At 68.9% G+C, this 227,909-nt stretch carries 217 protein-coding genes, 2 tRNA genes and 2 pseudogenes (1 of these 221 running past the window's edge); 92 read left to right on the top strand and 129 right to left on the bottom strand.

Translation table 11 applies throughout. From position 1 onward, the window contains the following. Positions 1 to 213 carry the 3' end of a thiamine phosphate synthase gene (gene thiE / locus ED92_RS09910; RefSeq protein WP_037335524.1) on the top strand. 453 nt of this gene lie to the left of the window's left edge, so only the last 213 of its 666 coding nucleotides appear in the window; its start codon lies beyond the left edge, outside the window; the stop codon is at positions 211 to 213. A gap of 89 nt (positions 214 to 302) precedes the next feature. Here thiE and ED92_RS09905 read toward each other — a convergent pair whose 3' ends face one another. Beyond that, the gene (locus tag ED92_RS09905) at positions 303 to 1,016 is read right to left on the bottom strand and encodes a hypothetical protein (protein ID WP_037335523.1); all 714 of its coding nucleotides are present in this window, start codon (positions 1,014 to 1,016) and stop codon (positions 303 to 305) included. Between the two features lie 149 nt (positions 1,017 to 1,165). On the opposite strand from ED92_RS09905, the gene ED92_RS09900 reads away from it, so the two are divergent. Then, positions 1,166 to 2,104: a threonine/serine dehydratase gene (locus ED92_RS09900; protein WP_037335521.1), complete on the top strand. Its 939-nt coding sequence runs from the start codon at positions 1,166 to 1,168 to the stop codon at positions 2,102 to 2,104. A gap of 83 nt (positions 2,105 to 2,187) precedes the next feature. Here the strand turns inward: ED92_RS09900 and ED92_RS09895 are convergent, their stop codons facing one another. Together ED92_RS09895 and ED92_RS09890 are read right to left on the bottom strand one after the other, a co-directional pair. Then, positions 2,188 to 3,693: an MFS transporter gene (locus ED92_RS09895; protein WP_037335520.1), complete on the bottom strand. Its 1,506-nt coding sequence runs from the start codon at positions 3,691 to 3,693 to the stop codon at positions 2,188 to 2,190. 92 nt (positions 3,694 to 3,785) lie between these two features. Beyond that, the gene (locus ED92_RS09890; protein ID WP_005160527.1) at positions 3,786 to 4,541 is read right to left on the bottom strand and encodes a GntR family transcriptional regulator; all 756 of its coding nucleotides are present in this window, start codon (positions 4,539 to 4,541) and stop codon (positions 3,786 to 3,788) included. Between the two features lie 140 nt (positions 4,542 to 4,681). Here ED92_RS09890 and ED92_RS09885 point away from each other — a divergent pair, with 140 nt between their 5' ends. Further along, positions 4,682 to 5,725: an SIS domain-containing protein gene (locus tag ED92_RS09885; RefSeq protein ID WP_037336305.1), complete on the top strand. Its 1,044-nt coding sequence runs from the start codon at positions 4,682 to 4,684 to the stop codon at positions 5,723 to 5,725. Continuing rightward, positions 5,722 to 6,672 (top strand): N-acetylglucosamine kinase, encoded by a 951-nt coding sequence (locus tag ED92_RS09880; RefSeq protein WP_037335514.1) that lies wholly within the window; start codon positions 5,722 to 5,724, stop codon positions 6,670 to 6,672. The genes ED92_RS09885 and ED92_RS09880 overlap by 4 nt, the downstream gene beginning before the upstream one ends. 108 nt (positions 6,673 to 6,780) lie before the next feature. Here the strand turns inward: ED92_RS09880 and ED92_RS09875 are convergent, their stop codons facing one another. After that, positions 6,781 to 7,464 (bottom strand): DUF3159 domain-containing protein, encoded by a 684-nt coding sequence (locus ED92_RS09875; protein ID WP_037335511.1) that lies wholly within the window; start codon positions 7,462 to 7,464, stop codon positions 6,781 to 6,783. A gap of 273 nt (positions 7,465 to 7,737) precedes the next feature. On the opposite strand from ED92_RS09875, the gene ED92_RS09870 reads away from it, so the two are divergent. From ED92_RS09870 to ED92_RS09845, 6 genes are all read left to right on the top strand, one after another. Further along, positions 7,738 to 8,577: an SGNH/GDSL hydrolase family protein gene (locus tag ED92_RS09870; protein WP_037335508.1), complete on the top strand. Its 840-nt coding sequence runs from the start codon at positions 7,738 to 7,740 to the stop codon at positions 8,575 to 8,577. A gap of 138 nt (positions 8,578 to 8,715) precedes the next feature. After that, positions 8,716 to 9,435, top strand: coding sequence for an OmpA family protein (locus ED92_RS09865; RefSeq protein ID WP_235213226.1), 720 nt, complete (start codon positions 8,716 to 8,718; stop codon positions 9,433 to 9,435). Between the two features lie 7 nt (positions 9,436 to 9,442). After that, positions 9,443 to 9,883 (top strand): hypothetical protein, encoded by a 441-nt coding sequence (locus tag ED92_RS09860; RefSeq protein WP_037335502.1) that lies wholly within the window; start codon positions 9,443 to 9,445, stop codon positions 9,881 to 9,883. 91 nt (positions 9,884 to 9,974) lie between these two features. Beyond that, positions 9,975 to 10,451 (top strand): hypothetical protein, encoded by a 477-nt coding sequence (locus tag ED92_RS09855; RefSeq protein ID WP_037335500.1) that lies wholly within the window; start codon positions 9,975 to 9,977, stop codon positions 10,449 to 10,451. Then, positions 10,448 to 11,332, top strand: a complete 885-nt coding sequence (locus ED92_RS09850) for a hypothetical protein (protein ID WP_037335497.1) — start codon at positions 10,448 to 10,450, stop codon at positions 11,330 to 11,332. Before ED92_RS09855 ends, ED92_RS09850 begins: the two co-directional genes overlap by 4 nt. A gap of 161 nt (positions 11,333 to 11,493) precedes the next feature. Continuing rightward, positions 11,494 to 12,144 (top strand): hypothetical protein, encoded by a 651-nt coding sequence (locus ED92_RS09845; protein WP_037335494.1) that lies wholly within the window; start codon positions 11,494 to 11,496, stop codon positions 12,142 to 12,144. 279 nt (positions 12,145 to 12,423) lie between these two features. Here the strand turns inward: ED92_RS09845 and ED92_RS09840 are convergent, their stop codons facing one another. The 8 genes from ED92_RS09840 to ED92_RS09805 form a co-directional block, all read right to left on the bottom strand. After that, a complete protein-coding gene (locus ED92_RS09840; protein WP_037335492.1) occupies positions 12,424 to 15,213 on the bottom strand; it encodes a BTAD domain-containing putative transcriptional regulator in 2,790 nt (929 codons plus the stop codon). Positions 15,214 to 16,018: 805 nt separating this feature from the next. Then, complete coding sequence (thpD, locus tag ED92_RS09835; RefSeq protein ID WP_037335490.1) at positions 16,019 to 16,918, bottom strand: ectoine hydroxylase; 900 nt, start codon at positions 16,916 to 16,918, stop codon at positions 16,019 to 16,021. A 24-nt stretch (positions 16,919 to 16,942) separates the two neighbouring features. Beyond that, on the bottom strand, positions 16,943 to 17,332 hold the full coding sequence (locus ED92_RS09830) for an ectoine synthase (protein ID WP_007033454.1): 390 nt from the start codon (positions 17,330 to 17,332) through the stop codon (positions 16,943 to 16,945). Between the two features lie 44 nt (positions 17,333 to 17,376). Then, positions 17,377 to 18,627: a diaminobutyrate--2-oxoglutarate transaminase gene (ectB, locus tag ED92_RS09825; protein ID WP_037335486.1), complete on the bottom strand. Its 1,251-nt coding sequence runs from the start codon at positions 18,625 to 18,627 to the stop codon at positions 17,377 to 17,379. Positions 18,628 to 18,665: 38 nt separating this feature from the next. After that, on the bottom strand, positions 18,666 to 19,157 hold the full coding sequence (gene ectA, locus ED92_RS09820) for a diaminobutyrate acetyltransferase (protein ID WP_037335484.1): 492 nt from the start codon (positions 19,155 to 19,157) through the stop codon (positions 18,666 to 18,668). Between the two features lie 223 nt (positions 19,158 to 19,380). Next, entirely contained in the window at positions 19,381 to 22,353 is a 2,973-nt protein-coding gene (locus ED92_RS09815; protein WP_037335482.1) for a patatin-like protein, read from the bottom strand. 156 nt (positions 22,354 to 22,509) lie between these two features. Further along, positions 22,510 to 23,754, bottom strand: coding sequence for a DUF445 domain-containing protein (locus tag ED92_RS09810; RefSeq protein WP_037335480.1), 1,245 nt, complete (start codon positions 23,752 to 23,754; stop codon positions 22,510 to 22,512). 7 nt (positions 23,755 to 23,761) lie between these two features. After that, on the bottom strand, positions 23,762 to 24,544 hold the full coding sequence (locus ED92_RS09805; RefSeq protein ID WP_016337650.1) for an Abi-alpha family protein: 783 nt from the start codon (positions 24,542 to 24,544) through the stop codon (positions 23,762 to 23,764). A gap of 80 nt (positions 24,545 to 24,624) precedes the next feature. Here ED92_RS09805 and ED92_RS09800 point away from each other — a divergent pair, with 80 nt between their 5' ends. After that, on the top strand, positions 24,625 to 25,494 hold the full coding sequence (locus tag ED92_RS09800) for a maleylpyruvate isomerase family mycothiol-dependent enzyme (protein ID WP_235213225.1): 870 nt from the start codon (positions 24,625 to 24,627) through the stop codon (positions 25,492 to 25,494). Here the strand turns inward: ED92_RS09800 and ED92_RS09795 are convergent. Continuing rightward, positions 25,457 to 25,855 (bottom strand): pyridoxamine 5'-phosphate oxidase family protein, encoded by a 399-nt coding sequence (locus tag ED92_RS09795; protein ID WP_037335478.1) that lies wholly within the window; start codon positions 25,853 to 25,855, stop codon positions 25,457 to 25,459. The genes ED92_RS09800 and ED92_RS09795 overlap by 38 nt on opposite strands. 82 nt (positions 25,856 to 25,937) lie before the next feature. Between ED92_RS09795 and ED92_RS09790 the strand changes: the two genes are divergently transcribed. Then, complete coding sequence (locus ED92_RS09790; protein WP_037335476.1) at positions 25,938 to 26,867, top strand: AraC family transcriptional regulator; 930 nt, start codon at positions 25,938 to 25,940, stop codon at positions 26,865 to 26,867. On the opposite strand, the gene ED92_RS09785 is transcribed toward ED92_RS09790, so the two are convergent. The 4 genes from ED92_RS09785 to ED92_RS09770 are packed head-to-tail and all read right to left on the bottom strand — an operon-like array spanning position 26,855 to position 29,996. After that, a complete protein-coding gene (locus ED92_RS09785) occupies positions 26,855 to 27,211 on the bottom strand; it encodes a lipopolysaccharide assembly LapA domain-containing protein (RefSeq protein WP_037335474.1) in 357 nt (118 codons plus the stop codon). The two genes, ED92_RS09790 and ED92_RS09785, sit on opposite strands and share 13 nt — an antisense overlap. A gap of 38 nt (positions 27,212 to 27,249) precedes the next feature. After that, positions 27,250 to 28,398, bottom strand: coding sequence for a dipeptidase (locus ED92_RS09780; RefSeq protein WP_037335472.1), 1,149 nt, complete (start codon positions 28,396 to 28,398; stop codon positions 27,250 to 27,252). Positions 28,399 to 28,434: 36 nt separating this feature from the next. Then, positions 28,435 to 29,040, bottom strand: a complete 606-nt coding sequence (locus ED92_RS09775) for an alpha/beta hydrolase (RefSeq protein WP_037335471.1) — start codon at positions 29,038 to 29,040, stop codon at positions 28,435 to 28,437. Continuing rightward, a complete protein-coding gene (locus tag ED92_RS09770; RefSeq protein ID WP_037335469.1) occupies positions 29,037 to 29,996 on the bottom strand; it encodes a ring-cleaving dioxygenase in 960 nt (319 codons plus the stop codon). The genes ED92_RS09775 and ED92_RS09770 overlap by 4 nt, the downstream gene beginning before the upstream one ends. 97 nt (positions 29,997 to 30,093) lie before the next feature. Here ED92_RS09770 and ED92_RS09765 point away from each other — a divergent pair, with 97 nt between their 5' ends. After that, positions 30,094 to 30,546, top strand: a complete 453-nt coding sequence (locus tag ED92_RS09765) for a MarR family winged helix-turn-helix transcriptional regulator (protein WP_037335467.1) — start codon at positions 30,094 to 30,096, stop codon at positions 30,544 to 30,546. Between the two features lie 52 nt (positions 30,547 to 30,598). Here the strand turns inward: ED92_RS09765 and ED92_RS09760 are convergent, their stop codons facing one another. From ED92_RS09760 to ED92_RS09745, 4 genes are all read right to left on the bottom strand, one after another. Continuing rightward, on the bottom strand, positions 30,599 to 32,197 hold the full coding sequence (locus tag ED92_RS09760) for a benzoate-CoA ligase family protein (RefSeq protein ID WP_037335465.1): 1,599 nt from the start codon (positions 32,195 to 32,197) through the stop codon (positions 30,599 to 30,601). Positions 32,198 to 32,214: 17 nt separating this feature from the next. Next, complete coding sequence (gene boxB / locus ED92_RS09755) at positions 32,215 to 33,636, bottom strand: benzoyl-CoA 2,3-epoxidase subunit BoxB (protein WP_037335463.1); 1,422 nt, start codon at positions 33,634 to 33,636, stop codon at positions 32,215 to 32,217. Positions 33,637 to 33,643: 7 nt separating this feature from the next. Then, positions 33,644 to 35,236, bottom strand: a complete 1,593-nt coding sequence (gene boxC / locus ED92_RS09750; protein WP_037335461.1) for a 2,3-epoxybenzoyl-CoA dihydrolase — start codon at positions 35,234 to 35,236, stop codon at positions 33,644 to 33,646. A gap of 208 nt (positions 35,237 to 35,444) precedes the next feature. Continuing rightward, a complete protein-coding gene (locus ED92_RS09745; protein WP_152610846.1) occupies positions 35,445 to 35,876 on the bottom strand; it encodes a hypothetical protein in 432 nt (143 codons plus the stop codon). A 213-nt stretch (positions 35,877 to 36,089) separates the two neighbouring features. On the opposite strand from ED92_RS09745, the gene ED92_RS09740 reads away from it, so the two are divergent. Continuing rightward, positions 36,090 to 37,976, top strand: a complete 1,887-nt coding sequence (locus tag ED92_RS09740; RefSeq protein ID WP_037335460.1) for an ABC transporter ATP-binding protein — start codon at positions 36,090 to 36,092, stop codon at positions 37,974 to 37,976. Positions 37,977 to 37,989: 13 nt separating this feature from the next. Next, on the top strand, positions 37,990 to 38,874 hold the full coding sequence (locus tag ED92_RS09735; protein ID WP_037335458.1) for an alpha/beta fold hydrolase: 885 nt from the start codon (positions 37,990 to 37,992) through the stop codon (positions 38,872 to 38,874). On the opposite strand, the gene ED92_RS09730 is transcribed toward ED92_RS09735, so the two are convergent. Both ED92_RS09730 and ED92_RS09725 read right to left on the bottom strand, forming a co-directional pair. Then, entirely contained in the window at positions 38,855 to 39,616 is a 762-nt protein-coding gene (locus ED92_RS09730) for a 2-keto-4-pentenoate hydratase (protein ID WP_037335456.1), read from the bottom strand. The two genes, ED92_RS09735 and ED92_RS09730, sit on opposite strands and share 20 nt — an antisense overlap. Further along, complete coding sequence (locus ED92_RS09725; RefSeq protein WP_037335454.1) at positions 39,613 to 40,410, bottom strand: 2-keto-4-pentenoate hydratase; 798 nt, start codon at positions 40,408 to 40,410, stop codon at positions 39,613 to 39,615. The genes ED92_RS09730 and ED92_RS09725 overlap by 4 nt, the downstream gene beginning before the upstream one ends. 131 nt (positions 40,411 to 40,541) lie before the next feature. Between ED92_RS09725 and ED92_RS09720 the strand changes: the two genes are divergently transcribed. The 6 genes from ED92_RS09720 (at position 40,542) to ED92_RS09695 (ending at position 45,800) form a co-directional block, all read left to right on the top strand. Next, complete coding sequence (locus ED92_RS09720) at positions 40,542 to 41,114, top strand: hypothetical protein (RefSeq protein ID WP_037335453.1); 573 nt, start codon at positions 40,542 to 40,544, stop codon at positions 41,112 to 41,114. A gap of 34 nt (positions 41,115 to 41,148) precedes the next feature. Beyond that, positions 41,149 to 41,556 (top strand): CoA-binding protein, encoded by a 408-nt coding sequence (locus ED92_RS09715; protein ID WP_037335452.1) that lies wholly within the window; start codon positions 41,149 to 41,151, stop codon positions 41,554 to 41,556. Between the two features lie 280 nt (positions 41,557 to 41,836). Further along, the gene (locus tag ED92_RS09710) at positions 41,837 to 42,619 is read left to right on the top strand and encodes an IclR family transcriptional regulator (protein ID WP_037335451.1); all 783 of its coding nucleotides are present in this window, start codon (positions 41,837 to 41,839) and stop codon (positions 42,617 to 42,619) included. Between the two features lies 1 nt (position 42,620). Further along, positions 42,621 to 44,303 carry an L-lactate permease gene (locus ED92_RS09705; protein WP_037335449.1) on the top strand — a complete coding sequence of 561 codons (1,683 nt, stop codon included), beginning with the start codon at positions 42,621 to 42,623 and terminating at the stop codon, positions 44,301 to 44,303. A gap of 107 nt (positions 44,304 to 44,410) precedes the next feature. Beyond that, the gene (locus ED92_RS09700; protein WP_037335447.1) at positions 44,411 to 45,283 is read left to right on the top strand and encodes a hypothetical protein; all 873 of its coding nucleotides are present in this window, start codon (positions 44,411 to 44,413) and stop codon (positions 45,281 to 45,283) included. Between the two features lie 76 nt (positions 45,284 to 45,359). After that, positions 45,360 to 45,800: a sigma factor-like helix-turn-helix DNA-binding protein gene (locus ED92_RS09695; RefSeq protein WP_233629609.1), complete on the top strand. Its 441-nt coding sequence runs from the start codon at positions 45,360 to 45,362 to the stop codon at positions 45,798 to 45,800. Between the two features lie 56 nt (positions 45,801 to 45,856). Here the strand turns inward: ED92_RS09695 and ED92_RS09690 are convergent, their stop codons facing one another. Together ED92_RS09690 and ED92_RS09685 are read right to left on the bottom strand one after the other, a co-directional pair. Next, positions 45,857 to 47,131, bottom strand: a complete 1,275-nt coding sequence (locus tag ED92_RS09690; RefSeq protein WP_037335445.1) for an RNA polymerase sigma factor — start codon at positions 47,129 to 47,131, stop codon at positions 45,857 to 45,859. A gap of 44 nt (positions 47,132 to 47,175) precedes the next feature. Further along, a complete protein-coding gene (locus ED92_RS09685) occupies positions 47,176 to 47,592 on the bottom strand; it encodes a YciI family protein (protein WP_037335443.1) in 417 nt (138 codons plus the stop codon). Positions 47,593 to 47,725: 133 nt separating this feature from the next. On the opposite strand from ED92_RS09685, the gene ED92_RS09680 reads away from it, so the two are divergent. Further along, positions 47,726 to 48,733, top strand: a complete 1,008-nt coding sequence (locus ED92_RS09680; protein WP_037335441.1) for a small ribosomal subunit Rsm22 family protein — start codon at positions 47,726 to 47,728, stop codon at positions 48,731 to 48,733. On the opposite strand, the gene ED92_RS09675 is transcribed toward ED92_RS09680, so the two are convergent. The 4 genes from ED92_RS09675 to ED92_RS09660 all read right to left on the bottom strand — a co-directional run bounded on the left by ED92_RS09675 (position 48,715) and on the right by ED92_RS09660 (position 52,130). Continuing rightward, the gene (locus ED92_RS09675; RefSeq protein ID WP_037335438.1) at positions 48,715 to 49,626 is read right to left on the bottom strand and encodes a LysR substrate-binding domain-containing protein; all 912 of its coding nucleotides are present in this window, start codon (positions 49,624 to 49,626) and stop codon (positions 48,715 to 48,717) included. The genes ED92_RS09680 and ED92_RS09675 overlap by 19 nt on opposite strands. 52 nt (positions 49,627 to 49,678) lie before the next feature. Then, positions 49,679 to 50,392 carry a GAF and ANTAR domain-containing protein gene (locus ED92_RS09670; protein WP_037335436.1) on the bottom strand — a complete coding sequence of 238 codons (714 nt, stop codon included), beginning with the start codon at positions 50,390 to 50,392 and terminating at the stop codon, positions 49,679 to 49,681. A 31-nt stretch (positions 50,393 to 50,423) separates the two neighbouring features. After that, entirely contained in the window at positions 50,424 to 51,071 is a 648-nt protein-coding gene (locus tag ED92_RS09665) for an ANTAR domain-containing protein (RefSeq protein WP_235213224.1), read from the bottom strand. 438 nt (positions 51,072 to 51,509) lie between these two features. After that, positions 51,510 to 52,130, bottom strand: a complete 621-nt coding sequence (locus ED92_RS09660) for a sigma-70 family RNA polymerase sigma factor (protein WP_037335430.1) — start codon at positions 52,128 to 52,130, stop codon at positions 51,510 to 51,512. A 305-nt stretch (positions 52,131 to 52,435) separates the two neighbouring features. On the opposite strand from ED92_RS09660, the gene ED92_RS09655 reads away from it, so the two are divergent. After that, a complete protein-coding gene (locus ED92_RS09655) occupies positions 52,436 to 53,623 on the top strand; it encodes a beta-1,3-glucanase family protein (protein ID WP_037335427.1) in 1,188 nt (395 codons plus the stop codon). 4 nt (positions 53,624 to 53,627) lie between these two features. Here ED92_RS09655 and ED92_RS09650 read toward each other — a convergent pair whose 3' ends face one another. The 3 genes from ED92_RS09650 to ED92_RS09640 all read right to left on the bottom strand — a co-directional run bounded on the left by ED92_RS09650 (position 53,628) and on the right by ED92_RS09640 (position 57,478). Then, positions 53,628 to 55,769, bottom strand: coding sequence for a geosmin synthase (locus ED92_RS09650; RefSeq protein WP_037335425.1), 2,142 nt, complete (start codon positions 55,767 to 55,769; stop codon positions 53,628 to 53,630). A 105-nt stretch (positions 55,770 to 55,874) separates the two neighbouring features. After that, on the bottom strand, positions 55,875 to 56,654 hold the full coding sequence (locus ED92_RS09645) for a DUF3800 domain-containing protein (protein ID WP_037335421.1): 780 nt from the start codon (positions 56,652 to 56,654) through the stop codon (positions 55,875 to 55,877). Between the two features lie 32 nt (positions 56,655 to 56,686). Further along, a complete protein-coding gene (locus ED92_RS09640) occupies positions 56,687 to 57,478 on the bottom strand; it encodes a metalloregulator ArsR/SmtB family transcription factor (protein ID WP_037335418.1) in 792 nt (263 codons plus the stop codon). A gap of 299 nt (positions 57,479 to 57,777) precedes the next feature. Here ED92_RS09640 and ED92_RS09635 point away from each other — a divergent pair, with 299 nt between their 5' ends. Together ED92_RS09635 and ED92_RS09630 are read left to right on the top strand one after the other, a co-directional pair. Beyond that, on the top strand, positions 57,778 to 58,143 hold the full coding sequence (locus tag ED92_RS09635; RefSeq protein WP_037335415.1) for a hypothetical protein: 366 nt from the start codon (positions 57,778 to 57,780) through the stop codon (positions 58,141 to 58,143). 124 nt (positions 58,144 to 58,267) lie between these two features. Next, positions 58,268 to 59,161 carry a TIGR03619 family F420-dependent LLM class oxidoreductase gene (locus ED92_RS09630; RefSeq protein ID WP_037335412.1) on the top strand — a complete coding sequence of 298 codons (894 nt, stop codon included), beginning with the start codon at positions 58,268 to 58,270 and terminating at the stop codon, positions 59,159 to 59,161. A gap of 62 nt (positions 59,162 to 59,223) precedes the next feature. On the opposite strand, the gene ED92_RS09625 is transcribed toward ED92_RS09630, so the two are convergent. Next, positions 59,224 to 59,299: transfer RNA gene (locus ED92_RS09625), tRNA-Thr, on the bottom strand. A 44-nt stretch (positions 59,300 to 59,343) separates the two neighbouring features. Next, positions 59,344 to 60,912 carry an alkaline phosphatase gene (locus ED92_RS09620; protein WP_037335409.1) on the bottom strand — a complete coding sequence of 523 codons (1,569 nt, stop codon included), beginning with the start codon at positions 60,910 to 60,912 and terminating at the stop codon, positions 59,344 to 59,346. Between the two features lie 149 nt (positions 60,913 to 61,061). Here ED92_RS09620 and ED92_RS09615 point away from each other — a divergent pair, with 149 nt between their 5' ends. From ED92_RS09615 to otsB, 3 genes are all read left to right on the top strand, one after another. Then, on the top strand, positions 61,062 to 62,627 hold the full coding sequence (locus ED92_RS09615) for a threonine/serine exporter ThrE family protein (RefSeq protein WP_037335406.1): 1,566 nt from the start codon (positions 61,062 to 61,064) through the stop codon (positions 62,625 to 62,627). 81 nt (positions 62,628 to 62,708) lie between these two features. Beyond that, complete coding sequence (locus tag ED92_RS09610; RefSeq protein WP_016337688.1) at positions 62,709 to 64,160, top strand: trehalose-6-phosphate synthase; 1,452 nt, start codon at positions 62,709 to 62,711, stop codon at positions 64,158 to 64,160. A gap of 35 nt (positions 64,161 to 64,195) precedes the next feature. Continuing rightward, positions 64,196 to 66,724, top strand: a complete 2,529-nt coding sequence (gene otsB, locus ED92_RS09605) for a trehalose-phosphatase (protein ID WP_037335403.1) — start codon at positions 64,196 to 64,198, stop codon at positions 66,722 to 66,724. A 78-nt stretch (positions 66,725 to 66,802) separates the two neighbouring features. Here otsB and ED92_RS09600 read toward each other — a convergent pair whose 3' ends face one another. From ED92_RS09600 to ED92_RS09585, 4 genes are all read right to left on the bottom strand, one after another. Further along, positions 66,803 to 67,075, bottom strand: a complete 273-nt coding sequence (locus ED92_RS09600) for a MoaD/ThiS family protein (RefSeq protein WP_037335399.1) — start codon at positions 67,073 to 67,075, stop codon at positions 66,803 to 66,805. Further along, on the bottom strand, positions 67,076 to 68,128 hold the full coding sequence (locus ED92_RS09595; protein WP_037335397.1) for a sialidase family protein: 1,053 nt from the start codon (positions 68,126 to 68,128) through the stop codon (positions 67,076 to 67,078). A gap of 166 nt (positions 68,129 to 68,294) precedes the next feature. Further along, entirely contained in the window at positions 68,295 to 69,251 is a 957-nt protein-coding gene (locus ED92_RS09590) for a glycoside hydrolase family 6 protein (protein ID WP_037335394.1), read from the bottom strand. Positions 69,252 to 69,371: 120 nt separating this feature from the next. Further along, positions 69,372 to 70,025: a C39 family peptidase gene (locus tag ED92_RS09585; protein WP_037335392.1), complete on the bottom strand. Its 654-nt coding sequence runs from the start codon at positions 70,023 to 70,025 to the stop codon at positions 69,372 to 69,374. 158 nt (positions 70,026 to 70,183) lie between these two features. Between ED92_RS09585 and ED92_RS09580 the strand changes: the two genes are divergently transcribed. Together ED92_RS09580 and ED92_RS09575 are read left to right on the top strand one after the other, a co-directional pair. After that, positions 70,184 to 70,813, top strand: coding sequence for an RNA polymerase sigma factor (locus ED92_RS09580; RefSeq protein WP_037335389.1), 630 nt, complete (start codon positions 70,184 to 70,186; stop codon positions 70,811 to 70,813). Continuing rightward, positions 70,800 to 71,918 carry a CU044_5270 family protein gene (locus ED92_RS09575; RefSeq protein ID WP_037335386.1) on the top strand — a complete coding sequence of 373 codons (1,119 nt, stop codon included), beginning with the start codon at positions 70,800 to 70,802 and terminating at the stop codon, positions 71,916 to 71,918. The genes ED92_RS09580 and ED92_RS09575 overlap by 14 nt, the downstream gene beginning before the upstream one ends. Here ED92_RS09575 and radA read toward each other — a convergent pair. After that, positions 71,915 to 73,273, bottom strand: a complete 1,359-nt coding sequence (gene radA, locus ED92_RS09570; RefSeq protein ID WP_037335382.1) for a DNA repair protein RadA — start codon at positions 73,271 to 73,273, stop codon at positions 71,915 to 71,917. The two genes, ED92_RS09575 and radA, sit on opposite strands and share 4 nt — an antisense overlap. 111 nt (positions 73,274 to 73,384) lie before the next feature. Beyond that, positions 73,385 to 74,113, bottom strand: a complete 729-nt coding sequence (locus tag ED92_RS09565) for a hypothetical protein (protein WP_037335379.1) — start codon at positions 74,111 to 74,113, stop codon at positions 73,385 to 73,387. Positions 74,114 to 74,410: 297 nt separating this feature from the next. On the opposite strand from ED92_RS09565, the gene ED92_RS09560 reads away from it, so the two are divergent. The 11 genes from ED92_RS09560 (at position 74,411) to ED92_RS09510 (ending at position 82,499) form a co-directional block, all read left to right on the top strand. Continuing rightward, entirely contained in the window at positions 74,411 to 74,902 is a 492-nt protein-coding gene (locus ED92_RS09560) for a CarD family transcriptional regulator (RefSeq protein WP_005165253.1), read from the top strand. Between the two features lie 59 nt (positions 74,903 to 74,961). Beyond that, positions 74,962 to 75,612 carry a 2-C-methyl-D-erythritol 4-phosphate cytidylyltransferase gene (locus ED92_RS09555; protein ID WP_369797383.1) on the top strand — a complete coding sequence of 217 codons (651 nt, stop codon included), beginning with the start codon at positions 74,962 to 74,964 and terminating at the stop codon, positions 75,610 to 75,612. Then, a complete protein-coding gene (ispF, locus tag ED92_RS09550; RefSeq protein WP_034310203.1) occupies positions 75,609 to 76,079 on the top strand; it encodes a 2-C-methyl-D-erythritol 2,4-cyclodiphosphate synthase in 471 nt (156 codons plus the stop codon). The genes ED92_RS09555 and ispF overlap by 4 nt, the downstream gene beginning before the upstream one ends. Before the next feature lie 28 nt (positions 76,080 to 76,107). Further along, positions 76,108 to 76,503, top strand: a complete 396-nt coding sequence (locus ED92_RS09545) for a PPOX class F420-dependent oxidoreductase (RefSeq protein ID WP_037335373.1) — start codon at positions 76,108 to 76,110, stop codon at positions 76,501 to 76,503. 14 nt (positions 76,504 to 76,517) lie between these two features. After that, the gene (locus ED92_RS09540) at positions 76,518 to 76,913 is read left to right on the top strand and encodes a PPOX class F420-dependent oxidoreductase (RefSeq protein ID WP_037335370.1); all 396 of its coding nucleotides are present in this window, start codon (positions 76,518 to 76,520) and stop codon (positions 76,911 to 76,913) included. Between the two features lie 104 nt (positions 76,914 to 77,017). After that, a complete protein-coding gene (locus ED92_RS09535; protein ID WP_037336292.1) occupies positions 77,018 to 77,704 on the top strand; it encodes an HAD family hydrolase in 687 nt (228 codons plus the stop codon). A gap of 46 nt (positions 77,705 to 77,750) precedes the next feature. After that, on the top strand, positions 77,751 to 79,142 hold the full coding sequence (gene cysS / locus ED92_RS09530) for a cysteine--tRNA ligase (protein WP_037335367.1): 1,392 nt from the start codon (positions 77,751 to 77,753) through the stop codon (positions 79,140 to 79,142). A 35-nt stretch (positions 79,143 to 79,177) separates the two neighbouring features. Beyond that, positions 79,178 to 80,134: a 23S rRNA (guanosine(2251)-2'-O)-methyltransferase RlmB gene (gene rlmB / locus ED92_RS09525; protein ID WP_037335364.1), complete on the top strand. Its 957-nt coding sequence runs from the start codon at positions 79,178 to 79,180 to the stop codon at positions 80,132 to 80,134. A gap of 85 nt (positions 80,135 to 80,219) precedes the next feature. Continuing rightward, positions 80,220 to 81,653 carry an MBOAT family protein gene (locus ED92_RS09520; protein WP_037335361.1) on the top strand — a complete coding sequence of 478 codons (1,434 nt, stop codon included), beginning with the start codon at positions 80,220 to 80,222 and terminating at the stop codon, positions 81,651 to 81,653. Between the two features lie 12 nt (positions 81,654 to 81,665). Then, a complete protein-coding gene (locus ED92_RS09515) occupies positions 81,666 to 82,010 on the top strand; it encodes a hypothetical protein (RefSeq protein WP_016337706.1) in 345 nt (114 codons plus the stop codon). A 9-nt stretch (positions 82,011 to 82,019) separates the two neighbouring features. Further along, positions 82,020 to 82,499 carry a hypothetical protein gene (locus tag ED92_RS09510; protein WP_037335356.1) on the top strand — a complete coding sequence of 160 codons (480 nt, stop codon included), beginning with the start codon at positions 82,020 to 82,022 and terminating at the stop codon, positions 82,497 to 82,499. Here ED92_RS09510 and ED92_RS09505 read toward each other — a convergent pair. Further along, positions 82,427 to 83,146: an alpha/beta fold hydrolase gene (locus tag ED92_RS09505; RefSeq protein WP_037335353.1), complete on the bottom strand. Its 720-nt coding sequence runs from the start codon at positions 83,144 to 83,146 to the stop codon at positions 82,427 to 82,429. The two genes, ED92_RS09510 and ED92_RS09505, sit on opposite strands and share 73 nt — an antisense overlap. 87 nt (positions 83,147 to 83,233) lie before the next feature. Here ED92_RS09505 and ED92_RS09500 point away from each other — a divergent pair, with 87 nt between their 5' ends. The 5 genes from ED92_RS09500 to ED92_RS09480 all read left to right on the top strand — a co-directional run bounded on the left by ED92_RS09500 (position 83,234) and on the right by ED92_RS09480 (position 87,031). Next, a complete protein-coding gene (locus tag ED92_RS09500) occupies positions 83,234 to 83,794 on the top strand; it encodes a TetR/AcrR family transcriptional regulator (RefSeq protein ID WP_037335350.1) in 561 nt (186 codons plus the stop codon). Beyond that, entirely contained in the window at positions 83,791 to 84,396 is a 606-nt protein-coding gene (locus ED92_RS09495; protein WP_037335347.1) for a transglutaminase family protein, read from the top strand. Before ED92_RS09500 ends, ED92_RS09495 begins: the two co-directional genes overlap by 4 nt. 149 nt (positions 84,397 to 84,545) lie before the next feature. Further along, positions 84,546 to 85,592 (top strand): hypothetical protein, encoded by a 1,047-nt coding sequence (locus tag ED92_RS09490; protein ID WP_235213239.1) that lies wholly within the window; start codon positions 84,546 to 84,548, stop codon positions 85,590 to 85,592. A 40-nt stretch (positions 85,593 to 85,632) separates the two neighbouring features. Continuing rightward, positions 85,633 to 86,271 (top strand): hypothetical protein, encoded by a 639-nt coding sequence (locus ED92_RS09485; RefSeq protein ID WP_037335344.1) that lies wholly within the window; start codon positions 85,633 to 85,635, stop codon positions 86,269 to 86,271. Positions 86,272 to 86,338: 67 nt separating this feature from the next. Then, the gene (locus ED92_RS09480; RefSeq protein ID WP_037335342.1) at positions 86,339 to 87,031 is read left to right on the top strand and encodes an HD domain-containing protein; all 693 of its coding nucleotides are present in this window, start codon (positions 86,339 to 86,341) and stop codon (positions 87,029 to 87,031) included. A 4-nt stretch (positions 87,032 to 87,035) separates the two neighbouring features. On the opposite strand, the gene ED92_RS09475 is transcribed toward ED92_RS09480, so the two are convergent. From ED92_RS09475 to ED92_RS09445, 7 genes are all read right to left on the bottom strand, one after another. After that, the gene (locus ED92_RS09475; protein WP_037335339.1) at positions 87,036 to 87,632 is read right to left on the bottom strand and encodes a hypothetical protein; all 597 of its coding nucleotides are present in this window, start codon (positions 87,630 to 87,632) and stop codon (positions 87,036 to 87,038) included. A 122-nt stretch (positions 87,633 to 87,754) separates the two neighbouring features. Further along, entirely contained in the window at positions 87,755 to 88,405 is a 651-nt protein-coding gene (locus tag ED92_RS09470) for a class II aldolase/adducin family protein (protein ID WP_037336285.1), read from the bottom strand. Positions 88,406 to 88,407: 2 nt separating this feature from the next. Then, the gene (locus tag ED92_RS09465; RefSeq protein WP_037335337.1) at positions 88,408 to 89,856 is read right to left on the bottom strand and encodes an FGGY-family carbohydrate kinase; all 1,449 of its coding nucleotides are present in this window, start codon (positions 89,854 to 89,856) and stop codon (positions 88,408 to 88,410) included. Then, complete coding sequence (locus ED92_RS09460) at positions 89,853 to 90,887, bottom strand: 2-hydroxyacid dehydrogenase (RefSeq protein WP_037335336.1); 1,035 nt, start codon at positions 90,885 to 90,887, stop codon at positions 89,853 to 89,855. The genes ED92_RS09465 and ED92_RS09460 overlap by 4 nt, the downstream gene beginning before the upstream one ends. A gap of 37 nt (positions 90,888 to 90,924) precedes the next feature. Continuing rightward, complete coding sequence (locus ED92_RS09455; protein WP_037335333.1) at positions 90,925 to 91,380, bottom strand: ribose-5-phosphate isomerase; 456 nt, start codon at positions 91,378 to 91,380, stop codon at positions 90,925 to 90,927. Continuing rightward, positions 91,381 to 93,066, bottom strand: coding sequence for a dihydroxyacetone kinase family protein (locus ED92_RS09450; protein WP_037335331.1), 1,686 nt, complete (start codon positions 93,064 to 93,066; stop codon positions 91,381 to 91,383). Beyond that, positions 93,063 to 93,749, bottom strand: coding sequence for an HAD family phosphatase (locus tag ED92_RS09445; RefSeq protein WP_037335327.1), 687 nt, complete (start codon positions 93,747 to 93,749; stop codon positions 93,063 to 93,065). The genes ED92_RS09450 and ED92_RS09445 overlap by 4 nt, the downstream gene beginning before the upstream one ends. A gap of 77 nt (positions 93,750 to 93,826) precedes the next feature. Between ED92_RS09445 and ED92_RS09440 the strand changes: the two genes are divergently transcribed. The 4 genes from ED92_RS09440 to ED92_RS09425 all read left to right on the top strand — a co-directional run bounded on the left by ED92_RS09440 (position 93,827) and on the right by ED92_RS09425 (position 98,151). Further along, positions 93,827 to 94,453 (top strand): histidine phosphatase family protein, encoded by a 627-nt coding sequence (locus ED92_RS09440; RefSeq protein ID WP_037335324.1) that lies wholly within the window; start codon positions 93,827 to 93,829, stop codon positions 94,451 to 94,453. Continuing rightward, positions 94,450 to 95,244 carry a DeoR/GlpR family DNA-binding transcription regulator gene (locus ED92_RS09435; protein ID WP_037335321.1) on the top strand — a complete coding sequence of 265 codons (795 nt, stop codon included), beginning with the start codon at positions 94,450 to 94,452 and terminating at the stop codon, positions 95,242 to 95,244. The genes ED92_RS09440 and ED92_RS09435 overlap by 4 nt, the downstream gene beginning before the upstream one ends. Positions 95,245 to 95,380: 136 nt before the next feature. Beyond that, positions 95,381 to 96,715 (top strand): MFS transporter, encoded by a 1,335-nt coding sequence (locus tag ED92_RS09430; protein WP_037335319.1) that lies wholly within the window; start codon positions 95,381 to 95,383, stop codon positions 96,713 to 96,715. Continuing rightward, a complete protein-coding gene (locus ED92_RS09425; RefSeq protein WP_037335316.1) occupies positions 96,712 to 98,151 on the top strand; it encodes an FGGY-family carbohydrate kinase in 1,440 nt (479 codons plus the stop codon). Before ED92_RS09430 ends, ED92_RS09425 begins: the two co-directional genes overlap by 4 nt. A gap of 4 nt (positions 98,152 to 98,155) precedes the next feature. On the opposite strand, the gene ED92_RS09420 is transcribed toward ED92_RS09425, so the two are convergent. Beyond that, a complete protein-coding gene (locus tag ED92_RS09420; protein WP_037336283.1) occupies positions 98,156 to 99,115 on the bottom strand; it encodes a hypothetical protein in 960 nt (319 codons plus the stop codon). A 123-nt stretch (positions 99,116 to 99,238) separates the two neighbouring features. On the opposite strand from ED92_RS09420, the gene ED92_RS09415 reads away from it, so the two are divergent. From ED92_RS09415 to ED92_RS09400, 4 genes are all read left to right on the top strand, one after another. Beyond that, complete coding sequence (locus ED92_RS09415; RefSeq protein ID WP_037335314.1) at positions 99,239 to 100,468, top strand: DUF445 domain-containing protein; 1,230 nt, start codon at positions 99,239 to 99,241, stop codon at positions 100,466 to 100,468. Between the two features lie 50 nt (positions 100,469 to 100,518). Further along, the gene (locus ED92_RS09410) at positions 100,519 to 101,745 is read left to right on the top strand and encodes a DUF445 domain-containing protein (protein ID WP_037335310.1); all 1,227 of its coding nucleotides are present in this window, start codon (positions 100,519 to 100,521) and stop codon (positions 101,743 to 101,745) included. A 50-nt stretch (positions 101,746 to 101,795) separates the two neighbouring features. Beyond that, the gene (locus ED92_RS09405) at positions 101,796 to 103,019 is read left to right on the top strand and encodes a DUF445 domain-containing protein (RefSeq protein ID WP_037335307.1); all 1,224 of its coding nucleotides are present in this window, start codon (positions 101,796 to 101,798) and stop codon (positions 103,017 to 103,019) included. 261 nt (positions 103,020 to 103,280) lie between these two features. Continuing rightward, positions 103,281 to 104,594: a hypothetical protein gene (locus tag ED92_RS09400; protein ID WP_037335304.1), complete on the top strand. Its 1,314-nt coding sequence runs from the start codon at positions 103,281 to 103,283 to the stop codon at positions 104,592 to 104,594. Here the strand turns inward: ED92_RS09400 and ED92_RS09395 are convergent. Genes ED92_RS09395 through ED92_RS09385 form a run of 3 tightly spaced genes read right to left on the bottom strand, consistent with a single transcriptional unit; the run spans position 104,591 to position 107,239 of the window. Further along, complete coding sequence (locus ED92_RS09395; RefSeq protein WP_037335301.1) at positions 104,591 to 105,472, bottom strand: metal ABC transporter permease; 882 nt, start codon at positions 105,470 to 105,472, stop codon at positions 104,591 to 104,593. The genes ED92_RS09400 and ED92_RS09395 overlap by 4 nt on opposite strands. 4 nt (positions 105,473 to 105,476) lie before the next feature. Next, complete coding sequence (locus ED92_RS09390) at positions 105,477 to 106,310, bottom strand: metal ABC transporter ATP-binding protein (protein ID WP_037335299.1); 834 nt, start codon at positions 106,308 to 106,310, stop codon at positions 105,477 to 105,479. Further along, on the bottom strand, positions 106,310 to 107,239 hold the full coding sequence (locus ED92_RS09385) for a metal ABC transporter solute-binding protein, Zn/Mn family (RefSeq protein WP_037335297.1): 930 nt from the start codon (positions 107,237 to 107,239) through the stop codon (positions 106,310 to 106,312). Before ED92_RS09385 ends, ED92_RS09390 begins: the two co-directional genes overlap by 1 nt. Before the next feature lie 200 nt (positions 107,240 to 107,439). Between ED92_RS09385 and ED92_RS09380 the strand changes: the two genes are divergently transcribed. From ED92_RS09380 to ED92_RS09365, 4 genes are all read left to right on the top strand, one after another. After that, on the top strand, positions 107,440 to 108,540 hold the full coding sequence (locus tag ED92_RS09380) for a LacI family DNA-binding transcriptional regulator (RefSeq protein ID WP_037336281.1): 1,101 nt from the start codon (positions 107,440 to 107,442) through the stop codon (positions 108,538 to 108,540). Between the two features lie 51 nt (positions 108,541 to 108,591). Beyond that, positions 108,592 to 109,083 (top strand): carbonic anhydrase, encoded by a 492-nt coding sequence (locus ED92_RS09375; RefSeq protein WP_037335294.1) that lies wholly within the window; start codon positions 108,592 to 108,594, stop codon positions 109,081 to 109,083. An 18-nt stretch (positions 109,084 to 109,101) separates the two neighbouring features. Beyond that, entirely contained in the window at positions 109,102 to 109,977 is an 876-nt protein-coding gene (locus tag ED92_RS09370) for an A/G-specific adenine glycosylase (RefSeq protein ID WP_037335292.1), read from the top strand. Positions 109,978 to 110,065: 88 nt separating this feature from the next. Further along, positions 110,066 to 111,028 carry an N-acetylmuramoyl-L-alanine amidase gene (locus ED92_RS09365; RefSeq protein WP_152610845.1) on the top strand — a complete coding sequence of 321 codons (963 nt, stop codon included), beginning with the start codon at positions 110,066 to 110,068 and terminating at the stop codon, positions 111,026 to 111,028. Here the strand turns inward: ED92_RS09365 and ED92_RS09360 are convergent. Beyond that, on the bottom strand, positions 110,973 to 112,127 hold the full coding sequence (locus tag ED92_RS09360) for an MFS transporter (RefSeq protein ID WP_037335287.1): 1,155 nt from the start codon (positions 112,125 to 112,127) through the stop codon (positions 110,973 to 110,975). The genes ED92_RS09365 and ED92_RS09360 overlap by 56 nt on opposite strands. Before the next feature lie 167 nt (positions 112,128 to 112,294). Between ED92_RS09360 and ED92_RS09355 the strand changes: the two genes are divergently transcribed. After that, positions 112,295 to 113,734: a M1 family metallopeptidase gene (locus ED92_RS09355; RefSeq protein WP_037335285.1), complete on the top strand. Its 1,440-nt coding sequence runs from the start codon at positions 112,295 to 112,297 to the stop codon at positions 113,732 to 113,734. Between the two features lie 37 nt (positions 113,735 to 113,771). Here ED92_RS09355 and ED92_RS09350 read toward each other — a convergent pair whose 3' ends face one another. Genes ED92_RS09350 through ED92_RS09340 form a run of 3 tightly spaced genes read right to left on the bottom strand, consistent with a single transcriptional unit; the run spans position 113,772 to position 116,751 of the window. Then, a complete protein-coding gene (locus ED92_RS09350) occupies positions 113,772 to 114,752 on the bottom strand; it encodes a LysR family transcriptional regulator (RefSeq protein ID WP_037335283.1) in 981 nt (326 codons plus the stop codon). Continuing rightward, the gene (locus ED92_RS09345) at positions 114,749 to 116,062 is read right to left on the bottom strand and encodes a cytosine permease (protein WP_037335281.1); all 1,314 of its coding nucleotides are present in this window, start codon (positions 116,060 to 116,062) and stop codon (positions 114,749 to 114,751) included. The genes ED92_RS09350 and ED92_RS09345 overlap by 4 nt, the downstream gene beginning before the upstream one ends. 2 nt (positions 116,063 to 116,064) lie before the next feature. Continuing rightward, complete coding sequence (locus ED92_RS09340; protein ID WP_037335278.1) at positions 116,065 to 116,751, bottom strand: tRNA-dependent cyclodipeptide synthase; 687 nt, start codon at positions 116,749 to 116,751, stop codon at positions 116,065 to 116,067. Positions 116,752 to 116,910: 159 nt separating this feature from the next. Between ED92_RS09340 and ED92_RS09335 the strand changes: the two genes are divergently transcribed. The 3 genes from ED92_RS09335 to ED92_RS09325 all read left to right on the top strand — a co-directional run bounded on the left by ED92_RS09335 (position 116,911) and on the right by ED92_RS09325 (position 118,754). Next, the gene (locus tag ED92_RS09335) at positions 116,911 to 117,864 is read left to right on the top strand and encodes a LysR family transcriptional regulator (RefSeq protein WP_037335276.1); all 954 of its coding nucleotides are present in this window, start codon (positions 116,911 to 116,913) and stop codon (positions 117,862 to 117,864) included. A gap of 92 nt (positions 117,865 to 117,956) precedes the next feature. Then, entirely contained in the window at positions 117,957 to 118,307 is a 351-nt protein-coding gene (locus tag ED92_RS09330) for a rhodanese-like domain-containing protein (RefSeq protein ID WP_037335273.1), read from the top strand. Positions 118,308 to 118,319: 12 nt separating this feature from the next. Next, entirely contained in the window at positions 118,320 to 118,754 is a 435-nt protein-coding gene (locus tag ED92_RS09325) for a co-chaperone YbbN (RefSeq protein WP_037335271.1), read from the top strand. Here ED92_RS09325 and ED92_RS09320 read toward each other — a convergent pair. Beyond that, the gene (locus ED92_RS09320) at positions 118,736 to 119,533 is read right to left on the bottom strand and encodes an alpha/beta fold hydrolase (protein ID WP_152610844.1); all 798 of its coding nucleotides are present in this window, start codon (positions 119,531 to 119,533) and stop codon (positions 118,736 to 118,738) included. The genes ED92_RS09325 and ED92_RS09320 overlap by 19 nt on opposite strands. Here ED92_RS09320 and ED92_RS09315 point away from each other — a divergent pair. Continuing rightward, positions 119,532 to 120,974: a M1 family metallopeptidase gene (locus ED92_RS09315; protein ID WP_037335269.1), complete on the top strand. Its 1,443-nt coding sequence runs from the start codon at positions 119,532 to 119,534 to the stop codon at positions 120,972 to 120,974. The genes ED92_RS09320 and ED92_RS09315 overlap by 2 nt on opposite strands. Positions 120,975 to 121,038: 64 nt before the next feature. On the opposite strand, the gene ED92_RS09310 is transcribed toward ED92_RS09315, so the two are convergent. Next, positions 121,039 to 122,241 carry an FAD-dependent monooxygenase gene (locus tag ED92_RS09310; RefSeq protein WP_037336276.1) on the bottom strand — a complete coding sequence of 401 codons (1,203 nt, stop codon included), beginning with the start codon at positions 122,239 to 122,241 and terminating at the stop codon, positions 121,039 to 121,041. Between the two features lie 61 nt (positions 122,242 to 122,302). Between ED92_RS09310 and ED92_RS09305 the strand changes: the two genes are divergently transcribed. Both ED92_RS09305 and ED92_RS09300 read left to right on the top strand, forming a co-directional pair. Continuing rightward, positions 122,303 to 122,611 carry an antibiotic biosynthesis monooxygenase gene (locus tag ED92_RS09305; RefSeq protein WP_016337748.1) on the top strand — a complete coding sequence of 103 codons (309 nt, stop codon included), beginning with the start codon at positions 122,303 to 122,305 and terminating at the stop codon, positions 122,609 to 122,611. Further along, entirely contained in the window at positions 122,604 to 123,416 is an 813-nt protein-coding gene (locus ED92_RS09300) for a Sir2 family NAD-dependent protein deacetylase (protein WP_037335267.1), read from the top strand. Before ED92_RS09305 ends, ED92_RS09300 begins: the two co-directional genes overlap by 8 nt. On the opposite strand, the gene ED92_RS09295 is transcribed toward ED92_RS09300, so the two are convergent. After that, positions 123,409 to 124,239: a hypothetical protein gene (locus ED92_RS09295; RefSeq protein ID WP_037335265.1), complete on the bottom strand. Its 831-nt coding sequence runs from the start codon at positions 124,237 to 124,239 to the stop codon at positions 123,409 to 123,411. The genes ED92_RS09300 and ED92_RS09295 overlap by 8 nt on opposite strands. A gap of 25 nt (positions 124,240 to 124,264) precedes the next feature. Next, on the bottom strand, positions 124,265 to 125,293 hold the full coding sequence (locus ED92_RS09290; RefSeq protein WP_037335263.1) for an endonuclease/exonuclease/phosphatase family protein: 1,029 nt from the start codon (positions 125,291 to 125,293) through the stop codon (positions 124,265 to 124,267). Positions 125,294 to 125,430: 137 nt separating this feature from the next. Between ED92_RS09290 and ED92_RS09285 the strand changes: the two genes are divergently transcribed. Further along, positions 125,431 to 126,408: a daunorubicin resistance protein DrrA family ABC transporter ATP-binding protein gene (locus ED92_RS09285; RefSeq protein WP_037335261.1), complete on the top strand. Its 978-nt coding sequence runs from the start codon at positions 125,431 to 125,433 to the stop codon at positions 126,406 to 126,408. Then, positions 126,405 to 127,202 (top strand): ABC transporter permease, encoded by a 798-nt coding sequence (locus ED92_RS09280; protein WP_016337752.1) that lies wholly within the window; start codon positions 126,405 to 126,407, stop codon positions 127,200 to 127,202. The genes ED92_RS09285 and ED92_RS09280 overlap by 4 nt, the downstream gene beginning before the upstream one ends. Before the next feature lie 63 nt (positions 127,203 to 127,265). On the opposite strand, the gene ED92_RS09275 is transcribed toward ED92_RS09280, so the two are convergent. Beyond that, positions 127,266 to 130,451 (bottom strand): BTAD domain-containing putative transcriptional regulator, encoded by a 3,186-nt coding sequence (locus ED92_RS09275; RefSeq protein WP_037335258.1) that lies wholly within the window; start codon positions 130,449 to 130,451, stop codon positions 127,266 to 127,268. Positions 130,452 to 130,602: 151 nt separating this feature from the next. Here ED92_RS09275 and ED92_RS09270 point away from each other — a divergent pair, with 151 nt between their 5' ends. Beyond that, a complete protein-coding gene (locus ED92_RS09270; RefSeq protein ID WP_037335256.1) occupies positions 130,603 to 132,018 on the top strand; it encodes a M1 family metallopeptidase in 1,416 nt (471 codons plus the stop codon). A 26-nt stretch (positions 132,019 to 132,044) separates the two neighbouring features. After that, positions 132,045 to 132,680, top strand: a complete 636-nt coding sequence (gene pcp / locus ED92_RS09265) for a pyroglutamyl-peptidase I (protein WP_037335254.1) — start codon at positions 132,045 to 132,047, stop codon at positions 132,678 to 132,680. On the opposite strand, the gene ED92_RS09260 is transcribed toward pcp, so the two are convergent. The 4 genes from ED92_RS09260 to ED92_RS09245 form a co-directional block, all read right to left on the bottom strand. After that, on the bottom strand, positions 132,681 to 134,447 hold the full coding sequence (locus ED92_RS09260) for an Hsp70 family protein (RefSeq protein WP_037335252.1): 1,767 nt from the start codon (positions 134,445 to 134,447) through the stop codon (positions 132,681 to 132,683). A gap of 62 nt (positions 134,448 to 134,509) precedes the next feature. Next, entirely contained in the window at positions 134,510 to 134,848 is a 339-nt protein-coding gene (locus ED92_RS09255; RefSeq protein WP_037335250.1) for an XRE family transcriptional regulator, read from the bottom strand. Between the two features lies 1 nt (position 134,849). Beyond that, a complete protein-coding gene (locus tag ED92_RS09250; protein ID WP_037335247.1) occupies positions 134,850 to 135,215 on the bottom strand; it encodes a type II toxin-antitoxin system RelE/ParE family toxin in 366 nt (121 codons plus the stop codon). Between the two features lie 392 nt (positions 135,216 to 135,607). Continuing rightward, entirely contained in the window at positions 135,608 to 138,166 is a 2,559-nt protein-coding gene (locus ED92_RS09245; RefSeq protein WP_016337759.1) for an ATP-dependent Clp protease ATP-binding subunit, read from the bottom strand. A 408-nt stretch (positions 138,167 to 138,574) separates the two neighbouring features. Between ED92_RS09245 and ED92_RS09240 the strand changes: the two genes are divergently transcribed. Next, positions 138,575 to 139,333: an iron-sulfur protein gene (locus tag ED92_RS09240; protein ID WP_369797392.1), complete on the top strand. Its 759-nt coding sequence runs from the start codon at positions 138,575 to 138,577 to the stop codon at positions 139,331 to 139,333. Here the strand turns inward: ED92_RS09240 and ED92_RS09235 are convergent. After that, complete coding sequence (locus ED92_RS09235; RefSeq protein WP_037335243.1) at positions 139,330 to 139,911, bottom strand: TIGR03086 family metal-binding protein; 582 nt, start codon at positions 139,909 to 139,911, stop codon at positions 139,330 to 139,332. The genes ED92_RS09240 and ED92_RS09235 overlap by 4 nt on opposite strands. A gap of 66 nt (positions 139,912 to 139,977) precedes the next feature. Here ED92_RS09235 and ED92_RS09230 point away from each other — a divergent pair, with 66 nt between their 5' ends. Continuing rightward, a complete protein-coding gene (locus tag ED92_RS09230; RefSeq protein ID WP_037335240.1) occupies positions 139,978 to 140,817 on the top strand; it encodes an AraC family transcriptional regulator in 840 nt (279 codons plus the stop codon). A 6-nt stretch (positions 140,818 to 140,823) separates the two neighbouring features. On the opposite strand, the gene ED92_RS09225 is transcribed toward ED92_RS09230, so the two are convergent. Together ED92_RS09225 and lysS are read right to left on the bottom strand one after the other, a co-directional pair. Further along, the gene (locus ED92_RS09225; protein ID WP_005165380.1) at positions 140,824 to 141,177 is read right to left on the bottom strand and encodes an Lsr2 family protein; all 354 of its coding nucleotides are present in this window, start codon (positions 141,175 to 141,177) and stop codon (positions 140,824 to 140,826) included. A 151-nt stretch (positions 141,178 to 141,328) separates the two neighbouring features. Next, entirely contained in the window at positions 141,329 to 142,840 is a 1,512-nt protein-coding gene (gene lysS / locus ED92_RS09220; protein WP_037335237.1) for a lysine--tRNA ligase, read from the bottom strand. 96 nt (positions 142,841 to 142,936) lie between these two features. Between lysS and ED92_RS09215 the strand changes: the two genes are divergently transcribed. Both ED92_RS09215 and ED92_RS09210 read left to right on the top strand, forming a co-directional pair. Next, positions 142,937 to 143,710 carry a class I SAM-dependent methyltransferase gene (locus ED92_RS09215; protein WP_037335235.1) on the top strand — a complete coding sequence of 258 codons (774 nt, stop codon included), beginning with the start codon at positions 142,937 to 142,939 and terminating at the stop codon, positions 143,708 to 143,710. Then, positions 143,707 to 144,471 carry a class I SAM-dependent methyltransferase gene (locus ED92_RS09210; RefSeq protein WP_037335233.1) on the top strand — a complete coding sequence of 255 codons (765 nt, stop codon included), beginning with the start codon at positions 143,707 to 143,709 and terminating at the stop codon, positions 144,469 to 144,471. Before ED92_RS09215 ends, ED92_RS09210 begins: the two co-directional genes overlap by 4 nt. Positions 144,472 to 144,517: 46 nt before the next feature. On the opposite strand, the gene ED92_RS09205 is transcribed toward ED92_RS09210, so the two are convergent. The 7 genes from ED92_RS09205 to ED92_RS09175 form a co-directional block, all read right to left on the bottom strand. Continuing rightward, a complete protein-coding gene (locus ED92_RS09205; protein ID WP_037335231.1) occupies positions 144,518 to 145,297 on the bottom strand; it encodes a type III pantothenate kinase in 780 nt (259 codons plus the stop codon). A gap of 4 nt (positions 145,298 to 145,301) precedes the next feature. After that, complete coding sequence (gene panD / locus ED92_RS09200; RefSeq protein WP_016337767.1) at positions 145,302 to 145,796, bottom strand: aspartate 1-decarboxylase; 495 nt, start codon at positions 145,794 to 145,796, stop codon at positions 145,302 to 145,304. Positions 145,797 to 145,808: 12 nt separating this feature from the next. Next, on the bottom strand, positions 145,809 to 146,717 hold the full coding sequence (gene panC / locus ED92_RS09195; RefSeq protein WP_037335229.1) for a pantoate--beta-alanine ligase: 909 nt from the start codon (positions 146,715 to 146,717) through the stop codon (positions 145,809 to 145,811). After that, on the bottom strand, positions 146,714 to 147,619 hold the full coding sequence (locus ED92_RS09190) for a Rossmann-like and DUF2520 domain-containing protein (protein WP_037335227.1): 906 nt from the start codon (positions 147,617 to 147,619) through the stop codon (positions 146,714 to 146,716). The genes panC and ED92_RS09190 overlap by 4 nt, the downstream gene beginning before the upstream one ends. 147 nt (positions 147,620 to 147,766) lie before the next feature. Further along, positions 147,767 to 148,936, bottom strand: coding sequence for a PrsW family intramembrane metalloprotease (locus tag ED92_RS09185; protein ID WP_081975729.1), 1,170 nt, complete (start codon positions 148,934 to 148,936; stop codon positions 147,767 to 147,769). 28 nt (positions 148,937 to 148,964) lie between these two features. Further along, positions 148,965 to 150,992 (bottom strand): DUF6779 domain-containing protein, encoded by a 2,028-nt coding sequence (locus ED92_RS09180; RefSeq protein WP_037335225.1) that lies wholly within the window; start codon positions 150,990 to 150,992, stop codon positions 148,965 to 148,967. Positions 150,993 to 151,061: 69 nt separating this feature from the next. Next, entirely contained in the window at positions 151,062 to 151,523 is a 462-nt protein-coding gene (locus ED92_RS09175) for a DUF3180 domain-containing protein (RefSeq protein ID WP_037335223.1), read from the bottom strand. Positions 151,524 to 151,583: 60 nt separating this feature from the next. On the opposite strand from ED92_RS09175, the gene ED92_RS09170 reads away from it, so the two are divergent. Then, complete coding sequence (locus tag ED92_RS09170) at positions 151,584 to 152,525, top strand: MerR family transcriptional regulator (RefSeq protein WP_037335221.1); 942 nt, start codon at positions 151,584 to 151,586, stop codon at positions 152,523 to 152,525. 82 nt (positions 152,526 to 152,607) lie between these two features. On the opposite strand, the gene folK is transcribed toward ED92_RS09170, so the two are convergent. The 14 genes and pseudogenes from folK to dacB all read right to left on the bottom strand — a co-directional run bounded on the left by folK (position 152,608) and on the right by dacB (position 166,937). After that, a complete protein-coding gene (folK, locus tag ED92_RS09165) occupies positions 152,608 to 153,096 on the bottom strand; it encodes a 2-amino-4-hydroxy-6-hydroxymethyldihydropteridine diphosphokinase (RefSeq protein WP_037335219.1) in 489 nt (162 codons plus the stop codon). Further along, complete coding sequence (folB, locus tag ED92_RS09160; RefSeq protein WP_037335217.1) at positions 153,093 to 153,452, bottom strand: dihydroneopterin aldolase; 360 nt, start codon at positions 153,450 to 153,452, stop codon at positions 153,093 to 153,095. Before folB ends, folK begins: the two co-directional genes overlap by 4 nt. Continuing rightward, positions 153,445 to 154,287 carry a dihydropteroate synthase gene (folP, locus tag ED92_RS09155; RefSeq protein WP_037335215.1) on the bottom strand — a complete coding sequence of 281 codons (843 nt, stop codon included), beginning with the start codon at positions 154,285 to 154,287 and terminating at the stop codon, positions 153,445 to 153,447. Before folP ends, folB begins: the two co-directional genes overlap by 8 nt. Next, positions 154,284 to 154,628 (bottom strand): annotated as a pseudogene (folE, locus tag ED92_RS09150) (GTP cyclohydrolase I); the annotation flags it as partial. The gene folP and the pseudogene folE, both read right to left, overlap by 4 nt. Before the next feature lie 972 nt (positions 154,629 to 155,600). Further along, positions 155,601 to 155,873: pseudogene (locus ED92_RS41285) on the bottom strand (GTP cyclohydrolase I); the annotation flags it as partial. Beyond that, positions 155,842 to 158,259 carry an ATP-dependent zinc metalloprotease FtsH gene (gene ftsH / locus ED92_RS09140; protein WP_016337778.1) on the bottom strand — a complete coding sequence of 806 codons (2,418 nt, stop codon included), beginning with the start codon at positions 158,257 to 158,259 and terminating at the stop codon, positions 155,842 to 155,844. The gene ftsH and the pseudogene ED92_RS41285, both read right to left, overlap by 32 nt. 189 nt (positions 158,260 to 158,448) lie before the next feature. Continuing rightward, positions 158,449 to 159,282 (bottom strand): ESX secretion-associated protein EspG, encoded by an 834-nt coding sequence (locus ED92_RS09135; RefSeq protein WP_037335212.1) that lies wholly within the window; start codon positions 159,280 to 159,282, stop codon positions 158,449 to 158,451. A gap of 184 nt (positions 159,283 to 159,466) precedes the next feature. Further along, on the bottom strand, positions 159,467 to 160,261 hold the full coding sequence (locus tag ED92_RS09130; protein ID WP_037335209.1) for an ESX secretion-associated protein EspG: 795 nt from the start codon (positions 160,259 to 160,261) through the stop codon (positions 159,467 to 159,469). A gap of 64 nt (positions 160,262 to 160,325) precedes the next feature. Then, positions 160,326 to 161,696, bottom strand: a complete 1,371-nt coding sequence (locus ED92_RS09125) for a WXG100 family type VII secretion target (protein WP_037335207.1) — start codon at positions 161,694 to 161,696, stop codon at positions 160,326 to 160,328. 17 nt (positions 161,697 to 161,713) lie between these two features. Beyond that, positions 161,714 to 162,079 (bottom strand): hypothetical protein, encoded by a 366-nt coding sequence (locus tag ED92_RS09120; RefSeq protein ID WP_037335204.1) that lies wholly within the window; start codon positions 162,077 to 162,079, stop codon positions 161,714 to 161,716. Positions 162,080 to 162,223: 144 nt separating this feature from the next. Then, on the bottom strand, positions 162,224 to 162,787 hold the full coding sequence (gene hpt, locus ED92_RS09115; RefSeq protein WP_016337783.1) for a hypoxanthine phosphoribosyltransferase: 564 nt from the start codon (positions 162,785 to 162,787) through the stop codon (positions 162,224 to 162,226). Positions 162,788 to 162,800: 13 nt separating this feature from the next. After that, positions 162,801 to 163,775 carry a tRNA lysidine(34) synthetase TilS gene (gene tilS, locus ED92_RS09110; protein ID WP_037335201.1) on the bottom strand — a complete coding sequence of 325 codons (975 nt, stop codon included), beginning with the start codon at positions 163,773 to 163,775 and terminating at the stop codon, positions 162,801 to 162,803. After that, entirely contained in the window at positions 163,772 to 164,800 is a 1,029-nt protein-coding gene (locus tag ED92_RS09105; protein WP_037335198.1) for a zinc-dependent metalloprotease, read from the bottom strand. Before ED92_RS09105 ends, tilS begins: the two co-directional genes overlap by 4 nt. 100 nt (positions 164,801 to 164,900) lie before the next feature. Then, positions 164,901 to 166,937 (bottom strand): D-alanyl-D-alanine carboxypeptidase/D-alanyl-D-alanine-endopeptidase, encoded by a 2,037-nt coding sequence (dacB, locus tag ED92_RS09100; RefSeq protein WP_037335195.1) that lies wholly within the window; start codon positions 166,935 to 166,937, stop codon positions 164,901 to 164,903. 167 nt (positions 166,938 to 167,104) lie between these two features. On the opposite strand from dacB, the gene ED92_RS09095 reads away from it, so the two are divergent. Beyond that, positions 167,105 to 167,623 carry an inorganic diphosphatase gene (locus ED92_RS09095; RefSeq protein WP_016337787.1) on the top strand — a complete coding sequence of 173 codons (519 nt, stop codon included), beginning with the start codon at positions 167,105 to 167,107 and terminating at the stop codon, positions 167,621 to 167,623. Positions 167,624 to 167,699: 76 nt separating this feature from the next. Here the strand turns inward: ED92_RS09095 and glyA are convergent, their stop codons facing one another. From glyA to ED92_RS09065, 6 genes are all read right to left on the bottom strand, one after another. Next, the gene (glyA, locus tag ED92_RS09090) at positions 167,700 to 168,968 is read right to left on the bottom strand and encodes a serine hydroxymethyltransferase (RefSeq protein ID WP_037335192.1); all 1,269 of its coding nucleotides are present in this window, start codon (positions 168,966 to 168,968) and stop codon (positions 167,700 to 167,702) included. A 111-nt stretch (positions 168,969 to 169,079) separates the two neighbouring features. After that, a complete protein-coding gene (locus tag ED92_RS41280) occupies positions 169,080 to 169,493 on the bottom strand; it encodes a hypothetical protein (protein WP_052120324.1) in 414 nt (137 codons plus the stop codon). After that, complete coding sequence (rplK, locus tag ED92_RS09080; RefSeq protein ID WP_037335188.1) at positions 169,490 to 169,921, bottom strand: 50S ribosomal protein L11; 432 nt, start codon at positions 169,919 to 169,921, stop codon at positions 169,490 to 169,492. The genes ED92_RS41280 and rplK overlap by 4 nt, the downstream gene beginning before the upstream one ends. Positions 169,922 to 169,954: 33 nt before the next feature. After that, positions 169,955 to 170,476: a gamma carbonic anhydrase family protein gene (locus ED92_RS09075; RefSeq protein WP_037335186.1), complete on the bottom strand. Its 522-nt coding sequence runs from the start codon at positions 170,474 to 170,476 to the stop codon at positions 169,955 to 169,957. Between the two features lie 87 nt (positions 170,477 to 170,563). After that, positions 170,564 to 171,790 carry a M14 family metallopeptidase gene (locus ED92_RS09070; RefSeq protein WP_037335183.1) on the bottom strand — a complete coding sequence of 409 codons (1,227 nt, stop codon included), beginning with the start codon at positions 171,788 to 171,790 and terminating at the stop codon, positions 170,564 to 170,566. Between the two features lie 116 nt (positions 171,791 to 171,906). Further along, positions 171,907 to 172,494 carry a TetR/AcrR family transcriptional regulator gene (locus tag ED92_RS09065; RefSeq protein ID WP_037335180.1) on the bottom strand — a complete coding sequence of 196 codons (588 nt, stop codon included), beginning with the start codon at positions 172,492 to 172,494 and terminating at the stop codon, positions 171,907 to 171,909. Between the two features lie 123 nt (positions 172,495 to 172,617). Here ED92_RS09065 and ED92_RS09060 point away from each other — a divergent pair, with 123 nt between their 5' ends. Continuing rightward, positions 172,618 to 173,082 (top strand): GreA/GreB family elongation factor, encoded by a 465-nt coding sequence (locus tag ED92_RS09060; protein ID WP_037336264.1) that lies wholly within the window; start codon positions 172,618 to 172,620, stop codon positions 173,080 to 173,082. A gap of 93 nt (positions 173,083 to 173,175) precedes the next feature. On the opposite strand, the gene ED92_RS09055 is transcribed toward ED92_RS09060, so the two are convergent. The 6 genes from ED92_RS09055 to ED92_RS09030 all read right to left on the bottom strand — a co-directional run bounded on the left by ED92_RS09055 (position 173,176) and on the right by ED92_RS09030 (position 179,414). Continuing rightward, a complete protein-coding gene (locus ED92_RS09055) occupies positions 173,176 to 174,708 on the bottom strand; it encodes a PstS family phosphate ABC transporter substrate-binding protein (RefSeq protein WP_037335177.1) in 1,533 nt (510 codons plus the stop codon). Positions 174,709 to 174,780: 72 nt separating this feature from the next. Next, positions 174,781 to 176,268: an NAD(P)/FAD-dependent oxidoreductase gene (locus ED92_RS09050; protein WP_037335173.1), complete on the bottom strand. Its 1,488-nt coding sequence runs from the start codon at positions 176,266 to 176,268 to the stop codon at positions 174,781 to 174,783. Then, entirely contained in the window at positions 176,265 to 176,750 is a 486-nt protein-coding gene (locus ED92_RS09045; RefSeq protein WP_037335170.1) for a hypothetical protein, read from the bottom strand. The genes ED92_RS09050 and ED92_RS09045 overlap by 4 nt, the downstream gene beginning before the upstream one ends. Continuing rightward, positions 176,747 to 177,676, bottom strand: a complete 930-nt coding sequence (locus ED92_RS09040; RefSeq protein ID WP_037335167.1) for a hypothetical protein — start codon at positions 177,674 to 177,676, stop codon at positions 176,747 to 176,749. The genes ED92_RS09045 and ED92_RS09040 overlap by 4 nt, the downstream gene beginning before the upstream one ends. After that, complete coding sequence (locus ED92_RS09035; RefSeq protein WP_037335164.1) at positions 177,676 to 178,491, bottom strand: SDR family oxidoreductase; 816 nt, start codon at positions 178,489 to 178,491, stop codon at positions 177,676 to 177,678. Before ED92_RS09035 ends, ED92_RS09040 begins: the two co-directional genes overlap by 1 nt. Then, positions 178,488 to 179,414, bottom strand: coding sequence for an alpha/beta hydrolase (locus ED92_RS09030; RefSeq protein WP_235213222.1), 927 nt, complete (start codon positions 179,412 to 179,414; stop codon positions 178,488 to 178,490). Before ED92_RS09030 ends, ED92_RS09035 begins: the two co-directional genes overlap by 4 nt. Positions 179,415 to 179,458: 44 nt before the next feature. Here ED92_RS09030 and ED92_RS09025 point away from each other — a divergent pair, with 44 nt between their 5' ends. Further along, positions 179,459 to 180,097: a TetR/AcrR family transcriptional regulator gene (locus tag ED92_RS09025; RefSeq protein ID WP_016337801.1), complete on the top strand. Its 639-nt coding sequence runs from the start codon at positions 179,459 to 179,461 to the stop codon at positions 180,095 to 180,097. Between the two features lie 82 nt (positions 180,098 to 180,179). On the opposite strand, the gene ED92_RS09020 is transcribed toward ED92_RS09025, so the two are convergent. Beyond that, a tRNA-Thr gene (locus ED92_RS09020) sits at positions 180,180 to 180,253 on the bottom strand. 140 nt (positions 180,254 to 180,393) lie between these two features. Between ED92_RS09020 and ED92_RS09015 the strand changes: the two genes are divergently transcribed. After that, positions 180,394 to 182,091 (top strand): hypothetical protein, encoded by a 1,698-nt coding sequence (locus tag ED92_RS09015; protein ID WP_152610842.1) that lies wholly within the window; start codon positions 180,394 to 180,396, stop codon positions 182,089 to 182,091. 295 nt (positions 182,092 to 182,386) lie between these two features. On the opposite strand, the gene ED92_RS09010 is transcribed toward ED92_RS09015, so the two are convergent. The 8 genes from ED92_RS09010 to topA form a co-directional block, all read right to left on the bottom strand. Continuing rightward, entirely contained in the window at positions 182,387 to 183,595 is a 1,209-nt protein-coding gene (locus ED92_RS09010) for a DNA polymerase III subunit delta' (RefSeq protein WP_037335158.1), read from the bottom strand. Beyond that, positions 183,592 to 185,646, bottom strand: a complete 2,055-nt coding sequence (locus ED92_RS09005) for a dTMP kinase (RefSeq protein WP_037335156.1) — start codon at positions 185,644 to 185,646, stop codon at positions 183,592 to 183,594. Before ED92_RS09005 ends, ED92_RS09010 begins: the two co-directional genes overlap by 4 nt. 147 nt (positions 185,647 to 185,793) lie before the next feature. Continuing rightward, entirely contained in the window at positions 185,794 to 186,408 is a 615-nt protein-coding gene (locus tag ED92_RS09000; protein WP_235213221.1) for a hypothetical protein, read from the bottom strand. A gap of 13 nt (positions 186,409 to 186,421) precedes the next feature. Then, complete coding sequence (locus tag ED92_RS08995; RefSeq protein ID WP_037335150.1) at positions 186,422 to 187,642, bottom strand: hypothetical protein; 1,221 nt, start codon at positions 187,640 to 187,642, stop codon at positions 186,422 to 186,424. Positions 187,643 to 187,676: 34 nt separating this feature from the next. Then, positions 187,677 to 188,450, bottom strand: coding sequence for an ESX secretion-associated protein EspG (locus ED92_RS08990; protein ID WP_037335148.1), 774 nt, complete (start codon positions 188,448 to 188,450; stop codon positions 187,677 to 187,679). After that, positions 188,443 to 189,234: an ESX secretion-associated protein EspG gene (locus ED92_RS08985; protein ID WP_037335144.1), complete on the bottom strand. Its 792-nt coding sequence runs from the start codon at positions 189,232 to 189,234 to the stop codon at positions 188,443 to 188,445. The genes ED92_RS08990 and ED92_RS08985 overlap by 8 nt, the downstream gene beginning before the upstream one ends. A 142-nt stretch (positions 189,235 to 189,376) precedes the next feature. Then, positions 189,377 to 189,952, bottom strand: a complete 576-nt coding sequence (locus tag ED92_RS08980) for a cadmium resistance transporter (protein WP_037335142.1) — start codon at positions 189,950 to 189,952, stop codon at positions 189,377 to 189,379. A gap of 93 nt (positions 189,953 to 190,045) precedes the next feature. Beyond that, positions 190,046 to 192,952, bottom strand: a complete 2,907-nt coding sequence (topA, locus tag ED92_RS08975; RefSeq protein ID WP_200882677.1) for a type I DNA topoisomerase — start codon at positions 192,950 to 192,952, stop codon at positions 190,046 to 190,048. 269 nt (positions 192,953 to 193,221) lie between these two features. On the opposite strand from topA, the gene ED92_RS08970 reads away from it, so the two are divergent. Next, positions 193,222 to 194,034, top strand: coding sequence for a serine protease (locus tag ED92_RS08970; RefSeq protein ID WP_037335139.1), 813 nt, complete (start codon positions 193,222 to 193,224; stop codon positions 194,032 to 194,034). Positions 194,035 to 194,219: 185 nt separating this feature from the next. Here ED92_RS08970 and ED92_RS08965 read toward each other — a convergent pair whose 3' ends face one another. The 4 genes from ED92_RS08965 to ED92_RS08950 all read right to left on the bottom strand — a co-directional run bounded on the left by ED92_RS08965 (position 194,220) and on the right by ED92_RS08950 (position 198,490). After that, the gene (locus ED92_RS08965; RefSeq protein ID WP_037335136.1) at positions 194,220 to 194,831 is read right to left on the bottom strand and encodes a hypothetical protein; all 612 of its coding nucleotides are present in this window, start codon (positions 194,829 to 194,831) and stop codon (positions 194,220 to 194,222) included. A gap of 34 nt (positions 194,832 to 194,865) precedes the next feature. Next, positions 194,866 to 195,450 carry a hypothetical protein gene (locus ED92_RS08960; protein ID WP_037335133.1) on the bottom strand — a complete coding sequence of 195 codons (585 nt, stop codon included), beginning with the start codon at positions 195,448 to 195,450 and terminating at the stop codon, positions 194,866 to 194,868. A 91-nt stretch (positions 195,451 to 195,541) separates the two neighbouring features. Further along, positions 195,542 to 196,078, bottom strand: coding sequence for a hypothetical protein (locus ED92_RS08955; RefSeq protein WP_235213220.1), 537 nt, complete (start codon positions 196,076 to 196,078; stop codon positions 195,542 to 195,544). Between the two features lie 117 nt (positions 196,079 to 196,195). After that, entirely contained in the window at positions 196,196 to 198,490 is a 2,295-nt protein-coding gene (locus tag ED92_RS08950; RefSeq protein ID WP_037335130.1) for a sodium-translocating pyrophosphatase, read from the bottom strand. Between the two features lie 317 nt (positions 198,491 to 198,807). Between ED92_RS08950 and ED92_RS08945 the strand changes: the two genes are divergently transcribed. Next, positions 198,808 to 201,273, top strand: coding sequence for a DEAD/DEAH box helicase (locus ED92_RS08945; RefSeq protein WP_037335128.1), 2,466 nt, complete (start codon positions 198,808 to 198,810; stop codon positions 201,271 to 201,273). Between the two features lie 26 nt (positions 201,274 to 201,299). Here ED92_RS08945 and ED92_RS08940 read toward each other — a convergent pair whose 3' ends face one another. From ED92_RS08940 to ssd, 8 genes are all read right to left on the bottom strand, one after another. After that, complete coding sequence (locus ED92_RS08940) at positions 201,300 to 201,926, bottom strand: bifunctional DNA primase/polymerase (protein ID WP_037335126.1); 627 nt, start codon at positions 201,924 to 201,926, stop codon at positions 201,300 to 201,302. Between the two features lie 417 nt (positions 201,927 to 202,343). Further along, on the bottom strand, positions 202,344 to 202,709 hold the full coding sequence (locus ED92_RS08935) for an Rv3654c family TadE-like protein (RefSeq protein ID WP_037335122.1): 366 nt from the start codon (positions 202,707 to 202,709) through the stop codon (positions 202,344 to 202,346). Further along, positions 202,706 to 203,044 (bottom strand): TadE family type IV pilus minor pilin, encoded by a 339-nt coding sequence (locus ED92_RS08930; RefSeq protein ID WP_037335119.1) that lies wholly within the window; start codon positions 203,042 to 203,044, stop codon positions 202,706 to 202,708. Before ED92_RS08930 ends, ED92_RS08935 begins: the two co-directional genes overlap by 4 nt. Beyond that, entirely contained in the window at positions 203,044 to 203,217 is a 174-nt protein-coding gene (locus ED92_RS41810) for a DUF4244 domain-containing protein (protein WP_037335117.1), read from the bottom strand. The genes ED92_RS08930 and ED92_RS41810 overlap by 1 nt, the downstream gene beginning before the upstream one ends. Positions 203,218 to 203,411: 194 nt before the next feature. Next, positions 203,412 to 203,978, bottom strand: coding sequence for a type II secretion system F family protein (locus ED92_RS08920; protein WP_369797382.1), 567 nt, complete (start codon positions 203,976 to 203,978; stop codon positions 203,412 to 203,414). After that, positions 203,975 to 204,715 carry a type II secretion system F family protein gene (locus ED92_RS08915; protein WP_037335114.1) on the bottom strand — a complete coding sequence of 247 codons (741 nt, stop codon included), beginning with the start codon at positions 204,713 to 204,715 and terminating at the stop codon, positions 203,975 to 203,977. The genes ED92_RS08920 and ED92_RS08915 overlap by 4 nt, the downstream gene beginning before the upstream one ends. After that, positions 204,712 to 205,854, bottom strand: a complete 1,143-nt coding sequence (locus tag ED92_RS08910) for a TadA family conjugal transfer-associated ATPase (protein ID WP_037335112.1) — start codon at positions 205,852 to 205,854, stop codon at positions 204,712 to 204,714. Before ED92_RS08910 ends, ED92_RS08915 begins: the two co-directional genes overlap by 4 nt. After that, positions 205,851 to 206,924, bottom strand: a complete 1,074-nt coding sequence (gene ssd / locus ED92_RS08905) for a septum site-determining protein Ssd (protein WP_037335110.1) — start codon at positions 206,922 to 206,924, stop codon at positions 205,851 to 205,853. The genes ED92_RS08910 and ssd overlap by 4 nt, the downstream gene beginning before the upstream one ends. Positions 206,925 to 207,487: 563 nt before the next feature. Here ssd and ED92_RS08900 point away from each other — a divergent pair. The 7 genes from ED92_RS08900 (at position 207,488) to ED92_RS08870 (ending at position 216,972) form a co-directional block, all read left to right on the top strand. Next, the gene (locus tag ED92_RS08900; protein ID WP_016337846.1) at positions 207,488 to 208,285 is read left to right on the top strand and encodes an HAD family phosphatase; all 798 of its coding nucleotides are present in this window, start codon (positions 207,488 to 207,490) and stop codon (positions 208,283 to 208,285) included. A 576-nt stretch (positions 208,286 to 208,861) separates the two neighbouring features. Then, complete coding sequence (locus ED92_RS08895; RefSeq protein WP_037335107.1) at positions 208,862 to 210,667, top strand: glycoside hydrolase family 3 protein; 1,806 nt, start codon at positions 208,862 to 208,864, stop codon at positions 210,665 to 210,667. Then, positions 210,664 to 211,932: an exo-beta-N-acetylmuramidase NamZ domain-containing protein gene (locus tag ED92_RS08890; protein ID WP_037335105.1), complete on the top strand. Its 1,269-nt coding sequence runs from the start codon at positions 210,664 to 210,666 to the stop codon at positions 211,930 to 211,932. Before ED92_RS08895 ends, ED92_RS08890 begins: the two co-directional genes overlap by 4 nt. A gap of 11 nt (positions 211,933 to 211,943) precedes the next feature. Beyond that, the gene (locus ED92_RS08885; protein ID WP_152610841.1) at positions 211,944 to 213,719 is read left to right on the top strand and encodes a serine hydrolase; all 1,776 of its coding nucleotides are present in this window, start codon (positions 211,944 to 211,946) and stop codon (positions 213,717 to 213,719) included. A 210-nt stretch (positions 213,720 to 213,929) separates the two neighbouring features. Further along, positions 213,930 to 214,928, top strand: a complete 999-nt coding sequence (locus ED92_RS08880) for a MurR/RpiR family transcriptional regulator (RefSeq protein ID WP_369797381.1) — start codon at positions 213,930 to 213,932, stop codon at positions 214,926 to 214,928. 17 nt (positions 214,929 to 214,945) lie between these two features. After that, positions 214,946 to 215,875, top strand: coding sequence for an N-acetylmuramic acid 6-phosphate etherase (locus tag ED92_RS08875; RefSeq protein ID WP_037335103.1), 930 nt, complete (start codon positions 214,946 to 214,948; stop codon positions 215,873 to 215,875). Positions 215,876 to 215,931: 56 nt separating this feature from the next. After that, positions 215,932 to 216,972, top strand: coding sequence for a HoxN/HupN/NixA family nickel/cobalt transporter (locus tag ED92_RS08870; protein WP_200882676.1), 1,041 nt, complete (start codon positions 215,932 to 215,934; stop codon positions 216,970 to 216,972). Between the two features lie 85 nt (positions 216,973 to 217,057). Here the strand turns inward: ED92_RS08870 and ED92_RS08865 are convergent, their stop codons facing one another. Then, positions 217,058 to 218,227 (bottom strand): MFS transporter, encoded by a 1,170-nt coding sequence (locus ED92_RS08865; protein ID WP_037335101.1) that lies wholly within the window; start codon positions 218,225 to 218,227, stop codon positions 217,058 to 217,060. Positions 218,228 to 218,279: 52 nt separating this feature from the next. On the opposite strand from ED92_RS08865, the gene ED92_RS08860 reads away from it, so the two are divergent. Further along, on the top strand, positions 218,280 to 218,585 hold the full coding sequence (locus ED92_RS08860; RefSeq protein WP_037335099.1) for a helix-turn-helix transcriptional regulator: 306 nt from the start codon (positions 218,280 to 218,282) through the stop codon (positions 218,583 to 218,585). Here the strand turns inward: ED92_RS08860 and ED92_RS08855 are convergent. Next, entirely contained in the window at positions 218,562 to 219,416 is an 855-nt protein-coding gene (locus ED92_RS08855) for a PHB depolymerase family esterase (RefSeq protein WP_037335097.1), read from the bottom strand. The genes ED92_RS08860 and ED92_RS08855 overlap by 24 nt on opposite strands. A gap of 119 nt (positions 219,417 to 219,535) precedes the next feature. On the opposite strand from ED92_RS08855, the gene ED92_RS08850 reads away from it, so the two are divergent. Then, positions 219,536 to 220,807: a tannase/feruloyl esterase family alpha/beta hydrolase gene (locus tag ED92_RS08850; RefSeq protein WP_200882675.1), complete on the top strand. Its 1,272-nt coding sequence runs from the start codon at positions 219,536 to 219,538 to the stop codon at positions 220,805 to 220,807. Positions 220,808 to 220,811: 4 nt separating this feature from the next. After that, positions 220,812 to 221,396, top strand: coding sequence for a nitroreductase family protein (locus ED92_RS08845; protein ID WP_037335093.1), 585 nt, complete (start codon positions 220,812 to 220,814; stop codon positions 221,394 to 221,396). On the opposite strand, the gene ED92_RS08840 is transcribed toward ED92_RS08845, so the two are convergent. From ED92_RS08840 to ED92_RS08820, 5 genes are all read right to left on the bottom strand, one after another. Then, complete coding sequence (locus ED92_RS08840) at positions 221,374 to 223,209, bottom strand: GAF domain-containing protein (RefSeq protein ID WP_037335091.1); 1,836 nt, start codon at positions 223,207 to 223,209, stop codon at positions 221,374 to 221,376. The genes ED92_RS08845 and ED92_RS08840 overlap by 23 nt on opposite strands. Further along, on the bottom strand, positions 223,206 to 224,522 hold the full coding sequence (locus ED92_RS08835; protein ID WP_037335089.1) for an MFS transporter: 1,317 nt from the start codon (positions 224,520 to 224,522) through the stop codon (positions 223,206 to 223,208). The genes ED92_RS08840 and ED92_RS08835 overlap by 4 nt, the downstream gene beginning before the upstream one ends. A 26-nt stretch (positions 224,523 to 224,548) precedes the next feature. After that, positions 224,549 to 225,307, bottom strand: coding sequence for a 3-hydroxybutyrate dehydrogenase (locus tag ED92_RS08830; protein ID WP_037335086.1), 759 nt, complete (start codon positions 225,305 to 225,307; stop codon positions 224,549 to 224,551). A 162-nt stretch (positions 225,308 to 225,469) separates the two neighbouring features. Further along, on the bottom strand, positions 225,470 to 226,201 hold the full coding sequence (locus ED92_RS08825) for a hypothetical protein (protein WP_037335083.1): 732 nt from the start codon (positions 226,199 to 226,201) through the stop codon (positions 225,470 to 225,472). After that, positions 226,198 to 226,695 carry a phosphoribosyltransferase gene (locus ED92_RS08820; protein WP_007028464.1) on the bottom strand — a complete coding sequence of 166 codons (498 nt, stop codon included), beginning with the start codon at positions 226,693 to 226,695 and terminating at the stop codon, positions 226,198 to 226,200. The genes ED92_RS08825 and ED92_RS08820 overlap by 4 nt, the downstream gene beginning before the upstream one ends. 115 nt (positions 226,696 to 226,810) lie before the next feature. On the opposite strand from ED92_RS08820, the gene ED92_RS08815 reads away from it, so the two are divergent. Continuing rightward, a complete protein-coding gene (locus ED92_RS08815) occupies positions 226,811 to 227,389 on the top strand; it encodes a GNAT family N-acetyltransferase (RefSeq protein ID WP_037335081.1) in 579 nt (192 codons plus the stop codon). 100 nt (positions 227,390 to 227,489) lie between these two features. After that, positions 227,490 to 227,909 (top strand): acetyl-coenzyme A synthetase N-terminal domain-containing protein (locus tag ED92_RS08810; RefSeq protein WP_037335079.1); only part of this gene is annotated, 420 nt, incomplete at its 3' end.

Below are 227,909 nucleotides of genomic sequence, written 5' to 3'. Positions count from 1 at the left end.
AAGCCGGGCCGGTCCGCGCCCGGACTCGACCTGGTGCGCTCGACGGCCGCGTCCGGGACGACGCGGCCGTGGTTCGCGATCGGCGGGATCGACACCGACCGCCTGCCCGAGGTGCTGGCCGCGGGCGCGTCGCGGATCGTCGTCGTCCGGGCGATCACCGAGGCCGAAGACCCCGAAGCGGCCGCTCGCACGCTTCGCTCCGCCCTCCCCTGACCCCCTCCCATGCATTTAGTCCTCTGGATGCGGTAGTCGGCGATACGAACTACCGCATTCAGAGGACTAAACGCGGGGCGGAGGAGGGGTCAGGGCACGGGGGTGTTCGAGGCGGGCGGGGCCGACGGCGTCGTCGACGGTGCCTGGGAGGTCGAAGGCGTGGTGGACGGCGCTGTCGGCGTCGTCGGGGGCGCCTGCGTAGTGGTGGGTGCCGTCGAAGGCGGCGGAGTGTTCGTCGGCGTCGTCTCGGGCCGGTCGTCCTTCGTCTCCGAAGGGGACGTCGCGGGCGGGGTGTCGTGCTTGTCCTGCGGCTCCTTGGCCTGCCCGCCGCCGATGATCTTCCCTATGGTCGTCCCGGTGCCGCCGCCGAAGGTCTTCCCGGTCGCGCCCTCGAAGCCGGTGATCGCGACGAGCGCCACCGCGAACGCCACCACGCTGACCCCGGCGATCACCGCCCAGCGTGGTTTGAACTTCCGGCCCGTGGGTTCCTCTTCGTCCTCGGACGGTTTCAACCGGACGGTCTCTTCTTCGCCCGGGTCGAGCACCCGGCGCCGCCCCGGCACGGTCAGCACCACTCGCGCCTTCAGCGCCGCGTCCTTCGTCCGCTGAAGCGAACGCAGGTACAGCTCGCCGCCGAGCGTCGTGATCACACTCGCCAGGCCGGCGCCCGCGACCGTTCCGGCCACGCCGAGCGTGGAACCCAGCAGTGCCGCGGTGATCGCGGCCATCGCCGCCGCCGTCACCTGGATGATCCGGCCCTGCTTTTCCGTCTTTTCGGTCTTCTCCGTGCTCTCCTTGGTCATGATCCCGTTCTGCTGCTAGTCGGTCCTCACCCGTCCTAACGAATAAGGCGCGTGGGATGCTCCCTTCGTTGTCCGCACGTGAGGAGCGCCACGCTGTCTGTCCAAAAAGGACTGTCCACGGTTCACAACTCCTTGACATAATCGGACGTATGGATCTGGTATCGATCGAGGAAATCCGCGACGCGGCGAGCCGTGTCAAAGGCGTCGCGGTGCGCACACCCCTGCTGGCCCAAGGGTGGGCGCCGTTGTGGCTCAAACCGGAAAGCCTTCAGCCGATCGGCGCTTTCAAGGTGCGCGGCGCCTACAACGCGATCGCCGCGCTGACCGAAGATCAGCGCTCCCGAGGCGTCGTGGCGTTTTCCAGTGGCAACCACGCGCAAGCGGTCGCCTACTCGGCGAAGCGATTCGGGATTCCCGCGGTGATCCTCATTCCGGACGTCGCCCCTCGCGCCAAGGTCGAGGCCACCAAGGCGCTCGGCGCCGAAGTCATCGAGGTCCCGATCGACGCCCAGGAGTCCTCCGCGCTCGCCGTCGCCGGGGAACGGGGGCTCACCATGATCCCGCCGTTCGACCACCGTGACGTCATCGCCGGGCAGGGCACCGTCGGCCTGGAGATCGCCGAAGACCTGCCGGACGCCGGCGTCGTCCTCGTCCCGCTGAGCGGCGGCGGGCTGGCCTCGGGCGTCGGCACGGCGATCAAGGCGCTGCTGCCGGACGCGAAGGTCATCGGCGTCGAGCCGGAGCTGGCCGCCGACACCGCCGAGGGCCTGCGCGCGGGCAGGCGCATCGAGTGGCCGATGGACCTGCGGGCACGGACCAGCGCCGACGGCCTGCGCGCCCAGCCGTCGGACCTGACCTTCGCGCACCTCCAGTCGGTGCTCGACGACGTCATCACCGTTTCGGAGGAGGAGATCCGGGACGCCGTCCGGACACTGGCGCACCGCGCCCGGCTGGTCGCCGAGCCGAGCGGGGCCACCGCGACCGCCGCGTTCCTCTCCCACCGCGAAGCGCTGCCGCCGGGCAAGGTCGTTTCGGTCGTTTCGGGCGGCAACCTGGACCCGGCCACCCTCGCCGAGCTATTGGCGTAACTCGCGTGACTGGCGCCGTATCTCGCGTGATTGGGGGCGTAACTCATGAGTTACGGCTTCAATCACGTGAGTTACGCCTTCGATCACGCGTGATGCGCGGGGCGGACGTGCGTCGGGGGCGAGTCGACCCCGCAATGGAGACATTCGCCCGGATGCGGTGACTCGTCGGCGTCCTCGCCCGAAGGGGTGTCGAGGACACCGTTGTGGATGCCGAGCGCGATCAGCCCGCCGCCGATCGCCAGCGCCGCGCACACCAGCAACGCCGTCCGCCAGCCCGCGGTCAGCGCGACCGGATCGGTGTACGCGGCGCCGGAAAGCCCGGCGACGGCGGGCAGGACGGCGATCGCGAGCAGACCACCGGACCGGGCGATGGCGTTGTTGACCCCGGAGGCGACGCCGGCGTACCGGTCCGGCGCGGCGGCGAGCACCGTCGCGGTCACCGGCGCGACGACCGTCGCCAGCCCGGCGCCGAACACGACGACGGCGGGCAGCACCGATCCCAGGTACGAAGATCCCGGCCCGACCCGCATCAGCAGGAGCATGCCCACGCCGACCAGGATCGGGCCGACGACCAGTTGCGTCCGCGGCCCGATCTTCTGCGCGAGCGCGCCCGATCGTCCGGAAAACAGCAGCATGATGACGGTGATCGGCAGCCCGGCGAGCCCGGCCGCGGTCGGCGAATAGCCCAGCGACACCTGGAGCTGCATGACCATCAGCATCATCACGCCGCCGAGCGCCGCGTAGACGACGAAGGTCAGCGCGTTGGCGAGGCTGAACGTCCGCTCGCGGAACAGTTTCGGCGGCACCAGCGGATCGGCGGAGCGGTGCTGGATCACCAGGAACGCCGCCAGCCCGGCGACGCCGAGCACGATCGCCACCAGGACGACGACGTCGCCGATACCGCGCCCGGGCGCCTCCACGAGCGCACCGGTGAGACCGGCGAGACCGATCGCGCCGACGGCGGCGGCCAGGAAGTCGGGATGCCCGGTCGCCTCCTCGTCGCGGGACTCGGGCACGTAGCGCCGGGCGAGCAGGACGCAGACGGCGGCCAGCGGCAGGTTGATCAGGAACGCCAGCCGCCACGACCACACCTGCACGAGGACGCCGCCGAGCAGCGGCCCGATCGCCGCCGCGATACCGCCGAGCCCGGACCAGGCGCCGATCGCGCGGGCCCGGTCGTCATGGGCGAAGGACGCTTGGAGGATCGCGAGGGAGCCGGGCGTGAGCAAAGCTCCCCCGATCCCTTGGAGGATCCGGGTCGCGACGAGCATCTCGGTGGTCGTCGCGGCGGCGCACAGCCCGGAGGCGACACCGAACCAGACGACGCCGACGAGGAACATGCGACGGCGGCCGTAGCGGTCGCCGAGTGATCCGGCGACGAGGATCAGCGCGGCGAGCGCGAGCAGATAGCCGTCGAGGATCCATTGCAGGCCCGCGACGGACGCTTCGAGTTCTTCACCGATCCTCGGGAGCGCGACGTTGATGATCGTCCCGTCGAGCATCGCCATACCCGAGCCGACGATGGTCGTGGCGAGTACGCCGCGCGCCACCGGCGTCCCCCATCGGATTCCCGCCGCCGTGTCAGTCATGGGATGACTGAATCACGACGATCGGTAACCCGGCCACCGGGAAATCGGCGTGAATTCCGGGAAAGCGATCCTTCCCGGAATTACCTGACTCGTCAGGGAAGTAGCGTCGTGACGAACTTGTAACGGTCACCCCGGTAGATCGCCCTGGCGAACTCGACCGGTTTTCCGTCGGTGGCGAAGGAATGCCTCGAAAGGAGCAACATCGGCATTCCGACGTCGGCGCCGAGCATCTCCGCCTCGTGCGGTCCGGCGAGGGCGGTCTCGATCGTTTCCTCGGCCCTTTCGAGCTCGACGCCGTAGTGCTCCCTCAACACGGCGTACAGGGAGCCACCTGCGGAAACGTGTTTGCGCAAACCGCGGAACCGGCCGAGTGGGAGATGCGTGGTCTCCAGCGCCATCGGCTGCGAATCGGCGAGCCGGAGACGGCGAAGGCGAAGGATCTTCGCGCCGACCCGGATTCCGAGCAGTTTCGCCAGATCGGCTTCGACGGGCAGTTCGTCGATCTCCAGGAGCTTGGAGGAAGGCTTGAGGCCTTGCTTGCGCATGTCCTCGGTGTAGGACGACAACTGCAGGCGCTGCGCGAGTTTCGGTTCGGCGGCGAAGGTGCCCTTGCCCTGCACGCGGTGGAGCCTGCCCTCGGCGGTGAGGTCGGCGAGCGCCTGCCGGACCGTGGTGCGCGAAACGGTGAATTCCCCCGCCAGTGCCCGTTCCGTCGGAATCGGCGAGCCCGGGGGCAACGCGTCGAGAAGATCGAGCAGATGCTGTTTCAGCGCCCAGTACTTGGGTTCGCGCTGTCCGCGCATCCCTGCCGTAGCGCCCGCCTCACTCGCGGTGGTTGTCTCCAACATGACCGACTCCCTAAGCCTTCCCACTCGAACGCGCACCGTCCCCGCTAGGAAACGTACCCTTCTCCACAAACGTCCATTCGGGCTAGCATTGGTCTAGACCTACTCGGGGGACGAAGTACGTCCCGGTGGAAGGGAACGAGATGACCGAACAGCGCCCCGGCGAGCACATGGCCGCGGAGATCTCCCAGCAACCCGCCATTCTGGCAGGAATCGTGGAGCGACAGGCCGAAATCGCCGAGGTGGCCGAAGCCATCTCCAAGCGCCCGCCCAGGTTCGCACTGCTCGCCGCCCGGGGCTCCAGCGACCACGCCGCCCTGTATGCGAAGTACCTGATCGAAGTACTCCTCGGTCTCCCCTGCGGTCTCGTTTCGCCCTCCACCGCGACTTTGTACGGCGCCCGTCCCGATCTGCGGGACGTTCTCTTCATCACAGTAAGCCAAAGCGGTGGTTCTCCGGATCTCATCGAGGTCACCGAAACCGCGCGTCGCCAGGGAGCGCTGACCGTCTCGGTCACCAACACCCCGGAATCGCCGCTGCGCGCCGCCGCCGAACTCGGTGTCGACATCGGCGCGGGGCTGGAAAAGGCCGTGGCCGCCACCAAGACCTACTCGGCCACCTTGCTGTCGCTTTACCTTCTGATCGACGCGGTCCGCGGCGGCAAGGGCGAGGACGCGGAGAAGCTGGGCGAGCTCGCGCAGCAGACCCTCGACGGCTCCGTCGAAGGCGTGCAGCGCGCGGTGGACCGCTACCGCTTCGTCGACCGGGTGCTCACCACCGGCCGCGGCTACTCCTACGCCTCGGCGCTGGAAGGTTCCTTGAAGCTGGCGGAAACCAGCTACCTCGCCGCCCGCGCGTACAGCGGCGCGGACCTGTTGCACGGTCCGGTCGCCGCGGTCGACGGCGAGACCGCCGTGCTGGCCGTGACGAGCCAGGGCCACGGTGTGGGCGCGATGCAGGAGGTCCTCGAGGCCGTCGGCAAACGCGGCGCGGACGTGCTCGCGGTCGGTTCGGCTTCGGCCGACGTCCCCGCGGCGCTGCGGATCGGCGTCGCGCCGTCCGCCGAAGAGGTCGCCCCGATCCTGGAGATCCTGCCCATCCAGCGGATCGCGCTCGGCCTTTCGCTGGCGCGCGGCGGTGACCCGGACAGCCCCCGCGGTCTGCTCAAGGTGACCAAGACCCGGTGAGTCACGTCGTAGGTGTGGACGCCGGAGGCACGTCGACGCGAGCGATCGTCGTCGACGCCTCCGGCGCCGTCCTCGGCACCGGGCGCGCGGGCGGGGCGAACCCCAACTCCCACCCCCCGCACACGGCCGCGTCGCGGATCGCGAGCGCGATCACCGGCGCGCTGGGCGGACTCGACCCGGCCGCGACGGCGGCGTGCGTCGTCGGCATGGCGGGCGTCAGCAAACTGAGCGATCCGTCGATCGCGGAGATCTTCGAAGCCGCTTGGAAGGACGCGGGGATCGGTCCGGTGCGGACGGTTCCCGACCCGGAGGTCGCCTACGCGTCGGCGACCTCCTCGCCCGACGGTTCGGTCCTCGTCGCGGGAACCGGGTCGATCGCCGGCCGGATCCGCGGCAGGCGCATGGTATCCACCGTCGGCGGCTACGGCTGGTTGCTCGGTGACGAAGGTTCGGCGTACTGGCTCGGCCGTGAAGCCGTTCGTTCCACTTTGGATGTTCTCGGCCGCGGCGGCGAACCCGGTCCGCTCGCGCGCGCCGTGCTCACCGAAGCGCTCGGACCGTCCGCAGTGGACCCGGGGAGCGACCGGACCCCGCTCTGGCGCGCGCTCATCACGAGCGCCAACGCCGAAGCGCCGATCCGGCTCGCCAGGTTCGCCCCGTTCGTCAGCGAGGCCTACCGCGAAGGCGACCCGGCGGCGGACGAGATCACCACCCGCGCGGCCGCCCTGCTGGTGACGAACGTCATGACCGCGCGGGATCCCGGGGAGACGACGCCGATCGTCCTGGTGGGCGGCGTGCTGTCGCCGGAGGGCCCGGTCGGCGCGAAGGTCCGCGCCGAACTCGCCGGTCTCGAAGTCCTGACCAGCACCGATGGGGTACTCGGTGCCGCATGGCTCGCCGCCGTCGACGCCTATGGGGAAGGGGCGCCGCGCCCGGCACCTCGGTGAAAAAACACCCGAAACAAGCCCGAAAAGACCAAACCATCGACTCCGGGGCCGAACTCCGGGTACCGTAGGACCCGGCCCCCGGACCCTCCCCCCTCGCCGGGGGCCGCCTTATGTCCTGGGCAGCCCACCGGGCTCGGAATCCGAGGGATCCCCGTTCTCCTCCACCACCCGCAGACCGGGATGGTCCGGCGGCAGCGCGCGGTACAGCACCCAGCCGCTGACGGCGACCGTCACCGCGACCAGCGGCCAGGACAGCACCGTCCGCGCGATGCCGAGCGCGACCACCTGCCCGCTCCACCACAGCGAGCCGTACACGGCCACCCGCAGTGTGTACTGGAGGAAGACCCACACCCAGCTCGCCCGTGAATACGCGCGCAGCAGCGCGGGATCACGGCGCCAGCGGGTCTTCTGCCCGATGACGAGCCCGACCACGACGCCGAGCAGCGGCCACCGGACCACGATGCTGGCCGCCCACAGCAGCGCGCTGGCCACATTGGACAGCAGTTGGATGAGGAAGAAGTCTTCGGCGCGGCCGGTGTGCAGCGCGATCAGCGCGGCGGCGATCACCGCGGCGAGGCTCACCACGACCGCGCGGGCCTTGTCGCCCCGCGCGACCCGGTACCCGCCGAGCAGCACCGCCACCCCGATGGCCACGCCGGAGCCCCAGGCGATCGACTGGCCGGCGATCAGCCAGCCCAGGACGAAGGCCGCGGGCGGGATGCTCGCGTCGATGGCGCCACGCCGCCCGCCGAGGATCTGGGCGAGCGACTCGCGCGGGGGTCGTGAGGTCACCCTTACAGCCTGCCGGATCTCTGAGCCCGAACACCCGGGCGGGGAGACGTTCGCCACACACCCTGTCCGGTTTACGCCCACTTGAGGGGAATCTCCGCAGCCCAGGAGTGTACATCCCGGTAATGGAGATGCATGGACGTCCGACAAAATAAGAGACTGTGTCAACGGGCTGAACCACGGGTTTCGGCCAGGCGGGATTGCAGGGGCGCTCTCAGCTGTTAGTTGTGGTGTACAAGTACCAACCGGGGGCACACGGACGGAAGGGGACCCAACGTGTACGGATTCGACAGCTATGTGGCGATAGGTGACAGCTTCACCGAAGGACTCAACGACGACTTGCCCGACGGCACCTTCCGGGGCTGGGCGGACAGGCTGGCGGAGATCCTCGCCGAAGGCAGGCCCGACTTCCAGTACGCGAACCTCGCCCTCCGCGGGAAGATGCTCGACGAGATCCTCGAAGAGCAGCTGCCCATCGCCCTCGAGGTGAAGCCCGACCTGGTCACCCTGTGCGCGGGCGGCAACGACATCATCGTGCCCGGCGCGGACGTGGACGCCGTCGCCGCGCGGCTGGAGGCGGGGGTCGCCAAGCTGCGCGAGGCCGGGATCCCGGTGCTCATCTTCAACGGGCCGGACACCAAGTACCTGTCCGTGATGCACGTCCTGCGGGGGAAGGTCGGCATCTACAACGCGCATCTGTGGGCGATCGCCGACCGGCACGGCGCCAAGATGGTCGACATGTGGGCGATGGCCCCGCTGCACGACCGCCGCGCCTGGAGCGACGACCGGCTGCACTTCACCCCCGAGGCCCACCGGCGGATCGCGCTGCGCGCGGCCGAGGTCCTCGGCGTCCCGGTCGCCGACGACTGGCGCGAGCCGTGGCCGGCGTCCGAGCAGCCGAGTACCTGGATCACGTCGCGCCGTTCGGATCTCGAATGGACGAAGGCGCATCTGCTGCCGTGGATCCGGCGTCAGCTCAAGGGCGAGTCCATGGGCGACGGCCTGTCCCCGAAGCGCCCCGAGCTCGCGCCGCTGCTCCCGCTGGAGCAGATCGAGTCGGGGACCGTGCCCCTGCCCGCCAAGGATCTGCGGGAGATCCACCACCACGCGAGCTGAACCGCGTTCCGGCGCCTCGAAGGGGCCCTTCACCGCATCAGATGGAGCGGTGAAGGGCCCCTTTGGCTCACATCACCCGAACGGGTCATGTCCTGTTCGTCCGATGCACCTACGCCGAGTGCGGCTTACAGTCCCTTTATGCCCGGTACACGCTGGAGCCGCTTGCTGCCTACAGCGCTGCTGGTCACGCTCGCCTTGACGGCGATCACCGTCTGGTCGGCCTCGGACGACATCGAGGCCGAGCTGGGTGCGCGCGCGAAGGCCGCGCTCTCCGACGTCGGCGTCTCCGGCGGGCAAGTGAGCTTCTCCGGCCGCGACGCGAGCCTCTCCGGGTTCCCTCCGGACAAGGCCGCGCAGGCCATCGACGCCATCCAGCGGATCGATGGGGTCCGGACGGTCGAGATCTCCGGTGACACCGCACCGCCCGCGGGCCCGGTGACGACCAGCGGCGAGCCGCCTGCCCCGAGCACTCCGCCGAGCCCTTCGCCCAGCCCGACGCCGACCTCGGCCAAGCCGACGGACAAGGCCGGGTTCCAGGCCGAGATCGACCGTCTGCTCGCGGCCACGCCGATCACCTTCGAACCGGACACCACCGACCTCACCCCGGACGGCGAACGCGGCGCGCTGGAGATCGCGAAACTGCTCACGGACGCGCCCCGCGACCTGAAGTTCCGGATCACCGGATCGGTCGCGACCGGTTCGGACCGGAAGCTCGCGCTGAACCGGGCGCTCACGGTGGAGCGGTTGCTGGAGCGCAACGGGGTCAAACGCGACCAGGTGTACTCCCCCCAGCGCAAGAACTCCGACGGCGCGAGCGGCGAGGGCCGCCGCGTCGACATCACGGCGGAACAGAGGTGATGGCCTGATGCTCTGGCTCTTCGGGCAGATCTGGCTCTGGCTGCTCATCTCGTTCGCCCTCGGCTGCGGTGTCACCTGGCTGCTGATGCGCGGCGAACGACGTGAACGGCCTGCCACGGAACCGGTGGCCCACGAGCCGGCGCGGGGATTCCCGGTCGAGCACGACCCGGATCCCGAACCCGTGCCCGAACTGCTTTCCACCGAACGGACGCAGTTCCTCCCGCCCGCGCGGATCCAGGACGACGACGAGCCGTACGACCAGGAGGCGGAAGGCCACCGCGAGGGTCAGCTGATCCCGGAACCGGTGCGGGCCTACCACCCGGAGCGGCCGGAACCGGCCGCCCGCAACGGCGAGGCCGCGCACGAACCCGAACCGGTCTGGCCGAGCGACGAGGACTGGCCGCCCGCCAGGCAGGCGCCCGAGCACCGGCCGGGGCAGGGCGGCTGACACTCGCCTGGTAAATTCGGCTACGCACTGTGAGCGGGACGCCGGGTACGTTTCTTCGATCGGGAGCTCCGGCACACGAAGGAGGCTCCGATTGGCGCTCCCCTATTGGACGCCGCACAACCTGCTGCCTCCTGGCCGCCATCCCGCCGATCTGGCCGATGTCTACGAGCGGCTGGTCTTCGACGCGCCACACCAGAACGACCGTGAAATCCTGTTCAGCGCGCTGAACAGTTACCTGGGCGTCGCCCGGCGGATCATGCCGACCGGCCGCGCGTGGATCGGCGGCGATCTGACCGCCAGGACCCCGCACGCGCCGCTCGGGCTCGACGTGGTGCTGATCCCGGACGAATGGGGCGCGCTCAAACGGCTCGACGACGCGGGCCGCTCGGCGCTGTACGGGCTGCTGACCTTGCGCGGGGTCATCGTCGGCCAGCCCGCGATGTATCTCGACCAGGTCCAGCCCGTCGGCGGCATGCTCGACGGTTTCCTCTGCCGCCCCGGCGACGAGGAGATCTGGGAAGAAGTGTGGGCATCGGGTGGCAGGGGAATTCCGGAAGTGATCTGGTGAGGAACGAATTCCGGCGTATCGCCGACGAGATCCCCGGCGGCACCTGGCTCGACGACCTCGCCCGCGCGTCGGCGATGGCCGCGTACGCGAAGTTCGAGCGGACGTCGCGCTCGCCGCTGCTCCGCGTGTCCGTGATCGGCGAATCGCATCTGGACGCGTACACCTTTTCCGACATCAGCCGCGCGTTGCAGGACGCGACGGCGAAGATCGGGCACATCATCCGCAATCCGTCGGGCGAGGTGACCTTCGTCCAGCCCGCGGACCGGGAAAAGGCCCCGCTGATCCAGCGCGGCCAGGCGGGCAACGCGATCTTCTTCGGCTTCCCCGAACCGGCGCTCGACGACGCGCTGATCCACGACGGGATCGAGTCGCTGTCCGAACGCGCGGTCAAGGAACTGTGCGACTTCCTGCCGGCCAACGGCTCCGACGACGGCGCGCTGGACGCGGTGCTGCTGCAGCGCGACACCGTCCGCAACGCGGTCAGCGACATCGTCAACGCGGTCAGCAAACACGCCGGGATCGGGATGGCGCTGACCCCGACGTCCGGCGACGAACTGACCCGCAGCATGACCACCGAGCAGGCGAGGATCCTGTCCGGGAGCCTGCGCGAGTCACGCGAGGCCGTCGGCTACGAAACGGTCAGCGGCAGGCTCGACGGGGTCCGCACCCGGCGCCGGATCTTCTATCTCGAACGCGAATCGGGCGGCACGATCCAGGGCGCGGTGGCGCCGGATCTGCTCGACGAGATCAAGGAGAACCTGGACCGGCCGGTGACCGCGCGGTTGCGCGTCGTGCGCACCACGACCATCGACGGCCGCCGCGGCCGCCCGGTGCACGAACTGCTGGAGATCACCCCGGAAGTCAGCCTGTTCGATCAGTGATCGGGTTTCCGACATTCGGCGATGCCACAATTCTGGTCAGAAAATGTCGATGACCGCTTGATCATCGTTGAATGATGACTTTTTCCGGCAGGTAACAATTTCGGCCATTGCCCCGAACGATGGGTTAACGTCTTCGGACGGAAGCCTCCGAAAGGGCACGTATGCCGACCGATCCACCTCTCCCGCACCCACCAGCCACCCGCTACGGCCCGGGGTTCGCCGCGCACGGAACACGGCACCGCAAACCCAAGAACGGCCTGGTCATCGCAGGTTTCCTGGTCGGCTTGGCAGCGCTCGGGGTCGCCTTCGTCCCGGTCGCCGGGATCGCCGCCTGGCCGCTCGCCGTGATCGGAATGATTCTTTCCGTGATCGGTTTGACCAAAATCAAGAAGGGCGAAGCGGACAAGAAGGGAATGGGGATCGCGGGGCTCGCGCTTTCCGTCGCGGGTCTGCTGGCCGCCGGCGGGTTACTGGTCTACACCAGTTTCTTCGCCACCGGCGAGTCCGGCTTGCACGTCCCGGCCGTCGCCGGGGACAAGAACACCGTCGAGTTCATCGTCAGCGCCTCGGGCGGCGCGACCATCCGGTTCGGCTCGCTCAACGACCAGCGGACCGAGACGACCCCCGCCAGTACCGACGAATGGCGCGGCACGGCGTCCTTCAACTCGGGCGACTACCTGCTCACCGTCACCGCGGACACCCGGAACTCGTCGGTCAGCAACCAGATCGCCTGCACCATCCTGGTCAACGGCCAGAAGGTCGCGGAGAACAAGGGGCAGACCATCGCCCTGTGCACCGCCGGCACCCGCTGACCCCACACGTTTCGTCCTCTGAATGCGGTCCTTGCGTGTGCAAGTACCGCATTCAGAGGACGAAACGCGGTGGTGCCGCCTGGCGGCCGGCCGGTATCGCCCCCACCTCCACCGGCCGGACCGCCACGAGCCGCTCCTGGCGGCTCTTCAGACGGGCCCGCGAAGGGCCCGCCCGAGCGCCGATCCTTACCGCATGCCCCTCCCCTAGGGCTCGATCGACGCTGAACCGGACCCTACGCGCGTGTGCGGCGAGGCCACTAAGAATCCGCTAAGGATCACTCACGGACTTTCGCCGAGGTCGGTGAGTTCCGCACGGACCATTCCCGCGAGCTTCGGATTGACGTCTGCGAGGATCTTCAGCGCGAGCGCGAACTGTTCGCGGGCACCGTCCACATCCGACCCGGCCCGCAGCACCCGGCCCAACGTCAGCCGCAGTACGCCCTCCTGAAGGACGAACCGCCTGCTGATCGTCAGGTCCACGGCCTCCCAGACGTACCGTTCGGCCGCGGCGAGTTCGCCGATCCGCATGCTCAATTCGGCCAGATTGTTCAGCGAGACGACGACGTAGCTGTCGTCGCCGAGGGTCCGGTCGATCTCCAGCGAGGCGATCTGGTGCCCGATCGCCTCGATGAACCGCCCCGCCCGCTTTTCGGCCTCGGCGCAGTTGTTGAGCGCCTGTCCGCGCAGTTCGAGGTCGCCGGTCCGCTCGGTCTCCTCGATCGCCCGCCGCAACGTCCCGATGGCGTCGTCGTACCGTCCGAGCAGCGTCAGCGCGGAGCCGAGGTGGATGTTCGCCGAGACCATCAGCCGGTCGTCGCCGATCGCGCTCGCGAGTTCCAGCGCGCGTTCGGCGTCGGCGAGACAGCCCTGCGGCAGCTCGAAGGTGAGCGCGATGGCGCACCGGGAGATCAGCATCCAGCACTGGCCGAGGACGTCGCCGGACCGTTCGGCGGCCTCCAGCCCGATCCCGACCAGCCGCGTCCATTCGTCCAGCAACGGGTACACCGCGCGATAGGTGTGCGCGACCCTGGCCAGCCGCCAGACGTCGTCGTGCCGTCCGGCGGCACGGGCGGCTTCGAGGACTTCGAGCAGGTTCTCCCATTCCGCGGTGAACCAGTCCTGCGCCTCGTCGAAGGAACCGATCGGCGGCGTCTGCGCGTCGGTCAGCACAGCGGTGAAATCGAGGGGGTCGACGATCCGCAGCATCTTGCGGCGGGCCCGATCGGCGACGGCCTGATAGAACCGCACCGACCGCGACAGGACGTCCTCCCGGTCGGCCTCGTCGAGTTCGTTCTCCGCCAGTTCGCGCAGGAACAGCCGGACGAGATCGTGCGGGACGAAGGAATCGCGGCCGGTTTCGGCGAGCAGGTTGTGCGCGGCGAGCACCCGCAGATGCCGCCGCGCCTCGGCGACGGTGATCCCGCCGATCGCGGCCGTCAGATGCGAACCGGCCGAAACGCATTGGACGACGCCGAGCCGCAGGAACGTGTTCGCGACCTCGGCGGGCAGACCGCGGAACGAGACGTCGAACGCCGCGCGGACCCCGTCGTCCGGACCTTCGACGTCGAGCGCGGCCAGCCTGGTCCGCTCGTTGCCGAGTTCGTCGACGAGATCCTGCGCGGACCACTGCGCGCTGGCGGCGAGCCGGGCTCCCGCGATCCGCAGCGCCAGCGGGAGATAGCCGCACAGCCGGGCGAGCGCGTGGTTGAGGTCGTAGCCGGCGGGCCCGGCGAGCTCCTCGATCAACCGGACGGCGTCACCGGGCGCGAGCGTACCGAGCACCCGCAGTTTGGCGGCGTTGGAGACGGCGAGCCCGTCGAGGCGGGAGCGGCTGGTCACCAGCGTCATCGACCGCGATCCTGGTGGCAGCAACGGCCGGACCTGGTCGGCTGAGCGGGCATTGTCGAGGATGACCAGCATCCGGCGGCCGGCGATCATCGACCGGTAGAGGGCGACGCGTTCGTGGACCTGTTCCGGAACGCCTTCGGCCGGGACGCCGAGCCCGAGCAGGAACTGGGTGAGCAGCTCCGCGGGCTCCAACGGCGGATGATGCGGGTCGAACCCGCGCAGCGCGGCGAAAAGGATCCCGTCGGGGAAGCGGCGGGCCGCGCGATGCGCCCACCACACCACCAGGCTGCTCTTGCCGATCCCGGCGGTGCCGGTGACCACGCCGACCGCGGTCTCGCCCGCTTCGGCCCGCTCGGCGAGTTCGTCGAGCCAGGCCAGATCCGCCTCGCGTCCGGCGAGATTCGGCACCGCGGGCGGCAACTGCTGGACGGGCCCCGCCTCGGGCTTCGGCTCCGCGACGACCTTGACCGGCAGGTCGTCGTTGAGGACGCGTTCGTGCAGCCAGCGCAGGTCCGCGCCGGGTTCGACACCGAGGGTGCGCAGGGTCGCCCGGGACACCGTGCGGTAGAGCTCGAGCGCGTCGCCGCGGCGTCCGGCGTGGTAGAGCGCGCGCATCAGCTGGCCGGCGGTGCGCTCGGCGAGCGGCGCGGCCCGGACCAGCGGGCTGAGCTCGACGATCAGTTCCGCGTGCCTGCCGAGTTCGAGATCCGCGTCGACCCTGGCGCCGTGGACGGCGAGCCGCAGATCCTCCAGCTCGGGGGCGCGAACCGAACTCGGCACGCCTGCCAGCGCGGGCCCCTGCCAGAGTGAGAGGGCCTCCGCGAGCAGTTCGGACGCCTTCTCCGGCTCTTCCGTCGAAGCCCGCTCCAGCAGGGACCGGGCGCGGTGGACGTCGATCCGGTCCGGCTCGACCGTGAGCTGGTAGCCGGGCGGCGTGGTGCGGATCTGGGCACCGTCCGGGTGATCGCCCTGGATGCCCCGGAGCACGCGGCGCAGATGCGAAACGTTGCCGTGGACGATCGTGCGGGCGGTGGCGGGCGGATCGTGGCCCCAGAGCGCGTCGATGATCTCGTCGAGCGCGACGACCTTGTTGACCTTCAGCGCCAGCAGCGCGAGCAGCCCGCGGACGCCGGGGCCGCCGACGGGGACGGGCCGATCGCCGTCGAGGAGGCGCACGGGACCGAGGAGCTGGAAGCGGGCAGGGGAACCGCTTTCGGCCATGACAAGCCCCCCTCCCTCCGATCTCTCCCCTTACCGGAGTAGCCAACCTACCGCGCGAAGAGCCCGCCAACCAGAACGCGGCTGGTCGTGAAGGCCTCCTTCCCTACTTTGAGGGTAGGGAAGGAGGCCTTCACGGCCACTCGATACGGACAAATGCCCCACGGGGATCTCTGTCCAATATGGACTTCCGGGAAGGCGGCGCTCATGTCCTGAAGGCCTCCTTTAGGACGCTGAACGTCTCAAAGGAGGCCTTCAGGACATGAGCGATCAGCGCCAGGGGCTCGCCTGAAGTACGTGAAGGCCCCCTTCCTGTACCTAGGCGCAAGGAAGGGGACCTTCATGTACCTGGCAAGCGCGTGAAGGCCCCCTTTCCGCGGCTGAGCCGAGGGAAGGGGACCTTCACGCGCAGCCGCTGTGGCTGCTGGTGCCGGTGGGGCGTGCGTGGCGGGCCGCAAGTCCGTGAAGGCCTCCTTGAGGGACCCAGAGTCCCTCAAGGAGGCCTTCACGGACCGACCCGTGCCACTCAACGACACGAAAAAGGCTCCGTGCCATCAGTCCCGATCTGATGGCACGGAGCCGGGGGATGTCCGACTTGGGCCGCCTGGGGGCGCGACCCACATCGGACATCGGCGTCCACGTCCGTCCGGGTGGGCTCACCCCGAGCGAAGAACCCGTTCGGTCGTCGACAACACCTACGTGAGCGAGCCCACTGGCCCGCTCACGTGGCGACAACGTAACAGGGCGCACACCGACGGCTACAAGCGCCCCGTCATGGCCTTCGCGACCTGCGGTTTCGTCAAACGGGTCAACGCGTCAGCGGGGTCGAGTCGCGGCCGGCGATGAAGGCCGGGCGCGGTTCGATCGCGGCGTACGGCTTCTGCAGCGCGTTCTCGACGCTGTTGAACACGACGAAGATGTTCGACCTCGGGTACGGCGTGATGTTGTTCGAGGAACCGTGCATCACGTTCGAATCGAACCAGAGCGCGGAACCGGCCTGTCCGGTGAACTGGTCGATTCCGTATTCGGCGGCGAGCGAGGTGATGTCCTCCTCGCTCGGGACGCCGACCCGCTGCTCTTTCAGCGAACTCTTGTAGTTGTCCTCCGGGGTTTCCCCGGCGCACTGCACGAAGGTCCGCTGCGAGCCCGGCATCACCATCAACCCGCCGTTGAACGGGTAGTTGTCGGTGAGCGCGATGGAGCAGCTGACCGCGCGCGGCACCGGCATGCCGTCCTCGGCGTGCCAGGTCTCGAAGTCCGAGTGCCAGTAGAACCCGGTGCCCTTGAAGCCGGGCATGTAGTTCACGCGGCTCTGGTGGATGTACACCTCGGAGCCGAGGATCTGCCGCGCCCGGTCGAGCACGCGCGGGTCGCGGACGAGTTCCGCGATCAGCTCGCTGGTCTCGTGGACGTCGAAGATGGAGCGGACCTCACCGGTCTTGGCCTCGGTGATGACGCGCTCGTCGTCGCGGTGGTCCCCCGACGACATCCTGACGAGTTCCTGCCAGTACGTCTGGACTTCGCCAGGCGACAACAACTGGTCGACGACGGTGTAACCACGCGTTTCGTGGTTGGCGAGCGTGGCCGCGTCCAAGGGGCCGTCGGCCTCGGTGCCCCAGACGGTGGGGTGCGTCCTGGGCAGGTGTTCGGGCTTACCCGTGATGCGGGTCGGGTAACTGTCGTCGACTCGGGTGTCGGTCAGCGTCAATGCAGTCGCCTCCTCGAGCGTTTCCTAGGGTTCGGTGACGAGCGGGTACACGCCGTTTTCGTCGTGGACCTCACGGCCGGTGATGGGCGGGTTGAACACGCAGACGCACTTGATCTCGGTCTTGGGCCGGACCTGGTGCTTGTCGTGGTCGTTGAGCAGGTACAACGTGCCCGGCTTCAGCTGGAAGACCTCGCCAGTCGCGGTGTTTTCGAGCTCGCCTTCACCGGAGGTGATGAACACCGCTTCGATGTGGTTGGCGTACCAGAAGTCGTTGACCGTCCCGGCGTACAACGTGGTCTCGTGCACCGAGAAACCGACGCCCTCCTTGGCCAGCACGATGCGCTTGCTGCGCCAGTTCGGGGTCTTGATGTCGGCGTCGGTGTCGGTGACCTCGTCGAGTGTTCTGACAAGCAACGGAAAACTCCTTCTCGTTCCTGGTTGAGGGCGGTCGGTTCGGGTCAGTTGAGGACGGCGGCGACGGCCTCGTCGATGATCGCGAGGCCCTTCGTGAGCTCGTCGTCCGTCAGGGTGAGCGGCGGGAGGACCTTCATGACCTCTCCGTCCGGCCCGGAGGTCTCCATCAGCAGCCCGCGCTCGAACGCGGCGGCGCAGACCTTGCCCGCGAGGTCGCCGTTGGCGAACTCGATGCCGCGGGCCAGGCCGCGGCCCTTCGCGAACAGGTTCGCGTCCGGGTACGCCTCCACGATGCCCTGGAAGGCGGCGGCGATGCGCTCGCCCTTCGCCTTCGTCGACTTCTCCAGCTCGTCGTCGCTCCAGTAGACGCGCAGCGCCTCGGTCGCGGTGACGAACGCCGGGCTGATGCCGCGGAAGGTGCCGTTGTGCTCACCCGGCTCCCAGACGTCGAGGTCCGGGCGGATCAGCGTCAGCGCCATCGGGATGCCGTAGCCGCCGATGGACTTCGAGAGGCAGACGATGTCGGGTTTGATACCCGCGTCCTCGAAGCTGAAGAACGGGCCGGTGCGGCCGCAGCCCATCTGGACGTCGTCGAGGATCAGCAGGATGCCGTGCTTCTTGCACAGGTCGTCCAGCGCCTTGAGCCACTCGATACGGGCGGCGTTGATGCCGCCCTCGCCCTGCACGCCTTCGACGATCACGGCGGCGGGCTCGTTCAGGCCGCTGCCGGAGTCTTCGAGCAGCTTCTCGAAGTAGAGGAAGTCCGGGATCGAGCCGTCGAAGTAGTTGTCGTACGGCATCGGGGTGGCGTGCACCAGCGGGACACCCGCGCCGCCGCGCTTCATCGAGTTGCCGGTCACCGAGAGGGCGCCCAGCGTCATCCCGTGGAAGGCGTTGGTGAAGTTGATGACCGATTCCTTGCCGGTCACCTTGCGGGCGAGCTTCAGCGCGGCCTCGACGGCGTTCGCGCCACCGGGGCCGGGGAACACGACCTTGTAGTCGAGATCGCGCGGCCGGAGGATCTTCTCCTGGAGCGTCTGGAGGAAGTCCCGCTTCGCCACGGTGAACATGTCGAGCGCGTGCGTCACGCCGTCACGGGCGATGTAGTCGATCAGTGCCCGCTTCAGCGCCGGGTTGTTGTGCCCGTAGTTGAGCGCGCCGGCGCCCGCGAAGAAGTCGAGATAGGCCTTGCCGTCTTCGTCGTACAGGTAGCTCCCCTGGGCCCGGTCGAACACCACGGGCCAGCCACGGCTGTAACTGCGTACTTCGGATTCGAGTTCCTCGAAAATGCTCATCACGTTTTCTTTCTCCCTGAGATCCCCGGATTTACGTTCTATTGACTGCTGAGCGGACCGATTCGGTACAGGTCCTCCCGCTCATGCGTTCCTTCCTCGGCCGGGAAATCCGTCGCGGAGAACAGATCCTGGCGTTCCACGGTGGTGTCCCACCGCTTGGCGAACGAGGCGAACAACCGGATCGAAGCCTCGTTGTCCGGCGTGATCGTGGTTTCGAGGTACCGCACGCCCTGCGCGGTCAGACGGCTGAACAGCTCGTCGAGCAGGGCTCCGGCCAGGCCTTTTCCCCGCTGGGACGCGTCGACCGCGACTTGCCACACGAAGCCGGTGTCCTGCTTGCGGTATCCGATCACGAAGCCGACCGGGACGCCGTCGACTTTCGCGACGACCGAGGTGTCGGCGAAATCGTGGCACCACAGCAAATAGGCGTAAGGCGTGTTGAGATCGAGCTTCTTCGAATCGCGGGCGATTCTCCAGAGCGCGGCACCGTCTGCCTTGGTCGGAGTTTCGATCAAGTGCTTTCCGGACATGTCCAAGAAACGTACCGGAGGATTCGGGCGCGGTCAGATCAGCGCGGCAGCGGCAACGCGGCTACCTGCAACAACCTCGAAACACACGTGACAAAGGTAACTGTAACGTTTGAAGCGCAGCACGTGTGGGTAAGGCCGCTTCGGTGCGGTCTCACTGCACGTGACGATACCAACCGTTACCACTTCGTCGCACGGTCAGGACGCGATTCGGGTTCCGATTCCGCTATTCACGACGCCGCTTTCGCCCGGCGATCGCACCGATCGGCGTCCAGATGGCGGGCAGGACGAGCAGCAGGCAGACGGCCAGCCACCACACCGGTGCCTCGCCGCGCCGCCAGCCCGCGACGACGTCGCCGAGCCAGCCGAAGAGCGGGTCGCGCACCGGTGGCAGGAACGCGGCGAACAGCAGGGCCGCCACCACCAGCACGCCGAGCACCGTGAGCACCATCCGCCACGTCTTGCGCAACGTCATCAGGCTGACCACCAGGAACACGACGGCGCCCGCGGCGACCGGCACGCCGACCCACTGCAGGACCGGGCCGCCCTGTCCACCGAGGACGAAACCCGCGAGCACGGTGATCAGCGCGGCGAGCACGTTCCACGGCGACGGCAGGGTGGCCGCGCCTCGCGTGATCCACCACGCGCTTCGCCCGGCGGCCTTGGCGAAGGTCGCGGCGGGCTGGACCGATTTCGGCACCCGCGTCGCCCCCGCGGCCGCGTTGAGCCCGGCCGCGCCCGCCTTGACCAACGTCTTCGTCAGGAGCATCGTCCCGCGTTCGTGCTCGAACCGTTCGCCGGAGACCTGGCACGCCTGGAACGCGCGCTGGGTCTGCTCGTCGGTTTCCGGCTCGTTCTCGATCAGCCGCCTGAATCGTTCCGACGGTTTTCCGTTGCCCTTGGCCGTTTTCGCGTCGTGTCCGCAGTGGAGGCCGACGCAGGGCAGTTCCTCGCGCGCGATCTCCAGCTGCCGCACCCTGGCGAGCACCATCGCCGTCACCGGCATGCTGATCGGCAGGACGGCTTCCCCTTCGACATCGGCGAGTTCGCCGTCGAGACCGAGGAAAGCCAGTTCCCCGGCCAATTGCGCGCGCAGGGCGTCCGCTTCCTCTTGCGACAGCCCGTCTTCCGTGCCCGGCTGTCGCCAGCCGATCGCCTTGAAGGTGTCCCGTACCTGGGTCCGGAACGCCTCACGCCCGACGACGTCGCGCAGCAGCCGCAGGCGTTTCGGGTCGAGCAGGCACTGCACCAGCCAGCCCGCGCCGTCGACGCGGCCCCACATCCAGTCGTTCGCGCGCCAGGACGCCTTGTAGAACGCGCCGAAGTAGTCGGCCTGCATCCCGGTGAGCTTGTCCCAGGATCGGCGGCGCTTCATGTCCATCAGCGTCCGCGAATCCGCGCTCACCTGGACGAGATCGACCCGCTGGTCGACCGACGGCGGCTGCGCGAGCAGTCCCCGCGTCGCGATGTGCAGGCGCACCAGCCGCGAGGTGACGATGGGATCTCCCGCGCTCGTGTCATCCGAGGTGAGCCCCGTCCAGGCCAGCAACGTGCTGACCGCGTCGGCGGCTTCGGTATCGGGTTTCGCCTGTGCCAGCGGCAAAAGGATCGGGGTCGCCTGCCGGAGCGCGGCGACGACGAGCGGCCACGCCTCCTTCAGCGTGTCCGACCGGCCGAGCTTGGCCCATTCCTTGGCGAGGCCTTCGATCCAGGCGGCCAGCGTGACGTCGGCCGACGGCGGGCCCTGTTCGGTGACCCAGCCCGCGAGCCGTTTCCCGCGCGCGGCCTTGTGACGCGCTTCGTGCAGCAGCACCCGGCAACGGTTGAGCTGCACCGCCTGCTCCGGCGACGGATCGAGCCGGAAGCCGGCGTTCACCAGCTGGAGACCGGTGGCGACGGAATCGTCGAGCGCGGTGGTGCGGAAGGCGACCAGATCCGTGAGCTCGCAGGTGTCCTTCGGCGGTTCGGTGGGCAGGCCGTCCCGCAATCCGGCCGCCGCGGCCGCGCGCAGCTGCGCCGCCGTACCGGACGCCCACTGACGGCCTTGATCCTCCACATCGGACAGTGAGAGCCTGCGGGTCGCCTCGCGGACCAGCGCGGTGGCGTCCTCCTGCACCCGCCGGTCGCGGTAGTCGTTCATCAGCCGCTGGTCGACCAGCGTGTCCGGGCCGCCGCGCACCCCCATCGCGGCCAGGGAGACCCTGGTCCCCCTGGTGCGGACGACGGCGTCGTTGTGCCTGGTCAGGTCTTCCAGCTCGGCGCTGATCGTCTGGCTCAGCACGGTGCCGACGACCTTGCTCATCGCGCTGCCCAGCAGCGGCGGGCGTTCGGGATCGACCGCGACCCGCTCGGCCTCGCGTTCGGCCGTCGGCACCACGTACAGCAGCAGCCGCCGGACGTCCGAATGCGACTGCCGTTCGAAGATCTCCCGCAGCGCCGGCCGCAACGGTTTGTTGAGCAGGACACCACCGTCGGTGAGCCAATGCGACCGGGTGACGTCGGTGTACTTCGTCATGTCCGGATGCAGCGGGCCGGTCTTCTCGCCGATCGGCATCCTGGACAGCTCGAACGCGCCGGGGAACGACGCGGTGGAGCGTGCCGCGAGGGCGAGCGGCCCGACCACGTCGTCCGTCCACAAAGGAGCGTCGAAGCGGAACAACAGCCGATGTTCGGTGTCCCGCACCAGGTTTCCGAGCGCGTCGTCGAACCGGGTCGTCTCGCCGTCGATCATCGTGCCGGTGAGCAGCACGGTGATGTCGGGACAGTCGGGTTTCACCGTCGCCTTGTCGGTGATCCGGTGCAACGCGTCCTTGAGATCCCCGAGCAGCACCTTGTCGCCGTCGAGCAGCGAACGCGGTTCCTTCTCGCCGGGATCGCGGATCAGGTTGTCGAGCGATCCCGTGCTGATCCACGTGTCGCGCAGCACCTGCGGGCTCGACCGGAACGCCTCGGCCAGCCCGAGGCACGCCGCGTTGATTCCGCCCGCGCTCGTGCCGGTGAGCACGTCGAGCGAGACGGTGGCGTTGAGCAGGTCGAGCAGGGCCCGGTACGGGCTCTTCGATTCCGGTGTTCTCGATGCCTGCAACAGATGCGAGGTCTCGGTGGCGACCCCGCCCATCCAGACCGCGAGACTCGCCCCGCCCACCATGGTCATCGCCAGCCGGATCTCCTGCGGCCACGGGCTCCCCGCGTCGGCCATGTGCGCCCTCCCCAAGGCTTTGCTGCAGGAGGCACTCTAGACCGGACGGCGGACCCGGTGTACCGCCGATGGGGCAGCCATCCGCGCATTTCGTCCTCTGAATGCGGTCCTTGCGCGGGCGAACTACCGCATTCAGAGGACGAAATGCGGGAAGGGTCAGGCGGCGAAGTGCTCCAGCAGGAGGACTTGGGCCTCACCGACGGCGAAGCCCAGGACGGCGCCGGTCGCGATCAGGATCCATTCGTCCTGCTGGAAGGCCGGCCGCAGCAATCCTTCGAATTCGCGCGGCGACAGCTCCTTCATCTTCGTCACCAGCACGTTCCGGATGTCCATCGCGTCGGTCGCGTAATCCTCGATGTACCGCATGGTCTCCGGCAGCTTGTCCATGATCTTCTCGGCGATGTTCAGCTTCATGTCCTGATACCGCCTGCTGCCGACGGCGAACACCACCAGCGGTTTCCCGACGCCGACGCGGCGGCCAAGCTGTTCGTCGAGCTGACGCTGGATGAGCCCGAGCACCCGATCCGACAGCGGCCCGTGCAGCACGGCCTCGATCACGTTGTGCGGGGTGATGATCTCCTTCGCGATCAGCGCGCCGTACGCCTCCGCGACCTCGCCGCGCCGCTTCAGGAACAGCCCCTGCCAGCGCACGCCGAAGTACCGGCGTTCCTCGATCGGGTAGAAGATCATCCGCAGCGCCAGCCAGTCGGTGAACCAGCCGGTGAAAAGCCCGAACAGCGGCATGATCAGCGGGAACTTGAACAGCACCCACGCGATCATCTGGATGACGCCGATGAGCCCGCCGAAGAAGATGCCGGAGCGGGCGATGAACTTGAACTCCTTGTCGCCCGCTTCCTGGAAGATCCGGTTCAGCAGCCGTTTGTCCTTGACCAGTGCGGTGACCACCATGCCCTTGAGGTCGAACACACTGTCCACATCGGACTTGATGAGTTCCAGCACGGCCGCGACCATCCGCGGCGTCTCGGCCTGGACGCGCTGGATCACCAGCCGCTGCATGCCCACCGGCAGCGATTCCCACAGCCCCGGCTGGTAGTGGGCGGCGACGTCGCGCACGATGTCCTCGACGGCCGCCTGGAGCGGTTTTTCGATCTCCTTGGCGATTCTCTGCGGATCGAGCCGGGCGACGACCTCCGCCGGTTTGATCAGCTGCTCGGTCATCGTGTCGCAGGCGATGCTCGCCATCCGCGCGGCGCGTTTGGGCACGATGCCCTGCCAGCCGAGGAAGGGTTTGATCCCGATGAACTCGACCGGCTGGAACATCATCCGGATCGCGACGAGTTTGGTGGTGTAGCCGATCAGCGCGGCGACGATCGGGATGGAGACGTAGATCGGCCAGTGCTCGCCGAAATCGGCGAGGATCCCGTCGAGGAACGCACCCATGCCGGGGTCAACCGGCGCTCGGGTCGCAGGCCTGCCAGAACTGGGCGCCGAGCCGGGAGATATGGACCGTACGTTTGACGAACTTGGCCCGCTTCACCGATTTCTCCGCCTCGCGGACGGTCTCGTCGGTCAACAGGATCTCGTACTGCGTCTCCAGCGCGGGCACCTCTTCGTCCAGCTCGACCAGGCCGAGCCCGATCAGCCTGGTGAGGTAGCCGGGCACCTGGTCCGGCAGCGACACCCCGGCCGCCTTGCCGACGGTGGAGGCGTTGCGCAGCACGAACCGCCCGGCCGCGCCGAGGCTCGTGCGCTCGGCGACGTCGACGGCGGGGAACGGCGAGCCGTCGGAGAGCGCGGAAAGGATGCGGGCCTCGTCCGGTGTGAGCTGCCGCAGGATGATCGCGTAGAGGTATTCGCGTGCCCGCTCGCGGCCGAAGCCGATCGAGTGGTTGAGCAGTTCGGCCATCGCCGCGCGGAGCGGTTCGAGCTGGGCACGGGTGTGCACGAGGGTGATGGTGGCCTCGACCGGCCGGGAGCCGTTGGTGTCGGGCCGGTTCATCGCGGACGCGGCGGTGAGCGCGGCGTGGTACGGGTCGTCGACCTCGTCGAGACGGCGGCGCAGCTCCGAGAGCAGCTGCCGCTCACCTTGTTTGACGATCTGTTCGGCGATCTCGACGCCGGGGAGTTTGCGGGTGAACTCGAAGCCCGTGCGCGCGGCCCAGCCCGCCAGCTGTCCCGCTCGTTTGGCGAAAGCGGCCAGGTCTTCACCGGCGGGTCGATCGTTGCTCACGGGCACTCCCCTCGCGTTCGCGCTGATGCTACCTGCGAGTAGGCCGAATGGCCGAAAATGTGATGGACCTGGGTGTTTGGATGGTCACCATGAGCTTCACGCGCTGGGGTCCGCCGATCGACGTCCTCCCGTTGTTCGCGCGGGAGGAGCAGGCCTTGCTGGACGTCCTGACCGGATTGGACGCGGACCGATGGGCCGCGCCGACGGTGTGCACGGGCTGGACCGTGCACGACCTCGCGGCCCACATCCTGGGCGACAAACTCGGCAGGCTGTCCCGCGATCGCGACGATTACCGGACGACGGCGCCCCGGGAGGGCGAGCGGTTCGGAGACTTCATCGACCGGATCAACGACGAATGGGTGGTCGCGTGCCGCCGGCTGTCGCCCGAAGTGCTGTTCGCGATGCTGGTGGACAGCACCTCGCAGATCGCCGAGATGTTCGGCCGCGCCGACCTCGACGCCCTCGGCGATCCGGTGAGCTGGGCCGGGGACGAGCCCGCGCCGGTGTGGCTCGACGTCGCCCGTGAGTACACCGAGTTCTGGGTGCACCAGCAGCAGATCCGCGAGGCCGTCGGCGCACGGCCGCTGGACGATCCGGACTTCCGCGGGCCGGTGGTCGACACCTTCATGCGGGCGTTGCCGCACACCCTGCGTGACATCGACGCCCGCGTCGGCAGGCAGGTCGCCTACACCGTCACCGGCCAGGGTGGCGGGAAGTGGACGGCACGGCGGACCGCGGACGGCTGGAAACTCGACCGCTCCGCGCCGACGTCACGGGCGCCGCTGGCCTCGGTGACGACGGACGCGGACACCTTCTGGCGGCTGTGCACCCGGAACCCGGCGGACCGCGCCCGCGTCTCCGCCGAGGGCGACGAAAACGTTTGCGCCGCCGTGCTCGGGATGACCTCGATCATCACATCAGGTAACGGCTCACCTTCTCCGGCCGGATGACGAGCCGCATGAGGTCGAGGGTCTGGATCCCGGCGAGCTCGCCCGCGTGGGCCGGGTCTTCGAGGTCCCAGTAGCGCTCCGCGAGCCGGGCGGCCAGATCGTGCGCCCCGTCGGGTTCCACCGTGGCGGGGCCCGAGACGGAGACCCAGCGCTCGCGCTCGCCGACCGGCGCGGCCACGATGATCGACGCCCGAGGGTCGTCCTTCAGGCGTCGCACCTTGGGCGACTCACGGGGCGTGAACAGCTGGATGGCGCCGTCGGCGGTGGCCTCGAACCACACCGGCCGGACCGGGCCGCCGGCCACGGTCAGGAATCCGTGCAGGGGGCGGCGGAGGAATTCGAGGTCGTCGGAGGTCAGCATGAACTCGATTCAATCCGGCGAGCTCGGACGTGCCCATAGGTGAAAGGCCGGATCACCTGTCCATTCGTCTAACCTCGGCCGCGTGGACGTGTTCAGTGACCTGATCCGCGGCGTGCGGTCCCACGGTTCGTTGTTCGGCAGCACGACGCTGTCCCCGCCCTGGGCACTGCACTTCGTGGACGGCGCGCCGCTGACCCTGTGCGCCGTGCTCACCGGGGCGGGTTGGATCGTGCCGGAGGACGGTCCTCCCGAGCCGCTTTGCGCGGGCGAGTCGGTCATCGTGCGCGGGCCCGCGACGTTCACCTTCGTCGACGAAGTCGGCACTTCGGCCGAGCCGCTCGCGTGCGGCGAGCACTGCGCGACGCCCGAACAGGGCGGGACCCGGCACCGGCTCGGCTGGGTCGACGACCCCGGCGGCGAGACGACCTTGATCGTCGGCGCGTACCCGGTGCGCGGCGAGATCGGCCGCCCGCTGCTGGACGCGCTGCCCGTCGTGCTGCGGGTGGACGCCGGGGGCGCGGGCGACCCGGTCCTGGAACACCTCGCCGCGGAGGTCGCCATCGACGCGCCGGGTCAGCAGGTCGTCCTCGACCGGCTGCTCGACTGGATGCTGGTCTGTTCCCTGCGCGAGTGGTTCGACCGGCCGGGCGGTGAGCCTCCGGCGTGGTGGGCGGCCCAGCGGGATCCGGTGGTGGGCGACGCGCTGCGCCTCCTGCACGCGGAGCCGGCGGCACCGTGGACGGTCGGCTCGCTGGCCGCCCGGGCCGGGGTCTCGCGGTCGACGCTGGCCAAACGGTTCGCCGAACTGGTCGGCGAACCGCCGTTGACCTACCTCACCCGCTGGCGGATGACGCTCGCGGCGGATCTGCTGACCGGCAACGCGTCCGCGACCGTCTCGGACGTCGCGCGCACCGTCGGCTACTCCGACGCCTTCGGGTTCAGCGCGGCGTTCAAACGCGTACGGGGCGTCAACCCCAGCGAGTTCCGGGCCGGCGTCGCTCAGCGCAGCTGATGCCGGGACTTCTTGGCCTGCTTGCGCAACTGCAGGATCCGGGCGCCGCCGACGAGCGCGACCAGCGCGCCGCCGGCGATCACCGAGAACAGCATCGCGACCGCCAGCGGCATGCTGCCGGACATGCCGAGGAAGTGGACGGTGGCCGTGTCCTGGTTCTGCAGGATGAACACGAGCAGGAACACCAGCACGATCAGCGCCACGATGACGGCGATCCAGGTGCCGCTCACCCGCGTCCGTTTGAGTTTCGGGCCGGCCTCGAACTTTCCGCTGTGTCGTGCGCCGCCCGCGGTCTCGGGCGGACGGACGGGAACCTCGGCGGCGCCTTCCTCCGGCTGCGTCATGCAGGACAGTGTCCGCCGAAGCGGGCTGGATCGCGCTCTCAAGCGTCCGAACGGGTGACCTCGTCCGCCGCGCGCAGCACGCGCAAGGTGTTCTTCCCGGCCAGCTTCGCGCAGTCTTCTTCGCTCCAGCCGCGTTCCAGCAGCGCGGCGAACAGCACCGGGTACTTGGAAACGTCTTCGAGGCCTTCAGGCAGCGTCGCGACTCCGTCGTAGTCACCGCCGAGGCCGATGTGGTCGACACCGGCCACTTCACGCGCGTGCTCGATGTGCGCGACGACGTCGTCGATACCCGCCTTCGGCTTCTCCGGCCCGCCTCGTTCCGCGGTGAACTTCGTGCGCTGGTCGATGTCGCGGTAGTCCTTACCCGCGGCCTCCATGTCCAGGCGCAACTGGTCGTCCCACTCGGCGACCTTCGGCGAGATGAAGCCCGGCACGAACGTCACCATCGCGACGCCGTCCTTGGCCGCCAGCGTTTCCAGCACGTCGTCGGGGATGTTGCGGGGGTGGTCGTTGACCGCGGTGCAGGAGGAGTGGCTGAAGATCACCGGCGCGGAGCTGACCTCCAGCGCGGCGCGCATGGTGCTCGGCGCGACGTGCGAGAGGTCGACGAGCATGCCGATCTCGTTCATCTCGCGGACGACGTCGCGACCGAATTCGGTGAGCCCGCCGTGCTCGGGTTCGTCGGTGCCGGAGTCGGCCCAGGTGGTGTTGTAGTTGTGCGTCAGCGTCATGTAGCGGACGCCGAGACGGCGCAGGATCCTCAGCACGCCAAGGGATTCGGCGATGCTGTGGCCGCCCTCGGCACCCAGCAGCGAAGCGATCTTGCCGTCGCGGAAGGCGGCCTCGGCCTGGTCGGCGGTGTCCACGAGGGCCAGGCGATCGGGGTATCGCTCGGCCATCTGGTGCACGATCTCGATCTGTTCGAGGACCGCCGTCACCGCGCTGTGCCCCTCGAACTGGCAAGGCACGTAGACGGACCAAAACTGCATCCCGAGCCTGCCCTCGGCGAGCTTCGGGAAGTCGGTGTGGAGATGCGGCTGACGGACCGTGAGATCCGTGCCCGCCACGGCCTCGACCGGATCCGGCCCGGTCGTGACCCGCAGTTCCCATGGCAGATCGTTGTGCCCGTCCGCGAGGAGGACCCTGTCGAGCAGGGCCTGGGCGCGGACGAGGTCCCCGTTAGTCATCGGACGATTTTACGTTCGCGTGCTTTGCTCTCCCCGTTACGGGTTGAGCCACCCGGCGGCCGCTACCAAACCGTTGCCGGTGACCTGGTGCCCGCCGGGATGCCGGTGGGCGACCACGTCCGCGCCGCGTTCGCGCAGGTCACGGACGAGTGTCTCGGCCGAACCCAGCGGCGCCATCGGATCGTGCTCGCCGTTCGACAGGAAGACCCTGGTGCCGGACAGGTCTTCGCGTGGCGGCTCCGGAAGCGGTGACATCGCCGCGAACAGCGCGGACTCGCGGATGGCGTCCGGGCGGAGCAGGGTCACCGCGGCGGCGATGTTGGCGCCGTTGGAGAACCCGATGGCCACGAGCCGCCGGTCGCCGAGGCCGTATTCCTCGCGCGAGGCGAGGACGAAATCGGCCAGCTGGTTCGCGCGGAAGACGACGTCCTCGTGGTCGAAGACGCCCTCGGCCAGCCGCCGGAACCAGCGCGCCGCACCGTGTTCCGACACCGGCCCGGCCGGCGCGAGCAGCGCCGACGCCGGGCTCAGCTGCCGGGCGAGCGGTACGAGGTCGTCCGGCCCGCCGCCGGTGCCGTGCAGGAGCAGCAGCACCGGCTCGTCGGCCGCGCCCTCGACGTACTTGTGCTCCAAGGTGCTCATCGCGGGTTGTTCTCGCTCGGGAGGTCCAGCTTCGGCAGCATGGCCTCGATGTCCTCGCGCTTGGGCTCCAGCCACGGCGGGAGTTTCAGCGCGCGGCCGAGTTCGAGCAGCGGCTCGTCGATCGCGAAACCGGGTTCGTCGGTCGCGACCTCGAGCAGGGTGCCGCCCGGCTCGCGGAAGTAGATCGAGCGGAAGTACTGACGGTCCAAAATGGACGTCACGTTCACGCCGTCGTCGATGAGCTCGTCGCGCCAGGCGGCCTGGGTCTCTTCGTCCGGCGCGCGCCAGGCGACGTGGTGCACGGTGCCCGCCGCCACCAGCCCGCGCGGGGCGTCGGGGGTCACGAGGACGTCGACGAGCGCGCCGGGGCCGCCCTCACCGGCGGAGAACCGAAGACGGTTGCTCTCCTGGTGTTCGAAGGACAGGCCGAGGCCGTCGGTCAGCATCCCGGCGGTCGCGTCCTCTTTGGACACCGACAGCGTGACGGAGTGCAGGCCGCGGATCGCGTGCTCGGCGGGCACGAGCTTCGTGTCCCACGGGTCACGCGGGTCGCCCTGCGGATGCGCGACGAGCGCGAGCTTGAGGCCGTCCGGGTCGGCGAAGGTGAGCGTCTCCTCGCCGTCGGAGTTGCGGATCTGGCTCGTCTCGACGCCGCTCGCGGCGAGGTGCTGCTTCCACCAGCCGAGCGAGGCCTCGGGCACGGAGAACGACGTCGTGGTCGCCTGGCCGGTGCCGTGACGGCCCTTCGGCGCGTCCTTCCACGGGAAGAACGTCATCAGCGAACCGGGTTTGCCGGACCCGTCGCCGTAGTAGAGGTGGTAGGTGCCGGGGTCGTCGAAGTTCACGGTGGTCTTCACCAGCCGCAGGCCGAGGGCCCGGGTGTAGAAGTCCGCGTTGCGCTGGGGGTCGCCACCGATGGCGGTGACGTGGTGCAGGCCCGAAGTCTTGATCGACATGGTGCCCTCCTCTGGAGCCGGTGGAATCACGCTAGCCCGATAACCTCTCGCGCGCAAGATATATTCCTGGAAGAGTTCTTGGTGTACTCTCGCCCGCGTGACAACCGAGGAACCGCAAGACGACGAAGTGGTCACGTGGTGGGGCCTGGTGATCGAGGGCTACCTGGCCACGCAGAACAAGCTGATGGGCGAGATCGCCGAACGGTTCGGCCTGGCACCGGCGTCGTTCGACATCCTGCTGCGGCTCGTGCGCTCTCCCGAGCACCGGATGCCGATGACGCGGCTGGCCGTCGAGGCGGCGTTGTCCAGCGGCGGGTTCACCAAGGTCGCGGACCGGCTGGTCGCCGCGGACCTGATCTGCCGGGTGCCCAGCCCGGACGACCGCCGGGTCACGTTCGCCGCGCTCACCGAGCACGGTCTCGACGTCGCGGAGAAGGCGCGGGAGGCGTGCGCGGAGATCCTGCGGCGCATCGTCCTGACTCCGCTCGGTGACGACGCGCACGCGCTCGCCGAAGCCATGCGCACCCTGCGCACCGTCAACGGCTCCTGACGCCCCGCGTTTAGTCCTCTGAATGCGGTACTTGCGTGTGCAAGGACCGCATTCAGAGGACTAAATGCGGCGGGGCGGGGGCCCGGACCTCGTACATGTCCCGCACCAGTTCCCGGATGACGTTGCGCCGGATCTTCCCGGTCGCCGTCTTCGGCAGTTCGCCCAGCTCGACGATGCCCCGCGGCCGTTTGAACGACGCCAGGCCCGCCCGGCAGAACTCGATCAGCTCGTCCGGGTCGAGCCGGTGCCCCGGCACGCCGACCACGCACGCGACCGGTTTCTCGATGCCGTCGGCGTCGAAGGCGGCGACCACCGCGACCTCGGCGACGGCCGGATGTTGCCGCAGCCGGTCCTCGACCTCGGTGGGCGAAACCCAGATCCCACCCGGTTTCAGCATGTCGTTGAAGCGCCCCAAACAGGTGTAGCTGCCATCGGCGTCGCGCACGAAACTGTCGCCCGTCCGCAGCCATTCGCCCTGGAAGACCTGCTTCGTCGTCTCGTACCGGGCCCAATACCCGGTCGCGATCGACGGCCCGGCGACGAACAGCTCACCGGGTTGCCCGTCCGGCACCGGATCGCCGTTTTCGTCGCGCAGCGCGATCTCGTAACCCGGCACCGGCGTCCCGGTACTGCCGGGACGGACCTGACGCGGCCGGTTGGACAGGAAGATGTGCAACGCCTCGGTCGAGCCGATCCCGTCGAGGATCTCGACACCGAACCGATCGCGAAACCGTTCGTACAGCACGGCGGGCAGCGGTTCGCCCGCCGAAACCGCTTGGCGCACCGAGGCGAACGTGTCGTCGGGGATGTCGCTGGCGAGCAGCGCCGCGTAGAACGTCGGGACGGCGAAGAACAACGTCGGCCGCTCCGCGCGCGCTCTGGCGGCGATCAGTCCCGGGGTCGGCCTCGCCGGTTCGAGCAGTGCCGTCCCGCCGGCCGCGAGCGGGAAGAACGCCGAATTCCCCAAGCCGTAGGCGAAGAACAGCTTCGGAACGGAGAGGAACCGGTCGTTCGGCCCGATGTCCAGCACGCCGCGCGCGTACGTCTCGCAGACCGCGCGGATACCCGCGTGCCGGTGCATCGCGCCCTTCGGCTTGCCCGTCGTCCCCGAGGTGTACAGCCAGAGCGCGGGCGAGTCCTCCCAGGTCGGCGCCGGCTCGAAACCGACGTCGTCCACTGTGGACAGATCGCCCCACTGGTGCGTGCGGATCCCGGACGGCAGATCGGCCGCCTTCGCCCGGTCCAGCACGACGTCGGTGACCTCCGGCGCCAGCCCCAGCGCGACCGTCGCCTGCGACGCGAACTCGCCCGAGACGCACAGCACCCTGGCCCGCGAATCGGCGAGCATCTTTCCGAGGTCCAGCCCGGTGACCATGGTGGACACCGGTACCGCGACCGCTCCGGCCAGCATCGCGCCGAGGATGCCGGTGAGCAGTTCGACGTCGTCGGCCATGCAGAACAGGACCCGCTCCTCCGGGCGGACGCCGATCGCCTTCAGCCCTGCCGCGACCCGCCGGGTTTCGGCCGCCAACCCCGCGTACGTGAGACTTCGCCTCGGGGAAACGACCGCGTCCTTCGCACCCCGCCCTTCCGCCAGATGCCGGTCGAGCAGGTAGCTCGCCGCGTTGAACCCGGTAGCAGCAGCGGTCACGGGCGCACCTCTATCGCTCAGCTCAGGTAAACGTATTCGTAGTCGAACGGTTTCCCATTGATGCCCTGGCGTGGCGGCGCCACCCAGCTCGCGATCTTTCCTCGCTCGTACACCGGGTGCATCAGCGATCGGACGAAAGTCAGGTCTTCGGGAGTGGGCAGCCACTTGCGTTTGCCGGCCAGCCACGTCCGCTCGTCGACAACGGTGCCGTCGGGCGTCACATGGTGGCCGGAGTTTATGCCGACTTCGCGATTGAATCCAGGGTGCGGGAGGACGAATCGGAAGTCGACGCCCGCCTCGTCCAGGATCTTGTTCCAGCGGTTGACCCCGGTCTGGCAGTCGGCGCGGTACTCCTCCCGCAGGTCGAGGTTCAGCAGCAGGATCGCCGCGTGTTCCTCGGTCTCCCAGGTGCCGTCGGCTTTCGGCCGCGACAGCGATCCGGCGGCGTCGGTGAGCTTGTGGTCGTCCTTGCGGCGGGGCTCCTGCCAGCGGCCTTTCAGCCCGGCGGTGTAGTAGTTCGCCGCGTTGGTCGAGGTCTCCCCGCCGAAGAGGTCGAGCGAGACGGTGTAGTGGAAGTTGAGGTACCGCTGGATGACGTCCAGCGGGATGCCGCCGTACCCGCCGATGTCGAAGGTGTCGTGTTCGCGGATCAGTTCGGCACTGCGGGTGACCACCCGGTCGACCCCCGTGGTGCCGACGAACATGTGGTGCGCCTCTTCCTTGAGCATGAATTCACAAGTGCGGGAAAGCGGGTCGAAGCCGCTTTCCTTGAGGGTGCCGAGCTGATATTTGCCATCACGATCGGTGAAATAGGTGAACATGTAGAACGCGAGCCAATCCGCGGTCTCCTCGTTGAAGGCGCCGAGGATCCGCGGGGCGTCCGGACTTCCGGAATTCCGGAGCAGCAATCCTTCCGCCTCGTCCCGGCCTTCGCGACCGAAGTAGGCGTGCAGCAGGTACACCATCGCCCACAGATGGCGGCCTTCTTCGACATTGACCTGGAAAAGATTCCGCAGGTCGTAGAGGCTCGGCGCGGTGAGACCCAGGAGTTTCTGCTGCTCGACCGAAGCGGGTTCGGTGTCGCCCTGGATTACGATGAGCCGCTGCAGGTCGGCGCGGTATTCGCCGGGAACCTGCTGCCAGGCGGGCTCGCCCTTGTGCTCGCCGAAACCGATGACGCGGTCGGGGTCGGGCTCCGCGAGGAAGATCCCCCACCGGTAGTCGGGCACGTTGACGTGGTCGAAATGCGCCCAGCCGTCCCGGCCGACACTCACCGCGGTGCGCAGGTAGACCCCCTGCGTCCGCAGTGTGGGGCCCATTTCGCCCCACCAGTCCAGGAACTTCGGCTGCCAACCCTCCAGCGCCCGCTGAAGACGGCGATCACCGGAGAGGTCGACGTTGTTGGGGATCTTGGCGTCGTAATCGATCTTGGTGGGCATGCGCTGTTCAAACCCGCTTCCTGTCGAAGACGGCCTTCTGACCAGTACCGTAGCGACGCAACGCACCCTCGGGACCGGATGCGTTCGGACGAGTGAAGATCCAGTTCTGCCAGGCGGCGAGCCTGCCGAAGATCTTGCTTTCCAGGGTTTCGGGCCCGACGAACCGGTGATTGGCCTCCATTCCGGTCAACGCGTCGGGGCTGAGCGAGGCCCGTCCTTCCAGCGCGATCCGGATCTCGTCCTCCCAGTCGAGGTCGTCCGGGGCGTCGGTGACGAGGCCGAGTTCGTTCACTTCCGCCGGGCTCAGCGCCTTGCCGCGCACCTCCGCGAGCCTGGTGACGTGGTCCGGGTCCCCGAAGAAGCGGGATTCGAGGCGAGTCAAGCCGTTGCCCATCGGGAAGCGGCCGAAGTTGGCTTCGGACAACGTGATCGCCGCTCGTTCTTCACTGTCTTCGTCGTCGATCGGCGGACCGTCCAAGATGTACTGCCGGTCGGCGGCGAGCGCGAGTTCCAGCAGGAGCCCGGCGTAGCAGCTACCCGGCTCGACGAGGGCGATCAGGCTGCGGCTGGTGACGTCCAGCCGCTTCAGCGTCCGCTTGAAGTAGTGGACGATTTCGTTGCTCAGACAGTCTTTCGCGTCGAACACGGCGCGTTCGTGTTCGAGGACCTTCGCCGGATCGCCTTCCGTGCGGAGCACCCACGTGCCGAGTTCGGGTTCGTTGGTGCGGAGCCGGAGGATCGCATCATCCAGCTCGCGCGTGACGTCCAGCAGCCAGCCGTCGTCGTCCTCCGGGCCTTTGACGGTGATCGTCGCTTCGGTCGCGGTCCGGGCGATGTCGACATAACGATGCTTGAGCGGCTTCAGCTCGACACCTTCGCCGTCGAGCCGTTCGCTCGTCTGTGCGAACTCCTTCGCCCTGGCCAGCACGGCTTCGCGGAATCCCTGACGCGGCACGAGTTCGTCGACGAGCCGCCAGTCGACGGCGGTCCGCCCTTTCACTCCGTCGGGGCGTGTGGCGAAGACGTCGGCGAGATCCCGCCGTACGCCGCGTTTGTCGACCACCCGGGTGAGCCCGCCGGTTCCGGGGAGGACGCCGAGAAGCGGCACCTCCGGCAGCGCGACGGTCGAGGAGTTGTCGTCGACCAGGAGGATCTTTTCGCAGGCGAGCGCGATCTCGTAGCCGCCGCCGGCGCAGGTGCCGTTGACCGCCGCGACGTAGAGCTGGCCCGAATACGCGGCGGCGTCCTCCATGGCGTTGCGGGTCTCATTGGTGAATTTGCAGAAGTTCACCTTCCACTCGTGCGACGACGCCGCCAGCATGCGGATGTTCGCGCCGGCGCAGAAGACGTTGTCCTTCGCGCTGGTCACGATGACCACGCGGACCTCGGGATGTTCGAACCGCAGCCGCTGCGTGGCGTCGTACAACTCGATGTCCACGCCGAGGTCGTACGAGTTGAGCTTGAGCTCGTAACCCGGGACGAGGCCGCCGTCGGGATCGACATCGAGTTCGAGCCACGCGACGTCGCCGTCGGTGGTCAGTTTCCAGTGCCGGTAGCCGCTGGGATAACGTTCGAACGTCACCGATGTGGTCCGCGTCACCCTTCCGATTGTCTACATTGCACTGATCAGCGTCAATGTTATGTAGAAAGTTGGTCACGGAGCAGGTCGCGGAAACGCACCCGGTCGGCGCCCTTGCGGATGACCGACGACAGGGCGCCACGAAGCCGACGAGACCCACATCGCGACGAAGGACACCTTCGTCCCGCATGCCTTGCGCCGCGTCTCCGAGTCGCCGCGCCCCACCGCATCACGTATGGGAACTGACCACCGCGGGCACGCGGTTGAGCTTCGTCGCCGCCCAGGTCACGAAGACCCACAACGCGAGCGCCGAGGCGGTGTCGGTGTAGATCGTGGCGAACCAGAAGGCCGGGATCTGCGGCACGGCGACCAGGAAATGCCCGAGGCTCGCGAGGCCGGAGAGCGAGTAGACCATCAGGAACGCGAGCGCCCGCCAGTAGCGTCCGCGCAGGTAGTCGCGGTAGCCGGCGAGACCGAACGCGGTGAAGACGACGTACGCGACGGCGACCAGGGTGGCGGCGACCGCCACCGGGATTCCCTCGATCTGCGGATAGTCGGCAGCCCTGATCACGTTGTGCGCGTAGTGCAACGTGGTGGTCAGCAGGGTGAAGGCCAGGATCAGGCGTAGCGCGGTGAGTCCGCCGGTTCGAAGAGCTTCCATGTTCGCCCCCTTGCGATTTGATAGATCGCTCTAGCGAGAGAGTAGCCCAAGGCGAAGGTGTGTGGAAGGGCGCCGGGACCGAGTGGGTCGCTGTGGTCGTGAGTGGCGTTTCGGGTTAGAACCCGAAACGCCACTCACGACCCACCCGGCCCATGCCACACCGCACCTCTTCGGCTCTCGGAAATGTCGGTGGGTGCGCGTAGAGAAGGAGGAGTGCCCGAAGCGACCGTGCCCCTGATCGGGGTCGAGAACCTCAAGATGCCCGAGTGGGCCGCGGTCGACGAGACCGTGGCCCAAGCGGGGATGGTCAAGGCCATCCGCACGCTCCCGTCCGCCGTGGCGATCGTGCTGCGGCTGGCCTGGCGGACCTCGCCGCGGCTGACCCTGCTCGCCGGCGTCGTCCATCTGCTTTCCGGCTGTGTCACGGCGTTCGGCCTGCTGGCGACGGCGAACGTGTTCATCGCGTTGCTGGAGAGCGGGCCGACGCCGGAACGCGTCCTGCAATCGCTGCCCGCGCTGGTGGTCGTCGTCGGCACGTACGCCTTGCGCGCGTTGCTCGACACGGCGGTGGCCGCGGTCGAGGGCGCGCTCCGGCCGCGGGTCGTGACGTCGGCGGGTGACGAGGTCACCGCGGCGATGGTCCGGGTGCGGCTGCTGGCCTTCGAGGACGCCGATTTCCGGGAGCTGGCCAGGCAGGGCGCGCGATACGGGGTCCGGTCGATCGAGATGAGCCTGCGCTGGCTCGCGGATCTGACGTCGGCGCTGATCTCGCTGGTCGCCGCGCTGGTGGCGGCGGGTCTGCTCAACCCGTGGCTCGCGCCGGTGCTGCTGCTCGCCGCGGTCGCCGACGGCTGGGCGGCGGCGAAGGTCGCGCGCCTGAACTACCGGCATTATCTCGACACCGTCGGCCGCAACATCCGGAAGGGGATCGTCGAAGAGGTCGCCACGTGGCGCCAGTTCGCCCTCGAACGACACGCCCTCACCCTCCAGGAGCCGTTGCTCCAGGAGTACCGGCGGATCACGGAAAGCCTGATGCGCGAAGAGGTCCGGCTCGCGCATCGCAGCAACATGGTCCGGCTGACCGGGCGCGCGGCGGCCGGGGTGGGTACCGCGATCGCGTATCTGGTGCTCGGTCTCCTCCTCTACAGCGGGCAGATGGAACTCGCCCTCGCCGGGACGGCCGCGCTCGCCATGCGGACGGCGTCGAACTCGCTGTCCATCACGATGCACGCGGTGAACTCCTTGTACGAGGAGTCCTTCTACATCGCGTTCTTCCACCGGCTGCTCGTGGAATCCGCCGAACGCGGCCCGGTGAAGGGTGGGGTCGCCGCTCCTGAAGACCCCGGGGAGATCCGGCTGGAGAACGTCGGGTTCACCTATCCCGGCCAGGAAACCCCGGCTCTGCGCGACGTTTCCTTGACCATCCGGCGCGGCGAGGTGATCGCCCTCGTCGGGGAGAACGGGTCGGGCAAGACCACGCTGGGCAAACTGCTCACCGGGCTCTATCCGCCTTCCGAAGGAAAGGTGTACTGGGACGACGTCGATCTCGCGGGCGCCGATCACGAGTCGGTACACGCGAACATCGCGGTGATCGCCCAGGATCCCGCCGAATGGCCGATGACCGCGGAGCACAACGTGACCGTCGGCAGGCTCGGCCGCGACGACCCGGACCGCGTCGCCTGGCAGGACGCGATCACCTCTTCCGGCGCCGACGAGGTGATCGAATCCTTGCCCGCCAAGGAGAAGACGGTGCTGTCCAAGAAGTTCGACGACGGGCAGGACCTCTCGGGCGGGCAATGGCAGCGGATGGGCATCGCCCGGGGGATCTACCGGGACGCCGCCGTCCTGGTCGCCGACGAGCCGACGGCCGCGCTCGACGCGAAGGCCGAGGCCCGGGTCTTCGCCGGGCTGCGGCACGCGAGCAGGCGCACGACGATCCTGGTGACCCACCGGCTGGCCAACATCCGCTCCGCGGACCGGATCCTGGTGCTGGAGAAGGGGCGGCTGATCGAGCAGGGCACGCACGCCGAACTCATCGAGGAAGGAGGGCTCTACCACGAACTTTACGAAATCCAGGCTCGCGCGTACCGCGGTGAGTAGGCACACTGTCGTGATGCCGGAGAAGATCGCCGAAGTGAACGGCATCCAGCTGTGCCACGAGACGTTCGGCTCGCCGGACGGCAGGCCGCTGCTGATGATCATGGGCCTGGCCTCCCAGATGATCTGGTGGGACGACGAACTCTGCGAGAACCTCGCGGCCGAGGGGTTCTTCGTCATCCGCTACGACAACCGGGACGCCGGCCGGTCCAGCCGGATGACCGGCCGGGTGAACCTGCCGCTCGCCTACGCCTTGCGCACGGCGCCGTACTCCTTGGCGGACATGGCGGGCGACGCCGCCGGGCTGCTGACCGAGCTCGGCGTCGCGAGCGCGCACGTCGTGGGCGCGTCGATGGGCGGGATGGTCGCGCAGACCCTGGCCATCGAGTATCCGTCGCGGGTCCGGTCGCTGACGTCGATCATGTCGACCACCGGCAACCGGTTCGTCGGGCGGCCCAGCGCCAAGGCGATGGCGATGCTGCTTTCGGCGCCCCCGCGCGGCCGCGAGGAGTACGTCGACTCGCTCGTGCGCACGTTCCGCGTGATCGGCTCGCCCGGTTATCCCTTCGACGAGGCCCGGATGCGTGAGCGCGCGGAGCGGTCGTTCGATCGTGGCGTCAACCCTGGCGGGACCCTGCGGCAGCTAGCGGCGATCGTTTCGAGCCGGGATCGCTTCCGCGCGTTGCGGAAGGTCGACGTGCCCGCGCTCGTCGTGCACGGTTCGAAGGATCCGCTCGTGCACGTTTCCGGCGGCCGGGCGACGGCCCGCGCGCTGCGGGAGTCCGAAGTGGACATCGTCCCGGGCATGGGGCACGACCTGCCGCGCGCGATCTGGCCCCGGCTGACGCGCGGTCTGCTCCGGACGGCCGACCGCGCGGACGTCAAGACCCGGCGAGCGTGATCGAGCCCAGGTTCGAGAAATGCGCCGCCACCCGTGAACCCGGGCGCACGTCGACCGCGTCGGTCATCCCGCCGGTGAACACGAGCCAGCCCGGCTCCAGCGCGCGCCCGCGCGCACCGAGGGCGTTGGCCGCCAGCGCCAGCGCCTCCGCCGGATGCCCCAGCACCGCCGCCCCGGTGGCGGTGTCGACGATCGCGCCGTCGACCTCAAGCAGGGCCGCCTCCAGCGAGAGATCCAGCGAAGCAGGCTGGGCGCCCACCGGCCCGAGCGTGACGTACGCGGAAGAACCGTTGTCCGCCACGACGTCCGGCAGTTCGAAGCGATAGTCGCGGTAGCGGCTGTCGATGATCTCGACACCGCCGTGGACCCGGTCCACCGCCGCCATCGCGGTCGCCGCGGTCACGCCAGGGCCCGAAAGACGTTGCCCCAGAACGAAAACCAGCTCCGGCTCGGCACGCGGATGGAGCAGCGACGGCACAGGCACACCGGCGGGGAGCACCATCGCGTCGGTCAGCCACGCGAGCAACGGCGAGTCGATTCCCATGCGTTGCTGTTTCGCGCGCGAGGTCAGGCCGAGCTTGACGCCGATCAGCGTCTCGCCGCGCTCCAGCCTGAGCCGGAGCGCCTCGTCCTGGATCGCGTACGCGGTGTCGATGTCCAGCTCCGGCCACGCGTCGGTCAGCGGCTCGCGTTCTTCCCCGGTCAGCAGCGCTTCCGCCGCCTCCCGCACCTCAAGGCTCACGGCCGTTCCTCCCCGGAGAACTTCGCGGTGACACTGCCGAGTCCCGCCATCGTCGCGACGACGGTGTCGCCCGGATTCACCGGGATCGCCCGCGTCATCGAACCCGGCAGCACGACATGCCCCGGTTCGAGCGCGACACCGAGCGGCCCGACCGTGTTCGCGAGCCATACCAGCGCGTTCACCGGCGAACCGAGCACCGCGCCACCGGCGCCGGTCGCCGCGATCTCGCCGTTCTGGTGCAGGACGCAGCCCACCAGCCGCAGGTCGATGTCGCCGATCGCGGTCGGCCTGCTGCCGAGGACGACACCGCCGGAAGACGCGTTGTCCGCGATGGTGTCGACGATGCTGATCTTCCAGTCCCGGATCCGGGAATCGACGATCTCCAGCGCCGGGACGACGAAATCCACCGCCCGCAGCGCGTCCGCCACCGTGACGCCGGGGCCGCGCAGCCGCGAACCGAGCACGAACGCGATCTCCGGTTCGATCTTCGGCTGCAGGAAGCCGCCGATCGGGATCGGCTGGTGTTCGAGATGGAACATCGAAGCGGTCAGATGGCCGTAGTCGGGCTGGTCGACGCCCATCTGCCGCTGCATGGCGGCGGAAGCGAGGCCGACCTTGTGCCCGCGCACGCCGTCGCCGCGCTCGGCCCAATGGCGGACGAGCCGCTGCTGAACGCGGTACGCGTCCTCCAGCGTCGCGGCGGGATAGGTCTCGATGAGGGGCGCGATCGGCTTACCGGTCTCGTACGCGCTGAGCAGCGCGGCCGCGGCCTCCTGCAGCGTGCTGGCGTCCATGGGCTCCTTCCGACCAGTCGGACTCTGCCCCGTCACCCCGGCCCGCACAAGACGGCCGTTCCACTGGCCGGTACGACGAGATTAGGCCGAAAGGGTCTCGCACGACCCCGATCATCACCTAGCCTGCTCCCATGTCCGATTGGGCGCTCTCCCGGGCGAAGACCAGGATCGACCGCCGCGAGGAGCTCGACGAGCTCACCGCGCGTATCCGCTACGAGGTGCGGGTGCACCTCAACGAGCCCACCGCGCACAACGCCTACGACGAGCTGACCGACATCTTCGCCATCGGGCACGCGGAGTGTTCGGCGCTGCTCAAGCACCGCCGGGTCCTGCCGCTGTGGGAGCGGCTGCTGCTCCAGCGCTACACCCGGCGCCTCTACGGCAAGGCCGTCTCGGCGACCGTCGGTGATCTCCCCGCCGACGCGGGGCCGGCGCCCGCGGCCGCGTTCGGCCCGGAAATCGCGTCACTGACCCCGGATTCCGGCGACACCGGCGCGAAGTTCGACCTGCAGGGCCGCGGCCTGGTCAACGTCTTCCGGATCGCCGCCGGGCGGCACGGCGAGATCTGGCCGGACCGCCACGACGTCGCGACGACGTCCGCGCGCAGTGTCCTCACCTGTTCCGCGGTCTTCCTGCGGCGCCGCGTGTGGCACGTCGTCTGGCCGGTGTACCGGGTGCGCGGGCTGCGGCTCTGGAAGCTCTAGGAATTCCCCTGGGCCGGTGGCGGTTGTACGGGGTATGACCGATCGCGCCACCGAGATCCTCGCCGGATCGAAGACGATCGCCGTCGTGGGGCTGAGCCGCGATCCGGCCAAGTCCTCGCACGGGGTCGCCGCCGTACTGCAGGCACACGGGTTCCGGATCATCCCCGTCCACCCGTCGGCCGACGAACTGCTGGGCGAGAAGGTCTACCGCTCGCTCACCGACATCCCGGAACCCGTCGACCTGGTCGACGTCTTCCGCCCGTCCGCCGACACCCCGCCGATCGCCGAACAGGCCGTCGCGATCGGCGCGAAGGCGCTTTGGCTGCAGCAGGGCATCGTCTCCGCCGAGTCCCGCCGGATCGCCGAAGAAGGCGGTCTGGACTACGTCGAAGACCGCTGCACGGCGGTCGTCCGAGCGATCGGGAACCTCTCGGTGCGTTAGAAACGGACTCCGCCCCGGACCCTCGCCGCGATTTTCCGGCGGGGGTTCTTTCATGTCCGTGAACAGAAAAATGACCTCTGAAGTCATACGCCGAATCGGACCCGCCGAACGGATTGGTCCAAACCGGTGATCTTGACGGGAAGCCCGCGAGCTGGGAAAACTTGTCCAGTCGCCAGTTTGTTAAGAAACCTTCCCAAGGGTCCGGTGAACTGTTAACGTCCGAATCCGCTTAGCGGAAACAGGTGCCGATGATCGGCACCCCGGTCCTACGGAGGGCGAAGTGGGCACACCACGCGGGCTGGATTCCAGTGGCACACTCGAGCGCGGTCTCGCGGTTCTCGAGCACGTCGGCCAGAACCAGGAGATTTCCACCAACGCGATCGCCAGGCAACTGGGCCTCTCGCGGAGTGCCGCCTACCGCATCGTCGGCACCCTCAAGAATCTCGAATACCTCGAAGCCGATCGCGCCACCGGCCGTGTGCGGCTCGGTACCCGGCTGGTCGAACTCGGCGCCCGCGCGATGGCGGCGACCGACCTCCACCGCTGCGCGCCGCGCTACCTCGCCTCGCTCGCCGAGCGGAGCGGCGAGACGACGTATCTCGCCGTCCCGGACAACGACACGATGGTCTACGTCGCCACCGAACGCAGCGCCAACGCCGTCACGCTGGCCTGCCGCCTCGGCACCCGCCGTCCGCAGCACGCGACGTCGCTGGGCAAGGCGTGGCTGGCTGCATTGCCCGAACAGGACCGCGTCGAGCGCATCCGCCGGATGAAACTCGACAGTCTCACGCTCAAGACGATCAATGATCCCGTCCGGCTGCTCGACGATCTCGCCAGGACGAGCCGTCGCGGCTGGGCCGTGGACGACGTCGAGAACGAACCGGACGTCGGTTGTGTGGCCGCCGCCGTCCGCGACCACACCGGACGGCCGATCGCCGCGATCAGCGTCGCGGGCCCCGCCGGCCGCGTCCTGCGCCGCACCGACGAACTCGGCGCGACGGTGGCCGGGACCGCCGCCGCGTTGTCGCTCCGCCTGGGTTACGTCCGGGCGCAAAGGGCCTGAGGTGGGCTGGCTCCAGGACTACCAGCCGGCGGGCGGGCTGTGGCTGTCCGCCGCGCTGGCGGCGCTGCCGATCATCGTGCTGCTGGTGACGCTGGGGGTCCTGCGCCGCTCGGCGCAGCTCTCGGCCGGGCTCGCGCTGATCACCGCGCTGCTGGTCGCGGTGCTGCTGTACCGCATGCCCGCCGGGCTCGCCCTCGATTCCGCCGTCATGGGGCTGGTCTTCGGGGTGTGGTCGGTGGCCTGGATCGCGTTCCACGCCGTGTACTTCCACAACGTCACCGTCGCGACCGGACGGTTCGACGACATCAAAGCGGTCCTCGCCGGGTTCAGTGAGGACCGCCGCCTCCAGGCGCTGCTGATCGCGTTCGGTTTCGGCGCGCTGCTGGAAGGGATCGCGGGCGGCGGCTCGCCGATCGCGATCACCGCGGCGATGATGGCCGCGCTCGGTTTCCCGCCGGTGAAGGCGGTCGTGCTGGCGTTGCTGGCGAACACCGCGCCGGTCGCGTTCGGCGGTCTCGGCAATCCGCTGATCGTGCTGGGCAGGCTGACCGCGCCGATCCTCGACCTGAAACAGGAGCAGGCGACGGAACTGTTCTCGTCGATGGTCGGACGGCAGCTCCCGTTGCTGGCGTTGATCGTCCCCGGTTTCCTGATCGTGGTGCTCGCGGGCTGGAAGCGGATGATCGAGGTCTGGCCCGCCGTGCTGACGGCCGGGCTGTCGTTCGCCGTCATGCAGTTCGTCACCTCGAACTTCATCAGCCCGAGCCTCGTCGACGTCGTCGCCGCACTCGCCGCGATGGCCTCGCTGTGGATACTGACGCGATTCTGGCAGCCTTCGGCGGTTTGGCGTTTCGACGGCGAAGAACCGGTGAAGGCCAGTCTCGGCGCGGCGAAGGCCGGACGCGGCGCGCTGTACGCGTGGGCGCCGTACATCATCCTGATCGCGGCGATCTTCCTTTCCCGGATCGGGACGATCTTCAAGAACCTGCCCGAATGGCTGGACCTGACGAAGCTGCTGCACAAGGCCGACTGGATGTTCGCGTGGCCGGGGCTGCACAAGGAGGTCGTCCAGCACCCGCCGATCACGCCCAAGGACACGCCGTACGCGGCGACGCTGACCGTCGACTTCCTTTATTCGCCCGGAACGGTGGCCCTGATCGCGGCGATCGTGGCGGGGTTCGCGATGGGCGCGAAACCGCGGCTGCTGCTGGCGACCTACCGCCGGACACTGCACCAGATGCGGTGGGCGCTGGCGACGATCTTCATGATCCTCGCGATCGCGTTCGTCATGAACTACTCGGGCGCGACGCAGACCCTCGGCCTCGCGCTCGCGACCACCGGGGTGCTGTTCCCGTTGTTCTCCGCCTACATCGGCTGGCTGGGCGTCTTCCTCACCGGCTCGGACGCGTCGACGAACAGTCTCTTCGGGCCGATGCAGGTGATTTCGGCTCAGCAACTGCACGTCGACCCGATCCTCGCCGGCGCCACCAACACCTCCGGCGGCGTGATGGGCAAGATGATCTCGCCGCAGAACCTGTCCATCGGCGCCACCGCGATCGGCCGGTCCGGTGAGGAAGGCGCGTTGCTGCGGCAGACGTTCCTGTGGTCGGTGGTGCTGACCGCCGTGGTCGGGGTGATCTCGTTGCTCCAGGCGACCGTGCTGCGGTTCATGATCCCGTCGTGAACGTGAATTCGATAATGTCCACAATGGTCATCCGATCTTAACCGGCCATTGGGCTGGATGGATGAACACCGGATCCGTTCACCGGAATGCGAACTACCGTTGTCCTCATGCCCATGACGCTGATCAAAGGTACGTTCCAGCTTGTCGGAGCCTCACCGGACGGCGATTCGGTGCGGTTCTATCCCGAAGACCCGCAGGCGACCAAGAAGGCGGGCCTGAAGGTCCGGCTCAATTCGCGGGGCGGGATGCAGTTGCGGCTCGACGCGATCGACGCGCTCGAAACGCATTACCAGGCCAGGGGAACCGGCGGGATGTGGCACCAGCCCGCGGAATTCGCCGACGCCGCCGCGGCGAACCTGCTGAAGTGCCTCGGCTTCAAAACCGTCGAACGCGACGAGCGGGGAACGGTCACTTCGTCGACGCCGATCAAGGTAGCCGGTCACATACTGACGCGATTCGCCGACAAATACGGACGAGCCGTTGCGTTCGCCTTTCCCGGGCAGCGGCCGGGCCGGTCGGCGGACCTTTCCAAGGTCCATCTCGACGTCAAAACGCTGAAGAACTCCGCGAACTACCGGCAGGTCGCGGACGGTCTCGTCTATCCGACGTTCTATTCACTGCTTTATCCCGATCTCCGTGACGCCTTGGCCGAAGCCGCGGTCAAAGCCCGCCAGAACGGGCTCGGGCTGTGGCCGCAGGACGTCACGAACTCCGGGTTCAAGCTCGCGTCGCGGCGGCAACTCGCCGACGAACTGGTGATCCTGCCGAAACTGTTCCGCCGGCTCGTCGACTACCTCGCGCTCGACGAAAGCGGCGGGGTCTCGCTGACCGGCTTCTCCGACTTCCTCGATTCCCGCAACGATCGCCTGTTCACCGTCCCGGACGGGCACGCGACGGAATTCGAGACCTTGGTGAGCGTGAAGCGGCAGACCGTGAGCCTCACGATCGAGCCCGAGCGGATCGTCTTCATCGAGGCCTGACCCACTCGTGTGGGCAAAAAGACCGTACCTCCCTCCCCCGCGGCCGTGCTCATCTGAAAGGTGGGAGAGGGAGCCGATGGAAGGACACGGTTCGCGACGGCCGGAGGAGGCCGACGGGCGGATGGAGCCGACTTCGAAACTCGTCGACGCCGTCCGCGTCCTGGTCGTGCGTTACTGCCGGGCGCGGATCGGTCGTCGTTCGGGCACCTACGACATCGCCGACGCGGTCGCCAAGGACAGCTGCCGCGAAATCGTCGCCGGGACGGCCGGCGCGCGCGCCCTGCTCGCGTTCGCCTACGACGTCACGCACGGTCTGGTCGACGACTTCCACCGGACCGCCGCCGAACTGCCGAATCCGCTTTCGGGGCTGCCGGGGCAGCAGCGCGAGATCATGGTGCTGCGGTCGCTCGTCGGGCTTTCCGCCGACGACACCGCGCTCGCGCTCGGCTGCTCCGTCCAGGCGGTCCGGCTGGGCCAGCACCGGGCGCTGACCGCGCTTCGCCCCGCCCGCGCCTGACGCGTTTCGTCCTCTGAATGCGGTGGTTCGCACCACGAACCACCGCATTCAGAGGACTAATCGCGAGGGGTGCATTCGGCCGCGCGGTTCAGGAGCAGGGTGCGCTCCCGGTCGTTCCCGGTCATCTCCGCCGCGCGCTCGAATTCGGCGCGGGCCTCGTCGAGGCGGCCGAGTTTCGACAGGAAGTCGCCGCGCACGCTCGGCAGCAGGTGGTACGCCTTGAGCGCGGGCTCCGACGTCAGCTTGTCGACGATCTCCAGCCCCGCCTCCGGCCCGACGGCCATCGACAACGCCACCGCGCGGTTCAGCTCGATCACCGGCGACGGGTTCAGCTTCCCGAGCCCTTCGTACAGCACGGCGATCCGCGCCCAGTCGGTCTCCTCGCCCGTCCGCGCCCGCGCGTGGCAGGCGGCGATGGCGGCCTGCGCCGCGTAGACGCCGAAAGCGCCGCCCGTGAGCGACTCGGAGAGCTCCAGCGCGGAGAGGCCGCGGCCGATCAGGATCCGGTTCCATTTCGTGCGGTCCTGGTCCATCAGCAACACGGGTTCGCCGTTCGGCCCGACGCGGGCGGCGGACCGTGAAGCCTGGATCTCCATCAGCGCGACGAGCCCGTGCACCTCGGGTTCCTTCGGCATCAGCCCGGCGAGGATCCGTCCGAGCCGCAGCGCCTCCTCGCACAGCGCGGGCCGCATCCAGTCCTCGCCCGCCGTCGCCGAATACCCCTCGTTGAAGATCAGGTAGATGACTTCGAGCACCGAAGAAAGACGCGCGACCCTGTCCGCCGCCTCGGGCACCTCGAACGGCACCTTGGCGTCGCCGAGCGTCTTCTTCGCCCGCACGATCCGCTGCGCGATGGCGGTCTCCTTGGCCAGGAAAGCCCGCGCGATCTCGTGCGTCTGCAGCCCGCCGATCATCTTCAGCGTCAGCGCCACCCGCGCCTCGGTCGAAAGCACCGGGTGGCAGGCGGTGAACACCAGCCGCAGGAGATCGTCCTCGATATGGTCGTCGAGGCCCGCGGTGAAGTCGGGTTCCTCCTCGTACTCCTGCTCGCGGCCGATCTCGCCGAGCTTCTTCTCGTACCGCTCGTTGCGCCGGAAGGTGTCGACGGCCCGCCGTTTGGCCGTGGTCATGAGCCAGGCGCCCGGATTCCTCGGGACGCCCGACTCAGGCCACTGTTCGAGCGCGGCGACCAGCGCGTCCTGCGCCAGCTCCTCCGCGAGGCCGACGTCGCGCGTCATCCGCGCAAGGCCGGCGATGAGGCGGGCCGATTCGATCCGCCACACCGCGTCGATCGCCGAACGGGAGTCTGTCGTTGCCGTCACGCCGACCAATCAACATCGTCGGCGCGACGACCGCAACCCTGGCCGCACGCGGCCTAGTTGGCCTCGGCCTGCTCCCGCAGCTTCTGCTCGTGCTCGACGATCTCCGGGGTCGCGTTGTCGAAGTCCTCCATCTCCGCGATCCGGCGGATCTCGATCTCGCCCTCGCGGAACGGCGCGCGCTTCATCCATTCGATAACCTCGGCCCGGTCCTTGACCTGCAGGATCCAGAAACCCGCGATGAGTTCCTTGCTCTCGGCGAACGGCCCGTCGACGACGCGCGCCTCGGTGGTGCCGGAGTACTGGAGGCGGAAACCCTCGGAGCTGGGCAGCAGGCCTTCACCCGCGAGCATGACGCCGGCCTTCACCAGTTCCTCGTTGAACTTCCCCATCTCCTGCAGCTCCTCGGCGCTCGGCTGGGCGCCGGCCACGTCGGTCTTCTCGTCGCTCTTGACAATCACCATGAACCGCATCGAAGTCTCCGTTCCCGGCGGGGCTCGTCCCTGCCACATCTACGCGTCGATCGGGCACCCCGGGATTCGACACGGTCCCCGAACTTTTTTCCGCCGATATTCGAGCAGCCGGAAAACCGCAGGTCAACCACCCATGCGAGAATCTTCGATCGTGTCCGCACTCCCCGAAACCCTCCGCTCCGCCCTCGACGAAGAGCTGGGCAAGTACCCGCAGAACAGGCTGACGCAGTCCGTCGAGCGGCTCAGCACGCGCTACCGCGAGAACGCCCCCGCGAGCGCGCCCATCCTCTCGTCCGAAGCGGACATCGCGGCGTACGCGGGCTACCGGATGCCGGCCACGTACGCGGCCGTACACGCCGTCCTCGCCGAAGCCGCCCTTCGCGCTCCTGGGTTCGCTCCGCGCACGCAGATCGACATCGGTGGCGGAACCGGTGCCGCGATCTGGGCGGCGGCCGACGTGTGGCCGACGCTGGAGGAGAGCACCGTCGTCGAACAGGTCCCCGGCGCGATCGCGCTGGGGCGGCGGCTGGCGGAGAACGCCGGGGACAAGGCCGTCCGGGGCTCGACCTGGCGACGCGGCCTGATCGACCCGGCGGCGCCCGCCCCCGAGGCCGATCTGGTGACCCTCTCCTATGTCCTCGGCGAGCTGCCCGAAGCGCGCCGGGCCGACACCGTCCGCTGGCTCTCGGCGAAGGCCTCGATGCTGGTGCTGATCGAGCCCGGCACACCCGCGGGTTACGAGCGGATCGTCGCGGCGCGGGATCAGCTCGTCGGACTCGGGCTCTCCCTGGTCGCGCCCTGTCCGCACGAGGGCGCGTGCCCGATCCCGCGCGGCAAGGACTGGTGCCATTTCTCCGCGCGCCTCCCGCGCACCGGTCTGCACCGTCAGCTCAAGTCCGGGACGCTCGGCTTCGAGGACGAGAAGTTCTCCTACGTCGTCGCCTCCCGCACGGCGCCGGAACGCGCCGACGCCCGCGTCCTGCGGCATCCGGCCAAACGCAAGGGCATGGTCAGCCTGTCCCTGTGCGCCGAGTCCGGGCTCACCGAGAAGATCGTCACCAAACGGCACGGCCCGGCCTACCGCGCGGCCCGCGACGCGGAATGGGGCGACGCCTGGCCCGATCACTCCACAGTGGACTGACGGCGCCGCGGCGGATTGCCGATGGCGGTGAGCAGCGCGCCGAGCGCCGGATTGTCGTTGCCGCGCCGCCACATCAGGTCGAGTTCCACCGGACGGCCCTCGACCCCGTCCACCGGACGGAGCACGACACCTTCGAAGCGCAGCGTGCCCGCCGCGGCAGGCACCAGCGCGACGCCGAGTTCCGCCTTCACCAGCGCGAGCACCGTATGCACCTGGCAGGGGTACTGCGTGTACTCCGGCGACACCCGGGCGGCGCGGAACACCGCCACGAGCAGATCGTGGAAGTACCGGCCTTCCGACGGCGAATACATGATGAACGGCTCGCCGTCGAAATCACGGACGTCGGGGTTCTTCTTGCGCCGCGCCAAAGGATGCGCCGACGGCAGCGCGGCCAGCAGCGGTTCCCGCCACAGCGGCAGGGTCACGATGTCGGCGCCCGCGACCGGTGGCCGGATCATGCCGAGGTCGATCCCGCCCGCCAGCAACTCCTCCACCTGCGCCGCCGTCACCATCTCCCGGAGCACGAGATCGACACCGGGCACCTCGGCGTTCGCCGCGGCGATGACGCGTTCGAGATACGAACACGCCGCCGTGGCGGTGAAACCGAGCGTCACGACGCCGACCTCACCCTTCTTCACGCGGCGGACGTACAACGTCGCCTCGTGCGACGAACGCAGGATCTTCCTTGCCTCGGCGAGGAAAACCCGTCCGGCAGGGGTCAGCCGGACGGTGCGGTGCGTACGGTCGAAAAGCTCGGCCCCGAGTTCCCGCTCCAGCAGCTGGATCCGCCTGCTCAACGGCGGCTGCGTCATCGAGAGCCGCTCCGCCGCGCGGCCGTAGTGCAGTTCCTCGGCCACCGCGACGAAACTCACCAGCTGCTCCAGGGAGAACACCCATCCAGTCTAGGAATCGGCCCGGGGCGGACAAGCGCCGAACCGGTATCGCTCAGCGCCGGATTTCCACTGTGCGATCGATGATCCCCGTCGCGACGGCGAGGATCTTGCGGTTGTTGCTCCGCGCGTAGGCGCGTAGTACGCCGAACGCGTCGCTGATCGAAACGCGGAGCCGTTCGGCCAGCACGCCTTTCGCCTGTTCGATGATCACCCGGCTGTTCAACGCCGTCTGCAGTTGCGCGGTGATGATCTCCTGCCGCTGCAACAGGCGGTGATGCACGATGCCGATCGTGGCGATGTCCGCGAGTGCCTGTCCCAGCCGCAATCCCTCGTCGTCGAGCAACGCGGGACGCGTGCCGAACAGGTTCAGCGCGCCGATCACGTCTTCCCGCAACCGCATCGGCAACGCGTACACGGAACGGAATCCGGCGTTTTCCGCCTCCCGGGCGAACTTCGGCCATCTTCCGCGCGCACGCACCAGATCCACGCATCTCACCGGCTCGGCGGACTGGTAGCAGTCCAAGCACGGCCCCTCGGAGTTCTGCAGCTGGAACAATTCGAGCAACCGGGTTTGTTCGTCGGAGGCGGCCACCATGGTGAGCGTGCCGCGCGGGTCGGCGAGCAGCAGGCCCGCGGTGCAGACGCCGAGCAGCTCGACACATCTGTACGCGAGCAGGTCGAGGAACTCGATGAGGTCGAAGTCGTCGACAAGCGTGTCCGCCAGCTGCACGAAGGTTTCCCGCAAGGCGGTCGCCGAGTCGGTCATCTTTTCCGTTTCTCCTTAGGCACACGACCCATCACGAGCCGGGCCGGAACGCGAACCTGCGCGTCACCACGTCCTCGGCCACCTCGCTCAGCTTGCGGCCGTTGGCGAAGGCGTGGGCACGCAAGCGGGCGAGCGCGTCCCTGAGCCCGATGTCGAGCTGGACCGACACCATGCCCGCGGCCTGGTGGACTTGAGCACGATGCTGGGTGAATTCGAGGTCGATCAGTTCGGCGAGGCCGGGCCTTCCGATGTCGGCATCGGCGACGGCGAGGGTGATCGCGGCTTCGGCGCAGACGAGTGCCTCCGCTTGGCCGTTCACCGAAGGGAGTCCGGCGAGTTCGCGATAGCAGTCGACGACGCCCAGTTTGATCGCCCCGGCCTGAATGGGCACCGCGATGATCGATTTGACGCCTCTGTCGATCGCCTCGGGGGCGAACAGCGGCCACCGGAGCGACGCCTCCGAATCGGTCATGTCGGTGACGACGACGAGCATCCCGCCGTCCATCACCTCCAGCGCCGGTCCTTCTCCCAGGGTGAACTGCAGGTCTTCCAATTCCCTGCTGCGTTGGTCGGTGGCGAAGACCGGCTCGGCGGGACCTCCTTTCGCGGCGAGTGCGAGGCCGACGCCCGCGGCCTCGAGAACCTCTCCGCAGACGATGCACGCGTGTTCCACTGTCACCGCGGATCCGGATTCCGAAGCGAGGTTACGCAACCTCGCCCATACCAGTGCGGTGTGATCGGGCCTTGCAGGCCTCATGTCTGCCTCTCGGCGTTGTCCGGTGCCGGACGGGATCGCCGAGGTCAGGGGCGAACAGTGCGAACCTGCCGTTCGCGCCGCGACCATCCTCCCACGTTTCCGCTCTTTGCCGTGCCCACAACGACTTCTTCGGCACTAATGCAGTAGCCCGAAGGGCCGAATGGCGGGTGCTGGTGGCCGTCAATGGTCCGTTCAGCCGGTTCCGGCTCCCCGGACCGCGCCTAGGGTGGAAACCGAGACCGCTTGTCCTGGCCCTCGGCAACGGTGCTCGCCGGCGAGCTCTGGAGGGGCCATGTGCGTTCGCATTCTCGAAACCCGCGCCAAACGGGAGAATCCGTTGGTCCGGTTGTTGATCCGTATTCAGCTCAAGGCGTCCTGGCGCTGAGCGCAGGCCCGCAGCCTGCTGATCGCGCGATGTTTGGTCACCCGCACCCGTGACGAGGTCGTCCCGAGCGCCGCCGCGGTCTCGTTCGACGTCAGCTCGCCGATCACCCGCATCCCCAGCACCTCGCGGTGCGAGACGGGCAGCATCCGCATCAGCCTGCCGAGCCGGACCCCGAGGTCGGTCCGCAACGCGCGCTGCTCCGGTTCGTCCGCCGGTCCGGCCGGGCGTTCGGGGAGTTCGCCGGTCAGCACCTGCTTGCTCCGCGCCGCCTTCCGGAAGACATCGGCGACCTTGTTCGCCGCGATGGCGCGCAGGAGGAAGAGGAAGGAACCGCCGCGTACGCCGTATCCGGGGACGGCGACCAGCACCGCGAGGCAGATCTCCTGTGCGACGTCGGCCGGTTCGAGGTAGGTGAGCTCATGGCCGCCGAGGCGGGTCTCGGCGTACTGCCGTGCCCACGCCGCGACGGCGGACATGAGATCGTCCATGCCGTGCGGCTCACCGTCCGCCGCGGCCTTGGCGAGGCCGTCCCAGCCGGCGGCGGAAATCCACGTCTCGCCGCCGCCGGTTCTTCGCATCGGAAATTCGTCGCTCATGTCCCGCTCCCCACGGATGAGAAAACCCGGCCGCCGGGGTCCAGGACGGAACCCGGACAACGGTAGTCGAGGAATCCGGCCACCTCAATCGACGAAGGGTCCGCGACGAATTGTCCGCCTGGGCGGAAAACCGGACAGATTCCCACCAGTGGTCTGGACATGTCGGCGTCCCGCGACGTAACTTCCCGTGCTGAGACCCCTCGCCAAGGTCACGCCCAGGCCGGGAACGCGCCCCCGGCCGACATCCGCAAGCACCGCCGCGGCGCGTCCACGCTCCGCGACGGGATTCCGCCGAGGAGTGAACTGTGCGCATCCGCAAGAAGGTCCGGCGCGTTTTGACCGCGTTGGCGGTCGCCCTCCCCCTGGTCACCGGTGTTTCGGCGCTTTCGGCGTCCACCGCGGCCGCCGCGGGCCCCGATCCGCTGCCGCTGACCGTGACGAACAATTCGAACCGCTCCGACGCGGTCCACCTCTACGTGCTCGGCACGAACCTCAACACCGGGAAACTCGGCTACGTCAACGCCGCCGGCGCCTTCACCGCGTGGCCGCCGGGCGCGAACCCGCCGAGCCCCGCGCCGGACGTCTCGATCGCGGGCCCCGGCAACGGCGGCTCGACCACCCTGCGGATCCCGCGCATGCTCTCAGGGCGGGTCTACATGTCGTTCGGGCAGAAGATCAAGTTCTTCCTCACCCCGGACGGCCTGGTGCAGCCCGCGCCGTGGGCCGACGGCGACCCGAACCGCGACATCCTGTTCGACTGGAGCGAATTCACCTACGACAACGGCGGGCTGTTCATCAACAGCTCGCAGGTCGACATGTTCAGCGTGCCGCACGCCGTCGGGCTGACCAACGGGGCGGGCGCGAGCAAGGAAGCCGGCCGTTTGAAGCCCGGTGGCCGCGAGAACGTCTTCAACGCCGTCCAAGGCCAGTCCGGGTTCTCGAACCTGGTGTACAACCGGCTGCGGGTCCTCGCACCGGGCAAGGGGCTCGACACCGGCAAGTTCGCCGGCAACTACCTCGACGGATACGTCACGAGCGCCTGGAACACCTACAAGTCGACGCCGCTCACCGTCGTCCCGTTCGAGGCCGAACCCGGCAAGAAGTTCACCGGCCGCACCGGCGGGGACGACGTCCTGCGCTTCACCGACACCTCGGGCGCCGAAGTGGCGTCGTTCAGCAAGCCGAGCACCCGCGACGTCTTCAACTGCGACGGGCGCCTGCACGCGCCGAACGACCAGGTCGTCGGCCCGATCGCGCGGACCCTGTGCGCGGCACTGCACCGCTCGACGCTCGGCTCGCTGCACACGCAGCCGACGTATGACGCGGGCCAGTTCTACAAGCAGTCCGTGACCGACCACTACTCGCGGATCGTGCACGAGCAGATGGTCGACGGGAAGGCGTACGGCTTCGCCTTCGACGACGTCGGGCACTTCGAGTCGCTGGTGCACGACGGGGATCCGCGGACCGCGCGGATCACGCTGACCGCGTTCTAGGCGATCAGCGCGCCCCGCTCCCGATCCGCCACGCCGACATGCCGATCCCACTCGGCACGAGCGAGAACACCGGCGGCTCGGGAGCGTGGACGCGCGCCAGCTCCTCCGGCGTGTACCGCACGCACTTCCGGTGCCATTCCAGGATTCCCGCCATCCAGTCCTTCAGGTGGTCCGCGTACCCGGTGACCGCCGCGCGGACGTCGTCGCCGAGCCCGAGGTCGTCGCACATCCGCGGCAGATCCTCGCCGGCGAGCTGCTCGAACTGCGTCATCCGCGCGTTCATCAGCCGGGCGGCGATGTCGCGGGCCTCGATCCGGTCGACGTCCAGGAACCGCTCGGCGACGTACACGAGGTTGTGCGTCTCGCCCTCGTATTCGATCTCCTTCTGGTACGAGAACAGGTCGTTGGAGAACGCCGCGTAGTCCTGCGCCGCCGTGTCGAGTTCGAACAGCACCCGGTTCCCGAAGAGCTCGGCGGGCACGACGTCGCCGAGTTCGAGGAGCGCGAGGCTCTTGGTCAGGTCGGAGCCGAACGTCCGCCGCCGCATCTCCACGTAGTCGACCGGGTCGGGGACGCGGTTCTGCGCCTGGTTCCCGATCTCCCAGGCCCAGCTCGCGGTCATGCTCTCGACCGCCTGCCGGAAACCCGCGCGCGTACGCGGGGACAGCGGTCCCGCGGTGCGGCCCCACAGGTCCGCGAGGCCGACCTCGATCGGGTTCGACGGCTTCGGCACCGGCTCGCCTTCTAGCGGCATGAACAGGGAAAGCCGGTCGCTGCACAGTTTCGCGGCGACCGCGTCCCGTTTCGCCCCGAAGACCAGCGGGAAGTAGTCGTCGCCGAACGTGCCCCAGGTGAGCCAGTCGGTCGACAGCTTCAGCCCGTCGAGGTCCGTGTCCGGGTCGATCATCGCGGCGCAATACGCGAGGTCGAGCCCGCGGAACCGGCGGTCGTCCCAGACCCCGCCGTCGAGTATCCCCATCTCCCGCGCCCAGCCCGGCGCGTATTCGCGGGCGGCGGCGAGGTGGGGGCTGGTGCGCACGGGATACGGCATGCGGAATTCCGGCAACGGCAGGTGCCCGGTCTTCGCGAACGGCGGCGGTGCCTGCTGCCGTATCCGCTGAACGAGCCCAGGCCCGTTGGCGGCCGCTCCCTCGTTCATGTACCGGCTCGACCGGGTGTGCCACTCGTGACCGCCGGATTGCCAGTCCTGCAGGCCTTTGACGTACAGGCCGACCGCGATCTGCTCGGGCAGCGAGACATCGCGCTCGGCGAGCAACGCGGGCACCTCGACGAGCGCGGTGTTCTCGAACTGCTGCAAGCGCGAGGTCAGCAGGTCGTTGGTGAGTTCGGCGGCTTCCTGCGTCGGGCAGTCGAGGAACTTCTCGAAGACGAGGACGGCGTTGGAGTTCTCGCCCTCCTCTCGCACTTCGCGTTGGTAGGAAAAGAGATCGTTGCGAAGGTGGACGGCGTCGGCGAACGTGTCACGCAGCACCTCCATCGGCCTGGTCGCCGCGATCCGGTCCGGTACCTCGGCACCGACGGCGAACTCGATGAGGTTCGCCGACCACGGCGCCCCGCCGACACGACGGCGCATCTGGACGTATTCGATGGGGTTCGCGATACGGCCACGGTCGATGTTGTCCAGTTCCCAGAGCGATTCGACCATCAGATTGTGCGTGCTGGTGACGAAACGCCGTCGCCAGGCCTCGGACATCGAAGGAATGGTGCGAGCCCAAAGGTTTTCAAGCCCGGCTTCGGCGGGATTCCCCGGTTCCGGCGACCTTTCTCCCGGGCCGGTCATGAACAGTTCCAAGCGGTCCAAATAGGCCTTGGCGCCCTCGGTGTCGCGGGTGTACTTGAATTGCGCGAGGAAATCGTCGTCGAAGAAGAACACCCACACGTACCAGTCCGTGACCAGATCGAGGGACGGCCCGTCACAGTCCGGATGGGTGTGCGCGCAGAGCAGCGCGTAATCCATTTTCGCCAGCGCCTGCTCGGTCCAGACGACGTCACCGGACGGCGACGGCGAATCGAGCATCCCCATTTCCCTGGCCCAGGACATACTGTGTGCCCGTGCCGCTTCGAGGTGCGGATTCATCCTGGCCGGATGCGGCAGGTAGAACTCGGGCAAGGTGAAAGCCTGCATCTGCGACTGCCTCCCGGGCCGGGGTCGGATCCGTTCCGACGTTTCCAGCCCGTCGCCGCGCCGGGCAACCGTCCACCCGAGCGATTCGGTGCGCCATGGAGTGAATCAGTCCCAGAGTGACTCGGGATCGACATACGGCGCGAGCAATCCGGTCAATATCTCGTCACCGTTCCCGTTCAAGGCGTCCTCCGCGATCCGGCGGGCGACGCCGACGAGGAAATCGGCGGCCTGCACCCGCGGATCGGTCCGGGAATCCACGAACTTCACGCCGGCCAATCCCGGACTCGCCTCGATCCGGGCGAGCCGGTCGCCTTTGAGCGACGGTTGTTCGTCGTGGACGAGGAAGACCGGCTCCCCTCCCGCGCTCCAGTACTCGATGGCGCGGAGGATCGCGGGCACCAGCGGATCGAGGATCTTGGCGTCACGCGCCCGGCCGACCCTCGCCCTCAATTCCGCGGTGTCCCCGGCCATCGCGAAGAACGACCCCGCCGCCGGATCGCGACGGTTCCTGGTCCGCAGCACGTCGTTGAACGCGGCGAGGAGCTCGTCGTCCGGCCGGATTTCCGGGCCGGCGAGCGCCCGGAGTTCGTTCGCCAGCAACCGTTTCTTGTCCACGAGGTACACACGCGCGCGTCGGTGGACCGGGCCGCGCGGACCGAGGAACCATTCGAGCACCCGCCGGTGCTTCGTGCGGAGGAGGTGGTTCGCCTTGTACTCGACCGCCGGCGAGCGGATCCTCCGCCGCAGCTCGACCAGGCAGGCCGTGGCCTCTTCGAGGCTCAGCCGGACCCCCGCGTGCGCGAACACGCCGGTCCGGCCGCCGATCAGTTTCTCGCCCTCGGACCCGGACTCGTCGCAGGCGATCTCCAGGGGCACGCTGCGCATCGTGCCCGATCGCGAGGGCCGGGTCGACCGGGTTACGCGGGTTCGGGCAGCGGCTCGCCGGTCTCCAACAGCGATTTGAGGCTCGACAGGATCGACGGCCAGCCGCCCTTGACCATCTCCAGCGCGGTGCTGCCCTGGTCGAAACCGTCGTGCACCACGGTCAGCTTCACCATGTCGCCGACGGGTTCGAGATCGAACGTCACCTTCGACCGCGACTCGGCCTGAAGCTTCGCCGACACGTCGTCATCGAGCCCTACCGACTTGGCGAACTCCGGCGTGAACGTGTGCCAGGTGTAGGACAGCCGCCGGTACGGGTCGGACTCGAGGACGACCTGTTCGGGATCCTCCAGCTTCACGCCGAGCTGCTCCCAGGCCATCGTCGACCCGGCCTTCCAGTCCGAGGTGAACTCGCAACCCCAGTACTGCTTGGTGAAGACCGGATCGGTGAGCGCCCGCCAAAGCCGCTCCGGCGTCGTCCTGATGTAGCTGGTGTACACGAATTCGTCGGTACTCATGGGTTCCTGCTCCAATGCCTTCTTGAGGTCGGCGAGCGCGTCGACCCGGCCCTGGTGGTACCGGTCGATCCAGCGCTCGGCGATCGCGTTGATCGGCTCCGCGTTCACGTAGTGCAACTTCTCGCGGCCACGCCACACCGTGGTCACCAGATTCGCCGCTTCCAGCACGGCCAGATGCTTGCTGACCGACTGCCGCGCCATGTCCAGCCCCGCGCACAGCTCGCGCAGGGTCTGCCCGTTGCGGGCGTTCAGGTCGTCGAGCAACCGCCGCCTGCTCGGGTCGGCCAGCGCCTTGAAGACCTCGTCCATGCCGCTCTCCCAGATATGCAGCCTCACGGCTGCCTTTACAGGTTAGGCAGCCGCGCGGCTGCATGTCAAGACGCTCGCCAGGTCCGTGGGTTCGGCGGACAAGTGCGCCCAATGTGGCACTGGGGACGCCGAGCGTCTCCGATGCCACATTGGGCGCACCAGCTGAGCATCCTTGCCACTCACGAGGTCTATTCACCGGTGCGCGTGATCAGCGCGGGCGTGGGAGCCCGCGAACGCCCCGTCACGTTTCCCCCGACTCCCTCGTCCAGGCGGTGACACGTCCACTCGAAGGAGTTCCCATGCCGACCCCGTTGCGCGTCGCGATCGCCGTGCAGACCCTGGCCGTCTTCCTCACCCCGATCTCCGCCGGTCTCCTGCTGACCGTGCCGAGTGGCCACACCCTGCACAGCGCCACGGCCTACACGCTGTTCGTCGTCGCGATGCTGCACGTGCTCATCGCGATCCTCGTGTGGCGACCGGGTGGCGGCTCCGCCAAGCCGATCCTGCCCGCGGCCGTGTTCCTCGGTCTCACGCTGGTGCAGGTGTTCCTCGGGATCGCGCACGTGACGGCGGCCCACGTCCCGCTCGGCGTCGCGCTGTTCGGCTTCAGCCTCGTACAGCTGAGCCGGATCCGGCCCCTGCCACGGGAAGCGGCGGCGCCTTGATGACCGCGGTGGAAGTCTGCCGATCCATGCGTCCCTCCACCCGAGATACTTGAACGCGCAACCAAATGCGAGTACTAGTGGCACCAAGGCCGATACGGTCCGTCCATACCTCAGGGGAGTATCGATGCGTCTTGGGTTCAGCCTTCCGGTGTTCGGCAAGGCGGCGGCCACACCAGGTGGGATCGCGCGGTACGCGCGTACGGCGGAGCAGGCCGGGGCGGCCAGTCTCTGGGTCGGCGACCGGTTGCTGTCGCCGGTGAACCCGGAGGTGGCCTACCCGGGCTACGACACCATGCCCGAGGAGTTTTGGACCGCCCAAGATCCGTTCACCGCACTGGCCGTCGCGGCCGCCGTGACCGAAACCGCGATCCTCGGGTCCAGCACCATCAACGCGACGCAGTACCAGCCCGCCAACTTCGCCCGGCTGCTGACCAGCATCGACGTGGCCAGCAACGGCCGGCTGCTCCCCGGCCTGGGCATCGGCTGGTCACCCGACGAATACGCGGCCGTCGGCGTTCCGATGGCGGAACGCGGCAAGCGGCTGGACGACCTGCTCGATCTTCTCGACACCTGGTGGACCAAGGACACCGTGTCACACAACGGCATCGGCTACACGATTCCGGAGACCCACGTCCACCTGAAACCGGTGCGCAAGCCGCCCGTGCACCTGGCCGGGTTCGGCGAGAGGGCACTGCGCCGGGTCGCCGAGCGGGCGGACGGCTGGCTGCCGGTCTGGACGGTGCCCGAAACCATCCCCGCCGACATGCTCACCTCCACCCTGGCCAAGATCCGGGCCGACGCCGAACAAGCCGGTCGCGACCCGCGGACACTGGGCGTGGCGCTGCGAGTGAACGCCGCCCCGGGCACGAAGCCGGAACTCATCGCCGAGTCGGTGACGAAGATCGTCGCGACACTTGCGCCGGACCACACCTTCGTCGACCTCACCTACCTGACCAGCAGCGTGGAAGAACACATCGACCTCACCGGCCGCCTGCTGGAACTGACCGCCCGGGGCTGAAAGCGGAGCCCATAGGGGCCATGAACAGACCCCGCGAAACGCGAGGCGTCAGCATGTCGATCTGGAGCCGCCAAGGGGGCTCGAACCCCTGACCTTCTGTTTACAAGACAGATGCTCTACCAGCTGAGCTATAGCGGCCTCGCCCAGGACAGCCTGGGCGAGGCAAGTATATCGGCGCCCGTTCAGCGCTCCGCAGGGCGCACCCGCGGGTCCCCGGCCACCGTCCGGAAGGCGTGCGCGAACGTCACGGCGGTCGCCGGATCCCGGCGATCGGCGACGTAGTACCAGTTCATCCGGACGGCGTCCGGGGTCACTTCGAGGACGCCCGGGCCGTGCGAGTCGAGTTCCACGAAGCGCACATGCGGGTTCAGCGCGCGGATCGCGGCTTCGACCTTCAGCGAGCCGGTCCGCGGCGGGACGCCGAGTTGCTCGTCGATGTTGTCCGAGGTGACCGACGGGCAGACGAACTCGACGGCGACGCTCGTTCCGTCTCGCGGCACGTCGTTCGCCCACGACGAGTGGACGTCGCCGGTCAGGAACACCGTGTTGCCCCGGCCTTGCGCGGCGACGGTGTCGAGGACGCGGCGGCGGTCGGCGGTGTAGCCGTCCCATTGGTCGGTGTTGACCGTGGTCGGCTGGCCGTCGAGCAGGTCCCCGAGCGCGAGCCGTTCGCGTGTGGGCAGCGCGGGGATCTTGATCGGCGTGACCATCACCGAGTTCCCGATCAGGTTCCAGGACGCGGTCCCGCGCGCGAGGCCGTCCAGGAACCACTGCCGCTGATCGGCGCCGAGGATGGTGTCCTCCGCCGAGACCGGGCCGGGCTGCCGCGTCCGGTACGTCCGCAGGTCCAGCATGGTCAGGTCGGCCAGCGTCCCGAACTTCAGCCGCCGGTACAGCCGGTCGCCGCGATGCCGCACCGGCATCCATTCGAAGTACGCCTGGTGCGCGGCCCGCATCCGGTCCGCCCAGTCGCCCTCGGTCGCCGGGTCGTGTGACGGCGATCCGCCGGACCACGCGTTGTCGGCGGCCTCGTGGTCGTCCCAGGTCGCGATCATCGGATGCCGGGCGTGGAGCCGCCGCAGGTGATCGTCGGTCTTGTACATCGCGTGACGTTGCCGGTAGTCCGCCAGGGTGATCAACTCGTTGGGCGGTACCGAAGGCCGGAGATCACTTGCAGGGTTGGGATTCCCTTCGTAGAGGTAGTCACCCAGGTGAATGAAGGCGTCCAGATCGTCGCGGCCGGCCAGATAGCCGTAGGGGGCGAAGTGACCGACAGCCCAGTTCGCACACGAGACCACGCCGAAGCGCAGGCTTCCGACGTCCTCGTCGCGCGGAGGCGCCGTGCGGGTCCGGCCGGTCTGCGAGACCTTCCCCTGAGACGTGAACCGGTACCAGTACCCGGTCGACGCGCACAGCCCGCCGGCCGTCACCTTCACCGTGTGATCGCGCTCCGGCCCGGTCCGAAGGTGACCGCGAGCGACGACGCGCGTGAAGCCGGCGTCCTCGGCCACCTCCCACCGGACGTCCACCGCCGCGCCTTTTCCGGATCCCGGAACGGCCTCGGGCGAAGGGGTGACGCGAGTCCAGAGAAGGACCGAATCGGGCATCGGGTCACCCGAGGCGACCCCGTGCGCGAAAACCGGGGCTTCCGCCCCGCTAGATGCACCCGAAAGGGTGAACGTCGCCGCGGTCCCGGCAGCGGTGACACCGGCCGCGCGAAGAACGGAACGCCTGCTCACGGAGGACGCCATGACATGCAGTGTGCCGTAAACCGGCGACGTCGCGATGATCTTCCTCCGACGTGGCGGACGCCACTTCGGGTTTCCTGCAACGGTCGAGGCACCGGCCCCGATGCTCCTCGGGAAAGTCCCTCGAACCAGAGTGAGGAGGTGGATCGATCATGAAGATCAACGAGCACACCAAGGGAGCCCAGCGCGGCGAACGCGGTGCCGAAAAGAACCAGGACGAAACACCCGAACGTGGCGAATGGCTGCTGGAAGCGCCGCGCCAGCGTGACGGAGAGCGATCGATCCCCCAGACTCGCTCGCACCGGCCGAATCTGCTGCGCCGCCGCGCCTGGCAGATCCTCGAAGCGCCGACGGCCGAGCAGCCCGCCGTCGACGTCGACGAGGCGATGGGCCCGCAGCCGCCGGACGACACGACGGTCAACTTCGTCCTGGACCTCGTCCTGCGCATCGGCGAGGTCCAGATGTCGAGCGGCGCCGGCGCCTCCGACGTCACCGCGACGATCATCGCGCTGACCTCCGCGCTCGGCCTCCCGCACTGCGAGGTCGACGTGATCTTCACGTCGATCACGGTGACCTGCCACCGCGGCACCGACATGGCCCCGGTCACGGCGCTGCGCGTGGTCCGCTCGCGCAGCCTCGACTACACGCGGCTCACCCAGACCGAGACCCTGGTCCGCCGGATCGTCCGCGGCAACATCGGCGCCGAAGAGGCCCAGCAGGAACTGCAGCGGATCACGACCGCGCCGCACCCGTACCCCCGCTGGGTGGCCACGGCCGCCTGGGGCGGGCTGGCCGCGTTCATCACCCTGATCCTCGGCGGCAGCATCGACGTCGCGCTGGTCGCGCTGGTGATCAGCGCGGTCATCGACCGGCTCGGCCGGTTCTTGAACCGTTTCGCGTTGCCGTTCTTCTTCCAGCAGGTGATCGGCGGCCTGGTCGCGACGCTGTCCGCGATGGCGATAGTCAGCAGCAACCTGCTCACCACGGACAAACCCACGCTGGTCGTCGCGGCGGCCGTCACGGTGCTGCTGTCCGGGCTCTCCACGGTCTCCGCCGTGCAGGACGCCATCACCGGCTACTACGTCACGGCGGCCGGGCGCACGACCGAGACCGCGCTGATGAGCGCCGGGCTGATCGCGGGTGTGGTGCTCGCACTGAAGATCGCGGTCCTGCTCGGCCTGCCGCTGACACCGCTGCCCGAGGTCGTTTCCTCGACCCCGCAGCAGTTGCCGATCATCGTCATCGGCAGCGTCGGCGCGTCGGCCTGCTTCGCGCTCGCCTCGTATTCGACCCTGCGCGCGATGATCGTCGCGGGCGCGGCCGGGGCGATCGGCGGCGCCGTGTACGGCGCGTTGATGCTGACCGACTTCCAGGCCGTCAGCTCCTCCGCGGTCGCCGCCACGCTGGTCGGGTTCTGCGGCGGCGTGCTCGCCAGGCGCCTCAAGGTGACGCCGCTCGTGGTGGCTGTGTCCGGCATCACGCCCCTCCTCCCCGGCCTCTCCACCTATCGTGGTCTATACCAATTGGGCGTCGAACCCGGCGGGAACATCTCGACGTTGATGACCGCGGTCGCGATTGGGCTTGCCCTGGCAGCGGGTGTGGTACTCGGCGAATACCTGGCGCAACCGGTGCGCACGGGGCTCGGCAGGCTGGAACGCAAATTCGCCGGGCCGCGGATGGCGGGTCCGCTGGAACCCGCCGAACGACGCTTGGAGTGATCGCTCGGCCACGGGCCGCGGCCTCCTCGCGCGATAGGGTTTCCGCTTAGGGCAGCGACCCGCGATTCGAGGGAGCGGCTGGTGGACGAAGTGATTGCCGAGACGAGCAGAACGGCCTCCGCGGATTTCGTGGTGGTGGCGAACCGGCTCCCGGTGGACCTCGAACGGACCGCCGACGGGAGCAGGCGCTGGACGGCGAGCCCGGGCGGGCTGGTGTCCGCGCTCGAACCGTTCCTGCGGTCACGCAAGGGAGCCTGGGTCGGGTGGCCGGGTGTGCCCGACGTCGACGTCGAGGAGTTCGACGACGACGGCCTGGTGCTGCACCCGGTCTCCCTGACGTCGGACGACGTCCGCGACTACTACGAGGGCTTCTCCAACGCGACGCTCTGGCCGCTGTACCACGACGTGGTGGCGCGGCCGGTGTTCGACCGGAGCTGGTGGGAGTCCTACGTCCGGGTGAACCGGCGCTTCGCCGAGGCGAGCGCGAAGGTCGCCGCCGAGGGCGCGACCGTGTGGATCCAGGACTACCAGCTGCAACTGGTCCCGGCGATGCTCCGCGAGCTGCGGCCCGATCTCCGGATCGGGTTCTTCCTGCACATCCCGTTCCCCCCGGTCGAGTTGTTCATGCAGATGCCGTGGCGGACCGAAATCGTCCGCGGCCTGGTCGGGGCCGACCTCGTCGGATTCCACCGGCCGGGCGGTGCGCAGAACTTCCTCTGGCTGGCGCGGCAGCTGGCCGGGCTCGAATCCAGCCGCGGCGCGGTCGGTATCCGCACCCGCCCCGGCCTGATGCAGGTCGGCGACCGCACGGTGCGGGTCGGCGCGTTCCCGATCTCCATCGACGCCATCGGCCTCGACAAACTCGCCAAGACCAAGGGCGTCGCCGAACGCGCCGCCCAGCTGCGCCGTGACCTGGGCAACCCGAAGAAGGTCCTCCTCGGCGTCGACCGGCTCGACTACACGAAGGGCATCGACCTGCGGCTGCAGGCGCTGCACGAGTTGCTGCACGAAGGCCGCGTCCGACCGGAGGACGTGACGTTCGTCCAGCTGGCCACGCCGAGCCGCGAGCGCGTCGAGCACTACCAGCGGATGCGCGGCGACATCGAGCAGATGGTCGGACGGATCAACGGCGAATTCGCGCGCGTGGGTCACCCGGTCGTGCATTATCTGCATCAGTCCGTGAACCGGACGGAACTGGCCGCGTTCTTCTCCGCGGCCGACGTCATGGTGGTCACTCCCCTGCGTGACGGGATGAACCTCGTCTGCAAGGAGTACGTCGCCTGCCGCCACGACCTGGGCGGTTCGCTCGTGCTTTCGGAGTTCGCCGGCGCCGCGGCCGAGCTGACCAGTGCGCTCCTGGTCAACCCGCATGATCTGGACGGGGTGAAGAACGCCTTGGAGACTGCCATTACGCTCGACCCCGCAGAGGGACGCCGCCGTATGCGCGCCATGCGTCGACAGGTCCTCACGCATGACGTCGACCGCTGGGCGCGCTCGTTCCTTCAAGCGCTCGGTGCCGAACCGGCCGACTGATCCCCCTACCCCGCATAGTTCCCGAGGAGAAATCGTTGACCGCCGAGGCACTGCCCGCCGAGCTGCGGCGTGCGATCGTTCAGGTCGCGCGCACCCCGCGGCTGCTGGTCGCCTGCGACTACGACGGCACGCTGGCTCCGATCACGGCCAACCCGGACGAAGCCCGTCCCCTGCCCGAATCGGTAGGTGCGCTCAGGTCGCTGGCCGGCCTGCACGAGACGACCACCGCGGTCATCTCCGGCCGCGCGTTGCGTGATCTCGCCACTCTTTCCCGCCTTCCGGCCGAGGTGAACCTGGTCGGCAGCCACGGATCCGAGTTCGACATCGGCTTCATCCACGCGCTCGACGACAAGGCCCGCGAACTCCACAGACGGCTCGAGGCCGAGCTGGAGAACCTGGTGCTCGACGTGCCGGGCGTCTCGCTCGAGGTCAAACCCGCGAGCATCGCGGTGCACGTCCGCCGCGCCGAGCACGAGGCGGGCCGCCGGGTCCTTCGTGATGTCCACAATGGACCTTCGAAGTGGGAGGGCGTGTCCACGACCGACGGCAAGGAGGTCGTCGAGCTCGCGGTCGTCCAGACGGACAAGGGCCGCGCGCTGGACACCCTGCGCCACCAGGTCGGCGCGACGGCGGCGGTCTTCCTCGGCGACGACGTCACCGACGAGAAGGCGTTCGCCCGGATCTCCGGCCCGGACCTCGGCGTGAAGGTCGGCGACGGCGAAAGCCTGGCCCAGTACCGGGTTCCGGACACGGTCGACGTCGCGATGGCGCTCGCGTTCCTGCTCGAAGAGCGGCGCAACTGGCTCTACGGCGAGCAGGCCCCGCCGATCGAGCGGCTTTCCCTGCTGGCCAACGAACGTTCGGTCGCGCTGGTCACGCCGGACGCCCGGCTGACCTGGCTGTGCCACCCCGGCCCCGACGCGCCCGCGATCTTCGCGGACCTGCTCGGCGGTGCCGGCGCTGGTCACTTCTCGATCAAGCCGCACCGCAACGGCCTGCCGCTCGGGCAGCGCTACCTGCCGAACACGATGACCGTCGAGACCCGCTGGTCGCGACTGCTCGTCACCGACTACCTGGAGCCGGAGAGCCCCGCGCACCGCACGGATCTCGTCCGGGTGATCTCGGGTGAGACGGCGGCGGAGATCGTGTTCGCGCCGCGGCCCGAATTCGGCGGTGTGCCGGTGAAGCTGGTCGCCGAGGGCGACGGGATCCTGGTGCAGGGCACCTCGGAACCGTTCGCGCTGCGCTCGCCCGGCGTGGAGTGGGAGATCACCTCCGACGGCATGAACGACACCGCGACCGCGCTGGTCACCCCCTCGCCGGAGAACCCGGTGGTGCTCGAACTCCGTTGCGGCACTTCGGATCTCAGCGAGCACGAACTGTCCGAAGTGGAGCGACGGACGCGCGCGGGCGACTACTGGAGCACGTGGGCGCGGACGCTCAAACTGCCCAGCGTCCAGACCGACCTCGTCGGCCGCTCGGCGCTCACCCTGCGCGGGCTGGTGAACACCGACACCGGCGGCGTGCTCGCGGCGGCGACGTCCTCGCTGCCGGAGGAGATCGGCGGCGTCCGCAACTGGGACTACCGCTACTGCTGGATCCGCGACGCGGCCATGACCGTGCGCGAACTGGTCCACCTCGGCTCGACCGAAGAGGCCGAAGGCTACCTCCGGTGGCTGCACGGTGTTCTGTCCACTTTGGCCGGTCCGGAACGGCTGCACCCGCTGTACACCTTGGCGGGCAGCGTGATCGGCGCCGAAGCGGTCATCGAATCGCTGCCCGGATACGCCGGTTCGCGGCCGGTCCGCGTCGGCAACCTGGCGAACCACCAGGTGCAGCTGGACGTGTTCGGCCCGGTCGTCGAACTCGTGCAGACGCTGGCGGAGGCGCGCGGCGAACTGCGCGACGAGGACTGGCAGATGGTGCGCGCGATGGCCGAGGCCGTCACGCGGCGCTGGAACGAGCCGGACCACGGCATCTGGGAGGAGCGGCACGTGCCGCGCCACCGGGTGTACTCGCGGGTGATGTGCTGGGTGACCATCGACCGGGCGGTCAAGCTCGGCGAGGTCTACGGCCGTGAGGTGCCGGGCGCGTGGCCTTCGCTGCGTGACGAGATCGCCGCGGACGTGCTGGAGAAGGGCTGGAACGAAGAGGTCCAGGCCTTCACCACCGCCTACGACGGAACGGACCTCGACGCCGCTTCGCTGTTCGTCGGGCTGACCGGGCTGATCGATCCGGCCGACCCGCGTTTCCAGTCCACGGTGACCGCGATCGAGGCGGAACTGCGCAGTGGATCCACTGTGTACCGGTACCGCCGCGACGACGGCCTTCCCGGTGGCGAGGGCGGTTTCCACATCTGCGCGGCCTGGCTCATCGAGGCGTACCTGCTCACCGGGCGGCGCACCGAGGCCGAGGAACTGTTCACGCAGATCGTCGACGCGGCGGGCCCGACCGGCCTGCTGCCCGAGCAGTTCGACCCGATCGCGGAGCGTTCGCTGGGCAATCACCCGCAGGCGTACTCGCACATCGGGTTGATCCGGTGCGCGAACCTGCTTTCCCAGTAGATCGCTTCACGTGTCAGGAAAGGGTCGTTCAGGACGTTTTTCGTCCTGAACGACCCTTTCCTGACATCCGGCTGCCGCTCAACCCCCGGCGACCGACGGAATGATCTGGACTTCCTTCACCTCAGCGAGCGAAGTCTTGGCCCCATCGAGACGACGGCATTCCTCACCGTCCACGTAGAAGTTCACATAGCGCCGCAGCGCACCCGTCTCGTCGCGCAACCGCCGTTCCAGCGCGGGAAAACCGTCGCCGAGCGAGTCCAGGACCGCGTCGAGCGTCGGCGCGTCGACGTCGAGCGTCCCCGCTCCGCCCGCGAGCGGTCGCAGCATCGCGGGCAGCAGGACCCGGACCATCTAGACCACCTGGGCCCGGACGCACAGCACGTCCGGCAGATGCGCGGCCACCTGATGCCAGATGTCGCCCCCGTCCGGGCTGGCCCACACTTCACCGGATCGCGTGCCGAAGTAGATCCCGTCCCGCGCGTCGACGCACATGCCGTCCCGGAGCACGCCCGCGTAGAAACCCTTGTCCGGCAAGCCGTTTCCGAGTCCCGTCCAGGTCTCGCCCGCGTCCTCGCTGCGGTAGACGCGGCAGCGGCCCTCCGGCGGGAACCGGAGCACGTCGGCCACCAAGGGGAAGTTGTAGACGGTGTCCGGCTCGGTCGGATGGACCACCATGGCGAATCCGAAGTCGTTCGGCAGGCCGCCGGCGATGGACTTCCACGTCTTCGCGTCGTCGTCGCTGCGGTAGACACCGCCGTGGTTCTGCAGGAAGAACCGTTCGGGCCGCGCCGGATGCATGGCGACCTTGTGCACGCACTGCCCGAACTCGGGTTCCTCGTCGGGCAGGAATCCCGCGCTGATCCCGCGGTTCGACGCCGTCCAGCTCTTGCCGCCGTCCTCGGTCCGGTAGACGCCGCCCGTCGACATGGCGACGGTGATCCGCTGGGAATCGCTGGGATGCGGCAGGATCGTGTGGATCATCTGGCCGCCACCACCGGGTGTCCAGTGTGGACGGTGCTCGTGATCCCACAGCCCACGCACGAGTTCGAAGGTCTCGCCGCCGTCCTCGGACCGGAACAGCGCGGACGGCTCGACACCGGCGTAGACGACGTCCCCGGCGAGCACGATCTGCCAGATGCCTTCGAGCGCGGTCTCCGTGTCGGCAGGGAAAGCGACCGGAGCGTGGTCGGGTTCGGACCAGCTCTCGCCGAAATCCTCGGACGTCGCGATCGTCGGTCCGAAGTGCTCGTTGACCGCGGCCGCGTAGACCTTGCCGGGGGTCAGCGCGACCGCGCGCACGGCCTCCATCGGGAACTTCGGCTCGGAGAGCGCCCAGTTCTCGCGATCCTCGCTCCGGGCGAGGAACAAGCCCTTCCTGGTACCGATCCCCAGCTGGAACTCCACGACGCCGTCCTCCTCGCTCCGGTTATGTGACCCAGGTCACCGTACTACCGCGAGCGGGGAAATGGAGGCGTCGCGCCGGCTGCTGTCCAAGGGGTCGTGGCCTTCGCCTTCTCGGGAGAACGAGGGTCACAGACGAGCAGCCGGCGCGACGGGCTTTCGGGGGCGGTCAGGTACCGCTGATCAGGCGCAGGGCGAGATCGGGGCTGAACTGACCGGCTTCGACGTTCGGCGCGATCCCGCATTTGCCGTCGGAGTCGCCGGGCACCTTGACCCAGAGCAGCATCTCGGCGCCGCCGCCGGTCTGCGAGGTCGCCCCGAGCTTGCGCCCGGCCGGGTTGCACCACTCGGAGCCCAGCGGGCCGTTGCCGTTGCGGCTCGTGTCGATCACGAACGGCTTGGTGTAGCCGTACTTGCTCGACAGCGCGGCACTGACTGCCTTGCCGTAGTTCGCCGAGTCGGTGGTGGTCTTGTAGTTCGACACGTTGATCGCGAGCCCGCGGATCGACTTCACCCCGACGGCGTTGAGCCGGTCGGCCATGGTCGCGGCCGGGATCCAGGTCGAGTTGCCGCCGTCCATGTACGCCCAGGTGTTCGGGGCCTTCGCGGCGAACTGCTCCGCGGCGTACTTGAGGAGGTCGAGGCGGGTCTGGCGCTCACCGGTGGGCAGGCAGTCGAGCTGCGCGAGCGCGTCCGGCTCGATGACGACGACCGCGGGCTTGCCGCCGATACCGTCGGCGAAGTTCGAGATCCAGGTCCGGTAGGCGTCCGGGCTGCCCGCGCCGCCGCCGGAGTGACCGCCGCAGTCACGGCCGGGGATGTTGTACGCGACCAGGATCGGCAGCTTGTCCGCGACGTCGGCGGCGTAGGTGTAGCCGTCGACCGCGGTCTTGATGTTCCCGCTCCAGTTGCCGAACCAGCGCGCGCCCGCCTTGGTGGAGATGGCGGCCTTGATCTTGTCGGCGGTGCTGCCCGGGTGGTCCCTGACCCAGACCGCGGGGTTGGAGTTCGGGTCGACGTAGAAGCCGTTGGTCTTCTCGAGCGGGTTGCCGTCGGCGGCCAAGGCCGGCGAGGCGACCAGGGCCAGCAACGAGGCGGCCAGCAGACCGAGCGTCTTGATGCGCATGTCCCCCAGCTTCGGGCTCTTCCGTACAAGATTCGTACAACCCACGCGTTTCGTCCTCTGAATGCGTTACTTGCGCGCGCAAGGATCGCATTCAGAGGACGAAACGCGGGAGGGCGTGGGTCAGGCCGAGTAGCCCTTCGGCGGGATCAGGGTCGCGAGCTGGTTGAAGGTGAGCCAGTAGATCTGGTTGCCGCCGAAGTTGGCCGGGTCGGCGATCTTCACCGTCATGTTGTCGCTGTTGTAGCCGATGATCGTGAAGTAGTGGTAGATCGTGTAGTTCGGGTAGCCCGGCGGGTGGTTGTTCGCCGGGGCGACGATGTTCGCGACGATCGCGTAGCCCTTGTCGACGTCCAGCACGATGTCGCGCCACAGCAGGTCGCGCTGCGCCTGGGTCGGCGGATCGTTCGGCATCTCCTTGGTCTCGTACCAGCCACCGGCGACGTGGTTGTTGAGGACGCGGGTGACCTGCCCGATCCAGTCGGTGCCGTTGGTGGTGGTCGGCAGTTCGTTCGCGAGCTGCTGCTGGCTCGGCGGATTGCCGTTCTTGGCCGAAATGGCGATACGGGTGGCGGCCGGGCCGCACCAGTACCCGGTCTCCTGGATCTGGTACTGGATGTTGAGTTCGGCGGCCGCCCTGACCCCTTCGACCTTGGCCGGCGGCGCCATCGACTCCACATCGACGACTGTCTTACCTTGAGCGACGGCCACCGCCGGAGCGGTGAGCAAGGCGGACGCCGCGAGCGCGGCGACGACCACGGTCCTGAGTCGACGCATGGTAATCCTTCCCCAGTTTCACTTTTGAATGGTGAATAGTGAACATGATCGCCGGTCCCGGGGCTTTTGTCTGCGGCTTCACCTGCGCTTTCCCCGGTCGGCCCACGACGAAAGTAGGATCGGATGAACGCTTCGAGCGCCATCGGGCAATAGCGATCGTGCAGGTGATGAAAGACGATCACGAGCAGGCCGGCTCGCGTGGACCGGACAGACCCGATCTCGGTGGCCCCGATCCCGCACCCGTCTTCGGCATGCTCTTCGACGCCCACGCGGCCCCGCTGCAGCGTTATCTCGCGCGCCGCGTCGGCACGGAGACCGCGCACGACCTCGTCGCCGAGACGTTCCTCGTGGCCCTCCGGCGGCGCGAGACGTACCGCCCGGAGGCCGGGACGGCGCGGGCGTGGCTCTACGGCATCGCGACGAACCTGCTGCGGCATCATGTCCGCACCGAGACGAGGGCGCTCAACGCGACGGCCCGGCTCGCGGCCGCCGGACAGGCGGTCTCGGCCGGGCACGACGGCCGCGTCGCCGAGCGGGTCGACGCCCAGTCCCGCGCGGCCCAGCTGGCGGGCGCGCTGGCCGAACTGAGCGTCGCGGACCGCGACACCCTGCTGCTGGTGTCATGGGCGGGCCTTGACCCCGGCGAGGTCGCCGAAGCACTGGGGATTCCCGCCGGGACGGTGAGATCACGGCTGCACCGGATCAGGAGATGGCTGCGCGCCAACGCACCGGAGTCCACAAAGGACGGATCGAGCAGGAACGAGGAGGGCGAAAGTGCACGGCGATAGCGTCAGGAAGGTGTGGTCGGAGGCCGAACTCGACGAGGCGCTGGCCTGCCTCCACGCCGAACCGGAAACCCGGCGGGACGAACTGTCCCACGCCAAGGCAGCACTTCTGCGCGCCGCCGGCGAGGTCGAGGACGAACTGCTCCCGAGGCTCGCGCCCCCGCCGAGGAAACGGCCCGGCGCTTGGCGATGGATCGCCGCCGCCGCGGCCGCGGCCCTGGTGTCGGGCGGAGGGATCGTGGCGACGAACGCCTTCACCGACGGCGACGGCCCGGCCCCCGCGGACCATTCGGTCGTCGGCCCGAACGAAGAAGCGCTCGAATCCCTCCACGGCGACGACTTCCCGCTTCGCGACGATCAGTACCGGCTCGTCACGGAGTCCACCTGGACCACTCGTGTCACCAAGTCCGGGCTGGTCTACCAGACCCACGAGATCCTCGAACGCTGGCTGCCGGTCCCAGGCTGGAAGTCGTTCAAGACCCGGTTCACCGGCACCGGCGAGATCCGCTGGGTCAAGGGCGACTACCAGACGGCGATGAGGAACGGCGAGGCGCTGCCGGGCCCGTCGTCCTCGGTCAGCGTGAACGACGTGCCGCCGCCCACCACCACGACGTCGCAGGCACCTCCGATCCTCCCGCCCCAGGACCGGCTCCCTTCGGAGAGCGGCTGGACGCAACCCTCCCCGGATTTCCTCGCCGAACTGCCCATCGACCCCGGCAAGATGGCCGAGCGGCTCCGCCACGACGGCATCTGGCCGGACGGCCGCCCCGCGGAACAGCCGAACTCGCCGCCCGAGATGTTCGAGATGGCGTTCAACGTACTGCGCTCGTCCCAGGGCTTCGGTGCGCAACGGGTGGCTCTGTGCAAAGCGCTCGCACGGATGCCCGGCATCGTCCTGGAGACCGTGACCACTCCTGACGGTCGCTCCGCGTTGTCGTTCTCGGTCACGATGCCGGACCGGACACGCACGTTCATCGTCGACCGGGCGACGGCGGCCGTCGTCGGGAGCCGCGCCGTCCGGGCGAACGACAAACGGGAGAGCTGGCCGGGGCTGACCCTGTTCGACACGACGATCTCGGTGGTGATCACCGACGACGACGGCCCCTAACGGGCGTGCTTCGCGGCGTTGAGCGCGCTTCCGACGTCGGCCACCTCCAGCACCCGGATACCCGGCGGGATCTTGCCGGAATCCGGCGGCACCAGCGCGTACGTGAAGCCGAGCCGGGCGGCCTCCGCGAGCCGCCGCCCGACGCTCGGCACCCTCCGGACCTCACCCGAGAGCCCGACCTCGCCCATCGCGACGAGTTTGGGCGAGAGCGGCGTGTCCCGCGCCGACGACATCAGCGCCAGCACGACCGCGAGATCGATGCCCGGCTCGGTGATCTTCATGCCGCCGACCGTCGCGACGTAGACGTCCTTGTCGCCGACCTTGATACCCGCCCGCTTCTCCACCACGGCCAGCACCATCGCGACACGGGCCGAATCGAGGCCGCTCACCGCGCGCCGGGGCTGCGGTGACTGGGTCGCCGACACCAGCGCCTGCACCTCGCCCAGCAGCGGCCGCTTGCCCTCCATGGTCACCGTGACCGCGGTGCCCGCGACCGGCTCCGCGGTGTGGCTGAGGAACAGCCCCGACGGGTCGGGCACGCCGACGATGCCCTCCTCGACCAGTTCGAAGCAGCCGATCTCGTCGGCGGCGCCGAAGCGGTTCTTGATACCGCGCAGCATCCGCAGCGTCGAATGCTTGTCGCCCTCGAACTGCAGGACGACGTCCACCAGATGCTCCAGCACCCGCGGCCCGGCGACCGAGCCGTCCTTCGTCACGTGGCCGACCAGCACGATCGGCAACCCGCGTTCCTTGGCCAGCGCGACCAGCCCGGAGGTGACCGCGCGGACCTGGGTGACCCCGCCCGGCGCGCCCTCCACCTGCGGGGAGGCCATGGTCTGGACCGAGTCGACGATCAGCACACCCGGCTTGACCGCGTCCACGTGGCCGAGGATCGCGGAGAGATCGCTCTCGGCCGCGAGGAACATCTCGTCGTGGACGTTGCCGGTGCGCTCGGCGCGCAGCCGCACCTGCCCCGCCGACTCCTCACCCGTGACGTAGAGGGCGCGGCCCGCGGTGGCCGCCCACTGATAGGCGACCTCCAGCAGGAGGGTCGACTTGCCGACACCGGGCTCCCCGGCGAGCAGGATGACCGCGCCCGGCACGAACCCGCCGCCGAGCACCCGGTCCAGTTCGGAGACGCCGGTGGGCTTCGCGCGCGCCGTCTCGACGTCGACCTCGCCGATCGGACGCGCCGGGGCACTGGGCGCGCCCGCCGCGACCCTGGCTATCGCGGGGCGGGCGTCGCCGCGTTCCTCGAGCGTTCCCCACGCCTGACATTCGGGGCAGCGCCCGACCCATTTCGGCGCCTCGTACCCGCACTCACCGCAGCGGTAGGTGCTGCCTTTCTTGACCACCCCGCGAGGCTAGCGGCCACCACCGACAAACCCGGGGAGCGACAAGTACATGAAGGCCCCCTTCCTGTACCCAAGCGCAAGGAAGGGGGCCTTCATGTAATTACGAGGGAGCTAGTGCCCGCCGCCTTCGGCCTTGGGCTTCTCCGGCGCGGGCGCCCGGCTGCCCGGGTGCGACGGCGCCGCGACCGGCAGGTCGACGGTGATCGAGCCGGAGTTCTTGAAGACGAAGGTGACCTTGATGGTCTGGCCCGCCCACACCGGCTGCTTCAGCCCCTGCAGGACGATCGTGGCCTTGCCCACCTGGTCCGGCGCGTTGGTCTGCTCCGGGCCCGCGGACGGCGTGACCGTCCCGGCGACGCTCGACGACGGGGCGCCGGAAGACGAGGGCGTACCCGACGAGGACGGCGCACCCGAGGACGAAGCCGGCGCGGAGGACGCCGGGGCGCTCGTCGGCGCCACCTCCTTGGTCGACTCGACCGCGTCGGACGGGCCGATCACGAGCGCGTGGCTCGCCACGACGACCTTGGCGCCGGTGATCTTGGCGTCACCGGTGGCGGCTTCGGAGGAGACCGAGACGAGCTCGTCGTCCAGCTTGCCCTGGTTCACGATGGTCAGCGTCAGCGGCGCGGCGGCACCGGCCGGGTACGCCTGCCCCTCGGTCGGGAACTGGAGCGCGGCGTTCCGCAGCACCAGGTCCTTCGCCTGCGCGTACGTCCCGTTGACCGCGGGCTGCTGCGAGTCGGTCTGGGTGATCTGACCAGCACCGCAGCCGGCGAGCACGAGCGCGGCGCCGAGCGCCAGCACACCTGCGCCGAACACGCGACGATTCTGCAGCCTCACGTCGGAGTCCTTCCATCTCACGGCCTCTTCACCGCGAAGACTAGCCGGGCGCCTTCACGGGCCAAGAACCCGGTGCGTGTTGGCACCCCACCAATGCGGTGACGTGCCCAAGATCAACCGTCCACAAAGGATTTGGAAATCGTTCGCTTCTCACCAGCGTGAGCATGGGCGAATTGGGTTTGTCAACCCCCGGGCGGACCACCGTCAGGCCGCTGACCTGCGACGACGATCGCGGGCCACTAGGTGGGCCTCGTCGGCACGTGCTAAGATGAATTCAGCGAAAGGGGCAGAGGACACATGGTTTTCAAGGTCGGAGAGACCGTCGTCTACCCGCACCACGGTGCCGCACTCATCGAAGCCATCGAGACCCGCGTGATCAAGGGCGAGGAGAAGAAGTACCTCGTCCTCAAAGTCGCGCAAGGGGATCTTACGGTTCGCGTGCCCGCAGACAACGCCGAGATCGTCGGCGTTCGTGATGTCGTCGGGCAAGAAGGACTGGACAAGGTTTTCGACGTTCTGCGTGCTCCGCACACCGAGGAGCCCACCAACTGGTCTCGTCGGTACAAGGCCAACCTCGAGAAGCTCGCCTCCGGCGATGTGAACAAGGTGGCCGAAGTGGTGCGCGACCTCTGGCGGCGAGAGAAGGACCGCGGACTTTCAGCCGGCGAGAAGCGCATGCTGGCGAAGGCGCGGCAAATTCTGGTCAGCGAGCTGGCGCTCGCGGAGGGCACCGACGAGGACAAGGCTGAAGTCCTCCTCGACGAAGTTCTGGAAACCGCGGCAGTCTGAACCGGCGGGTGTCCCACGCCAGGTGAGGCTGCGAGGGATACCTCTACGATCGCGCACATATGAGCACCGTCCATATGAGCACAATCGTGTTCGTCACTGTCGTTCGACACCATGCCTCCGACGCGGAGCTCGCTCTCGCGCCGGTCAATGGTGAAGCGCTACTCACGCACACTGTGCGGGGGCTGCTCGCTCTGCCGGATCTCGATCTGGTGGTCGTAGCGGCCCCCGAGCGGTGTGCTGATTTGTTTTCGGCCGCTTTGAGCGGCTTCGAGGAGCGTTGCCGGATAGTACCCGGCTCGTCGCTCAAGCATGCTTTCGACACCGTCGAAACAGAGATCACCGGGAATCCGGTCTTCCTCGTGCACGACGCGCTGCGCGCCTTCACTCCTCCGGACACGGTCCATGTCGTCGTGGACGCGGTCCGTGCGGGATCCCCCTTCGTGATTCCCGTACTGCCGATGGCGGACACCGTGAAGGTGACTGATGCGGCGAAAGTGATTACAGGGACCGAAGACCGCGCGTTTCTGCGCACGGCGCAAACCCCGCTCGGCTTCACTCGTGAGACTTTTCTCTCGTATGCCGCCAAGCCGTCTCTCGACGGCGCGCACACCATCGCCGGACACCCGGATGCGATGCGCGTCACCAACTCGTTCGAACTGAAGCTGGCCGAAGCGATCGCTCGGGCCGGGGAAGCAGAGGAAACCCTGTGAGGATCGGGAACGGCGTCGACGTCCACCCCGTCGAGGCGGGCCGTGAATGCTGGATCGCCGGGCTCCTCTGGCCCGGCGTCGACGGTTGCGCCGGCCATTCCGACGGTGACGTCGCCGCGCACGCCCTGTGCGACGCGCTGCTGTCCGCGGCCGGGCTCGGCGATCTCGGCGCGGTGTTCGGCACCGGCGATCCGCGCTGGGCGGGCAAGCACGGCGTCGAATTCCTCGCGGAGGCGCGGCGTCTGGTCGAGGCGGGCGGCTGGACCGTCGGGAACGCGACCGTCCAGATCGTGGGCAACGCGCCGCGCGTCGGGAAACGCCGCGAAGAGGCGCAGAAGGTGCTGAGCGAGGCCGTCGGCGGGCCGGTGAGCGTGTCCGGGACGACGACCGACGGACTCGGCCTGACCGGACGCGGCGAGGGCATCGCGGCGTTCGCGACGGCATTGCTGCTGCCCTCGCAGGAATAGCCGCGGGCGGAAGCCGGTTCGGGCTGTCATGGCAGTCACACTTCCCGAACCGGTCCGTGCACTGGTGGACGGCAAGAACTTCGCGACCGTGGCCACGCTGGACGCCGACGGCGGCCCGCAGACCTCGATCGTCTGGGTGGGCCTCGACGACGGCGATCTGGTCTTCAGCGCCACCGAAGACCGGCTGAAGGTGCGAAACCTGCGCCGCGATCCGCGCGCGAGCGTGTCGATCACCGACGCGGAGAACCCGTACCGGCACACGCAGCTTCGCGGCACGGTCACGATCACCCCGGATCCCGGGAAGGCGTTGCCGAAGGCGCTCAGCCACAAGTACCTCGGCCAGGACCCGCCGCCGGAGGGCGATGACGTCGAGCGCGTGATCGTCCGCCTGCGCGTCGAACGGATCGCCGGGAACGTCCGGTGATTAGGCTCTCGGGCATGGGTGTGACCTTCAACGACGCGACCAAGAAACTCCTCGACGGCAACAACTTCCCGGTGCTGGCGACCATCAACGCCGACGGCTCCGCGCAGACGTCCGTGCTGTGGGCGAAGCGGGACGGAGACACGGTGATCTTCGCGACCGTCCGCGGCCGTCTCAAGGAGCGGAACATGGCCAGGGACCCGCGGGTGTCCGTCTCGGTCTTCGACCAGGAGAACCCGTACGACTACGTCGAGATCCGCGGGACCGTCGAGATGACCGACGAGGGCGGGCGCGAGCTGATCAACGAGCTGTCGCACAAGTACCTCGGCAAGGACTACCCGGACGAGCCGGCGGAGGTCGTCCGCGTACTGGTCCGGATCACGCCCACCAAGATCACCGGCAACGCCGCCTGATGTGTCATGAAAGGGCCGTTCAGGACGAAAAACGTCAGGAACGGCCCTTTCATGACACACCCGAGCGCGGCAGGAACCCCACGATCGTGGCTAATGTGGACCTCGTGACCTTTCGCGCTGTGTTGTTCGACTTCTCCGGCACGGTCTTCCGGCTCGAACAGGACGAGACCTGGCTCGCCGACCTCACCGGCCACGATGGCGAGAGCCTGGACCTCGAAGCCCAGACCGAACTGATGCGCCGGATGACCGCGCCGGTCGGCCAGGTCGTCGATCTCGACGAAGAGCACCTGTACGCCTGGAACCACCGCGACCGCGACCCGGTGCTGCACCGGAAGGTGTACCTCGAGGTCCTCAAGCAGTCCGGGGTGCCGCACGCCGACCAGGCCCTCGCGCTCTACACCCGGCTGATCGATCCCACCCAGTGGACGCCGTACCCGGACACCGAGGCAGTCCTCAAGGGTGTCTCGGGCAAGGGCGTGAAACTCGGGGTGCTGAGCAACATCGCCTTCGACATCCGGCCCGCGTTCGGCCGCCGGGGCTGGGACGCCTACGTCGACGAGTTCATCCTGTCGTTCGAGGTCGGAGCGGTGAAACCGGAGCCGGAGATCTTCCGCGCGGCCGTCGAGCGGCTCGGCGTCGACCCGGCGGAAACGCTCATGGTCGGCGACAGCGAAGAAGCGGACGGCGCCGCGCGCGACATCGGCTGCGCGTTCGCGCTGGTAGAGCCGCTGCCGACGACCGAGCGGCCGGACGCCCTGCTCAGCGCCCTGCGCACCCATAACGTGCTGTAATACGGTCACTGCGACACCGCTCACGCCGACCCCGTACCCTTTTAGGGTGGCACTACACCTCTATGACACGGCGACCCGAAGCGTGCGGGAGTTCCATCCCGCCCGTAGCGGAACGGCGTCCATGTACGTGTGTGGTGCCACCGTGCAGGGCATCCCGCATATCGGCCACGTCCGCGGCGCGCTGAACTACGACGTCCTTCGTCGCTGGCTCGTCCACAGTGGACTCGACGTGCTGATGGTCCGCAACGTCACCGACATCGACGACAAGATCCTCACCAAGGCCGCCGCGGCGGATCGTCCCTGGTGGGAGTGGGCGGCGACGCACGAGCGCGCCTTCGAGTCGGCGTACGAGGCGCTGGGCTGCTTGCCCCCTTCGATCGCCCCTCGGGCGACCGGGCACGTCACGCAGATGGTCGAGCTGATGCAGCGGCTGATCGACGGCGGGCACGCCTACGCCTCGGGCGGCGACGTGTACTTCTCGGTCAAGGCGTTCGACGGCTACGGCGAGCTCTCCGGCCAGAAGCTCGACGAGGTCCAGCAGGGCGAGAGCCTCGGCGAGGGCAAGCGCGACCCGCGCGACTTCACACTGTGGAAGAGCGCGAAGCCGGGCGAGCCGTCGTGGCCGACGCCGTGGGGTTCCGGCCGCCCCGGCTGGCACCTCGAATGCTCGGCGATGGCGACGACGTACCTCGGCGCCGAGTTCGACATCCACGGCGGCGGCGTCGACCTGGTGTTCCCGCACCACGAGAACGAACGCGCCCAGTCGAACGCCGCGGGTGATCCGTTCGCGCGGTTCTGGCTGCACAACGCCTGGGTGACCATGTCCGGCGAGAAGATGTCGAAGTCGCTGGGCAACACGGTCTCGATCCCGGAGATGCTCAAGAACTACCGGGCACCCGAACTGCGGTATTACCTGGTCCAGCCGCATTACCGGTCGACGATCGAATACTCGGACGGAGCGCTCACGGAAGCCGCGCAGGGCTACCGCCGGATCGAGCAGTTCCTCCGCCGGACCGCGAGCGGCGCCGGCGCCGTGCCCCTCGGCGAGATCCAGGCCGGATTCGCCGCCGCCCTCGACGACGACCTGGCCACCCCGCAGGCGTTCGCCGTGCTGCACAACACGGTCCGGGACGGTAACGCGGCCCTCGACGCGGCCGACAATTCCAAGGCACTCGAAATCGCCGCCTCCGTGCGCGCGATGACCGACGTGCTCGGCCTCGACCCGCTCTCCGCGCGCTGGTCCGAGGCGGGCGGCAATGAGACGCCCACCCGGCAGGCACTGTCCGATCTCGTGGAAGGGCTGCTGACCGAACGGCAGCAGGCCCGCGCTGACAAGGACTTCGCCCGTGCGGACGCCGCGCGTGACCGCCTCCAGCAGGCGGGCATCGTGGTGGAGGACACGCCCAACGGTCCACAGTGGACCGTCAAGGACGTCTGACTCTTACCCGGTTTCTAGCTCAAGGATTCTCACTGATGGCAGGCAACTCCCGGCGCCAGGGCGCTATTCGCAAGCCCGGCACGAAGAAGGGTCAGGTCGTCGGCTCCGGCGGCCAGCGCCGGAAGGGCCTCGAAGGCAAGGGCCCGACCCCCAAGGCCGAGGACCGGCCCGGCCACAAGGCGTACCGGATGGCCAACGCGCGTGACCGCAAGGACCAGGCGCGGCAGAAGAAGGCCGACAAGCCGGAACTGATCGCCGGGCGCAACCCGGTGGTCGAGGCGCTGCGTGCCGACGTGCCCGCGACCGCGCTGTACGTGGCGATCAACATCGAGATCGACGACCGCGTCAACGAGGCCGTCCGGCTCGCCGGCGACAAGGGCATCTCGATCCTGGAGATCCCGCGCGAGGAACTGGACCGCAAGACCAACCGGGCCATGCACCAGGGTCTCGGCCTGCAGGTCCCGCCGTTCGTCTACGCCGACCCGCGCGACCTGATGGCCGTCGCGAAGGACTCCGGGCAGACCCCGCTGTTCGTCGCGCTCGACGGTGTCACCGACCCGCGCAACCTCGGCGCGGTGATCCGCTCGGCCGCCGCGTTCGGCGCGCAGGGTGTCCTCCTGCCGGAGCGGCGCAGCGCGGGCATGACCGCGGTCGCGTGGCGGACTTCCGCCGGCACCGCGGCCAAGCTGCCGATCGCCGTCGCGACCAACCTGACCCGCCAGCTGAAGGCGTGGAAGGACGAAGGCCTGATGGTCGTCGGCCTCGACGCGGACGGCTCGGTCGACATCGACGAACTGGACCTCGCGGCGGACCCGCTGGTCATCGTGCTCGGCTCCGAGGGCCGCGGCCTGTCCCGGCTGGTGCGCGAGACCTGCGACGCGACCGTCTCGATCCCGATGGCGGCCGGCGTCGAATCGCTCAACGCGTCGGTCGCGGCCGGGGTGCTGCTGGCCGAGGTGGCGCGCCGCCGTCGGCTCGCGGGACGTGTCTGACCCCGCACTTCGTCACACGGTGCGGGGTGCTCAGGCTAAGGTCACCAGCGGATAACGCGTAGACCGCCTGGGGGACCCCGCACCGATGTCGTTCATTTCACCGCTGTTCCTGTGGTACTTCATGCCGGCGGTCCTGCTCGCCGTGCTGGTGTGCCCGCGCGGCTGGCGGAACGGCATCGTCGCGGTCGGCAGCCTGATCTTCTACGCCACCGGCGCCGGGCCGTACACGCTCGTGCTGCTCGGCTGCATGGTGGTGAACTTCCTCGCCGGGCCCGCGCTGGAGCCGAACGCGTGGGATCTGCAGAACAAACGGCGTAAACGGCTGCTGCTCGGCGTCATCGGCCTCAATGTCGGCATGCTGCTGATCTGGAAGTACGCGGGGTTCGCGACCCAGCAGATCGCGGCCGTGACGCATTGGTTCGGCGGCGGCTTCCCGGTGGCCGACCTGGTCATCCCGATCGGCATCTCGTTCTACACGTTCCACCACATCTCCTACGTGGTGGACATCTACCGCGGTGAACGCCGCGCGCTGCGCGACCCGGTGTCGTTCGCCGCGTACATCGCGATGTTCCCGCAGCTGGTGGCCGGGCCGATCGTGCGGTACCGCGAGATCGCCGACCAGCTGCCGCAGCGGCGGTCGCACCGCCTCGACGACATCGCCGCCGGTTTCCCGCGGTTCGCGCTGGGGCTGTGCAAGAAGACGATCATCGCGGACTCGCTCAGCCCGATGGTGGACGCCTGCTTCAACACGCCACCGGACCAGATGACCTTTGCGATCGCCTGGCTCGGCGCGATCGGGTACACGCTGCAGCTGTTCTTCGACTTCTCCGGGTACTCCGACATGGCGATCGGGCTCGGCCGCATGCTCGGCTTCCGGCTGCCGGAGAACTTCGCGAGACCGTACTCGTCGGTGACCATCACCGAATTCTGGCGACGCTGGCACATGTCGCTGTCCCGCTGGTTCCGCGACTACGTCTACATCCCGCTGGGCGGCAACCGCACCGGCGCCGGGCACACGTACCGGAACCTGTGCATCGTCTTCGTGCTGACCGGGTTCTGGCACGGCGCGCAGTGGACGTTCCTGATCTGGGGCATCTACCACGGCGCGCTGCTGATCGTGGAACGCGCTTTCGGCTACGACGTTACCCCGAAGTCCCAGGCCGCCCGCATCGGCCGCCGCGCGCTGACGCTGGTGCTCGTCGTCTTCGGCTGGGTGTTCTTCCGCGCGAAGGACCTGCCGCACGCGCTCGGCATGATCGGGCACATGGTGCTGCCGGACTTCACCGGGCTCACCGACGTCGTCGAGAGCGCCGTGACCAACCAGCGGCTGCTCATCCTGTTGTGCGCGCTGGCGATCGTGTTCCTGCCCGCGCATCCGGTGACCGGGCCGCTGCTGGAATCGTCGCGGAGCCGCCCGGCCACGGCGCTGCGGATCGGCGTGATGACCGTCGGCCTGGTGTACGCGGCCATCCTGATCGCGACCGGGACGTTCAGCCCGTTCCTCTACTACCAGTTCTGAGGGAGCCCGAGAATGACCAACCTGGCGGCTCAGCCCGGAGTGATCCCGTACGTGGACAACCACGACGGCCCGCGCCGTCTGCTCACGGTCGACATGCGGCCCTTTCCCAGTATGAGGCTGACTTACGTACCGTTCGCGAGCATCGACGGCAGGCAGTACGTGGTCTCGTGGGGGTCGGTCATGTTCGAGATCCCCGCCGACCGGAACGTGCACGTCAGCGTCCACATGCAGACCAACTACGGGGCCGGGTCCAGTGCGACGCCGTTCGCCTCGATCGTCTTGGCGCCGCATCACGAGCCGGTCCGGCTGGCCACCCAGCTCACCAGCCAGGGCGGTTCGATCCTCCCGGTCGGCTAGCTCGGCCTCATGACCGACGGCTGGAAGCGGGATCGCGTCGGTTCGGCGCTGCGCGGCGGGAATCCGACCGTGCTACGGCGCCTGGACGCGGGTTTCGCGGTGATCGGCGATACGCAATTCCTCCCGGGCTATTGCGTCCCGCTCACCGATTCCCCCGGTGTCGGCAGGCTGAGCGATCTACCGCGGCCGCGGCGGCTGGAGTTCCTGTCGGATATGGAGATGCTCGGGGAAGCCGTCGAAAACGTCTGCGCGCGAAGGGATCCGGGCTTCCGCCGGGTGAATCTGGAGATCCTCGGCAATACGGATCCCTTCCTGCACGCGCATGTCTGGCCGCGGTACGACTGGGAACCGGCCGACGTGGTCGGACGGCCGGTCTGGCTGTATCCAGTGGAGAACTGGGCCGCTTCGCTCGGGCCTCAGCACGACTCGCTGCGATCCGAACTGACCGCTGAGATCGACAGGCTGCGGGCCGCGTCGAGTACCAGCTGAGCGAACTCCTTGCCCCGCACCATCGGCAGGTAGTGCCCCGCCTTCGGGACGTTGACCAGCCTGCCGTCGGCACACGCGTCGAGAAAGCGGCGTTCATGGCGCCTGAAGTGGTCGCGTGAGCCGTTGACGAGCCAGGTGGGCCCCGGATAGGCCGCCAGGTCCCCGAGCACGTCGAAGCCCGCGAAGGCCTCGGCGACGTCCGGGATGACCTCGGTCGCAATGCCGCCGCTGATCACCGCTTCGGCGAGTTTCGGCGGCAGGGCGCTTCGGAACTGCCATCGGCCCAGCCGTTCACCCTGGTCCGGCAGCCGCATCAGCAAGCGGTGCGCCAAGCGGAACGGGGTCTCCAGTGCCTTGCCGGGCAGGAAGGTCGAGCCCGCGACGACGAGACCCGCCACGCGCTCCGGGTACCTCGCCGCCGCCGCGATCGCGACGTAGCCACCGAGCGAGTGTCCGACCACCAGCGCGGGCTCGTCGATCGCTTCGGCGACCGCGTCCGCCGCCGCGGCCAAGGTGAACCGCTCACCTCGCCGGGTGCCGTGGCCGGGGAGATCGACCGCTTTCGCGGGATGTCCGAGCAATTGCAGTTGCTCGGACCAGGCGGCACCGCTGAGCCGGATGCCGTGGACGAAGACGACGGGGACCATGGGCTGCCTCCTGATTGCAACGCACCGTTGCGTTGCAAAGTACGCCCGATCGTCGCGCAACGCAACGATGCGTTGTATTCTCCGTCGGTGAGCACTCGGAACGGCCCTCGCAAGGCGGAGGCGATCTTCGCCGCGACTCTCGAACTCCTGGCGGAGCACGGCTACGACAAGCTCGCCATCGAAGCCGTCGCCGCCCGGTCCGGTGTCAACAAGACGACGCTGTACCGCTGGTGGCCGTCGAAGGACGCGCTCCTGGCCGCCGCGTTGCGCAATTCGGGCCTGTTCGCCGTCGACGTCCCGGACACCGGCGGCCTGCGCGGCGATCTTCTCGCCGTGGCAACGCAAATCCATCGCTTGCTGACTTCGGAGCACACCGCGCCGGTCGTCACCGCGACCCTGACCGCGGGCCCCCGGCGCCCGGAACTCGGTGACGTGGCGAGGAGTTTCTTCGCCGACCGCATGGCTCGCGAGGAGCCGATCTTCGAACGCGCCATCTCCAGAGGCGAACTGCGCGCCGGCGTCGATCCGGTCCTGGTGATGGATCTGCTGGCGGGGGCGATCTGGTTCCGCTCACTGCTGCGCGGCGGCGAAACCGGTCCGAAATTCCTCGAAGAAGTCGTCGACACAGTGCTGGGTGGTGCCGCGTGAAAATCACGCTGAAGATCGAATCCGAACGGCTCGAAGATTATCTGGCCGCCGACGCGATCGTCGATCACGATCATCCGCTGATCCGCGAAACGGCTGACAGCCTGTCACCGACCGGCGGCACCGAAGTCGACGTGATTCGTTCGATGTTTCACTTCGTACGCGACGAGATCGCCCATACGGTGGACGCCGCCGATTCCCGCGTCACCCTTATGGCCTCCGAGGTTTTGCGCGAGCGGGTCGGACTCTGCTACGCGAAGGCCCACCTGCTGGCCGCTTTGCTTCGCAGTCAAGGCATCCCGGCCGGGTTCTGTTATCAGCGGATCGGCGTCCTGCACGGGCTCAACGCCGTGTACCTCAGTGGTCCGGACCGGTGGATCCGGCTGGACCCGAGGGGCAACAAGAACGGCGCGGACGCGCACTTTCCTTTCATACGAGCGAGTCAGCCGGAAGACGAACGACTCGCCTGGACGCTGGACCCGGCGAAGGGCGAGATCGACTTCCCCACCGTGTACACCGCACCGTCTTCGGCCGTCGTCGAAACCTTGTCGTCCGCGAAGCCCGGTCCGGCGTGGTACGAAGGAATCCTTCCGCACGCTCCGTGAGTGGTTTTTCCGCGATCCGGCGAAACCTCCGATGCGAAACCGGCATCGCCGAGCGTCACATTCGTTGTTGGTCCCTTTCCCCCGATTTTCTTATTTCGACATTGTCACGATGCGCGTAGAGTAACTCCCCGCACTCGAACAGATACGCACTGCGTTCGTCCGTTCGGGTGCTGATCAAGGAGGTGACCCTCGTGCCCGCGGAAGCCGACCGGCTCCGCCGTACCCCGTTGCAAGAGATCTTCTGGACCAGGACGAGTCTTCTGCTCACCGTACTGGTCGTCGTCGCGGGCCTCAGCCTGTGGATCTCCAGCATGATGGATCCCGGCGCCGGCAAGACACTGCTCACCTCACTGGGCACCGGCACCCTGATCTCCGCGGTGGTCGGCTTCGGCCAGACCCTGATCACCGCCACCGCGTCACAACGCGCGATGGTGACCCCGGTGATCGAGGAAAGCCGACGAGCGCTGGAAGCGCTCAGCGCCGAATACCGTTCGCTCAACAAGGAATTCTTCCCCACCCACGTCTTCGAAGCGACCACCGATCCGGATCCGTTGTTCAACCGGGTCATGACCGAAGACCTCGACGTGGCCAGGCACTACTTCTTCCGCGGGTTCTCCGGCAGGCACGCCGCGGCCCGATTGTTGTTGTCCCGCACCGAAAGGAAGCTCCGCGTGGTCATCGCCGACCCACGCGACGAGGGCGCGATCGGTGGCAGGGCGCGGTATCTCCTGCGCAGCGAAGAAGCGGGCATGGACTACGAGACGATCCGGTCGCGGCTCAACGACGAGATCAGCATCGGCCTGGTCGGGCTGTTCCTGGCCCGCAGCCGGTGCTCACTGGTGGACATCACCGTCGTCGCCGACCCGCCCTTGGACCGGCTCGAAGTGTTCGACGAGAGCGTTTGGGTGACCTTGTACAGCGACATCCGCGGCGCGACCACGTTGTATCCGCGAACGCTGCGGTTCAGCGAAGGATCCTTCCTGTACAACAAGGAACGCTCCGAGTTCCTGCGCGTGTCCCAGTCGCGCTCGGGACGGCACTTCCGCATCTCCACCACGACGACGCGGGCGGATTTCCTCGCCCTGTACGAAAAGATCACCGGCTCTCCCCTGTCCGAAGAGAACTTCCTCGAACTGGAAGGGAAATTCCATGCCTTCCGGAAGGAGTTCACCACACTCGCCGAGTTGAACCCCTGACCTCTCGGCGTCGCAGAGCACTAGATTTGAGGAGCTGAAGTTGCTCACTCGCTTGTCCCCCCTCACCCAGCTCTCCGCGCTGCTCCGGACCACGGACCTGCCGCTGGCGCAGCACTGGCAGATCGTCGACGGGATCTTCCGCGACTGGACGTCGAGACCGGAGTTGCGCGACGACCTCCGGCGGCATCTGGATTCGCTGAGCCCGGACGAGGCGAGCGCGGTACTCGAGCGATCCAGGGAGACCACCACCCATTTCGCCTGGTGCCTGCTCGATTGTCCGACAGATCCTTTTTCGGTCTGGCTCCACGAGTACAAGGCGCCGGAGGACTGGCGTGAGGGGTACGCCGATTCCGTGCACAATCACAGATACCACTTCTGCACCACGATCCTCCGTGGCAACTACGTCCACGAACGTTATTCGACCCTGCGCGACCAGCTTTCCGGATTGATCACATCGGTTCGGTTACGACGTAGCACGCTGTGTCAGACCGGGTCGGTAGGCGTCATGTACGCGGACGAGTTCCATCGGATTCCCGAGGCCACCGAAGGGACTATGACGTTTTTGGTGAAATCACGCCCCGTGAGCGAGTTCAGTCTTTCCTTTGACCCGAAGACCGGGACAGGGCACCGTCACGTTCCGGTTGAGGTCCGATTGGGGGATCTCGCCGGCCGCATCTAACTACACACCGCCGTCGAAGGCGCATACCATTACTCCACCCGTCTCCTGAACGGGATCGGAGAGGTGTATGCGCGCGCGAAAGAGCACGATTCCTTCCCACACCATTGACGCCGTCGAGCAGCACGTCCGGAGACTGTGCTGGCGTTATGCGGACAAACTGCAGTTCCACGGCTGGCACCACGTGAGTTTCGTCCGGGCCAAGGCCGCGGGGTTCGCCGACCACAACGGCGCGGATCGCACCGTCGTCGAAGTGGCGGCGCTGGTGCACGATGTGAACTACATCGTGCTCCGGAACTCCCCCGCGGCCGCCGGACGAGACCTCCGGATGGACATCCTGCGGGAATGCGGGGTCGAGGAGAACGTGGGCCGATGGATCGACGAGATCATCGACGAAGCCGAAATGGCCACCAGAGGCCGCCACATCTCGCTCGAAGCTCAGGCGTTGAGCGACGCCGACACGCTGTTCAAGGCGCTGCCGGTGACGCCCGTCGTCCTCGCCCACCGCTATCTGCGGGAGAACGGGTTGAGCCTCCGCGAACTGGCGCACAAGATCGTCGGCGAACAACGCGACGTCCACGACAGCGGCTATTACTTCTACAACCCGAAAGCGGCGGAGAACTACTCCCGCTGGGCGTTGGCGAATCTCCAGTTGTGGCAGTGCATCAAGGAAGCCGTCGACGATCCGACGGTCGTCGAACTGCTCGACGCGGTGCACGCCGTGGACGCCACGGACTTTGAAGTCGAGCCCGCGGCGTCCTAGGACGTCAGTGAACGTGCCGGCGCCTCCGCCAGTACGCGAAGCAGACTGCTGCCAGCAAGGGGCCCCACAGCAGGAGCGGCACGTAGGTGAGTTCGAAGAACGCGAGTTGCCAGCCGTGCATGGCATTCGCGGGGTAGTCGGCCGGGAGCGGGTCGCCTTGGATGGTGAGCCCGGACATCCCGGTGACGAAGGCGGTGGTCCACAGAACGGTCAGGATCGTGGCGCCGAGTGCGGCGGGCAGGATCGCGGCGAGGGGCCGCACTCGGCGTCCGCCCAGCCACGGGATCCAGCGAGGGACGACCTCGCCCCAGGAGGCGATCAGTCCGATGGCGGTGAACGCCAGCAGTTCCGAGACGACGGACAGGCCGACGATGTACACCGGCCCCGGCAACCACGACGGGAGCTGGCCCGAGCCGTGCGTGGCGTCGTCGCCGATGTGGAAAACGACGGTCATGATCCGCCACACGCCGGAGGGCAGCACGACGAAGGGGATGGCGTAGGCGGCGATCCGGGCCCACCGGGGGACTCCTGGCACGGGGGCGTGCGCGTTGTGCCAGGCGGCGCGCAGTCGCCCGGGCGCGGTGGGGTGGTGGACAGTCATGCGTGCTCCTCGGACCATCGGATGCCGATCACTTGATCGGCATCCCACGATCACAGCCGCCGCTGCCCGTCGGCCTCCCTCGCCGGTTTGAACCCCGTCCGTCGCTTGGGGGAAGGTGTGGCCTAGCGCTGGCCGTAGCCGCGAAGTTTCTCCACGACGTGCTCGATCTCGTCGGGCGGGAGCAGGTTCGGCGTTCCGGCCGCGCGGGCCGTCAGCCATACCTGGCAGACCCACTCGAGCTGTTGCGCCCGGCTGTACGCCGAGCCGAGGCTGTCGCCGAAGGTGGTGGTGCCGTGGTTCGCCAGCAGGCAGCCCCGGCGACCGTCCAGCGCCTCCAGCATGGCTTTGGCGAGTTCTTCGGTGCCGTACGTCGCATAGGGCGCTACGCGGGCTGTCGGACCGATCGCGGCGAGCATGTAGTGGATCGGCGGTACCTCGATCACGAGGGTGGAGACCGCCGTGGCGTGCACGGAATGCGTGTGCACCACCGCGGAGATCGGCTTGCCGTCCGGATCCGCCGCCTGCCGGTACACCGTGAGGTGCATCGGGAGTTCGCTGGTCGGTTTGAGCGTGCCTTCGACGATTTCGCCATCCAGGCCGACCACCGGGATGTCTTCCGGCCGCAGCCCGGCGTAGTCGACCCCGGTCGGGGTCACCGCGACCAGCTCGCCCTGCCTCGCGGAGACGTTGCCGGAGGTGCCGACCACGAGCCCGTCCGTGGTCATCCGGCGGGCGAACTCGCAGACCGCCAGGCGTTCTTTGGCCAGAATCACCGTCACAACCTCCAAAGTCCGCGGGCTGCGGCCAGTGAGGCCTGATAATCGGCATAGCCCTGCTCGTAGAACCCTACGTTCTCGGGCCGGACCTCGACGACGCGCGCGCTCTCCGCCCAGAGTTCCCTGTCGACCGGCTCGCCGAGGGCGTCCGCCGCGACGATCACCGCGCCTCGCGCGCCCACCCCGGGATCGCCGGGGATCACGATGGGCCGTCCGAGAACGTCGGCGAAGATCCGGGTCCATTCGAGCGACCGGACCCCGCCGCCGCACGCGTACAACGTGCCGGTGAGCCCGGCCGCCTCGAAGCATTGCCTTGCCGCGTATGCGATCGACTCGCACAGCGCCCGGACGATGTCCCCACGTTCGCTCTCCAGGCTCAGCCCGGAGAACTGGGCCCTCGCCGAAGCATCGACGAACGGCGCCCGCTCACCGGACGCGGAGAGGAACGGAAGCGCGCGGACCCCGCCCGCGCCGGGCTCGCTCGTGTCGAGCAGCGAGCCGATCTCCTCGACCTCGATTCCGAACAGGCGGCACACCCAGTCGATCCCCGCCGTGCCGACCATCGCCGGCATCGCCCGCAGGAACTCGCCTTCTTCCGGCGTGCAGAGGAACATCCCGGCGGGCTCGCCTTCCGGATCGAACTCCGCCGAGTCCGTCAGGACCTGGCAGGCGAGGGTGGTGCCGGCGGTGAGGATGCCGTCGCCCGGCCGTCGTACACCGGCGCCGATGGCACTCGCGGGCAGGTCGAACGGCCCCGCGGTGACGGGCAGCCCGACCGGAAGGCCGAGCAGCCCGGCACCGCGTTCGTCCAAGCGGAACACGGTCTTCGGCGCCGCCGGCTCCGCGAACAGGTTCCGGCGGTGGGAGAGACCGACGGCCGCGATAGCGGCTTCGTCGTACCGCCGGGTGGCCGGGTCGAGGAACGGCAGCGAAGCGTCCGACGCGTCGACCGTGATCTCGCCGGTCAGCCGCTGGAGTACCGCGTCGACGCAGTAACCCGCGACCGCCGCCCTGTCCAGCGACTCCGGTTCATGGGTGTCCAAAAAGGACATGATGACCGCGGCGCAACCGGGGAACATTCCCGACGCGGTACGGCGGAACACTTCCCTGGTCACTCCGCCTGCCTGCCACTGGGCGAGCAACGAGTTCGCCCGGCCGTCGAGCCAGGAGATCGCCGGGCGCACGGCCTCGCCGGATTCGTCGCGCAGCCACAGCCCGTCGCCCTGACCGGTAAGGGCCAGTGCGGTGACCGGACCGTCGAGCCCGGCGGCGACCTCGCGCACCACCGTCGCCACGGTGCCCAGCACCTGATCGAGATCCTGTTCGACCAGCCCGCCCGGCAGGTGGTGCACCTCGGACGTGGTGCACGCGCTCGCCACGGACATCCCGGCCTTGTCGAAGACGACCGCCTTGGTCAGTGACGTGCCGATGTCGACGCCGATGATCATGGCCGCAGGACCTCGGGGTTCGCCAGATTGGCGAGCGCCTCCCCGCGCGCGTACCGGCCGACTTCGGCGGCGACGATGCTCGCCGCCCGCTCCGCCGTCTGCCTGCTGGCCCCGGCGAGATGCGGCGTCGCGATCACGTTCGGCGCGTCGCGCAACGCCCAGTCCGCGGGCGGGGGCTCGACGTCGTACACGTCGAGCGCTAGCGCGCCGAGCCGTCCCGAGCGCAGGGCTTCCGGCAACGGGGAGTAGTCCAGCAAGCCGCCGCGCGCGGTGTTGACCAGCACGGCGCCTTCCGGCAGCAACGCGAGCTTGGCGGCGTCGATCAGATGCCGGGTCTCCTCGGTGAGCCGGGCGTGCAGGCTCACCACGAAACTGCGGCGCAGCAGGTCGTCCAGTTCGACGAGCTCCGCGCCGTCGGCGCTGATCCTGGCCGGATCGGCGAACGGATCCGAGACCAGTACCTTCGCGCCGAACGCGACGAGCACCTTGGCCACCCGCGCACCGATCGCGCCGTACCCGACCAGGCCGACGGTGGTCCCGTCGAGTTCGAGACCGGTCTGGTCGTAGGCGTAGTAGTCGCCGCGCCAGGTGCCGCCCAGCAGTTCGGCCGAGGACGTCGAGATCCGGCGCATCGCGGCCAGGATCATCCCCACCGCGAATTCGGCGGCGGCACCGGCGTTACGGCCGGGCGCGTACGTCACCGCGACACCCGCTTCGGTGGCCGCCGCGAGATCGACGTTGACCGGGCCGCCCCGGCACACGGACACGAGTTTGAGCCCCGGCGCGGCCGCGAACACCTGCTTGGTGAAAGGCGCCATCTGGGTCACCGCGACCTCGGCTCCCGCCAAGGCCTCGATCACCTGCTCCTCGGTGCCGCTGGCCTCGTGGACGTTCGCGACCGGACCGAACGGCTCCACCGGCCACGGCAGGGTCAGTTCCGAGAATTCGTGCCCGGCGCCGATCTCGGCACGGACGGCGTCGGCCAGCAGGCCGGTGCCGACGAAATGGTCTCCCGCAGCGAGTATCCGCAACTCTGCGTCCTCTCTCCGTGCCCGTGTCGGGCCGCGTTCAGTGAGCTTGCTCGTATTCGGTGATGTGCGCGACCTTGCTCGCGCTGGCCGAGGCCGGGTCGAAACGATGGCCGACCCATTCGGCGACGATCTTCTTCGCCAGCTCCGGACCGATCGCCCGGGCGCCGAAGGTGATCACCTGGCAGTCGTTCGATTTGACCGAACGCTCGGCGGAGTACGAGTCGTGCGCGACCGTGGCCCGGACACCGGGGACCTTGTTCGCCGAGATCGCCATGCCGATCCCGGTCCCGCAGACCAGGACTCCGCGATCCGCCTCGCCCCGTGCGATCGTCTCCGCCGCCGCCAGGCCGAGCAGTGGGTACGCCTTGTCGTCGGACCCGTCCGCCACGCCGAGGTCCGTGACCTCGTCCACCCGGTCGTCGGCGAGGAGCAGGTCACGCAACTGGTCCTTGAGTGCCACCCCGGCGTTGTCCGCCGCCACCACGATCCGCATTCAGTCTTCCTTTCCGAGAGCCTGGCCGACCGCGGTGACGAGCAGCGCGAACGACGTGGCCCCGGGATCGGGGTGCCCTTCGCTCCGCCGCGCCAACCGCGCCGCCCGGCCTTTGACGGGCAGCAGGTCCGCCGTGGCCTCCGCAGCGCTCACCGCGACCTGGGCCGCCTTCTGCCAGGCCTGCGGGACGTCGGCGCCCACCTCGGCCTGTTCGCGCAACGCCAGCCGGAACGGCTCGATGGCGTCGAGCATGGTCTTCTCGCCGGGCTCGGCCTTACCCAGTTCGACGAACGCCTTCACCGCGCCGTCCACCGCGCTCGCGAGCGTTTCCGTGGTGACTTCTTCGGCCGCCAGGCCACGCAGTCCCGCGCCGGTCTCGGCGAGCAGGACGCCGTACAGCGCGCCGGACGCACCTCCCGCCGCGTCGGCGAACGCCGTCCCGGCGGCCAGGAGCGCGGTGGACAGCGAGTCTCCGTCGCGCCGAGCGGCGGACACCGCGGCCCGCATACCCCTGGTCATCCCCAGCCCGTGATCACCGTCGGCCGCGACCGCGTCCAACCGGCCGAGCTCGGCTTCATTGGCCTCGATGTCACGCAGGGCCGCGGTCAACGCGCGATCCACGATGCCCTGGCCCGGCTCGGCCTCCGCCAGCAGAGCGTCCACTGTGGACTCCAGCGGTACCTGCGCCAGCGCGGCACCGGTGCTCCGGTAGCCGGGGGTGTCGCAGGGGGCCGCGTAGAGCTCGGCGAGTTCGTCGTCGAGGACCAGGATCGACAGCGAGACACCCGCCATGTCGAGCGAAGTGACGAACTCGCCGACCTCGGTGTGCGACGGGCTGAGCCCCGCCGCGGCGAGCCGCTCGTGCACCCGGGTGTAGGTCGCGAACATCTCCTCGTATTTGGTGCGGCCCAGCCCGTTCAGCAGGACCACCACGCGTCCGTCGCCGGTGGGCAGTTCCGGGAGGAGACCGTCGACCAATTCGTCGGCCAGCTCCCGTGCGCTCAGCCTGCCGACCGTGCGGACACCGGGCTCGCCGTGGATGCCGAGCCCCAGCTCCATCTCGCTCTCGCCGACGGTGAACAGCGGAGCGGACGCGCCGGGCAGAGTGCAACCGCCGAACGCCACGCCGAAGGTCCGGGTGTTCGCGTTCGCCTTCTCCGCCACCGCGTGCACGGCGGCCAGATCGTCACCGCGTTCGGCGGCGGCGCCCGCGATCTTGAAGACCAGGAAGTCGCCCGCGACACCGCGACGCCTTTCCGGCGCGTCGGCGGGACCACTGGCGATGTCGTCGGTGACCAGGATCGTCCGGCTCTCGATGCCCTCCGCGGCCAGCCTGCGCGCCGCCAGTCCGAAATGCAGCACGTCGCCCTGGTAGTTGCCGTAGCCGAAGAGCACGCCGGCTCCGCTCTCCGCGGCCCGCGCGGTGCGATAGACCTGCTCGGCGCTCGGGCTGGTGAACACGTCGCCCACGACGGCTCCGTCGGCCAGACCGGGACCGACCAGCCCGGCGAACGCGGGATAGTGCCCGCAGCCGCCGCCGATCACCACCGCGACCTTGGGTTCGGTTTCTTCCCGGCGCAGCACGCCATAGGCGCCGGGAACCTTGCGCACCGAACGCCCGTAGGCCGTGACGAACCCGTCCAGCCAATCGCGTTTGAACGTCTCCGCGGCGCCCAGGACCGTCATCGCCCGCTCGCTTCCGCGAATTCACCGGACAGGTACGCGAGCAGCTTGCGGCGGACGTCGTCGTTGTTCTCCGCGACCTCGGCGGCCAGCTCCAGCGCGTCCGGCTTCGGCGGGTACACCGGATTCGGCAACGCGATCACGGTGAGCCCGGCCGCGGCGGCGGCACGGATGCCGTTGCTGGAGTCTTCGACGCCAAGGCATTCCTCACCGGACCGGCCGAGCCTGGCCGCGGCTTCGAGATAGACGTCCGGGCTCGGTTTGCCCCTGGCGACCTCGGCGCTGGAGACGGTCGCGGCGAACTCGCCGGTGAGCCCGTGTTTGGAGAGCACCGCGTCGATCACCCGGCGGGCGGCCGACGACGCCAGCGCGACCGGCACCTTCGCGCTCACCTCGCGGACCATCTCCCCGGCGCCCGGCAGGAGGGGCGCCTCGCCCGCCTCGATCGCGGCGATCATGCCGTCCACGACGGCACGCTCGACCTCGGCCGCGCTTTCCGGGGTGCCGGACCGCTTCGCGAGATACGCGGCCCACTCGGGCGCGCTCATCCCCTGCACGGACGCGGTGTCCTCGGCGGTCCATTCGGTGCGGTGCCGGGCGGCGTACGCCACCCAGTTCTCCTCCCAAAGGTGTTCACTGTCGACGAGGACACCGTCCAGGTCGAACACCACCGCGGCGAGTGCCATCCGGCATCTCCTTTCACATCGATGCTGTTAAGTTAACATCGATATTGTGATCTGGGCAAGCTTCGAGGAGGGATCGCGTGGTCGCACGGTTGTTATTGGCGCGGCACGGCCAGACGGAATGGCATGCCGAGAACCGGTACGCGGGCAGCAGTGACGTCGCGCTGACCGAGGAAGGGTTACGGCAGGCGGACAAGCTCGCCGGGTTCGCCGCCGTGGCCAAGCCGTCTGCCGTGTTCTGCTCGCCGCAGAGCCGGGCACGGCGCACCGCGGAGCCGTCCGCCAAGGCGTTGAGCCTGCCTTTACGGGTGGTCGAGGAGCTGCACGAAGTCCACTTCGGACTGATGGAGGGGCGCACCAGGGCCGAGCTGGCGGAGACGGATCCCGCTGCGGTGGCGAGGTTTCTCGCCGATCCCGTGAGCGGCGCGTTCCCCGGTTCGGAGCCGCCCGCGGACGCGGCTGCCCGCGGCGCCGTCGCCTTGCGCGGGATCGCCGCCGAGGTACCGGGCGAGACCGTGCTGGTCGTCGCGCACAACACCTTGATCAGGCTGACGTTGTGCGCGCTGCTCGGCATCCCGCTCGAGAACTACCGCACCGTGTTCCCGCGGCTGGACAACGCGGCCGTCACGGAGATAGAGATCGACGGCACGCGCACCGGCCTGCTGCGCCTCAATCAACCCGCCCGCACGCGATACTGGACGACATGAGCGATGAGAAGACGGCCGGTGCGAGCGCGCACTCTCGTAACACGCGTCAGCAGCTGATCACCGAACACGTCTTCACAGCCGGCTCCGCGAGCATCGCCGACCTGGTGGAACTCACCGGCGTCAGCACCATGACGGTGCACCGCGACGTCGACGAACTGGCGCGGCGCGGCCTGCTCCGGAAGTACCGGGGCGGCGTGTCGGCGATGCCGTCGACGGTGTTCGAAAGCAACGCCGACTACCGGATGAACGTGCATTCGGAAGAGAAGATGGCCATCGCCGCGCACGCGCTCGCGCGCGTCGAGCCGGGGATGTCGATCCTGCTCGACGACTCGACGAGCGCGCTCGCGCTGGCGAAGATGCTGCACCGCGTCACCCCGCTGACCGTCGCGACGAACTACCTCGGCGCCATCGAACTGCTCAAAGGCGTTCCCGACCTGCGGCTCATCTGTATCGGCGGCGACTACTCCGCGACCCACGACTCGTTCCTCGGCATGCAGAGCCTGGAGGCGATCGAGCGGATCAACGTCGACGCGACCTTCGTTTCGACGTCGGCGATGAACACTCGGATGACGTTCCATCAGGAACCGGAGATCGTGATGCTGAAGCGCGCGATGCTGGCCAGCGCCCGGACGAAGGTGCTGCTGATGGATCACAGCAAGACCGAACGCGCGGCGCTGCACCGGCTGGCGCCGTTGAGCGACTTCGACGTGCTGATCGTCGACGACGGAGTGGAAGAGCACCTGGTCGAGGAGATGCGGAGCCAGGTGGAAGTGGACCTCGCGGAGCTCTGAGGCGCACGCCTGTCGCGACCTGAAGTACGTGACAGCCGGGCGCGCGAGGCTAACACGAAAATCCACCGATGTAACATCTTGAAAGTTAATTTAACACGATCCATGATACGCTGAACACGACGTCATGGAGGCGTGCATGAACCAGGTAACACCGCCGTTATCGCGATCCGGGAGCGGGTTCGCCCGCGTACTGAACCGTTGGGGCCTGCCCGCCCCGCTGTTCCTCGGCTACGCCGGGCTGCTGCTGTTCATGATCGGCGACGGGGTCGAGTCGGGCTTCATCGCGCCGTTCATGGCGGACAACGGCGCGGGCACCGAGATCAAGGCTTCGTACGTGATCACCGTGTACGGCGTCGCCGTGATGCTGGCGTCGTGGTTGTCGGGCGCGCTGTCGGATCTGTGGGGCCCGCGTCGCGTGATGATGATCGGCCTGGCCATCTGGCTGGTGTTCGACGTGCTGTTCCTCGCGGTCGCGGTGTCGGGTGAGAACTACCCGTTGATGCTGGTGTTCTACGGTCTGCGCGGGTTCGGCTATCCGATGTTCGCGTTCGGTTTCCTGGTCTGGATCACCGCGGTGGCGCCGGTCGCCAGGCTCGGCGCGGCGGTGGGCTGGTTCTACTTCGCCTTCACCGGCGGGCTTCCGACGCTGGGCGCGTTGGTCGCGAGCTTCACGAACCCGGTACTGGGCCAGTACGGAACGCTGTGGGTGTCGGTGGCGCTGCTCGCGCTCGGCGGATTGCTCGCGATCTTCGGTGTCCGCCAACGGACCGGGTACACCCGGCTCGCGCCGCCGGACGTGAAACCGGTGCAAAGCCTGGTTTCCAGCGTGTCGATCGCGTGGAAGAAGCCCCGCGTCGGCGTCGGGATGCTCGTCCGCGTCATCAACACCGCGCCCGAATTCGGGATGCTGGTGTTCTTCCCGACGATCTTCATCGAGGAGATCGGGTTCGGGGAGAGCCGCTGGCTCCTCCTGGTCTCGGTCATCTACGGCACGAACATCTTCTTCAACCTGATCTTCGGCGTGCTGAGCGACCGGATCGGCTGGCGCACCACGATCTTCTGGTTCGGCGCGATCGGCTGCGCCGTCTCGATCCTGTTGCTCTACTTCGTCCCGATCGCCATGGGCGCCGAGTACTACTGGCTCGCGCTGCTCGTCGGCGCGCTGTACGGCGCCACGCTCGCCGGGTTCGTGCCGATCTCGGCGCTGCTCCCCTCGCTCGCCCCGGAGAACAAGGGCGGCGCGATGGCCCTGCTGAACCTGGGCGCGGGCGCGGCGGCGTTCGTCGGGCCGGCGATCGTCAGCGTGTTCCTCGGCCCGCTGGGCGCGGCCGGCGTGGTGATCGTCTTCGCCGCGCTGTATCTGGTCGCGGCGGTCATGGTGCGCTACCTGAAGCTGCCCGATGAGACGGCGAAGGCGATCGAAGAGGACAAGAGTCTGCAAGAAGTCGGAGAGAAGGTCGTCACCACGTGAACCAACCCGTCACGATCGGCATCGACGTCGCCACCGCGGGGGTCCGAGCCCTCGCGGTGCGCGGCGGCACTGTCCTCGCTTCGGCCGCCGGGCCGCTGCCCGCGCCGGTCCGCGACGGCCGCGGACACAGCGAGCAGGACGCCCGGTCCTGGTGGCCGGCGGTGAAGTCGGTGCTGGCGAAGGTCACCGGCGAGCTACCGGGCAGGGGCGGCGAGGTCGCCGCGGTGGCCATCGCCGCGACGTCGGGGACGATCGTCGGGGTCGACGCGTCCGGTGCGCCGGTCACCCCCGCGCTGATGTACGACGACAGGCGCGGGGCGGAGCTCAACCGCGAGGCCACCGCGCTCGGCGCGGATCGCTGGCGGCGGCTCGGTTTCGGCGTGTCCGCCACGGCCGCGCTCGGCCGGATCGCCTGGCTGGCCGGGCACGTCCCCGACGTCGCCGGGATCCGCCACACCCCCGATCTGATCGCCGCGGAGCTCACCGGCGGGCCGGTGGCGGCCGACTGGTCGCATGCCTTGAAGAGCGGTTACGACCCGCTCGCCCTCGAATGGCCCGCCGAGGTCTTCGAGGCACTGGGCGTGCCCGCGAGCCTGCTCCCCTCGGTGGTCGCGCCGGCCACCGTGCTGGGCGAGGTGGCCCGTCCGGTCGCCGGACTCCCGGCCGGCTGCCCGGTCGTGTCCGGGATGACCGACGGTTGCGCGGGCCAGCTCGCGGCCGGCGCGGTCGCTCCCGGGAGCTTCGTCGGGATCCTCGGCACGACGTACGTGCTCAAGGGAGTCACCGAAGAACTGGTGCCGGATCCGACGGGGGCGATGTACAGCCACCGTCATCCGGACGGCTGGTGGCTGCCCGGTGGCGCGTCCAACACCGGCGGCGAGGCCGTCGCCGGGCAGGATCGCCTTTCCGAACTCGACGCGGCCGCGGCCGAACTGGGTCCGGCGAAGGTGGTCGCGTATCCGTTGCGGCGCAAGGGCGAACGCTTCCCGTTCGCCAGCCCGGACGCGGAGGGCTTCGTGTCGGGTCAAGCGGACGAGGTGGAGCTGCACCGGGCCAGGCTGGAGGGGGTCGCCTTCCTCGAACGGCTGGCGTTGGACCACCTGCGCCGCCTCGGTGTCACGGTCACCGATCCGCTGCTGGCGGCGGGCGGCGGCAGCAGAAGTCCTTTGTGGACACGGATCAGGGCGACCGCCAGCGGCCTCGGCCTGCGGGTGTCGCCCCAGGCGGAATCGGGTTACGGCGCCGCGCTGCTCGCCGCGGCGGGAGTCCTGCCGGGCGGGCTCACCGAGGCATCCGAGGGGCTCGGCGGGGGAACGCTGGTGGAGCCCGACGAGCGCGAAAGTGCCGCGCTCGCCGAGTCGTACCAGCGATTCTGCGCCGAGCTACACACCAGGGGCTGGATCGACGACGAGTTGTTCGCCGTCGTCCGGCGTTAAAAGATCAGGAAGGGCGTGGGCCGTTGGATTTGGTGGGAGCGGGCTTCGGCGCGGCCTCCGGTTTGGGTGCCTCGGCGGCATCGGGGGCGGGAGCCAGCAGCCGGATGGCCTCCTGGACGGCGACGTCCGTGGCGGAGAGCCGATCGGCGACCTTCGACCGGAGTTCCAGCGCGAGCTTCCGGGCCTGCTGGGCTTCGGCCTGCTGAGTCTTCGCGTCGGTGAGAGCCTCCGCGACCTGCTCCTGCTTCGCGGCGATGTCCTCCGCCGAAGACTTCTCCGACTTGGCGATCTTCTCCGCGGAGATCCGCTCGGCCTCGGCACGTTTGGCCGCCGACACCCGATCGGCTTCCGCGATCTTGTCCGCGGACGCCTTCTCGGCCTCCGCGCGGCGAGCCGCCGAAGCCTCCTCGGCCTTCTTGTCCGCGGCGGCGCGGGCACGGACGCTCTCCACGTCCAGTTCCTTGCGCTTCTGCGCCGCCTCGGAGTTCAGCCGCTCGATCTCCGCCTTGGCGTCGGCGAGCAGCTTTTCCCGCTCGGCCTGCGCGTCCTTGGCCGCCTTCTCGATCGCGCGCTGCGTCTCGTGGGCGTACTTGTCCGCTTCGGCCCGGGTCGACTTGGCGTCGGCTTCCGCGGCGGCCTTGAGGTCGGCGATCTCCTCCTCGGCGAGCTGCATCATCATGCGGACGCGTTCGGCCATCGCGCCGGCACCGGACGGGCTCGAACTCATCCGCACGAGCGCGGCCTTGGTCTCGTCCAGTTCCTTCTGGGCGTGGCCGAGCGCCTTGGTGAGTTCACCGGCGGTCGCCACGGCCTCGTCGCGGCTGCGTGACGTCTGCTTGAGTTCGGTCGCCAGCTCGGCGAGGCGCTCGTCGACCTGACGCTTGTCGTAACCGCGGACAGAGCCCGCGAACGGGGACGATTTCGCTGAGGGCGCCTGAGGCGCCGTCTTCTCAGGAGCGACCATGGCGGCCACCTTAATGAGCTGGCACCCGTCGGGCAGTACCGCCAAACGGCTGCACTCGGCGTACGGCGGACCGATCACATGGCATCCTGCATTGTTGACAGGTCGTAAGCAGCGGAGGCCCGGTTGGACATCTCGGCGATCCTCGAAGACATCCGCGAGCACTGGCACGTCTACGCCACGATGCCCTTCATCGCCGCGCTCATCGGGTACATCACGAAACGCGTCGCCATCGAGATGATGTTCCGGCCGCTGGAGTTCGTCGGGATCAAACCGTTCCTCGGCTGGCAGGGGGTCATCCCGGCCAACTCGCGCCGGATGGCGACCACCGCCGTCGACCTGCTGACCAAGAACCTCGTCGATCCGCAGGAGATCTTCTCCCGGCTCGATCCCGAGGAAATGGTCAAGGAACTCGAAGAGCCGCTTCTCAAGGCCGTCGAGGACGTCACCCGCGAGGTGATGGAGCAGTATCAGCCCAGACTGTGGGAACTGCTGCCGACCCGGGCGCAGCGCATGCTGGTCGATCAGGTCCGCGCGCAGGCGCCGAAGGTCGTCGCGCGGCTGATGCGCGAGGTGTCGACGAATATCGACGAGGTCCTCGACGTCAACGAGATGCTGATCAACTCGATGGTCCGCGACAAATCGCTGACCTGCCGCCTGATCAAGGAGGTCGCGACCCCGGAGCTCCGCTTCATCGCCCGGTCCGGCATCTGGTTCGGCTTCGTCATCGGCCTGATCCAGTTCGTCGCGTGGGCGCTGACGAAACAACCGCTGATCATGCCGATCTTCGGTTTCGTCACCGGGTTCGTCACCGACTGGCTGGCGCTGAAGATGATCTTCTACCCGCGCGAGCCCCGCCGGTTCCTGTTCTTCAGCTGGCAGGGCATGTTTCAGAAACGCCGCCAGGCGGTGGCCAAGGACTACGGCGCGCTGATCGCCGACGAGGTCCTCACCGTGCGGAACGTGATGGAGGCCGTGCTCACCGGGCCCAAATCGGACAAACTGTTCGCGATGATCACCCGCGAGGTACAGCGGACCATCGACGCGCAGGCGAGCATCGCGAAACCGTTGGTGGCGCTGACTGTCGGCGGGGTCCAGTACCAGGAGATGAAGAAGGCCGCGGCGGAAAAGGCGATCGCCTATCTCCCCGAAACGGTGAAACACGTGGAGAGCTACGCCACTGACGCGCTCGACGTCCGCAACACCATCGTCACGAAGATGCAGCAGCTGACCCCGCTCGAGTTCGAGGGGATCCTCCGTCCCGCCTTCCAGCAGGACGAATGGAAGCTGATCGCGGTCGGCGCGGTGATCGGCGGGCTCGTGGGTGAACTTCAGGTCCTGTTACTCCTCCATTGAGGACCGGCGGCTAGGTTGCCCTTCAAGCAAGACGCGGGAGGGGCTCGGAAGTGGACGCCGTCATCGCCGATCTCGGCGAGCACTGGCCGGTGTACGTCAGCATGCCGTTCATCGCCGCGCTGATCGGCTACGTCACCAAACGCGTCGCCATCGAGATGATGTTCAAACCGGTGGAATTCGTCGGCGTCAAGCCGTTCCTCGGCTGGCAAGGGGTACTGCCGGCGAACGCGGAGCGGATGGCGGCCACCGCCACCGAGATGCTGACGAACAACCTCGTCGACCCGAAGGAGATCTTCGCCAGACTCGACCCGGCCCAGGTGGCGAAGGAGATCGAGCAACCGCTCCTGCGGATCGTCGAGGACGTCACCCGCGAGGTGATGGAGCAGTACCAGCCCAGACTCTGGGAAGTACTGCCGAACACCGCCCAGCAACTGCTGCTCAAACGCGTGCAGGCGGAGGCGCCGCGTGCGATCACGAAGATCATGGGCGAGATCTCGGAGAACATCGAGGACGTCCTCGACCTCAAGCACATGGTCGTGACGAACCTGGTGCGCGACAAGGCCTTGCTGAACCGGCTGATCCGCGACATCTCGCGGCCGGAGATGCGGTTCATCGCGCGGTCGGGGATCGTGTTCGGGTTCTCCCTCGGCTGTGTGCAGCTGCTGGTGTGGGCGCTGACGAAGTCGCCGATCGTGCTGCCGCTGTTCGGTATCGGCATCGGCTGGTTCACCGACTGGATCGCGCTGAAGATGATCTTCCTGCCGCGCGAGCCGAAACGGTTCTTCGGCTTCTACACCTGGCAAGGCGTGTTCCAGAAGCGCAAGGACCAGGTCTCCGCCGACTACGGCGACATGATCGCGCGCGAGATCATCACCATCCCGAACCTGCTCGAAGCCGTGCTGAGCGGGCCGAAATCGGACAAGCTGTTCTCGATGATCACCCGCGAGGTGCAGCGGACCATCGACGCGCAGGCGAGTGTCGTGAAGCCGTTCGTCGCGATGGCCGTCGGGAGCAGGCGGTTCCAGGAGATGAAGCAGACGGCGGCCGCGAAGGCCGCGGCGCGGATCCCGGAGACGATCCGCCACGCCGAAAGCTACGCGGTCAACGCGCTCGACGTCCGGAACACCATTGTGGACAGAATGCGGCGGCTGAACCCGCTCGAATTCGAGCAGCTGCTGCGCCCGGCGTTCCGGCAGGACGAGTGGAAACTGATCGCCGTCGGCGCGGTGATCGGCGGCCTTGTCGGTGAACTTCAGGTGCTTCTACTGCTTCACTGAAGGCCAACCGATACGGTTTCCCCCTTCCCTGAGCGAAGCGAGGAGGTCGTGTGGACGCCGTCCTGGACGACCTCGCCCGGCACTGGTGGCTGTACGCCGCGATCCCGTTCGTCGCCGCGCTGATCGGCTACGTCACCAAACGCGTCGCCATCGAGATGATGTTCAAACCGCTCGAGTTCGTCGGGATCAAACCCTTCCTCGGCTGGCAGGGCGTGGTGCCCAAACACGGCGGGCGGATGGCCGCCGTCGCGACCGAGCTGCTGACGTCGAATCTGCTGGACGTCAAGGAGGTCTTCCGCCGGATCGATCCGGCGATCATCACGCGCGAGATCGAGCAGCCACTGCTGCGGGCCGTGGACGAGGTCGCCCGCGAAGTGCTCGAGAAGCACCATCCCAGGCTCTGGGAGGTCATGCCGACGATGGCGCAGGAGCTGCTGATCAAGCAGGTCCAGGCGTCGACGCCGCGGCTGGTGCGCGAGTTCATGGAAGAGATGACCGAGAACCTCGACGAGGTGCTCGACTTCCAGCACATGACCGTGCAGCGGCTCACCAGGGACAAGAAGCTGCTCGTCCGGCTGATCCGCGAGACGTCGCGGCCGGAGATGGCGTTCATCGCGCGCACCGGGATCTACTTCGGCTTCGGACTCGGCGTCGTGCAGGCGTTCGTCTGGGCGCTGACGAAGGAACCGTGGGTGCTGCCGATCTTCGGCGGCAGCATCGGGCTGTTCACCGACTGGCTGGCGATCAAGCTGATCTTCGTGCCGCGTGAGCCGGTGCGGGTCGGGCGGGTGATCCTGCAGGGCAAATTCCAGCGGCGGCGGGCCGAGGTCGCGCATCAGTACGGCGAGATGATCGCGAACGAGATCCTCACCGTGCCGAACCTGCTCGACGCCGTCCTGCGCGGGCCGCGGTCGGATCGGCTGTACGCGCTGGTCGAGCGGCTCGTGGCGCAGGCCGTCGACGAGCAGGCGAGTGTCGCGAAACCGATGGTCGTGATGGCCGTCGGCGGGCAGCGGCTGCAGGAGATCAAGCAGGCGGCCGCGCGGAAGGCGCTGGAACGGCTGCCGCCGACGATCCGGTACGCCGAGGGCTACCTGACCGAGGCGATGGACGTCGCGAAGATCGTCGAACGGCGGATGCTGGGGCTGACGCCGCTGGAGTTCGAGGGGTTGCTGAGGCCCGCGTTCCGGCAGGACGAGTGGAAGCTGATCGCGGTGGGTGGGCTGATCGGCTTCCTGGTCGGTGAGCTGCAGGTCCTGCTGATGCTGCACTGACCTGCGTTTCGCGGGCTAAACGCGATCCCAGGTCTCCAGCCAGCCGGATCGCGTTTAGCCCGCTAAATGCGATCGGGGGTGGGAGGCGCGGGGAGCTCGATGTCCCCAATGCGGCATTGGGGACGCTCAGTGTCTCCAATGCCACATTGGGGACGTCGCTCCCGGAGCGGGCGGATCGCGTTTCGCGGGCTAAACGCGATCCGGGGCGCGGAAGTGAGGCGTTCTCACGTGCGCGAGACACGGGGTGATTACGGTGGAGGGGTGGCGTCCGAACCCCAGCAGCTGCCAGCCGTCCACGAGGCGTGGCTTCCGCGCGAGCACGCGTTGCACCGTCCCCGCCACGGTGGCAGGCAGCTGACCGCGCTGATCAGCGCGCTTCTGTTCTTCACCACCCCCACGCTGCTTTGGGTGTTCGGCGTGCGGCCGGGCGAGATCGAGAACCACAAGCTCGCGAGCTTCCCCGGGCTGGACCGGGGCTGGGGGTTCTTCACCGACATGCCGACCTGGGCGATCGACCAGCTGTCGTTCCGGCCGGGCGCGATCGCCGCCGCCGACGCGATCAGCCGCGGCGTCTTCGGCGAGGGCGCCCCGCTCGACCAGCCGCCACCGCAGCAGCAGGCGGGCCCGATCCCCGCGCCGCCGGCACCGTCGCCGTCCAAGACCGCGCCCACCCAGGGGCCGACGCCGAACGCCGCGTCCGGTTACCGCCGTGTCGTGCAGGGCCGCGACGGCTGGCTTTACTACGGCTACGACGCCGACGCGAAATGTGATCCGTCCCGTCCGCTGCCCGAGACCATCGCCAAGATCAACGAGCTGCGGCGCGCGGTCGAGCAGTCCGGGAGGCGGTTCGAGCTCGTCGTCGCGCCGGACAAGTCGACGATGGTGCCGCAGTTCCTGCCGGACACCTACCCGGGCAAGGACTGCTCGCGGTCGGCCGAGGCGTCCACCTGGCACCGGATGCTCAAGGACGCCCGCGCGATCGACCTGCGGCCCGAACTCCGCGCGTCCGAGGGCCGCGTGCAGCATCCGATCTACCCGCCGAACGACACCCACTGGGCCGACGAGGGCGCCCTGGTGATGACGCGCGCCATCGCGAACGCGATCAAACCGGGGGTCACGCAGACCTGGGTCAGCGTTCCCGTCGGCCAGTACGACACCGTCGCCGATCTGCCGCCGCTGATCAGCAAGCAGGGCACGAAGACGAACACGCTGTACAGCCTCCGCCCGGACGGCGTCGTCGAGCGCGCGGGCGAGCCGAACGGCGACATCGACCGGCCCGTCTACCGCACGGCGAGCCCCTTGATCGGGACCGTGGACGACAAGATCCTGATCTACGGCGACTCGTTCACGAAGGCGTCTTCGCGGTATCTCTCTGGCGCGTTCACGAACCTGACGATGCTGGCGCACTTCACGCAGAAGACGTCGCAGGCCGAGGCCGTCGACGCTTTCGTGAACGCGAACGTCGTGGTCGTCGAGGCCGTGGAGCGCAGTGTGGCCGGCGGTCAGCTCGCCTTCATCGACCCGAATTTCCTCGAACCGCTGAAGAAGGCGCTCGCCGAGAACCCGATCCGCTAGCGCAGGGCCGGCCGCGCGGTCGCCGTCGGCTCGACGCGGACCCGCGACGTACGCACGCGCAGCCACGCGACGAGACGGCAGACCAGGTAGATCACGAACGAGATCGTCGTGACGAACGCGCTCACCGGCTTCCCCGGCGCGAGCGAGAGGATGATCCCGCCGAGCGCGGCGATCTCCGCGAACACGATCGACAGCACGGTCGCCTTCCACGGGCTCGCCGTGACCCGCGCGGCCGCCGCGGCCGGGGTCACCATCAGCGAGACGACCAGCAGCGCGCCGACGATCTGCACGCCGAGCGCGCTCGAGATGCCGACCAGCACCGCGAAGATCAGCGACAGCAGCCGCACCGGCACGCCGCGCGCCGTCGCGACCGCCGGGTCGACCGTGGCGAACAGCAGCGGCCGGTAGATCACCGCGAGCACCACCAGCACGACGACCGACGCGCCGACGAGCAGGTTCAGGTTGGTCGAGTCGATGGTGATGATCTGCCCGACGAGGATGCCGAACTTGTTGGCGCTGCGGCCTTCGTAGAACGACAGCAGCAGGACGCCCATGCCGAGGCCGAAGGCGAGGATCACGCCGATCACGGAGTCGCGTTCGGACTCGCGACCGCCGAGGATCCCGATCAGCAGGGCGGCGATGACCGCGCCCGCGAGGCCGCCGAGTTCGACGCCGACGCCCAGCAGCAGCGCGCCCGCGGCGCCGGTGAAGGCCAGTTCGGCGGTGCCGTGCACGGCGAACGACATCCGCCGCATGACCACCAGCGGGCCGAGCACGCCGGCCACCAGGCCGAGGACGGCGGCCGCGAGCAAAGCCGTCTGCACGAAATCGAGGCCGAGGAGTTCGCCGGTCAGGGCGAAGTCGAACATCTTGTCCACGGTGCTACGAAACCTGTTCGTCGATGTGGTGGGGTTCGTCCTCGCACAACGCGCTCTGCGCCCCGGCGACGTGGATCTGCCCGCCGACCTTGAGCACCTCGATCCGCGTCCCGTACAGCTCGGACAGCGTCTCCGAGTTCATCACCTCGTCCGGTTTGCCGACCCGGAACTGGCCGTTCACCAGATAGAGCACCCTGTCCACATAGGACAGGATCGGGTTGATCTCGTGGGTGACGAACAGGACGGCGGTGTCCGCCGAACGCCGCCGCTCGTCGATCAGCTCGCTGACCGCGCGCTGGTGCGCGAGGTCGAGGGAGAGCAGCGGCTCGTCGCACAGCAGGACTTCGGGGTCGCCGACCAGCGATTGCGCGACGCGGAGCCGCTGCTGCTCGCCGCCGGAAAGCCGCCCGACCGGCTGCTTCGCGTACGCCTGGGCGCCGACGGACTCGATCGCCTTCGCCACCAGCTGACGCCGCTTCGAAATCCCGAAGAGCCCGGTGCCCCACCGGTGCCCGTCCAGGCCGAGGCCGACCAGGTCCACCCCGCGCATCGTCAGGCCCTCGTCGAGGGCGCGCTGCTGCGGGATGTAGCCGATCCGCCGGTTGGTCCCACCGGGGCGCCGCCCCGCGATCTCGACGGTGCCCTCGGGCAGCCCCTGCTGGCCGAGCAGCACCTTGAGCAGGCTGCTCTTCCCGGAGCCGTTGGGCCCGAGGATCGCGAGGAACTCGCCGGGTTCGACGTCGAGGTCGAGCCCGGACCAGAGGGTCCTGGTGCCGAACGCGAGGCTCGCCCCGCGGACACGGACCGCGGGGCGGGCTTCGGCGGGTACGGAGGTCACTACTTCAGTGCTCCGGCCAGCGCGTCCACTTCCTTGGTCATCCATGCAATGTAGTCGGTCACACCCTGCGGGAGCGTTTCGGTGACGTCGACGACCGCGATACCGGCGTTCTTGGCGTCGCCGACGACCTGCTGGGTGACCGGGGTGGTGGTCTGCGCGTTGTTGATCAGGGCCTTGACCTGCTTGCCGGAGATCAGCTGCTTGACCTCGTTGAGCGCGGCGGCGGGCACGTCCTGCTCCGCTTCCACGGCCTCGGCGAAGGCGGGCGGAGTCGCGTCGGTGACCTTCGCGCTGTCGAGCAGGTAGTGCGCGACGGGCTCGGTCGCGACCACCTTGGCGTTCGAGGCGCCCAGGCCCGAGACCTTCTTCAGCAGCTCCTGGGTCTTGCCCTTGAACGCGGTCGCGTTGGCGGTGAAGGCGTCCTTCGAGGCGGGCTGGATCTCGCCGAGCTTCGCGGCGAGCTGGTCGGCGATCTTCTCGACGCCGGGCAGGCTGTACCAGACGTGCTCGTTCTCGTTGCCGGTCGCGGCGATGTCGACGGCGACCAGCTTCTGCGCGCCGGTGGCCTGGTCGGCGAGCTTCGAGAAGAACTCGTCGTAGCCGCCGCCGTTGGACAGCGTCAGCTTCGCGTTCTTCGCGGCGATGGCGTCGCTCGCGGTGGTCTCGTAGGAGTGCGGGTCGGCCGAGGGGTCGTGGATGATCGAGGTGACCTCGACCTTGTCGCCGCCGACGGCGGTCACGACGCTGCCCCAGACGTCGGTCGAGGCGACGACCTTGATCTTCTCGCCACCCGGGTTCGCGGCGGACGCGTTCGGCGAACCGGAGCCCGTCGACGCCTTGTCGCTCGACGCGCAAGCCGTCGCGCCGAGCGCGAGGACGGCCAGGGCCGACACGGCCGCGAAAACACTCTTAGTACGGCGGGAATTCATTTACTGCACTCCTGCGGATGCCCAGGCCAGGTGTCACCGATGCCGGGTAATGGAAACCGTTGTCAGATTCAACTGTACCCCATCCGGATGACGGTGCCCCCCGTCCAGGCGCGAGCTGTACCCAGGGTCACTCTGAATCGAGACCTGCTACACGTCGGGTGATGCTTCTGCAAAACGTTCTGAACCGTTACGGTTTGCGGATGGGCCGTCCTATCCGCACCAGGAGGCAGGCGACACTGGCGTCGTTGGCCGCAGAGCTCGGTGTGTCGAGGACCACCGTCTCCAACGCCTACAACCGACCCGACCAGCTGTCCCCTGAGCTGCGCCGCCGCGTCCTCGAGACCGCGCGCCGCCTCGGCTACCCGGGCCCGGACCCGGTGGCCCGTTCACTGCGGACGCGCAAAGCCGGCGCTGTGGGTCTTTTGCTCACCGAAAACCTCTCCTACGCCTTCCGCGACCCCGCCGCCGTCGGCGTGCTCGAAGGGCTCGCGCTGGCCTGCGAGGACGCGGGCGTCGGCCTGCACCTCGTCCCGGCGAGCCCGGGGCGCGAGGACGTCGCGGCCGTGCACCGCGCCGGCGTCGACGGCTTCGTCGTCTACTCGGTGCCCGACGACGACCCGCATCTGGGCGCCGTGCTGGAGCGCCCGGTGCCGACGGTGATCGTCGACCAGCCGCGCGTGGACGGCGTCGACCGGGTCGGCCCGGACGACGCGGCCGCGGTCACCGCCATGGCCGAGCACCTCATCTCGCTCGGGCACCGGCAGATCGGCGTGCTGTGCATGCGGCTGGCCCGCGAGCGCAACGACGACTTCGTCTCCATCCAGCGGCAGAGCGCCGCCCACTTCCACGTCCAGCGGATCCGGCTGGAGGCGCTGGCCGCCGCGTTCTCCGCGGCCGGGGTCGACTGGGCGACCGTTCCGGTGGTCGAGCGCTTCGACCACACCGTGGACGACGGCGCGTCGGCCGCACGCCAGCTTCTGGACGCGTATCCGCAGGTGACCGCCGTGATCTGCACCTCGGACATCCTCGCCCTCGGCGCGCTGGCCGAGGCGGAGCGCCGTGGGCTGCGGGTGCCGCAGGATCTGACGGTCACCGGCTTCGACGGCATCACCGAGGCCGAGCGTTCCGGGCTCACCACGGTCCACCAGCCGGTGCTCGAAAAGGGGAAGGCGGCGGGCAAGCTGCTGCTCAGCTCCGCCGACCGGGTCGGGCCGAAGGTGATCACGCTGCCGACGGAACTCCGGGTCGGGCGCACGTCCGCGCCGCCGCGGACGGCCGAAGAACGCTGGTTCGGGCCGTGATCTGCGCCCGCACGCGTTGCCGTCGCCCCGCGCGTCGGTTCCAATGAACACGTGACCTCAATCGACGTACTGCTCAAGCGAAACCAGGAGCTGGGTGATGTCACTCCTGGTGACCGCTCGTCTCCGAGGCCATCGCTTCACGTGACGATCCTGACCTGCATGGACGCCCGTATCCGGGTGTTCGAGATCTTCGGCCTGATCCAGGGTGAAGCACACATCCTGCGCAACGCGGGCGGCGTCGTCACCGACGACATGATCCGCTCGCTCGCGCTCAGCCAGCGGAAGCTCGGCACGCGTGAGGTGCTGATCGTGCAGCACACCGACTGCGGCCTGTCCATGGTCACCGAGGACGACTTCAAGGACGAACTCGAAGCCGCCAGCGGGCTGCGCCCGACGTGGTCGGTCGAGGCGTTCCGGGTGGTGGAGGACAGCGTGCGCCGGTCGGTGCAGCGGGTCCGGCGCAGCGACTTCCTGGCGCATACGGACAACGTGCGCGGGTTCGTCTACGACGTGAAGCTGGGCCGCCTGACCGAGGTCGAGTAGGGGTTTTAAGCTGACACAGTGGGCGTCGACGCGGATGTGCTGACCGAATGGTTCGACGAAGTGGGGCGCGACCTGCCCTGGCGTGAGCCGGAATGCTCCGCCTGGGGCGTGCTTGTCAGCGAGATCATGTTGCAGCAGACCCCGGTCGCGCGCGTCCAGCCGATCTGGCTCGAATGGATGGCGCGCTGGCCGGTGCCGTCGGCGCTGGCGGCGTCGTCGCAGGGCGAGGTCGTGCGTGCCTGGGGCAAACTCGGCTACCCGCGGCGCGCGCTGCGGCTGCACGCCGCGGCGGCCGTCATCGCCGCCGAACACGGCGACGTCGTTCCGTCCGATGTGGACACTCTGCTCGCGTTGCCGGGGATCGGCGCGTACACCGCCCGCGCGGTCGCGGCCTTCGCCTACGGCAAGCGGGCGCCGGTGGTGGACACGAACGTCCGGCGCGTGGTCGCCAGGGCGGTGCACGGCGCGGGTGACGCCGGGCCGCCGTCGAACACCCGCGACATGGCCGACGTCGAGGCGCTGCTCCCGCCGGAGGACGCGCCCGCCGCGAAGCTCTCCGCGGCACTGATGGAACTCGGCGCGCTCGTCTGCACCGCGCGCTCGCCGCGCTGCGCGGACTGCCCGATCTACGAAGACTGCGCGTGGCAGCGCGCGGGCAAACCCGCTTACGCCGGGCCCGCGAAGCAGGTCCAGAAGTTCGCCGGCACCGACCGTCAGGTGCGCGGTTTGCTGCTCGACGTCCTGCGCGGCAGCGAAGGACCGGTCGAGAAGGCGCGGCTCGATCTCGTGTGGGACGAATCCGGGCAGCGTGACCGTTGCCTCGACTCCCTGCTCGTCGACGGCCTCCTCGAACAGACCCGGGACGGTCTGTTCGCGCTCCCTGGCGAACACTAACGCATTACGACAAAAGTTGGTCAATGGTTGTCATCGGCGCGATGGCGGGTTAGTTTTCCGGCCAACGCGCATGATGGGAGTTACGCCCGTGGCCGACTTCGACCGACGTACCGCGCTCAAGGGCGGCCTGACGGTAAGCGCCGTCGGGCTACTGGGGACAGCGACGACTTCCGCCGCCGAAGCGGCTTCCGGGGTGGCGGAACCCAAGATCCACGACACGACGGCATGGAACGCCCGCCCGCCGGCCGGGGCGATCGAGGTGCAGAACCACAAACCGACGTACATCGTCGTGCACCACACGGTCGATCCGGGGAACGTCACCGACTACACGCTCGAACACGCCTTCTGGGCGTCGCGTTCGATCCAGAACTTCCATATGGACACCCGTGGCTGGATCGACACCGGCCAGCAGTTCACGAACAGCCGCGGCGGGCACATCACCGAAGGGCGGCACCGCAGCCTGGAGATCCTGCGCGGTGGGACCCGGCACGTGCTGGGCGCGAACGTGGGCAACAACAACAGCACCTGCATCGGCATCGAGAACGAGGGCCTCTACAGCAAAGAGGACGTCACGCCCGCGCTCTGGGACTCGCTGGTGAAGCTGGTGGCGTACATCGCGTCGCAGTACGGGATCTCGCCGGAGTTCATCAAGGGACACCGGGATTTCAACTCGACCGAATGCCCGGGAACGGTGCTGTACAACCGGCTTCCCGAGCTGCGCACCGAGGTCGGCAAGCTGCTGGGCACCGCGTCGCCCAAGGTGGACCTGCCGGAGTGGCCGCTGCTCAAACCCGGCGACTCCGGGCCTCGTGTGCGGACGGCGCAGGAACTCCTGCGGGCACGCGGTTTCGCCGTCCCGGTCGACGGCTTGTTCGGACAGTCCACAAAGGACGCGGTCGCCGCGGTGGCGGCTCGCAACGGGCTGGAACGCGATGCCTGCGGTGCGACGGCGGCGACCGACGAGACCGGGTTCCTCGGCTCCGACGTCTGGCCGCTCATCGTCGGCTCCGGCACCGATCTAAGGGCACTGAAAGCACGACTCGCCGGCTGAACAGCAGGGGCACGAGGATCAACACGGCCGCGCACCACGGGAGCGACGACGTTCCCAGCGGCAGCAGCAGCCCGCCGACGAGGGCTCCCCCGGCGACGGCGCCGTTCCAGGCCGCGATCGTGAGCGACTGGGCGGCGTCGGCCGTGGGTCCCGCGAGCAAGGCGGTGACGGCCTGGAACGCGGTCGGCGCGCCGCCGAATCCCAGGCCCCACAGGCCCGCGGCGGCCAGCACCAGTCCGTGGACGCCGTCGCTGATCCCCAGCAGGAGGATGGCGGCCGCGGTCACGGCGGCGCAGGACACGAGCACCGCGCGCGGACGGCTGTCGAGCGCGGAGCCGACCGCGACCAGGCCACCCACCGTGGCGCAGCCGAACACCAGCAGCGCCGCGCCCGGCATCGGTGCCGCGTCGAGCCCGGCGAGCACCGGCCCGATGTAGGTGTAGGCCACGTTGTGCCCCAACGAGAACAGCGCCACCGTCGCCAGCACGGGACGCATCCCCGGCAGCCGTGACGCCGCCAGCGGCCGGGTGGGCCGCGACGCTTCCGGGGGCACGGCGGGGACCACGGCGGAAACCCAGGCCAGCAGCGGCACGGAGATCAGCGCCATCGCGGCGAACGCCCAGCGCCAGTCGGCGAATTCACCCAGCGCGGTACCCGCGGGCACGCCCAGCGCGAAGCCGATCGGCGTGCCGGCCATCGCGACGGCCAGCGCGCGTCCGGTGAGTCCCGCCGGGGCGAGCCGCATCGCGTAACCCGCGACGAGCGACCACATCACCCCGGTCAGCGCACCGGAAACCACCCGTGTCGCCAGGATCAGCGGATACGACGAGGACACGGCGATCACCAGATTCGTCGCCAGGAAGCCGAAGATCAGCGCCAGGAGCAAGCGTTTGCGCGGCACCCGGAGGGTCGCGCCCGTGAGCGGGATGGCGGTGAGCGCGGTCGTGATCGCGTAGACCGTCACCAGCTGCCCGGTGGCCGACGGCGAGACGCCCAGGTCCTCGGACATGCCCAGCAGCAGTCCGGCGGGGAGCACTTCGGTAAGGCAGCCGAGAAAGACCGTGGTCGTCAGCGCGAGCAGCGCCGGGAGGGGCAGCATGCTCCGACGATCTCTTCTGCCGGGGGACGCGGATAGTCCCTGGCGGGTATGCCTTGCGGTTATCGGCCGGGATAACCCGGCGGCATGACCGGCTGGCAGTGCCGCGCGCCGCGCGGGCGTACGCACGATGACCAGGCATCCTCCCCAGTCAGAGAGAAGGCTCGTTCATGACCGTGCGGATTCGGTGGCAGGAGCCACTGTGCACCGCGTTGCTCGCCACCACGATGCTCGGCGCCTGCCCGGCTTCGGCGGTGGCCAAGCCGGCCCCCGGCAGCGACGGGTACGTGCACGTCTCACCCGACGGCACCGTCCTCGGACCCGATCCTTACTACCCGAAGGACGGCAACGGCGGTTACGACGTCGACCAGTACTCACTCGCGTTGGACTACGCGCCGTACTCGATGTTCTTGAGCGGCAAGGCGACCATCACCGCGACCGCGACGCAGGATTTGGACCGGTTCGACCTCGATCTGCGTGGTCTCACCGTCCGGTCGGTCACCGTCGACGGCGTGGCCGCGGCGTTCCGCCGGGAGGGAGAACACGAGCTGGTGATCACGCCGCGGACCCCGTTGGCCAACGGTGCGCGGTTCACCGTTGTGGTCGGGTACGACGGGCGTCCGGAACCGATCGCCACGGCGCGGGGACGGGTCGGCTGGCTGGCCGCGTACGGCGATTCCGCCGTCGCCACCGGCCAGCCGCGTTCGGCGATGACCTGGTTCCCCGTCAACGGCACCGAAGTCGACAAGGCGACCCTGCGCGTCTCCGTCACCGTCCTGGACGAATTCTCCGTGCTGGGCAACGGTTTCCAGGTCTCCGACGTGCCTGCCGGCTTCGGGCGGCACACCGTCACCTGGTCGGAGGAAACCGCGCTCGCGCCGAGCACGGCGATGCTCGGCATCGGCCGCTGGGAGGTCGAGAGGATCACTCTTCCCGGCGGGCGGACCGCGATCAACGCCTACCACCCGTGCGCCGTGGACAAGCGGAAGATCGGCGGGCGGCTGCCCGAGGTGCTGGAATTCCTCACCGGGAAGTTCGGCGACTACCCGCAGTCGGCGGCGGGTGGGTTGTTCCTCGACCGCTCCCTCGGCTACACGCACGGCGCCCAGACCAGGCCGGTCTACGGCCGCGCCGCCACGATCGCCGATCTGGTGTACGCGAGCGCGTACCAATGGTGGGGAGCCGGGGTGAGCGGCAAGATGTGGCGCGACGCGCTGATGCCCGAGTCCATCGCGCGGTACGCGGTGTGGCTGTGGGACGAGAAGAACGGCGTCGATCCGGATCGCCGCTACCGTGAGATGGTGGCGAAGGTGCGCGACGACGCGGCTTTCTGGGCGCCGAAGCTCACCAATCCGGGCAAGGGCACCGAATTCGCGCCCACGACCAAAGCGGTGCTGATGGTGCACGCGCTGCGCCGTCTCGTCGGTGACGACGCGTTCTTCCAGATCCTGGCTGGTTTTCCGGTGATCAACCCGCAGGGAAACCAGAACTGGCACGACTTCGAGCTCTATGTCTCCGCGATGACGCAGCGCGATCTCGGCGAGTTCACTCACGCCTGGCTGGACGGTACGGTGCGGCCGCCGGACTCGCTCCTCTTTCCCGGGAGCTGAACGACCTCGTGAGTGGTGAGGACGGTTCTAACCGTCCTCACCACTCACGAGGCCCGGCCAGGTATTCCGCGTAAACGGGCGCCGTCCGCGCCTCCGCCCAGTAAGCGTCGACCACCGCGGAGAGCAGCTCCTCCCGCCGTCCCGCCACGAACGTCTCCTTGTTCCAAGCGAGAACATGCCTGCGCGGCAACACATCCCCGCGCAGCGGCCGTGTCACGACGCCGTGGTCGCCCGGATCGCAGATCGGCTGGGAAAGCCCGATCGCGCCCGCCTTCACCACCAGTAGCGCCACCTGCTGCGAAGTCACCTGATGGGTGAACGACGGCGTGAAACCATGCCGCGCGCAGGTGTCGGCGAAGTACTTGGTGAACGTGGCCGCCGACGAATCGGACACCATCACCCACGATTCGTCCCGCAGGTCGCACAGGTCGACGACCTTCCGCCGCGCCAACGGATGGAAGGCGGGCAGCAGGACGAAGGTCGGCTCGGTCACCACCACCGCGGTGTCCACGTTCGCGGGGATTTCGAGCTCGTAGCCCGGATAGTCCTTGACCAGTGCCAATTCCGCGCGCCGCTGGGCCAGCAGCGGCAACAGCCGCTCGGGATGGTCGTCGTGCACGACCTGCACCTCGGAGACCTCCGGCCACAACCGGGTCACCAGCGACGGAAGACACGCCACCAGCGCGCTCGCCACCGCGGCCACCCGGACCACGGCGGGCGGACCGCTGGGGCAGACGCGCTGCTCGATGTCTTCGAGCAGTTTGTCCAGCTGTGGCAGCAAAGCGGCGGTGCGGCGCAACAGCAGCTCCCCCATCGGAGTCGGTGTCACGCCGCCTTCGCTCCGGTCGAACAGCTGGTACCCCAGCATGTTCTCCAGCCGTTTGAGTTGCGCGGAAACCGCGGGCTGGGTAACGCCCAGCGCGATCGCGGCACGGGAAAGGCTGCCCGTGTCCGCGATCGCCCGGATCACCCGCAGGTGGTGGACATCCAGCTGTACGACGTCGAACTCCTTTGTCACGAACGGGTTTTCGACCCGCCGGAAGAAGTCTTGGCCGCGGGAACCGCCGCGGCCGTGGTCCGTCTGCCGAGAAGAACATACAGCAGAAAAGCCGCGAAAACGGAGTTCACCGTGGGGATTCCCCACGGCAGCCAGATCCCCACCGCCGCACCGGCCGCCCAGCAGATCAGCGCGGCGGGCACCCAGGACGGGCAGGTGGGCGGCAGTTCCCCCGACGCGCGGGTGGCGTCCAGCTCCGGTTTCCAGCGCCGGACCACGTAGTACTCGGCGATCACCACCCCCGCCACCGGCGGTGTGAGCACGCCGACCCAGGTCAGGAAGGTGGTGAAGTGATCGAGGATGCCGATCGCGGAGAGCACCGTGCCGAGGCCGCCGAGCAGCAGGGTCGCGGTGGTGCGGTCCAGCCGCCGGGACAGCAGCACCTGCACGGCGTTCACCAGCCCGAGCGAGGACGAGTAGAGGTTCCAGTCGTTGATCTTCAGGATCGCGGTGACCAGGATCAGCGTGCCGAGCACCCCGGACGACGAGGTGATGATCCCGACCACGTCGGCGCTTTTCGCCGCGTGCGCGAGCAGCACCCCGATCAGGCCGATCAGGTACTGGCCGAGGGTGACGCTGACCAGCGTCTGCTTCACCACGTCGGACGCGGTCCGGTTGAACCGGGTCATGTCCGGCGTCATGATCGCGCCCATGATGAAGGCGCCCGCCACCAGCGTGGTGCCCTGTGCCAGCGACATCGACGGCCCCGGCGGCGGTCCGGCCATCAACGCGGGCAGCGAATGGTCGCCGAGCGCCGAGATGATCGAAAACCCGGCCAGTGCCAGGAAAGCGGGCACCGTCAGATACGCCGTCCAGGCCATCGCGTGGAAGCCGAACACGACGATCGCGGTGACCAGCGCGCCGCCCGCGAGCGCCCACACCCACACCGGCGGACCGCCCATCAACGCGTGAAGACCGTGGGCGAAGACGTCGTTCTGCACCCCGAACCAGCCGGCCAGGCTCACCGTCATCAGGAGCCCGACCAGCGACGATCCGCCGGTGCCGAACCCGGCCCAGCGCGCGAGCACCGACGTCGAAAGCCCTTCCCGCGTGCCGGCGACCCCCATCAGGATGGTGATGATCTCCAGCAGTACGGAGCCGATCGTGATGGCGAGGACCGCGTCCCAGAACGTCATCCCGAACCCCAGTACCGCGCCGAGCAGGAACTGATGAAACGAGGAAACCTGCCCGAACCGTTGCAGCGCGACGGAAACCCAGGAGTAGCGGTGTTCGGCGGGCACCCGGCGCAGGGAGAAGTCGTCGTGTTCCACGCTCACTCCACGCGTTCCGGGACGGCTTGTTCGAGGACGACGAAACCCTGGCCCGGCAACGGCCGCCACGAGAGTTCGCCGCGGTAGAGCCGTTCGAGGAAGCCGACCCGCTGGTGATAGGCGAACACGGAGCTTTCGACGCCGGCCACGGCGACGGTGCCGACGAACATCGGCAACTCGGCGAGGAAGTACCGGACGGCGCTGCGCAGCTGGTCACGCGTGGGGTGTTCACCTTCGGGCAGGCGCCGGTCCAGCACCCAGCCCGTGGCGCCGAGGCACTGCTCGGCGAACTCCGGATCGGTGGCGAACCGTTGGTGTGCCTCGGAAAGCAGGCCGAGATACGCGCTGTCGGCCTCCAACGCCGCGGCGTCCAGTATCAAGGTGTGCGGATCCGCGGGGCAGACCTGCTGCAGCGCGCGGACGATCTTGTTGCGCGTGTAATTGCCCTGCCGCTGCGCCTTTTGCGCGGCGCGGACCGGGTCGTAACCGAGTGCTTCGAGGGTGAACGCGGACGGGCCGTCCGGGACGAAGAAATGGAATCCCCGAAAGGCCGACATGGCCCAGCGGGCGAGATCGGCGATACGTTCCACCGTGAAATGGCTGTTGAACGGGCTGACGCCGAGACAAACGTGCTCGGCCCGCGCCAGCGGATCGGCGCAATACTCCGTGAGTGGCAGTGGTCGCGGCAAGACGGCTCCTGATTCGCGTGATCTGCGGGGCGTCGACCGAACGTAGCCACGGCACGGCGGTGCAGGTATTGCCGGATAATGTTGTCACCGGGTTATGAGAAACCGGCTGTCTCTACTTTCGGGGGTGCCGGGCGCGAACCGGTCGCGGTATACGAAGTCATGGAGATTCAGGTTCGGCATCTTCGCGTGATCTGTGAGATCGCCGCCGCCGGCAGTCTCAATCGTGCCGCGGCCGGGCTGGGACTCGGGCAACCCGCGCTCAGCCACCAGTTGCGCCGGATCGAGCGGATGGTCGGCGGCCCGCTGTTCCACCGCGACCAGCACGGGGTGCGGCCCACCGAACTCGGTGCCCTGATCCTGCGGCGGGCGCGGGCGATCGTGCTCACCTTCGACGAACTGGAGCACGACTTCCACCGGCAGGAACCCGAGACAAGCCAATCGATCCGGATCGGCTGGAACGACAGCGCCATCACGGGTTCCCTGCTCGGCGGCCTGCGCGATCTGCGTCCGGGCGAACCGTTCCGCACGCGCGCCGACACTTCGCGCACGCGGCTGCTCGCGCAGGTCGCGAACCGGGGCATCGACCTGGCGCTGATCATGATCTGCGGCCGTCGCGGTCTCCCCGTGCCGCCGGAGGTGCGGACGCTGACGCTGGTCGAGGAGCCGTCTTTCGTCGCCATCCCCGCGGAACATCCGCTCGCCGGCGAAGAGGAGATCGAGCTCGCCGAACTCGCCGGGGAGGACTGGATCGTGTCGAGCGGCGGCGACGGCTGCCGGGTGGTGTTCCGCGAAATGTGTCTCGCGCACGGTTTCGATCCGCGGATCACCCACGACGTCGACATCGACACCGCACGGGAAGACCTGGTCAGCGGCGGGTACGGGGTCGGGCTGGTCCAGCCGACCCGGCCACCGGCGGACGGGCTGGCCATCCGGCCGCTGGCGGGCGCGCCGATGTGCGTGCGGCATGTGCTGGCGTGGCGGGAAGACGGTCCGTGCGCGCACGGGGTCCCGGAACTCGCCACCGAGGCGAGGGCGGGCTATTGGCGGCTCGCCGAACGGACGGCGTCGTATCGCTCCTGGTTGCACCGCCACGGAAGGGTGGCCGCCGGATAACCCCTCGGCATGCCGAGGCGGCACTAGAGCGTGTCCCGCGAGGCGGCCGACGATGTGGATCGTCAATCACGGTCGCCGAAAGAAGGGGCACCATGCTGCCGTTGATCACCCGTACGGAACTGCTTTCCCGGATGGAGTCCGGTTCGGTGGTCGTGGTCGACACGATGCCGGTCGCCTATTTCGACAAGGAACATCTGCCGGAAGCACGCAACATTCCGGGTTTCCCGTACGAACGAGCCGCCGAATTCACCGACCGGCTGGCACCCGTGGTGCTTCCGGACAAGGCCGCCGCGATCGTCGTCTATTGCGCGAACACGCCGTGCCGCAACAGCGAATTCGTCGGACGGCGGCTGCTGGAACTCGGATACACGAACGTCCGCAAGTACCGCGAAGGCATCGAAGACTGGGTCGCGAACGATCTTCCGACCTGGTCTTCGTCCTGAAAGGAGATCGTCTTGTCCAAGGTCAAACGATTCGTCTGCGTGCTGGCCGGTGCGCTGGCACTCGTCACCGGATTCGGCGGCGGCGTGGCTTCGGCCGCACCGAAGGCCGAGAACGTGATGACGGTGACTTCGGCCAACTACGCCGAAGTCATGAACATCTCGAAGCAGAAGCTGGTCATCATGGACTTCGGCGCGACCTGGTGCCCGCCGTGCCGCCAGATGAAACCGGTGATCGAGCGGCTCGCCGGTGAATACGGCGGGCGGTTCCTGCTGGGCGAGGTCGACGTCGACCAGAGCCGTGACCTGTCCACCCGGTACAACATCCGCTACCTCCCGACGCTGGTCGGCGTCCGCAACGCCGCCGAGCTGCCGTCGTCGCGGAACATCGGTTACCCGGGCGAAGCGCGGTTGCGCGCCTGGATCGACGCTCAGCTCGCGAAGGGCTGACCGATGACGTCGGAGAGAAACGCTTCGACGGCACCGAGGTAGGTCTCCGGCGCTTCGTCGTGCACCACGTGCCCGGCGCCTTGGACGACGATGTGCCGTCCGAGGCCGCCGGGCACGCGGGCGGCCAGTTCGGCCTGCTGGCCGTGCGGCATCGCGGTGCGTTCGCCCTCGATCGCGAGCAGCGGACACTTGACGCGTTCGACGAACTCCCAGAAATCACGCCGTCCCCACTCGGCCGCGATCTCGTACAGGTCCGTGAGCGACGCGATCAGGTGATAGCCGTCTTCGCGTTCCTCGACGCATTCGATGAAGTAGTCGCCGGTGTCGCCGAAGAACTCGCGCACGTGGGCCAGCGACCGGAACGGGACCGGCCACGACTCGAAGTACCCGCGCCAGGTGTCCACGGTCCGGCCGCGCTGATCCGGCGCGAAGTCCTCGCAGACCACGGCTCGGACGAGTTCGGGATGCCGGGCCGCGGTGACCCACGCGTGCAGGCCGCCCATCGAGTGTCCGATCAGGATCGCCGGTTCGTCGAAGGCCCGCAGCACCTCGGCGACGTCGTCGGCGAACCGTTCGGTGCGCCAGGGCCCGCCGCGCGGCCCGCGTCCGTGGCCGCGCGCGTCGAGGCCGTGGACACGCCCGTACGGTTCGAGCCTTCGCGCGACCCGCCACCACGTCGTCGCCCTGCCCATCAGCCCGTGCAGCAGGACGATCGGCGGCCCTTCACCGCCGAAAGTGACCAACCCGTCGCGCTGAATCACCACTAAGCTCCCCTCCATGCGCAGCCGTGTCCCCGCCGCCGGTCTGGTCCTGGGGGTCGTCTGCGCCCTGATTATCGGCTGCAGTGCCGACCCTCCTCCGGCCACGCCCCCTCCTCCGCCGCCGATGAACCCGGCGCCGGGCGCTTCGGGCGCGGGCGACCCGTACTACCCGATGGACGGAAACGGCGGCTACGACGCGACCGAATACCAGGTCGGGATCACTTACGACCCAGCGAAAGGGCGTCTCGACGGCGACACCACGGTGATCGCGAAAGCGACCCAAGACCTCAATCGGTACAACTTGGACTTACGCGGCTTGACGGTCCAATCCGTTGAAGTGGACGGGAAACCGGCGAAGTTCGCGCGCGAGGGCGAATTCGAACTGGTGGTGACGCCCGCCGAGCCGATCCGGAACGGGACCTCCTTCCGCACGAAGGTCCTCTACGGCGGCGACCCGTCGGCGACGCCCAAGGCGGGCGGCAGCGAGAACGGCTGGCAGAAGTCGAAGGACGGCGGCGCGTTCATCGTCGGCGAGCCGCATTCGGCGTCGTTCTGGTATCCCGTCAACGAAACCCCGCGCGACAAGGCGATGTTCACCCTCAACGCCCGCGTGCCGGACGGCTGGACCGTCATCTCGAACGGACGCGAGATCCAGAAGACCGCGGCGAACGGCTGGACGACGACGTCCTGGCAGGAACGCACCCCCGTGGCGGCGTACCTGACCACGGTGGCGATCGACAAGTTCACCGTCGACCGGATGGCGCTCCCGGACGGGACGCCGGTGGTCAACGCGTACGCGCCGGGCGCCGAGGACCGGCGCGACACGGGCAGGCGGCTGCCGGAGATCATCGGCTTCCTGAGCTCGAAGTTCGGGCCGTACCCGGTGGACGCGGCGGGCGGCATCTATCTCGACGAGGACATCCACTTCTCGCTGGAGACCCAGACCAGGCCGACCTACGCGAAATGGGCCGACCTGATCACCGTGGTGCACGAAACCGCACACCAGTGGTTCGGCGATTCGGTGACGCTGGATTCGTGGTCGGACATCTGCCTCAACGAATGTCTCGCGTCGTACGCGCAATGGCTGTGGCAGGAGTCGCGGGACAACGAGGACCTGGACGTCCGTTATCGCGCCGCGCTGGAGATCATGCGGGGCAGCACCGATTTCTGGAAGCCGAAGCTGGTCGGCATGGGGGCCGGCCAGGAATTCCGCGGCGTCTACGACAAGGGGATCCTGGCCGTCCACGCGCTGCGGCGGAAGATCGGCGAAGGCGCTTTCGCGCGACTGCTGAAGGAATGGCCGGCGGCGCACCGGAACGCCAACGCGAGCTGGGCGGATTTCGAGGCGTTCACGATCAAGCTTTCGGAGCAGGACCTGCGGCCGTTCTTCGACGCGTGGTTCCACGGGACGACGATCCCGCCGGACGCCGAACTCCTCCCAGGCACCCTGCGCGGCTGACGCCACCCCACCCCCGCATTTAGTCCTCTAAATGCGGGTCGTGCGGGGCACCCCGCCCACGCGTTTAGTCCTCTGAATGCGGGGCCGGGTAGTCCGGCAGGTCGATGCCGTTCACGACGTCCCGCATCTTCCGCGAGGCCAGGGCGGCGAACGGTTTCAGCCGCATGACCCGCATCGCCAGGTACCGCATCCGCAACCCCGTCCGCGACTTCGCGAAGATCGACTCCGCGTTCTCCCGCCCCAGCTCCTGGGTCTTCTCGACGAACTCGCGCATGACGGCTTCGTAGCGCTTCAGCCCGGTGTCGAGACCGGCGGCGAGTTCCCCGGCGAGCACGTACGCGCCGACGAACGCCAGGCTCGTGCCCTGCCCGGACAGCGGCGAGGGGCAGAAAGCGGCGTCGCCCAGCAGTCCGACGCGGCCGCGCGACCAGGAGTCCATGACCACCTGGGCGCACGAGTCGAAGTAGAAGTCGGGTGCCTCGTCCATCCGGTCCAGCAGCCAGGGCGCTTCCCACTCCATCCCGGCGGCGAACCGGCGGACCAGCGCCTTCTGCGCCTCGACGTCGCGATAGTCGTAGTCGATTTCCGGCGACGCGAACCCGAAGTACGCCATCGCCTCGTCGCCGTCGCGGACGCCGCGGATCCCGGCGGCCCGGCCGACGTCGTCGTAGCCGACGGCCCAGTTCCGCAGGCCGAGCCGGTTCGGCACGGTGAAGAACGCCAGGTAGGAGCCCAGATGCCGGATGAACCGGGATTCCTCGCCGAAGGCCAGCGCCCGCACGCCCGAATGCAGCCCGTCCGCCCCGATGACCAGGTCGAACGTCGCCCTCGAACCACTCGCGAAGGTGACGTCGACGCCGTCGGCCCGCTCGTCCAGCGCGGTGATCCGGTCGCCGAAGACGTACTCCGTCCGCTCCCTGGTCGCTTCGTAGAGCACTTCGGTCAGGTCGCCGCGGAGGATCTCGATCTCCGCGACGACACCGTCGCCGTCGAAGTCGTCGGCGCGGATGGTGGCCTTCGTGCGGTTCTTCCGGTCGACGAGCGTCTCGCCCTTCGTGTCCGTGCAGGCCGCGCGGATACGTTCGTCGAGCCCCATCCGGCGGGCGACCTCCTTGGCCGTTCCGCGCAGGTCGACGGCCTGGCCGCCGGGACGCAACGACGGCGCGCGCTCCACGACGGTCACCTGGAAGCCGTACCGGGTCAGCCAGAAGGCCAAGGCCGGTCCGGCGACGCTCGCTCCGGAGATGAGGATCTTGGTGTCAGCCATCGCCTGGAAGGTCCCACGCATCACATCGCGGCGCAAAACGATTTCGTCGTAGGGTGGCGGCATGGCTGTCGTGAAGATCAACGCGATCGAGGTACCCGAAGGCGCAGGCCCCGAGCTGGAGAAGCGGTTCGCCGCGCGACTGCACGCCGTCGACAACCAGCCCGGTTTCCTCGGCTTCGAGCTGCTCCGCCCGGTCTCCGGCGAGTCGCGCTACTTCGTCTACACCAAGTGGGAGTCCGAAGAGGCGTACCAGGCGTGGGCGTCCGGCCCGGCGCGTGAGGCGCACGCGGGCGAGCGCGCGAAGCCGGTTTCCACGGGTGCGAACCTGCTGGAATTCGAGGTCGTCCAGGCTTCGAAGCCGGGTGAGTGAACTCGAACGAGCCGCGGAACTGATCGACGGCGCCGGCGCGCTGCTCGTCTGCGCCGGTGCCGGGATGGGCGTCGACTCCGGCCTGCCCGATTTCCGGGGTGACGAAGGGTTCTGGAAGGCGTATCCGCCGTACGAGCGGCTGGGCATCAGCTTCGTCGAACTCGCCGACCCACGGCATTTCGCCGAGGATCCCGAGCTGGCCTGGGGTTTCTACGGCCACCGGCTCGCGCTGTACCGCGCCACCGTCCCGCACGACGGGTTCCGTCTCCTGTCGTCCTGGGGAGCGCGCAAACCGGGCGGCACCCGCGCGTTCACGTCCAATGTGGACGGACAGTTCCAGAAGGCGGGCTATCCGCACGTCGCCGAGGCGCACGGCTCCATCCATCACCTGCAGTGCCTCGAAAGGTGCACCAAGGAGATCTGGTCAGCGGACGACGTCGAGGTCCCGATCGACGAAGACACCATGCGCGCGCGGACCCCGCTGCCGTCCTGCCCGCGCTGCGGCGGTCTCGCCCGGCCCAACATCCTGATGTTCGGCGACTACGACTGGCTCGGGCAGCGCAGCCAGGCCCAGCTCGACGAGCTGAACGCGTGGCGCCGCGCGCATCGCGACCTCGTGGTGGTGGAACTCGGCGCCGGACAGGCCGTGCCGACGGTGCGGCGGTACTCGGAGCTGGCCAGCGCCGCGACCGGCGCCCTGGTGCGGATCAACCCGCGTGAACCCGGGATCCGGCACGGCCGCGGTGTCTCCCTCGCGACCAACGGCCTGGAAACCCTCGAAGCGCTGGACGCCCTGCTCAGCTAGGCCGGATCCACAGGTCGCGGTCGCCCTTCAGCACCACACGCCCGTCGTCGAGGGTCATCGCGGCGATCAGCCGTCCGGCCGGGCAGCCGAGCTCACCCCGCTGCCAGCCTCCCTGCCCGACCCACACCACCGAGCACGACCGATTCGACGTCTTGCCCCGGTTCCACTCGACGCGATCCCCGAACAGCACGGGCTCACCCGCCTTGCCGACGGTCCCGCCGAGGATCCGGCCATCGCCGAGCGAAGCGAGTTCCCAGGCACCGGGCTCGCCGGTCAGGACCAGCGCGCCGGCCGCGGAACCTCCGGCCAGCAGCCATTTCCCGCCCGCCCGCAGCGCGGTGGAGAACCAGACGTCGCTCGCCCGCACCAGCACCTGCGAGACCGTCCAGGTGGCGCCGGCGTCACCGGATGCCCACACCCGGACGTCCCCGCCGAGGGCCGCGGTCACGAGCACCCGGTCGCCGTCGGCGGCGATCGCCGTCGGCGCCCAGTGACCCGGTCTGTCCTGCGGCAACACGATCTCCCGGGTGCCTCCGTCCCCGGACACCCACGCGATCGGGTCCGACCGGCTTTCCCCGGGGAACTCCCGGAAGCCGACGCCGATCACGGTCCGGCCCGCGCGGGTCAGCGCCACCCCGGTCCGGTCGGACCCTGGCCGGAACAGCCGCTGGATCTCGGCGACCGGATCCTGGACACCGAAGGCGTCCGCCTCGCCGGGCCGGGCGGCGAAGCCCAGCGCGCTCTTCGCCTCACTCGGCGGCAACTGCCCCGGGACACAGGCCGCGAGCAGCGACAGCGCGAGCACTCCCCAGAGCTTCCTCATGGGCGGGAAGCCTGCCAGCGGAAGGTCACTTTCCGGGCAGGACGATTTCCGCGTAGACGGCGTCGTGATCGCTGCCGGGCGTCTCCAGCACCTTGAAGTCCGCGATGGCCGTCCGTTTGTCCGCCAGCACATGGTCGATGGCCACCGGCGGCGCGATCCCGTTCGTCCAGGTCCCTTCCAACGCCTTCCCCAGTTCGTCGGCGGCGTCCACGTATCCCCTGGTCAGCAGCTCGCGGAAGAGCGCGTGGTCGAGGCTCGCGTTGAAGTCGCCCGCCAGGATCCGGATGTCGTGCTCGGCGTCGGCGTACGGCAGGTCCTTGGCCTCGGCGACCCACTCGTACCGGTCCCACATCGGTGCCGACGGATGGACCGCGACGACCTCGACGCGGACGCCCTCCCCGAGATCCACGCTCGCGCTGGGCTGTTTGTGATCCGAGTCGCCGCTCAGCTTCAGCGGCGTGAGCGGGTACTTCGACACCAGCCCGGAGCCGAACGCCCACTCGGCCGGATGCAGCACGTGGTACGGCAGGACCTGGAACAACCCGGCCCGGTCCAGCGCGGTGATCGCCTCGGGGGTCAGCTCGGTCAGGCTCAGGACGTCGACCTGGTGTTCCTTCACGTAGCCGACGATCCTGGCGGGATCCGCCTGGCCGCCGAGCATGTTCGACGCCAGCACGCGGACATGCTTGCCGTCGAGCACCTTCTGCTCGTTCGCGAAGGCGCGCGGCAGGACCATGGACGCGATCGTGCAGGTCAGCACCAGTGCGACGACCGCGGTCCACCAGCGGCGCAGCACCAGCGCGAGAACGCCGAGGACGAGCGTCGCGATCCCGGCGTACGGGGTCAGCGCGAGCGCGGCGATCGTGTACGTGTTGCCGTCGTAGCCGACCAGCCGCAGCCCGGTCAGCACCGCGAACGGCACGACCGCCGCGATGAGGAGCCCGCTGACCAGCTTCCGTCCGGTGCCGGGACGGGCCGCCGGGCGAACCGGACGTTCTTCGATCACCATGCCGTCGAGTATGCCGATCGAGCGCGCCGGGGCGGCGGTCTCCACAACACCTTCACAACCTCCTCACACGGCGTCTACCAGCGCTTATCAGTTCCTGACAGCCGCTGCCAGCGCGCTGTGCGCGGTCTGCCAGGCCCGGGGTGCACCTTTGTCCGCGGGGCGAGATCCACAGGAGGAAAGCGATGACTCACGCGATCAGGGCCGAGGGCCTGGTCAAACACTATGGGGAGACGAAGGCGCTCGACGGGGTCGATCTGGAGGTCCCGGCGGGCAAGGTGGTCGGGGTGCTGGGGCCGAACGGCGCGGGGAAGACGACCGCCGTCCGGATCCTGGCCACCTTGATCCGGCCGGACCGCGGCCACGCGAGCGTCTTCGGGTACGACGTCGTCAAGAGCCCGATGGCGGTCCGGAGCATGATCGGGCTGACCGGGCAGTACGCGTCGGTCGACGAGGACCTTTCCGGTACGGAGAACCTCGTCCTGATCGGCAGGCTGCTGGAGTTCTCGAGGGCGGACGCGAAGAAGCGCGCGGCCGAGCTGCTGGAGCGGTTCGAGCTGACCGACGCCGCCGGCCGCGCGATCAAGACCTACTCGGGCGGGATGCGGCGGCGGCTCGACCTCGCCGCGAGCCTGGTCGGCCGTCCCAAGGTGCTGTACCTGGACGAGCCGACCACCGGGCTCGACCCGCACGCCCGCAACGAGGTCTGGGCCGTGGTCCGGACGCTGGTCGCCGACGGCACGACGGTGCTGCTCACCACGCAGTACCTGGAGGAGGCCGACCAGCTGGCCGACACGATCACCGTGTTCGACCACGGGCACGTCGTGGCGAACGGACGGGCCGACGAGCTCAAGCGGCGGACCGGCGGCCAGACGCTGCAGGTTCGGCCGTCCGCGCTCGCCGACCTGGACGCCGTCGAGCGCATCCTGGCCGGGCTCACCGGGGTCCGGCCGAACCGGGACGACGACACCGGGCTGCTCACCGCGCCCGTCGCCGATCCCGTCCTGCTGTCCACTCTGGTCCGCAAGCTGGACGAAGCCGGGATCACCGCGGACGAGCTGGCGCTGCGGCTGCCCAGCCTCGACGAGGTGTTCCTCGCGCTGACCGGCAAGAAGACCGACGAGTCCACAAAGGACGCTACTCCGGAAGGGAGCCTGGTATGACGACCATCGCCGCGCCCGCACCACGGCGCGTTTCACTGTCGAGCAGCACGCGGCACGGGCTTTCCCTCGCCTGGCGCGGAGTGCTGAAGATCCGCAAGAACCCGGAGCAGCTGGCCGACGTCACGCTCGCGCCGATCATCTTCCTGGTCATGTTCGTCTACCTGTTCGGTGGCGCGATCATGGGCAGCACCGAGAGCTACCTCCAGATGATCGTGCCCGGCATCATGGTGTTCAACATCCTGCAGGCCAGCATGACCGTCGGCGTCCAGCTGAACACCGACGTCACCAAGGGCGTGTTCGACCGGTTCCGCGCCATGCCGATCGCCCGGTCCGCGCCGCTGATCGGCGCCGTGCTGGCCGATATCGTGCGGTACCTGGTGTGCCTGGTCGTGCTGATGGTGGTGGCGACGATCATGGGCTACCGGATCCAGACCGGACCCGCCGAGTTCGCGCTGGCGATTCTGCTCGTCATCGCGTTCGCGCTGTCGTTCTGCTGGGCTTCGGTGTTCGTCGGGATGCTGGTGAAGAGCCCGGGCGCGGTGCAGGGCCTGATGTTCGTGGTGCTGATGCCGCTGACCTTCGGCAGCAACGTGTTCGTGGGGACGAGCACGATGCCCGGCTGGCTGAAGGCGTGGGCCGACATCAGCCCGGTGACCCAGATGTCCGACGTCCTGCGCGGGCTGATGAACGGCGGGCCGATCGCCGGACCGCTGACCGGGGCATTGATCTGGATGGCGGCCGCGCTCGCGGTCTTCTTCCCGCTCGCCACATGGGCTTACCGGAAGCGCGTCTGACTCCGGGTCAGGGGGAAACGCGCGTGAAGGGCTCCTCGCCACTGCCGGGCGAGGGGCCCTTCTTCACGCGCCCACTTCCCGCAGGATCCAGGACATCAGGTCGGGGCGGGAAAGCCCGGCATCCTGTGTGAGCAAGGCTTCGTAGCGCTTTTCGCCGAATCGCTCGCGAAGTTCGCCGATCAGGTCCCGGATGGCGGGCTCACCGAGATCCAGCCTGCCGCGCAGCAGTTTCGCCGCGCCGAGCAGCCGGACGGCGGTCTCGGGGTCGCCCTGCCGGAACCGGATCAGGCCGCAGACCTCGACGATCCGCCCGAGGTCGGCGATGTCGCCGCGTTCCGCGGTGGACTTCACGACGACCGCGGCACCGCGCTCCGCCGCGGCCAGATCCCCGGCGGCCAGCCCGATCTCGGTGTCGATGTAGCCGCCGAACTCCTCGCCGAACATGCCCGGCGCCGCGACCGAGGTCATCTTCTCCCGGAACCGGACGGCGGCCTCGCGTGCCTCGTCCACGCGTCCGGCGCGGCAGAGCAGATCGGCCTTGCCCACCAGCACCATCACCGCGAGCTGGGCGTTGCCCGTTTCGTTCGCGTAGCGCTCGGCCTCGATCATCTCGCGCGTCGCCGTGTCCAGGTCGCCCGCCCGCGCGTACTCCGTCGCGAGCCGCCAGCGCTGCTGGATCACGTCGTCCTGCGAACCCAGTTCGAGCGCGAGGGCGAGCCCTCGGCGGTACAGCGCGAGCGCGGCTTCGTGATCGCCGGACATCGAGATGTCGCTCGCCTTCATACCCAGCGCCATCGCGGTGCCCCACCGGTCGCCCAGCGCGAGGAACCCTTCGTAGGCCCGGTCCCTGGCCTGTTCGGCGCCGTCGGGATCACCGTCGTCGGTGAGGACGAAGCTGTGCGCCCACGATCCCGCCGCCCTCGACCACGGATCCTCGCTCGACAGCGCCCGTTCCACCTCGCGGTGCGCGAGCTTCTTGTCCTGCGAGAAGAAGGCCAGCATGGGCAGGCCGATGGCCAGCCCGGCGAACCGGTTGTACGCGCCGGTCCGGACGCATTCGTCGATGAGCGAGCGCACGGCTTCCGGGTCGCCGACGCCGGGCACCATCGTGGTGATCTCGCGCATCGCCTGGAACGCGGCCGCGAAATCATCCTCCAGGCGGTCGCCGAAAGTGAGCACTTCGGCGACGAAGGACTCGACCCGCTCGCTGTCGCCCTTGATCAGCCAATACCAGAACGTGCCGCCGAACAGGTGCATCGCCATGTCGACGTCGTCGGCGTCGATGGCCTGGCGGAGCGCGGTCACGATGTTGCCGTGCTCCACGTCGTAGCGGGAGATCGCGACGAGCTGATCCGCCGTCCGCAGCATCGGCTCCAGCCGCTCGGCTAGCTGCGCGTAGTAGCGGTGATAGGCCTTCCTCAGCCGTTCCCGCTCTTCGGCCTCGTCGAGACGTTCCGCCGCGTAGGCCCGGATGGTCTCCAGCATGCGGTAGCGCGGCTCGCCGTGCTCACCCGCGATCGCGTCCACAATGGACTTCTCGACGAGCGAGCCGAGGACGTACAGGATGTCCTCGACGGGCAGATCGTCGTCGGCGCAGACGCTTTCGACCGCTTCGACCTCGGCACCGCCCCCGAACACCGAAAGCCGTCTGGCGAGCACGCGTTCGGCGTCGTCGAGCAGGTCCCAGCTCCACTCGACCACGGCACGCAGCGTGCGCTGCCTCGGCAGCGCCGTCCGGCTGCCGGAGGTCAGCAGGCGGAACCGGTCGTCGAGACGCTGCGAGATCTGCGCGACGGTCATCGACCGCAGCCGCGCCGCGGCCAGCTCCAGCGCCAGCGGCATCCCGTCCAGCCTGCGGCAGATCTGCGCGACGTCGTCCACTGTGGACTCGTCGAGCCGGAAGTCCGGGCGCACGGCCACCGCCCGGTCGACGAACAGGCGGATCGCGCCCGCCTCCGCCGCTTGGGAGACGGTCGGCGTGCCTTCCGGGACGGACAGCGGACCGAGCGGGCACAACGTCTCGCCGTCGATGGCCAGCGCCTCCCGGCTCGTCGCGAGGACGCGCAAGGTCGGCACCCGCCGCAGCAGGGTGTTCGTCAGCTCCGCCGCCGCGTCGACCAGATGCTCGCAGTTGTCCAGCACCAGCACCGATTCACCGGCGCCGAGCGTCTCCACGACCCTGGCCAGCGCGTCCGCCGGTCGGCGCATCGGATCGCCTGTGTGCGTGAGGCCGAGATCCCACAGCTCCAGCGCCGCGAAGACCGCGCCGGGCAGGTCGCCGGGGTCGCGGACGCCGGCGAGCGGCACGAACCAGACGCGTCCGCGCGCGTGCGCCGGATGCCGCGTCGCGACCTCCGTGGCCAGCCGTGTCTTCCCGGCGCCGCCGGGCCCGACGAGCGTCACGAGCCGCGCGCCGGCGAGGAGTTCGGCGATCAGCTTCAGCTCGTCGTCACGGCCGACGAAACTGGTCAGCCGGACCGGCAGATGATCGGCGGGCGCGGGTGGCGGGCCGAGTTCGCCGCGCAGCGCCGCGAGATGGATCTCCTGGAGTTCGGCCGAGGGGTCGACGCCGAGCTGGTCGGCAAGCGCCGCCCGCACCTCCTCGTAGACCGCGAGGGCGTCGGACTGGCGATCGGCCGCGCACAGCGCCCGAATCCACAGCCCGGCGAGCCGCTCGCGCAGCGGATGGAGGGCGGCGGCCTCCTTGAGATCCGCCAGCACCCGGTCATGCCCGCCGAGCCGGATCTCCGCTTCGAAGCGGTCTTCGGCGGCTTCGAGGCGTAGATCCTCCAGGCGGGTCGCGGGCGCCTGCGCGAAAGGAGCGTCGAGGACGTCGGACAGTGCTTGACCACGCCAGAGCCCGAGCGCCTCGGCGAGGATCGCGGCCGCACCGGCGTCCCGGCCCGCCGCGAGTTCCGCGCGTCCCTCCGCGGCCAGCCGCTCGAAGCGGCATACGTCGACGTCCTCGCGGGCGACGTCCAGCCGGTAACCGCCCGGGCCGGAGTCGAGGGCGACGTCTTCGGCGCGCAGGACCTTGCGCAGCCGCGAGACCAGGGACTGCAGCGCGTTCGCCGCGTCGGCGGGCGGCTCCGCGCCCCAAAGACCGTCGACGAGAGACGTGGCCGGGACGGCGCGGCCGGGCTCCAGCGCGAGCCTGGCCAAGAGCATGCGGAGGCGGGCACCGCCGATGTCGACCGGGGTGCCGTCACCGGCCTCCGCTCCGACCGGGCCCAGCAGCGTCACACGCACGGACCCCAGCTTTCCAGAAGCCGCAAACGCATAGCCCAGTCAGGCGACGGAAGTGGGGATTATCCGGGCACGAAGGAGCTTTCCGGGCGGTAGGGCGAGGTCACGGGGCTACGTTCGAGGCCAAGTCACAGCCGATCGACTGGGAGCGTGAATGAGGTACCGGAGTGCGGCCGTCATCGCCGCCGTTCTGGCCGCGAGTGTCCTCGGCGGCGGGACCGCCCTCGCCGACACCGGGAAACCCGGCGCCGACGGCGCGGGCGACAGCTACTACCCGCAGGACGGCAACGGCGGCTACGACGTCGGCGACTACAACCTGAAAATCGGCTACGAGCCCGCCACCAAACAGCTCACCGGCCTGCAGACGATCACCGGACGGACCACGCAGGCGCTGAGCTCGTTCAACCTCGACCTGCACGGGCTGACCGTCGATTCGGTCAAGGTCAACGGGCGGAAGGCGGCCTTCACCCGCACCGGCGACCACGAACTCGTGATCACCCCGGCGCGTTCGCTGCGGAACCACGAGCGGTTCACCGCCGAAATCGCGTATCACGGTGTCCCGCAGCCGATCGAGGATCCGTCGCTGGGCGAGAACGGCTGGCAGTACGCGAAATCCGGCGGCGCGTTCGTCGCGGGCGAGCCGAAATCCGCGACCACCTGGTACCCGGTCAACGACACCCCGCGTGACAAGGCGACCTTCCACCTCGCCGTCACCGTGCCCTCGGAATGGGGCGTCATCTCGAACGGCCGCGAGCGCGGGCACTTCGCCGACGGGGCGAAGACCACCTACGTCTGGGCCGAAGAGACCCCGGCCGTGCCGTACATGACGACGGTCGCGATCGACAAATGGGAGTTCGAGCGGACGAAGCTGTCCGACGGCACCCCGGTCGTCAACGCCTACGCCCCCGGCACCCCCGCGTCGACCAAGCAGGCCGAAGCGCGGCTGCCGGAGATCATCGACTTCCTGGCGTCGAAGTTCGGGCGCTACCCGGTGGACGCGGCGGGCGGCATCTTCCTCGCCGAGCCGATCGGGTTCTCGCTGGAGACGCTGAGCAGGCCGATCTACTCGGGCGCGGCGGGCAACATCCCGACGATCGTGCACGAGAACGCCCACCAGTGGTGGGGCGACTCGGTCGCCGTCGACAAGTGGAAGGACGTCTGCCTCAACGAATGCTTCGCGTCGTACGCGGAATGGCTGTGGTCCGAGGCGAAGTCGGGCCAGGACCTCAAGGCGCGTTACCTGAACGCCGTGCAGAAGGCGACGGACCGGTTCTGGGCCGGGAAGCTGTACGACATGGGGCCCGGCAACGAATTCACCTACGTGTACTCGAAGGGCCCGGTGGCGTTGCACGCGTTGAAGAACTACATCGGCGCGGCGCCGTTCGACCGCATCCTCAAGACGTGGCCCGCCATCCACCGCGACGGCAACGCGAGCCTGCCGGAGTTCCAGAAGTTCGCCGAGCGCGTCGCGCACAAGAACCTCCAGGGCTTCTTCGACGCGTGGTTCTACGGCAACACCAAGCCGGCGCCCGAGTACCTGTACCCGGGGGACCTCAAGCCCGCCGCCTGAGGTGCGTCACACGTTAGGGTGAGGGCATGACGTCTGTGCTCCTCACCGGTTTCGAACCGTTCGGCGGTGAGCGGGTGAATCCGTCGTGGCAGGCGGTTTCCCTGCTCACCGGCCGTCGGCACGACACCGTGGCCGTCGAACTGCCGTGCGTCTTCTCGCGTTCGCTGGTCACCTTGCGCGACGCGATCGACGAGTACCGCCCGGAGCTGGTGATCTGCGTCGGCCAGGCGGGCGGCCGCCCCGACGTCACCCCGGAGCGGGTCGCGATCAACCTGATCGACGCCCGCATCCCGGACAACGCGGGCTCGCAGCCCGTCGACGTCCCGGTGATCCCCGGCGGGCCCAACGCGTACTTCACCACCTTGCCGGTGAAGGCCTGTGTCACGGGGATCAAGGACGCGGGGTTGCCGGCGTCGGTCTCGCACACCGCCGGGACGTACGTGTGCAACCAGGTCTTCTACGGCCTGATGCACTTGCTGGACAACGACTTCCCCGGGGTGCGCGGCGGTTTCGTGCACGTGCCGTACACCCCGGAGCAGGCCGCGCGGACCACCGCGCCGAGCCTGGCCGTGCACCGTGCCGCCGAGGCGCTGGAGATCATCGTGGACACCGCGCTTTCGGTGACCGAAGACCTTTCGACGCCCGCGGGCACCCTGCACTGATCAAGGTTTGAGCTGTGCGGTGAAGAACTCGACCATTTCCGCGGTCGTCCGCGCGGTGCCGTCGCTGCGGGTCGAGACGAGCATCGCGCTCAATGGCGCGTCTTCGGTCCCGAAGAGCACGATGCCGCTTCGCGCGCCTACGCCCGCCACGTAGCGCCCTCGGAGGCCGTCAGCCGCCCAGGTGCCCTCCGCGGGCTTGCCCTTGGTCATCCGCTGCCGGACGCCGTCCTCCAGGCCGGTCATCGCGACGCCCTGGTAGTAGTTGATCGCGTTCGATCCTTTGGCGTCCTTGAACACGCAGGTGACCGCCGACGACGCGCCCACCGTTGCGGCCGCGTCCGGCGCGTCCCGGCATTCGTCCCGCTGCGGGATGACGGCGGCGATCCGGCGGAGACAGTCCGTGAACCCCTGCGCGTCCTTCGTCCCGGGCTGATCGCAGCTCACCGGTTTCGCGGGGGCCGGTCCGGCGACCGGCTCGTCCTCGCCGCCGGTGAGCAGGACGATCGTCGTCACGATCGCCGCGAGGGCGAGCGCGACGACGCCGTAGGTCGTGGGTTTCTGCCAGTTCCGGCCGGGCGGTGGCTGCGGCGGTGTCCAGCGCGGCGGCTGCGGACGCCGCACAGGCGGGGGTTGTTGCTGCACCTGCTGCTGGACGGGCTGTGGCCGCACCGGCGCGAAAGCGGGCACGGTCAGCTGGGAATCCTCGCCACCGGCGGGCACGTGATGCAGCCCGAATGCGACCGCCGTCTCCGGCTGGTCCTGCGTGGTCGGCGCGATCCGGAGCTGGTTCGCCAGCAGGCTCGCCAGCAACGGCATCCGGCTCGGCCCGCCGACGAGGTAGACGCCGCCGAGCCGGTCCGGGGTCAGCCCGGCGCGATGGATCGTGGTGGCCAGGAGTTCGCCGCTGCGCAGGAAACTCGGCCGGACGAGCGCTTCGAGCTCCATCCGCGTCACCCGCACGTCGCCGAAGGGCTCCGGCATCGGGATCTCGGTCTGCTGGTGGCGGGACAGGCTTTCCTTGGCGTCACGGACATCCTGCAGCAACGACCGGCGCGTCCGGCGGTCGCTGACCGACTGCGGGCGCAGGATCCGTTGCCAGTGCGCGGGATCGGAATGCGACACCTCGCGGCCGATGTGCACCAGCAGCGCCTGGTCGATGTCGAGACTGCCGAGATCGGGCAGCCCGTCCTCGGCGAGCACGGCGAACCCCTGCGCGCTCACGCCGACGACGGCGCAGTCGAAGGTGCCGGCCCCGAGGTCGTACACCGCGATCGGACCGGGCGGGCGCCTGCCGTTGTTGAGCGAGGCGTAATGCGCGGCGGCCGCGACCGGCTCGGGAATCAGCACCGTGGTGGGAAATCCGGCCTTGAGGGCGGCGTCGCGGAGGATCTGTTTGCGATCCGGGCCCCAGCCGGCGGGATGCGAAATGCGCACCTGCGCGGGCATCCGCTGAAGGAGCAGCTCGGCCTCTTCGCCGACCCGGCGCAGGACCGCGGCGAACGCGTCGGCGATGGGAAGCGAGAGGTCACCGAGCTGAAGGGCGCCCTCGTCGATGCGCCGCTTCGGATTCGCCTCGAACCGGCTCGGATCCAGCCGGGCCCGGCGTTCGGCGTCCCGGCCGACGAAGACCGTGCCGTCCTTGTCGGCGTAGATCGCGGACGACATCGTCACCGACCCGTCGATCTCGACGACCTGCGTCCCTCTGCCGTGGATCGAAAGCACCCCCACCGTGCTGGAGGTACCGAAATCGATCGCCAGAACGTCCACCTGACCCCCTCCCGGACCCGAAGGGCATCGTCTCACGCGAAGATCGGGAGACCGGGGCGGGTTCAGACGGCGGTGGAAATGGTGACGTCGTGATCGTCGAAATCGGCGACCACGCGCATCCGGCCGCCCAAGGCGCCGATGTACCTGCGGAGCGTGTCCAATTCCATCTGGCTCGGATCACCCTGCTCGAGCTGGCTGATCCGCGGCTGGCTGACACCCATCCGCTTGGCGACCTCGGCCTGGCTCAGTCCGACGTCCTCACGCAGTCGCGACAGCCGGAAGCCGAGAACGTACGCCTGAGTGGCTTCTCGCGCCTCGGCCCGTGCGGCTTCGACGTCGCGGCCGGCGTCACGGTCCGCGGCGAGCTTTTCGGCCTTGACCTCTTTCCAGGACCGACCCATTTCAGCCTTCCTCCATCGCGTCGAGATGGTGCCGGTATCGCTCCTCCGCGATCGGGATGTTGATGTCGTACCACCGTTTCCAGTTTCCGGCCTTGTCACCGGCCACCAGGAGCACGGCCCTGCGCACCGGATCGAAGACGAACAAGATCCTGATCTCGGTATGCCCGGCCGACGCCGGGCGTAACTCTTTCAAGTTGTGTCTTCGCGATCCGCTGATCCGGTCGACCAGCGGCCGCCCGAGCCGGGGGCCTTCACGAGCCAGCATGTCGATCGCCTCTTCGACCCGGTCGGCCGTACGCGGTTCTTCCCGACACAGCGCCGCGAACCAGCGATCCACTTCCTCGTGAAGTTCGATCTCCCACTGCATCAGCCGACCATAATGTAGACCTTATATCGGTCGAGGCTCGAAGACCAGAGTTCCCACGAAGGCGCGCTTCCGCCTCGGGGCCTTCCGCAACCGCAAGGACCCCACCCGAGTTCCGCCTCCAATCACGCGAGTCACGGCCCCAATCACGTGAGTCCCGCGCCCAATCACACGTGTCGTCCGCCCAATCACGCGTGTCGTCCATCCGCACACGAATGGCGTCCGTACGGAAACACGTGACTCACGTGACGGAACACGGAACTCGCGTGATTGGACGGCGAACTCGCGTGATTGAAGGCGGAACACGCGTGATTGGGCGGACGACACACCGCACCGAAAACGCGGAAGTGCCCGCCGCGGCGAACCGCGACGGGCACTTCCGGAGCAGAGAGGCGTTACTCGCCCTCGGCTTCACCGTTCTCTTCGGTCGAGCCGGCACCGATGCTCACCGGCGGGGCGTCCGGGACCGACGAGGGACGGGCTTCGCCACGGAAGACGAAGTGCGCCTTGTCGTCCTTCTCGCCCTCTTCGTCGTTCCAGCCTTCGACGTCGACCAGGATGATCTGGCCGGGCTGGACCTCGCCGAACAGGATCTTCTCCGACAGCTGGTCCTCGATCTCGCGCTGGATCGTGCGACGCAGCGGCCGCGCGCCCAGCACCGGGTCGAAGCCGCGCTTGGCGAGCAGCGACTTGGCCTTGGGCGTGAGCTCCAGCTCCATGTCCTTGGCCTTGAGCTGCGTCTCGACCCGGGCGATCATCAGATCGACCATCTCGATGATCTGTTCCTTGGTCAGCTGGTGGAAGACGATGATGTCGTCGATCCGGTTCAGGAACTCCGGCCGGAAATGCTTCTTCATCTCCTCGTTGACCTTTTGCTTCATCTTCTCGTACCGGTTGGTGCTGTCACCGCCGGACGAGAACCCGAGCGAAACGGACTTGGAGATGTCCGAGGTACCCAGGTTCGACGTGAAGATGAGCACGGTGTTCTTGAAGTCGACCGTACGACCCTGACCGTCGGTGAGACGGCCGTCTTCGAGGACCTGCAGGAGCGTGTTGTAGATCTCCTGGTGGGCCTTCTCGATCTCGTCGAACAGCACCACCGAGAACGGCTTGCGCCGCACCTTCTCGGTCAGCTGGCCGCCCTCTTCGTAGCCGACGTAGCCCGGAGGGGCACCGAAGAGCCGCGAAGCGGTGTAGCGGTCGTGGAACTCACCCATGTCGATCTGGATGAGCGCGTCGTCCTCGCCGAACAGGAACGCCGCGAGCGCCTTGGACAGCTCGGTCTTACCGACACCGGACGGGCCGGCGAAGATGAACGAACCGGAGGGGCGCTTCGGGTCCTTCAGGCCGGCACGGGTGCGGCGGATCGCCTGGGAGACGGCCTTGACCGCGTCCTCCTGGCCGATGATCCGCTTGTGCAGCTCCTCCTCCATGCGGAGCAGACGCGTGGTCTCCTCCTCGGTGAGCTTGAACACCGGGATACCGGTCCAGTTGGCGAGGACCTCGGCGATCTGCTCCTCGTCGACCTCGGCGACGACGTCGAGGTCGCCGTCCTTCCACTGCTTCTCCCGCTCGCCCTTCTGGCCGAGGAGGGTCTTCTCCTCGTCACGGAGGCGGGCGGCGCGCTCGAAGTCCTGCGCGTCTATCGCGGACTCCTTGTCCCGGCGCACGTCGGCGATCTTCTCGTCGAACTCGCGCAGGTCCGGCGGCGCGGTCATGCGGCGGATGCGCATCCGGGCGCCGGCCTCGTCGATCAGGTCGATCGCCTTGTCCGGCAGGAAGCGGTCGTTGATGTAGCGGTCCGCGAGGGTGGCCGCCTGCACCAGCGCGCCGTCGGTGATCGAGACGCGGTGGTGCGCCTCGTACCGGTCACGCAGACCCTTCAGGATCTCGATCGTGTGCTCGAGCGACGGCTCGCCGACCTGGATCGGCTGGAAGCGGCGCTCCAGCGCGGCGTCCTTCTCGATGTACTTGCGGTACTCCTCGAGCGTGGTCGCGCCGATCGTCTGCAGCTCACCACGGGCCAGCATCGGCTTCAGGATCGACGCGGCGTCGATCGCGCCCTCGGCGGCACCCGCGCCGACGAGCGTGTGCAGCTCGTCGATGAACAGGATGATGTCGCCGCGGGTCTTGATCTCCTTGAGCACCTTCTTCAGGCGCTCTTCGAAGTCACCGCGGTACCGGGAACCGGCGACCAGGGAGCCGAGGTCGAGGGTGTAGAGCTGCTTGTCCTTCAGCGTCTCCGGGACCTCGCCCTTGACGATGTTCTGCGCGAGCCCTTCGACGACGGCGGTCTTGCCGACGCCGGGCTCGCCGATGAGGACCGGGTTGTTCTTGGTGCGCCGCGACAGCACCTGCATGACCCGCTCGATCTCTTTGCCCCGGCCGATGACCGGGTCGAGCTTGCCTTCGCGGGCCTGCACGGTCAGGTTGCGGCCGAACTGGTCGAGCACCAGCGACGACGACGGGGTGCCTTCACCGCGTCCGGAGCCGGTCTCGGTCGACTCCTTGCCACCCTGGTAGCCCGACAGCAGCTGCAAGACCTGCTGACGCACCCGGTTGAGGTCCGCGCCGAGCTTGACGAGCACCTGTGCGGCGACGCCTTCACCCTCGCGGATCAGCCCGAGCAGGATGTGCTCGGTGCCGATGTAGTTGTGGCCGAGCTGCAGCGCTTCGCGCAGCGACAGCTCAAGCACCTTCTTGGCCCGCGGGGTGAAGGGGATGTGCCCGCTCGGGGCCTGCTGCCCCTGGCCGATGATCTCCTCGACCTGCTGGCGGACGCCCTCCAGCGCGATGCCCAGCGATTCCAGCGCCTTGGCGGCGACACCTTCACCCTCGTGGATCAGACCCAGGAGGATGTGCTCGGTGCCGATGTAGTTGTGGTTGAGCATCCTGGCCTCTTCTTGGGCCAGGACGACCACCCGCCTCGCGCGGTCGGTGAACCTCTCAAACATGTGCACTCCCTCGACTGCTGCGACGGCGGCCCGTTTCCATCGTGCTTTCACCGCGATGGATTCAGCACCGTGAGACCACTCTAGTAGCCATGCGGTCGCGCTGGCGTACCACTACGGCTGATTGCGGCCCGTTCGCGCCCCGGCCGTTCTCCGGCCGTGCGCTCTTTCATCTTCCGGTTGCCCTGCACCTTTACGTCAAGCCCAACGTGCGAACACGCGTCCGGATTCCGCCGGACGAGGGTTGTCCGCTGAGCGCGAACACAGGCTCCGCCCAGTGGATGGACACCCGTCCGGAGTAGTCACGGACGGTATGTAAGGTTAGGCGTACCTAATGACGGGAGGCCCGGTGTGTCGTATCCCCGCACGCTCGCGTCGCGCGAGGACGGGCTCCGCGCCTCCCTGTCGAGGATGCCCGAAGACGCCCGGCTCCGCGCGGACGTGCCGGAGGACGAGCCGGGCTGGGTCCGCTGCGGCGACCTGCTCCGCGAACCGGCCCGTCTCCTGCGCTGGCGGGAGCGGCTCACCGGCTGGCTCGCCGAGACGTATCGGGAAGCCCCTGTGATCCCCGAGCGGACCCCGGCGAGCTGGATCCTGTCCTGGTACCTGCACGTCCCGGCCCTCGCTGGCGCGATGCTGCTTCATCACGAGCGCCGCGTCCCGTCGCTGACGCCGTCCGCGCTGGCGTTCCGGATCGGCGCCGACCGGCCCCACCCGGACTCGGTGGCCGTTCTCGGCGACGGCTTCCACTGCCTGCCGACCGACGCGGGTTCGGCGCATCCGAGGGCCGTCGTGGTCCCGGACGAGCGGGCGCTCGCGACCGTCCTGCGGGTCCGGTACGTCGCGCACGCGAGCCGGTTCATCGACGTCTACGGGCCGCTGACGAGGCTCGGGCGGCGCCAGTTGTGGGCCGCCGCCACGGACGCGCTCGACAACGCGCTGTGGTCGGCGGGGCGGCTGGGCGGGACTCCGGAGGCCGAGGGCGCCGGGGTCGCGGACGCCGCCCTGGTCCTCGAAACGCGGTTCCCGCCGCTGACGTCCGCGTCGAAGCTGACCCTGACATCGGGAGCCGACGGACGCCGCGAGTGGACGCGAAACCGCGAAGGCTGCTGTTACAACTATCTGCTTCCCGCGGAATCGGAATGCGGCGGTTGCCCGCGGGTCCGTTAAGGGAGCCAGCCGGGGTTTCGCCCTGTCGCACCCAAAGCGCGTTCGAACGTCGTCGCGCCTTCCGCGACGGGCACTTCTTCCCCGTACACCTTCATCGCCCGGGCCTGTTCGCCCATCGCCACGGCGGACGCCAAGACCGCCTCGGCTGCTTCGAGTGAGACGTCGAGCGAGCGGCCGGTCGCCTTCGCCAGGTCCCAGCCGTGGAAGACGAACTCACCGAGCACCATGTCGCCGACGAACGAGGACGGCATTTCCGCCGTGCCGAGCGCCGTCGTGCCCTGCCACGCTTCGGATGTCCCGAAGACGTCCACGAGCCGCGCGGTCTGTTTCTCGATGGCGCTGAGCCATTCGCCGTCGACGAGGCCCGCTTCGGCCTCACCGACGGACACCTCGGGCGGTGCCGTCTTGCTCCCGGCGGCTTCGAGCCAAGGGCCCCAGTAGAGAAGGTGGTTCAGCAACGCGCGGACGTCGTACTCGGCACACGGCGTGCGGGCGGAGAGGTCGGTTTCGCCGATCCCGCGCAGGATTCCGGTGAACTCCGCGGCGGCGGGGGCGATCAGGGCGGCGTGTTCGGACATGAGGCCATGAGTTCACGAGGACCCGTGCGCTGTCTTGAAGAAACGCGACAAGGTTAGGTTGATCCGGTGAGCGGGCACCGGATCCCGGCGGGGATCGTCAACGCGCGGGCGGCGAAGTTCAGCCTCGTCCGGCATCCGCCCTCGCCGGAACTGCGCCCGTACGTCGACCATCACTGGGTGCTGCGGTGGGATCTGCGCGGCAGACCGGGCGCGGAACAGGTGGTTTTGCCCAATCTGGCGGTGAACGTCACGTTCTTCCGTCTCGCGGCCGGCGCGTTCGGGCCGGGGAAACGGCCTTTCCGCTACCTCGTCGAGGGCACGGACCACGGTATCGGCGTGCGATTCCGTCCCGGGGCATTCCGGGCATTCCTCGGCGGTCCGGTCTCGATGATCTCCGGCGGTTCCGTTCCGCTCACCGATCTCTTCCCCGGCGACGGCGGAGTGACGGAATCGGTACGGAATGCGACGGACGACTTCGAAATGGTCCGTGTCGCGGAGGAACTGCTCCTCGCGAAACACCCCGTGCTCACCGCCGCGGCCGCGGCGGCCATCGAAGCGGTGGAAACAATCGCGGCCGAGCCGTCCATTACCCGGGTCGCCGAGCTGTCAAGCCGGACGGGCCTGTCTCAACGAAGCCTGCAACGCCTGTTCGCCGAACATGTCGGTACCGCCCCCAAATGGGCGATTCAGGTATACCGATTGAACGAAGCGGCGGCACGGATCGCGGCCGAGGAACGGCCGGACTACGCGGAACTGGCGTTCACGCTGGGCTATAGCGACCAGGCGCACTTCACCCGGGATTTCCGCTCCGTGACCGGATGGGCGCCCACCGAGTACGCCCGCTTGAACCGTGTACAAGAACAAGAAAGCCGCCGGGAAAAGTTTCCCGGCGGCCGTCTGGTCTGAAAGACCTCAGTTCTTCTTGTGGTAGGCCTCCACGACCTCGGACGGGATACGCCCACGGTCGGAAACCTGGAAGCCGTTCTTGCGGGCCCAGGCGCGAATGGCCTGGTTCTGCTCGCGGTCCACGGTCGCGGGACGGGCGGCGGCCTTCACGCCGGCGACCGGACGAATGGCGGTGCGCTTACGGCCACCCGCGCGACGGGCGTGCTCCACATACTGGGCCAGCGCGTCACGAAGCTCTTCCGCGTTTTCCGCGGAAAGGTCGATCTGGTAGCTCACACCGTCCAAACCGAACTCGACGGTCTCTTCCGCCTCAGTGCCGTCGAGGTCGTCGACGAGCGAGACGAGCACCTTCTGTGCCATCTGTTTCCTCCTGCTGGGGGCTTACACGAATGATCTGGTACGGGGCATGCCCCGGACAGAAGACTTTGTCTAGCGACATTAATACCCGCTACCGACTCATAACGCAAATCTTGTTTACGAGAACGATCGAGGTATCTGTCACGCGGACGGGTTATTCGGGTCGGACGAGCGGGAACAGGATGGTCTCCCGGATACCAAGGCCGGTCAGCGCCATCAGCAACCGGTCGATCCCCATTCCGACACCACCGCTCGGCGGCATTCCGTACTCCAGCGCGCGGAGGAAATCCTCATCCAGGTTCATGGCCTCACTATCACCCTGCGCACCCAGCCGAGCCTGTTCCACCAGACGCTGACGCTCCACCACGGGATCGACCAGCTCGGAGTATCCGGTGGCCAGTTCGAATCCGCGCACGTACAGATCCCACTTCTCCGCGACCCCCGGCTTGCTGCGATGTTGCCTGGTCAGCGGGGATGTCTCGACCGGAAAATCACGGACAAAAGTGGGTTCGTGGAGATGATCGCCGACGAGATGTTCCCAAAGTTCTTCGACGAGTTTGCCGTGACCTAACTTAGGGTCGAGCTCCAGCTCTCGCGCTTCGGCATAGGAACGCAGCTTGTCCGCCGATGTCTCGGGAGTGACCTCTTCCGACAACGCCTCGGACAACGACTCGTACATTCCGAGCGTGGTCCACTCGCCGGACAGGTCGTACTCCGAACCGTCGGCGAGAGTGACCACCTGAGTACCGAGAACGTTCTGTGCCGCCTCCTGGATGAGCTGCCGCGTCATCACCGCGTTGGAGTCATAGGTCGCATACGCTTCGTAGTACTCGAGCATGGCGAACTCCGGCGAGTGCGAGGAGTCGCTGCCCTCGTTCCGGAAGTTCCGGTTGATCTCGAAGACCTTCTCGATACCGCCGACCACGCAACGCTTGAGGTACAGCTCCGGCGCGATCCTCAGGTACAGATCGAGGTCGAAGGCATTCGAATGCGTGACGAATGGCCGCGCCGCGGCGCCGCCGTGCAGCGTTTGCAGCATCGGGGTCTCGACCTCGAGGAATCCCCGGCCGTGAAACGAGTCACGCAGGGAACGCAGCACACCGGCGCGGGTACGGACCACGTCCCGCGCCTTGGGACGCACGATCAGATCGACATAACGCTGCCGGATCCGCGTTTCCTCGGCCAGGTCTTTGTGCGCCACGGGCAACGGGCGCAATGCTTTCGACGTGATGCGCCACGAGTCGGCCATCACGGAAAGCTCACCGCGCTTGGAGGTGATGACCTCACCGGAGACGAATACGTGATCACCGAGATCGACATCGGACTTCCACGCCGCGAGCGCGTCCTCGCCCACCTTCGCGAGGCTGAGCATCGCCTGCAACTCGGTGCCGTCGCCTTCACGAAGACTCGCGAAACACAGTTTGCCGGTATTGCGCATGAACATGACCCGGCCGGTGATACCGACGATGTCGCCGGTGGCGGTGTCGACAGGAAGACCGGAATGCTTCGCGCGCACTTCGGCCAGCGAGTGCGTCCGGGGCACCTCGACCGGATACGGATCGATACCCTCCGCGATTATCCGGTCGCGCTTGTCCCGGCGCACCCGCATCTGTTCCGGCAGGTCTTCGTCGGGGCTCACGCCCTCGGATGCGGGGATTTCAGTCATGGCGCACAGCGTACGAACCCGCCGGTTCCCTACGCCAACCGGATTACCTTTTCCGGGTCCGGACCGGCCGGTTTTCTCTCCATTAACCTTGAGCGCGTGAACTCATCCACTCCCGGCATCGAACCCGAACTGCACGCCCGCCGCGCCGCCTCGTTCGGCGCGAAGGCCGCCGACTATGCCGCGCATCGGCCGGACTATCCGGAAAAGGCACTGGCCTGGGGGCTGGCCGGCGCGGCGGGAGCCCCGGAGCGGGTCCTGGACCTGGCGGCCGGGACCGGCAAGGTCAGCGAAGGACTACTGGCGCTGGGCGTCGCGGTGACCGCCGTCGAGCCGGACGAGAAGATGCTCGCCGAGCTCACCAGGACACTTCCCGCCGTGACCCCGCTCATCGGGACCGCCGAGGAGATCCCGCTGCCGGACGGAGCCGTGGACGCCGTGGTGGTGGGCCAGGCCGTCCACTGGTTCGATCTCGACCGGGCCTATCCGGAGATGGCCAGGGTGCTGAGGCCGGGCGGAGTCGTTGCGGCGCTGTGGAACCACGACGACGAGTCGGCGGGCTGGCTGGCGGAGTTGAACGCCCTGATCAAGACGTCGATGAGCAGGCGCTGGCTGAGCGACTACGAATCGCTGCCGCGACACGAGGCCTTCGAGCCGTTCGAGAAGAAGACGTTCGGTCACAAACAACCCAGGACGGCGGAAACCCTCGTGGCCACCCTCGCGACCCATTCGCACATCCTGGTGGCCCCGGCGGAGGAACGCGAAGCCAAACTCCGCACGGCGCGGGAATTCCTCGACCGGAATCCGGAAACCGCGTCAGGGGAATTCGATCTGCCGATCACCACCACCGTCTTCCGGGCGCGTAAGCGATGACCGACTGGAAGGCCGCGTTCACGACGACGTTCGGCGCCCCCGCGTCGGCGGTGTCCGCGCGGATCTGGGCGGAGGTCTACGGTGACGAGTACCCCGCCGAGCTGGACACCTACAGCTTCGTGACCCGGACCGACCTGCGCCGCATCGCGGCCGAAGCGCAGCTGGAGCCCGGTGGCCGGCTCGCCGACATCGGCTGCGGGCGCGGCGGTCCCGGGCTTTGGGTCGCCGCGCGCACGTACGCGACGCTCACCGGCATCGACATCGCGGCGACGGCACTGGCGTCGGCACGGCGCCGAGCCGAAGCGATGGACGTCGAGGCGACCGAGTTCCGGGTCGGCGACTTCGAGGACACCGGGCTGGAGGACGCGTCGTTCGACGCGGTGATGAGCGTCGACGCGCTGCTGTTCGCGCCCGACAAGCGGCGCGCCTGCGAGGAGTTCGCGCGGATCCTCGCGCCGGGTGGGCGGCTGCTTGTCACCACCTGGGACTTCGACGGGCAGCCGGTGAACCGGCCGCCCCAGGTCGCCGACCACCGGCCGCTGCTGGAGGCCGCCGGCTTCGACGTCCTCACCTACGAGGAGACGCCGGACTGGCGGGCGCGGCAGCGGCGGACCATGGAGCTTTCGCTCGAACGTCTGGAGGAGCTGGCGGCGGAATCGGGCGACGATCCTTCGCGGCTCCGGGCGAGCCTCGAACAGACGCTGCGGAACCAGGACCTGATGACGCGGCGGGTGCTGATGATCGCCTCCCGCCGCGTTTAGTCCTCTAAACGCGGTAGTTGCCCGCGCAAGGACCGCATTCAGAGGACTAAACGCGGTGGTTGCGCTCGTAGACCAGCCGGAGGCCCAGGAGCGTCAGATCGGGCGCGTGCTCGGTGATCGTCTCGGACTCGCCGAGTACCAGGGGCGCGAGGCCGCCGGTCGCGATCACCGCGACCGGATCCGCCCCGCCCGGTGAGAGCTCGCGCTTGATCCGCTTCACCAGGCCGTCGACCTGGCCGGCGAAACCGTAGAGGATGCCGGATTGCAGGCATTCCACGGTGTTCTTCCCGATCACCGACCGCGGCGGCACCAGCTCCACCTTCCGCAGCGCCGCGGCGCGCGCGGCCAGCGCGTCGACCGAGATCTCGATCCCGGGCGCGAACGCGCCGCCGAGGAACTCGCCCTTGGCGGAGATGGCGTCCACATTGGTCGAAGTCCCGAAATCCACCACCACACAGGCGGTGGACGGGTGCAGGTGGTGCGCGGCCAGGGTGTTCACCAACCGGTCCGCGCCCACCTCCTTGGGGTTGTCGACCAAAAGCGGCACACCGGTGCGCACTCCCGGCTCGATGACGATCTTCGGCACCCTGGCGTAGTACCGCGAAAGCATGACGCGCAGCTCCCGCAGCACGGCGGGAACCGTGGACAGCGCGCTGATCCCGGTGACCGCGTCCGCGTGCGAGCCGAGCAGCCCGCGCATGGTGAGCGCGAGTTCGTCGGCGGTCATCCGCGCGTCGGTGCGCATCCGCCAGTCACCGGTCAGGTCGTTTCCCGAGTACAGCCCGAGAACGATGTTGGTGTTGCCGACGTCGATCGTGAGCAGCAAGGACTCAGCTTTCGGCGTGCAGCAGCGCGTCGAGACGGCGGGCGTCGGCGGTTTCGGCGACCGGGAAGGTCATCGTGTCGTCGTCGGCCAGGGTCACGGTGCCGCTCAACAGGCCGGAGCCCTCCGGCGCGTGCCCGGGGTTGGCGCCCTTCTCGACGATCCGGTTGTCCGCGTCGACGAAGACGACGCGCGGCCGGAACGCGGCCGCCTCGGCGTTCTCCATCTGCGCGTACGAAATCAGGATCACCAGATCGCCCGGGTGCACCAGATGCGCCGCGGCGCCGTTGATGCCGAGCACCCCGCTGCCGCGTTCGCCCGCGATCACGTAGGTCTCGAGCCGCGCGCCGTTGGTGACGTCCACAATGGACACCTGTTCGCCCGGCAGCAGATCCGCCGCGTCCATCAGGTCCTCGTCGACGGTCACCGATCCGACGTAGTGGAGATCGGCCTGGGTGACCGTCGCCCTATGGATCTTCGATTTCAGCATCGTGCGGTACATCGTGGACTCTCCCTATTCCCCTGCGTCCGGCGCGTGTTCCGGATGGTCCACGGCCGCGCCGAGCACCACCGGGACGTTGTCGATCAGCCGGGTACTCCCCACCCTGGCCGCGATCAGCAGACGCGCCTCACCGTCGACGGGCGCGGGCCCGAGGTCGGTTCCCCTCAATTCCAGATAATCGACCTCGACCGCGGGTCGCGCGGCGAGGGTCTGCCTGGCGGTCGCCAGCACGGCTTCCGCGCCGTCGCGTCCGACGAAGGCACCCGCGGTGAGCGCCGCCGACAACACGATCGCGTCCTCGCGCTGTTCCGGAGTCAGGTAAACGTTGCGCGAGGACAACGCCAGCCCGTCACGCTCCCGGACCGTCGGCACCCCGATGACGCGGGTGTCGAAGTTCAGGTCGCGCACCATCTTCTTGATCAGCACCAGCTGCTGGTAGTCCTTCTCCCCGAAGAAGGCGTAATCCGGCCGCACGATGTTGAACAGTTTCGCCACCACGGTGAGCACGCCGGCGAAATGCCCCGGCCGCACCGCGCCTTCCAGCTCGTCGCCGAGCGGGCCGGGATGCACCGTGACGGTGGCCCCTTCGGGATACAGATCCGACGCCTTGGGCAGGAAGCCCAGCTCGACTCCGTCCTCCTTCAGCACTTCGAGGTCCTTGTCCAGCGGACGCGGGTACGCCTCGAAGTCCTCGCCCTCCCCGAACTGCAGGGGGTTCACGAAGATCGACGTCGCGACGACCGTGTTCGGCAGCCGCTTCGCCCGGCGGATCAGCTCGCGGTGACCGGCGTGCAGTGCGCCCATGGTGGGCACCAGCGCGACCTTGCGGCCGACGCCGTGCAGCGCACGCGTCACCTGGCTGACCTGCTCCGGCGGCTGGAAGGTGTGCAGCGTGCCTCGGGCGAATTTCGGTGTGGTCACTGGTTTTGCTGCCCTTCGGCGGGGTCACTGAGGAGTTCGGTGAGCTCGGCGGCGGCCGAGGCGTCCAAGAGCCCGGCGGCGTCGCCGCGCGCCAGCGTGCGCTTGGCCAGCGCGCGATAGCTCGGGGCGATGTCGGGGCCACGTTCGGCCAGCACCGCGAGATGCTTGCGCACGGTGCCGAGATCACCACGGGCCACCGGCCCGGTCAGTGCGCGGTCCCCGTGTCGCAGAACATTATCCAACGCCGCCGACAACAACGGAGCCACCAGGCGTTCGGGCTGGGCGATTCCCGCCTCCCGCAACAGTTCCGCGCAGTCGGCGACCAGCGCCATCAGGTGGTTCGCACCGTGTGCCAACGCCGCGTGATAGAGCGCTCGCGCTTCGTCGGGGACCCGGACGGGCTCCGCGCCCATCTCCACGGTCAACGCCTCGCCGACGTTCCACGCCGCCTCGTCACCCTCCGCCGCCGTGACGCCGAAACTGCAGGCGGCGAGCCTGTCGAGGTCTTCGGGACGGCCGGTGAAGGTCATCACGGGGTGCAGCGCCAGCGGCAGCGCGCCCGCTTCGGCGGCGGGCGCGAGGACGTCGATGCCGTGCGACCCGGAGGTGTGCACGACGATCTGTCCCGGGCGCAGCGAACCGGTGGCGACGAAACCACGCACCATCCCGGCGAGCGCGTCGTCCGGCAGGGCCAGCAGGACCAGATCGGCCCGGCGGGCGACCTCGTCGGGCGGCAGGAGCGGCACGTCGGGGAGCAGTTGCTCCGCCCGGCGCACCGAAGCGTGGGAAAGGCCCGAAGCGGCGACGACCGTGTGCCCGGCCCTGGTGAGCGCCGCGCCCACGACACTGCCGACGCGACCTGCGGAGACAACGCCCACGGCCAGGCGAGCGGGCCTCATCATGGCGTGCGCCAATGGACGCTCATGGTCGAAAACTCCTCAACTCGTTCCAGTCCCGCTCTGCGGTCGCGGGTACCAGACGACGGCGCGAGGGTAACCCTCCGCCCCGGGTCTGACCCGGCGCTCGTGACCAGCTTCACCTGACCGTGGTCACCCGCGCGGCGCGCCGTCGGCGAGCCGGACGGCCTCGGCCCGTGACGTCTTGAGCACCTGCAACAGTTCACTCTGCCGCTGTTTCGCCTCGTCGGTGAGCTTCGGGCCGCGCCGCAGGAACGCGAGCTCGGTCACGCTGGCCTGGTAGCGGCCGACGGCCTTCGCCGCCTCCCGCCCCGACTGCTTCCGGGCCTGTTTCCGCCACGACCGCCGTCCGGAGAGGCTGGCCAGCAGCGACACCTCCGACGGGGCGATCCAGCGGGCGTCGACCATCATCGGCAGGGCCGCGGCGACGATCCGCTGCTCGCGGCGCCGCTGCATGACCACCACGGAGAAGACGCCGATGAACAGCGGCACCATGATCAGGAAGTAGACGTTCAGGAAGGTCTTGGCGCCACCGAGCAGCGCCGCGCCGTTCCAGAGCGCGTGCAGCAGCACGGCGACGAGGTAGCCGCCGATCGGCGCCAGGATCCGCAGCGAGCGGACCTTGCTGCTCGCGGCGACCCCGAGGCCGATCCCGGTCATCACGGCGAACAGCGGATGCGTGAACGGCGAGAGCACGCCACGCAGGAAGAACGCCGCGAGCACACCGGCGCTCGTGCCGTCGCCGAAACCGTGCTCGGCGAACGCGCGGCCGAAGTAATAGATGTTCTCGGTGAAGGCGAAGCCCGCCGCGGTGAACCCGGCGTAGACGATGCCGTCCACGACGCCGTCGAACTCGCTCGGGCGGCGCCACCACAGCAACAGGATGAAAACGGCCTTCGCGGCCTCCTCGACCAGCGGCGCGGAGACCAGCCCGCTGATCTTGCCGCCGACGCCCGTACCGAGCAGCAGGTCACCGACGGCCTCGGCGCCGCTGTTGAGCAGCAACGCGATGATCGTCGCGACGCACGCGCCCCAGACGAAGGCCAGCAGCAGGAGCTTCGGCGGTTCCGGCTCCCAGCGGTCGACCCACAGGAACGCGGTGACCACCACGGCGACCGGGACCAGCGCCGCGAGCACACCGATCCCCACCGCGAGCGGGCCCACCTTTTCGGTCACCGTGCCGAAGACGAACAACCCGCACAGCGCGACGGCGATCAACCCGAGCACCGGCAGCAGCACGGTGATCGACCGAGACCGGCGGGGCCGGTCGAGACCGGGCGCCGGGGAGGAAGGCTCGCTCACAGCGGGTCACCCTACCGTCGGTACGGGGTCAGTCTTCGGCGCGCCGCCTGCGCCGCGGAGTGGATTCGTTCGCGCCGTTGGCGGCGAGCAGGTCCATCACCGAGCGGCCGGAGGCGTGCGAGCCCGCGTCCGAGGGCTCCGGACGGCTGTGCGACGAGCCGTTGCGGGACGGCGTCTCGTCGTCCGGCTTCGCCCGCCTGCCGCCGTGACGGCCGCCGGTGGACTCGGTGCTCTGCCAAGCCGGGGGCTCCCCGTCCGGGCGACGGCGACGGCCGCCACCGGTGGGCTCCGGAACGTTCGGGGCCGGGGTGATCGAGACCGAGGAGTCCTCGGCGGCCCGGCGACGGCGTCCGCCGCCACCGTTCTGCGCCAGCCGGATCTCTTCGGGCAGGGTCGGGTTGACCGCGGGCGGTTCCTCCGCGGCCGGGGATCCGTGCCGCGACGGCGCCTCGGCCGCCGGACGGCGCACCGGTTCGGGTTCCGGCTGCCGCACGGGCTCGGCCCGGCGAGGCGGCTCGGACACGGCCGGGATCGACGGCGGAGTCGGCGGCTCCGGGTCGCGACGCGGTTCCGGCCTCGGCTCGGGGCGCGGTTCCGGACGCGGCTCGGGACGCGACTGGGCGGCCGCGGGCTGGGGCTTGGCGGGCGGCGTGGGCCGCAGCCGGTCCTGGAAGTCGTCCTTCCTGGGGAACGCGGCGCTCAGATCGGAGACCGGGCGCTCCTGCGTCCACGACGGCTTCCACTCGCCGGTGGCCTCCATCGGCTCCGGCGTGGCCGGCTTGTTCGCGGGCGGCGGCGTGCCACCGGCCGGACGCTGCCGCTCGACGGGTTTCATCCCGGGGCGCGTCAGGCCGAGCTCACGGTTCGGCCGGGGACGGTCCGGCTCGACCTTCTTCACCGGCTTCGCCTGCGCCGGGGGCTTCACCGGCGGCGTCTGCTTCCGGGTCTGCTCCTCGGGCCGCGTCGCGGGAGGACGCTGCACGGTGCCGGCGTCGAGCCGCTGCTGAAGCGAAGACTGCTGCGGGCGGCGGGGCGGTTCGTTGCGCGGGGGCTCCGGCCGCTGGGGCTGCCGGGCGATGGTCGGCATCGACGGCTGCGAGACCTCGGCACGCGACACCCCCGGCATCGACGGACGGGACACCTCGGCCGGCGTCACCGGCGGCGGGGTCTTGCGCGGGGCGTCGACCCTCGGCATCGGCCGGGAGACCTCGGCGGGCGACATCCCGGGGTTGGACATCTCGAGCCGCTCGCGGCGAGCGGCTTCGGCGGCGAGCGCCTCGGCCGCCTTCGAAGCACGGGCGTCCGCCTTGCGCATACTGCGGCGAGTCGACTCGTCGACCGGCTTCGGCCGCTGGACCTGATTGCTCTGCCCGTACCCGTTGGTGCCGTTGACCTGGCCGTTCGCCGGTTTGCGGCGAGCCGCGGGCGGCGTGCCCACCCGCGCGGAAGCGGGTTCGAGGACGCGGTCGATCATCTCGGTCGGGCGCTCGCGCTCGCGTTCACGCTCGTCGACGTCGATCGTGGTGCTCTTGGCCGCCATGAGCTGGGGTTTGCCGTTGCCGTTCTCGGAACCCGCGCTCATCAGCTGCTTGTTGTCGAGGGACCGCATCCGGGTGGCCTGCGCGGTGAGCGCGACGCGTTCGAGGAGCACCTCGCCGCCGAAGAGCGACTGGAGGCTTTCGCGCAGGGCGCTCACCTCGGCTCTGAGCGCTTCGAGCTCTTCGTGGGACCGGCTCTCGGCGGCCTGCCGGGTCTCCGCCTCGATCTCCAGCTCGAACTCGCGGCGGGCGGCGATCTCGCGTTCCAGCTCTAGCTCGTAGACGGCCTGTGCCTCGGCGACGGCGTCCTCGCTCTGCGACACGTGCTTGCGGTAGCGGACCGCGAGGAACGCACCGATCAAGGCGGCCCACAGCGCCGCGACGATACCCAACCGCAAGTAGCGGAGGTCGTCGGAAAGCACCAATGCGAGAGTCGCGCCGACGGCGAGAACCAAGCCGACGACAAGCCACGGCCTACCCGCAAGGCGGCCGCGCGAGTCGTCACCCACCCCGGTCATGCCCAACACCGTACCTTCTAGTAATCCGAACGAGACCTAGTCGGTACTTCGAGCGGTGGCTCTCGAGCGTTAACCGGTCGGCTCGGGATCGCGCTCCCGATCGCCGCCCTCGGGGGTCCGGCAGCAGTGTTCGAGCCACAAAGCCGCAGCTACCAGCGCCGCCGAGCTGACGATCCCGACCGTCGCCGAGCGGAGATCACCGCTCGCCGCGAGGAGTTCGTCACGTCGCGGAAAAAGATACGCGAAAGCCGCCAGCCACACCCCCGTCATGGCGGATCCGGCGAGCGACGAGGCCTTCGCGAGCGCCACCGATCGGGCGACGGAGATCGCTGAGAGCACGCGGTTGCTCTTGATCCGCGCACGGATGATGAAAGCGAGCACGACCTCGCAGAGCGCGAGGACGAGCAGCGTGATTCCGGCGAAGAGCGGAAGCGCGGGGATGGATCCGTAGGCGACCTGGAAGAGCAGATAGGCCAGGACCACTCCCAGGAGGCCGGCCACCGCCAGCTCGCGTGGCCGGGTGAAGTGCATGGTCCAACGCTACCTGGCAGGCTTGACTCTCCACCAACTGGAGAGTCGACGATGAGGCATATGGGCACCGCAGCGGTTTTCACCATCGGGGAGCTGGCCAAACGGACCGGCCTGCCGGTGAAGACCATCCGCTTCTACTCCGACGAAGGGCTCCTGCCCCCGACCGACCGCACCGATTCGGGCTACCGCCTCTACGACGCCACCGCGATGGCGCGGCTGGAGCTGGTCCGGACGCTGCGGGAACTCGGGCTGGGCCTCGCGGACGTGGAGCGGGCGCTGACCAGGGAAGCGACCATCGGGGACCTCGCGGTCCAGCACGTCGCCGCCCTGGACGAGCAGATCCGGCGGCTGGAACTGCGCCGTGCGGTCCTGCGAGCGGTGGCCAAACGGGACTCACCACTGGAGGAGGTCGAACTGATGAACAAACTCGCGTCGATGTCGGACGAAGACCGCAAACGTTTGCTCGACGAGTTCTGGGCGGACATGGTCGAAGGGCTCGAGCTGGATCCGGAGTTCTACGAGCGGATGCGCTCGGCGAAACCTGAGCTGCCCGACGACCCGACGCCCGAGCAGCTGGAGGCCTGGATCGAGTTCGCCGAACTCGTGCAGGACGAGGAGTTCCGCGCGTCCATCCGCCGGATGAGCGAGTGGCACTCGCAGCTCCGGAAGGAGGACGGGGCGGACTTCGGCGCGAAGCAGCAGGAGCTGTGGACGGCGTGGAGCGCGAAGGCGACCGAAGCGCTCGAAGCCGGCCTCGCGCCAGACTCGCCCGAAGGCCGGGAACTGGCGGAGACGGTCTTCACGCAGTCTTCGCGCAACGGCCGTGACCCGCGCGACCCGGCCTGGCGGAAGCGGCTGACCGACGGGATGGCGATCAGCATGGATCCGCGGGCCGAGCGGTACTGGCTCCTGCTGGGGAAGATGAACGGCTGGCCGTCGTTCCCGTCGCAGATGCGGCAGGCCGAGTGGATCGTCGCCGCCCTGCGCTCCGCGCTGGAGTAACGCATTTAGTCCTCTGAATGCGCTGGCTACCACCCGCGTTTAGTCCTCTGGATGCGGTGGCTGGTATCGCGAACTACCGCATTCAGAGGACGAAATGCGTGAGGCGGACGGAGTCGCGGTCCGAGGCGGGGCGGGCGGCGAGGAGGTCGGCGACGGGACCGTGGCCGGGGAGTACCGCGTCGGGCTCGATCTCCAGCCAGGGGATCAGCACGCTCGCGCGCTCCGGCGTGCCGGGATGCGGCAACACCAACTGGGGGTCGTCGGAGCGCACCCCGTCCACGGTCACTATGTCGACATCCAGCGTGCGCGGACCCCACCGGAGTTCGCGCACGCGCTCCGCCGCCTGCTCGGCGGCCTGCCCGGTGCGCAGCCAGTCCCAGTGATCGCGCGCCGGATCGTCGACCAGGACGACGGCGTTGAGGAAGTCCGGCTGGTCCTCGACGCCCCAAGCCTTGGTCTCGTACACCGACGACACCGCGACGACCGCGGGCCGGACCGCGTCGACGGCGGACCGGAGGTACGCGAGCCGGTCACCCAGATTGGAGCCGAGCGAGAGCAGCGCGCGGCTCATCGCTCCCGCCGCACCGTGACGGCGACGTCGTCGAAGTTCAGCGGGATCGGCGCGGACGGCTTGTGCACCGTCACCTCGACGGCGGTCAGCCGCTCGTCGCGCAGCACCTCGTCGGCGATCTTCCCCGCGACACTCTCGATGAGGTCGTACGGCTCGCCCGCCACGATCCCGGCGGCGAGCTCCGCGAGTTCGCCGTAGTGCAACGTCTTGGTCAGGTCGTCGGACGCGGCGGCCGGACCGAGGTCCAGCCACACCACGATGTCGACGACGAACTCCTGCCCGTCCCGCTTCTCGTGGTCGAAGACCCCGTGCCTGCCGAAGACCCTCAATCCGGTCAACGTGATCTGGTCAGACAACAGGACTCCCCTTCCGCCAAGCCGCCGCGACGGTCACGGCGTCGATACTCGCGCCGACCTCGTGCACCCGCACCCCCCAGGCTCCGGCCGCCGCGGCGAGCGCGGACACGGCCGCGGTCGCGTTCTCGCGACCGTCCGGCGGGGCGGGCTTTCCGTCCTTTCCGGACAACAGGCGCCCGAGGAACCGTTTGCGCGACGCGCCGACGAGGACCGGGAAACCCAGTGACAGGAAGGAATCCAGACCGTTCAACAACGCCCAGTCGTGCTCGGCGTTCTTCGCGAAACCCAGCCCGGGGTCGAGCACGATCGCGCCGCGGTCGACACCCGCGGCGAGTGCTTCGTCCACTCGGGACAGCAACTCGGCGCGCACGTCCGCGACGACGTCCTCATAGGACGCCAGCGCGTTCATGTCCTTGCTGTGCCCGCGCCAGTGCATCAGCACATACGGGACACCGGTCTCGGCGGCGACCTTCGCCATGTTCGGATCGGCCAGCCCACCGGAGACGTCGTTGATCACGGAAGCGCCCGCCTCGACCGCGGCGAGGGCGACCTCGGCGCGGGTGGTGTCCACGGACATCGCGACACCGTCGGCGGCGAGCGTGCGGATCACCGGCATGATCCGGGAAATCTCGGTCTCGGCGTCCACCCGGGACGCTCCCGGCCGCGTCGACTCCCCGCCGACGTCGATCAGATCCGCGCCGCGCGCCCACATCTCGTGCGCGTGCTCCAATGCCTGCTCGACGCCGAGGTAGCGGCCACCGTCCGAAAAGGAATCCGGGGTGACGTTCAGGATGCCCATCACCGCACACCGGCCGGGCCGGGGCAGGGCGGTCATCGACGGCCCTTGATCAGGTCCAGCGCCTCCGCCCGCGAGGACGCTGAAGACTGCAGCAGCCCGCGTACGGCGGACGTCGTCGTCCTCGCGCCGGGTTTGCGGATCCCGCGCATGGCCATGCAGAGATGCTCGGCCTCGACCACGACGATCGCGCCGCGGGGTTCGAGTTTGCGCATGAGCGCGTCGGCGACCTGGGAGGTGAGCCGCTCCTGGACCTGCGGGCGCTTGGCGTAGAGGTCGACGAGGCGGGCCAGTTTGGACAGGCCGGTGACCTTGCCGTGGCCGTTCGGGATGTAGCCGACGTGGGCGACACCGTGGAATGGGACCAAATGATGTTCACAGTTGTGCGTCAGGTGCCCGGCGATCAGGAAGGTCGGGTGTGGCTCGCATTTGAAGCTGTACACCGTGTAGGGCTTGGTTCCCGTGGCCTTCACCGGACGGACGGACTCGACCTCGACGTACTCCGACTCGATGAGATCGGTTGAGTAGTCATCCTGAGGGAAGCCGTGTCGCCGGAACCAGCTGTCGGCAATGTATAGGTGCGACGCGATCCCACCACTTTTGGGAGTGAAACGCGCGCCGATGACCGTGGCCAGATCCTCCAGGAAGGGCACGTTCGCGCTGACAACGGTTCGGCCGGCGATCTTCTTGTGACGGAAGCCATCCCCGTCCACATACCCGTCGAGGAAGCCGTTGAAGGTGCTCAAGTCGTTGAGTACGACCATGGGGAATCGCTGGCGCTGATGGTGGGCATCGCCACCGACGTACTGCCGCATCAGATCCGCGAGGAACGACGAGACGACTCGCACCCGAAATCCCGGAACATCGCGCTCCAGGTAGCCCGACGGCCGCGTGACCGGTTCGAGTTTCGCCTCGATCCCGAAGGCACGGTAAAGGGACTCGGCGTACTTCTTCGCGAAGTCACGATCGTTCACCACCAGCGAGACGTAGCGCTCGGCGACGGTTCCGTCCGAGCAGGTCGCACCGATGACATAACCCAAGTCGTAGCCGAACTTCGGCTTCCAGCGATCCCGGCAAAGCTTGCGCGCGTGGGTCCACTCGATGAAGGAACCCTCGACGTCCTTGGCCTCCACCCAGCCCTTGGGCGTCGCCAAAGGATGGTCAGGAGTGACCTTGAAACTTCCGCCTGCGGTCGTGACCTCGACAAGCTCACGAGTCTGGTGCGAGCTGATCTCGGTGACCGTGGTCTCCTCGACCTTGCCACCCGACAGAGTCCACAGCTTGTCACCAACTTCGACCTCGGCCGCCTGCTTACGACCTCCGACCGCGTTCACCGTCTGCTTGCTCGGCACACAGGTGCTGAACATCGGGATGTCCGTCACGAGCACGAGTTCTTCGTGGGCCTCGTCGAACGTGCGGTCCAGGACGTGGTCCGGTTCGGTGTAGAGACCGGCGAACATTTCCCGGTAAGCGCGAGCGACCCGGGCCGGGGTCTCCAAGAGACCGTCCCGGTCCGGGTCCTCACCACAGGCGAGCAGGAGTTCGCGTACGGCTTTCTCGGCCCGGTCCTGGTCGAAGACCGGGCGGTCGCCGTTATCGCTTGGTGTCGTCCTGTCCGTCGTCACGCCGTTGCTGTCCTTCGTCCTGCTGACCGCCGGGCTGGTCAGCGAACCAGCCGTCGCGCGGGCGGTCTTCGGCGGGACGCCAGGGCTGGTTCGGCTGGCCGCCCGGCTGGGTCGCCGGGGTCCATCCGGGAGGAGCCCCGTAGTTCGGCGGGCCGCCTACGGGCCCACCCTGGTAACCGCCTGCCGGTCCGCCCGGCTGCTGCCCACCATATGCCTGGGGCCAGTGACCGGTGCCGTTCGGCCCGCCGTTGGGGCGACCGCCGTTGGGGTAGGCGCCCGGCGGCGGAGGGGCGTACGGGTTGGCGTTCGGGTCCGGCGGCGGGGCCGGCTGCGTGTACGGCGGGCCGCCGGGAAGGTCGCCGCCACCCTGCGCGGTGCCGACCGGGGTCGGCGCCGGCTGCAGTACCGGCTGCTCCTTCTTCTCCTCCGGCGGGGGCCACGGCTCGCCGCGCTCCATGGCCAGCTCGCCGGGGGTCTTGATCGGCGGCTTGTCGGACGGCTTGCGGTCGCCGAACTCGTTGAAGATGGTGATGTGCGGGCGTTTCTCGACGGTCGCGAAGATCCGCTCGAGGTCCTTGCGGGTCAGCGTCTCCTTCTCGAGGAGCTCGATGACCAGCTCGTCCAGCACGTCGCGGTAGGTGCTCAGCACGTGCCACGCCTCGGTGTGCGCAGTCTCGATGAGCTTGCGCACCTCCTCGTCGATCTCGTGCGCGACCTCCAGCGAGTAGTCCGCCTGGCGGCCGGCCGAGCGGCCGAGGAACGGGTCGCCCTGTTCCTGGCCGTACTTGACCGCGCCGAGCCGGGCGCTCATGCCGTATTCGGTGACCATCGCGCGGGCGATCTTCGTCGCCTGCTCGATGTCGGAGGAGGCACCGGTGGTGGGCTCGTGGAAGACGAGCTCCTCCGCCGTCCGGCCGCCCATCGCGAAGACCAGGCGCCCGATCATCTCCGAACGGGTCATCAACTCCTTGTCGTCCTCCGGGACGAGCAGGGCGTGCCCGCCGGTGCGCCCACGCGGCAGGATCGTCAGCTTGTAGACCGGTTCGATGTCCGGCATCGCCCACGCGGCGAGCGCGTGCCCGCCCTCGTGGTAAGCCGTGATCTTCTTCTCCTTCTCGGAGATGATCCGGCTCTTGCGGGCGGGGCCGCCGACGACGCGGTCGACGGACTCCTCCAGCGCGGCGTCGGTGATCACGTGCCCGTTCTGGCGGGCGGTGAGCAGGGCGGCCTCGTTGAGCACGTTCGCCAGGTCGGCGCCGGACATGCCGACGGTCCGCTTGGCGAGGCTGCTCAGGTCGGTGCCCTGTGCGATCGGCTTGCCCTTGGCGTGCACCTCGAGGATCGCCTTGCGGCCGCGCATGTCCGGCGCGGACACCGGGATCTGGCGGTCGAAGCGGCCGGGACGCAGGAGCGCCGGGTCGAGGATGTCGGGACGGTTGGTCGCGGCGATCAGGATGATGCCGCCGCGCGCGTCGAAGCCGTCCATCTCGACGAGGAGCTGGTTCAGCGTCTGCTCGCGTTCGTCGTGGCCGCCGCCGAGGCCGGCGCCGCGCTGGCGGCCGACCGCGTCGATCTCGTCGACGAAGATGATGCAGGGCGCGTTCTGCTTGGCCTGCTCGAACAGGTCGCGGACCCGCGAGGCGCCGACACCGACGAACATCTCGACGAAGTCGGAACCGGAGATCGTGTAGAACGGCACGCCCGCCTCGCCGGCGACGGCGCGCGCGAGCAGCGTCTTACCGGTACCGGGCGGCCCGTAGAGCAGCACGCCCTTCGGGATCTTCGCGCCGAGCGCCTGGTAGCGCGCCGGGTTCTGCAGGAAGTCCTTGATCTCGTACAGCTCTTCGACGGCCTCGTCGGCGCCCGCGACGTCCCCGAAGGTCGTCTTGGGCATGTCCTTGTTGAGCTGTTTGGCCTTCGACTTGCCGAAGTTGAGGACGCGGTTCCCGCCGCCCTGCGCGTTGTTCATCATCCACATCAGCAGGCCCAGCACCAGCGCCAGCGGGATGGCGAAGATCAGGATCTGGGTGAGGACGTTCTGCTGGGTGACCTTGGTGGTGAACTTGACCGGGTTGTCACCGCTCTTGAGGCCGATGAGCTGGCCGTAGATGGTGCCCGCGACGTTCGCCGGGTACTGCGCGATGATCTGGTCGACCTGCTGGCCGTCGACCTCGATCTTCTTGTTCAGCAGCAGCTTGATCTGCTGCTCCTTGTCCTCTTGCGAGGCTTCCTTGACGTTATTCGCGGTGATCTGCTGGTTCGCGATCGAGATCGGCACCTGGGTGTAGCCACGATCACTGTCGAAGATCGTGTTGTATGCGAGAAACGCCAGTACCGCCGCGAGAATCCAGAGCACTGGGTTCCTGAGCACGCTCTTCCGGTTCATACGACTCGGCCCTGGTGGCCTCGACCCTTCCTGGTTGGGCGGCTCCTGTGATACCCGCCATCACGATCTTGACGACCCATGGTGCTCCGACACCCGCCCCTCAGGATACCGCCCGCCTGGACGGATGAGGGTGGTGAGCCTCTCGGACGTAAACGGCGGACGCCTCGCGAGGGTTCCCGGAGCGGGCTCTCACCGTGTGTCGACCGCCACACCGGCGGCCATTTCACCCAGCCTCATGCGGAGTGTCTTGACGTCCGCGGGTGAGACGGTGACCCATTCGCGGCCGTCCGGACCGGCCTGTGACGTGCTGAGATAGCGGCCGCTGGCGGTGTCGAACCAGCCGAGGACGCGGGACCGCTGCTTGGCGCCGACGTGGGACCGGCTGTTCGCTGCGAGCTGACCGCCGCGGAGCCTCGGCTGGCCGGTGAGCTTGCCGAACGCCTCGCGCGGGTCCGCGGTGATGCGTTCGCTGAGCGAGACGCGCGGCTTGTCCTTGCGGCGGGACTTCGCCGCTTCGGGCTCTTCGGACTGCTTCGTCGCGTTGATGGCGGCGCGGATCGGCTCGGTGCGGCGGGCGTCGTCGATCGGCAGCGTGATGGACGCCTCCGAACCGCGCTGCCCCGGGGGCAGCAGGTCGACGACCGCGGTCGGGAGCCCGTCGGCGGGTGCCTCACGCAGCCAGATCCCGGACTGGTCCTGGATCGCGATCACCGCGTCGCGGCCGTCGGTGGCGCCGAGCACGGCGATCGTCGGGGCCTGGAAATCGGGGATGTGCAGCGCGTCGATGGTCAGCGAACCGCGGGCGAGGAGGTACAGCCAGTCCTCGATCTTCCGGTCCAGCCGGCCCCGGCCGTCGCGGATGCCGCGGGCCTGGAGTTCGTTGTCGACGCGCTGGCGCAGCGCCCGCCGTTCGAGCTCGGTCGCGCCGTGCGACCGGACGCGCAGCGGGTACGGCAGGTCGCCGAGCTCGGCGGACTCCCAGAGGAAGTCGAACGCCATCGGCGTGAAATGTTCCTGGTGCATTGCTCCGTGCCCTCCCGGCACCTCGGCTTCTGGGCCTCGGGACGCCCAGCGGGTTCACGATAGCGAAGGGGTACGACAGTCGTCGTCCGGATGCGCTAAGTGCCCGGGTTGCCAAATGTCATGAAAGGTTCGTTCAGGACGAAAAATGTCAGGAACGACCCTTTCATGACATTTCGAAGAGGGGTCAGCGCGCGAGAGAAGCGTCGGAAGCGATCTTCCCCAGCATCTCCGTGAGCCGGTGCCGCAACGTCGCCGGATCCGCGGGCGCGATGGTGATCCAGTCCCGGCCGTCGGCACCGCGGGTGGCCTGGGTGAAGTACCGGCCGGACTGCGTGTCGAACCAGCTCAGCACCGAAGACCGGCTCCGCGTGCCGTGTTTGCTGCGCGCGTTCGCGCCGAACTGGCCACCGCGAAGCCGCGGCTGGGCCTGGAGCCTCGACAGGGCCTTGCGGTCCTCGTCGGACGTCGCCGTGCCGTCGATCTGCGGCTGGCGACGCTGGAGGAAGTCCGCCCCCGAAGCGCCGACGAGCCCGTCCAGCGGGAGGGTGATCGACTTCTCCGTGCCGCGGGTCCCCGGCGGCAGGAGGGAGACGATCGCGCTCGCGAGGCCGTCCGGGGCGATGGGGTGGAAGTGGAAACCGCGCGGGTCCTGCACCGTCAGCAGGCCTTGGCCGCCGAGCAGGGACGCGACCGCGAGCAGCGGTTCGGTGTTGGGATTGTTGAGCTGGACGCAGTCCAGGCTCAGGTCCGGCCTCGCGAGGACACCGAAGTAGTCCTCGATATGCGGCTCGGGGCGTCCGCGCTCGTCGGCGAGGCGGCGCTGGTTCAGCGACTGGAGCGTCTGCGTGCGCAGGGCGCCGCGCTCGTCCATGGTCGCCCCGTGCGAGCGGAGCCGTAACGGGTACGGCAGCTCTCCGGCGTTCGCGCCCTCCCAGAGGAAGTCCAGCTCGACCGGGGTGAGCAGTTCACCGTTCGCCATCTTCGGCCCCCAAACAAGTCAGCGGGCGCGCGGCCGATCGGCCGCGCGCCCGGTGAAAACCGTTCTAGCGTTCGTCGTCTTCGGTCCAGGCGCCGATGACCGGCGGCGGGGTCGCCTCGTTGGCACCGAAGGCGTCGTCCGGGTCCGGCTCGATGAGGAACGACGCGTGCGTGTGCTCCTCCTCCTGCTCGGCCTGCGCGCCGTGGGCGCCCATGCCCATGCCGCCCATGCCCTGCATCGGCGGGGTGGCGCCGCCACCGATGGTGCCGCTGGAGGACACGATGCCCTGCTGCGGCACGGCCTGGGACGCCGCGCTCTGCGCGGGCCCGCCCTTCTCGGTGGCCGCGGCGTCGGTGCTGTCGGTGTCCTTGGCGCCGGACTTGTTGCCCTGTCCGAGCGCCTTGGCACCGGCGTAGCCGAGAGCGCCGCCGAGCCCGGCCGCGGTGAGGGCCTGGCCGAGTCCGTTGCCACCGCTCGCCGGGGCGTGCGGGGTCATCGGGGCACCCGCGCCGGAGGCGACGCCGGCGCCCGGCGCGACGCCGGAGGCCGGGACGTTCGCGGCGGGGTTGTAGCCGGCCTGCGAGAACACACCCGAGTCCGGACCGGCGTGGATCGGAGCCGCGCCGCTGCCGTGCGCGCCGCCGTAGCCGTGCGTACCGGCGAAGACAGGGGTGCCGGAGACGGCGCCGGAGTTGAGGCCACCGCCGCCGATGTTGCCGACACCGCTGAACGAAGCGCTGTTGTGCGTGGCGGTCGGCTTCATGCCGAGGGATTCGGGGCCGAAGCTCGGGGTCGAGCTGTCGACCTCGCTCATCTCCTTGGTGTATGCCTCGAGGAACCTGGCCTGCTCCGCCCGCACTTCCTTGTCCTGGTCGGCGAGGGGCTTCTGGTCGGTGATCATGCCGACCGGGCCCGCCGCCAGCGCCTGGCCCATGGCCTTCTCGGGGCTGTAGTCGGTCGGCTTCGGCATGAGCTTGACCTTGGTGGCGGCGTCGGCCTGCTTCTGCAGCCGGTCCGACATCGTGTGCGCGGCCTCGGAGGCCTGCGAGCCCGAGTTCGCGATGGCGACGAGCGAACCCTGCGCGGCCGCCGCGCCCTGCCCGATCCAGGCGGAGCCCAGTTCGGAGATCGCGTTGTAGAGGTCGTTCGACGCCTGGCTCAGCTTGCTGCCGTGCGAGTTCCAGGACTGGCTGATCGCGGTCGCGGTGCTGGGGTCGTTGCCGAGGTTGGCCTGGTTCCACAGGTCCTGGCTGCTCGGGGCGCTTTCCCAGTTCGGCGGGTTGGTGATGGCGCGGTCCGCGCCGATGTCGAACCCGTCGGAACGGCCGCGCGCGGACGACACGATGTTCGCGGCTTCGGTGTTGTCGCCGAGCTGGACCGGCGCGCCGCTGGTGTTGCTCTCGCCGTAAGAGTCGGCGCTGTGCTTCGGTGGCATGGCTTTCTGACTCCCCCTCAGACGTTCCGGAACGGCTCGGCCGCGGCCTGGTCGATCTCGTGGTAACGGGCCATCGCGGTGACGATGCCGGCCTCGGCCGCCTCGTACTGCTGGTAAAGGTTCTGGAGGGCGGCGGTGTAGGAGTCGCCGCCGCCGTCGGCCCGGTTCGCGACCTTCGCCGCGATCGCGTTGCCGACCGGGTTGTTGCCCAGCTTCGGCGCCTGCCCGAGGTCGCCGGCGCTGTGGAGCAGCGCTTCGACGGCGTCCTTGCCGGTGCGGATCTTGTTCAGTGCGGTCTGGGCCGCGTCCGGGTCGATCCCGACCTGCCCCTGAGCCGCGGCGTTCTTGAACGCGTTCGCGTCCGCCAGGCTGCTGTTCCCCATCTGAGCTCTCTCCGTTTCCCCCGGGCCAGGCCACGACGGCTTCGTGGCAAAGGTCTTCGCATAGGTTAACGCACTTGATCGCAGCCTATGACGCGTTCTCCGCGCTCAGGGTTCCGCATTTCCCCGCGAACGGGCAAGCGGTTCTCAGGACGTGTAAACGTGCGGATCCAGGGTGCCGATGTAGGGCAGGTCCCGGTAACGCTCCGCGTAGTCCAGGCCGTATCCGACTACGAATTCGTTGGGGATGTCGAACCCGATGTACTTGACCGGTACGTCGACCTTGACCGCCTCCGGCTTGCGCAGGAGCGAGACGACCTCCAGCGACGCCGGGTTCCGGCTCGCGAGGTTCTTCAGCAGCCAGGACAGGGTCAGCCCGGAGTCGACGATGTCCTCGACGATGAGCACGTCGCGGCCGGCGATGTCGCGGTCGAGGTCCTTGAGGATCCGCACCACGCCGGACGACGAAGTCGCCGAGCCGTAGGAGGAGACCGCCATGAACTCGAGCTGGGAGGGAAGAGGGAGAGCCCTGGCGAAGTCGGTCATGAACATCACCGCGCCCTTGAGCACGCCGACGAGCAGGAGGTCTCCCTGCCCGGAGCCGGGGCCGTCGGCCGGGTAGTCCGCGGCGACCTGTGCGGCCAGCTCGGCGATCTTGTCGTTGATCTGCTGCTCGGTGACGAGCACGGAGGCGATCTCGCCTTCGTACACAGGACGTTCCCCTCTAGGTGGTGGACTGGGGTGTTTCGAGCAAGAGCCTGCCATGCGCCCGCTTCGCCACCAAGTCGCCGGGTAGCCAGACCCCGCCCTGACCCCGCCAGTTCCCCACCAGCGCGTCGACCGAACGCAGATGGGCGTCGGTGAGCTCGCGGACCCCGGAGTCCAGCAGCCACCTGCGGAGGACGCGTCGCCGCAGCGCGGGCGGTTCGGTGGCGAGCACGGCGACGTCGAGCCCTTCGCCGGTGAAAGCCCGCAGGTGGACCTCGCCCGCGAGTGTGTCCAACGCCTCGGTGTCCTCGCGCAGTTGCGCCGCCGTGCGGGCGAGCGAGGCCGCGACCCCGCCGGACAGCACCTCCTCCAGAAGGGGCAGTACTTCCGTCCGCAACCGGACACGGGTGAACCGCGGGTCCGCGTTGTGCGGGTCCTGCCACGGGTCGACGCCGAGCGCCGCGCAAGCCCGGCGCGTGGTGGCGCGGGTGACGCCGAGCAGCGGCCGTCCCCACGGTGGGTCGAGCGGCCGCATCCCGGCCAGCGAGCGCGGACCGGAACCCCGGCCGAGGCCGAGCAGGACGGTTTCGGCCTGGTCGTCGAGGGTGTGGCCGAGCAGGACGAGGCCGTGGCCGTCCGGCAGCGCCGAACGCAAGGCGCCGTAGCGGGCCCGGCGGGCGGCGGCTTCCGGTCCGCCCGCACCCTCGACGCGCACCTTCAGGACTTCGGCGGTGTCGGCGCCCAGTTCTCGTGCCGTGTCCGCGGCGCGGGCGGCGGTTTCGGCGGAACCGTCCTGGAGGCCGTGGTCGACGACGAGCGCGCGCACCTTCAGCCCCGCGCGGCCGCCGGTGAACGCGGCGGCTTCGGTCAGCGCCAGGGAGTCCGCGCCGCCCGAGACCGCGACGTACACCTCGTCGCGCGGGCTCGCCGACGCCAGGAACTCCCGCACGGCCGTCCGCACGGCCGCGACCGCGGGATCGGGTCCGCTCACCCGTGCAGGCGCCGCACCCAGGCCGCCGGATCGCCGATCTCGGCCCTGGTCGGCAGCGTGTTCGGCGATGTCCACACGGCGTTGAAGCCGTCCATGCCGACGGCGTCGACGACGTGCTTGGTGAACTTCGCGCCCTGCTCGTACTGGCGCAGCTTCGCGTCCACGCCGAGCAGACTGCGCAGCACGCGGTCGATCAGGCCGCCGCCCTTGCGCCGGGCGGTGAACCGCGAACGGATCAGCTCGACGCTCGGCACCACCTGCGGTCCGACGGCGTCCATCACGAAGTCGGCGTGCCCCTCCAGCAGGGTGGAAAGGGCCAGCAGCCGGTCGAACACCGCGCGTTCGCCCGGCGACTGCAGGAGTTCGGCGAGACCGGCGCCGCCCGTCTTGCCCTTACCGATCTGCTTGATGGTGTCCGGCAGGCGGCCGACCAGATCGCTCAGCCCGTCCGCGTCCCGGCCGGCGAGCCCGCCGATCAGGCGCTCGACCTCGTCGGCGAAGTAATCGCGCAGCCAGGTGACCGCGGTGAACTGCAGCCGGTGGGTGCATTCGTGCAGGCAGACCCACAGCCGGAAGTCGTGCCCCGGCACGTCCATCGCGCGCTGGGCGGCGACGACGTTCGGCGCGACGAGCACCAGCTGCCCGGCGCGGTCCGGCCCGCCGAACGGGTCGTACTGCCCGAGCACGCGGGACGCCAGGAAGGCGAGCACGAGACCGGTCTGGACACCGGCGCCACCGGCCAGCACGGGCGCCAGCGGGCCACCCTGCGCTTCCGGCAGCGCGCGACCGGTGAGCGCGTCGAGCCCGGCAGCGGCCGAACGGACCCAGCCGGGCCGGTCGACGACTTCGGCGGGCAAAAGCGGCAGGTCGAGGCCGAGCCCGGTCAGCTCGCGGACGTGCCCCTCGGCCTCGCTCGTCAGGTCACGTAGCTCGGCGACGGCTTCTTCGGCCTCTTCGCGGTCGACCACCGGACCGCCACGCACCAGGAGGGCGCCCGTCGAGGCGGCCAGGGACCAGTCGACCATCGAACGTGTCTTGGTCGGCGTTTCCTCAGTCACTCTTATGACGCTACCCGCTGGAAGACCGGTTTCCGTCCCGAGTTCCTCACGCTCCGATTCCGGTCGCTCACCTGCAGCCGCATTTGTGCAGGGTCGCCGCGACGACGTCGAGCGCGGCCCTGCCCTTGTTCTGGTCCGAACCGGACGACATCAGCGCGAACACCAGCATCCGGCCGTCGGTGTCCAGCACCACGCCCGCCAGGGTGTTCACCCCGGACAGCGTCCCGGTCTTGCCGCGCACCCAGCCCCGGCCCGCCGACGACGCCGGATCGCCGTAGCGCTTCTCCAGCGTCCCGCTGCCGCCCGCGACGGGGAGGCCCGCCAGCAGCGGGCGCAGCTTGGGCGTCCTCGGATCCTTGCCGTCCGGCGCCGCCGCGACCGCGAGGATCTCGCTGAGCACCTTGGCCGGGATCTTGTTCTGGTCGGACAGCCCGCTGCCGTCGTTGATCTGGACCCCGGTGAGGTCGAATCCGGCCTGCTTGAGCACGTCCATCGTCGCGGCCGCGCCGCCGGTGAACGACGGCTCGACGCCCTTCGCGAGCGCGAGCTGGCGTGCGAGGACGTCGGCCATCAGGTTGTCCGAGAGCTGAAGCAGCGAGTTGGCGAACTCGGTCAGCGGCTGAGACTTGACCTCGCCGAGCACCTTCGCGTCCTTCGGCGCCGTCGTCGTACCGCCGGCTTGGGCTTCGAGCTTCCCCGCGATCTTCTGGGTCAGCGCGGCCGCCGGATTCGCGACACGGGGCGAGTGATCGTTCTTCGGGTCGGTGCGGCCGCCGTCGGCCATCACGGGGAGGACCGGCGCCATGTAGGTGTTCCCGGCGGCGGTGTCCTCCGGGTCCCAGCCCTTCGCGGCCGTCGGCCCTTTGAACAGGCTGACGTCCAGCTGGACCTTGGAGATCTTGCCGCCCACGGCCTTCTTGACCTGGGCGACGAGGTCGTCGACATGCGCCGCGCCCGGGTACAGCGGCGAATCGGTGCCCAGCGGCAACGCGGTCAGCGACGGGTCGCCGCCCGCGACGAGGACGACCGTGCCCGGCTCGGCGCCCTGGACGATCTTCGTCGAGAACTGCGTCCCGTGCTCCATCGACAGCAGCGCGGCCGCGACGACGAGGATCTTCGTGGTCGACGCCGGGGTCAGCGGGGTGCCGGAGTTCTTGTCCCACAGGACCTCACCGGTCGCCGCGTCCACGACGGTGCCGGTGAGCGTGCCCAGGTCCGGCGCACCGGCGGGGCCGGCCAGCGCGGCCGCGAGACCGTCCTTCGTCGGCCCGGCGCCGTTGATGTCCGGCCCGTGCAGGACGCGGGTGACACCGGCGGGCTTGGGGATCTCGCCCTTCGGCGCGTTCGGCGCCCAGGGCAGGCCGAGCCGGTTCGACACCTTCGGCATCGCGGCGGCGCCGCCCATCCCGGCGAGCAGCAGGACGACGACCAGCGTTGTGATCAGCAGGGCCTTGCGTTTGCGCTTCGGCTTCGGCGCAGGTGCGGATTCGGCCTCGGCGGCCGGGGGCTCCTTGGAAGGCGGCTCGGACTGCTGGATCCCGACGGTCGCTTCGGCGTCGAAGCGCTCTTCGGCGGGCTCGATGCGGACCGGGCGCGCGTGCATGGTCGCGGACGGGACCGGCGCGGGCGCCGGCGGCTCGACCCGGCTCGGCTCGGGACGGCGCTGCTGCTGCGGGGGTTCCTGCCGCGGCTCGGGTCTCGCGAGCTCGTGATCCCGCGTCGGCGTCGGGGCGCCCCGGTCGAACTGCTCCCAGTCGGGTTTGTCCGTTTGCCGCGGCTGGACGGGCTGAACGAAGACCGTCTTCGGCGCTTCGGGTTCTTCGGGCTTGACGGCCTCGACCGGCGTCGCGGGCTCGAAGGCGGACCACTGCGGCGTCGGGGTCTCCGGGACGTCCGGCTCCTCCTCGACCTCGACGACGGGCTGGAACCACGAGCCACTTTCGGGTGTGACCTTCGGCACTGCCAGCTCTTCGGTCTTGCCGTTCGCCAGCCCCGTCATCGGCAGCCAGACGGTGGCCTCACCCTCCCCCTTGGCACCCTTGGGCTCGGCGGATGAGGTGTCCTTGTCGTCCGACGGCCACATCGGGACATCGTTTTCCGGCACGCAACACTCCTTCATCCACCGTCCGGGGAAGGGGCCAAGCTCACATACGACCACATCGATGCGACCGCCCGGGCCCCCGTGGTCCACACTAGTGAAGACAAGACGATGATTTCGGTGAGCCGTCCGCGACGGCGGGGCGTACCAAAGACGAGAGCAGCGAGGCCGGCGTGGAATTCGACGTCACTATCGAAATCCCCAAGGGGGAGCGCAACAAGTACGAGGTGGACCACAAGACCGGTCGGATCAAACTCGACCGGACGCTGTTCACCGCCACCCAGTACCCCGCCGACTACGGGTTCATCGACGACACCCTGGGCCAGGACGGCGACCCGCTCGACGTGCTGGTGCTCGTCCAGGAGCCGACCTTCCCGGGCTGCCTGATCCGCTGCCGCGCGATCGGCATGTTCCGGATGACCGACGAGAAGGGCCCGGACGACAAGGTCCTCGCGGTCCCGACGAACGACCCGCGGCTCGAGCACCTGCGCGACATCCACCACCTGAACGAGTTCCACAAGCTCGAGATCCAGCACTTCTTCGAGGTGTACAAGGACCTGGAGCCGGGCAAGAGCGTCGAGGGTTCGACCTGGGTCGGGCGCTCCGAGGCCGAGGCCGAGATCAAGCGTTCGCTCGACCGTGAGACCGACCGGCTGGCCAAGGAGGCCATCGACGGTCCGGCGGCTCACTAGCTCGTCAGAGCTTCGAAACGCGTGAAGGCCTCCTTCCCTCGGCTGAGCCGAGGGAAGGAGGCCTTCACGCGTTGAACTACGCCGAGTAGCCCGGGATCGGGAACGGCGCCAGGAACTCGCGGATCTCGGCCGCGATGGTGTCCAAAGCGGACTGTTCCTCGCCCGCCGCCGCGGTGATCGTGCGGTCGATCCACTCCGCCACCTTGACCTGGTGCTCCGGCTCGAGCCCGCGGGTGGTGATCGCGGAGGTGCCGAGCCGGATACCGGACGGGTCGAACGGCTTGCGCGGGTCGAACGGCACCGTGTTGTAGTTCAGTTCGATCCCGGCGCGGTCCAGCGCCTGCGCGGCCGGTTTGCCCGGCACGTTCTTGTTCGTCAGGTCGATCAGCAGCAGGTGGTTGTCGGTGCCGCCGGACACGAGGTCGTAGCCCCGCTCCACCAGCGCTTCCGCCAGCGCCCGCGCGTTGGCGACGATGCGGTGCGCGTACGCGGAGAACTCCGGCTTCTGCGCCTCGCCGAGCGCGACGGCGATCGCGGCGGTCGTGTGGTTGTGCGGGCCGCCCTGCAGGCCGGGGAACACCGCCTTGTCGACGGCCTTCGCGTGGTCGGCGTCGGAGAGGATCATCGCGCCGCGCGGGCCGCGCAGCGTCTTGTGCGTGGTCGTGGTGATGACCTGCGCGTGCCCGACCGGCGACGGGTGCGCGCCACCGGCGACCAGCCCGGCGATATGCGCGATGTCGGCGACCAGCACGGCGTCGACCTCGCGGGCGATCTCCGCGAACGCCGGGAAGTCGATGGTGCGCGGGATCGCGGTGCCGCCCGCGAAGATCAGCTTCGGCCGGTGCTTCAGCGCGAGTTCGCGGACCTGGTCGAGGTCGACACGGCCGGTCTCCTTGCGGACGCCGTAGCGGACCGGGGTGAACCACTTGCCGGTCGCGGACACGCTCCAGCCGTGCGTGAGGTGGCCGCCGTCCGGCAGCGCCATCCCGAGCACGGTGTCGCCCGGCTGCGCGAAAGCGAGGTACACCGCGAGGTTCGCCGGGGAACCGGAGTACGGCTGGACGTTCGCGTGGTCGACGCCGAAGACGGCCTTCGCGCGTTCGATGGCGAGAGTCTCGACCTGGTCGATGAGCTGCTGGCCCTCGTAGTACCGCTTGCCCGCGTAGCCCTCGGAGTACTTGTTGGTGAGGACGGTGCCCGTCGCTTCGAGGACAGCCTGGGAAACGTAGTTCTCGGACGCGATCAGGCGGATCTTGTCGTGCTGGCGTTTCGCCTCGTCCTCCACGAGCCCCGCGATCTGCGGGTCGGCGGCGGCGAGCGCGGAAAGTTCGGGCTGGTGTGTCATCGGACGTACTCCTGCCAGAGACGGCCGGACCCAGGCGCGCGGTACCGGCCTTGTCGTCGCTTCCCGGTGGTGCTCCACCTCAAATGGCGCCAGTCGCTGGTGCGGACCAGCCTAGAGCACGGCGCGAGGCCCGGCGTGCGGACGATGTCCGGCGCACCACCGGCGGCTGCATCCGGCCGTGCGGTCGCAGAACGCCTGTGCGCAGACGGCACAGCGTTTGATCCGCCGCCAGCCACCGAACACGACGAGTTCCGCCAGCCCGGACGCTCCCGCGACCAGGTCACCGCAGCCGGGCCACGCCGTCACGTGCACCAATCGCCAGCCCTTCCCGGACTCGACCAGCCGCGGCGCGGCACCGTTCCCGGCGAGGATCCGGTTGAGCCGGTCGGCGGCGGCGGGTTCGTCCGGCAGCGCCGATACGACCCCGGCGAGCCACGGATTCCCTTGGGCCAGCAGCCTTTCCGCGATCTCGAGAGCCGGGTCGAGGTCGCGGAAAGGCGGGACGATCACGTGCTTGCGCGTCACGGTTCTTCGATCGCGACGCCCATCGAGCGAGCGGTGCCCGCGATCGTGCGCATGGCCGCTTCGACGTCGCCGGTGTTGAGGTCCGGCAGTTTCCGCTCGGCGATCTCGCGCAGCTGTTCCCGGGTCAGCTTCCCGGCGACCTCATGCCCCGGGCGGCCGGATCCCTTGCCGCCCAAGGCCTTCTTGATGAGGAAGGACGCCGGCGGGGTCTTCAGCCGAAGCTCGAAGGAACGGTCTTCGAACACCGACACGACCACCGGGACGATGTCGCCCCGCTGCGCCGCCGTCGCCGCGTCGTAGGCCTTCTTGACCTCGACGAGGTTCACGCCGGTCTGCCCGAGCGTCTTCCCGAGGTCGACCACCGGCGCGTTGCCGGCGGTCAGCTCGAGGGTCGCCTGATGTGTTTTCTTCTTCGACTTCGGTGCCATGCGCCGAAGCTATGGTCTCCAGTTACTGGAGAGTCAATCGATCGGTTTGACGGTCTCCGCGTGACGGCGCGCCAGCTCCTGGTAGATCACCGCGTTGTGCTCGACCCAGCCGCGGGCGGTGCCGTCGAGCGGGACGTGCTTCTTCGCCGGGCTGCCCATGGCGACCGTCTCCGGCGGGATGACCATGCCGGGCGTCACCGTGGCACCGGCGGCGACGAGTGCCTTCGCGCCGATCTGCGCCTTGTCGAGCACGGTCGAGCCGTTCCCGATCAGCGCCTGCTCGCCGACCGTGCAGTCGTGCACGAGGCACTGGTGCCCGACGGTGGCGTTCTTGCCGACCTCGGTCACGCCGCCGTTGACGTGGATGACCGAGTTGTCCTGCACGTTGGCGCCCTCGCGGACGATGATCTTCCCGAAGTCGGCACGCAGCACGGCGCCGTACCAGACGGAGGCGCCCTTCTCGACGACGACGTCGCCGATCAGGGTGGCGGTGGGGGCGATCCACGCTTCGGGATCCACCTGGGGACGCAGCCCCTCGAATTCGAACATCGGCATGCCCCGCACCCTATGCGCGAAAGTCCGTGAAGGCCTCCTTCCCTACCTTGAGAGTAGGGAAGGAGGCCTTCACGGAACTCTGGAGCCTCAGCCGATGGCGGTGTTCAGCAGGAGGTCCACGGCCTTGTCGTTACGGGTGGTCTCCCGGACGATCACCTCGTCGGGAGGGTAGAAACCGGGGTTCGAACCCCGCGGGTACATCTCGAAGGTGAAGCTCAGGATCTTGTGGGTGCCCCACATCCAGTCGTCGATCGTCCCGTCGGTGATGTACAGGTCGCTCGACTGCTGCGGCGTGTAGCCGTTGGTCGCCGCCAGCTGCCGCCCGAGCGTCTGGAACCGCTGAGCCTCGGCCGCGGTCATCCCGGGTGCGGTGTCGTTGTAGGTGAAGCCGAACGGCCACAGCACGAGCTCCGAATAGGTGTGGAAGTCGATGCTCGCCTTGATCTGCTGGACGCCGCCGATCTTGCGCGAGTTGACGAAGTTGGACACCGCGCGGGTCTCCGGCGCGGAGAACGCCGACGGGCCGCGGTAGGTCTCGCTGGTGGTCGAGCCCGACGAACCGCCGCAGCAGCCCCAGTTGTAACCCCAGTTGCGGTTGGGGTCGGTGCCGTTGCCCTGGCGGTTCTTGCGCCAGTACTTGTAGCTGCCGCCGGAGATGTCGTACTCCGAGCCGTCGGGGTTGACGTTCGGGATCACGTAGATCTCGGTGCTGTCGACGAAGCGTTTGATCGCCGGGTCCGAGGCGTAGCCCTGGGTGAACCGGTTCACGATCCGCAGGCACATCTCGGTGGTCAGGTGCTCACGCGCGTGCTGGTTGCAGGTGAACAGGACCTCCGGCTCGTTCTCGTCCGTGCCGACGTTGTCGCTGATCTTCAGCAGGTTCAGCGCCCGGCCCTGGTACGAGTTGCCGACGCTGCTCAGCCGCGCGATCGACCCGTAGTTCGACTGGGCGTTGCGTAGTTCCGTCGTCACTTCGGCGTAGTTGTGGAAGCCGGAGTCCGACGGCGGGAAGTCGTTGATCGCGTTGGTGCCGACCTTCTCCGACCGGTCGACCACGCCGCGCTGCTCGACGCGGTAGCCGAGCGAGCGGATCTTCGCCGCGTCGCGCGCCTCGCCGATGAACGTGGTCGTGCCGCCCGCGGAGCCGAGGACGTCGACGCCCAGCCGGGAGATCTGGGTGCGCTGCTGGGAGGTCCCGGTGCCGAAGACCTCGTAGATCTGGACCTGCGCGTCCTCGGCCTGCTGGTCCGCGGTCGCCGGGCTCGCGGCGACCGGGATGGTGAACGCCGCGACGGCCGCGATCGCCACGGCCATGCACCGTCTTATGCGCATCGTCGTCTCCTAGCTCTGAGGCAGGGGAAGGGGAACCTCACCATGACCGGAGCCGGAAGGGCGAACAATCCGTAACGGTACGGATCTAATGCGTATTTCTAGCCGTAGTTCGCGAAACAGAGCGCTTCGATGTCACCACGCAGTGCGGCGAACGGCCGCCGCCGGACGCGCTGCTGGACGATCGCACCGAGCAGATAGGACAGTAGGGCCCGCGCTCGCGCCCGCGGGTCTTCGACGTCGAGCGGCGCGAGCAGTTCCGCGAGCAGTTCGGTGATCGAGGTCAGCATGACGTCGATGGCCTGAGGGTGCTGCGCGCGGCCGGCGGCGATCCAGTATTCGAACCAGAGGAAGGCCGCGTTCGGACGGCCGGAGAACTCGGCGAGGAAGGCTTCCAGCGCGGCGAAGAGCCGCTCATCCGGGTGATCGTGTTTCGCCGATATTTTGCGCAAATCGGCGGTGAACGTTGTGATGTGCGCCGCCATCGCGCGGTCGATCAAGACGTCGATGTCCGCGAAGTAGTAATGAATCGCACTCTTCGTGAGCGGCCCGGCGTCCGCGATCGCCCGCACGGTGCAGCCCGCGAGCCCGTCCCTGGCGAGCACGACACGCGCCGCTTCGACGATCTGTTCCTGTTTCTGCAGCTGATTGGGGGAGAGCCGCGCGCTGCGGCCGGGAACGGCGGTCACGAAGTTCCTTACACCAAGTAGTCAGGACACGAGCCCTGAAGCTTAGGGCAAGCGTCCTGTCCGATCACAGCGGGTGAAAAATCTAGGTGGCTAGCCGTCGATCCGTAGCGGACAATGCCCGGCATGGTGACCTCAGGGGACAACGGGTTCAGCCCGGCCGCACGACGGCAGCTGGAGAAGGAACTCGCCGATCTGCGTGCGCAGCGCGACGCGATGGCGCCGCTCGTCGGCGAGCAGGAACGAACCGGCGACGCCGCCGACCAGGCGGAGGTGCTGGACCGCGCGGAGGCCGCCGCCTACCTCGACCGGCGCATCGCCGACGTCGCGGCGAAACTGGAGCACGGCGGCCGTGACAGCAAGGGCCTGCTCCCCGACGGCACCACCGTCACCCTCAGGTTCGCCGACGGCGACGAAGACGAGCTCCACATCGTCACGATCCCCGGCGAGGACGCGGACGCCTCCACGGTCACCTCGGACAGCCCGCTCGGCCTCGCGCTCGTCGGTGCGAAGGAGGGCGACGAGATCACGTACCGGACGCCGCGTGGCGAGACCAGCGCCACCGTCGTCACGCTGAAGCCGCCTGCCTGACCCTCGTACCGCCCCGGATGTCATGAAAGGGTCGTTCAGGACACTTTTCGTCCTGAACGACCCTTTCATGACACTTGAACGCCGGTCAGGCCTTCACGCGCCCGGACGGCACAGCACCGGATTCGCCAGCTCGGCGCACGGCCGGTGCCCGTGCGACCGCACGATGTCCTTGCCGACCTGGTTGGTCAGGTACCGCAGGAAGCTCGCGACGAGCGAGTCGGCCTTCGGCTCGCCGAACGTGTACGCGTACTCGGTCTCCCAGAACGGGTACGCCGCGTGGATCGCGCCCTCCAGCGTCGCCTGGTGACCGTCGATCCGCACCGGCAGCACGTCCTCGCGTTTCGTGGCGGCGCCCAGTTCGCTGTAGCCGAGCGCGCCCGGCACGCGCGCCACCGCGTCGAGGACGTCGTTCGTGGACGGCTTCGCGCATCGCACCACCCCCGGCTGGGCACCCGGCGCCGGTTTGAGGCAGTCGTCGGAGTTGTCGCCGGGCTCCCGCTTGCCCGCCAGGATCCGCCCCTCGAACGTCCGCCGCGTGCCGGAGTCCGAATGCCGGTCGACGAGCCGGACCGGCCGGTCCTTGCCGCCGATCTCCCGCCAGTTCGCGATCTTGCCGTCGTAGATGTCGCGGATCTGCGTGAGCGTGAGGTCCTGGACCCCGGCTTCTTTGTTGATCACGAGCGTGAACAGCGAGAACGCGACCGGACGCGGCAGCAGCTGCGGGAAGCCCTCGCCCTTCGCGCCGTCGGAGAACGCCAGCACGCCTTCGTTCCCGGCCTGGTTCAGGCTGCCGAGCCCTTCCGCGCTCCCCCGGGTGTCGAAGACGAACGACGCACCCGGGCACGTCTTCGCGTACGAAGCCGTCGCTTCCTTCAGCACCGGCGCGAACGCCGTCGATCCGGTGATCGTGAGCTTCCCGGACGCGCAGTCCAGCGGCGGCGGCTTCTCGTCGAAGAACAGGGAGCGGGTCAGCTGGAAGATGCTGATCACCACGAGGAACAGGATGAGCGCGATCACCGAAGTCGTCGGCCCGGTGCGACTCTTGGTCTCACGGAGGCTGCCGCCCTTGATCTCGCCGACGACCTGGGGATCGTCGAAATCGTCGGGCGAGCCGTTGGGGATCCGGTCGAGCACGGCGAGGATCTTGTAGTGCGCGCCGCGGTTCAACGGCACCCTCGGCAGGTCGATCACACCCGCCGGCCGCTCGGGATTCTCGTCGCGCGCGCCGAAACCGGAGTCGTCGCCGAAGCATTCGTGCAGATGCGGCGAGCTGAGTTCGGTCACCACCATGCCCGCCACGGTGCGGCCGGGGAACTTCACGCGGACGCCGACGCGGTCGTTCTCGTTGACCGCGTAGTCGTCGGTGTCGATGTCGGTGGTGCCGTTGTTCTCAATGCGCAGCAGCACGAACGACGGGTCGACGAGCCGCTCGCCGTTCTCGTGCTGCAGCTGCGCCAGCGCGTCGGCGGTCGGCGCGAACCCGCGCCCGGACGCCGTCGGGGTGTCCATCTGCACGCGGTAGCCGAGCCGTTTGCGGCCGACGAGGGCGAACTCCCACAGGAAAGCGACGGCCGGGACGGCGATCCCGGCCACCGCGAGCAGGACGTCCCAGGGAAAGCCTTCCAAGACCAGCCTCCAGGTTCGGGGAATCGAACCTAAGGCCCGTCACGGCCGGGGACGGCGGACTTCAGCCAGTGTTCACCGCCCGTCCGCGAAGGCGTAGTCGTCGAGGTCGAAGAACCGGCTCGTCACCATGGTTTCCAGCGTCGGCGAGGCGCGGAACGGCACGTCCCCGTTCGCGTCGAAGTAGTAGCTGTTGGCCAGTGAACAGCTGTCCTGGAAGAAGACCTGGTGTTTGCGCCGGTCCAGCATGCTCCGGAAGTAGCGGTCGTTGGCCTCGCTCGTGACCTCCACGCGCGTGGCGCCGGTCTTCCTCGCGTTGCGCAGGCAGCGGATGATGTGCGCGGTCTGCGTCTCGATGAGGTTGAAGTACGAGGAACCGTTGTAGCCGTAGGGCCCGAGGATGGTGAAGAAGTTCGGGAAACCGGGGACGCTGACGCCCTGGTAGGCCTGGAACCGGTTCTCCTCCCAGAACTTCTCCAGATCCGCGCCGCCCGAACCGCGCACGGTGAAGGCCGGCATGTTGCCCTTCTCGAACACCTTGAACCCGGTCGCCAGCACCAGGACGTCGACCGGATGCTCGGTGCCGTCGGCGGTGCGCACGCCGGATTCGGTGATCGCGTCGATGCCGGTGGTCTCCAGCGTGACGTTGTCCCGGTTGAACGTCTGGAGGTACTCGTTCGAGAAGCTCGGCCGCTTGCAGCCCAAGGCGTAGCGCGGGGTCAGCTTCTCGCGGGTTTCGGGGTCCTTGACCGCGCGGCGCAGATGCGCGCGCCCGATCCGCTCGCCGGCGCCCGCGGTCGGCAGCAGGTTGTGGAAATGCGCCGCCAGCGGGAAGGTCACCTCGACGAGGGCCTGACTGGCCAGCCTGGACACCAGTTTCGCGCCCGGCAGCCGCCGCAGCGCGAGCCGCGCCGTCCGGGGCAACGCGGCGTCGGGTTTGGGCAGGCACCAGATCGGCGTGCGCTGGAACACGGTCAGATGCGCGGCCTCCGGCGCGATGGACGGGATCACCTGCACGGCCGATGCCCCGGTGCCGACGACGGCGACGCGTTTACCCCACAGGTCCACGCCGTGGTCCCAGCGCGCGGTGTGCATCACCGTGCCGCGGAAAGCGTCGATGCCGTCGATGTCCGGCGGCTTCGGCTGGGTGAGCACGCCGGTGGCGCCGACGACGAACCGCGCCGTCATCGACCACCCTTCGGCGGTTTCGAGGCGCCACAAGTGCGTCTCGTCGTCGAAGGTCGCGGAGACGACCTTGCTGCCGAGGCGGGTGCGGCGGCGGATGTCGTACTTGTCGACGCAGTAGTCGGCGTACGCCTTCAGTTCACGGCCGGGCGCGTAGACCCGCGACCAGCCGGAGATCTGCTCAAACGAGAACTGGTAGCTGAACGACGGGATGTCGACGGCCACACCGGGGTAGGTGTTCCAGTGCCACGCGCCGCCGACGCCGTCGCCCTCCTCCAGCATCAGGAAGTCTTCGAAACCGGCTTGGTGCAGCAGGATCGCGGCCCCGATACCGGAGAATCCCCCGCCGATGATCGCGATCTCGTGGTCGGGTTTCATGCGGGGAGTCCTTCCTCGGCGAACAGTGAGCTGGGCCCGAGCACCACCACGTCGGCCTGGTGCTCGATACCTTCGGCGGTGCGGATTCCGCCGGGCGCGAAGGCGTAAACCGGCCAGGTGATGAGCTTGCAGCCGGGCCGCCGAAGCGCGCCGTAGTAGCCGAGGCCCGGCGCCGTCCGCCGTGAACCGAAGCGGCGGTCGGGCGTCAGGAGCCTGCGGATCCAGGGGTCTTTCACCTGCCAGCGCAGGAAAACCCGGGCGACGGCGATGCCGAGCACGGTCGGGCCCGGGACCGGCATCGGCACCACCCAGTCCGGCTCCTCTTGGAACACCTTCACCGATCGCGCGGTGGCCACCACCTCGGGCACGATCTGCGCCGCCTCGCGGCCGGGCGCGAGCACGGCGACACGCTGCCCGGTGAAGTCGTGCCCGAACCACTCGGTGCCGCGCAGCACCTCGCCCCGGAACTCCCCGAGTGTCATGACGCGACCGGTTCGTGGGTGATCTCCTCGGTCCACGACTGCGGCTTTCCCAGCAGCCGGGCGGGAATCAGCCTGGTCGCCTTCACCATCGGGTCGGCGAGCAGCCGGTGGTAGACGTGCGAACGGTCGACGATCATCGCCGCCTGCGCCTTGAGCACGTGGTACGCCGGGATGCGTTTCGTGAACTCGCCGCGGCCGCCGATGGTGGAGAACCGTTTCACAGCGTTGTACAGCTTCTTCTCCGGCAGGCCCATCGCGACGATGTTGTCCCGCATCTTGTTGATCAGCGGCACGAACACCACGATCAGGCCGAGGACGATCTGGGGTTTGAGCGAGCCGATCGATTCGGTGAGCAGTTTGGTCGTGGATCCGGCGCCGATCAGTTCCAGCACCTCGAAATCGGCCGTGATGTGCCGGGCCTCGTCGGAGTTGATATGCCGGAACACCTGGTGGCACACCGGATCGGAGACCTCGTCCAGCAGGAACTTCACCAGCGCGCCGTCCAGCGCGCATTCCAGCAGCGGGATGAGCGTGGCGAGCGCCGTCAGCGGCAGCGTGTCGCCGAAGTCGTCGAGGACCTTGATGGCGAGCTTGACGTTGATGTTCGGCTCGGGCATCGAACCGTGCTCGTCGAGCATGCCCCAGCGCTTCATCAGCGCCAGTTCCGCGTTGGCGTGCTTCTGTTCCTCGGCGTGGAAGTAGCGGTAGATCTCCTGGATAACCGGGGTCGGCGCCTTCTTGGCCAGCGAGGCGAACCCGCGCGCGCCGACGTGCTCGATCCACACGAGGTCGGCCATGAACGGCCGCATCTTGGCGCGCAGTTCGTCGGTCATCGTCTCGGCACCGGGCGCGTCCCAGTCGATGTCGGCCAGCGACCACTGCTTGTCCTTGATGGTCTGGAGCATCGCCGCGAAGTCGTAGGCCATCACTTCTCCTTTTCGGCGGGCAGGAACCGGCCGAGCAGACCGGCGATCCGCGTGTACGGGACGGGCACGAACCGTTTGGCGTGCCACAGAAGCTGGGCGTCGGGCTGCGGCACGACGTAGAGGCGTCCGCGATCGTGGGCGTCGAGGGTCATCTTCGCGACACGCTCCGGCGAGAACCCGACCACATCGGACACCCGTTGCGCGAGGCCGCGTGCGCCGTCTTCGATGAGCTCGCCGCCGAAGATATTGGTGCGCACGAAGGTCGGGCACAGCACGGTGACCGCGACGCCGGTGCCGGAGAGTTCGGCGGCCAGTGTCTCGGACAGGCTGACGACCCCGGCCTTGCTCACGTTGTACGCGGCCATCCTCGGCGCCGCGGTGAATCCGGCGGCCGACGCGACGTTGATGACGCCGCCCGCCTTCGCCGCGCGCATGGCGGGGACGAAGGTGTGGCAGCCGTGGATCACGCCCCAGAGGTTCACTCCGAGCGTCCGCTGCCAATCGGACAGCGGGCTCTCCCCGACGAGTTTGCCGCCCGCGCCAATGCCGGCGTTGTTGACGACGAGATCCGGCTCGCGGCCGAACCAGGACCGCGCCTGGTTCGCCAAGTCCGCGACTTCGTCCACATCGGACACGTCACAGGCGATGGCGACCGCGTTCTCGAGCTTTTTCGCGGTTTCCTCGGCGGCTTCGAGGTCGATGTCGGCGCAGACGACCCGGCTGCCGCGCCGAACGAGCTCGGCCGCGATCGCCCTCCCGATCCCGCTGCCCGCGCCGGTGACGACAGCGTGTGCTCCGTGGGTTCGCTTGGTCATGCCGCCCTCACGATCGCTGGAAGGTTCCCGGTGAGGAAGCGGCAAGCCCGCTCCATCGCCGGCGCCGCTTCGGGGATGAAGCGGGTCAAGGCCTGGAAGACGTGCATCTGACCGGGCACCACGTCGAGTTCGCAATCGGCTCCCGCGCGGCGCAGCGCCCTGGCCAGCTCGATGGCGTCCGCGGCGAGCATTTCGCGCCCGCCCGCCTGGATGATCGTCGGCGGGAAACCCTTGATGTCGTCGAAGGCGAAGCGCAGCCGCTCCGACGCGAGGTCGGCGTCCACTGTGTACAGACCGACCAGCTGCGCGGCCGCGGCGGCGGAGATCATCGGATCCGGGCTCATCCGCTCTCGTTCGGCCGCGAGCCCGAAGGTCACGTCGAACAACGGCGAGAAGAGCGCCAGTGCCGCGGGCGGTTCTCGATGCTCGCGGAGCAGCTGCGCGGCGAGGTCGACCGCGAGATGCCCGCCCGCGGAGTCGCCCGCGACGAGAATCCGCCGATAGCCCTGGTCGAGAAGCCGGTCGTAGGCCGCGCGGACGTCGTCGGCGGCGCTCGGGAAGCGGTGCCGCGGCGCGAGCCGGTACTCGCAGGCGAAGACCGGCAGCCCGGTGCCGGCGGAAACCCGCGTGGTCAGCCCGCGATGCGTGCGCGCCGAGCAGAGCGCGTAACCGCTGCCGTGGATGTAGAGGACCACGGCGTTGCCCTCGCTCGTCCCGGGCGCGCGGACCCACTCGCCGCGGATGCCGGGCTCGATGCGGCTCCCCTTCAACGGCGGCGACGCCAGCCACAAACTGCTCGCGATGAAGGCACGGGAGAACGCGACCCCCGCACGGTTGGCCGGGATCGCGTTGGCGATCGGCCGCACGAAAGCGGACGTCAGCGCGGAGGCCAATCCGGCACGCAGGCCATTCTGCGGTCGCATGCCCTCAGAATGAATCTGAGGGCACCTGCTGTCAAGATGGAGGGGTGACCGCGTCCCGCCGCTACAGCGGCAAAACCGCCGACGAACGCCGCGCCGAACGACGGCTCGCACTCCTCGGCGCCGCACTGGAGATCTGGCAGGAACAGGGCTGGGCGGCGGTCACCATGCGCGGCGTCTGCGCGCGGGCGAACCTGACCGACCGGTACTTCTACGAGAGCTTCGCCAACCGCGACGCGCTGCTCGCCACCGCCTGGGAACAGGTCCGCGACGAAACCCTGCGGATGGTCCTCGACGCCGTCGCCGCCCGCATCGAGCAACCCGCCCTGGACCAGCTCCGCGCCGCCGTCGACGTCGTCGTGCACCACGTGCAGGAAGAGCCGTCGCGCGCGCAGATCCTGTTCGGCGACCACGCGGGCAGCGCGGTGCTGGAGCAGCTGCGGCGGCAGACCGTCCAGGAGACCACCGGCCTGCTGATCGACCTGGCGCGGCCGCATCTGAAACCGGACGTGGACGGGCTGGAGTTCCGGGTCAACGTCCTACTGGGCATCGGCGGCTTCGTCGAGATCATGCTCGCGTGGCGCTCCGGACTGCTCGACGCGGACGCGGACACGCTCGTCGAGCACCTCACAGGGGTGGGCACCTCGCTGTCGCGGATGTTCCTCAAAGGTGACACCAACGGGTGAACTTTCGGCTCGGCCCCGGCGCCGAGCCGGAAACGAGTCAGGGCCTCATCCGGAGTGTTCCGAATGAGGCCCTGACCTGCGGAGCCGCCTAGGGGAATCGAACCCCTGACCTATTCATTACGAGTGAATCGCTCTGGCCGACTGAGCTAAGGCGGCGGACATCGGGCTCGCACCCGATGACGGAGCCAAGTGTAGCGGAGGCTTGAACGTCACCTTCGAGGGCCACCGTCGTTAAGGTCCTATGACGCCGGTCTCAGTCCCCCAAGATCGGCCCATCCCCACTGGAGGACCTGTTCATGCGGCAACGACTGCCCCGTGTGCTGGCGCTTCCGGCCGCCGCGGCCCTGCTTCTGCTGACCGCGGCTCCGGCGACCGCCCAGACGATCCCGACCACGCCGATCCCCGATCCGGCGAATCCGGGACAGCCGCCGATGTCGGCGCCGATCGGGCCGCAGCCGCTCGGCAAGGCGGTCGGTGACGCGGGGGCGGCGCTCGGCGTGCTGCGGCTGCTGCCGAACGCGGTGCCGACCAGCGCCATCCTGCCCGGCGCGGGTGAGTTGCTGCCGAAGCAGTCCGCGCTCGAAGCGGGGATGGGGCTTTCCAGCGCGCAGGCCAACTCCGAGGCCTACCTGAACTACGAGAAGTCGATCGCGCAGTCGTCGCCGTTCGGCCTGTCCGCCGCCGGCAACGCGCCGCAGACGCCGGGCAGCCTCGTGCAGACGGCGCTGCCGGACAACCCGAAGCCGATCAGCGGCGGCCTCAACGCGCCGAAGAACCCACTGTTCAACCTCGGCCTGCTCAACGGTGAGGCGCACGCGCGCTGGAGCCCGACGCTCGGGCCGTGCGTCGGCACGATCGCCGATTCGAGCACGTCGATCGCGAACCTCGCGCTGTTGCCGACGATCCCGAACATCCCGGACGCCAAGCAGCTGACGGAGGCGAATGAGCAGCTCCAGGCCGGTCTCGGCGGGCTTCCCGGCCCGCTGGCGAACCTCGGCGGGCTGCTGTCGGGCACCAGCACCAGCGCCGACGGCAAGGGCGCGGTGCTGAGCCTGCCGAACACGCTGTCGTCGCGTTCGGTCGTGCGGCTGGTCGACATCCCCGGCTCGAAGAACAAGGCCGTCGAATCGACGTCGACCCTGCAGGCGGCCAACATCGAAATCCTGAAGGGCACGCCGCTCGGCCTGACGATCAAGGTCGCCAGCCAGCCGACGCTGCGGGTCACCTCGACCGGCGAGAAGAAGACGTCGAAGGTCGAGTACAGCGCCCCGGTGCTGCAGATCGTCCGCGGTGACAAGGTGCTGTTCACCCTCGACGCGAACAACCCGACCAAGGACATCCCGATCGGCATCCCGCTGCCGTCGCTCAAGCAGGTCCCGGGCTTCGACCAGCTGAAGAACGTGCCGGTGATCGGCGGGCTGGCCGAGATGCTGAACGGCGCCACCAAGCAGCTCCCCGGTGGCGAGGCCGGGAACGGGCTCACCCTCGACATCGGGGTGCTGAAGCTGTCGATCGCCGGGCTGAACCAGAAGTCGAGCGACATGACCTCGCCGTTCAAGGGCTTCCAGATGGGTGCCTCGGCGCGACTGCTGGACCTGCAGATCCTGCCGACGACGGCACTGCAGAAGGCGCTGCCGCCGGACGCCGCGAAGAAGCTGCCTTCGTCGCTGGCGCAGGTGTCGCTCGGTGAGCAGATCGCACGGGCGTACGCGCCCACCGGTGGTGTCGAGTGCGGGACGGCTACCCCGCCGCCCGCGGGCAACAACGGTGGCGCGGCGCCGAAGGGGCCGGTCAAGAACCTGGCGTACACCAACGCCGCCTACGACACGGTGCCGATGTTCTGGTCGGGTACGGCGATGCTGCTGATCGGCGTCGTTCTCGTGGCCGCCATGCCGGGACGCCGCCGGCTCGCCGTGGCTCCGGTTCCGGTCGCGAAGAAGTCGCCTGGCTTCAAGCCTTCGCCGCGGCCGCGCTCGCTGGACTCGGAGGACTAGACGGGGCGAGGAGGGTGATGAACGGTCCTTTCACGTTCCCGCGTGAGAGGACCGTTCGTACCCCCTGATCGCTCTTCAGCAGTGGGGCCCCGCCGCTTTGACGCGGTGGGGCTCCTTTGCTTTCGGCTCCCCCGAACCCGAAGCGCCTTCACTTACCCACAGCACTTGTCCACAACCACCCCCACCTGTGGACAACTCCCGTCACCAGCCCTTTTCCCCCTCCACCGCCGGTAGACTGGACTCGGGGACGCCCCCCTGGGAAGGGCGGGGGGTGGGGTAGGGAGCGAAGCGCGAATCAGCCCTGGCGCAGGGTGGTGACCATGGCTTCGACGGCGATCCTCGGCTTCACGTTCAGGTCGATCGCCTCGCGGCATTCCAGGACGGCTTCAAGCCGCCGCAGGATCGAGTCCGGCGCCCACGCGGAGGCGGCCTGCGAGATTTCCGAGGCGTGGTCGGGGTGGTTCAGTGTCGCGCCCGCGCCGCTCGCGGTCACGAGCACGTCCCGGTAGAACGCGGCCAGGTCCACCAGCGCGAGATCCAGAGTGTCCCGCTGCGTACGGGTCGCGCGGGACTTCTGGCGCTTCTCGAGCTGCTTCACGGCGGCTTCGGCGGCACGTTTCGCCCCGGCGACGCCCTTTCCGGTGCCGTCGCCGCCCATCGCGGTGCGGAGTTCGGAACGTTCGGCCTCGTCGCGGACCTTGCTCTCCTCGCCCGCGTCGGCCTCCGCCGCGCTGATCAGCTGATCGGCGCAAGTGAACACATCGGACGGTCGCCGCAGGCCGAGCGGGATCCGCAGCACCGTCGCCCGCCGCTGCCGCGCAGCCTCGTCGGTCGCGAGCCGCCGCGCGCGGCCGACATGCCCACTGGAGACGGACGCCGCCCACCGCGCACGCTCGGGCTCGATGCCGTCCCGCTCCATCAGCACCTGCGCGATCGCCTCGACCGGCGGCGTCCGCAACGTGACCAGACGGCACCGCGAGCGGATCGTCACCGACACGTCGTCCGGGTGATCCGACGGCGCGCACAGCAGGAACACCGTGCGATCCGGCGGCTCCTCGACGGCCTTCAGCAACGCGTTCGACGCGCCTTCGGTCAGCCTGTCGGAGTCCTCGATGATCACCACCTGCCACTTCCCGGTGGTCGGGCGGCGGGCGGCGGCCTGCACCAGCGAACGCATTTCGGCGACCGAGATCGAAAGGCCTTCCGGCACGACGAGCTTGACGTCCGCGTGCGTCCCGGCCATCACGGTGCGGCAGCCGGGGCACTCGCCACAGCCGGTACCGGTACTGCACTGCAACGCCGCCGCGAAAACCCGCGCGGCCGTCGAACGCCCCGAACCCGGCGGACCGGTGATCAGCCAGGCATGGGTCATCGCGCCGGGCGCGACGGGCTGATTCTCGATGATCCGAGCGGCCGCCGTCGACGCCGACGAAAGCGTGCGCGCGGCGGGCTCCTGGCCGACGAGCTGCTTCCAGACACCGATCAGCACAGGGGCTTCAGTCACTTCGCTTCGACCTTCTCCTCCGCCGGAGCGAGCCCGGCGAGCCTGCCGACGAGCACCGCGCGGATCGCGGTCCGCACCCGGTCGCCCACTTCGTCCTCGGTACCTTCCGCGTCGACCACGACATACCGGTCCGGGTCGGCGGCGGCCATCTCCGTGAGCAGATGCTGCACCCGCCACTGCGCGTCCAGCGACTCCGACTTCCGCATCACCGTGCCGGGGTCGGCGTCGAGCAGGATGGTGATGTCGGGCCGCAGCCTGCCGGTCGCCCAGTCGGCGAGCCCTTCGAGTTCCTGGCTGTCCAGCCCGGCGACCGCGGACAGGTGCGCCAGCGGCGAGTCCACGAACCGTTCCATCACCACGACGGAACCCGCGTCGAGCGCGGGCTGGATGTCCCGTTCGACGATGTCCGCCCGCACCGCGGCGGCGGCCAGCGCCTGCGCCCGCGCCCCGGACAGCGAAGCACCGGAGACGAGCTTCGCGAGCCGCTGATCGTCCAACGCCGGGTCGGCGGCCAGCACGACCGGACGCGTACCCGCGCGCAGCCATTCGGCCAGCCGCGCGGCCTGCGTCTCGGTGTTGATCGCCCGCGTGCCTTCGAGCGCGATCAGGAGCCCGTTCACGCGACGTGGGCTGCGGCGCAAAGCGTTGCGGAGATCGGCGAGGATCGGTTCGGCCCGCCGGTCGTCCATCTGCCGGTACGCGAAGATGCCGGCGAGGAGCGCGAGGATGCCGCCGCCGACCATCACCGGCCGCGTGCCGTCGATGGTGATCGTGCCGCCCCACAGCTCGACCTCGGTCGTCCGGACCGCACTGATCAGCACCGGCACCAGCACCGTCGAGCCGAACAGCACGATCTTCATCAGCGACTGGTAGATCGCGTTGATCCGGCCGCGGATCGAGTCCTCGATCCGCGAACCGATGATCGTGACACCGGTCAGGAACGCCGTCCCCGCCCAGACGCCGACGGCGGCGACCGCGACCAGCGAAACGGCGAGATGCGGCGACAGCGCCACCACGACGAGACACAGTCCCGCGGCGACGATCGAGATCCCGAACAGCCGGTCGTGCGCGAGCCGCCGCGCGAGCTTCGGCGCCACCGCCATACCGGTGGCGAGCCCGAGGAAGACGGCCAGGACGAGCAGGTTGAACGCCGCGTCACCGGCGAGCAGGCTGGACGAGTACGGCTTGGCCGAACCGATCACCGCGCCACCGGCGGCGAAGGCGCCGAAAGCGCCGATCATCAGCCCGCGCACCAGCGGCGTCGTCCGCACGAACCGGGCGCCGTCGGCGATCATCTGCCGGAAGCCGAACTTCTCCTCGTCAGCGGGCTTGACCTTGGGCTTCTCGACCGCGTGGACGTTGCGCAGCGACAGCTCGGGGATCCGGGTCGCGATCACGATCGCGCTGGTCAGGTACAGCAGACCGGTGATGACGACGGCGACCTTGGCGATACCCAGCTGGGCGTCGCCCTGGAAGAAGTGGAACGTGGTGTTGCTACCGGTGAGCACGGCGTTCGCCCCGGCCGCGGTGATCACCGCGAGGCCGTAGGTCATCACCATGCCGAGCTGGTTGGCCGTCTCGACCTGGTCCGGACGGCGCAGCAGGTTCGGCACCGCCGCGTCCTTCGACGGGATCCACATCATCGAGCAGCAGCCGACCAGGAAGTTGCCGACGAACACCCACCACGGCGTGCCGACGAACGCGATCGACAGCAGGAACCCGCATCGGCCGAGGTCGCAGAGCACCATCACCTTGCGCCGGTCGAAGCGGTCGGCGAGCAGCCCGCCGAGCGGGGCGAACAGCAGCCCCGGCAGCAGCGACGTCAGCACGACCCCGACGAACGCGAAGTTCTGCGCGGCGTAGTTGTCGGTCAGTTTGGTGACCAGACCGGTCAGCGTGAGGAGGTTCAGCCAATCCGCGACACTGCACAGATAAGAGACGCCCCAGATCCGGCGGAACGGCTTGATCGCCAGCACCCGCCGCACCCGGTGCATGGTGGAAGCGTCACGTCCCGACGGACCACTCGTGCCCGTCTCGGGCACCGACTGCACGCCCTCGCTGATACGCCCACCCCACTAGTCACGCGGCGCCGGGGTTGCGACCCGGGTCAACACCGGGTACCCCGACCGTAGGGCCAGGGTATCCCGATGGGTGACGTCTGGACGGACGGCCCCGTCCGGCGGTATCCGCCGGACGGGTTACCCGAAGATCCCCGCGATGCTGTTGAACAGGCTCGCGAGCAGCTGGATGGCGAGCACCGCGAAGACGATCATGAGGGCGATCGCGATCATCACGCCGGCGGTGTTCGACGACGGTTTGCCGAGCCTCGGCATCTGCATGGAACGCTTGGCGCGCCGTACTTCGACCTCGGCCTCCTCGTCGACCTCGACCGGCTCTTCCGGCTTCAGCCGACGGGGCTGGCGGATCAGCTGAGACGGCCTCGACGGCCAGGTTCGCTGCTGGGGCAGGATCCCGATCGGCGCAGCGCCTTGCTCACCCACCGTGCTGACGATCTTGGCGGGCGACGGCGCCGCGGTCTGCTCCGCGCCCGGGCTTTCCGCGGGCTGGTCGTCCGCGAGCATGGCCGCGCTGACCATCCTGCTCACCACTTCGGGGTCGTGCTGGACCGGTCCCGGCACCTGCACGTGGACGTCGTCGGCTCCCGCCGAGGGATCGGATTGGGCCGTCGTGCCGGTCGTGACCAGCCCGGACAGCGGGTCGGCGAACGTGTCGCCCGGAGGATCTGCCTGAGTGCCATCGCCTTTCACGAAGTCGGGGGCATCGAAGAAGGGAGTTCCGCCCTTCCCGCTCATGGTGACCACCTCACTACGGAATGTCCTCTGCTTCCAGGGTAACCACCTCGGCCCGCCGCACATCCGCCCAATGGGCCAGATAAATGTCACGCGCCGCGAGGCTGATCTTCACATCCTCCAGCAAAGGTTCGAAGAAAGAACGCCGGTACCGGGCATCCGTCGCGGTCGATGCGGCGAAGTACAAACCGGAGAAAACGGCGAGGAAGACGGAGACGTTGACGAGTGCGGAACTCACCGGAAGGGGGACACCCAGCAGTGTCCCCGGCGCCGATTCACGGCCGGCGAACTCCGTCACGACCTCCGGGCTCAGGATCAGCACCCCGAACACGACGAAGAACGCGAACACCAGCACCCCGAACGCCACGATCTGCACCGCTTGGGCGAAGAACAGCACCAGGGCGATGTTCAGCCGCTCGGTTTTCGTCAGCGCGCGCCTGCCGGGTGGCTGGGTGTCGTCGTCGAACGGCGTGCCGCGCAGGACGGTCGCGCCGGGCTCCACGGTCCAGGACTTCAGCTCCTTGATCTCGTCGGACAGCATCGACGCCAGGAACACGGCGCCGATCAGCACGAGGAAGCCGACCACCAGCCACAGCCGGCCGGGGGTCAGCCGTTCCACCGCCTGCCACAGCTCGGCGGTGAAGAAGCTGAACATCACCACCAGCAGGAGCAGCGGCAACGCCCGCGACGCGAGCGTGCCAATGGCCCTGACCTGGGCGACCGCGCTCCGGGCCGCCCAGGTGAGGATCGAGCCGACGCCGATCCGGACCAGGAACATCAGCACGGCCAGCGCGACCAGGTTGGTGAGGATGGCGACCCACAACGGGTTGTCCCACGACACCAGCCCGGTGAGCCGCTCACCGAGCGGCAGCACGAGCAGCCAGAAGCCGATCGTCACCGCCATGACGGCCAACCGGACTCTGGTGCGGCTCAGCACGCGAAGCAGCTTCGCCATCAGCCGTCCGGCGATCACCGGCACCACGACCACGGCGAAGGTCAGCGCCAGCACGCCGAGCACGTAGCCGACGCCACTGCTGCGCATCCGGGCCGCGAGCACGTCCTCGGGGACGTCGAGCAGCTTCAGCAACGCGGCCAGCAGCAGGTCGAGCAGGCACAGGAACACCAGCCCCGGCGTGGACCGGCGCAACATGCCGGCTCCGCGCCTCCTCCGGTGGATGACCATCGGCAACCCTCGCCGCCGGAACCACGCGTCGGCCGCGCGCCGGTCCAGGTCCATGCCCGCCCTCCCCAGTCGTCATCGCCCAAGGCGGCTACGTCCGGCTCAAGTCCACCGCCTCGTGCAGCCAGCCCGCCAGTGCCCGGCGGTCCATTCCACCGAACATCAGCCACCCTTCGGAAGGGGCGGCGTACAACACGAACCTCCCCAAATCGTTGTCGACGATCACGAAGCCGTAGTCCGGGTACTCGGCGTTCAGCCCGCCGAAGGCGACCAGATCGAGGATCGCCGTGCCGGTGCGCGGACGATTCAGCGTGTCGGCGACCAGCCCGGCCTCTTCCTCCTGGCCGGGCAGCGGCACGCCGTGCTCGTCGATCCTGATGCGCATCGGCTCGGTCTCCCCGGCGGGGACATGCGGGAGCCCGCCGAAGACCCGGGCTCCCAGCTCGCCGAAATCGCTGAGGCTGAACGTGGTCCGCCGCCCCGACCGCATCCGCCAGACGACCGCCTGGTGCCCGTCTCCGTAGCAATCGACGCGCACCGAGCGCGGCGCGGACGCGAAGACGCCGGTGAGGACGCCTCGCACCGAACCGCGCAGCATCACGCCGTGCATCTGGACCGCGGCCGGATGGATCTCGCCGTTCTCCATCAGCCCGGCCTCTTCGAGCATCGCCGCCTTGGCCGCGTACCGCTCGGCCTGGGTGACGAGATCCGCCGGCTCGTCGTAGGACGGGCACAGGCGGCGGATCTCGTCGTCGGTGATCTCCGGGTCGTAGCCCAGGTACACGCTCCGCCGCTCGGGCACCGCGCGCAGCAGCGGCTCGGCGGCGCGCCTCATCAGTTCCTTCACGGTCGCCGGTTCACGCATGGTTCTGCACCGCCTTCACGATCCATTGCTCGGCCGTCGACCGGCTGGCCGGGCCCCAGGTGAGCGTCCAGCGGCCGTCGCCGCCCATCGCCGCGCTGAACTGGTACCGGCCGAGGTCGTTGTCCACCAGGCCGAACGCGCCGTGCGGATACTCGGCGAGGATGGAGTTCCGCACCGCGAGATCGACGAGGACCGTGCCGTGCCGCGGCCGCGAAGCACCTTCACGGATCACCTCGACGGCCTCGCGGGCCCGCAGCGGGATCAATCCGCCCGCGTCCGTCACGATGCGCACGGTCTCGCCGGTGCCCGGCGGATGGTCGGGCAGGCCGTCGAACACCCAGCCCGGCAGCGCGCTGAGGAAACCGGACCGCAGCCGCGCCCGCCTGCCGAGCTTGTTCAGCACCGTGGTGTAGTCCTCGTCGCCGAAGAACCGGACCTCCCACGGCTCCGGACGCGACGGGAACACGCCGGTCACCACGCCGCGGATGAACCCGCCGCGCAGCGCGCGATACAGCCCGACGGCCTCGGGCGTGACCTCGCCGCCGGGGGCCAGCCCGATGGTCGCCATCCCGCTCACGAACCGGGTGTACTGCTCCACCTCCTCGGCCAGGGTGAGCCCTGGAGTCGGCTCCTCGTCGGCCAGCACCGGCGGCACGGCGAGCTCCGGGTCGTAGAACTCCATCACCGAAGGACGCTCCGGAACCTCGGCTGCCAGCGGGGCGATGACCTCGTCGATGACGTCGAAGACAGCGGTCGTTGAAGTGCTCACCTGACCATTGAACACCCTGGTACCGACAATTTTTAGAACTTTTGTTCGAACGGGTGAGGTGGTTCGGCGAGCGGTCGGTGAGCGGTCTCCGGTGCAGGGTTTTGCTCGGCTGAGCGGCGGCCATCGAGACGGTCGCGGAGCTCGGCTACACCCGCGCTCACGGTCCCTCGATGAGGATCAGGAGGCCGATGCCGATCAAGACGACCGGGAGCACGACGTGGCCCCAACGCGACAGTGCGCGGGCGACCACCGGCCTCGTCGCGAAGAACCGGCCGATCGCGCACCAGACCCCGACGAGGACCAGGAAGACGACGGCGTAGCCGACGAGCGTGCCCGTCCCCGCATTGGCGAACACCGGGACGTAGACGCCGATGTTGTCGCCCCCGTTGGCGAAGGTGACTCCTGCGACGCCGAGTAGCGAGGGACCTTTGCTCACGGTCTCCTCGTCCTCGGCGTGACGATCGCGCCAAGCGAGCCAGGCCGCGCGGAGGCCGAGCAGGATCGGCAACAGGCCGAGATACGGGATCACCGAGGGCGGCAGGAGTCCCGCGCCGAGCGCACCGGCGATCGACGCGCCCAGGATCCCGGCGAAGCCGAGGTACTGGCCGAAGACGACCTTCGCGGCGTCGCGGCGTCCGGCCGCCTGGGCGAAGAAGAGCGCCAGGATCAGGATGTCGTCGACGTTGGTGACCGCGAACATCCCGACGGCCTGCGCGACCTGCCCCGGCTCCACTCACGTCCTCTCAGTGGTCACCCTGGATGCCATGAAAGGTCCTTTCCTTGCGAATTTTGCAAGGAAAGGACCTTTCATGGCGCGTGAAGGGAGTTACTTCGTCTTCGTGGCCGTCGAGCGCGTCGAAGGCTTCTTCGCCGCCGCGGTCTTGGTCGCGGTCGTCTTGGTAGCGGTGGTCTTCTTGGCCGCGGTCGTCTTGGTGGCCGCCGTCTTCGACGCCGCCGTCTTCCGCGCCGGAGCCTTGCGCTTGGGCGCCGGGCCCTTCGCGCGCTTCTCCGCCAGCAGTTCGGCGGCACGCTCGGCGGTCAGCTCCTCGATGCTGTCCGACTTCCGCAGCGTCGCGTTGTACTCGCCATCGGTCACGTACGGACCGAAGCGCCCGTCCTTGACCACCATCGGCTTACCGGACACCGGGTCGTCGCCCAGTTCCTTCAGCGGCGGCTTCGCGGTCGCCGACCGGCCACGCTGCTTCGGCTCCGAGTAGATCTTCAGCGCCTCTTCGAGCGTGATCGAGAACAGCTGGTCCTCGGTGGTGAGCGAACGCGAGTCCGTGCCCTTCTTCAGGTACGGCCCGTAGCGCCCGTTCTGCGCGGTGATCTCGTCGCCGGATTCCGGGTCCTTGCCGACCACGCGCGGCAGCGAAAGCAGCTTCAGCGCGTCTTCGAGCGTCATCGTCTCGATCGACATCGACTTGAACAGCGAACCCGTCCGCGGCTTCGGCTGCTTCGCCTTCGCGGCCTTCTTCTGCGCGGCGGTCGCGCCTTCGGGCAGCGGCTCCGGCTCGGGCAGGAGCTCAGTGACGTACGGGCCGAAGCGGCCTTCCTTCGCCACGATCTCGTGTCCGCTGACCGGGTCCTTGCCGAGCACGCGGCCTTCCTGCGGCGTCGCGAACAGCTTCTCCGCGATCTCCTTGGTCAGCTCGTCCGGGGGCAGATCCTCGGGCAGGTTCGCCCGCTGCGACGTCCCGTCCACCTCGCGCTCGAGGTACGGGCCGTAGCGGCCGACGCGCACGACGACGGTGTGCCCGTCGGCGTCGCTGAACAGCGGGATCGAGTTGATCTCGCGGGCGTCGATGTCCTCGACGCCCGAGCCGACCAGCTTCTTCAGCCCGCCGAGACGGCCGACGGAACCGTCGACGCCCATGTCACCGCCGAAGTAGAACTTCGACAGCCATTGCGTCCGGTGCTCGTCACCGGCGGCGATGCGGTCGAGCTCGTCCTCCATGCCGGCGGTGAAGTCGTAGTCGACCAGCCGCTCGAAATGCCGCTCCATCAGGCCGATCACGGCGAACGCGACCCAGGAGGGCACCAGCGCGGACCCCTTCTTCCACACGTAGCCGCGGTCCTGGATGGTCTTGATGATCGACGCGTACGTCGACGGGCGGCCGATGCCCAGCTCTTCGAGCTTGCTGACCAGGCTCGGCTCCGAGTAGCGCGCCGGCGGGGAGGTGGTGTGCCCGTCAGGGCTCAGCTCGGTCGCGGTCAGCGCCTGGTCCTTGACCAGCTGCGGCAGACGGCTCTGCTTGTCGTCCGCCTCGCCACCGCTCTCGGTGTCGACGGCCTCGACGTACGCCTTGAGGAACCCGGCGAAGGTGATCGTGCGGCCCGACGAGGCGAACGTGCACTCCTCGCCGCTGGTGGCCGTGCCGACGATGCGCACCGACATCGTGGTGCCCTTCGCGTCCGCCATCTGCGACGCGATCGTGCGCTGCCAGATCATCTCGTAAAGGCGGTACTCGTCGGTGTCCAGATCCTTCGCGACCTGGCCCGGCGTGCGGAAGACCTCACCCGAAGGACGGATCGCCTCGTGGGCTTCCTGCGCGTTCTTCACCTTGCGGGTGTACTGGCGCGGCGACGGCGAGACGTATTCCTTGCCGTACAGCTGCGTCGCCTGGCTGCGCGCCGCCGAGATCGCCGACTCCGACAGCGTCGTGGAGTCGGTACGCATATAAGTGATGTACCCGTTCTCGTACAGCTTCTGCGCGATCCGCATGGTGCGCTCGGAGGTGAACCGCAGCTTGCGGCCGGCCTCCTGCTGCAGGGTCGAGGTCATGAAGGGCGCGTACGGCTTGCGCGTGTACGGCTTCTCCTCGACGCTCGCGACCTTGAAGTCGCGGTTCTTCAGCGCCTCGGCGAGCCGGACGGCGTCGGCCTCGGCCAGCACGCGGATCTCGTTGTTCGAGGAGGTGCCAGTCTTGAGCTGTCCGTCCGAACCGAAGTCACGGCCGGTGGCCAGGCGGGCACCGTCGACGGCGATCATCCTGGCCGGGAAGTTGCGGGGGGACGCCTCGGCGCCGGCGTCCATCGTCGCGGAGATGTCCCAGTACGACGCCGAGGTGAAGCGCATGCGCTCGCGCTCCCGCTCGACCACGATCCTGGTCGCCACCGACTGCACGCGGCCCGCCGACAGCTTCGGCATGACCTTCTTCCACAGCACGGGCGAGACCTCGTAGCCGTAGAGCCGGTCCAGGATGCGGCGGGTCTCCTGCGCGTCGACGAGGTCTCCGTCGAGCTCACGGGTGCTGTCGGCCGCGGCGCGGATCGCCTGCTCGGTGACCTCGTGGAAGACCATCCGGCGCACCGGGACCTTCGGCTTGAGCGTCTCCAGCAGATGCCACGCGATGGCCTCGCCCTCGCGGTCGGGGTCCGTGGCGAGGTAGAGCTCGTCGACGTCCTTCAGCAGGCCCTTCAGCTCCGTGACCTTGGACTTCTTGTCCGGCGTGACGACGTAGAGCGCCTTGAAGTCGTTGTCGACGTCGACACCCAGCCGCGCCCACGACTCGCCCTTGTACTGGGCGGGCACGTCGGCCGCGCCGCGGGGAAGGTCGCGGATGTGTCCGACGGAGGACTCCACGACGTAGTTACCGCCGAGGTACGGGGCGATCTTGCGGGCCTTGGTCGGCGACTCGACGATCACCAGCCGACGACGGCCCGCGCCGTCGTCCGACGCCGCGGTCTTCTTCGTCCGTGCTCCTGCCACGCTGTCCTGCTCTCCGCTCATCTTCGGCGCCTTCGCGCCGCCTCTCGACCCGTCAGTGTGCACGCTCGCACCGCCTGGACCACGGCTAGGTGGCGCAACACGCCGCCGATCGTGTGTCCAGCGCATCGCCGCTGACCTCGTCGATGTTTCCTTTCAACACCTAGCACGTGATGTCGGACACGTCCGCCTGGGGTCCCGCGTGACGGGGTGAACACCCTCCGTTCGACGGTGGTGACACCGTGGCCGCCAACGCTTCACTTGATGTCCACGCCGACCCGAAAGGACTCCACGTGACCCGACGACTCCTCGGCACCCTGTTCGCCATGCTGACCGCGTCCGCCCTGGTCGGAACCGCACCGGCGGAAGCGGCCACGACCACCTTCGCCGGAACGGTGGCGTTGTCGAACTGCTCCGGGTCGGTGGTCAAACCGCCCGAGGCGAGCCTCGACGACCCCGCCCTCGTCCTTTCCAACGGGCATTGCCTGCAAGAAGGTTTCCCGGACCCCGGGGAAGTAATCGTCAACAAGGCCTCGTCACGGACGTTCAGCCTGCTGTCCAAGGACGGCCGCTCGTCACTGGGCACGCTCAAGGCGAAGAAGCTGCTCTACGCCACGATGACCGACACCGACGTCTCGCTCTACCAGCTCAACACCAGCTACGCCAAGATCAAGTCGACGTACGGTATCGCCCCGCTGACGCTCTCGCCCACCCGTCCGTCCGCGGGTATCGCGATGGACGTGGTCTCGGGATATTGGAAGAAGATCTACTCCTGCAACATCGACGGCTTCGTCCACGAGCTGCACGAGGCGGACTGGGTCTGGAAGGACTCGATCCGGTACACCTCGGCGTGCAAGACGATCGGCGGGACCTCGGGGTCGCCCATCATCGAGACCTCGACCGGGAAGGTCGTCGGCGTCAACAACACCGGCAACGAAAGCGGCCAGCGGTGCACGATGAACAACCCGTGCGAGGTCGACGCGGCCGGGAACGTGACCGTGCGGCAGAGCATCAACTACGGGGAGCAGACCTACCAGCTGACCTCCTGCCTTTCGCACAGTGAACTCGACCTCGCGAACCCGAACTGCCGGGCGCCGAAACCCTGACCTTTCCTCCCTCACCGGCTGCCATGAAAGGTCCTTTCCTTGCGAAATTTGCAAGGAAAGGACCTTTCATGGCGTTCAGGCGAGTTCCGGGTCCAGTGGGGCGTGAGCGAAGGCGTGACTCGCGTGATCGGGGACGTAACTCGCGTGACTGGACGCCGCACTCGGGACCCACGCGACCGGGAACGTCAGACGGCGCGCACCACCGGCACCAGGCTCGGCCAGGCGGGCTCGGCACCCGCGGGCGCGTCCCCGATCAGCTCGAGGACGTGCGCCAGCCGTCGCCGTCCGGTGACGCGAAGCAGCGCTTCTTCCCCCTTCTGCGCTTTGGCGGGCACACCCAGCCGCGCCAGCGCCGTGATCAGCAGCTCGTGCGTCTCCGGCGCCGCCGGATCCAGCGCGAGCAGGTAGCCGTTGCCCTGGGGACTGCCCGCCGCCAGCGCCCACATCCTCAACATGGCCCCGTCGAGCCGGAAGCCTTCCGGCAGGACCTTCTCTTCACCACGATTCCACCGCTGCTCCAGCGGCAGCAGATCGACCCGGAACGGCGTTCTCACGAGCGGCCGCCCGCATTCGGCGGCCGAGACCTGCGCCTGGACGCCGCGGCGACGGCATTCCCTGGCGAGGGCACCCGCTCGCCACGGCTCGTCGACCACGGCGGACAGCCGCCCGGCCGTCCGCCCGAAGCCCGTCATCCGCCCGGGCCCGCACAGCACTCCGGCGAGGTCGGCGAGCACCGGCCCGCTCGCCTCCGCCGAGAAGAGCGAGATCGTCCCGTCCACCCGGACAGAATAGAACACAAGTTCGACTCATGGCCAGTGATCGGCCGATGACTCAGCGAGGTTGTTTCACCAATTCCTGGCAGACCGGGATCCGGCTGCTCGCCGCGGCGAGCTGAGGGACGTCGTTAAGGCCCCTGAGGAGGTCAAGGCGGTCCAGTTCGTCGAGCGAGGTCCTGGCGTCGCGAAGCGCGGTCTTCGTCGCCTCGGGGTCGGCTGAGGAGTCGAGACGCTGGCGGACGTCGTCGGCACGGGCGCGGATGCCACCGAGCTGAGCGACGGCGGCCGCGCGTGAGGAGTCCCCGCCGGCGACCGGTGCCGGGCCGAGGTTCTCGAGCGCGGCGGAAGTGCGGTCCAGCCCTTCGACCACCGAGAGCATCAGCTCGCTGGAGGTGCGCGAGGCCTGCTGAGGCGTGCTCGGATCGACGCTGGGCAGCGCCGCCAGCGTCCGGACGAGTCCGCCCGCCGCGCCGCAGTACGCCTCCGCCCAGGCGGAGGTGGGGTCGGCCTCCGACGCGCTGACCGTCGCGAGACCTTCTTGTCTGGCGTGGGAAGTCACCGCGGGCTGCTGCCCGCACCCGGCGAGGCCGAGTCCGATACCTGTTGCTAGCGCGGCAAGGACGGTGAACCGCGGCCGCACGAAAACACCTCCCGACCTGACGACTTCCCGGCTGGCCCCCGACGGTACCGATACCGGGGGGCAATGCAAATCAACGTGGTGGAAAGAACGGTCAAGAAGGCAGCTTTCCGCAGTTCGGAGCCTGCGCGGCCAGTGTTTTCACCGAAACGTTCGTTTCCAGCTGCTGGAACGGGTCGGGCATGTCGTTCATGTGGGAACCGATTCGCCGGAAGGCCGCCCCCGCGGCCACGACGGCGTTCTTGTCGTCCTTCGGCGCGGCGTCGAGTGCCGCCTTCGCGGCGAGCACCTCGTCCCGGATCGGTGTCAGCGCTTCGACGATGCTCTTGCGTGCCGCGTCGGCCTCCGCGCTCGGTGCCTGGCCGAGCTTTCCCAAGCCGGTGACCGCGTTGTCGAAACCGGGCGCGAACACCCCGAAGGCGTCGTCCATCACCTTCCTCGCGCTGGCGACGTCGTTCTGTTCGAAGTCGGGCATCGTGAAATCGCCGATCTTGGCGAAGTCGATCAGCGAACCGCAGAAATCGTTCATCCAGGCAGTCCCCGCCACCGGAGCGGGAGAAGCCGTCCGCTCGGCGCCACCGCAGCCCGCCAGCAGGATTCCGGCGGCGAACAGGATGACCGAACGCCTCATGACAGGAACTCCCCCGGATCGGATCGGCGTGACGCGCAGAGATTAGCCCGCCCCGGACAGCCGTCGGGCCCGCCACGGGAAATCGTGGCGGGCCCGGCGGGGGGAAACTGTTCGGTTTTACGCCTTCGCTTCCGCGGGAGTGTCGGAAAGAACCGACTCGCGGCGCTTGGAGACCACGATCGCCGCGACGATGATCGCGACGGCGACCAGCGAGATCGCGATGCGGATGCCGACGTTGGCGTCCGCGCCGATCGAGAACTGCACGATCGCCGGGGCGATCAGCACCGACACCAGGTTCATCACCTTGATCAGCGGGTTGATCGCGGGACCGGCGGTGTCCTTGAACGGGTCGCCCACGGTGTCACCGATGATGGTGGCCTCGTGCGCGTCCGATCCCTTGCCGCCGTGGTTTCCGTCCTCCACGAGCTTCTTCGCGTTGTCCCAGGCGCCACCGGAGTTGGCGAGGAAGATCGCCATCAGGGTGCCGGTCGCGATCGCACCGGCCAGGTAGCCGGCGAGCGCGCCGGTGCCGAGGCCGAAACCGACCGCGATGGGCGCGAAGACCGCGAGCAGACCGGGCGTGGTCAGCTCACGCAGCGAATCGCGCGTGACGATGTCGACGACCCGGCCGTACTCGGGACGGGTGGTGCCCTCCATGATCCCCGGGATGTCGCGGAACTGGCGGCGCACTTCGTAGACGACCGCGCCGGCGGCACGGGACACCGCGTTGACCGCGAGACCGGAGAACAGGAACACGACCGCCGCGCCGACGATCACGCCGACGAGGGTGTTCGGGCTGACCACCGTGTTCACGAAGAAGTTCAGCGTCGACATGCTGGCTTCCGCGGCTTCCGGGATCGACTTCAGCGCCTTGCTGATCGCGTCCTGGTAGGACCCGAACAACGCCGTCGCCGCGAGGACCGCCGTGGCGATCGCGATGCCCTTGGTGATGGCCTTGGTGGTGTTGCCGACCGCGTCGAGCTCGGTGAGGATCTGCGCGGCGTCTTCGTCGACGTCGCCCGACATCTCCGCGATGCCCTGCGCGTTGTCCGAAACCGGGCCGAAGGTGTCCATCGCGACGATGACGCCGACGGTGGTGAGCAGACCGGTACCGGCCAGCGCCACGGCGAACAGCGCGACGCCGCCACCGAGCAGGTACGCGCCGAACACCGCCGCGCCGATGACCAGCGCGGTGTACACAGCGGACTCGAAACCGACCGAGATACCGGCCAGGATCACCGTCGCCGCACCGGTTTGCGAAGACTTGCCGACCTCCTTGACCGGCTTGTGCTCGGTGCCGGTGTAGTACCCGGTGAGCTTGAGGATGACCGCCGCGAGCACGATGCCGATGATGACCGAGACGGTCGCGATGACCGCCGGGTTCCCGGACTCGTTGGTGGCGCCACCGGTCAGCTCGGAGAACGAACCGGGCAGGTAGACGAACGCCGCGATCGTCGAGAGCACCGCGGAAATACCGGCGGAGATGTAGAAGGAGCGGTTGATCGTGACCAGACCGCCTTCGCCGGCCTTGGCCTTGGTGATGTAGACACCGATGACCGCGGTGATCACGCCGATGGCGGGAACGATGAGCGGGAAGATCAGGCCGTGCACGCCGAAGGCGGTGCTACCCAGGATCAGCGCCGCCACGAGCATGACCGCGTACGACTCGAAGAGGTCCGCCGCCATCCCGGCGCAGTCGCCCACGTTGTCACCGACGTTGTCGGCGATGGTGGCCGCGTTGCGCGGGTCGTCCTCGGGGATGCCCTGCTCGACCTTGCCGACCAGGTCCGCGCCGACGTCGGCGGCCTTCGTGAAGATACCGCCGCCGACACGCATGAACATCGCGATCAGCGCGGCACCGAAACCGAAGCCCTCCAACACCTTCGGGGCCTGTCCGGTGTAGACGAGGACGACCACCGCGGCGCCGAAGAGGCCGAGCCCGACGGTGATCATGCCGACCACGCCACCGGTGCGGAAGGCCACGCGCATCGCCTTCTCGCGACCGCCTTCCTCCCGCGAAGCGGCCGCGACGCGCAGGTTCGCCTGCGTCGCCAGCCACATGCCGAGATAGCCGATCGCGAAGGAGAACGCCGCGCCGACCAGGAAGAAGATCGACCTGCCGATCTTTTCGTTCCAGTCATCGGCCGGCAAGGCGAAGAGCAGTACGAACACGATCGCACCGAAGATCGCGAGGGTGTTGCGCTGCCGTTTCAGATAGGCAGCCGCGCCTTCCTGCACTGCCTTCGCGATGTCCTGCATCTTGGTGGTGCCCTGGCCGGCGGCCAGCACCTCCTTGAGCAGAACGTAGCCGATGACCAGTGCGGCAAGGGCGACCACGGCGATCACACCGACGATGGTGTAACCACCTCCGGAGAGCGTGAGTTCGCCCTCCGCGAGGAACTGCCGGGACATTCGTCCTCCTGGAGACGTCGCCGTTGGCCAACGACGATCCGCCGATGGAACCGGCGGCTCGCGCGCTGGCATGGGATCTGAGCCGAATGTCACGCTAGTCGCACTGCAAGGTACGTCTCACATGACGCTCGCCACAGACGGTGTGGATTGCGGGAGTGTATTGGTAGTGGGATGGCGGACGGCAAGGCGTCCCTGCCACCACACGTTCCGTTACCTTGTGAGGCTGGTCACTTTATCGATCATCGAGGGCCGCTTCCAGTGCCGGATCCGTTCGGCGGCGGCCCGTTTCTGTCGGTGCGCTGTGCGAAGCTCGGAAGGTGGACGGCACGGTGCGACCCGGCAAAGGGCGGCGGCTTCTCGACCGCGCGACGGCGGGGATCCCGGCTTCGCTGTACCCGGTCACCCATGTGGCCGAGCTGCCCGCCCGTTCGGCGGATTCGGTCGACTGGCCGGAGTGGGCGGCGGCCCCGGTCGTCGAGGCGCTGAGGGCGAACGGCGTCAAGGCGCCCTGGCGGCATCAGGTGGAAGCCGCGTCGCTGGCCCGCGCGGGCGAGCACGTGGTGATCTCCACGGGCACGGCGTCGGGCAAGTCGCTCGCGTACCAGTTGCCGGTGCTTTCGGCTTTGGTCGAGGACGAGCGCGCTTCGGCGCTGTACCTGTCGCCGACCAAGGCGCTCGGCGCCGACCAGTTGCGCGCTGTGTCCTCTTTGGACATCAAGAAGGCGCGGGCGGCGTCGTTCGACGGCGACACCCCGCTGGAGGAGCGGGACTGGGTCCGCGCGCACGCGAACTGGGTCTTCACGAACCCGGACATGCTGCACCGCGGGATCCTCTCGTCGCATGCGCGCTGGTCGCGGTTCTTCCGGCGGCTCGCGTTCGTCGTCGTCGACGAATGCCACAGCTATCGCGGGGTCTTCGGTTCCCACGTGGCGCTGCTACTGCGCAGGCTGCGAAGGGTCGCGGCGTACTACGGCGCTTCGCCGGTCTTCGTCCTCGCGTCCGCGACGACGGCGGATCCGGCGGCGTTCGCGTCGAAGCTCACCGGGCAGGACTGTGTCCCGGTCAGCGAGGACGGCTCACCCCGTGGCGCCCGCACGGTCGCGTTGTGGGAACCCCCTCTGCTGTCGGAACTCTCGGGCGAGAACGGGGCACCGGTGCGGCGCTCGGCGGGGGCCGAGGCTTCCCGCATCCTCGCCGAACTGGTCATCGAAGGCGCTCGTTCGCTGGCGTTCGTCCGGTCGCGGCGAGGCGCGGAGCTGACCGCGCTCGGCGCCCGGCGGATTCTGTCCGAAGTGGACGCTTCCTTGGCGGAATCCGTGGCCGCGTACCGCTCCGGCTACCTGCCGGAGGAACGGCGCGCCCTCGAAGCGGCGTTGCTGTCCGGGCGGTTGCTCGGCGTCGCGACGACGAACGCGCTCGAACTCGGCGTCGACATCGCGGGGCTGGACGCGGTGGTGCTGGCGGGATACCCGGGCACGCTCGCTTCGTTCTGGCAGCAGGCGGGCCGGGCCGGGCGCGCGGGAGACGCGGCGCTGGTCGTGTTCGTGGCCAGGGACGATCCGCTGGACACCTATCTCGTGCACCATCCGGCCGCGATCCTGGACCGGCCGGTGGAAGCCGCCGTCCTCGACCCGTCGAATCCGTATGTCCTCGGGCCGCAGCTGGCGTGCGCCATCGCCGAACTCCCGTTGACCGAGCCGGAGGTCGCGGCCTTCGGCGGCGATCCGGCGCGTGCCGTGCTCGCCGATCTGGTCAAGGAGAAGATCGTCCGGCGCCGGACGAGCGGCTGGTACTGGACTTCGCGGGACCGGCCGCACGCCGAGGTCGGCATCCGCGGTTCCGGCGGAGAGCAGATCGCCGTGGTGGAGGCCGACTCCGGCCGCATGCTCGGCACCGTCGATCCGGGTTCCGCCTGCTACGCGGTACATCCCGGCGCGGTGTACCTGCACCAGGGTTCGTCCTATGTGGTCGACGAACTCGATTTGGAGACCGGGCTCGCGCTGGTGCACGCGGAGGATCCGGACTGGACCACGTCGCCGCGCGAGATCGTCGACATCAGTGTGCTGCGCACCGAGGAGACCAGCGTGCACGGCGGGGTCACGGTGAATCTCGGCGAGGTGTCGGTCAGTTCGCAAGTGGTCGGCTACTTGCGGCGGCGCCCGTCCGGCGAGGTGCTGGACCAGACTCCGCTGGATCTGCCGGAGCAGAGCCTGCACACCCGCGCCGTCTGGTACACGATCTCGGGGGAGCTGCTCGGTGTGTCCGATGGTGTGGCGGGGACCGGGGGCCATCGGACGGGGACCGAAGTTCTGGAGCCGGTGGGGACCGGAGGCTCCAGGGTGGGGACCAAGGAACTTGGCGGAGCACCGGGGACGAGCGCCGAGTTGGATCCGGCGCGCGTCCCCGGTGCCCTGCATGCCGCCGAGCACGCGGCGATCGGCCTGCTACCGCTGTTCGCTACGTGCGACCGCTGGGACATTGGCGGGGTGTCGACCGCGTGGCACGAAGACACCGGGGAGGCGACGGTGTTCGTGCACGATGGCCATCCCGGGGGTGCGGGATTCGCCGACCGCGGATTTGCCGCGATTGTCCCTTGGCTGGCCGCAACGCGGGAGGCGATCGTTTCCTGCGAGTGCCCGGCCGGCTGCCCGTCCTGCGTCCAGTCGCCGAAGTGCGGGAACGGCAACGATCCGCTGGACAAGGCGGGGGCGGTGGCCGTTCTGGACACCGTGCTCGGGGCTTTGCGTCAGCACGGGTCCGTGTCCGGCCACGGGGTGGCTTGAAATTGTGGGTTGAACTTGTGGGTTGATCAGGCGGCGGTGCTCAGGGTCGCCACCGGGGCGACGGTCTGGTCACCGGCCAGCGCACGGACGAGCACGTCGTGCACCTCGGCGGCCTCGGGCAGCTGCCAGCCCCAGACCTCGGGCTTGACCCGCCAGTGCACGACACCGTGCTGGAACGGCGACGGGGGCAGCGGGATGTAGCCATTCGCGCCGTGCCACTGGATCGAGGCCTGGTCGGCCAGTTCCCGCGGGATGCTCGTGGCGACGGTGGTGAGGAACAGCCAGCGGCCGTTCGGCATCGCGACGATCGGGGCGGGGTGGCCGGTGGCACGAAGCAGGCGGGCGGCGGTCTTGCCGAGCTCGTCGTCGACCTCGATGGCGTCGAGCACGGTGCCGGTGGCCACGAGCAGGCTGTGGGTGTCGTCGCCGAACCAGGTGGCGACCTCGTGCGGGTGGGTCTCGAGCAGTTCACGCCAGTTGTCCTGCGCCGGGACGGGACGACGCCAGGTGAGGTCGTCACCCTCCGCGGTGATCGCGGCGGGCTCCGCACCCGGGAGCACCGGCCAGCCACGCCACGCGAGGCCGATCGCCTCCGCCCGCATCTCGATGCGGAAGGCGCCCCGCCAGCTGTCCGGCCAATTCGCGTCCAACATTCCGTCCCTGCCTCAGGTCAACTCTGTCCTGTGTCGGTTCTGCTCCGCGCTACCCGGCGACCTTCTCGAGGTGGCGCACATCTCAATAAACGGCAAGTTGCACATCGGGAGAAGACCTCGCGCGACAACCGGCGGTTACTCAGCGATGAACGCGCGGTAGTGCGACCGGACGGACCGAACGCCGGACGTCCGATTAACGGGCGTACGCGACCGGTCCGAGGCCGTTCGTCGCAGCCGACCTGGGTTTCCGTCCCGCGTGACGGCGCTCACGGTGAGCGGCGGGCGGCCGTTCGGCGGTGCGCTGATCATGACTTCGACCGCTCGCCGTGCGTCAACGACCGCTGCTCGCGCCGAGCGGTTACTCACGCGTACTACCGGCCGGTCACCACCCGACGACCGTTCGTCGTGCGACGCACGTCACGGTGGCCGGTCGACCGGCCCCGCCCGGGCGCGCGCCTCCGCCCGTCCGGTGACCGCCGGCCGCCCCGATGGCTCCGAGCGCACCTCGACCAGGGCATCGCCGCGCTCCCACCGGCAGGTGAGCAGCGTGACCGACATCCGGACGGCGACCTGCCGGGCCCGTTCACAGGCCGCGCCGGGGCCCTCCGTCGCGTGCGAGGCGGCCGCGAGCGCGGCCAGATCGGCGGCGGCCTCGGTGCGATGCCGCGCCGTGACGGCGGCTCCGAGCCAGAAGACGAACGCCGCCGCGCAGACCAGGGCCGCGACGATCGACGCGGTCCACACGGTCGCGACACCGCGATCGTCCGTGCTGCCCGAGGTCATGGCCCGCTCCCAGGCTCGGCGATGGCGAAGGCACGGGAGTGCAGCCGGATCCCCGGCAGGAGGCCGCCGACCGGTTCGGCCTCGACGCCGACGCTGATCGCCTCCCCTTCGCGGACGACGTCCAGCCGAGCGCCGGACGGCGCGATCTCCCGCACCGCTTGTTCGGCACGGGCAGGCTGACCGCGGGCGAGGAGCCTGGCCGCCTCCCGGGCCGCGTCGGTGCAGCGGAGCTGATCGGAGGCCACGCCGATCCCGGTGAACAACAAGGCCGAGAGGAAGGTCAGCGCGCCGATGCCGAGCGCGGCCTCCACCGTGACGGAGCCGTGGTCGGCCATCAGAACTTCACCGACAGGGCCCGCTCGATGAGCGCGGTGAGCCCGGCGGAGACGGCATCACTGGTGACGATCAGATAGAGGAGGGCCGCCAAGCCGGCGGCGGCCAAGGTGCCGATGGCGTACTCGACCGTCGTCATGCCGTCGTCTTCGCGGAAGGTGGGGAGCTTGGTCATGGGGATTGCCTTTCAGTCAGTTGTTTGTCGGTGACCCGCGGCCGTGATCGACGTCGGCAGAGCGCTGCCTGGCCTTCCACGGCACGGTGGCGAACAGGGCGCCCTGCCACCGCGATAACGGGGCCTTCGGCCGGGCGGGTTCACGTCTTTGGTCGCTTCTCGCGTGATTTCTCCAGCTCCGCCCTGCCTTTCGATCAAAGGAAGTCGAGACGCCCGGCGAGGCCGAGCACGACGGGGAAGACACCGAGGCACAGGAACGCGGGGAGGAAGCACAGGCCGATCGGTGCCGCCAGCAGCACTCCGGCCCGTTCGGCTCGTTCCTCGGCCTCGGCGGCGAGCGACTCGCGCAGTCTTCGCGCGAGATCCTTCGCGTGGTCGGCGAGCGCGGTGCCCGCCCTCGCCGTACGGACGGCGGCGACGGACAGTTCGGTCAGGCCGGGCCGGTCGCGGACCGGCGCCCAGGCTTCCGCCGGTCCGATGCCCACGGCGAGATGCGACGCCACCGAGCGCAGTGCCGCGGCGGTCTTCGGTGACGCGGTCGGTACGACGGCTCCGAGCGCGACGGGTACCGGCAGCCCGCCGCCCAGGCAGGCGGCCAGCAGGTCGAGAGTGGCCGCGGACCGGAGGAGTTCGGAGACGCCGTTCTCGCGAGACGTTCTCCTGCGCGGCCGGAGCCACCCGGGCCGCGCTGGAGCCACGGAGGTGACGCGCGGCCAACAGAAGACGGCACCGCCCAGCAGGATCAGGGCCACCCCGATCACGATGGCGCCACCCTCCCGGTGAGGGCCCGGCACCAGGTCGTGCCCGCCCAGATCAGCCCGCTGCCCACGACGAGCGACAGCTGCCCGGCGCCTGTCCCGGTGAGGGCGTGGACCGGCCCGGCACCCATCACTTCGCCGAGCACCAAGCACAGCAGCGGGAGGACCGCGAGCACGGCGGCACTCGCCCTGGGGCCCGCCATCTTGGCTTTGAGCCGACGGCGGAAGCCGACCTCCGCCTCAGCGTCCCGTCGCGCGGCATCGAGTACCTCGGCCATCGGAAGCCCGAACCGGTTCGCGAGTGTCCACGCGTTCGCCAGCGCCGGTGGCGCGTCCGGTTCGGCGGCGGTGCCGCCACCGAACCGGGCGGCCGCGATGAGTCCGCGCAACCGCCCGAACGCCGCGGGCACCGCCTCCGCGGTGGCTTCGGCCGCGGCCACCGGATGGGCGCCCGCCCGGAGTTCGGCGATCATCGTGCGCAAGACGGACCCGGTGAGTTCCGCTTCGGCCAGCGCCGCCTTCTCCCGTGCCCGCCACCGATGTTCCTGGCGGAGAGTCCAGGTGAGTACGAGCGTCGCCACCGCCCAGCCGATTCCCACGAAGGACAGAGCCAGCGCGGGCAACGGCCACCAGCCCGCCCGGACGGCGCGAGGCAGCCGCCAGACGATCTGAGTACGCGCCATCGACTTGGGCCAGCAGGCGAGACCCGCGCCCCAGGAGAGAAGGAACCACGGGTTCACGCCGCCATCTCCTCGAACGGCGTCTCGTCGCCGATCCACGAGCCCTTGCTCCAGACCGGGACGACCTTGGCCTCGCCTCGAAACGACCGGAGGACACCGACCTCGTCCAGGCGCCGGATCCCGCTCGGCAGGCGGCGCATGTGGAGGACCACCCGGATCGCCGCCGTCAGCTGGCTGTGCAGCGCGTCCCGTTTCAGCCCGCCGAGCGCGGCCAGCGCCTCCAGCCGCGCGGGGACGTCCTCCGGCGAGTTGGCGTGCACGGTGCAGCCGCCGCCCTCGTGCCCGGTGTTCATGGCGTTGAGCAACGCGATGACCTCGCCACCGCGCACTTCGCCGACGACCAGCCGGTCCGGCCGCATGCGCAACGCCTGCCGCACCAGCTCGCTCAGCCCGACCTCGCCCGCGCCCTCGACGTTGGGCGGCCGGGTGAGCAGGCTGACGAACTGGGGATGGTCCGGTTGCAGTTCTCCGGCGTCTTCGACGCAGACGATGCGTTCGGCCGGGGGCACCGCGCCGAGCAACGCGGAGAGCAGGGTCGTCTTGCCCGCCCCGGTCCCGCCGGAGACCAGGAACGCGAGCCGCCGCCGGATGACCGAGCCGAGCAGGTCCGCGCCGCTGGTGCCGAACACCCCGCGCAGCCGGAGTTCGGCGAGATCATGGGTGGCGGGCCGGAGCACGCGGAGCGAGAGGGCGGTCCCGGCCGGCGCGATCGGCGGGAGGACCGCGTGCATGCGGACCCGGCCTTGCGGACCCACTCCCGGCAGCCAGCAGTCGGCGAACGGTTGAGCGTCGTCCAGGCGCCGACCGCCGGCGAGGGCGAGCCGCTGAGCCAGTCTGCGGACGGCTTCCTCGTCGGCGAAACGAACATCCGTCAGGCGGATGCCTTCGCCGGTGTCGGTCCAGACCTCGTCGGGTGCCGTGACGAGAACATCGGTGACGCCGGGTTTTTCGAGAAGCGGCGCCAACGGACCGGCTCCGACGAACTCGTCACGGGCCAGCCGCACCGCTCCGAGGACGGCCTCCTGCCCGAGCGCGCCACCGGCTTCGGCGCGGACGGCCCGCGCGACGCTCACCGGATCCGCCGGGGCGGCCGACCCGGCCAGCCGCCGCCGGACCCGCTCGACCAGATCGTCGGTCATCGCGAGGCACCGGTCAGCCGCCCGCGCGCGGCCGCGAGGACTTCGCCGGCGGCGATGGCCAGATGCCCGCGATGCCTCAGGACGAACTCACCGCGGTCGAGGGCCGCCGCGAGGGAGCGCTCGCGGCCCATCGAGGTGATGAGCGGAACGCCGACGGCGTCGGCGATCTCTTGCGGGATCAGCCCGGCGGGCGACGGCCCCCGTACCGCGACACCGACCCGCGACGCGTGCGGTTCGACCCTGGCGAGGACCTGTTTCGCCGCCGCGCAGGCGCGGAGTTCGGCGGGGACGACGACCACGACCAGATCGGCGAGCCCGATCACGGCGGACGTCTCGGCGCCGAAATACCTCGGCAGATCGCAGACGACCGTCCGTCCCGCCCGGCGTCCGGCGCTCAGCACGCCTTCGATCGCATCGGGCCCCGGTCCGCTTCCTTCCCGGCCATAGGACACAAAGGACAGTGAGCCGGTCGCGTACTTCTTCCGCGGCAGGGCTTCGCTCAACGCGGCCATCGACACCCTGCCACCGAGTTCGAGCTCCGGCCAGCGTGGCCCGCGATCGCGTTCGGCGGCGAGGAGGACGTCGACCCCGCCGCCGAGCGGATCGCAGTCGACGAGCAGCCCGCCGGTGCCGGACTTCTCCGCCCGGTACGCGACGGCGGCCGAAAGCACCGATGCCCCGGCCCCGCCTCGCCCGCCGATGATCCCGATGACGACGCCGTCGTCCCGTGGCGGCCCGTCGACGACATCGGCGAATTCGCCGATGAGGTCGCTTTCCTCGTCCGGCAGCGAAAGGACCTTCTCCGAACCGGTGTTGACGGCACGCTCCCACGTGACCGGTGTCGGCGCGCCCTTGCAGACGAGCAGGACCTTGTTCCGCCGCAGCAGCCGGTTCGGCGCGCTCGCGGCCTCTTCGTCGAGCACCACGAGCGGCGCACGGGCCCATCTCCCGCGTGCGGCGGCCAGATCGGGTGCTCGTTCGACCTCGCACCCCGCGGCCGCCGCCACGCGCAGGATCTCGTCGAGCAGGACGTCGTCTCCGGCGACGACGAGCGGATGTTCCGCGGTCATGACTCCCCCAGTGATTCGGTCGGACTCGGGTGACCACTCCACGGTCGCGCCGCTTCCCCACCCCGCACAACGCCATTCCGCCCCACCTGTGGACAACTGGGGTGTTGTGGACAACTCCGCCGCGGGAAACCGGTTTCCCGCGAATTCCGTCGGCCCTTTCCGCTATGGGCCACGGAGCGGAACAGAACTCAAGAAAGCCTTGAGAGAAAAGAAAGTTAACGAACTCCCGCCGGTTCGTCCTTGCCCTGGCGAAGTTTCCGCGGCCGACAAGGTCTGAACCATTGGTACGATGGGGGAATAGGAGGCGGCCCTCGCCAGGGGGGAGGGACGAGGGCCGCCTGGGGTTCAGCCCCGGGGGGTCGGACTGAACCTGGGCCCGGTGCGACACCGGACAATCTCACTGTAACTCCGATACCGGCCCGTTGCGGGCGGCGCCGGTACCCACAATTCGATAACGGCACGACGCGCCGGATCGGGTACGCGGTCGTGAATTTTCCACCGCCGTATCCCGATCGTGGTCGACCAACGGGCGCCCGGCCGTACCGCTCTCCTATCCTTGGCGAGTGGACCGACCCAGCACGACGCCGAGCCAGGTCGCGGCGTTCTTCGATCTCGACAAGACGATCATCGCGTCATCGAGCGCATTGGCCTTCAGCAAGCCGCTTTTGCGCGAAGGCCTGATCAACCGCCGAGCCGCCCTTCGCAGTGCGTACGCCCAGCTCGTCTTCTCGCTCGCGGGCGCGGACGCGGCGAAGACCGAGCGGATGCGCGCCGAGGTTTCCGCGCTGTGCACCGGATGGGACGTCGCACAGGTGTCCGCGATCGTCCGCGAAACGCTGCACGACGTCGTCGACCCGCTCGTGTACGCGGAGGCGGCGGAACTGATCTCGTCCCATCGCGCGGACGGGCACGACGTCGTGGTGCTGTCGGCGACCGGCGAGGAGGTCGTCGCGCCGGTCGCCGAAATGCTCGGCGCGACGCGCAGCGTGGCCACGCGGATGCAGATCGTGGACGGCCGTTACTCGGGCGAAGTCGATTTCTACTGCTACGGCGAGAACAAGGCCGTCGCCGCGAAGCAGCTCGCGGCGACGTACGGCTACGACCTCACGCAGTGCCACGCGTACACCGACTCGAGCACCGACATCCCGCTCCTCGAAGTCGTCGGACGGCCGCACGCGGTCAACCCCGACCGCGTCCTGCGCAAGCACGCGACGGAACAGGGCTGGGAGATCCTCGCCTTCGAGCACCCGATGTCGCTGCGGACCCGGATCCCCGCGCGGTCGGCCGGCCTGGTCGCGCTCGGCGCCTTCGCGGCGGGGGCCACCTGGTACGGCTACAACCGGCGCAAACGCACCCGCTGAGCACGCACCCACACGGCGGTACCGGGCCGGTTTTCGCAGTCAGGGCCGCGAATTGTCCGTCGCGGAGGGTGCCCGTGTCACTAGATCGAGCCTCTGTACCGGTGCACCCGTCTGCGCACTTGAAGTGACCCGGCTCACGGCGTAGAAAGTAGGTGCGGACGTTCGGTCGGCCAGGGAACAGGTAGAAGAGAAGCCTGTTCCACCCCGGCGAATCTCCGTGTGCGGACACCGGGTACCCACGCGCAGCGCGCCGCGGGAGGCTCGTCGTCTAGGGACTGCGTACCGGGACGCCGGACGCCGAGTCCATGAAGGTACGACCAGAGTTGCACGCTTGGTCGCCCGAGTGGTCCGCACCGACTGGCGGCGCCCGCCGGCTTCTTGCCGACGGGCGCCGCCAGTGTTTTGCCCAGGTTTTCAAGCGTGACAGGCCCCTTCGCGTCCCTTTGTGTATGAACGGACCGTTCGTGCGGGTGGCCGATGGACAAGCAAAGTGCTCGTGGGTAGCTTCCGGATATCAGTGCTTCCAGGTGGACTTCTTTCCATCTGAGAGTCAGGCACGAATCTGGGAGGCTTGAGGTGACGACCCGAATCGCGCACGCCCGTCATCGGAGGATCCATGCGCTCGCCCTGCCCCTCGCGGGTCTGCTCGCCCTGGGTGTCGCGGGCGTACCGGCGACCGCGCAGCCGGTGACGGCCGACGCGGAGGCGCAGCGGGCGCTGCGCGGGTTGACCCTGGAGCAGAAGGTCGGGCAGCTCTTCGTCACGTGGGTGAACGGGAAGTCGGCCGACGAGGTCAACGCCAAGAACAAGGCCGACTTCGGCGTGGACACCCCCGCGCAGGTGATCGAGAAGTACCACCTTGGCGGCGTCATCTACTTCAACAACGACAGCCGCGACAACTTCGACGACCCGGTGCAGGTCGCCAAGCTGTCGAACGGGCTCCAGCGGGCGGCCCTCCGCAGCGGCGCCCGCATCCCGCTGCAGATCGCGACCGACCAGGAAGGCGGCACGGTCACCCGGATGGGTTCCCCCGCCACCGAACTGCCGAACGCGATGGCGATCTCGGCCGGCCGTGACACCAAGGCCGCGCAGGACGCCGCCCGGATCCTCGGGCACGAACTGCGCGCCGTCGGCATCAACCAGGACTTCGCCCCCGACGCCGACGTGAACTCGAACCCGGCGAACCCGGTGATCGGCGTCCGATCCTTCTCCGGCCGCCCGGAGCTGGCGAGCCAGTTCGTCGAAGCCCAGGTCAGGGGCTTCCAGAACTCGGGACGGCGTTCCGAGACGGTGTCGGCCGCCGCGAAGCACTTCCCCGGCCACGGCGACGCGGCCACCGACAGTCACCACGAACTGCCCCGGATCGACCGGAGCGAGGCCAGCTGGCGCGAGACCGACGTGCCGCCGTTCAAGGCCGCCATCAAGGCGGGCATCGACTCGATCATGAGCGCGCACATCCAGTTCCCCAGCCTCGACCCGTCGGGCGAGCCCGCCACGCTGTCGAAGCCGATCCTCACCGGCAAGCTGCGCGAAGAGCTCGGATACCGCGGAGTCGTCGTCACCGACTCCCTCTCGATGGACGCGGTGCGCGAGATGCACAGCGACGCGGAGATCCCGGTGCTGGCCCTCAAGGCGGGTATCGACCAGCTGCTCATGCCGGTGAACCTCGAACTCGCGATCAACTCGGTGCTCGACGCCGTCCGCAAGGGCGAGCTGACCGAGCGGCGGATCGACGAGAGCGTCCTGCGGGTGCTGAAGCTCAAGCTGAACCGCGGCATCCTGACCTCGCCGTTCGTCGACCCGGCCAAGGTGATGACGAAGGTCGGTGTCCCGGCCAACCTCGCGACCGCGCAGGGCATCGCCGACCGATCGATCACCGCGATCCGCAACGACGGTGGTGTCCTGCCGCTCAAGCAGCAGCCCGCGAAGACGCTCGTGACCGGCTGGGGCGCGACCACGACGACGTCGCTGGCCGCGAAGCTCACCGCGCACGGCACGCAGGCGACCGCGCTGCAGACCGGCCAGACGCCGACGGACGCGCAGATCGCACAGGCGGCCGCGGCGGCCAAGAACGTCGACCTCGTCGTCGTGCTGACCAACAACGTGGGCACGTATCCGTTGCAGAGCAAGCTGTTGCAGGCGCTGGCCGACACCGGGAAGCCCGTCGTCGCTGTCGCCGCCCAGATCCCCTACGACGCCGGCTACGAAAACCCGATCAAGACGTGGCTCGCCACGTACGGCTACATCACGCCTTCGCTCGAAGCGCTGGCGAAGGTGATCCTCGGGAAGGTGACGCCGCAGGGCAAGCTGCCAGTGGACGTTCCCGCGGGCAAGGACGTGGGCACGGTGAAGTACCCCTTCGGCCACGGGCTGACCTGGTGAACCTCAACCGCCGCCACTTCCTCGCCACCGGCGCGCTCGCGGTCCCCGCGCTGACGGCCGGGTCCTCGGTCGCGGGGGCCCAGCCGGAAAGCGAGAGCAAAGGTCCCCCGCTCACCCGCACCGGAGCGGACGTGCTCGCCGCCCGGGGCTGGGCGCCGCTGTCCGGCCGCAAGCTCGGCGTGCTGTCGAACCCGACGGGTGTGCTGGCGAGCGGCGACCACATCGTCGACTCGATGGTCGCCGCCGGCGTCCGGCCGCTCGCCGCGTTCGGTCCGGAGCACGGGTTCCGCGGCAGCGCGCAGGCAGGCGGCTCCGAGGGCGACTACACCGACCCACGCACCGGCGTGCCGGTGTACGACGCGTACGGAGCCGACGCGACGAAGCTCGCCGGGATGTTCACGAAGGCGGGCGTCGACACCGTCGTCTTCGACATCGCCGACGTCGGCGCGCGGTTCTACACCTACATCTGGTCGCTGTACACGGCGATGGTCGCGGCGGCGAAGGTCGGTGCGGCGGTCGTCGTACTGGACCGGCCGAATCCGCTCGGTGGCAAGGCCGCCGGGCCGATGCTGGACCCGGCGTTCGCCTCGGGTGTCGGCCGGAAGCCGATCGTGCAGCAGCACGGCATGACCGTCGGCGAACTCGCGCGGTTCTTCACGGCCGAGTTCCTGCCTGCCGAAGGGGTCACGCCGGGCAAGCTCGAAATCGTCGAGGTGCGTGACTGGCGCCGCGATCAGCTCTTCGCCCGCACCGGGCTGACCTGGGTCCCGCCGAGCCCGAACATGCCGACGCCCGACACCGCGCTCGTCTATCCCGGCACCGGGATGTTCGAGGGCACCGTGTTCTCCGAAGGCCGGGGCACCACCAGGCCGTTCGAGATCATCGGCGCGCCGGGTCTCGACTGGCGCTGGCGCGAGAAGCTCGGCGAGCTACGGCTTCCCGGCGTGAAGTTCCGTGAGGCCTATTTCGTGCCGACGTTCGGCAAGTTCGTCAACGAACCCTGCGGCGGCGTGCAGGTGACGATCACCGATCCGCGGGCGTTCGACGCCATCCGCACCGCGGTCACCATGTTCGTCACCGCGAAACAGGTGCATCCGGACAAGTTCAAGTGGCGCCCCGACAATTTCCTCGACAAGCTCTCGGGCTCCGACCGGCTGCGCACGATGATCGACAAGGGCGCCGGGGTGGACGAGATCGTCGGGTCCTGGCAGGCGGAACTGGCCGAGTTCGACCGGAAACGCCGCCGCCATCTCATCTACCGCTGAGAGGAACGACCGTGCGTGTTAGGAAGATCCTGATCGCGGCCGTCTCCGTACTGGTCGCGGCGACCACGCTGTCGACGGCGGGAGCACAGGCGATTCCGGGTACCGGACAACAGGGAAACGGCACGGCGGGCCGGTTCGACAAGCCGCGTGGCGGTTTCGCGCCCGCGTCCACCGTGCTGCGCGACGGCGCGCCCTCGGAAGTCGGCCTCGACCCCGAGCCGATCAAGGCGGCGGAGCGGTTCATCGAGAGCTGGACGAAGCCGGACGCCACCGGGCATCCGCACTTCTCCGGGGCGGTCGGCCTGCTCGCGCACGACGGCGTCGTCGTCGAGCGCCAGGCCGTCGGCGGCGCGGTCCGCTACGCCGACGCCCAAGGCACGGAACTGCCGCCCGGGCAGCAGGTGCCGATGCGCGCGGACACCATCTTCGACATGGCCTCGATCTCGAAGCTGTTCACCTCCATCGCGGTGATGCAGCTGGCCGAGTCGGGCAAGGTGGACATCTCGGCGCCGGTGGTGCGGTATCTGCCGGAGTTCGGGGTGAACGGCAAGGAGTCCGTCACCGTCCAGCAGCTGCTCACCCACGTCTCGGGCTTCGCCGCGACACCGCTCCCGTCGCTGTGGGAGGGCTACCCGGACATCCCGTCCCGCCGGAAGGCCGTCCTCGACAGCCCGCTGAAGAACGCGCCGGGCAGCACGTACCTCTACTCCGACATCAACCTGCTGACGCTCGGCTTCCTGGTCGAAAAGGTGGCCGGGGCACCGCTGGACAAGGTCGTCCAGGACCGCATTTCCGCACCTCTGGGTCTGGTCGACACCGGGTACAACCCGCCGGCGTCGAAACTCGCCAGGGTCGCGGCGACCGAGTACGCCGCGAAGCCGCCTCGGGGGCTCGTACGCGGCGAAGTGCACGACGAGAACGCTTGGTCCTTGGGCGGCGTCGCCGGGCACGCGGGCGTGTTCTCCACTGCCCCCGACATGGCGGTGCTGGCGCAGACGATCCTCAACGGCGGTGCGTACCGCGGTCACCGGATCCTGCGCGAGGAGACCGTGCGGGCGATGCTGACGAACTACAACCACAAGTTCCCCGACAACGCGCACGGGCTCGGCTTCGAACTCGACCAGCCTTGGTACATGGGCGCGCTGTCGGCCCCGTCGACGGCCGGGCACACCGGCTTCACCGGGACCTCGCTGGTGATCGACCCGCTGTCGCGGTCGTTCGCGATCCTGCTCACCAACCGCGTGCACCCGACGCGGAACTGGGGCTCGATCAACCTCGCCAGGGAGACGTGGGCGAGTTCGCTCGCGAAGGCGATGGCCGTCCGCCCGGCGCACGGCCGCGAAGCGTGGTTCAGCGGCGCCGGGGACGTCTCCACGGCCACGCTCACGACCCCGCCGTTACAGACGCGCGGCGGGCCGCTGAAGGTCTCCTTCGACACCTTCGTGGACACCGAAGGCCCCTCGGATTCGCTGTTCCTGGAAATAAGTACCGACGGCGGAGCCACCTGGAAATCGATTACCCTGCGTGCTTCCGGACCAGGTGCCCCCGCCGGGGACCAAACCGGGCTCGGCGGCCATGGCCATCGCGCTTGGTGGCGGGCCGCCGCCGAGGTGTCGCAAAGCTCACAAATCACCCTCCGCTGGCGTTACACGACCGATGCCCGTTACACCGGACGGGGAATTTCCTTGGACGGTGTGAAAGTCACTGAACGCGGCCGCATACTGCTGGACAGTGAGCATAATCCCCCTACTTTCGTCGCTACCGGCTGGAAGTTGAGCACTAGGTAGCCAATCGGCTCCGTCGTGCTGACCGGACCACCCCGTTGACCGGGACACGGCCCCTTGCGTCGCGACACTAAGTTGCCAAGTCGTTAGCTCGACCTCGTTAACGACCTCAGCCTGGTTAGCGACTTTCTGGTCAACGATTAATCGCAAATCGAATCCGCAGACACGGATAGGTTGCGATCTTCCCGAAGGGTGTGGGTAGCCTTGTCGCAGATGCCAACGGTTAGTAACTTTCCCACGGTGGGCGATACCGAATCCGTAATCGCGGCCGCACCGTCCGAGGCCGTGCCGGCGCAGCCGACACGGGACGCTGACGCGAGCCCGCTCGTCCGGATTCGCTCCCTCCTGCCCGGGCTCGCCCGGGCCGAGCAGCGCGTCGCGAAGGTCGTCCTCGACGACCCCGCGCAGGTCGCGCGGCGCAGCATCACCGAGGTCGCGCTCGCGGCGAACACCAGCGAAACCACCGTCACGCGGTTCTGCAAGGCGGTCGGCGTCGGCGGGTATCCGCAGCTCAGGATCGCCCTGGCGGCCGACACCGCCCGTTCCGAGGCGCGGTCGACCCGCAACCTCGGCGGCGAGATCGGGCCGGAGGACGACCTGGCCGCGGTGATCGGCAAGGTCAGCTTCGCGGACGCACGCGCCGTGGAAGAGACGGCCGACCAGCTCGACGTCCCGTCGCTACAGCGCGTGATCGACATCGTGGCCGGCGCGGGCCGCGTGGACGTCTACGGCGTGGGCGCGAGCGCGTTCGTCGCCGCGGACCTGCAGCAGAAGCTGCACCGCATCGGGCGGGTCAGCTTCGCCTGGTCGGACACGCACATCATGCTCACCTCGGCCGCCGTGCTGAGCCCCGGCGACGTCGCGATCGGCATCTCCCACACGGGCGCGACCACGGACACCGTCGAGGCGCTGCGGGTGGCGCGTGAGCACGGCGCGATCACCGTCGCCGTGACGAACTTCCCGCGTTCACCGATCACCGAGGTCGCCGACCACGTGCTGACCACGGCCTCGCGGGAGACGACGTTCCGCTCGGGTGCGACCGCCAGTCGCATCGCGCAGCTGACCGTCATCGACTGCCTGTTCATCGGTGTCGCGCAGCGGCACATGGACGCGTCGGTCAACGCGCTCGACGCGACCAGGGACGCGGTTGGCTCGCACCGTCTGGGCGTCCGGCCCGACGGCAGGCGGCGGCCGCGGGAAACCGGCAAATGAGCGAAAAAGTGAGGCGCATGATGACCGTCCCACGCCAGGTGGTGCACGTCGACTCGCCAACCGAACAGCGCAATCCACGGACGACCGACATCGACCTGATGTCGACCATGGGCATCCTCGGCGCGATCAACGCCGAGGACCGCCGGGTCCCCGAAGCCGTCGCCGCGGTGCTGCCGCAGGTGGCGCGGGCGGTCGACTTCGCCGTGGAAGCGCTGCGGTCGGGACACCGCGTGCACTACTTCGGGGCCGGTACTTCCGGCAGGCTGGCGACGTTGGACGCGGCGGAGCTCGTGCCGACGTTCAACGTGCCCTCCGATTGGTTCATCGCGCATCACGCGGGCGGCGCGCGCGCTCTGCGCCAGGCCGTCGAAGACGCCGAGGACAACGCGAAGGCCGGAGCCGCCGAGGTGGCCGAGACCGTCGCGCCCGGCGACTTCGTGCTCGGGCTGACGGCTTCCGGCCGGACGCCCTACGTCCTCGGCGCGCTGGCCGCGGCCAGCCGTCGCGGTGCCCGTACCGCGCTGGTCTCGGGCAATCCGGCAGCGGTGACGCCGCCGGGTGTCGACGTCCTCATCGCGGTGGACACCGGCCCCGAGGCGATCGCCGGATCGACGCGGATGAAGGCGGGCACGGCGCAGAAGATCATCCTCACGGCGTTCTCCACCGCGACGATGATCAAGCTCGGCCGCACGTATTCGAACCTGATGGTGAGCATGCGGGCGACCAACGCGAAGCTGCGCGGGCGGACCATCCGGATCCTGCGCGAGGCCACCGGCATGAGCATGGCGGACTGCTCCGACGCGCTCACCGAGGCCGACGGCGACCTCAAGGTCGCGCTGGTCCATCTGCTGTCCGGCGAAGACGTCGCGAGTGCGGCGAAGGCGCTGACGGCCAGCGATGGCCACGTACGAAAGGCTCTCGACTCCCTCAGGGTGCGCGCGAGCTGAACACCGGCGGACAGACCCGTTCATCCCGACGCTTCGCGCTCACGCGACGCGAACGGGTGTCCGTCGCCGGGATGGCCTCCTTCATCCTGGCGCTCAACGTCATCGGCTGGGGGGTCCTGACGCTTTTCGTGGCGCCGCGCCAGTACGAGCTCGGCGCCACGGGCGTGTTCGGGGTCGGCCTCGGCGTCACGGCGTTCGTACTCGGGACGCGGCACGCGTTCGACGCGGACCACATCGCCGCGATCGACAACACCACCCGCAAGCTGATGGCCGACGGGCAACGGCCGCTTTCGGTCGGTTTCTGGTTCTCCCTCGGCCATTCGACGATCGTCTTCGTCCTGTGCCTGCTGCTGTCGCTCGGCGTCCGCGCGCTCGCCGGGGCCGTCGAGGACGACTCGTCGGCACTGCACGAGGCGACCGGGCTGATCGGGACGTCCGTTTCGGCGGTGTTCCTGTACCTCATCGGGATCATGAACCTGGTGGTGCTCGTCGGCATCGTGAAGGTGTTCCGGCGCATGCGGCGGGGTGAGTTCGACGAAGCGGCGCTGGAGCGGCAGCTCGACAACCGCGGCTTCATGAACCGCTTGCTCCGCGGGGCCACCAAGGCGGTGCGCAAGCCTTGGCACATCTACCCGATCGGCGTGCTGTTCGGTCTCGGCTTCGACACCGCGACCGAGATCAGCCTGCTGGTGCTCGCCGGCGGCGCGGCGGCGTTCTCCCTGCCCTGGTACGCGATCCTGGTGCTGCCGATCCTGTTCGCCGCGGGGATGACGCTGTTCGACACCGCCGACGGCTGCTTCATGAACTACGCGTACGGCTGGGCGTTCGCGAAGCCGGTGCGGAAGATCTACTACAACCTCATCGTGACGGCGCTTTCCGTCGCGGTCGCCTTGCTCATCGGGACGATCGAGGTCATCTCGATCATCACCGAACGGTTCGGCATCACGACCGGACCGCTCGCGGCCATCGGGTCGCTGAGTCTCGACTACGTGGGCTACGCGGTTGTCGCGCTCTTCGTGCTTACGTGGCTCTTCGCGCTCCTGGTGTGGCGCTTCGGGCGGATCGAGGAGCGCTGGTCGGTCAAGCAGCGCCTCTGACCTGCGGAAAGAGAGCAAGGGACCCTTGCTACCACTTGTCTCAACGTCGAGAGAAGTGGTAGCAAAGGTCCCTTGCTCCCCTCGGTCACGCGGGCTCGGGCACCTTCGCCCGCGAAGGCACCGAAAGCGCGAAGCCCAGCAGAGCGACGAAGGCGGCAACGGGACCGATCCACCAGACACCGGCGGAAGACAGGACGACACCGCCCAGCGCGGCACCGAGAGCGCCACCGCCGTAGATCGCGGAACCGTTGAGCCCCATGGCGACCGTCGGCGCGTCAGGCGCCAGCGAGAACAACCGGTGCTGCTGCGGCACCATCAGCATGCCGCCGAAGACCCCTGATGCCAGCGCGAGGACCAGCGAACCGGGCAGGCTCAGCACGGCGACGTCCAGCAGCGCGAACGTCACGACCGTCCCGATCAGCGAGATCGACCGAACGCGCGAAGGCCCCAGCGAGTCCGTCGCCCGGCCCGCGAAGGCGTTGCCCACGATCTGCCCGATGCCGAAGCCGACGAGCAGCCACGAGATCGTCGCGCCCGCCGCCACCGGAGCCACCAGCACCGGCAGGTACACGAAGGCCGCGAAGCCCGCGGCGGTGCCGAGGACGCTCACGCCGAGCACGCGCGCGATCGGCGGCCGCGCCACGACGGCGAGCCTGTCGCGCAACGACACCGTCGGCATCCGAACCCCGGGCAGCAGCGGCACGAGCAGCATCACGATCAGCGCCACCGCGCCGATCCCCCACATCACCGCACGCCAGCCGAACCAGTTCCCGGCCAGCACCCCGATCGGCACGCCGAGCACCATCGACACGCTCATCCCGTTGGAGACCGTGGCCAGCGCGCGGCCACGGCGCTCGTCCGACGCCAGCGCGCCGGCGAGCACATAGGCGTTGGATTGGAACGCGGCGGCCCCGAGGGCGGCCAGCACCCGGGCGACGGCGACCACGGCGAAGGATTCGCCGAGCGCCTGACCGGCCATGCCGATCGTGAACAGCACCATCCCCGCGCCGAGCACCCAGCGCCGGTCGAGCCGTCCGGTGAAAGCCGCGATCAGCGGCGAAGAAATCGCGTAGGTCACCGCGAAGACCGTGGTCAGCTGGCCCGCGACGGCCTCGGAGACCCGCAGGTCGGCGGCGATGGTGGGCAGCAGCCCGTTCAGGACGAATCCGTCGGTGCCGACGGTGAACGTCCCGACGGCGAGTACCAGCAGAGCCCCCAGAGCGAGCCGATCATTTGATGATCGTCGAATCGTCATAGGAGGTATAGTGGCGGGACTGTTCGATGACTGTCAAATAGTTTGGAGCGCCGTGAGCAGCACGCTGCCGCAGCCGTCGATCGACGAGATCGAGATCGTGCCGGTGCTCCAGGCGCTCGCGGATCCCGTGCGCCTGGAGCTGATCCGCGCCCTGCGAAGCAACCCTTCGCCGCGAAGCTGCGCCGTCACCGAGTACGACGTCGACATCAGCGCGCCGACGCTCTCCCACCACTGGAAGGTGTTGCGCGAGGCCGGCCTCACGACGACGTTCGTCGAGGGCCGGACCCGCTGGGTCGAGCTACGGACCGAGGACGTCCACGCGCGCTTCCCCGGGCTACTGGACGCCGTCCTCGCTTAGCCGCCACTTCGCCGCGAGTTCCGCCGCGGCGCACACACCGACATCGAGCAGATACGGCCCCGCCTGCCCGCAGCCGGACCCCGGCGCGATCGGCTGGCCGTGCCCCATCCCGCTGACGGCGTGCGTGTCGACGGCCGCGCCGACGTCGGTCCACTGCTCGGAAAGCTCGCGCATGTTCATCGGAGCGACCGTGTAGTCCGCGGTCCCGTGCCAGACGCTGACCGGCGAACGCGCCCCCGTGCCCGCGGCGCGTACCTTGTCGCCCCATTGCTTCGGGGTCAGATCCTTGCCGGGGTTCATGCAGGAGTACGCGTCGATCATCGAGGCCGCACAGCCGTAAGGCAGCCCCGCGACGACACCGCCGCCCGCGAAGAGTTCCGGATACGCCGCCAGCAGCACCGAAGTCATCGCGCCACCGGCCGACAAGCCGGTCACGTACGTCCGGCTCCCGGCCGAATACCGCGCCATCTGCGCGATCGATTCGGCTTCCCCGGAGCCGCGTTTGATGTCCGCCGCCTGGAACCAGTTGAAGCATTTGCTGAAGTTGTTCGCCGAGACCTGCTGCGGCAGAACGAGTTTGAACCGCAGCTTGTCCGCGAGCCCGACCCAGCCGGAGCCACGCGCGTATCCGGCGGCGTCCTGCGTGCAGCCGTGCAGCACCACCACCGCCGGACGTCCGGACGGCAGCCCGTCGGGAACGTACTCGAACATCTGCAAAGCACCGGGATTGCTCCCGAACCCGGTCACCGGACGGATCGTCGCCGCCTGTGCCGGAGTCGCGAAGAGAAGGGTCAATGCCGAAACCACCGCGCCGATGAGGAGTTTTCGCATCACCCGAGGCTAAAACCGGCGCCGGCGGGGTTTCCACGTGGAAGACCACCACAGCGACGGCGCGTTTTGTGTGGTCGTGCCGGGTACCGATCCGCGGAACGCCCGCTTACCGTCGGCCGATGCGGCTCTTCCTGGTCCTCGCGATGATGCTGGCCCTGGCCACCCCCGCCCAGGCGGCGAGCGGTTGCGGGAACGTGCGCGTTCCCGGCGCCGCGACCCAACGACTGTCCTGTTTGGACGATCTGACCACCACCGGCACGCTGGCCACCGGCCATACCGTGCAGTCCGACTGGGCCGGGCTCACCTCCGCCGGTTTCCCCGCACCCAAGGGTGTTACCGGTATCCAGATCGACGGCTACTTCCCGGATTCGTCGACGTCCAACACGACGCACGGCTGGAACCACGACGCGCAGTTCGTGCTGCGGCTGCCCGATCGCTGGAACGGCGGCCTCGTGGTCTCGGGATCGCCCGGCGTGCGACGGCAGTACGCGAACGATCGCGCGATCGGCGACCAGGTCCTCGCCGCCGGTTACGCGTTCGCCGCGACCGACAAGGGCAACACCGGCGCCGACTTCCACACCGACGGACGCCGTCCCGGTGACGCGATCGCCGAGTGGAACTCGCGGGTCACGCAGCTGACCATCGCCGCGAAGGCGGCCGTCGCGCACCGCTACGGGCGTCTGCCGAGCCGCACCCTCGCGGCCGGGATGTCGAACGGCGGCTACCTCGTCCGCTGGCAGCTCGAGAACCGGCCGTGGCTCTACGACGGCGGAATCGACTGGGAGGGCACGCTTTGGCACGAAGACGGCCCGAACCTGTTCACCTTCCTGCCGCCCGCGATCAAGGCCTATCCCGCGTACGCCGCCGGTTCCGCGCAAGCCCACCAGGAGATCCTCGACGCCGGCTTCGCGCCGGGTTCGGAATTCCTCTGGAAGTACCACAACGACGTCTACTGGGGCCTGACCCGACGGATCTATCAGGCCGAATTCGACCCGTCGTTCACCGGGACCGATTACGACTACGCCGCTCGCCCGCGATCGGTGCACCGCGCGGTCGAACGGATTTCGCTGACCGGCCGGATCGGCAAACCGCTGATCACCCTGCACGGCACCCTCGACACACTCCTGCCGATCACCCGCGATTCCGATGTCTACCAGCGGATGGTCACCGATCAGGGCCGCGCCGGTCTGCAGCGCTACTACCGGATCGCCGACGGCAACCACGTCGACGGCCTGTACGACGCGTACCCGGACAAGCTGCGCCCGATCGGCCCGTGTTTCCGTACGGCTTTCAGCGCTCTCGAAGGCTGGCTCGACGGCGTCCGCCCGCCCGCTTCGGCGACGATCCCGCGCGCGAGCGGTGACCTGGCGACCTCTTGCGCACTAAGCTGATCGCATGGAATTCCAGGACGTCGTACGACGCCGTCGCATGGTCCGGAAGTTCACCGACGAGCCCGTCGCCGAGGCGAGCCTTCAGCGCATCCTGCGCAACGCGCTCAAAGGTCCCTCGGCCGGATTCTCACAGGGACAAGGATTTCTCGTCCTCACCGGCGAAGAACTCGCCAAATTCTGGGAGTTCGGCGCGAGCTGGGCGCCGGAAACCGTGACCACGGCCCCGGTCGCGATCGTCCCGCTTTCGGTCAAGAACGCGTACCTCGACCGTTATGCCAAGCCGGACAAGGGGTTCACCGATCGGGACGATTCGTGGTGGCGCGTGCCGTACTGGGACGTCGACACCGGGATGGCTACGATGCTGATCCTCCAGACGGCCGTCGACGAAGGTCTCGGCGCGGTGTTCTTCGGGCTGGCACCGGAGAGCGTGGAGCGGCTCCACGGCGAGTTCGGCGTGCCGGAGGATCACGACCCGATCGGTGTCGTGGCGCTCGGGCACGGCGCCGAATCCGGTCCGTCACCCGGTTCGTCGCCGACCACGGTCGCCCGCCGCGACTTCGACGACGTCATCCGTTTCGGTCACTGGTGAGGCGATGCAGCCTGAGCGCGAGCTGGAGTTCCAGCGCGCGCTCGGGCGCCTGCCATTGCTCGCCCAGCAGTGACGCGATGCGGTCCAGCCGCTGGACGACGGTGTTGACGTGCACGTGGAGCAGATCCTTCGCCCGCGTCAAGTTGCCGCCACAGGCGAAATACGCGCGGAGCGTGCCGATCAGGTCCGTACCGCGGCGTTCGTCGTAGTCGAGCACCGGGCCGATCGTGGCGGTCACGTACGCACCGAGGTCGGCGTGCTCGCCGAGGAGCAGCCCGACGAACCCGAGGTCGGCCATGCTCGCACCTTCCCCCGCCCGGCCCAGCGCCAGCAACGACGCGACGCATCGCGCGGCTTCGGCGTGCGCCACGGCCAGTGCCTTCGGGGAGGCGGCCGGCCCCGCCGCGCCCACCGTCACCGGACAGTCCATTGTGGACTTAAGTTCGGCAGCGACGGATCGCGCCAACGAGCCGGGATCCGCGCCACGCACCAGAAGGACCACCTCGTCGGCGTGGACCCCGACGAGGTCCGCGTGCCGCGAAGCCGCCGCGGCGAGCCGTCGCCGGGAAACGTCGTCGGAATGCGCGATCAGCACCGCGTGCGATGTCGACAAATCGACTCCCAGCCGTCGACCGCGCGCCAGCAGCGCGGCCGGATTGCGGCCGGGCGCGGTGAGCAGATCCGACAGCAGCTCGCCGCGCACCTCGTCCTCGGCGCGCGCGACGGACCGCCGTTGCATCAGCAGCACGGCGGTGACCACGCCCGCCCGCTCGAACAGTCGCCGGTCGGCCTCGCCGAGCGAGCGTCCGCCGCCCAGCACCAGGCTGCCGAGGAATTCCTGCCCCGCCTGGACCGCGCACAGCCAACCGTCCTCAGTGGACACCGCGCGCCCGCTCGCCCTGGACGCGGAAACCGCGGTGCGCGAAAGATTCAGTTCGCCGTCGGTCCGCGCGAGCACCGCGCCGTCCGCGTCGTAGACGGCGATGGCGCCGCCGAGCACGTCCGCGACCGCGGCGGCGACCTCGGCCAGGTCACCCCCGCGCAGCACGAGATCCATCAGCCGGTCGTGGGCGTCCTCGGCGCGGCGCATCGCGTCGTTGTGCGCGCTGATCGTCGCGTTCGCGGCGTTCAGTTCGGCGACCGCGCGGCGCGTCTCGTCGAGCAGATGCGCGTTGTCCAGCGCGATCGCCGCGTGGTCGGCCAGCGACGACAACAGCGCGACCTCGTCGGGAGAGAACTCCCGCGTGGTCCGGTCCGAGGCGAACAGGACCCCGATGACCTTGCTGCCGATCGCCAGCGGCACCCCGAGGATCGCGGTCAATCCCTCGTCGAGCACTCCGGTGTCGATCGACGACGTGTGGCGGAACCGCTTGTCGTTGAAGTAATCCGCCGTCGCGTACGGCCGCGCGGTCTGCGCGACCAGCCCGCCGAGCCCCTCGCCCATACCGAGCACGATGTCCTGGAACAGCGCCGAAACCGACCCGTCCGTGACCCGGACGTAGGTCTTGCCCTCGGTCTCGTCGTTGAGGCTCAGATACGAGACGTCCACGCCGAGCAACGCCCGCGCCCGCCGCACGATCGACCGGAGGACGGCGTCCGGATCGTCCAGCCGCGCGAGGTCGCTGGCCGTGTCGAACAACGCGGCCAGCTCCGCCTCGCGCCGCCGGTGCTCGGCGACGGTGTCCCGGATCCGCAGCGCCAGCTCGGTGGCCTTCGGGTCGACGGGGACGTGCGCCAGCTGCTCGCTGCCCGCGCCGGAGGCGAGCAGTTCGAGCAGCCGGCGCAACTGCGCGGATCCGTCCACAGCGGTCATGCTGACACGTGACCGCGCTCCGTGAGAACGTCGGAGTGCAGGGATTCACCCTTGGTCTCGCGGGCGGCGAGCAGGGCGATCACGGTCAGCGCGCACATCGAGACCACGTAGAGCGAGACCGGGACCGTGCTGCCGAACTCCTTGAACAACGCGACCGCGATGAGCGGCGCCACCGCGCCCGCCGCGATCGAAGACAGCTGACCGCCGACCGAAAGCCCGGTGTAGCGCACCCGCGTCGGGAACTGCTCGGAGAAGAACGCGGCCTGCGGGCCGTACATCGCCCCGTGCAGCACCAGGCCGATGGTCGCCGCGAGGATGATGACGCCGGAGTTCTTCGTGTCGAGCATCGCGAAGAACACGAAACTCCACACCGCCATGCCGATCGCGCCGAACAGATAGACCGGGCGACGGCCGATCTGGTCGGAAAGCTTGCCCCACAAGGGAATCGTCACGAAGTGCACGGCCGAACCGATGAGCACCGCGTTGAGTCCCACCGATTTCGGCAGGCTCAGCCCGGTGGTGACGTAGACGAGGATGAACGCGGTGATCACGTAGTACGAGACGTTCTCCGCCATCCGCGAACCGATCGTGATCAGCACAGCGCGCCAGCTTTTGCGGAACACCTCGACGACCGGCGCGTGCGTGGTCGTGTCGTTCTTCTGCGCCGCGAGGAACACGGGTGATTCGCTGACCGCGAGCCGGATCCACAGCCCGATCACCACGAGTACCCCGGACAGCAGGAACGGGATCCGCCAGCCCCAGCTGAGGAACGCCTCGTCGGACTGCGTCGCCGCGAGGATCGCCAAGACCGCCGTCGCGAGCAGGTTGCCGCCGGGAGCACCGCATTGCGGCCACGACGCCCAGAACCCGCGGCGCTGGTCGTCGCCGTGTTCGGAGACGATCAGCACCGCGCCGCCCCATTCGCCGCCGAGCGCGAAACCCTGCACGAGCCGCAGCAGCGTCAGCAGGATCGGCGCCACCACACCGACGGTCGCGTAGGTCGGGAGGATGCCCATCGCACAGGTCGACCCGCCCATCAGCAGCAGGCTCAGCACCAGCAGCTTCTTGCGGCCGACGCGGTCACCGAAATGCCCGAACACCAGCCCGCCGATGGGCCGGGCGAGGAAGCCGACGGCGTAGGTGAGGAACGCGAGCAGGGTCCCGGTGAGCGGATCGTTGGTGGGGAAGAACAATTTGCCGAACACCAGCGCCGCGGCGGAGGTGTAGAGGAAGAAGTCGTACCACTCGATCGTCGTGCCGATCAGGCTGGCGCTGACGACCTTCGCGATCGAGCCGCGGTTCTGGGTGGTCACCGGGGAGATCCTTTCTGGGGAGGGGTTCACGCGGCGGTCCAGCCGCCGTCGAGGGGGATGGAGGTACCGGTGACGTGGGCGGCGTGGTCGCCGGACAGCCAGAGCACGCACGCGGCGACGTCCGCCGGTTCGATGAGCCGTTTGATCGCCGACCGCCGCAGCAGGACCTGCTCGATGACGGCGTCGCGTTCGAGCCCGTGCTCTTCGGCCTGTGCCTGGAGCTGGCCGGTGACCAGCGGTGTCCGGACGTAGCCCGGGTTGACGCAGTTGCTGGTCACGCCATGTTCCGCGCCTTCGAGCGCGGTGACCTTGGAGAGGCCTTCGAGCGCGTGTTTGGCGGTGACGTACGCGGATTTGAACGGGCTCGCGCGGAGGCCGTGGACGCTGGACATGTTGACCACGCGCCCCCAGCCGCGTTCGTACATGCTCGGCAGCGCGCGGCGGATGAGCAGGAACGGCGCGGTGACCATCAGCGCATGGATGCGGGTGAACGTCTCCGGCGGGAACTCGTGGATCGGCGCGATGTGCTGGAAACCGGCGTTGTTGACGAGAATGTCGATCTCGGCGGGGAGGGTCTCGACGGCCTGGGCGTCGGTGAGGTCGACGACGTGCGCGATGCCGTCGACGTCGGCCGCCGCCTTCTCGACGGCGTCGTCGATGTCGACGAGGTGGACCTTGGCCCCGGCTTGTGACAGCGCTTCGGCGCAGGCCAGGCCGATCCCGCCGGCCGCGCCCGTGACCAGCGCGGACTTACCCGCCAGATCGCTGTGATACGCACCACTCATGCCGGACGACGTTAGGTCTCCCGGCGCGCTTAAGCCATGTGGTCACGCACCACACCTGGGCAAGATCCCATGTGGGCTCACCCCACCCACGCATTTCGTCCTCTGAATGCGGTAGTTGACATCGCGAACTACCGCATTCAGAGGACGAAATGCGGGAGGGGGTCAGCCGGCGGCGTCGGAGATGGACTTCGCCTCACGAGCGCCCGCCTCGAACGCTTCGCACGAGAAGAGCAGCCAAGCGCGGACGCCGTCGGGAGTCCCGCTGGAGAAGCCCGTTGCGGCTTCGAGGTACTTCGGCACCCGCCGGAAGTACGCGACCTCCGGCACCGTCAGCGCCTTCGGGTCGAGCCCGGTCGCCACCGCGGAAAGCCGTGCCGCCGCCCGCGCGACGACGCCGTCCGCCGAGCCGAAAGGCTTGAGCGCCAACAGTTCCCCGTGCACGACGGCGGTCAGCACCGGACCCGGCACCGACGTCGCGCCGGTGACCAGTTGCGCCAGCAGCTCCAGCCGCGGCCCGACGTCACCGGACGACCGCGGCCGCCCCAGCGCGTCGAGATCCGTCACCAGATCCGACGCGGCGAGAACGTGCAAACGCGCCAACGCCTGCAGCGGCGCGCGCCGCCACGTCGGGAGCAGTCCTTCGAGCGCTTCCGCGACCCGCAGCGCGCCCGCCAGCACCGGATCGGTCACCTCACCGGATTCCGGCAGTTCGGGCGCGGCGCCCTCGATCCCGGCCGACGCCCGCGCCGACCGCACGGAGGCTTCGGCGGCCGTCGCCGCGCCGCCGCGCAGGTTGGCGGGCAGCCGGTGGACGGCGAACACCGCGTCCTGAGCCGATTTCGCGGCCGCCGCGACCCCTTCGAGGTCCAGAAGCGGCTTCAGCGGATCCGTCACGCGTCCAGCACCTGACCCGCGCGCCGCACCACGGGCGCCTGCACCGACCACGGGAAGTTGATCCACCGGTCCGTGTGCTTCCAGACGTACTCGCATTTGACCTCGGAGCGCGGCTTCTCGTAGACGACCGCGCAGCGCACCTCGGCGACGTGGTCGGCGCAGAAGTCGCGGACCAGCTTCAGCGTCGCACCGGTGTCCGCGACGTCGTCGGCGACGAGCACCTTCTTCTTCGTCAGGTCCACGACGTTCGGCACCGGCGGCAGCATCACCGGCAGGTCGAGACGCTGGTCGACGCCGGTGTAGAACTCGACGTTCATCACGTGCAGGTTCTTGACGTCCAGCGCGTAGCCGAGCGCACCCGCGACGAACAGCCCGCCGCGCGCGATCGACAGGATCAGGTCCGGCTCGAAGCCGTCGTCGGCGACGGCCTGTGCCAGATCCCTGCTGGCCGTCCCGAACAACTCCCAGGTGAGCTCTTCCCGCTCTTCGGCCATGGTGCCTCGCCTTCGTCGATCGTTCCCGCGAGCATAGGCAACGCCGTAGTGGCCTTCTCGAATGCTTCGAAACTGGCTATCCAGTGAGGCCATTGCCGGTCGTACCGTCAAGATCGTGACCGACTGGAACGACCATGCGACCTTGACCGGAGAACGCGTCCGCCTCGAACCCCTCACCCGCGACCACACCAAGGGCCTCTTCGCGGCGGGCTCCGACCCGGCGATCTGGACCTGGCTCAGCCTCCGGCAGCCGGCGGATCTCGCCGCCGCCGAAGCGATGGTCGAAGGCATCCTCGCCGACACCGACCGCCGCGCCTGGGCGCAGATCGACGCGCGCACCGGCGAAGTCGCGGGCACGACGTCGTTCTACGCGATGAACGCGCGCCACAAGATCGTTTCCGTCGGCTACACCTGGATCGGTTCCGAATGGCAGCGGACCGGGCTCAACCGCGAGTCGAAACTCCTGTTGCTGCGCCACGCTTTCGACGACCTCGGCGCGAACCGCGTCTCGTGGGAGACCGACATCCGCAACCTCAAGTCGCAGAAGGCGATCGAACGTCTCGGCGCGCAAAGGGAAGGGGTGCTGCGCGCGCATCGCGTGCGGCCGGACGGAACCATCCGCGACACCGTCGTCTACTCCCTGACCGGACCAGAATGGCCGGCGGTCCGTACCGCTTTGTCCTCAAGCGTGTGAATGCCGCGCGCAACCACGATGCAACCTTTTACTTCGCGTCGTAACGTCGATAGCGTGCCAACGGGCGTGAAGACACGCGAAACACAGGAGGCATCGCACCATGACCGAGCAGTCGCCGGCGCTGGACAATTTGCTCACGGAGAGCAGGACCTTCCCCCCGAGTGAGGCTTTCAGCGCGCAAGCGAATGCCACCGCCGACTTCTACGCCGAAGCCGACGCCGACCGGGAAGCGTTCTGGGCCAAGCAGGCCGAGCGCCTGCACTGGGAAACGAAGTGGTCGCAGGTACTGGACTGGACCAATGCGCCGGTCGCGAAGTGGTTCGTGGGCGGGAAGCTGAACGTCGCGTACAACTGCGTGGACCGCCACGTCGATTCCGGGCACGGCGACCAGGTCGCCATCCACTGGGTCGGCGAGCCCGGCGACAGCCGTGACATCACCTACGCGCAGTTGAAGGACGACGTCTCCCGCGCGGCGAACGCCCTCGAATCCCTCGGTCTCGAGGCGGGCGACCGCGTCGCC

Origin of the sequence: Amycolatopsis sp. MJM2582 (assembly GCF_000754115.1) — a bacterium.
In the GTDB taxonomy this organism is placed as follows: Bacteria; Actinomycetota; Actinomycetes; order Mycobacteriales; family Pseudonocardiaceae; genus Amycolatopsis; species Amycolatopsis japonica.
The sequence above is the reverse complement of the archived record's forward strand: the minus strand, read 5'-3'. Positions and strand labels throughout refer to the sequence as shown.

Coding starts and splice junctions, on each gene's coding strand:
- ED92_RS08955 (WP_235213220.1), bottom strand. CDS start 196,078: ATGAGGCGTTCGGTCATCCTGTTCGCCGCCGGAATCCTGCTGGCGGGC.
- ED92_RS09355 (WP_037335285.1), top strand. CDS start 112,295: ATGACCGTGCGGATTCGGTGGCAGGAGCCACTGTGCACCGCGTTGCTC.
- rlmB (WP_037335364.1), top strand. CDS start 79,178: ATGGCAGGCAACTCCCGGCGCCAGGGCGCTATTCGCAAGCCCGGCACG.
- ED92_RS09860 (WP_037335502.1), top strand. CDS start 9,443: ATGCTCTGGCTCTTCGGGCAGATCTGGCTCTGGCTGCTCATCTCGTTC.
- ED92_RS09320 (WP_152610844.1), bottom strand. CDS start 119,533: ATGGAGGGGAGCTTAGTGGTGATTCAGCGCGACGGGTTGGTCACTTTC.
- ED92_RS09075 (WP_037335186.1), bottom strand. CDS start 170,476: ATGCCGATGTTCGAATTCGAGGGGCTGCGTCCCCAGGTGGATCCCGAA.
- ED92_RS09640 (WP_037335418.1), bottom strand. CDS start 57,478: ATGGACGAGGTCTTCAAGGCGCTGGCCGACCCGAGCAGGCGGCGGTTG.
- ED92_RS09845 (WP_037335494.1), top strand. CDS start 11,494: ATGCCGACCGATCCACCTCTCCCGCACCCACCAGCCACCCGCTACGGC.
- boxB (WP_037335463.1), bottom strand. CDS start 33,636: ATGCCCACCAAGATCGATTACGACGCCAAGATCCCCAACAACGTCGAC.
- ED92_RS08855 (WP_037335097.1), bottom strand. CDS start 219,416: ATGCGAAAACTCCTCATCGGCGCGGTGGTTTCGGCATTGACCCTTCTC.
- ED92_RS09310 (WP_037336276.1), bottom strand. CDS start 122,241: ATGGCTGACACCAAGATCCTCATCTCCGGAGCGAGCGTCGCCGGACCG.
- ED92_RS09645 (WP_037335421.1), bottom strand. CDS start 56,654: ATGCGCAGCGTGCCCCTGGAGATCGCCTGCGACGAGTCCGGGTCCGAG.
- rplK (WP_037335188.1), bottom strand. CDS start 169,921: ATGGCACCGAAGTCGAAGAAGAAAACACATCAGGCGACCCTCGAGCTG.
- ED92_RS08820 (WP_007028464.1), bottom strand. CDS start 226,695: ATGGCCGAAGAGCGGGAAGAGCTCACCTGGGAGTTGTTCGGGACGGCC.
- folP (WP_037335215.1), bottom strand. CDS start 154,287: ATGACCGCCCTGCCCCGGCCCGGCCGGTGTGCGGTGATGGGCATCCTG.
- panD (WP_016337767.1), bottom strand. CDS start 145,796: ATGTACCGCACGATGCTGAAATCGAAGATCCATAGGGCGACGGTCACC.
- ssd (WP_037335110.1), bottom strand. CDS start 206,924: ATGACCGCGGAACATCCGCTCGTCGTCGCCGGAGACGACGTCCTGCTC.
- ectB (WP_037335486.1), bottom strand. CDS start 18,627: ATGAGCATTTTCGAGGAACTCGAATCCGAAGTACGCAGTTACAGCCGT.
- ED92_RS09720 (WP_037335453.1), top strand. CDS start 40,542: ATGTCCGATTGGGCGCTCTCCCGGGCGAAGACCAGGATCGACCGCCGC.
- ED92_RS09190 (WP_037335227.1), bottom strand. CDS start 147,619: ATGATGAGGCCCGCTCGCCTGGCCGTGGGCGTTGTCTCCGCAGGTCGC.
- ED92_RS09450 (WP_037335331.1), bottom strand. CDS start 93,066: ATGACGGTCCTGGGCGCCGCGGAGACGTTCAAACGCGATTGGCTGGAC.
- ED92_RS09865 (WP_235213226.1), top strand. CDS start 8,716: ATGCCCGGTACACGCTGGAGCCGCTTGCTGCCTACAGCGCTGCTGGTC.
- ED92_RS09555 (WP_369797383.1), top strand. CDS start 74,962: ATGAGCACCGTCCATATGAGCACAATCGTGTTCGTCACTGTCGTTCGA.
- ED92_RS09255 (WP_037335250.1), bottom strand. CDS start 134,848: ATGGGTCGGTCCTGGAAAGAGGTCAAGGCCGAAAAGCTCGCCGCGGAC.
- ED92_RS09585 (WP_037335392.1), bottom strand. CDS start 70,025: ATGCGTCGACTCAGGACCGTGGTCGTCGCCGCGCTCGCGGCGTCCGCC.
- ED92_RS08950 (WP_037335130.1), bottom strand. CDS start 198,490: ATGTCCCGGCAGTTCCTCGCGGAGGGCGAACTCACGCTCTCCGGAGGT.
- ED92_RS09235 (WP_037335243.1), bottom strand. CDS start 139,911: ATGTCCGAACACGCCGCCCTGATCGCCCCCGCCGCCGCGGAGTTCACC.
- ED92_RS08845 (WP_037335093.1), top strand. CDS start 220,812: ATGGAATTCCAGGACGTCGTACGACGCCGTCGCATGGTCCGGAAGTTC.
- ED92_RS09040 (WP_037335167.1), bottom strand. CDS start 177,676: ATGGCCTACGACTTCGCGGCGATGCTCCAGACCATCAAGGACAAGCAG.
- ED92_RS09635 (WP_037335415.1), top strand. CDS start 57,778: ATGCCGACCCCGTTGCGCGTCGCGATCGCCGTGCAGACCCTGGCCGTC.
- ED92_RS09600 (WP_037335399.1), bottom strand. CDS start 67,075: ATGGTCCGGGTCCTGCTGCCCGCGATGCTGCGACCGCTCGCGGGCGGA.
- ED92_RS09305 (WP_016337748.1), top strand. CDS start 122,303: ATGGCTGTCGTGAAGATCAACGCGATCGAGGTACCCGAAGGCGCAGGC.
- ED92_RS09680 (WP_037335441.1), top strand. CDS start 47,726: ATGCGAGAATCTTCGATCGTGTCCGCACTCCCCGAAACCCTCCGCTCC.
- ED92_RS09800 (WP_235213225.1), top strand. CDS start 24,625: ATGGTCACCATGAGCTTCACGCGCTGGGGTCCGCCGATCGACGTCCTC.
- ED92_RS09815 (WP_037335482.1), bottom strand. CDS start 22,353: ATGGCCGACGCGGGGAGCCCGTGGCCGCAGGAGATCCGGCTGGCGATG.
- ED92_RS09715 (WP_037335452.1), top strand. CDS start 41,149: ATGACCGATCGCGCCACCGAGATCCTCGCCGGATCGAAGACGATCGCC.
- ED92_RS09360 (WP_037335287.1), bottom strand. CDS start 112,127: ATGCTGCCCCTCCCGGCGCTGCTCGCGCTGACGACCACGGTCTTTCTC.
- lysS (WP_037335237.1), bottom strand. CDS start 142,840: ATGACTGAAATCCCCGCATCCGAGGGCGTGAGCCCCGACGAAGACCTG.
- ED92_RS08875 (WP_037335103.1), top strand. CDS start 214,946: ATGATGACCGTCCCACGCCAGGTGGTGCACGTCGACTCGCCAACCGAA.
- folK (WP_037335219.1), bottom strand. CDS start 153,096: ATGAGCCGCGCGCTGCTCTCGCTCGGCTCCAATCTGGGTGACCGGCTC.
- ED92_RS09330 (WP_037335273.1), top strand. CDS start 117,957: ATGCTGCCGTTGATCACCCGTACGGAACTGCTTTCCCGGATGGAGTCC.
- ED92_RS09465 (WP_037335337.1), bottom strand. CDS start 89,856: ATGATCATCGGCGTCGACATCGGCACGTCACTGACCAAGGCGGTCGTC.
- ED92_RS09430 (WP_037335319.1), top strand. CDS start 95,381: ATGAACCAGGTAACACCGCCGTTATCGCGATCCGGGAGCGGGTTCGCC.
- ED92_RS09650 (WP_037335425.1), bottom strand. CDS start 55,769: ATGCAGGCTTTCACCTTGCCCGAGTTCTACCTGCCGCATCCGGCCAGG.
- ED92_RS09795 (WP_037335478.1), bottom strand. CDS start 25,855: ATGCTGACCTCCGACGACCTCGAATTCCTCCGCCGCCCCCTGCACGGA.
- ED92_RS09380 (WP_037336281.1), top strand. CDS start 107,440: ATGGGCCGTCCTATCCGCACCAGGAGGCAGGCGACACTGGCGTCGTTG.
- ED92_RS09545 (WP_037335373.1), top strand. CDS start 76,108: ATGGCAGTCACACTTCCCGAACCGGTCCGTGCACTGGTGGACGGCAAG.
- pcp (WP_037335254.1), top strand. CDS start 132,045: ATGACGTCTGTGCTCCTCACCGGTTTCGAACCGTTCGGCGGTGAGCGG.
- ED92_RS09770 (WP_037335469.1), bottom strand. CDS start 29,996: ATGTCGATCAAGACTTCGGGCCTGCACCACGTCACCGCCATCGGTGGC.
- ED92_RS09505 (WP_037335353.1), bottom strand. CDS start 83,146: ATGGTCCCCGTCGTCTTCGTCCACGGCATCCGGCTCAGCGGTGCCGCC.
- ED92_RS09510 (WP_037335356.1), top strand. CDS start 82,020: ATGACCGACGGCTGGAAGCGGGATCGCGTCGGTTCGGCGCTGCGCGGC.
- ED92_RS09725 (WP_037335454.1), bottom strand. CDS start 40,410: ATGGACGCCAGCACGCTGCAGGAGGCCGCGGCCGCGCTGCTCAGCGCG.
- ED92_RS09455 (WP_037335333.1), bottom strand. CDS start 91,380: ATGCGGATCGTGGTGGCGGCGGACAACGCCGGGGTGGCACTCAAGGAC.
- ED92_RS09670 (WP_037335436.1), bottom strand. CDS start 50,392: ATGACCGACTCGGCGACCGCCTTGCGGGAAACCTTCGTGCAGCTGGCG.
- ED92_RS09280 (WP_016337752.1), top strand. CDS start 126,405: ATGACGACCATCGCCGCGCCCGCACCACGGCGCGTTTCACTGTCGAGC.
- ED92_RS08990 (WP_037335148.1), bottom strand. CDS start 188,450: ATGCGTGAACCGGCGACCGTGAAGGAACTGATGAGGCGCGCCGCCGAG.
- ED92_RS08930 (WP_037335119.1), bottom strand. CDS start 203,044: ATGGCCGACCACGGCTCCGTCACGGTGGAGGCCGCGCTCGGCATCGGC.
- ED92_RS09070 (WP_037335183.1), bottom strand. CDS start 171,790: ATGGCCGTGGCGATCGCGGCCGTCGCGGCGTTCACCATCCCGGTCGCC.
- ED92_RS09775 (WP_037335471.1), bottom strand. CDS start 29,040: ATGAGCACCTTGGAGCACAAGTACGTCGAGGGCGCGGCCGACGAGCCG.
- ED92_RS09905 (WP_037335523.1), bottom strand. CDS start 1,016: ATGACCAAGGAGAGCACGGAGAAGACCGAAAAGACGGAAAAGCAGGGC.
- ED92_RS08940 (WP_037335126.1), bottom strand. CDS start 201,926: ATGTTGGACGCGAATTGGCCGGACAGCTGGCGGGGCGCCTTCCGCATC.
- ED92_RS09840 (WP_037335492.1), bottom strand. CDS start 15,213: ATGGCCGAAAGCGGTTCCCCTGCCCGCTTCCAGCTCCTCGGTCCCGTG.
- ED92_RS09210 (WP_037335233.1), top strand. CDS start 143,707: ATGACCGACTGGAAGGCCGCGTTCACGACGACGTTCGGCGCCCCCGCG.
- ED92_RS09270 (WP_037335256.1), top strand. CDS start 130,603: ATGAGGTACCGGAGTGCGGCCGTCATCGCCGCCGTTCTGGCCGCGAGT.
- ED92_RS09285 (WP_037335261.1), top strand. CDS start 125,431: ATGACTCACGCGATCAGGGCCGAGGGCCTGGTCAAACACTATGGGGAG.
- ED92_RS09125 (WP_037335207.1), bottom strand. CDS start 161,696: ATGCCACCGAAGCACAGCGCCGACTCTTACGGCGAGAGCAACACCAGC.
- ED92_RS09245 (WP_016337759.1), bottom strand. CDS start 138,166: ATGTTTGAGAGGTTCACCGACCGCGCGAGGCGGGTGGTCGTCCTGGCC.
- ED92_RS08880 (WP_369797381.1), top strand. CDS start 213,930: ATGCCAACGGTTAGTAACTTTCCCACGGTGGGCGATACCGAATCCGTA.
- ED92_RS09135 (WP_037335212.1), bottom strand. CDS start 159,282: ATGCACCAGGAACATTTCACGCCGATGGCGTTCGACTTCCTCTGGGAG.
- ED92_RS08935 (WP_037335122.1), bottom strand. CDS start 202,709: ATGACCTCGGGCAGCACGGACGATCGCGGTGTCGCGACCGTGTGGACC.
- ED92_RS08830 (WP_037335086.1), bottom strand. CDS start 225,307: ATGAGTGGTGCGTATCACAGCGATCTGGCGGGTAAGTCCGCGCTGGTC.
- ED92_RS09885 (WP_037336305.1), top strand. CDS start 4,682: ATGACCGAACAGCGCCCCGGCGAGCACATGGCCGCGGAGATCTCCCAG.
- ED92_RS09030 (WP_235213222.1), bottom strand. CDS start 179,414: ATGCGACCGCAGAATGGCCTGCGTGCCGGATTGGCCTCCGCGCTGACG.
- ED92_RS09895 (WP_037335520.1), bottom strand. CDS start 3,693: ATGACTGACACGGCGGCGGGAATCCGATGGGGGACGCCGGTGGCGCGC.
- ED92_RS09620 (WP_037335409.1), bottom strand. CDS start 60,912: ATGGCGTCCTCCGTGAGCAGGCGTTCCGTTCTTCGCGCGGCCGGTGTC.
- ED92_RS09240 (WP_369797392.1), top strand. CDS start 138,575: ATGCCCGAAGACGCCCGGCTCCGCGCGGACGTGCCGGAGGACGAGCCG.
- ED92_RS09780 (WP_037335472.1), bottom strand. CDS start 28,398: ATGACTAACGGGGACCTCGTCCGCGCCCAGGCCCTGCTCGACAGGGTC.
- ED92_RS09590 (WP_037335394.1), bottom strand. CDS start 69,251: ATGCGCATCAAGACGCTCGGTCTGCTGGCCGCCTCGTTGCTGGCCCTG.
- ED92_RS09250 (WP_037335247.1), bottom strand. CDS start 135,215: ATGCAGTGGGAGATCGAACTTCACGAGGAAGTGGATCGCTGGTTCGCG.
- ED92_RS08840 (WP_037335091.1), bottom strand. CDS start 223,209: ATGACCGCTGTGGACGGATCCGCGCAGTTGCGCCGGCTGCTCGAACTG.
- ED92_RS09420 (WP_037336283.1), bottom strand. CDS start 99,115: ATGGTCGCTCCTGAGAAGACGGCGCCTCAGGCGCCCTCAGCGAAATCG.
- ED92_RS09385 (WP_037335297.1), bottom strand. CDS start 107,239: ATGAATTCCCGCCGTACTAAGAGTGTTTTCGCGGCCGTGTCGGCCCTG.
- ED92_RS09745 (WP_152610846.1), bottom strand. CDS start 35,876: ATGGAAGCTCTTCGAACCGGCGGACTCACCGCGCTACGCCTGATCCTG.
- ED92_RS09900 (WP_037335521.1), top strand. CDS start 1,166: ATGGATCTGGTATCGATCGAGGAAATCCGCGACGCGGCGAGCCGTGTC.
- ED92_RS09695 (WP_233629609.1), top strand. CDS start 45,360: ATGGAAGGACACGGTTCGCGACGGCCGGAGGAGGCCGACGGGCGGATG.
- ED92_RS09130 (WP_037335209.1), bottom strand. CDS start 160,261: ATGGCGAACGGTGAACTGCTCACCCCGGTCGAGCTGGACTTCCTCTGG.
- ED92_RS09435 (WP_037335321.1), top strand. CDS start 94,450: ATGAGCGATGAGAAGACGGCCGGTGCGAGCGCGCACTCTCGTAACACG.
- ED92_RS09120 (WP_037335204.1), bottom strand. CDS start 162,079: ATGGGGAACAGCAGCCTGGCGGACGCGAACGCGTTCAAGAACGCCGCG.
- ED92_RS08850 (WP_200882675.1), top strand. CDS start 219,536: ATGCGGCTCTTCCTGGTCCTCGCGATGATGCTGGCCCTGGCCACCCCC.
- ED92_RS09035 (WP_037335164.1), bottom strand. CDS start 178,491: ATGACCAAGCGAACCCACGGAGCACACGCTGTCGTCACCGGCGCGGGC.
- ED92_RS09515 (WP_016337706.1), top strand. CDS start 81,666: ATGACCAACCTGGCGGCTCAGCCCGGAGTGATCCCGTACGTGGACAAC.
- ED92_RS09520 (WP_037335361.1), top strand. CDS start 80,220: ATGTCGTTCATTTCACCGCTGTTCCTGTGGTACTTCATGCCGGCGGTC.
- ED92_RS09480 (WP_037335342.1), top strand. CDS start 86,339: ATGCGCGCGCGAAAGAGCACGATTCCTTCCCACACCATTGACGCCGTC.
- ectA (WP_037335484.1), bottom strand. CDS start 19,157: ATGTCCGGAAAGCACTTGATCGAAACTCCGACCAAGGCAGACGGTGCC.
- ED92_RS09700 (WP_037335447.1), top strand. CDS start 44,411: ATGCCCATGACGCTGATCAAAGGTACGTTCCAGCTTGTCGGAGCCTCA.
- ED92_RS09785 (WP_037335474.1), bottom strand. CDS start 27,211: ATGACGCAGCCGGAGGAAGGCGCCGCCGAGGTTCCCGTCCGTCCGCCC.
- ED92_RS09615 (WP_037335406.1), top strand. CDS start 61,062: ATGAAGATCAACGAGCACACCAAGGGAGCCCAGCGCGGCGAACGCGGT.
- topA (WP_200882677.1), bottom strand. CDS start 192,952: ATGAGCGGAGAGCAGGACAGCGTGGCAGGAGCACGGACGAAGAAGACC.
- ED92_RS09630 (WP_037335412.1), top strand. CDS start 58,268: ATGCGTCTTGGGTTCAGCCTTCCGGTGTTCGGCAAGGCGGCGGCCACA.
- ED92_RS08910 (WP_037335112.1), bottom strand. CDS start 205,854: ATGACCGACGATCTGGTCGAGCGGGTCCGGCGGCGGCTGGCCGGGTCG.
- ftsH (WP_016337778.1), bottom strand. CDS start 158,259: ATGAACCGGAAGAGCGTGCTCAGGAACCCAGTGCTCTGGATTCTCGCG.
- ED92_RS09335 (WP_037335276.1), top strand. CDS start 116,911: ATGGAGATTCAGGTTCGGCATCTTCGCGTGATCTGTGAGATCGCCGCC.
- ED92_RS09685 (WP_037335443.1), bottom strand. CDS start 47,592: ATGCGGTTCATGGTGATTGTCAAGAGCGACGAGAAGACCGACGTGGCC.
- ED92_RS09175 (WP_037335223.1), bottom strand. CDS start 151,523: ATGCACTTCACCCGGCCACGCGAGCTGGCGGTGGCCGGCCTCCTGGGA.
- ED92_RS09170 (WP_037335221.1), top strand. CDS start 151,584: ATGGGCACCGCAGCGGTTTTCACCATCGGGGAGCTGGCCAAACGGACC.
- glyA (WP_037335192.1), bottom strand. CDS start 168,968: ATGACACACCAGCCCGAACTTTCCGCGCTCGCCGCCGCCGACCCGCAG.
- ED92_RS09560 (WP_005165253.1), top strand. CDS start 74,411: ATGGTTTTCAAGGTCGGAGAGACCGTCGTCTACCCGCACCACGGTGCC.
- ED92_RS09000 (WP_235213221.1), bottom strand. CDS start 186,408: ATGAGCGGGAAGGGCGGAACTCCCTTCTTCGATGCCCCCGACTTCGTG.
- ED92_RS09890 (WP_005160527.1), bottom strand. CDS start 4,541: ATGTTGGAGACAACCACCGCGAGTGAGGCGGGCGCTACGGCAGGGATG.
- ED92_RS09475 (WP_037335339.1), bottom strand. CDS start 87,632: ATGACTGTCCACCACCCCACCGCGCCCGGGCGACTGCGCGCCGCCTGG.
- ED92_RS09735 (WP_037335458.1), top strand. CDS start 37,990: ATGCCGGAGAAGATCGCCGAAGTGAACGGCATCCAGCTGTGCCACGAG.
- ED92_RS08995 (WP_037335150.1), bottom strand. CDS start 187,642: ATGGACCTGGACCGGCGCGCGGCCGACGCGTGGTTCCGGCGGCGAGGG.
- ED92_RS09060 (WP_037336264.1), top strand. CDS start 172,618: ATGGTGACCTCAGGGGACAACGGGTTCAGCCCGGCCGCACGACGGCAG.
- ED92_RS09445 (WP_037335327.1), bottom strand. CDS start 93,749: ATGGCACTCGCCGCGGTGGTGTTCGACCTGGACGGTGTCCTCGTCGAC.
- ED92_RS09295 (WP_037335265.1), bottom strand. CDS start 124,239: ATGAGGAAGCTCTGGGGAGTGCTCGCGCTGTCGCTGCTCGCGGCCTGT.
- ED92_RS09015 (WP_152610842.1), top strand. CDS start 180,394: ATGCGGCAACGACTGCCCCGTGTGCTGGCGCTTCCGGCCGCCGCGGCC.
- ED92_RS41810 (WP_037335117.1), bottom strand. CDS start 203,217: ATGACCAAGCTCCCCACCTTCCGCGAAGACGACGGCATGACGACGGTC.
- ED92_RS09540 (WP_037335370.1), top strand. CDS start 76,518: ATGGGTGTGACCTTCAACGACGCGACCAAGAAACTCCTCGACGGCAAC.
- ED92_RS08865 (WP_037335101.1), bottom strand. CDS start 218,227: ATGACGATTCGACGATCATCAAATGATCGGCTCGCTCTGGGGGCTCTG.
- ED92_RS09315 (WP_037335269.1), top strand. CDS start 119,532: ATGCGCAGCCGTGTCCCCGCCGCCGGTCTGGTCCTGGGGGTCGTCTGC.
- ED92_RS09225 (WP_005165380.1), bottom strand. CDS start 141,177: ATGGCACAGAAGGTGCTCGTCTCGCTCGTCGACGACCTCGACGGCACT.
- ED92_RS09105 (WP_037335198.1), bottom strand. CDS start 164,800: ATGGTCGACTGGTCCCTGGCCGCCTCGACGGGCGCCCTCCTGGTGCGT.
- ED92_RS09180 (WP_037335225.1), bottom strand. CDS start 150,992: ATGACCGGGGTGGGTGACGACTCGCGCGGCCGCCTTGCGGGTAGGCCG.
- ED92_RS09810 (WP_037335480.1), bottom strand. CDS start 23,754: ATGGGTGCGTTCCTCGACGGGATCCTCGCCGATTTCGGCGAGCACTGG.
- ED92_RS09050 (WP_037335173.1), bottom strand. CDS start 176,268: ATGAAACCCGACCACGAGATCGCGATCATCGGCGGGGGATTCTCCGGT.
- ED92_RS09045 (WP_037335170.1), bottom strand. CDS start 176,750: ATGACACTCGGGGAGTTCCGGGGCGAGGTGCTGCGCGGCACCGAGTGG.
- ED92_RS09660 (WP_037335430.1), bottom strand. CDS start 52,130: ATGAGCGACGAATTTCCGATGCGAAGAACCGGCGGCGGCGAGACGTGG.